Annotated in this window: 199 protein-coding genes, 3 tRNA genes and 2 riboswitches (2 of these 204 running past the window's edge); of the genes, 83 read left to right on the top strand and 119 right to left on the bottom strand. The window is 70.3% G+C overall.

Annotation, left to right across the window (positions count from 1 at the left end):
• The 10 genes from pheT to EOE66_RS14835 all read right to left on the bottom strand — a co-directional run.
• Positions 1-1,041, bottom strand: partial view of a phenylalanine--tRNA ligase subunit beta gene (pheT, locus tag EOE66_RS14880; protein WP_128229503.1) — the start only. 1,404 nt of this gene lie to the left of the window's left edge; the window shows 1,041 of its 2,445 coding nt (coding positions 1-1,041); its start codon is at positions 1,039-1,041; the stop codon falls past the left edge of the window.
• Between the two features lie 2 nt (positions 1,042-1,043).
• Entirely contained in the window at positions 1,044-2,099 is a 1,056-nt protein-coding gene (gene pheS / locus EOE66_RS14875; protein ID WP_128229502.1) for a phenylalanine--tRNA ligase subunit alpha, read from the bottom strand.
• Between the two features lie 92 nt (positions 2,100-2,191).
• On the bottom strand, positions 2,192-2,548 hold the full coding sequence (gene rplT / locus EOE66_RS14870; RefSeq protein WP_054137453.1) for a 50S ribosomal protein L20: 357 nt from the start codon (positions 2,546-2,548) through the stop codon (positions 2,192-2,194).
• A gap of 32 nt (positions 2,549-2,580) precedes the next feature.
• The gene (gene rpmI / locus EOE66_RS14865) at positions 2,581-2,784 is read right to left on the bottom strand and encodes a 50S ribosomal protein L35 (RefSeq protein WP_054137454.1); all 204 of its coding nucleotides are present in this window, start codon (positions 2,782-2,784) and stop codon (positions 2,581-2,583) included.
• A gap of 116 nt (positions 2,785-2,900) precedes the next feature.
• Entirely contained in the window at positions 2,901-3,437 is a 537-nt protein-coding gene (gene infC / locus EOE66_RS14860; RefSeq protein WP_082354426.1) for a translation initiation factor IF-3, read from the bottom strand.
• 81 nt (positions 3,438-3,518) lie between these two features.
• Positions 3,519-5,426: a threonine--tRNA ligase gene (thrS, locus tag EOE66_RS14855; protein ID WP_128229501.1), complete on the bottom strand. Its 1,908-nt coding sequence runs from the start codon at positions 5,424-5,426 to the stop codon at positions 3,519-3,521.
• Between the two features lie 186 nt (positions 5,427-5,612).
• Positions 5,613-6,695: a patatin-like phospholipase family protein gene (locus EOE66_RS14850; protein WP_128229500.1), complete on the bottom strand. Its 1,083-nt coding sequence runs from the start codon at positions 6,693-6,695 to the stop codon at positions 5,613-5,615.
• A 2-nt stretch (positions 6,696-6,697) separates the two neighbouring features.
• A complete protein-coding gene (locus tag EOE66_RS14845; protein ID WP_128229499.1) occupies positions 6,698-8,977 on the bottom strand; it encodes a TonB-dependent receptor plug domain-containing protein in 2,280 nt (759 codons plus the stop codon).
• 41 nt (positions 8,978-9,018) lie between these two features.
• Positions 9,019-11,352 (bottom strand): Tex family protein, encoded by a 2,334-nt coding sequence (locus tag EOE66_RS14840; protein WP_128229498.1) that lies wholly within the window; start codon positions 11,350-11,352, stop codon positions 9,019-9,021.
• 84 nt (positions 11,353-11,436) lie between these two features.
• Entirely contained in the window at positions 11,437-12,684 is a 1,248-nt protein-coding gene (locus tag EOE66_RS14835) for a TIGR03862 family flavoprotein (protein ID WP_128229497.1), read from the bottom strand.
• A 53-nt stretch (positions 12,685-12,737) separates the two neighbouring features.
• Here EOE66_RS14835 and EOE66_RS14830 point away from each other — a divergent pair, with 53 nt between their 5' ends.
• Together EOE66_RS14830 and EOE66_RS14825 are read left to right on the top strand one after the other, a co-directional pair.
• Positions 12,738-13,490 (top strand): DUF1223 domain-containing protein, encoded by a 753-nt coding sequence (locus EOE66_RS14830; RefSeq protein ID WP_164885119.1) that lies wholly within the window; start codon positions 12,738-12,740, stop codon positions 13,488-13,490.
• A gap of 100 nt (positions 13,491-13,590) precedes the next feature.
• Entirely contained in the window at positions 13,591-14,115 is a 525-nt protein-coding gene (locus EOE66_RS14825; RefSeq protein WP_128229495.1) for a GAF domain-containing protein, read from the top strand.
• Positions 14,116-14,133: 18 nt separating this feature from the next.
• Here the strand turns inward: EOE66_RS14825 and EOE66_RS14820 are convergent, their stop codons facing one another.
• The 16 genes from EOE66_RS14820 to EOE66_RS14745 all read right to left on the bottom strand — a co-directional run bounded on the left by EOE66_RS14820 (position 14,134) and on the right by EOE66_RS14745 (position 30,474).
• On the bottom strand, positions 14,134-15,048 hold the full coding sequence (locus tag EOE66_RS14820) for an SDR family oxidoreductase (RefSeq protein WP_128229494.1): 915 nt from the start codon (positions 15,046-15,048) through the stop codon (positions 14,134-14,136).
• Positions 15,045-15,983, bottom strand: a complete 939-nt coding sequence (locus EOE66_RS14815; RefSeq protein WP_128229493.1) for a glutathione S-transferase family protein — start codon at positions 15,981-15,983, stop codon at positions 15,045-15,047. Before EOE66_RS14815 ends, EOE66_RS14820 begins: the two co-directional genes overlap by 4 nt.
• Complete coding sequence (locus EOE66_RS14810; protein ID WP_128229492.1) at positions 15,980-16,438, bottom strand: GNAT family N-acetyltransferase; 459 nt, start codon at positions 16,436-16,438, stop codon at positions 15,980-15,982. The genes EOE66_RS14815 and EOE66_RS14810 overlap by 4 nt, the downstream gene beginning before the upstream one ends.
• On the bottom strand, positions 16,435-17,454 hold the full coding sequence (locus tag EOE66_RS14805; protein ID WP_128229491.1) for an NADP-dependent oxidoreductase: 1,020 nt from the start codon (positions 17,452-17,454) through the stop codon (positions 16,435-16,437). The genes EOE66_RS14810 and EOE66_RS14805 overlap by 4 nt, the downstream gene beginning before the upstream one ends.
• 14 nt (positions 17,455-17,468) lie before the next feature.
• Entirely contained in the window at positions 17,469-17,906 is a 438-nt protein-coding gene (locus EOE66_RS14800) for a PaaI family thioesterase (protein ID WP_128229490.1), read from the bottom strand.
• A 16-nt stretch (positions 17,907-17,922) separates the two neighbouring features.
• Positions 17,923-18,714 carry an SDR family oxidoreductase gene (locus EOE66_RS14795; RefSeq protein ID WP_128229489.1) on the bottom strand — a complete coding sequence of 264 codons (792 nt, stop codon included), beginning with the start codon at positions 18,712-18,714 and terminating at the stop codon, positions 17,923-17,925.
• Between the two features lie 19 nt (positions 18,715-18,733).
• Positions 18,734-18,928 (bottom strand): hypothetical protein, encoded by a 195-nt coding sequence (locus tag EOE66_RS14790; protein WP_128229488.1) that lies wholly within the window; start codon positions 18,926-18,928, stop codon positions 18,734-18,736.
• 48 nt (positions 18,929-18,976) lie between these two features.
• Entirely contained in the window at positions 18,977-20,800 is a 1,824-nt protein-coding gene (locus tag EOE66_RS14785) for an acyl-CoA dehydrogenase (protein WP_128229487.1), read from the bottom strand.
• A 72-nt stretch (positions 20,801-20,872) separates the two neighbouring features.
• Positions 20,873-21,784: a hypothetical protein gene (locus tag EOE66_RS14780; protein WP_128229486.1), complete on the bottom strand. Its 912-nt coding sequence runs from the start codon at positions 21,782-21,784 to the stop codon at positions 20,873-20,875.
• Positions 21,784-22,959, bottom strand: a complete 1,176-nt coding sequence (locus tag EOE66_RS14775) for an acetyl-CoA C-acyltransferase (protein WP_128229485.1) — start codon at positions 22,957-22,959, stop codon at positions 21,784-21,786. Before EOE66_RS14775 ends, EOE66_RS14780 begins: the two co-directional genes overlap by 1 nt.
• Positions 22,960-22,983: 24 nt before the next feature.
• On the bottom strand, positions 22,984-25,080 hold the full coding sequence (locus EOE66_RS14770) for a 3-hydroxyacyl-CoA dehydrogenase NAD-binding domain-containing protein (protein ID WP_128229484.1): 2,097 nt from the start codon (positions 25,078-25,080) through the stop codon (positions 22,984-22,986).
• Between the two features lie 188 nt (positions 25,081-25,268).
• Positions 25,269-25,964, bottom strand: coding sequence for an ABC transporter ATP-binding protein (locus EOE66_RS14765; RefSeq protein WP_128229483.1), 696 nt, complete (start codon positions 25,962-25,964; stop codon positions 25,269-25,271).
• Positions 25,965-25,981: 17 nt separating this feature from the next.
• Positions 25,982-26,782: an ABC transporter ATP-binding protein gene (locus EOE66_RS14760; RefSeq protein ID WP_245479050.1), complete on the bottom strand. Its 801-nt coding sequence runs from the start codon at positions 26,780-26,782 to the stop codon at positions 25,982-25,984.
• Positions 26,779-28,089: a branched-chain amino acid ABC transporter permease gene (locus tag EOE66_RS14755; protein WP_128229482.1), complete on the bottom strand. Its 1,311-nt coding sequence runs from the start codon at positions 28,087-28,089 to the stop codon at positions 26,779-26,781. Before EOE66_RS14755 ends, EOE66_RS14760 begins: the two co-directional genes overlap by 4 nt.
• A 7-nt stretch (positions 28,090-28,096) precedes the next feature.
• Positions 28,097-29,074: a branched-chain amino acid ABC transporter permease gene (locus EOE66_RS14750; RefSeq protein ID WP_245479069.1), complete on the bottom strand. Its 978-nt coding sequence runs from the start codon at positions 29,072-29,074 to the stop codon at positions 28,097-28,099.
• A gap of 152 nt (positions 29,075-29,226) precedes the next feature.
• Positions 29,227-30,474, bottom strand: a complete 1,248-nt coding sequence (locus EOE66_RS14745) for a branched-chain amino acid ABC transporter substrate-binding protein (protein ID WP_128229480.1) — start codon at positions 30,472-30,474, stop codon at positions 29,227-29,229.
• A 194-nt stretch (positions 30,475-30,668) separates the two neighbouring features.
• Between EOE66_RS14745 and msrB the strand changes: the two genes are divergently transcribed.
• The 3 genes from msrB (at position 30,669) to EOE66_RS14730 (ending at position 32,296) form a co-directional block, all read left to right on the top strand.
• Entirely contained in the window at positions 30,669-31,127 is a 459-nt protein-coding gene (gene msrB / locus EOE66_RS14740; protein ID WP_128229479.1) for a peptide-methionine (R)-S-oxide reductase MsrB, read from the top strand.
• Between the two features lie 4 nt (positions 31,128-31,131).
• Positions 31,132-31,392: a BolA family protein gene (locus EOE66_RS14735; protein ID WP_128229478.1), complete on the top strand. Its 261-nt coding sequence runs from the start codon at positions 31,132-31,134 to the stop codon at positions 31,390-31,392.
• A gap of 91 nt (positions 31,393-31,483) precedes the next feature.
• Entirely contained in the window at positions 31,484-32,296 is an 813-nt protein-coding gene (locus EOE66_RS14730) for a peptidylprolyl isomerase (RefSeq protein ID WP_128229477.1), read from the top strand.
• A gap of 142 nt (positions 32,297-32,438) precedes the next feature.
• On the opposite strand, the gene EOE66_RS14725 is transcribed toward EOE66_RS14730, so the two are convergent.
• The gene (locus tag EOE66_RS14725) at positions 32,439-33,422 is read right to left on the bottom strand and encodes a quinone oxidoreductase family protein (RefSeq protein ID WP_128229476.1); all 984 of its coding nucleotides are present in this window, start codon (positions 33,420-33,422) and stop codon (positions 32,439-32,441) included.
• A 128-nt stretch (positions 33,423-33,550) separates the two neighbouring features.
• Between EOE66_RS14725 and EOE66_RS14720 the strand changes: the two genes are divergently transcribed.
• Both EOE66_RS14720 and EOE66_RS14715 read left to right on the top strand, forming a co-directional pair.
• Positions 33,551-33,862 carry a putative signal transducing protein gene (locus tag EOE66_RS14720; protein ID WP_128229475.1) on the top strand — a complete coding sequence of 104 codons (312 nt, stop codon included), beginning with the start codon at positions 33,551-33,553 and terminating at the stop codon, positions 33,860-33,862.
• A gap of 28 nt (positions 33,863-33,890) precedes the next feature.
• A complete protein-coding gene (locus tag EOE66_RS14715) occupies positions 33,891-34,829 on the top strand; it encodes a DMT family transporter (RefSeq protein ID WP_128229474.1) in 939 nt (312 codons plus the stop codon).
• Here the strand turns inward: EOE66_RS14715 and EOE66_RS14710 are convergent.
• The 10 genes from EOE66_RS14710 to EOE66_RS14665 all read right to left on the bottom strand — a co-directional run bounded on the left by EOE66_RS14710 (position 34,826) and on the right by EOE66_RS14665 (position 46,174).
• Positions 34,826-35,614, bottom strand: coding sequence for an SDR family oxidoreductase (locus EOE66_RS14710; RefSeq protein WP_128229473.1), 789 nt, complete (start codon positions 35,612-35,614; stop codon positions 34,826-34,828). The genes EOE66_RS14715 and EOE66_RS14710 overlap by 4 nt on opposite strands.
• Positions 35,615-35,619: 5 nt before the next feature.
• Positions 35,620-36,540: a DMT family transporter gene (locus EOE66_RS14705; RefSeq protein ID WP_128229472.1), complete on the bottom strand. Its 921-nt coding sequence runs from the start codon at positions 36,538-36,540 to the stop codon at positions 35,620-35,622.
• A gap of 15 nt (positions 36,541-36,555) precedes the next feature.
• Positions 36,556-38,190 (bottom strand): gamma-glutamyltransferase family protein, encoded by a 1,635-nt coding sequence (locus tag EOE66_RS14700; protein WP_128229471.1) that lies wholly within the window; start codon positions 38,188-38,190, stop codon positions 36,556-36,558.
• 68 nt (positions 38,191-38,258) lie between these two features.
• Positions 38,259-39,860 (bottom strand): MFS transporter, encoded by a 1,602-nt coding sequence (locus EOE66_RS14695; RefSeq protein WP_128229470.1) that lies wholly within the window; start codon positions 39,858-39,860, stop codon positions 38,259-38,261.
• Between the two features lie 114 nt (positions 39,861-39,974).
• A complete protein-coding gene (locus EOE66_RS14690; RefSeq protein WP_128229469.1) occupies positions 39,975-41,489 on the bottom strand; it encodes a tripartite tricarboxylate transporter permease in 1,515 nt (504 codons plus the stop codon).
• 10 nt (positions 41,490-41,499) lie between these two features.
• Positions 41,500-41,964: a tripartite tricarboxylate transporter TctB family protein gene (locus EOE66_RS14685; RefSeq protein WP_128229468.1), complete on the bottom strand. Its 465-nt coding sequence runs from the start codon at positions 41,962-41,964 to the stop codon at positions 41,500-41,502.
• A gap of 163 nt (positions 41,965-42,127) precedes the next feature.
• Positions 42,128-43,987, bottom strand: coding sequence for a GspE/PulE family protein (locus tag EOE66_RS14680; protein WP_128229467.1), 1,860 nt, complete (start codon positions 43,985-43,987; stop codon positions 42,128-42,130).
• Complete coding sequence (locus EOE66_RS14675) at positions 43,984-44,769, bottom strand: class I SAM-dependent methyltransferase (RefSeq protein WP_128229466.1); 786 nt, start codon at positions 44,767-44,769, stop codon at positions 43,984-43,986. The genes EOE66_RS14680 and EOE66_RS14675 overlap by 4 nt, the downstream gene beginning before the upstream one ends.
• Positions 44,766-45,326, bottom strand: coding sequence for a DNA-deoxyinosine glycosylase (locus tag EOE66_RS14670; protein ID WP_128229465.1), 561 nt, complete (start codon positions 45,324-45,326; stop codon positions 44,766-44,768). The genes EOE66_RS14675 and EOE66_RS14670 overlap by 4 nt, the downstream gene beginning before the upstream one ends.
• Complete coding sequence (locus EOE66_RS14665; RefSeq protein ID WP_128229464.1) at positions 45,323-46,174, bottom strand: TatD family hydrolase; 852 nt, start codon at positions 46,172-46,174, stop codon at positions 45,323-45,325. The genes EOE66_RS14670 and EOE66_RS14665 overlap by 4 nt, the downstream gene beginning before the upstream one ends.
• Positions 46,175-46,291: 117 nt before the next feature.
• Here EOE66_RS14665 and EOE66_RS14660 point away from each other — a divergent pair, with 117 nt between their 5' ends.
• From EOE66_RS14660 to EOE66_RS14640, 5 genes are all read left to right on the top strand, one after another.
• On the top strand, positions 46,292-47,266 hold the full coding sequence (locus EOE66_RS14660) for a S1C family serine protease (RefSeq protein WP_128229463.1): 975 nt from the start codon (positions 46,292-46,294) through the stop codon (positions 47,264-47,266).
• Positions 47,267-47,280: 14 nt separating this feature from the next.
• Entirely contained in the window at positions 47,281-48,288 is a 1,008-nt protein-coding gene (locus EOE66_RS14655; protein ID WP_245479049.1) for an AAA family ATPase, read from the top strand.
• Complete coding sequence (locus EOE66_RS14650; RefSeq protein WP_245479048.1) at positions 48,281-49,261, top strand: DUF58 domain-containing protein; 981 nt, start codon at positions 48,281-48,283, stop codon at positions 49,259-49,261. Before EOE66_RS14655 ends, EOE66_RS14650 begins: the two co-directional genes overlap by 8 nt.
• Positions 49,258-50,295, top strand: a complete 1,038-nt coding sequence (locus EOE66_RS14645) for a VWA domain-containing protein (RefSeq protein WP_128229461.1) — start codon at positions 49,258-49,260, stop codon at positions 50,293-50,295. Before EOE66_RS14650 ends, EOE66_RS14645 begins: the two co-directional genes overlap by 4 nt.
• A 76-nt stretch (positions 50,296-50,371) precedes the next feature.
• Entirely contained in the window at positions 50,372-52,387 is a 2,016-nt protein-coding gene (locus EOE66_RS14640; protein ID WP_128229460.1) for a peptidase U32 family protein, read from the top strand.
• A gap of 1 nt (position 52,388) precedes the next feature.
• Here EOE66_RS14640 and EOE66_RS14635 read toward each other — a convergent pair whose 3' ends face one another.
• On the bottom strand, positions 52,389-53,786 hold the full coding sequence (locus EOE66_RS14635) for a DEAD/DEAH box helicase (RefSeq protein WP_128229459.1): 1,398 nt from the start codon (positions 53,784-53,786) through the stop codon (positions 52,389-52,391).
• 309 nt (positions 53,787-54,095) lie between these two features.
• Here EOE66_RS14635 and EOE66_RS14630 point away from each other — a divergent pair, with 309 nt between their 5' ends.
• From EOE66_RS14630 to EOE66_RS14590, 9 genes are all read left to right on the top strand, one after another.
• On the top strand, positions 54,096-55,238 hold the full coding sequence (locus EOE66_RS14630) for an FIST signal transduction protein (RefSeq protein WP_128229458.1): 1,143 nt from the start codon (positions 54,096-54,098) through the stop codon (positions 55,236-55,238).
• 2 nt (positions 55,239-55,240) lie between these two features.
• On the top strand, positions 55,241-57,178 hold the full coding sequence (locus EOE66_RS14625; RefSeq protein ID WP_128229457.1) for a putative bifunctional diguanylate cyclase/phosphodiesterase: 1,938 nt from the start codon (positions 55,241-55,243) through the stop codon (positions 57,176-57,178).
• A 143-nt stretch (positions 57,179-57,321) separates the two neighbouring features.
• Positions 57,322-58,986 (top strand): energy-dependent translational throttle protein EttA, encoded by a 1,665-nt coding sequence (gene ettA, locus EOE66_RS14620; protein WP_128229456.1) that lies wholly within the window; start codon positions 57,322-57,324, stop codon positions 58,984-58,986.
• A 106-nt stretch (positions 58,987-59,092) separates the two neighbouring features.
• Positions 59,093-62,059, top strand: coding sequence for a zinc-dependent metalloprotease (locus tag EOE66_RS14615; protein ID WP_128229455.1), 2,967 nt, complete (start codon positions 59,093-59,095; stop codon positions 62,057-62,059).
• Positions 62,060-62,172: 113 nt separating this feature from the next.
• Positions 62,173-63,150 carry an NADPH:quinone oxidoreductase family protein gene (locus EOE66_RS14610; protein ID WP_128229454.1) on the top strand — a complete coding sequence of 326 codons (978 nt, stop codon included), beginning with the start codon at positions 62,173-62,175 and terminating at the stop codon, positions 63,148-63,150.
• A gap of 99 nt (positions 63,151-63,249) precedes the next feature.
• Positions 63,250-63,981, top strand: coding sequence for a LuxR C-terminal-related transcriptional regulator (locus tag EOE66_RS14605; RefSeq protein ID WP_128229453.1), 732 nt, complete (start codon positions 63,250-63,252; stop codon positions 63,979-63,981).
• Between the two features lie 8 nt (positions 63,982-63,989).
• Complete coding sequence (locus EOE66_RS14600) at positions 63,990-66,185, top strand: sensor histidine kinase (RefSeq protein ID WP_128229452.1); 2,196 nt, start codon at positions 63,990-63,992, stop codon at positions 66,183-66,185.
• 126 nt (positions 66,186-66,311) lie between these two features.
• Positions 66,312-66,563, top strand: coding sequence for a hypothetical protein (locus EOE66_RS14595; RefSeq protein WP_128229451.1), 252 nt, complete (start codon positions 66,312-66,314; stop codon positions 66,561-66,563).
• A gap of 44 nt (positions 66,564-66,607) precedes the next feature.
• The gene (locus tag EOE66_RS14590) at positions 66,608-66,919 is read left to right on the top strand and encodes a high-potential iron-sulfur protein (protein ID WP_128229450.1); all 312 of its coding nucleotides are present in this window, start codon (positions 66,608-66,610) and stop codon (positions 66,917-66,919) included.
• 45 nt (positions 66,920-66,964) lie between these two features.
• On the opposite strand, the gene EOE66_RS14585 is transcribed toward EOE66_RS14590, so the two are convergent.
• Complete coding sequence (locus tag EOE66_RS14585; protein WP_128229449.1) at positions 66,965-68,098, bottom strand: NAD(P)/FAD-dependent oxidoreductase; 1,134 nt, start codon at positions 68,096-68,098, stop codon at positions 66,965-66,967.
• 75 nt (positions 68,099-68,173) lie between these two features.
• On the bottom strand, positions 68,174-70,954 hold the full coding sequence (locus EOE66_RS14580; RefSeq protein WP_128229448.1) for a TonB-dependent receptor: 2,781 nt from the start codon (positions 70,952-70,954) through the stop codon (positions 68,174-68,176).
• Positions 70,955-71,160: 206 nt separating this feature from the next.
• Between EOE66_RS14580 and EOE66_RS14575 the strand changes: the two genes are divergently transcribed.
• The 10 genes from EOE66_RS14575 (at position 71,161) to EOE66_RS14530 (ending at position 80,691) form a co-directional block, all read left to right on the top strand.
• On the top strand, positions 71,161-72,438 hold the full coding sequence (locus EOE66_RS14575; RefSeq protein WP_164885118.1) for a cyanophycinase: 1,278 nt from the start codon (positions 71,161-71,163) through the stop codon (positions 72,436-72,438).
• Positions 72,439-72,441: 3 nt separating this feature from the next.
• A complete protein-coding gene (locus EOE66_RS14570) occupies positions 72,442-73,518 on the top strand; it encodes a GlxA family transcriptional regulator (RefSeq protein WP_128229446.1) in 1,077 nt (358 codons plus the stop codon).
• The gene (locus EOE66_RS14565; protein WP_128229445.1) at positions 73,518-74,699 is read left to right on the top strand and encodes an arginine N-succinyltransferase; all 1,182 of its coding nucleotides are present in this window, start codon (positions 73,518-73,520) and stop codon (positions 74,697-74,699) included. Before EOE66_RS14570 ends, EOE66_RS14565 begins: the two co-directional genes overlap by 1 nt.
• Positions 74,696-75,475: an arginine N-succinyltransferase gene (locus EOE66_RS14560; RefSeq protein WP_128229444.1), complete on the top strand. Its 780-nt coding sequence runs from the start codon at positions 74,696-74,698 to the stop codon at positions 75,473-75,475. Before EOE66_RS14565 ends, EOE66_RS14560 begins: the two co-directional genes overlap by 4 nt.
• 138 nt (positions 75,476-75,613) lie before the next feature.
• Positions 75,614-76,414, top strand: coding sequence for a transporter substrate-binding domain-containing protein (locus EOE66_RS14555; RefSeq protein ID WP_164885117.1), 801 nt, complete (start codon positions 75,614-75,616; stop codon positions 76,412-76,414).
• A gap of 30 nt (positions 76,415-76,444) precedes the next feature.
• On the top strand, positions 76,445-77,131 hold the full coding sequence (locus EOE66_RS14550) for an ABC transporter permease (RefSeq protein WP_128229442.1): 687 nt from the start codon (positions 76,445-76,447) through the stop codon (positions 77,129-77,131).
• On the top strand, positions 77,131-77,871 hold the full coding sequence (locus EOE66_RS14545; protein ID WP_245479047.1) for an ABC transporter permease: 741 nt from the start codon (positions 77,131-77,133) through the stop codon (positions 77,869-77,871). The genes EOE66_RS14550 and EOE66_RS14545 overlap by 1 nt, the downstream gene beginning before the upstream one ends.
• Before the next feature lie 4 nt (positions 77,872-77,875).
• On the top strand, positions 77,876-78,997 hold the full coding sequence (locus tag EOE66_RS14540) for a succinylglutamate desuccinylase/aspartoacylase family protein (RefSeq protein ID WP_128229441.1): 1,122 nt from the start codon (positions 77,876-77,878) through the stop codon (positions 78,995-78,997).
• 12 nt (positions 78,998-79,009) lie between these two features.
• Positions 79,010-79,786: an ABC transporter ATP-binding protein gene (locus EOE66_RS14535; protein WP_310733111.1), complete on the top strand. Its 777-nt coding sequence runs from the start codon at positions 79,010-79,012 to the stop codon at positions 79,784-79,786.
• Positions 79,787-80,049: 263 nt separating this feature from the next.
• Positions 80,050-80,691 carry an RpiB/LacA/LacB family sugar-phosphate isomerase gene (locus EOE66_RS14530; protein ID WP_128229439.1) on the top strand — a complete coding sequence of 214 codons (642 nt, stop codon included), beginning with the start codon at positions 80,050-80,052 and terminating at the stop codon, positions 80,689-80,691.
• A 365-nt stretch (positions 80,692-81,056) separates the two neighbouring features.
• Here the strand turns inward: EOE66_RS14530 and EOE66_RS14525 are convergent, their stop codons facing one another.
• The 9 genes from EOE66_RS14525 to EOE66_RS14485 all read right to left on the bottom strand — a co-directional run bounded on the left by EOE66_RS14525 (position 81,057) and on the right by EOE66_RS14485 (position 86,984).
• Complete coding sequence (locus EOE66_RS14525; protein ID WP_128229438.1) at positions 81,057-81,440, bottom strand: DUF4124 domain-containing protein; 384 nt, start codon at positions 81,438-81,440, stop codon at positions 81,057-81,059.
• A 9-nt stretch (positions 81,441-81,449) separates the two neighbouring features.
• A complete protein-coding gene (locus EOE66_RS14520; RefSeq protein ID WP_164885116.1) occupies positions 81,450-82,013 on the bottom strand; it encodes a DUF2514 family protein in 564 nt (187 codons plus the stop codon).
• The gene (locus tag EOE66_RS14515) at positions 82,010-82,237 is read right to left on the bottom strand and encodes a hypothetical protein (RefSeq protein WP_128229436.1); all 228 of its coding nucleotides are present in this window, start codon (positions 82,235-82,237) and stop codon (positions 82,010-82,012) included. The genes EOE66_RS14520 and EOE66_RS14515 overlap by 4 nt, the downstream gene beginning before the upstream one ends.
• Before the next feature lie 66 nt (positions 82,238-82,303).
• Positions 82,304-82,720, bottom strand: coding sequence for a DUF5675 family protein (locus tag EOE66_RS14510; protein WP_128229435.1), 417 nt, complete (start codon positions 82,718-82,720; stop codon positions 82,304-82,306).
• Between the two features lie 2 nt (positions 82,721-82,722).
• Positions 82,723-82,995, bottom strand: coding sequence for a hypothetical protein (locus EOE66_RS14505; protein WP_128229434.1), 273 nt, complete (start codon positions 82,993-82,995; stop codon positions 82,723-82,725).
• Positions 82,992-83,369, bottom strand: a complete 378-nt coding sequence (locus tag EOE66_RS14500; protein WP_128229433.1) for a hypothetical protein — start codon at positions 83,367-83,369, stop codon at positions 82,992-82,994. The genes EOE66_RS14505 and EOE66_RS14500 overlap by 4 nt, the downstream gene beginning before the upstream one ends.
• 51 nt (positions 83,370-83,420) lie before the next feature.
• A complete protein-coding gene (locus EOE66_RS14495) occupies positions 83,421-83,993 on the bottom strand; it encodes an Ig domain-containing protein (protein ID WP_128229432.1) in 573 nt (190 codons plus the stop codon).
• Positions 83,993-86,572, bottom strand: a complete 2,580-nt coding sequence (locus EOE66_RS14490; protein ID WP_128229431.1) for a hypothetical protein — start codon at positions 86,570-86,572, stop codon at positions 83,993-83,995. The genes EOE66_RS14495 and EOE66_RS14490 overlap by 1 nt, the downstream gene beginning before the upstream one ends.
• Positions 86,565-86,984: a hypothetical protein gene (locus EOE66_RS14485; RefSeq protein ID WP_128229430.1), complete on the bottom strand. Its 420-nt coding sequence runs from the start codon at positions 86,982-86,984 to the stop codon at positions 86,565-86,567. Before EOE66_RS14485 ends, EOE66_RS14490 begins: the two co-directional genes overlap by 8 nt.
• Between EOE66_RS14485 and EOE66_RS14480 the strand changes: the two genes are divergently transcribed.
• The 5 genes from EOE66_RS14480 (at position 86,964) to EOE66_RS14465 (ending at position 89,997) form a co-directional block, all read left to right on the top strand.
• The gene (locus EOE66_RS14480; protein WP_128229429.1) at positions 86,964-87,629 is read left to right on the top strand and encodes a hypothetical protein; all 666 of its coding nucleotides are present in this window, start codon (positions 86,964-86,966) and stop codon (positions 87,627-87,629) included. The genes EOE66_RS14485 and EOE66_RS14480 overlap by 21 nt on opposite strands.
• Before the next feature lie 308 nt (positions 87,630-87,937).
• Positions 87,938-88,216, top strand: a complete 279-nt coding sequence (locus EOE66_RS14475) for a hypothetical protein (RefSeq protein WP_128229428.1) — start codon at positions 87,938-87,940, stop codon at positions 88,214-88,216.
• Positions 88,179-88,667: a hypothetical protein gene (locus EOE66_RS21830; RefSeq protein WP_164885115.1), complete on the top strand. Its 489-nt coding sequence runs from the start codon at positions 88,179-88,181 to the stop codon at positions 88,665-88,667. Before EOE66_RS14475 ends, EOE66_RS21830 begins: the two co-directional genes overlap by 38 nt.
• Positions 88,664-88,864 (top strand): excisionase family protein, encoded by a 201-nt coding sequence (xisR, locus tag EOE66_RS22525; protein WP_502573843.1) that lies wholly within the window; start codon positions 88,664-88,666, stop codon positions 88,862-88,864. Before EOE66_RS21830 ends, xisR begins: the two co-directional genes overlap by 4 nt.
• The gene (locus tag EOE66_RS14465) at positions 88,840-89,997 is read left to right on the top strand and encodes a site-specific integrase (protein WP_128229427.1); all 1,158 of its coding nucleotides are present in this window, start codon (positions 88,840-88,842) and stop codon (positions 89,995-89,997) included. Before xisR ends, EOE66_RS14465 begins: the two co-directional genes overlap by 25 nt.
• 9 nt (positions 89,998-90,006) lie before the next feature.
• Here EOE66_RS14465 and EOE66_RS14460 read toward each other — a convergent pair.
• The 8 genes from EOE66_RS14460 to uvrC all read right to left on the bottom strand — a co-directional run bounded on the left by EOE66_RS14460 (position 90,007) and on the right by uvrC (position 96,908).
• A tRNA-His gene (locus EOE66_RS14460) sits at positions 90,007-90,082 on the bottom strand.
• Positions 90,083-90,129: 47 nt separating this feature from the next.
• Complete coding sequence (locus tag EOE66_RS14455; RefSeq protein ID WP_128229426.1) at positions 90,130-92,046, bottom strand: peptidylprolyl isomerase; 1,917 nt, start codon at positions 92,044-92,046, stop codon at positions 90,130-90,132.
• 106 nt (positions 92,047-92,152) lie between these two features.
• Positions 92,153-92,228: transfer RNA gene (locus EOE66_RS14450), tRNA-Val, on the bottom strand.
• 12 nt (positions 92,229-92,240) lie between these two features.
• Positions 92,241-92,522 (bottom strand): HU family DNA-binding protein, encoded by a 282-nt coding sequence (locus EOE66_RS14445; RefSeq protein ID WP_054138105.1) that lies wholly within the window; start codon positions 92,520-92,522, stop codon positions 92,241-92,243.
• A gap of 133 nt (positions 92,523-92,655) precedes the next feature.
• Positions 92,656-93,564 (bottom strand): DMT family transporter, encoded by a 909-nt coding sequence (locus EOE66_RS14440; RefSeq protein WP_128229425.1) that lies wholly within the window; start codon positions 93,562-93,564, stop codon positions 92,656-92,658.
• 5 nt (positions 93,565-93,569) lie between these two features.
• Entirely contained in the window at positions 93,570-94,136 is a 567-nt protein-coding gene (pgsA, locus tag EOE66_RS14435) for a CDP-diacylglycerol--glycerol-3-phosphate 3-phosphatidyltransferase (RefSeq protein ID WP_128229424.1), read from the bottom strand.
• A 62-nt stretch (positions 94,137-94,198) separates the two neighbouring features.
• Positions 94,199-94,861, bottom strand: coding sequence for an energy transducer TonB family protein (locus tag EOE66_RS14430; RefSeq protein WP_245479046.1), 663 nt, complete (start codon positions 94,859-94,861; stop codon positions 94,199-94,201).
• Entirely contained in the window at positions 94,848-96,908 is a 2,061-nt protein-coding gene (gene uvrC / locus EOE66_RS14425; protein WP_128229423.1) for an excinuclease ABC subunit UvrC, read from the bottom strand. The genes EOE66_RS14430 and uvrC overlap by 14 nt, the downstream gene beginning before the upstream one ends.
• A 47-nt stretch (positions 96,909-96,955) precedes the next feature.
• Here uvrC and earP point away from each other — a divergent pair, with 47 nt between their 5' ends.
• From earP to mnmC, 4 genes are all read left to right on the top strand, one after another.
• The gene (gene earP, locus EOE66_RS14420) at positions 96,956-98,017 is read left to right on the top strand and encodes an elongation factor P maturation arginine rhamnosyltransferase EarP (protein ID WP_128229422.1); all 1,062 of its coding nucleotides are present in this window, start codon (positions 96,956-96,958) and stop codon (positions 98,015-98,017) included.
• 141 nt (positions 98,018-98,158) lie between these two features.
• Positions 98,159-98,713: an elongation factor P gene (gene efp, locus EOE66_RS14415; protein ID WP_128229421.1), complete on the top strand. Its 555-nt coding sequence runs from the start codon at positions 98,159-98,161 to the stop codon at positions 98,711-98,713.
• A gap of 102 nt (positions 98,714-98,815) precedes the next feature.
• A complete protein-coding gene (locus EOE66_RS14410) occupies positions 98,816-99,808 on the top strand; it encodes a heme-dependent oxidative N-demethylase subunit alpha family protein (protein ID WP_128229420.1) in 993 nt (330 codons plus the stop codon).
• Between the two features lie 20 nt (positions 99,809-99,828).
• On the top strand, positions 99,829-101,772 hold the full coding sequence (mnmC, locus tag EOE66_RS14405; protein ID WP_128229419.1) for a bifunctional tRNA (5-methylaminomethyl-2-thiouridine)(34)-methyltransferase MnmC2/FAD-dependent 5-carboxymethylaminomethyl-2-thiouridine(34) oxidoreductase MnmC1: 1,944 nt from the start codon (positions 99,829-99,831) through the stop codon (positions 101,770-101,772).
• A gap of 17 nt (positions 101,773-101,789) precedes the next feature.
• On the opposite strand, the gene EOE66_RS14400 is transcribed toward mnmC, so the two are convergent.
• Both EOE66_RS14400 and rpiA read right to left on the bottom strand, forming a co-directional pair.
• Positions 101,790-101,978 (bottom strand): hypothetical protein, encoded by a 189-nt coding sequence (locus tag EOE66_RS14400; protein ID WP_128229418.1) that lies wholly within the window; start codon positions 101,976-101,978, stop codon positions 101,790-101,792.
• 35 nt (positions 101,979-102,013) lie between these two features.
• Entirely contained in the window at positions 102,014-102,688 is a 675-nt protein-coding gene (rpiA, locus tag EOE66_RS14395) for a ribose-5-phosphate isomerase RpiA (RefSeq protein WP_128229417.1), read from the bottom strand.
• Between the two features lie 39 nt (positions 102,689-102,727).
• On the opposite strand from rpiA, the gene EOE66_RS14390 reads away from it, so the two are divergent.
• On the top strand, positions 102,728-103,768 hold the full coding sequence (locus tag EOE66_RS14390) for a quinone-dependent dihydroorotate dehydrogenase (RefSeq protein ID WP_128229416.1): 1,041 nt from the start codon (positions 102,728-102,730) through the stop codon (positions 103,766-103,768).
• A gap of 6 nt (positions 103,769-103,774) precedes the next feature.
• On the opposite strand, the gene EOE66_RS14385 is transcribed toward EOE66_RS14390, so the two are convergent.
• From EOE66_RS14385 to EOE66_RS14375, 3 genes are all read right to left on the bottom strand, one after another.
• A complete protein-coding gene (locus tag EOE66_RS14385; protein ID WP_245479068.1) occupies positions 103,775-105,538 on the bottom strand; it encodes a gamma-glutamyltransferase family protein in 1,764 nt (587 codons plus the stop codon).
• Between the two features lie 113 nt (positions 105,539-105,651).
• Positions 105,652-106,293, bottom strand: coding sequence for a CoA transferase subunit B (locus EOE66_RS14380; protein ID WP_128229414.1), 642 nt, complete (start codon positions 106,291-106,293; stop codon positions 105,652-105,654).
• A 2-nt stretch (positions 106,294-106,295) separates the two neighbouring features.
• Positions 106,296-107,003, bottom strand: coding sequence for a CoA transferase subunit A (locus tag EOE66_RS14375; RefSeq protein ID WP_128229413.1), 708 nt, complete (start codon positions 107,001-107,003; stop codon positions 106,296-106,298).
• A 143-nt stretch (positions 107,004-107,146) separates the two neighbouring features.
• On the opposite strand from EOE66_RS14375, the gene EOE66_RS14370 reads away from it, so the two are divergent.
• From EOE66_RS14370 to EOE66_RS14355, 4 genes are read left to right on the top strand one after another with little or no spacing between them, the layout of a single operon-like run.
• Positions 107,147-107,593: a PaaI family thioesterase gene (locus EOE66_RS14370; RefSeq protein ID WP_310733109.1), complete on the top strand. Its 447-nt coding sequence runs from the start codon at positions 107,147-107,149 to the stop codon at positions 107,591-107,593.
• Positions 107,594-107,598: 5 nt separating this feature from the next.
• Positions 107,599-108,180 carry a PAS and helix-turn-helix domain-containing protein gene (locus tag EOE66_RS14365; RefSeq protein WP_245479045.1) on the top strand — a complete coding sequence of 194 codons (582 nt, stop codon included), beginning with the start codon at positions 107,599-107,601 and terminating at the stop codon, positions 108,178-108,180.
• A gap of 8 nt (positions 108,181-108,188) precedes the next feature.
• Positions 108,189-109,322 (top strand): CsgG/HfaB family protein, encoded by a 1,134-nt coding sequence (locus EOE66_RS14360; protein ID WP_128229412.1) that lies wholly within the window; start codon positions 108,189-108,191, stop codon positions 109,320-109,322.
• Positions 109,319-109,993, top strand: a complete 675-nt coding sequence (locus tag EOE66_RS14355) for a glutathione S-transferase (RefSeq protein WP_128229411.1) — start codon at positions 109,319-109,321, stop codon at positions 109,991-109,993. Before EOE66_RS14360 ends, EOE66_RS14355 begins: the two co-directional genes overlap by 4 nt.
• Positions 109,994-110,008: 15 nt before the next feature.
• Here the strand turns inward: EOE66_RS14355 and EOE66_RS14350 are convergent, their stop codons facing one another.
• The 4 genes from EOE66_RS14350 to EOE66_RS14335 all read right to left on the bottom strand — a co-directional run bounded on the left by EOE66_RS14350 (position 110,009) and on the right by EOE66_RS14335 (position 113,117).
• On the bottom strand, positions 110,009-111,133 hold the full coding sequence (locus EOE66_RS14350; protein ID WP_128229410.1) for a PLP-dependent cysteine synthase family protein: 1,125 nt from the start codon (positions 111,131-111,133) through the stop codon (positions 110,009-110,011).
• Between the two features lie 16 nt (positions 111,134-111,149).
• Positions 111,150-111,569 carry an acyl-CoA thioesterase gene (locus EOE66_RS14345; RefSeq protein ID WP_128229409.1) on the bottom strand — a complete coding sequence of 140 codons (420 nt, stop codon included), beginning with the start codon at positions 111,567-111,569 and terminating at the stop codon, positions 111,150-111,152.
• A 5-nt stretch (positions 111,570-111,574) separates the two neighbouring features.
• Positions 111,575-112,234, bottom strand: a complete 660-nt coding sequence (locus EOE66_RS14340; RefSeq protein WP_128229408.1) for a YceH family protein — start codon at positions 112,232-112,234, stop codon at positions 111,575-111,577.
• Positions 112,235-112,334: 100 nt separating this feature from the next.
• Complete coding sequence (locus EOE66_RS14335; RefSeq protein ID WP_128229407.1) at positions 112,335-113,117, bottom strand: SDR family oxidoreductase; 783 nt, start codon at positions 113,115-113,117, stop codon at positions 112,335-112,337.
• 97 nt (positions 113,118-113,214) lie between these two features.
• On the opposite strand from EOE66_RS14335, the gene EOE66_RS14330 reads away from it, so the two are divergent.
• The 3 genes from EOE66_RS14330 (at position 113,215) to EOE66_RS14320 (ending at position 117,511) form a co-directional block, all read left to right on the top strand.
• A complete protein-coding gene (locus EOE66_RS14330) occupies positions 113,215-113,862 on the top strand; it encodes an ABC transporter ATP-binding protein (protein ID WP_128229406.1) in 648 nt (215 codons plus the stop codon).
• A gap of 10 nt (positions 113,863-113,872) precedes the next feature.
• On the top strand, positions 113,873-116,446 hold the full coding sequence (locus EOE66_RS14325; protein ID WP_128229405.1) for an ABC transporter permease: 2,574 nt from the start codon (positions 113,873-113,875) through the stop codon (positions 116,444-116,446).
• A 114-nt stretch (positions 116,447-116,560) separates the two neighbouring features.
• Positions 116,561-117,511, top strand: coding sequence for an acetamidase/formamidase family protein (locus EOE66_RS14320; protein WP_128229404.1), 951 nt, complete (start codon positions 116,561-116,563; stop codon positions 117,509-117,511).
• A gap of 9 nt (positions 117,512-117,520) precedes the next feature.
• Here the strand turns inward: EOE66_RS14320 and EOE66_RS14315 are convergent, their stop codons facing one another.
• Together EOE66_RS14315 and EOE66_RS14310 are read right to left on the bottom strand one after the other, a co-directional pair.
• A complete protein-coding gene (locus EOE66_RS14315; protein ID WP_128229403.1) occupies positions 117,521-117,820 on the bottom strand; it encodes a VF530 family protein in 300 nt (99 codons plus the stop codon).
• Positions 117,821-117,825: 5 nt separating this feature from the next.
• Positions 117,826-118,758 carry a ketopantoate reductase family protein gene (locus EOE66_RS14310; protein ID WP_164885114.1) on the bottom strand — a complete coding sequence of 311 codons (933 nt, stop codon included), beginning with the start codon at positions 118,756-118,758 and terminating at the stop codon, positions 117,826-117,828.
• Positions 118,759-118,995: 237 nt separating this feature from the next.
• Between EOE66_RS14310 and EOE66_RS14305 the strand changes: the two genes are divergently transcribed.
• Positions 118,996-120,141 carry a lipocalin-like domain-containing protein gene (locus EOE66_RS14305; RefSeq protein WP_205702707.1) on the top strand — a complete coding sequence of 382 codons (1,146 nt, stop codon included), beginning with the start codon at positions 118,996-118,998 and terminating at the stop codon, positions 120,139-120,141.
• A gap of 12 nt (positions 120,142-120,153) precedes the next feature.
• Here EOE66_RS14305 and EOE66_RS14300 read toward each other — a convergent pair whose 3' ends face one another.
• Positions 120,154-121,026 carry a diguanylate cyclase gene (locus tag EOE66_RS14300; RefSeq protein WP_245479044.1) on the bottom strand — a complete coding sequence of 291 codons (873 nt, stop codon included), beginning with the start codon at positions 121,024-121,026 and terminating at the stop codon, positions 120,154-120,156.
• A 124-nt stretch (positions 121,027-121,150) separates the two neighbouring features.
• On the opposite strand from EOE66_RS14300, the gene EOE66_RS14295 reads away from it, so the two are divergent.
• The 3 genes from EOE66_RS14295 to EOE66_RS14285 are packed head-to-tail and all read left to right on the top strand — an operon-like array spanning position 121,151 to position 124,353.
• A complete protein-coding gene (locus EOE66_RS14295) occupies positions 121,151-122,956 on the top strand; it encodes an ABC transporter transmembrane domain-containing protein (protein ID WP_128229401.1) in 1,806 nt (601 codons plus the stop codon).
• 9 nt (positions 122,957-122,965) lie between these two features.
• Positions 122,966-123,808, top strand: a complete 843-nt coding sequence (locus tag EOE66_RS14290; RefSeq protein ID WP_128229400.1) for a thymidylate synthase — start codon at positions 122,966-122,968, stop codon at positions 123,806-123,808.
• A gap of 17 nt (positions 123,809-123,825) precedes the next feature.
• Positions 123,826-124,353 (top strand): dihydrofolate reductase, encoded by a 528-nt coding sequence (locus tag EOE66_RS14285; protein ID WP_128229399.1) that lies wholly within the window; start codon positions 123,826-123,828, stop codon positions 124,351-124,353.
• On the opposite strand, the gene EOE66_RS14280 is transcribed toward EOE66_RS14285, so the two are convergent.
• The gene (locus EOE66_RS14280) at positions 124,329-127,529 is read right to left on the bottom strand and encodes a bifunctional diguanylate cyclase/phosphodiesterase (protein WP_245479066.1); all 3,201 of its coding nucleotides are present in this window, start codon (positions 127,527-127,529) and stop codon (positions 124,329-124,331) included. The two genes, EOE66_RS14285 and EOE66_RS14280, sit on opposite strands and share 25 nt — an antisense overlap.
• Positions 127,530-127,787: 258 nt before the next feature.
• On the opposite strand from EOE66_RS14280, the gene EOE66_RS14275 reads away from it, so the two are divergent.
• A complete protein-coding gene (locus tag EOE66_RS14275) occupies positions 127,788-130,559 on the top strand; it encodes a PAS-domain containing protein (protein ID WP_164885113.1) in 2,772 nt (923 codons plus the stop codon).
• Between the two features lie 42 nt (positions 130,560-130,601).
• Here the strand turns inward: EOE66_RS14275 and EOE66_RS14270 are convergent, their stop codons facing one another.
• Positions 130,602-132,722 carry an SLC26A/SulP transporter family protein gene (locus tag EOE66_RS14270; RefSeq protein ID WP_375137485.1) on the bottom strand — a complete coding sequence of 707 codons (2,121 nt, stop codon included), beginning with the start codon at positions 132,720-132,722 and terminating at the stop codon, positions 130,602-130,604.
• 371 nt (positions 132,723-133,093) lie between these two features.
• On the opposite strand from EOE66_RS14270, the gene EOE66_RS14265 reads away from it, so the two are divergent.
• The 4 genes from EOE66_RS14265 (at position 133,094) to xth (ending at position 137,160) form a co-directional block, all read left to right on the top strand.
• Positions 133,094-133,582 (top strand): hypothetical protein, encoded by a 489-nt coding sequence (locus EOE66_RS14265; RefSeq protein WP_128229395.1) that lies wholly within the window; start codon positions 133,094-133,096, stop codon positions 133,580-133,582.
• A 19-nt stretch (positions 133,583-133,601) separates the two neighbouring features.
• Positions 133,602-134,996, top strand: a complete 1,395-nt coding sequence (locus EOE66_RS14260; RefSeq protein ID WP_164885112.1) for an SLC13 family permease — start codon at positions 133,602-133,604, stop codon at positions 134,994-134,996.
• A 124-nt stretch (positions 134,997-135,120) separates the two neighbouring features.
• Positions 135,121-136,329 carry a glycerate kinase family protein gene (locus EOE66_RS14255; protein ID WP_128229393.1) on the top strand — a complete coding sequence of 403 codons (1,209 nt, stop codon included), beginning with the start codon at positions 135,121-135,123 and terminating at the stop codon, positions 136,327-136,329.
• Between the two features lie 51 nt (positions 136,330-136,380).
• Entirely contained in the window at positions 136,381-137,160 is a 780-nt protein-coding gene (gene xth / locus EOE66_RS14250; RefSeq protein WP_128229392.1) for an exodeoxyribonuclease III, read from the top strand.
• 114 nt (positions 137,161-137,274) lie between these two features.
• On the opposite strand, the gene ntrC is transcribed toward xth, so the two are convergent.
• The 10 genes from ntrC to EOE66_RS14200 form a co-directional block, all read right to left on the bottom strand.
• Positions 137,275-138,759, bottom strand: a complete 1,485-nt coding sequence (gene ntrC, locus EOE66_RS14245) for a nitrogen regulation protein NR(I) (protein WP_128229391.1) — start codon at positions 138,757-138,759, stop codon at positions 137,275-137,277.
• A gap of 28 nt (positions 138,760-138,787) precedes the next feature.
• Positions 138,788-139,891 (bottom strand): nitrogen regulation protein NR(II), encoded by a 1,104-nt coding sequence (gene glnL, locus EOE66_RS14240; protein ID WP_128229730.1) that lies wholly within the window; start codon positions 139,889-139,891, stop codon positions 138,788-138,790.
• 80 nt (positions 139,892-139,971) lie between these two features.
• Positions 139,972-140,490: a hypothetical protein gene (locus EOE66_RS14235; RefSeq protein ID WP_205702706.1), complete on the bottom strand. Its 519-nt coding sequence runs from the start codon at positions 140,488-140,490 to the stop codon at positions 139,972-139,974.
• Between the two features lie 132 nt (positions 140,491-140,622).
• Positions 140,623-142,038 (bottom strand): type I glutamate--ammonia ligase, encoded by a 1,416-nt coding sequence (gene glnA, locus EOE66_RS14230; protein ID WP_128229390.1) that lies wholly within the window; start codon positions 142,036-142,038, stop codon positions 140,623-140,625.
• Between the two features lie 225 nt (positions 142,039-142,263).
• A complete protein-coding gene (locus EOE66_RS14225) occupies positions 142,264-143,064 on the bottom strand; it encodes a competence/damage-inducible protein A (protein WP_128229389.1) in 801 nt (266 codons plus the stop codon).
• On the bottom strand, positions 143,061-143,945 hold the full coding sequence (locus EOE66_RS14220; RefSeq protein WP_128229388.1) for an EI24 domain-containing protein: 885 nt from the start codon (positions 143,943-143,945) through the stop codon (positions 143,061-143,063). Before EOE66_RS14220 ends, EOE66_RS14225 begins: the two co-directional genes overlap by 4 nt.
• Positions 143,946-143,958: 13 nt before the next feature.
• Positions 143,959-144,903, bottom strand: a complete 945-nt coding sequence (locus tag EOE66_RS14215; RefSeq protein ID WP_128229387.1) for a sterol desaturase family protein — start codon at positions 144,901-144,903, stop codon at positions 143,959-143,961.
• Between the two features lie 13 nt (positions 144,904-144,916).
• Positions 144,917-145,717: a polysaccharide deacetylase family protein gene (locus EOE66_RS14210; protein WP_128229386.1), complete on the bottom strand. Its 801-nt coding sequence runs from the start codon at positions 145,715-145,717 to the stop codon at positions 144,917-144,919.
• The gene (locus EOE66_RS14205; protein ID WP_245479064.1) at positions 145,701-146,672 is read right to left on the bottom strand and encodes a YncE family protein; all 972 of its coding nucleotides are present in this window, start codon (positions 146,670-146,672) and stop codon (positions 145,701-145,703) included. Before EOE66_RS14205 ends, EOE66_RS14210 begins: the two co-directional genes overlap by 17 nt.
• A 47-nt stretch (positions 146,673-146,719) precedes the next feature.
• The gene (locus EOE66_RS14200; protein WP_128229727.1) at positions 146,720-147,532 is read right to left on the bottom strand and encodes a TIGR00266 family protein; all 813 of its coding nucleotides are present in this window, start codon (positions 147,530-147,532) and stop codon (positions 146,720-146,722) included.
• Positions 147,533-147,664: 132 nt separating this feature from the next.
• Here EOE66_RS14200 and EOE66_RS14195 point away from each other — a divergent pair, with 132 nt between their 5' ends.
• The 8 genes from EOE66_RS14195 to mdoH all read left to right on the top strand — a co-directional run bounded on the left by EOE66_RS14195 (position 147,665) and on the right by mdoH (position 158,680).
• The gene (locus EOE66_RS14195) at positions 147,665-148,867 is read left to right on the top strand and encodes a GGDEF domain-containing protein (protein ID WP_164885111.1); all 1,203 of its coding nucleotides are present in this window, start codon (positions 147,665-147,667) and stop codon (positions 148,865-148,867) included.
• Positions 148,868-149,000: 133 nt separating this feature from the next.
• Positions 149,001-149,381, top strand: coding sequence for a fluoride efflux transporter CrcB (gene crcB / locus EOE66_RS14190; protein WP_128229384.1), 381 nt, complete (start codon positions 149,001-149,003; stop codon positions 149,379-149,381).
• 222 nt (positions 149,382-149,603) lie between these two features.
• Positions 149,604-151,232 carry an electron transfer flavoprotein-ubiquinone oxidoreductase gene (locus EOE66_RS14185; protein WP_128229726.1) on the top strand — a complete coding sequence of 543 codons (1,629 nt, stop codon included), beginning with the start codon at positions 149,604-149,606 and terminating at the stop codon, positions 151,230-151,232.
• A gap of 27 nt (positions 151,233-151,259) precedes the next feature.
• Complete coding sequence (locus EOE66_RS14180; protein ID WP_128229383.1) at positions 151,260-152,768, top strand: ATP-binding protein; 1,509 nt, start codon at positions 151,260-151,262, stop codon at positions 152,766-152,768.
• Positions 152,752-153,411, top strand: a complete 660-nt coding sequence (locus EOE66_RS21970; RefSeq protein WP_205702705.1) for a hypothetical protein — start codon at positions 152,752-152,754, stop codon at positions 153,409-153,411. The genes EOE66_RS14180 and EOE66_RS21970 overlap by 17 nt, the downstream gene beginning before the upstream one ends.
• A gap of 14 nt (positions 153,412-153,425) precedes the next feature.
• Complete coding sequence (locus tag EOE66_RS14165) at positions 153,426-154,829, top strand: sigma 54-interacting transcriptional regulator (protein ID WP_128229380.1); 1,404 nt, start codon at positions 153,426-153,428, stop codon at positions 154,827-154,829.
• 237 nt (positions 154,830-155,066) lie between these two features.
• Positions 155,067-156,728 carry an OpgD/OpgG family glucan biosynthesis protein gene (locus tag EOE66_RS14160; protein WP_128229379.1) on the top strand — a complete coding sequence of 554 codons (1,662 nt, stop codon included), beginning with the start codon at positions 155,067-155,069 and terminating at the stop codon, positions 156,726-156,728.
• Positions 156,722-158,680, top strand: coding sequence for a glucans biosynthesis glucosyltransferase MdoH (mdoH, locus tag EOE66_RS14155; protein ID WP_245479043.1), 1,959 nt, complete (start codon positions 156,722-156,724; stop codon positions 158,678-158,680). The genes EOE66_RS14160 and mdoH overlap by 7 nt, the downstream gene beginning before the upstream one ends.
• On the opposite strand, the gene EOE66_RS14150 is transcribed toward mdoH, so the two are convergent.
• Positions 158,653-159,918 (bottom strand): glycerophosphodiester phosphodiesterase family protein, encoded by a 1,266-nt coding sequence (locus EOE66_RS14150; protein ID WP_128229378.1) that lies wholly within the window; start codon positions 159,916-159,918, stop codon positions 158,653-158,655. The two genes, mdoH and EOE66_RS14150, sit on opposite strands and share 28 nt — an antisense overlap.
• Positions 159,919-160,120: 202 nt before the next feature.
• Here EOE66_RS14150 and EOE66_RS14145 point away from each other — a divergent pair, with 202 nt between their 5' ends.
• Positions 160,121-160,663, top strand: a complete 543-nt coding sequence (locus EOE66_RS14145; protein WP_164885109.1) for a histidine phosphatase family protein — start codon at positions 160,121-160,123, stop codon at positions 160,661-160,663.
• A gap of 28 nt (positions 160,664-160,691) precedes the next feature.
• On the opposite strand, the gene EOE66_RS14140 is transcribed toward EOE66_RS14145, so the two are convergent.
• Positions 160,692-161,894, bottom strand: a complete 1,203-nt coding sequence (locus EOE66_RS14140) for a pyridoxal-phosphate-dependent aminotransferase family protein (protein WP_245479042.1) — start codon at positions 161,892-161,894, stop codon at positions 160,692-160,694.
• Between the two features lie 110 nt (positions 161,895-162,004).
• Between EOE66_RS14140 and EOE66_RS14135 the strand changes: the two genes are divergently transcribed.
• Positions 162,005-162,901: an SPFH domain-containing protein gene (locus EOE66_RS14135; protein ID WP_128229376.1), complete on the top strand. Its 897-nt coding sequence runs from the start codon at positions 162,005-162,007 to the stop codon at positions 162,899-162,901.
• A 21-nt stretch (positions 162,902-162,922) separates the two neighbouring features.
• Entirely contained in the window at positions 162,923-163,117 is a 195-nt protein-coding gene (locus EOE66_RS14130; protein WP_128229375.1) for a type II toxin-antitoxin system antitoxin, read from the top strand.
• 6 nt (positions 163,118-163,123) lie between these two features.
• Here EOE66_RS14130 and EOE66_RS14125 read toward each other — a convergent pair whose 3' ends face one another.
• The 3 genes from EOE66_RS14125 to EOE66_RS14115 are packed head-to-tail and all read right to left on the bottom strand — an operon-like array spanning position 163,124 to position 167,681.
• Positions 163,124-163,909 (bottom strand): enoyl-CoA hydratase, encoded by a 786-nt coding sequence (locus EOE66_RS14125; RefSeq protein WP_128229374.1) that lies wholly within the window; start codon positions 163,907-163,909, stop codon positions 163,124-163,126.
• 10 nt (positions 163,910-163,919) lie between these two features.
• Positions 163,920-165,566, bottom strand: a complete 1,647-nt coding sequence (locus tag EOE66_RS14120) for an acyl-CoA synthetase (RefSeq protein ID WP_128229373.1) — start codon at positions 165,564-165,566, stop codon at positions 163,920-163,922.
• Positions 165,567-165,590: 24 nt separating this feature from the next.
• Positions 165,591-167,681, bottom strand: a complete 2,091-nt coding sequence (locus EOE66_RS14115) for a S46 family peptidase (protein WP_245479041.1) — start codon at positions 167,679-167,681, stop codon at positions 165,591-165,593.
• A gap of 134 nt (positions 167,682-167,815) precedes the next feature.
• On the opposite strand from EOE66_RS14115, the gene EOE66_RS14110 reads away from it, so the two are divergent.
• Both EOE66_RS14110 and EOE66_RS14105 read left to right on the top strand, forming a co-directional pair.
• Complete coding sequence (locus EOE66_RS14110) at positions 167,816-170,014, top strand: ATP-binding protein (RefSeq protein ID WP_164885108.1); 2,199 nt, start codon at positions 167,816-167,818, stop codon at positions 170,012-170,014.
• A gap of 85 nt (positions 170,015-170,099) precedes the next feature.
• Positions 170,100-170,957 (top strand): hypothetical protein, encoded by an 858-nt coding sequence (locus EOE66_RS14105; protein WP_128229371.1) that lies wholly within the window; start codon positions 170,100-170,102, stop codon positions 170,955-170,957.
• 22 nt (positions 170,958-170,979) lie between these two features.
• Here EOE66_RS14105 and EOE66_RS14100 read toward each other — a convergent pair whose 3' ends face one another.
• Positions 170,980-171,822 (bottom strand): nitroreductase family protein, encoded by an 843-nt coding sequence (locus tag EOE66_RS14100; protein WP_128229370.1) that lies wholly within the window; start codon positions 171,820-171,822, stop codon positions 170,980-170,982.
• A gap of 115 nt (positions 171,823-171,937) precedes the next feature.
• Between EOE66_RS14100 and EOE66_RS14095 the strand changes: the two genes are divergently transcribed.
• From EOE66_RS14095 to EOE66_RS14055, 9 genes are all read left to right on the top strand, one after another.
• The gene (locus EOE66_RS14095; protein ID WP_128229369.1) at positions 171,938-173,029 is read left to right on the top strand and encodes a DUF6352 family protein; all 1,092 of its coding nucleotides are present in this window, start codon (positions 171,938-171,940) and stop codon (positions 173,027-173,029) included.
• Between the two features lie 98 nt (positions 173,030-173,127).
• On the top strand, positions 173,128-173,991 hold the full coding sequence (locus tag EOE66_RS14090) for a MipA/OmpV family protein (protein ID WP_128229368.1): 864 nt from the start codon (positions 173,128-173,130) through the stop codon (positions 173,989-173,991).
• 8 nt (positions 173,992-173,999) lie between these two features.
• Complete coding sequence (locus EOE66_RS14085) at positions 174,000-174,719, top strand: hypothetical protein (RefSeq protein WP_128229367.1); 720 nt, start codon at positions 174,000-174,002, stop codon at positions 174,717-174,719.
• 29 nt (positions 174,720-174,748) lie between these two features.
• Positions 174,749-174,924: riboswitch (yybP-ykoY riboswitch) on the top strand.
• Positions 174,925-174,932: 8 nt separating this feature from the next.
• Positions 174,933-175,508 (top strand): TMEM165/GDT1 family protein, encoded by a 576-nt coding sequence (locus EOE66_RS14080; RefSeq protein WP_128229366.1) that lies wholly within the window; start codon positions 174,933-174,935, stop codon positions 175,506-175,508.
• Positions 175,509-175,639: 131 nt separating this feature from the next.
• Positions 175,640-175,763: riboswitch (glycine riboswitch) on the top strand.
• A gap of 59 nt (positions 175,764-175,822) precedes the next feature.
• Positions 175,823-176,962, top strand: a complete 1,140-nt coding sequence (gene gcvT / locus EOE66_RS14075) for a glycine cleavage system aminomethyltransferase GcvT (protein ID WP_128229365.1) — start codon at positions 175,823-175,825, stop codon at positions 176,960-176,962.
• A gap of 41 nt (positions 176,963-177,003) precedes the next feature.
• Positions 177,004-177,378 carry a glycine cleavage system protein GcvH gene (gcvH, locus tag EOE66_RS14070; RefSeq protein ID WP_128229364.1) on the top strand — a complete coding sequence of 125 codons (375 nt, stop codon included), beginning with the start codon at positions 177,004-177,006 and terminating at the stop codon, positions 177,376-177,378.
• Positions 177,379-177,428: 50 nt separating this feature from the next.
• Positions 177,429-180,329, top strand: a complete 2,901-nt coding sequence (gene gcvP, locus EOE66_RS14065; RefSeq protein ID WP_128229363.1) for an aminomethyl-transferring glycine dehydrogenase — start codon at positions 177,429-177,431, stop codon at positions 180,327-180,329.
• Between the two features lie 10 nt (positions 180,330-180,339).
• Entirely contained in the window at positions 180,340-181,731 is a 1,392-nt protein-coding gene (locus tag EOE66_RS14060; protein ID WP_128229362.1) for an L-serine ammonia-lyase, read from the top strand.
• Between the two features lie 108 nt (positions 181,732-181,839).
• Positions 181,840-184,305, top strand: a complete 2,466-nt coding sequence (locus tag EOE66_RS14055) for a methyl-accepting chemotaxis protein (protein ID WP_164885106.1) — start codon at positions 181,840-181,842, stop codon at positions 184,303-184,305.
• A gap of 9 nt (positions 184,306-184,314) precedes the next feature.
• Here EOE66_RS14055 and EOE66_RS14050 read toward each other — a convergent pair whose 3' ends face one another.
• The 10 genes from EOE66_RS14050 to EOE66_RS14005 all read right to left on the bottom strand — a co-directional run bounded on the left by EOE66_RS14050 (position 184,315) and on the right by EOE66_RS14005 (position 202,998).
• Positions 184,315-185,220, bottom strand: coding sequence for a PhnD/SsuA/transferrin family substrate-binding protein (locus EOE66_RS14050; RefSeq protein WP_128229360.1), 906 nt, complete (start codon positions 185,218-185,220; stop codon positions 184,315-184,317).
• The gene (locus tag EOE66_RS14045) at positions 185,217-187,517 is read right to left on the bottom strand and encodes an ATP-binding protein (protein WP_128229359.1); all 2,301 of its coding nucleotides are present in this window, start codon (positions 187,515-187,517) and stop codon (positions 185,217-185,219) included. The genes EOE66_RS14050 and EOE66_RS14045 overlap by 4 nt, the downstream gene beginning before the upstream one ends.
• A 104-nt stretch (positions 187,518-187,621) precedes the next feature.
• Positions 187,622-190,822 (bottom strand): efflux RND transporter permease subunit, encoded by a 3,201-nt coding sequence (locus EOE66_RS14040; protein WP_128229358.1) that lies wholly within the window; start codon positions 190,820-190,822, stop codon positions 187,622-187,624.
• 11 nt (positions 190,823-190,833) lie between these two features.
• Positions 190,834-192,066, bottom strand: coding sequence for an efflux RND transporter periplasmic adaptor subunit (locus EOE66_RS14035; RefSeq protein ID WP_245479040.1), 1,233 nt, complete (start codon positions 192,064-192,066; stop codon positions 190,834-190,836).
• 169 nt (positions 192,067-192,235) lie between these two features.
• Positions 192,236-195,121 (bottom strand): bifunctional diguanylate cyclase/phosphodiesterase, encoded by a 2,886-nt coding sequence (locus EOE66_RS14030; RefSeq protein WP_128229357.1) that lies wholly within the window; start codon positions 195,119-195,121, stop codon positions 192,236-192,238.
• A 133-nt stretch (positions 195,122-195,254) separates the two neighbouring features.
• Positions 195,255-197,249: a methyl-accepting chemotaxis protein gene (locus EOE66_RS14025; protein WP_245479039.1), complete on the bottom strand. Its 1,995-nt coding sequence runs from the start codon at positions 197,247-197,249 to the stop codon at positions 195,255-195,257.
• A 130-nt stretch (positions 197,250-197,379) separates the two neighbouring features.
• Positions 197,380-198,597 carry an MFS transporter gene (locus EOE66_RS14020; RefSeq protein ID WP_245479038.1) on the bottom strand — a complete coding sequence of 406 codons (1,218 nt, stop codon included), beginning with the start codon at positions 198,595-198,597 and terminating at the stop codon, positions 197,380-197,382.
• A complete protein-coding gene (gene aroC / locus EOE66_RS14015) occupies positions 198,594-199,703 on the bottom strand; it encodes a chorismate synthase (protein WP_128229356.1) in 1,110 nt (369 codons plus the stop codon). Before aroC ends, EOE66_RS14020 begins: the two co-directional genes overlap by 4 nt.
• 79 nt (positions 199,704-199,782) lie before the next feature.
• Positions 199,783-202,533: a hybrid sensor histidine kinase/response regulator gene (locus tag EOE66_RS14010; protein WP_128229355.1), complete on the bottom strand. Its 2,751-nt coding sequence runs from the start codon at positions 202,531-202,533 to the stop codon at positions 199,783-199,785.
• Between the two features lie 12 nt (positions 202,534-202,545).
• A complete protein-coding gene (locus EOE66_RS14005) occupies positions 202,546-202,998 on the bottom strand; it encodes a CBS domain-containing protein (protein ID WP_128229354.1) in 453 nt (150 codons plus the stop codon).
• Positions 202,999-203,139: 141 nt separating this feature from the next.
• On the opposite strand from EOE66_RS14005, the gene EOE66_RS14000 reads away from it, so the two are divergent.
• Together EOE66_RS14000 and EOE66_RS13995 are read left to right on the top strand one after the other, a co-directional pair.
• Complete coding sequence (locus tag EOE66_RS14000; RefSeq protein ID WP_128229353.1) at positions 203,140-204,441, top strand: O-acetylhomoserine aminocarboxypropyltransferase; 1,302 nt, start codon at positions 203,140-203,142, stop codon at positions 204,439-204,441.
• Positions 204,438-205,238 carry an alpha/beta fold hydrolase gene (locus EOE66_RS13995; RefSeq protein ID WP_128229352.1) on the top strand — a complete coding sequence of 267 codons (801 nt, stop codon included), beginning with the start codon at positions 204,438-204,440 and terminating at the stop codon, positions 205,236-205,238. The genes EOE66_RS14000 and EOE66_RS13995 overlap by 4 nt, the downstream gene beginning before the upstream one ends.
• A gap of 13 nt (positions 205,239-205,251) precedes the next feature.
• Here the strand turns inward: EOE66_RS13995 and EOE66_RS13990 are convergent, their stop codons facing one another.
• Positions 205,252-206,511 carry a YihY family inner membrane protein gene (locus tag EOE66_RS13990; protein WP_245479037.1) on the bottom strand — a complete coding sequence of 420 codons (1,260 nt, stop codon included), beginning with the start codon at positions 206,509-206,511 and terminating at the stop codon, positions 205,252-205,254.
• Between the two features lie 17 nt (positions 206,512-206,528).
• Between EOE66_RS13990 and EOE66_RS13985 the strand changes: the two genes are divergently transcribed.
• Positions 206,529-206,966, top strand: coding sequence for a DUF2069 domain-containing protein (locus EOE66_RS13985; protein WP_128229351.1), 438 nt, complete (start codon positions 206,529-206,531; stop codon positions 206,964-206,966).
• Positions 206,963-208,366, top strand: a complete 1,404-nt coding sequence (locus EOE66_RS13980) for an FAD-binding oxidoreductase (RefSeq protein WP_128229350.1) — start codon at positions 206,963-206,965, stop codon at positions 208,364-208,366. The genes EOE66_RS13985 and EOE66_RS13980 overlap by 4 nt, the downstream gene beginning before the upstream one ends.
• A 46-nt stretch (positions 208,367-208,412) precedes the next feature.
• Here EOE66_RS13980 and EOE66_RS13975 read toward each other — a convergent pair whose 3' ends face one another.
• The 21 genes from EOE66_RS13975 to pnp all read right to left on the bottom strand — a co-directional run.
• Positions 208,413-208,883 carry a DUF1178 family protein gene (locus EOE66_RS13975; RefSeq protein ID WP_128229349.1) on the bottom strand — a complete coding sequence of 157 codons (471 nt, stop codon included), beginning with the start codon at positions 208,881-208,883 and terminating at the stop codon, positions 208,413-208,415.
• Between the two features lie 10 nt (positions 208,884-208,893).
• On the bottom strand, positions 208,894-209,508 hold the full coding sequence (locus tag EOE66_RS13970) for an NUDIX domain-containing protein (RefSeq protein ID WP_128229348.1): 615 nt from the start codon (positions 209,506-209,508) through the stop codon (positions 208,894-208,896).
• Between the two features lie 19 nt (positions 209,509-209,527).
• Positions 209,528-211,009 (bottom strand): NADH-quinone oxidoreductase subunit NuoN, encoded by a 1,482-nt coding sequence (gene nuoN / locus EOE66_RS13965; RefSeq protein WP_128229347.1) that lies wholly within the window; start codon positions 211,007-211,009, stop codon positions 209,528-209,530.
• Between the two features lie 22 nt (positions 211,010-211,031).
• The gene (locus tag EOE66_RS13960) at positions 211,032-212,507 is read right to left on the bottom strand and encodes an NADH-quinone oxidoreductase subunit M (protein WP_128229346.1); all 1,476 of its coding nucleotides are present in this window, start codon (positions 212,505-212,507) and stop codon (positions 211,032-211,034) included.
• 42 nt (positions 212,508-212,549) lie between these two features.
• Positions 212,550-214,577 (bottom strand): NADH-quinone oxidoreductase subunit L, encoded by a 2,028-nt coding sequence (gene nuoL, locus EOE66_RS13955; RefSeq protein WP_128229345.1) that lies wholly within the window; start codon positions 214,575-214,577, stop codon positions 212,550-212,552.
• A 1-nt stretch (position 214,578) separates the two neighbouring features.
• Positions 214,579-214,911 carry an NADH-quinone oxidoreductase subunit NuoK gene (nuoK, locus tag EOE66_RS13950; RefSeq protein WP_054137980.1) on the bottom strand — a complete coding sequence of 111 codons (333 nt, stop codon included), beginning with the start codon at positions 214,909-214,911 and terminating at the stop codon, positions 214,579-214,581.
• The gene (locus tag EOE66_RS13945) at positions 214,908-215,540 is read right to left on the bottom strand and encodes an NADH-quinone oxidoreductase subunit J (protein WP_128229344.1); all 633 of its coding nucleotides are present in this window, start codon (positions 215,538-215,540) and stop codon (positions 214,908-214,910) included. Before EOE66_RS13945 ends, nuoK begins: the two co-directional genes overlap by 4 nt.
• A 114-nt stretch (positions 215,541-215,654) precedes the next feature.
• Entirely contained in the window at positions 215,655-216,152 is a 498-nt protein-coding gene (nuoI, locus tag EOE66_RS13940; RefSeq protein ID WP_128229343.1) for an NADH-quinone oxidoreductase subunit NuoI, read from the bottom strand.
• 10 nt (positions 216,153-216,162) lie between these two features.
• On the bottom strand, positions 216,163-217,224 hold the full coding sequence (nuoH, locus tag EOE66_RS13935; protein ID WP_128229342.1) for an NADH-quinone oxidoreductase subunit NuoH: 1,062 nt from the start codon (positions 217,222-217,224) through the stop codon (positions 216,163-216,165).
• A gap of 5 nt (positions 217,225-217,229) precedes the next feature.
• Positions 217,230-219,557: an NADH-quinone oxidoreductase subunit NuoG gene (gene nuoG / locus EOE66_RS13930; protein WP_128229341.1), complete on the bottom strand. Its 2,328-nt coding sequence runs from the start codon at positions 219,555-219,557 to the stop codon at positions 217,230-217,232.
• Between the two features lie 23 nt (positions 219,558-219,580).
• Positions 219,581-220,924, bottom strand: coding sequence for an NADH-quinone oxidoreductase subunit NuoF (gene nuoF / locus EOE66_RS13925; RefSeq protein WP_128229340.1), 1,344 nt, complete (start codon positions 220,922-220,924; stop codon positions 219,581-219,583).
• Positions 220,921-221,418: an NADH-quinone oxidoreductase subunit NuoE family protein gene (locus tag EOE66_RS13920; protein ID WP_128229339.1), complete on the bottom strand. Its 498-nt coding sequence runs from the start codon at positions 221,416-221,418 to the stop codon at positions 220,921-220,923. The genes nuoF and EOE66_RS13920 overlap by 4 nt, the downstream gene beginning before the upstream one ends.
• Positions 221,419-221,439: 21 nt before the next feature.
• Positions 221,440-222,693, bottom strand: a complete 1,254-nt coding sequence (locus EOE66_RS13915; RefSeq protein ID WP_128229338.1) for an NADH-quinone oxidoreductase subunit D — start codon at positions 222,691-222,693, stop codon at positions 221,440-221,442.
• Between the two features lie 17 nt (positions 222,694-222,710).
• Positions 222,711-223,313 (bottom strand): NADH-quinone oxidoreductase subunit C, encoded by a 603-nt coding sequence (locus tag EOE66_RS13910; protein WP_128229337.1) that lies wholly within the window; start codon positions 223,311-223,313, stop codon positions 222,711-222,713.
• A 52-nt stretch (positions 223,314-223,365) separates the two neighbouring features.
• Positions 223,366-223,842: a NuoB/complex I 20 kDa subunit family protein gene (locus EOE66_RS13905; RefSeq protein WP_128229336.1), complete on the bottom strand. Its 477-nt coding sequence runs from the start codon at positions 223,840-223,842 to the stop codon at positions 223,366-223,368.
• A gap of 39 nt (positions 223,843-223,881) precedes the next feature.
• The gene (locus EOE66_RS13900) at positions 223,882-224,241 is read right to left on the bottom strand and encodes an NADH-quinone oxidoreductase subunit A (protein ID WP_054137989.1); all 360 of its coding nucleotides are present in this window, start codon (positions 224,239-224,241) and stop codon (positions 223,882-223,884) included.
• 191 nt (positions 224,242-224,432) lie between these two features.
• Positions 224,433-224,517, bottom strand: a tRNA-Leu gene (locus EOE66_RS13895).
• Positions 224,518-224,621: 104 nt separating this feature from the next.
• Complete coding sequence (secG, locus tag EOE66_RS13890; RefSeq protein ID WP_128229335.1) at positions 224,622-225,029, bottom strand: preprotein translocase subunit SecG; 408 nt, start codon at positions 225,027-225,029, stop codon at positions 224,622-224,624.
• A gap of 24 nt (positions 225,030-225,053) precedes the next feature.
• The gene (gene tpiA / locus EOE66_RS13885) at positions 225,054-225,812 is read right to left on the bottom strand and encodes a triose-phosphate isomerase (protein WP_128229334.1); all 759 of its coding nucleotides are present in this window, start codon (positions 225,810-225,812) and stop codon (positions 225,054-225,056) included.
• 12 nt (positions 225,813-225,824) lie between these two features.
• Complete coding sequence (locus EOE66_RS13880; protein ID WP_128229333.1) at positions 225,825-226,814, bottom strand: NAD(P)H-quinone oxidoreductase; 990 nt, start codon at positions 226,812-226,814, stop codon at positions 225,825-225,827.
• 28 nt (positions 226,815-226,842) lie between these two features.
• Positions 226,843-226,918: the 3' end of a polyribonucleotide nucleotidyltransferase gene (gene pnp, locus EOE66_RS13875; RefSeq protein ID WP_128229332.1), read on the bottom strand. Its footprint extends 2,231 nt past the window's final position; the window shows 76 of its 2,307 coding nt (coding positions 2,232-2,307); the start codon falls outside the window, past its right edge; it ends in the stop codon at positions 226,843-226,845.

Genomic DNA, 226,918 nt, shown 5'->3' with positions numbered 1-226,918 from the left:
CCACCAGAAGGCGGCCTCCACGTAGACGTTCTGCGTGCCGTCGTTCACGGCGGTGGCGTCGCCACCCATGATGCCGGCGAGTGATTCGACACCCTGCGCATCGGCGATCACGCCCACCTTTTCGTCCAGCGCGATGGTGTTGCCGTTGAGCAGTTTGAGTTGCTCACCTTCACGGCCCCAGCGCACCACGAGCTTCTCGTGGATCTTGTCGAGATCGAAGATGTGCGAGGGCCGGCCGTACTCGAACATCACGTAGTTCGAGATGTCCACCAGCGCCGAGACGCTGCGCTGGCCGCAACGCGCGAGGCGGTCGACCATCCAAGCGGGCGTCTTGGCCTGCGTGTTCACGCCCAGCACCACGCGGCCCGAGAAGCGGCCGCAGAGGTCGGCAGCCTGCACCTCCACGGGCAGCACGCGGTCGCTTCGCGGCTGCACGGGCGGGAAGGCCGGCTGGCGCAGCGGCGCGCCGGTGAGCGCGGCCACTTCACGCGCCACGCCGAACACGCTGAGGCCATGACCAAGGTTGGGCGTGAGCTTCAGCGTGAAGAGGTGGTCGTCGAGCTGCAACCACTGGCGGATGTCGGTGCCCACCGGGGCATCGGCGGCCAGTTCCAGCAGGCCGCCGTGGTCGTCGGCAATCTTCAGTTCACGCGCCGAGCACAGCATGCCGCGGCTTTCCACGCCACGCAGCTTGCCCACGCCGATCTTGAAGGGCTTGCCATCGTCGCCAGGTGGCAACTCGGCACCCACGGTGGCCAGCGGCACCTTGATGCCCACGCGGGCGTTGGGCGCGCCGCAGACGATCTGCAGCGGGCCGTCTTTCGAGAAGGCACCGGCATCCACCGTGCACACGCGCAGGCGGTCAGCCTGCGGGTGCTGCTCGGCCGTGAGGATCTCGGCCACCACGATGCCGTGGAAAGGCGGCGCCACCGGGCGCACCTCTTCCACCTCCATGCCGGACATGGTCAGCAGCTCGGCCAGTTCTTGCGTGTTCAGCGGCGGATTGCAGAACTCGCGCAGCCAGGATTCGGGGAATTGCATGGTCAGTTGAACTGCGAGAGGAAGCGGAGATCGCCGTCGAACATCAGGCGCAGATCGTCGATGCCGTAGCGCAGCATCGCGAAGCGGTCGGCGCCGATGCCAAAGGCAAAGCCGATGTGCGCTTCAGGGTCCAGCCCGAAGTTGCGCACCACGTTCGGGTGCACCTGGCCGCTGCCGGCCACTTCCAGCCAGCGGCCGGCCAGCGGGCCACTGCCGAAGCGGATGTCGATCTCGGCGCTGGGCTCGGTGAAGGGGAAGAAGCTCGGGCGGAAACGCACGTCGAAGTCGTCGGTCTCGAAGAACTCGCGCACCAGCGAGGCGAACACGACCTTCAGGTCCTTGAAGCTGACGTTCGCCCCCAGCCACAGGCCTTCGATCTGGTGGAACATCGGCGAGTGCGTGGCGTCGCTGTCCACGCGGTAGACGCGGCCCGGCGCGATGACGCGGATCTCCGGCATCGGCAGGCCCTGCGCCGCCAGCGAGGCGTGCTGCTTCGCATGCGCCTGGGCATAACGCACCTGCATCGGGCTGGTGTGCGGGCGCAGGCAGAGCCAGCGGCCCTGCGCGTCTTTCATGTCCACGTAGAAGGTGTCCTGCATCGAACGCGCCGGGTGGTTCTCCGGGTTGTTCAGCGCAGTGAAGCTCATCCAGTCGGTCTCGATCTCGGGACCTTCGGCGACGTCGAAGCCCATGCTGCCGAAGATGGCCTCGATGCGTTCGATGGTGCGGCTCACGGGGTGCAGGCCGGCCACGCCACGGGCGCGGCCGGGCAGCGTGACGTCCAGCGCCTCGGCGCGCAGCTGGGCCTGCAACTCGGCCTCGGCCAGGGCGTCACGGCGCGCCTGCAAGGCGGCTTCGATGGCGGCCTTGGCCTGGTTGATCTCGGCGCCGCGGGCCTTCTTCTCCTCGGGCGGCAGCGCGCCCAGGCCCTTGAGCAGCTCGGTGATGCGGCCGCTCTTGCCGACGTAGCGCGCCTTGGCGTCTTCCAGCGCCGCGCCCTGGTTGGCAGCGGCAAAGTCGGCCTGCGCCGCCTGCACGAGGGTGTCGAGATCGTTCATCGATGAGAAAGCAGGAAAAAAAAGGCCGCCACAAGGTGACGGCCTTCGGATGCTTGACGAAGCGGCCGGCGCATGCACGCCAGCTACGGGGTTCAAGCCAGCTGAGCCTTCACCTTGTCGACGATGCTGCTGAAGCCAGCAGGATCGTGGATGGCCATGTCCGACAGCACCTTGCGGTCGATGTCGATGCCAGCCTTCTTCAGACCGGCCATGAACTTGCTGTAGGTCAGACCCAGGCCACGGCTGGCCGCGTTGATACGCGCAATCCACAGCTGACGGAACACACGCTTGCGTGTGCGACGGTCACGGTAGGCGTACTGGCCGGCCTTCATCACCGCCTGCTTGGCGATGCGGAAGACGTTCTTGCGACGGCCGCGGAAGCCCTTGGCGAGCTTCAGGATCTTTTTGTGGCGGGCGTGTGCGGTGACACCACGTTTGACGCGAGGCATTCAATAACTCCTTGTGCGTACGTTGAAGTGGGTCAGAGACCGGCCATCGGCAGCATCTTGGCGATGCTGCCCAGGTCGCTCTCGTGCACGTTGGCCGGGCCGCGCAGGTCGCGCTTGCGGCTGGTGCTCTTCTTCGTGAGGATGTGGCGCTTGAACGCCTGACCGCGCTTGACGGTGCCACCCGGACGCACGCGGAACCGCTTCTTGGCGCCGCTCTTGGTCTTCATCTTGGGCATGACTGCTCCTTCTTGAATTGCTGCTGAAGGCGGCACCGGTTGGGGTGCACTTGCGAGGCCTGCAGCCGCTTCTTTTCGCTGCCGCGGTGACCAGACCGCGACCACGAAACTCTGTCTTACTTACGCTTCGGCGCCAACACCATGATCATCTGGCGACCTTCCAGCTTGGGCATGTGCTCCACCATCGCCACATCGGCCAGCTCGTCGCGGATGCGTTCCAGCATGCGCATGCCGATGTCCTGGTGGGTGATCTCGCGACCGCGGAAGCGCAGCGTGACCTTGCCCTTGTCGCCGTCTTCGGCAATGAAGCGCCGCAGGTTGCGCATCTTGATGGCGTAGTCGCCATCGTCGGTGCCCGGGCGGAACTTCACTTCCTTGATCTCGATGACCTTCTGCTTGCTCTTGGCTTCAGCGGCCTTCTTCTGCTCTTGGTACTTGAACTTGCCGTAGTCCATGAGCCTGCACACCGGGGGGTCGGCGGTGGCAGCGATCTCCACCAGGTCGACATCCAGCTCCCCTGCCATGCGCAACGCTTCCATCGTGCTGACGATGCCGAGCGGTTCGTTTTCGACCCCGTTCAGGCGCACTTGCGGCGCCATGATTTCCCGGTTCAGACGGTGCTTGCGCTCCGCGTTGGGCACGCGGCGGTCCATGAAGGTAGCGATGGTTCCAGCTCCTGTTGCAACCCGAAGGCAAGCGGGCCACAGAAAAAACGAAAGCGCACCCGGTGGCGGCTATACCTTGGCAGCGATGTCGCTGGTGATCTTCGCCTGGAAGTCTGCCAGCGCCATCACACCCAGGTCTTGATTGCCTCGGGCGCGCACGGCAACGGCCCCGTTTGCCTTCTCCTTGTCGCCAACGACCAGGATGAACGGGACCTTCTGCATCGAATGCTCGCGAATCTTATAGTTTATCTTCTCGTTGCGCAAATCGACGGAGACTCTAACTCCTTGTTTTTGCAGCGATTTCGCCACGCTTGCCGCGTATTCGGCCTGCGCGTCGGTGATCGAGGCCACCACCACCTGGGTGGGCGCCAGCCAGGCCGGCAGCGCGCCGGCATGCTGCTCGATGAGGATGCCGATGAAGCGCTCCAGGCTGCCCACGATGGCCCGGTGCAGCATGATGGGGCGGTGACGGGCGCCGTCTTCGCCCACGAAATCGGCGTCCAGGCGCTCGGGCAGGTTGGGGTCGACCTGGATGGTGCCGCACTGCCAGGGGCGGCCCAGGGCATCTTTCAGCGTGTACTCGATCTTCGGGCCGTAGAAGGCGCCCTCGCCCGGCAGGTACTCGAACTCGCAGCCGGCGGCACGCAGGCCGTCGGCCAGCGCGGCTTCGGCGCGGTCCCAGCTCTCTTCGGTGCCGATGCGCTTCTCAGGCCGCGTCGAGAGCTTGTAGATGATGTTGTTGAACCCGAAGTCCTTGTAGACCTGCTGCAGCAGCCGCGTGAAGGCCACCACCTCGCCCTGGATCTGGTCTTCGGTGCAGAAGATGTGGCCGTCGTCCTGCGTGAACGCGCGCACGCGCATGATGCCGTGCAGGCCGCCGGTGGGCTCGTTGCGGTGGCACTGGCCGAACTCACCGAAGCGCAGCGGCAGGTCGCGGTAGCTCTTGATGCCCTGCTTGAAGATCAGGATGTGGCCGGGGCAGTTCATCGGCTTGAGCGCGTACTGGCGCTTCTCCGACTCCGTCACGAACATGTTCTCGCGGTACTTGTCCCAGTGGCCAGTCTTCTCCCACAGGCCCTGGTCGAGGATCTGCGGGCCCTTGACCTCCTGGTAGCCGTTGTCGCGGTAGACGCGGCGCATGTACTGCTCCACCTCCTGCCACAGCGTCCATCCCTTGGGGTGCCAGAACACGGTGCCGGGGCTGTGCTCGTCGAGGTGGAAGAGGTCGAGCTCGCGGCCGAGCTTGCGGTGGTCGCGCTTCTCGGCTTCTTCCAGCATCGTCAGGTACTGCTGCAGCGCTTCTTTGCTGGTCCAGGCGGTGCCATAGATGCGCTGCAGTTGCTCGTTGTTCTGGTCGCCGCGCCAGTAGGCGCCGGCCACCTTCATCAGCTTGAAGTGCTTCAGGCGCCCGGTGCTGGGCACGTGGGGGCCGCGGCAGAGGTCTTCAAACGCGCCTTCGCGGTAGAGGCTGACGTCTTCACCCGCCGGGATGCTGCCGATGATCTCGGCCTTGTAGTGCTCGCCCAGGCCCTTGAAGTACGCGACGGCCTCGTCGCGCGGCAGCACACGGCGCTGCACCGGCTCGTTCTTGGCCGCGAGCTCGCCCATGCGCTTCTCGATGGCCGCCAGGTCTTCCGGCGTGAAGGGGCGCTTGTAGGCGAAGTCGTAATAGAAGCCGTTTTCGATAACCGGGCCGATGGTCACCTGCGCCTCGGGGAAGAGCTCCTTCACCGCGTAGGCCAGCAGGTGCGCCGTGCTGTGGCGGATGATCTCCAGGCCGTCGGCGTCCTTCTCGGTGACGATGGCGAGCGCAGCGTCGGCCTCGATGCGGTGGCTGGTGTCCACCAGCTTGCCGTCCACCTTGCCAGCCAAGGCGGCCTTGGCCAGGCCGGTGCCGATGCTGGCGGCCACCTCGGCCACCGTGAGCGCTTGCGGGTACTCGCGGCGCGAGCCGTCGGGCAAGGTGATCGTGATCATGGTCTCGAAGCTCCAGAAACGAAAAAAGCGCGGGGAGTGCCGCGCTTGTCTTCAGGGGTGGGGTGCAGGCGTGACAGCGCGGCCGACTAGCTCTCGGTGGTGGTGAACCGGGGAGTCCGCGGTGTCATAACCATTGCGCCTTTCTCTGCCCTTGTTCGTTGAAAACGGCCCGCAGTGTAACGCGCCTCAGCCCAGCGGCAGGGCTTCGACAGGCCGGCCATCGCGCACCAGTTCCGCGAATTCATCGGCCAGGCGCTGGCTTTCGGCCAGGGCCTGGCGCCACAGGCGTTGGCGGCCGTCGGGGTCGTTGCTGAAACGCTTGAAGTCGCCGCGGTCGGGCAGCTTGCCGCCGGGCAGGCGGCGCACCCACTCGGGTTTTGGCGAGAGCAACACCAGGTTGTCGAGCGCAGGGCTGGCGCGGTGGCGGCGTTTCCAGGCCTTGTCGAGCCAGCCGGGCACGACCTGCGCGCCGAAGTGCGGATACAGCACCAGCCCTTCGCCCATGCCCGCGTAGCCCAGGTGCAGGTGGTAGTCGGTGATGCCGCCATCGAAATAGGTGCCGGGCGGGCCGCCAGGCACGTCTTGCACGGCTTCCAGCCAGAAGGGGATGGTGCAGCTGGCCAGCACGGCCGGCGTGAGGTTGGCCGCCGTCAGCGGCACCTGGCGCGTGGGGTAGTCGGCCAGCGGCACGGGCAGCGGCTCGCGCGGGTCGCTGAAGACCACGCGTTCCATCCAGCCGCCCAGGGCGCTGCGCGAGGCCGCGTTGGCGGCAAAGGCCGCCATCCAGCCCAGCGGCATCTTCACGCGGCCGGGGCGGTGCAGCAGGCGGCGGCCGCGGCTGGTGAAGACGTGCAGCCGGCGCTGCGGGTGGGCCAGCAGCGTGGCCGCCTGCGTACCCAGCCGCTCGTCAAGCTTGGCGCGGAAGACCTCGGTCACCACGCGCGCCGTGGGCGGCTTGCCCGGCTCGCTGGGGTAGGTTTGGCTGATGTAGTCCTCGGCCAGTTGCCTCAAGGCGGCATCGGGGTCGGCGGTGCAGGCCGCGGCCATGCGCCAGGCGCCGATGGAGGCGCCCAGCAGGTGCAGGCTGTGCGTGCTGCCCTGGAACCAAGCACCAAAGAGATAGCGGTCCAGCGGGATCAGCGACAGCCCCTTGGGCCCGCCCGCCGCGGCCGGCACCACGCGCACGTCGGCCGGGCGCAGGCCGTGCTGGCGCAGGTGCTCGCGGGCGCGGGGGCCGGCGTGAACGGCCAGGGCTTGCAGCGACGCCATCGTCAGAAGCGCAGCACGGCGTTGGCCGTGACCTGCGCCACCGCGCTGCGGCGCGAAGCCGTGCTGGCGGTGAAACCGTCCAGATCGGCCACGCTGCTGCGGGAGACGGCATCGATGGGAAACAGGTTGTTTGCCGCCAGCCGGAACTGCAACTGCCCGTCCACGCGCCAGGCCACGAAGGCATCGAGGCGCCGCACCGCACTGCGCCAGATGCGCTGGCGGTCGGTCTGGGCCGTGCTGAACGAAGGAGTCATCGAGAAGCTGGCGCCGTAGGAAATGCCGGTGCGCGCCACGCGGTCGTCGAAGCCCAGCGTGGCCTGCCAGGGCGGCTGGCCTTCGAGCCGTGCATCGGGGTCGTCGATCTGCTCCACCGCCGAGCGGTACAGCGACAAGGAGGCCCGCAACTGCAGGGCCGAAGCCGGCCCCGGCCAGCCCGCGAGCAGCTCGCGCGCACGGCCCTTGATCTCGAACTCGAAGCCCGTGCTGCGCGCCGTGCCGATGTTGGCCGGCCGCGAAACCCAGCGCGGCACCGGCGCCTCGGGCACGGATTCCAGCGCGATGCGGCGGCGGATGAGCTGGTCGATCTGGCGGTGGAAGGCGCCCAGGCTCAACACGCCGCCGGCCGGCAGCTGCGTTTCGAAGGCGAGCTCGAAGGCCGTGGCCTTTTCAGGCTGCAGACCGGGGTTGCCGGCGCTGTCGGCCGCCAGCGGCGTGTTGGCCTGGTCGCGTTCGTAGTTGCCGTTGAAGCTGTAGCGCGAGAGCAGCAGGCTCGCATCAGGCGCACGCAAACTCTGCGAGGCGCTCACGCGCAGCACACGCTTGCTGCGGGCATCGAAGGCGTAGCGTACGTGCGCGATGGGCAGCAGCGCGCCGTGGCTGGCCTCGACATGTTCGCCCTGCCCCGTGACGGTGCTGCGCTGCCGCTCGCCGCGGAAACCCGCCACCACCGACCACGCCGGGTCGGGCAGCCATTCGTCCTGCGCGTAGACCACCTGGCGCAGCACCTCGGCCACGTAAGGCCGGCCCAGGCTGCCGTCACGCCGCTCGTTCGCACCGCTGCCATAGTCTTCGAAGAGGCGGCGCAGTTCGCGGCGGTGGCGCTCTTCCACCTCCCAACCGGCCAGCAGCGTGTGCGTTTCGCCGAAGGGCTGGCGCCACCTGCCCGATTGGCTCAGCCGACGCTCACGCTGGCCGTTGAGGCTGTCGCGCTGCGCGGTCTGTGCGCCCAGCGCATTGCGACCCTGCCACTGGCCCCAAGAGCGCGAGAGCGTGCTCTGCGCGCTGCCCTTGATCTCCAGCCGGCCGCCATCGGCCTGCTTGTGCACCCACTGGCCCTGCAGGCGCTGCATCTCCCAGGTGCCACGCGAGGCCGAGCGTTCGGCCACGGTCGTGACCGGCGTGCCCACCAGCACCTCGGTGCCGCGGCGCGTGAGGTTGCGCGATTCGTTGCGCTGCAGGAAGAGCTGGGTGTTGAGGGTGTCGGTGTCGCTCAGCTTCCAGTCCAGCCGCGGCGTGAAGTTCACGCCGCCACCACGCCACTCGTCCTGCGAGCTGACCCGGTCTTCACGCCGCGTGCTGCCCACCGGCCGTGAGACGCGCTCGACCCGCCCTTCGCCGGCATTGGCCCAGGTGTAGGCCGTCAGCGGCACCTGGAAGCCGATCGCGCCGATGCGGTCGCCCCAGCTGAGTGTGGTGCTGCCCTGCGGCGACAGCGCGCGGTAGCCCAAGGCGGCACGCACCTCGCGCGTGCGCAACTTGGGCGCGCTGCGCAGGATGACATTGATGCTGCCGGCCACGCCGCCCTGCTCGGCCGTGGGGCCCTTGATGACCTCGATGCGCTCGATGTCGCCCGGGGCGAGCTGGTCGAGGCTGAAGCCCGGCGGTGCCGGTTCGCCATTGATCAGGATGAGCGTGTAGCCGCCGCCCAGGCCGCGCAGGCGCGGCATGTCGCCGTCCAGCGAGATGCCCGGCAGGCGTTGCAGCACGTCGAGCACGCTGGTGTCGCCGTGCTGGTCGAGTTCGTCGCGGCCCACCACCGTCATGCCCACCGTCGCATCACGGCGGATGTCGGCGTCGTTGAGGCCGCGGCCTTCGACGACGATCTGCTGCGGGGCGTCGGCGGCCGGGGCTGCTGCAGGCGCCGGCACCTGCGCCGCTGGCGGTGCCGAAGCCGCGCGCGCCGGCGCGGGGGCGCTGGGGTTTGCCGCCGATGCCGCTGGCGCAGGGGCCGGCGCGGGGGCGGTCTGCGCCCAGGCCGCGCCACCCAGCGCGCACGCGACCATGGCGCCGCCGAGGCGGGCTGCCGATCGCGTGCTGCGCCCGCTCAACGCCGGCCTTGCAGTTTCGAGAAAGCCGCCGCCATCGCGCTTTGGCCGGCGGGCTCGGGCGCACGCCCGCGCTGCTGCTCGCCGCGCGCTGCCGGGCGGAACTTGTTGTCGCCGCCAGCGTTGCTGCGGGCCGCCCCCACGGGCGCCTCCAGCTTCATCGTCAGGCTGATGCGCTTGCGCGGCAGGTCCACTTCCAGCACGCGCACCTTCACCACCTGGCCGGTCTTCACCACCTCGCGCGCGTCGTTCACGAACTTGTGGCTCATCTGGCTGACGTGCACGAGGCCGTCTTGATGCACGCCCAGGTCGACGAAAGCGCCGAACTGCGCGACGTTGCTCACCGTGCCTTCCAGCACCATGCCGGGCTGCAGGTCCTTGAGATCGGACACGCCTTCGTTGAAGCGCGCCACCACGAAGTCGGGGCGCGGGTCGCGGCCCGGTTTCTCCAGTTCGGCCAGGATGTCCTTCACCGTGATGGCGCCGAACTTGTCATCGGCAAACAGCTCGGGCTTCAGCGTGCGCAGCACTTCGCTGCGGCCCATCAGCTCTTTCACCTCGCGGCCGGTGCTGGCCATCATCTTCTGCACCACCGGGTAGGTCTCGGGGTGCACGCCTGTCATGTCCAGCGGGTTGTCGCCGTCGCGGATGCGCAGGAAGCCCGCCGCCTGCTCGTAGGTCTTGGGGCCCAGGCCGCTGACGTCCAGCAGCTGCTGACGGTTGCGGAAGGCGCCGTGAGCGTCGCGCCAGCGCACGATGCTCGCCGCCACTGCGGCGCTCAGGCCCGACACGCGCGCCAGCAGCGGCGCACTCGCCGTGTTGAGGTCCACGCCCACGGCGTTCACGCAGTCTTCCACCACCGCGTCCAGGCTCTTGGCGAGGCCGCTCTGGTTCACATCGTGCTGGTACTGGCCCACGCCGATGCTCTTGGGGTCGATCTTCACGAGTTCGGCCAGCGGGTCTTGCAGGCGCCGCGCGATGCTCACCGCGCCGCGCAGGCTCACGTCGAGCTCGGGCAGTTCCTTGCTGGCGAACTCGCTGGCAGAGTAGACCGAAGCGCCGGCCTCGCTGACCACCACCTTGTCGAGCTTCACGTCGGGCGCCATCGCCGCGATGCGCTTGATGAGGTCGGCGGCCAGCTTGTCGGTTTCGCGGCTGGCGGTGCCGTTGCCGATGGCGATCAGGTTCACGCCGTGCGTGGCCACCAGGCGGCCCAGCACGTGCAGCGAGCCTTCCCAGTCCAGCCGCGGCTCGTGCGGGTAAACGGTGGCGGTGTCCAGCACCTTGCCGGTGTCGCTGACCACGGCCACCTTCACGCCGGTGCGGATGCCCGGGTCCAGGCCCATCACCACGCGCTTGCCGGCGGGGGCGGCCAGCAGCAGGTCGCGCAGGTTGTCGGCAAAGACCTTGATGGCCACGCCTTCGGCTTCTTCGCGCAGGCGGCCGAAGAGATCGCGTTCCAGCGAGAGCGAAAGCTTGACCTTCCAGGTCCAGGCGATGGTCTTGCGGATCAGCTCGTCGGCGGCGCGCTTGCCGTGGCGCCAGCCCAGGTGCAACGCGATGCGGCCTTCGGCCAAGGTCGGCTGACCGGGCACCACCTCTTCATCCAGGATGAGCTTGGCGTCCAGCCACTCCTGCGTGCGGCCGCGGAACACGGCCAGCGCGCGGTGGCTGGGCACGGTGCGGATGGGTTCGGCGTAGTCGAAGTAGTCGCGGAACTTGGCAGCGTCGGCATGCGTGCCGTCCTTGCCGTCCACCAGCTTGCTCTGCAGCAGGCCTTCGGCCCACAGCCATTCGCGCAGCTTGCCCACGAGCACGGCGTCTTCGGCCCAGCGCTCGCTCAGCAGGTCGCGCACGCCGTCGAGCACGGCGTAGGTGTCGGCAAAACCGGCGTCGGGGTTCAAAAAGGCGGCGGCTTCGGCCTGCGGGTCGAGCGTGGGGTCGGCGAAGAGCTTGTCGGCCAGGGGCTCCAGGCCGGCTTCGCGCGCGATCAGACCCTTGGTGCGCCGCTTCTGCTTGTAGGGCAGGTAGAGGTCTTCCAGTTCCTGCTTGGTGGGTGCGGCGAGGATGAGCGCGCGCAGCTCGGGCGTGAGCTTGCCTTGTTCGTCGATGCTCTTGAGCACGGCCTCGCGGCGGTCTTCCAGCTCGCGCAGGTAGGCCAGTCGGGTTTCGAGTTCGCGCAGCTGGATGTCGTCGAGGCCGTCGGTGGCCTCCTTGCGGTAACGGGCGATGAAGGGCACCGAGGCGCCGCCGTCCAGCAGTTCGACGGCGGCCTGGATCTGGGCCGGCCGGGCTTTCAGCTCGGCGGCGATTTGCAGCAGGATCTTGTCCAAGAAACACGGGGCCTGCGCAGGCAGGCGGCCAAGGAAAACGAAGCTGTGCAGTTTAAGCGTCGGCCCCCGGGCTGCCCGAGGGCGTCAGGCGTCGGCCCGGGGCCGCCGGCGTGCGACCAGCCAGGCCGCAGCGCCCTGCCCGGCTGCCCGGCCGCTGGCGAAGCAGGCCGTGAGCAGGTAGCCGCCGGTGGGGGCCTCCCAATCCAGCATCTCGCCGGCGCAGAACAGGCCGGGGCGCTGGCGCAGCATCAGGCCGGCGTCCAGGGCCTCGAAAGGCACGCCGCCGGCCGTGCTGATGGCCTCGGCGATGGGCCGCGGTGCCTGCACACGCACCGGCAGCGCCTTGATGGCGGCGGCGAGCTTGGCGGGGTCGGCCTGGTCGGCCTTAGGCACGGTTTCCCACAGCAGCCCGGCCTTCACGCCTTCGAGCTTCAGCCGCGTCTTCAGGTGCGTGGACAGCGATCTCGGCCCGCGCGGGTGCGCCAGCTCGGCCTGCACCCAGGCGAGCGTTCGCTGCGGCAGCAGGTCGAGCTGGAAAGTGGCGCTGCCATCGCGGGCGATGGCTTCACGCAGGCGTGCCGATGCGGCGTAGACCAGGCTGCCTTCCACGCCACCGGCCGTGACCACGCACTCGCCGGCCTGCTGCCAGCCTTCGAAGTGCAACGCCACGCCCTTCAGCGGCTGGCCGGCGTGGCGGCTGCTGAAGTGTTCGCTCCAGGCGACATCGAAACCGCAGTTCGAAGGCCGCAGCGGCGCCACGCCCACGCCCTGCGCGGCCAGCAGCGGCACCCAGGCGCCGTCGCTGCCCAGCTGCGGCCAGCTGGCACCGCCCAGCGCCAGCACGGTGGCGGCCGGCTGCACCAGCACCTCACCGGCCGGGGCCAGGAAGCGCAGGCTGCGCGCACCCTCACCGGCCCAGCCCTGCCAGCGGTGGCGCATGTGGAAGCGCACACCCTGCTCGCGCAGGCGGTGCAGCCAGGCGCGCAGCAGCGGCGCGGCCTTCAGGTCGGTGGGAAACACGCGGCCCGAGCTGCCGACGAAGGTGCTCACGCCCAGCGCCGCCGCCCAGGTGCGCAAGGCCTCGTTGTCGAAGGCCTGCAGCAGCGGGCGCAGCGTGTCGGCACGCTCGGCATAGCGCGCGGTGAAGGGATCGAAGCTTTCGCTGTGCGTGAGGTTCAGCCCGCCCTTGCCGGCCAGCAGGAACTTGCGGCCCACCGACGGCATGGCGTCGAAGACCTCGACCGCGTGGCCGGCCTGGGCCAGGGTCTCGGCGGCCATGAGGCCGGCCGGGCCGCCGCCGATCACGGCGACGAAGGGTGCAGATGCGGACATCGCGGCATCGTAGTCGCAGCCCCGCCGTAAGGCCGTGCGCAGCCGCACGACCCATGGGCACGGCCCACCCCGCGGGCCGCCAGGAAACCACCGTGCGATCGACCCTGCTCCTGCTGATGGCCATCGGCCCCTCGCTAGCACTGGCCCAACCGGCGGCCTGCAGCGCCCGTTCCGGCGCCGTCGTGCCGACGGTGGTGGAGCTCTACACCTCGGAAGGCTGCAGTTCCTGCCCGCCGGCCGACCGCTGGCTGTCCACCCTGCGCGGCCGGGCCGACGTGCTGCCCCTGGCCTTCCACGTCACCTACTGGGACCGCCTGGGCTGGACCGACCGCTTCGGCGATGCCGCCTACACCGAACGCCAGCACCGGCTGGCCCGGCAGGCCGGCCGCGCGCAGGTCTACACGCCGCAGGTGGTGGCCAACGGGCAGGACTGGCAGCGCTGGCCCCAGCTGCCGGCGCCTGGCGCAGGCCCGGCCCCCGCCGTGACCTTGGAGCGCCACGGCGACACCGTGCGCGTGAACGTGGCGGCCGCGCCCGGCTCGGCCGCGCGCTGGGCCGCTTACTGGGCGGTGCTGGAAGACCAGCACCAGAGCCGCGTGAACGCCGGCGAGAACAACGGCCGCCTGCTGCAGCAGGACCACGTGGTGCGCCTGTATCAGCCGGTGCCCCCGTGGGCGGCCAGTGCGGGGCTGCAGGCCGTTCTGTCCGCCGGCCGCGGCGACCCCAGGCACCCTCGCCGCGTGGCCTTCGTGCTCACCGAGGCCGGCAGCCCCCGTCCGCTGCAGGCCCTGGCCTTGGGCTGCTGAGCAAAGGGCCTCAAGTTCCGCGTCGGGCTGCCGATGCAAGAGGGTCCAACCGGGCTCGGTCGCGCGTCCGGCCCATCCCCCCACGCCCGGAGCCCCGAAGATGTTCGACAAGACCTTGGTCATGGCCATTGCCAAGCGCCTGATGGACGGCAGCACGCAGCCTGAAGATTTCTACCGCGAGATCACGCGCACACTGGCCGAGCAGATGGGCAGCACGCGTGCCAGTCTCTGGATCTACCCCGACCCGCTGCTGCGCGACCGCATCGAGTGCCTGAGCCTGTACGACCGCACCGACGCGGCCTGGAGCCAGGGCGCGGTGCTGAAGGAAGACGACTTCGGTCCCTACTTCGAGGCCATGCGGCGCGACAACCTCATCGTCGCCAGCGACGCCCGCAAACACCCGGTGACGGACTGCTTCAACGAGATCTACTTCGAGCCGCTGGGCATCTACAGCCTGCTGGACGTGGGCATCACCGTGGCCGGCCAGCCCTTCGGTCTGTTCTGCTGCGAGAACACCACCGACGTGCTGGAGTGGACCCCCGAGCACGTGGAATACCTGCGCCAGGTGGGCACGCTGCTGGGCTTTGCGCTGCGCAAGGCCCAGGCGGCCGCCGTGCCGGCCTGAGCCGGCACGCGGAAGGCCTCAGCCGCCCTCGCCGCGCAGCGCGCGGCGCAGCTGCTCGCCGATCTCGGGCTTGGCCGCGAACGGGCTGGTCGGGTTGCGCGGCGTCATGATGTCTTCCAGCCGCACCTGCACGCTGGCCAGCGCCTGCGGGTGGCTGTAGATGTAGAAGCGGCCCTCGTCCATCGCGGCAAACACGTTCTGCGCCACCTGCGCCGCCGTGACCTTGCCGCGCGTGACGGCCTGGTCGCTCATGGCCTGGGCGATGAGCTGGCTGCGCGTGGGCGCGGCAGCCTCCTTGAACTCCGCCGGGCGGTTGCGTTCGCTCTGGTGAATGCCCGTGGGCACGAAGAACGGGCACAGCACGTGCGCCTGCACCTGCGTGCTCACCAGCGCCAGGTCTTGGTAGAGCGTCTCGCTCATCGCCACCACCGCGTGCTTGGTGACGTTGTAGACGCCCATGTTGGGCGCGTTCAGCAGCCCGGCCATGCTGGCGGTGTTGACGATGTGGCCGCAGTAGGCCGGGTCCTTTTCGGCCGCCGCCAGCATCAGCGGCGTGAACACGCGCACGCCATGGGCCACGCCCATGAGGTTGACGCCGATCACCCACTCCCAGTCTTTCTGCGTGTGCTCCCAAATGAGCCCGCCAGCGCCCACGCCCGCGTTGTTGAACACGAAGCTCGGCGTGCCGAACTCGGCCAGCGTGGCGGCGGCCAGGGCTTCCACCTCGGCGGCCTTGCTCACGTCCAGGCGGAAGGGCAGCACACGGGCGCCCAGGCTGCGGATCTCGGCGGCGGCGCGCTCCAGCGCCTCGGCCTGCACATCGGCCATCACCACGGCCATGCCGCGCGCCGCGGCGATGCGGCTGGCCTCCAGGCCGAAGCCCGAAGCCGCGCCGGTGATGACGGCCACGCCGCCTTGTGCTTGCTCGCTCATGCTGCTTCTTTCTTGACTTGGAAACCGTGGCGCGGAAAGTGCACGTGCACCGTGCCCGCGCGTTCATCCGTGCGGCGGATCACCGCCTCGTTTGCGTTCAAGCCCACCAGCGTGCCGGCGACGGCGTCGCGGGCGTAGTCGATGGCAGCCACCGTCACGGCCTCGCCCGCTTCAAAACCCAAACCCGCCTGCACGGCGCAGGGCGCGTGACGGCCCGCCGCCGAAGCGGCTGCCGCGATGGCGAGGGCCTCGGCGCTGCCCAGCTTCTCGGGCTGGCCGTGGCCAAAGGCCTGCATGCCGGCGAACCAGCGCTGCAGCGCCGGGAAGCCCGCCAGGATCTCGCCCACCACCGGCCCACCGCTGGCGACGAACCACACGCAGTGCGCCACCGAGAAGTCGGCGATGCTCACGTCGCCGAAAAGGTAAGGCCCGCCACCTTCGAGCTGCGCTTCCAGCGCGCCCAGTTGCGCGCGCAGGTTCACGGTGGCGTCGGCCACGGTCTGGCGCGTCATGCCGGTGGTCATGGCGGCGCGGTCGGCCACGAAGGCCTTCACCACTTCGGGCGGCGCGCCGGCAAAACGGTGTGCGGCCCCGGCGGGCTGCAGCGTGTAGGGCGCGGCGGTCCAGAACATCGTGCTATCGGCCCACTGCGCGAACACCGGCGCCAGCGGCAGGTGCGGCGGGAAGAGCCGCGGCGCCGGCGCGCGGTTTTCCAGCAGGCGCGCGATGAGCGCGGTGTCGCAGTAGACATCGGCGCCCACCTGCACGAAAGGCGTCTTGCGGTAGCCCCCGGTCAGCGCCACCACGTCGGGCTTGGGCAGGATCACCGGCACCTTCACCGAGCGCCAGGCCAGGCCCTTGAAGCCCAGCATCAGGCGCACCTTCTCGGAAAACGGCGAGCCGTCGTAGTGGTGCAGGATGAGTTCGTCGTTCATGCGGTCTTGTCTCCGGGCAGCACCATCTCGCAGTGCGGGATGCCGTCTTCGATGTAGTCCTCGCCTTCACGCACGAAGCCGTGGCGGGCGTAGAAGCTTTCCAGGCGCGATTGCGCGCCGATGCGGATGGGCTGGCCCGGCCATGCGTTGCGGCAGCGCGCGATGCCCTCGGCAATGAGCGCATGGCCCAGGCCCGTGCCGCGCGTGGCCTCGGAGGTGATGACGCGGCCGATCGAAGGCTCGGCGTACTTCACGCCCGGGTCCACCACGCGCAGGTAGGCCTGCAGTACGCCCGCCTCGTCACGCCCGAGCAAGTGGGCGCTGTCGCGGTCGGCGCCGTCGGCATCGAGGAAGACGCAGTTCTGCTCCACCACGAACACCTGCGAGCGCAAGGCCAGCGCGTCGTAGAGATCGCCCACGCTGAGCGCCGCGAAGCGCCCGTACCACCACTTCATGCCAGCTTCACCAACTGCTTGCCGAAGTTGCGGCCCTTCAGCAGGCCGAGGAAGGCCTCGGGCGCGGCGGCCAGGTCGGGGGCCACGGTCTCGCGGAACTTCAGCTGCCCGCCGGCCACCAGGCCGCCCAGTTCCTTCAATGCCGGCGGCCACAGGTGCATGTGTTCGCTGACGATGAAACCTTGCAGGCGCAGGCGCTGCGTGAGCAGCAGGCGGGCGTTGTGGATGGCCAGCGACTGGCCGTCGTAGCCCGAGATCAAACCGCACAGCGCCACGCGGCCGAAGGCGTTCATGCGTGAGAGCACCACGTCGAAGATGGCGCCGCCGACGTTCTCGAACAGGCCGTCCACGCCCTTCGGCGCAGCCGCATCCAGCGCCGCGGCCAGCGCAGCGGGTTCACGGTGCTGCTTGTAGTCGATGCAGGCGTCGAAGCCGAGTTCTTCCACGACGTAGGCGCACTTGTCGGCCCCGCCGGCGATGCCCACGGCGCGGCAGCCGCGCGCCTTGGCGAGCTGGCCCACCACACTGCCCACGGCGCCGCTGGCGGCGTCCACCACGATGGTCTCGCCTTCCTTGGGCTCGATGAAATGCACCAGGCCCACCCAGGCCGTCACGCCCGGCATGCCCACCGCGCCCAGGTAGGCCGAGAGCGGGATGCGCGTCGCGTCCACCTTGCGCAGCGCGCCGGGCTGCGCGGCGTCGAACACGGCCCACTGCTGCCAGCCGCCCATGCCGACCACGCTGTCGCCGGCCGCATAGCCCGGGTGGCGCGACTCGGCCACCACGCCCACGGTGCCGCCGATCATCACCTCGTTCAGCGGCTGCGGCGCGGCGTAGTTCTTCGCGTCGTTCATGCGCATGCGCATGTAGGGGTCCAGGCTGAGGAAGTGCTGGCGCACGAGCACCTGGCCGTCCTGCAGCGCCGGCACGGGCACGGTCTCGAGGCGGAAGTTGTCGACGCTGGCCTCGCCCCGGGGGCGTGAGGCGAGCACGATGCGCTGGTTCATTTCAGGCATGACGGGTTCTTTCTTCAATCGGAAGCGTTCAGCTTCTGGATGCGTTTGCCTCCGACAGGCAAACCCTTGAGGTACTTGAAGGTGCCGCTGGCGTGACCGATCAGCACGCCTTGCTGGTCGTGCACATAACCCTCGCAGAAGGCCATCGACACCGTGCGGTGCAGCCGCTTGCCCGTGGCCACCAGGGTGCCCAGGCCCGGGCGCATGAAGCTGGTCTTCATCTCGATGGTGACGACGCCGGGCAGCGCCTCGCCTTCCGGCGTGTCGGCGCTGCGCGCGGCGTGGGCCATCACCACGTCCAGCAGCGTCATCGTCACGCCGCCGTGGGCCACGCCCCAGCTGTTGGTGAACTCTTCGCGCAGGTCCATGTGGATCTCGGCCTCACCGGCAGCCATGCGTTCGAGACGCATGCCCAGCAGCTGCACGAAGGGGATGTGGACCTTGAACTCCATGGCGGCGCTTCCAGCTTCAGCCGCCGCCGTGCACGGCACTCACTCCACCGTCCACCGCCAGGATCTGCCCCGTGATGTGCTTGCCCGCGGCGCTGGCGAAGAGCAGCACCGCGCCCTTGAGGTCGTCGTCGTCGCCCAGGCGCTTCAGCGGCGCGCCGGCGGCCAGCTTGTCGGCGCCGAAGTGCTCCAGCACGCCCTTGGTCATCTTGCTCGGGAAGAAACCCGGCGCCAGCGCATTGACGGTGATGCCGTAGGCGCCCCACTCCCCCGCCAGCGTGCGCGTGAAGTTCACCGCGGCGCCCTTGCTGGTGCCATAGGCGATGAACTTCACATCGATGCTGCCACTCAGGCCCGCGATGCTGGCCACGTTGATGATGCGGCCGCGCTTGCGCGGGATCATGCTGGCCTTGCCCACCGCCTGCGCAAACAGGAAAAGACTGCGGATGTTCAGGTTCATCACCTTGTCCCAGGCCTCCAGCGGGTAGTCCTCGGCCGGGGCGCCCCAGGTGGCGCCGGCGTTGTTGATGAGGATGTCGATCTGGCAAAGCCGGTGCATGGTCTCGTCGACCACACGCTGCACCTCCTCGGGTTTGCTGGCGTCGGCAGCGATCCAGCGTGCGTCGATGCCCTTGGCCGAGAGGTGGGCCGCGGCTTCTTCCAGGTCGGCCGCCTTGCGCGAGACCAGCATCACCTTGGCGCCGGCTTCGCCCAGGGCTTCGGCCATCTGCAGGCCCAGGCCGCGCGAGCCGCCGGTGACCAGGGCCACCTGGCCCGTGAGGTCGAAGAGTTTCGAGATCGGGGTGCTCATCAGCGTCTCCTGTGGGGTGTCAGTCTTTGTTTTTCATGCGCGAGCGCAGCACCACCAGCACGGCGCCCGCCGCTGCGGCCAGGCCGCCAGTGGTCATCAAGGTCCAGCCCAGGGCATCGCTGCCGCCGCGCTGCACGAACAGGCCGACGGCCGCGGTGAGCAGGCCGCCATAGATGAGGATCCAGACCCAGGCTTCGACGGTGGAGGTTTTCATGGGGCCATCATGCGCCAAACGCCCACAGCGACCCGGGGGCTGGGGCCTTCAGAACCACGCGTCCTGCATCTCGCGCAGCAGGGGCTCGCGCCGGGCCACGGGGCCCAGCCAGGCGTCGATCTTGGGCAGCTCGAAAGCGTAGAAGTAGCGCAGCGCGGCACGCTTGCCAGGTTTCAGCGCTGCGTGTGCTTCCGATTCCTCTGCGGCCAGCGCCACGTCCAGCCACAGCCAGGCCAGCACCACGTGGCCGAAGGCCTGCAGGTAGGGCGTGGCATTGGCCAGCGCCTCTTCGGGCACGCCCGTGGCCCAGGCGGCCTTGGTGGCGGCACCCAGCTTCTGCAGCGCGCCGCTCAAGGCGTTGGCGTGCTCGGCCAGGCCCTCCACCTGGCCGGCGCGCTGGGCCGTGTCGGCCACGCGCAGCGCCAGCAGGCGCAGGCCTTCGCCGCCTTTCATCACCACCTTGCGGCCCAGCAGGTCCAGGCCCTGGATGCCGTGCGTGCCTTCGTGGATCATGTTCAGGCGGTTGTCGCGCCAGTACTGTTCCACCGGGAAATCGCGCGTGTAGCCATAACCGCCCAGCACCTGGATGGCCAGGCTGTTGGCCTCCAGGCACCACTCGCTGGGCCAGCTCTTGGCAATCGGCGTCAGCACTTCCAGCAGCAGGCCGGCCTCGGCACGCGCGGCTTCGTCGCCCGTGTGCAGCTCGTCCACCAGGCGCGCGCAGTAGAGGGCCAGCGCCAGACCGCCTTCGGCATAGGCCTTCTGTGCCAGCAGCATGCGCTTCACATCCGCATGCTCCACCAGCGGCACGGGGGGCTGGGTGGCGTCTTTGCCGGCACCCGTGATCGGCCGTCCCTGGCTGCGCTGACGTGCATAGGCGAGGCTCGCCTCGTAGCCGGCCATGCCCAGCATCACCGCGCCGAGGCCGACGCCGATGCGCGCCTCGTTCATCATGTGGAACATGCAGCGCAGGCCTTCGCCGGGCTGGCCGACCATGTACCCGATGGCTCCCGCCTCGCCCCGCACCGGGAAGCGCCCTTCACCGAAGTTCAGCAGCGTGTTGGTGGTACCGCGGTAACCCAGCTTGTGGTTCAGGCCGGCCAGGGCCACGTCGTTGCGCTCGCCGGTGAGTTCACCTTTCGTATTCACCAGCTTCTTCGGCACGATGAACAGCGAGATGCCCTTGGTGCCCGCGATCGGCTTGCCGTCGGGGCCCGGGATCTTCGCCAGCACCAGGTGAACGATGTTCTCGGTGATCTCGTGCTCGCCGCCGCTGATCCACATCTTGTTGCCGCGCAGGCGGTACCGCGGGCCCAGGGGATCGGCCTCGTGACCCTCGCCATCGGGCACGGCGCGCGTGGCGATGTCGCTGAGGCTGCTGCCCGCCTGCGGCTCGCTCAGGCACATGGTGCCGAACCAGCGGCCGGCGAACTCGTTCTTCGCGAACACCTCGCGCTGCAGCGGCGTGCCGTGCGCCATCAGCAGGCTGGCGTTGCCGCTGGTGAGCATGGCGTAGCCGCCCATGGCCACGCTGGCGCGGCTGAAGAAGGCGTTGGCCGCCATCTCGATGACGCAGGGCAGCTGCATGCCGCCGAATTCATAGTCTTGCGCCGCGGCCAGCATGCCCGATTCGACATACGCGGCCAGCGCCTCGTGCGTGGCCCGCGGCAGGTGCACCCGCTCTCCGTCGAAGTGGGGCTCCTGCGTGTCGGCCAGCCGGTTGAAGGGCGCGAACTTCTCGCGCGCGATGCGCTCGCAGGTGTCCAGCACCTGCGCGAAGGTCTCGGCCGTGTGGTCGGCGAAACGAGGCCGCTGCAGCAGCGTGGCGGTACGCAGCCAGTCGTGAAGCAGGAAGTCGAGGGTGTCACGCATCAGGCAGGCTCGGCAGAACAGGAGGGGGGCACACCGCGCCGGCGCAGGCGCCCCCACAGAGGCTGGGGCGTGTCAGCGCGGCGCCGCAGCGAACACATGCCGCGCTTCCACCCGCCATTCGGCCGGCACCGCGGCCGGCTTCTCGTACCGCTTGAGCGCCCGGTCGGCCGAGGCGCGGATCTCCACCTGGAAGGCCTTGCGCGCGGCGCGCCGTTCGCTGTCCTGCGCCGAACCCGCCACCACCACGCCTGCAGCGGCGGGGGCGTCGATGGCGTCGTCCTGGATGTCGATGCGGCCCTCGGCCGGAGTGAAGCGCAGCACGGCGGTGCCGGCCATGCCGAAGCCGCTGGCCAGATCGGGCTCTTCCAGATCTGCCTGCACGCTGGCCATCACGGCCGCGGCGTAGGCACAGGCCTCGAAGCGCCCGGCCGGCCAGGCCTGCAGAGCGGCGATGAATTTGTCGGCGTCGGCCACCAGCGGCGCCACTTCGGCGCAAGGGGCCGGCAGCGGGGTGCGGGCGCGCGTGGCCCACCACAGCGCAGCCGCCAGGTCCTTGCCGCCGGCCTTGCTGGCGTAGCCCGCCGCCAGGCGTGCCGTCACGCCAGGGTGCTTGGCCGCGATGGCGCGTTCGTACAGGCCCACCGCGCGGTCCCAGTTCGGGCGCACACACACGCCCTCTTCGTACAGCGCGCCAGCCAGCGTGAAGATCTCGGGGTAGCTCTTGGCCAGCCCGGCGTTCAGCGCGGCCACGGCGCCGGGGCAATCGCGCTTGGCGATGGCTTGCTGCACGGCGTCCACCGCCTTCTGCGCCGGCGTGAGTTCAACGCCGCGCTGCGCTCGCCATTGCCACTGCTGCAGTTCGGCCGTGCGGCCGGCCTCGAACTGCCGGCCCGAGTCCTGCGGCGAAGCCGGCGATTGCGCCCAGGCCGGCAACGCAGCCGCCACGGCAAGCGCCACACCTGCGAGCACTGCCAGACGCCGCATCACAGCACCTCGAACACGCCGGCCGCGCCCATGCCACCGCCGATGCACATCGTGACGACCACGCGCTTGGCGCCGCGCCGCTTGCCTTCGATGAGCGCATGGCCCGTCAGGCGCTGGCCGCTCACGCCGTAAGGGTGGCCCACGGCGATGGCGCCGCCGTTGACGTTCAGCCGGTCCATGGGGATGCCCAAGGTGTCGGCGCAGTACAGCACCTGCACGGCGAAGGCTTCGTTCAGTTCCCACAGGTCGATGTCGGCCACCGTCAAGCCCAGGCGCTTGAGCACCTTGGGCACGGCGTACACGGGGCCGATGCCCATCTCGTCGGGCTCGCAGCCGGCCACGGCGAAACCCAGGAAGCGGCCCAGGGGCTTCAGGCCCTTCTGCTGCGCGTAGGTTTCGCTCACCACCACGCAGGCACCGGCGCCGTCGGAGAACTGGCTGGCGTTGCCCGCCGTCACCACGCCGCCAGGCATGGCCGAACGGATGCCCTGCACCGCCTCGAAGGTGGTGCCCGGCCGCAGGCCTTCGTCGGCGCTGACCGTCACTTCCTTGCTGCGCAGGCCCATCACCGGGTCGGCCACACCGGCCATCACCGTGATGGGCGCGATCTCGTCGTTGAACAGCCCTGCCGCCTGGGCCGCGCAGGCCTTCTGCTGGCTCTCGGCGCCGAAGCGGTCCATGCGTTCCTTGGCCACCTGGTAGCGCTTGGCCACGGTCTCGGCCGTCTGCAGCATGGGCCAGTAGATCTCGGGCTTCTGCTCCTTCAGCCAGCTGTCCTGGAACATGTGCATGTTCATCTCCTGCTGCACGCAGGAGATGCTTTCCACGCCGCCGGCCACATAGGCATCGCCCTCGCCGGCGATGATGCGCTGCGCGGCCATGGCGATGGTCTGCAGGCCGCTGGAGCAGAAGCGGTTGATGGTGATGCCGCTCACGCTGATGGGCAGCCCGGCCCGCAAGGCCACCTGGCGCGCGATGTTCCAGCCGGTGGCGCCTTCGGGGTTGGCGCAGCCCATCAGCACGTCTTCGATGGCGCCGGGGTCGATGCCGGCGCGTTCCACGGCGGCCTTGACGGCATGGCCGCCCAGCGTGGCGCCGTGGGTCATGTTGAAGGCGCCCTTCCAGCTCTTGCAGAGCGGCGTGCGGGCGGTGGAGACGATGACAGCTTGGGTCATGGTGGGGGTTCCTTCAGCCGTGTTTCAGGTAAAGCTCTTGCTCTCGGCGGCCAGCTTGGCCAGCAAGGGCGCGGGCTGCCAGAAGCTGGCGTCGTCATGCGGGTTGGCCGCGAACTTCTTCATCGTCTGCACGACGTTAAAGAGGCCCTGGCTGTCGGCGTAGCACATCGGGCCGCCGCGGAAGAGCGGGAAGCCGTAGCCCGTGAGGTAGACCATGTCGATGTCACTGGCCTTGCTGGCGATGCCTTCTTCCAGGATCTTCGCGGCCTCGTTGACCAGCGAATACACCAGCCGGTGCACGATCTCGTCGTCGCTGATCTTGCGCGGCTGCACGCCGATCTCGGCGCGGTGCTTCTCGATCATCTCCTCCACCAGCTTGGAGGGAATCGCGTCGCGCTTGCCGGGCACGTAGTCGTACCAGCCGGCGCCGGTCTTCTGGCCGTAGCGGCCCAGTTCGCACAGCAGGTCGGCGGTCTTGCTGTAACGCATGTGCGGCTTCTCCACATAGCGGCGCTTGCGGATGGCCCAGCCGATGTCGTTGCCCGCCAGGTCGCCCATGCGGAAGGGGCCCATCGCGAAGCCGAACTTCTCGACCGCCTTGTCCACCTGCGCCGGCGTGCAACCCTCTTCCAGCAGGAAGCCGGCCTGCCGGCTGTACTGCTCGATCATGCGGTTGCCGATGAAGCCGTCGCAGACACCGCTGACCACGGCGGTCTTGCGGATCTTCTTGGCGATGGTCATCACCGTGGCGAGCACGTCTTTCGCTGTCTTTTCGCCGCGCACCACCTCCAGCAGCTTCATCACGTTGGCGGGGCTGAAGAAGTGCATGCCCACCACGTCTTGCGGGCGCTTGGTGAAGGCGGCAATCGCATTCACGTCCAGCGTGCTGGTGTTGCTGGCGAGGATGGCGCCGGGCTTCATCACCTCGTCGAGCGTCTTGAACACCTTTTCCTTGACGCCCATCTCCTCGAACACCGCCTCGATGACGAGGTCGGCGCTGGCGATGTCGGCGTAGTTCAGCGTGGTGCTCAGCAGCGCCATGCGGGCGTCGAGCTTGTCCTGCTTGAGCTTGCCCTTCTTGACCTGCGCGTCGTAGTTCTTGCGGATGGTGGCCACGCCGCGGTCCAGCGCCTCCTGCTTCATCTCGAGCATCACCACCGGCAGGCCGGCGTTGAGGAAGTTCATCGCGATGCCGCCCCCCATGGTGCCGGCGCCGATGACGGCCACTTTCTCGATCTTGCGCTGCGGGGTGTCTTCCGGCACGTCAGGGATCTTGCTCGCGGCACGCTCGCCGAAGAAGGCATGGCGCAGCGCCTTGCACTCGGGCGTGAGCATCAGCGCGAGGAAAGTCTCGCGCTCGTAGAGCATGCCGTCGTCGAACTTCTTCTTCAGGCAGGCTTCCACGGCGTCCACGCACTTCACGGGCGCAGGGAAGTTCTTGGCCATGCCCTTGACCATGTTGCGCGCGAAGCCGAAGTAGGCATCCGCGTCGCGGTGGCTGACCTTGAAGTCGCGCACACGCGGGTGAGGGCCGGGCTTGGCGGCCACCTCGGCTGCGAAGGCGATGGCGCCGTCGAGCACGTTGCCCTCAATGATCTTGTCGAAGAGCTTCTGGCCCGGCAGGCTGGCCAGCACTTCGCTCTTCACGGGCTCGCCGCTGACGATCATGTTGAGTGCGGTCTCCACGCCCAGCACGCGCGGCAGGCGCTGCGTGCCGCCGGCGCCGGGGATGAGGCCGATCTTCACCTCGGGCAGGGCCACGTTGGTGCCCGGCGCGGCCACGCGGTAGTGCGCGCCCAGGGCCAGTTCCAGGCCGCCGCCCATGCACACGCTGTGCACGGCCGCCACCACGGGCTTGGGGCAGTCTTCCAGCAGCTTGATCAGGCTCAGCAGGTTGGGCTCGGCGATGGACTTCGGCGAGCCGAACTCCTTGATGTCGGCACCGCCCGAGAAGGCCTTGCCGGCCCCGGTGACGACGATGGCCTCCACGGCCGCGTCGGCCACCGCGCGCTCCACGCCCTGGGCCAGCTGCACGCGGGTGTCAAAGCCCAGGCCGTTGACCGGTGGGTTGTCGAGGGTGAGCACGGCCACATTGCCGCGAACTTCGTACTGGGCGCCCATGCTGGCTCCTTCCGGCTGAAATAGAACGGTCGTTCGATTCTAGGGTTCGCGTGCGACGGCTCCATGTCGCAGCAGCGACAAGCACGATACGCCGCGGGATCAAGTCCTGGCGCGGAACCGGCTTCGCCGGGCCGCTGCCAGAGCCCCCTCGGGGGGTGGCGAAGGCGCGAAGCGACAAGCCTGGGGGCTCACACTTCCAGCCACTCCTTGCGGATGTAGGTGTTGGCGCGCAGATCGGCCGCCGTGCCTTCGAACACGATCTGGCCATGGCCCATCACCAGGCAACGGTCGGCCACTTCGAGCGCGATGGTGAGCTTTTGTTCCACCAGCAGCACGCTGATGCCGCGGCGCTTGAGTTCGCGCAGGTACTCGGCCACCAGTTCCACGATCTTGGGCGCCAGGCCTTCGGTGGGCTCGTCGATCATGATGAGTTCCGGGTCGCCCATCAGCGTGCGGCACAGCGTCAGCATCTGCTGTTCACCACCGCTGAGCACACCGGCCTCGGTGTGCTGCCGCTCCTTCAGGCGCGGGAACATCGTGTACATGTCGTCGAAGTTCCAGCGGCTCTTCTTCGCGCCGCTCTTCTGCCCCAGCAGCAGGTTCTGGTGCACGGTGAGCGTGGGGAAGATGTCGCGGTTCTCGGGCACGTAGCCCAGGCCCGCGTGCGCGATCTCGAAGGCCTTCAGGCCCAGAATCTCGCCGCCCTTGAACTTGACGCTGCCGGTGCAGTCGACCAGGCCCATGATGGCCTTGACCGTGGTGCTGCGGCCCGAGCCGTTGCGGCCCAGCAGCGAGACGATCTCGCCCGGCTTGACCTCGAAGTTCACCCCGTGCAGCACGTGGCTCTTGCCGTAGAAGGCGTGGACGTTGTTCAGGTTCAGCATCGGCTTGTCCGCGTCTCTCAATGCCCGGCGGCTTCGGCTTGGGCTTCGGCCAGCACGCTGCCGAGGTAGGCCTCCTGCACCCGCGCATTGGCGCGCACGGCCTCGGGCACGTCGAAGGCGATCACCTCGCCGTACACCAGCACCGCGATCTTGTCGGCCAGGCCGAAGACCACGCCCATGTCGTGCTCCACGGTCAGCAGCGTCTTGCCCACCGTCACGTCGCGGATCAGGTTCACGAAACGCGAGGTCTCGCTCTTGCTCATGCCGGCCGTGGGTTCGTCCAGCAGCACCACGCTGGCGCCGCCGGCGATGGTGATGCCGATCTCCAGCGCGCGTTGCTCGGCGTAGGTGAGGTTCATGGCCAGCACGTCACGCCGCTTGTGCAGCTTGATCATGTCCATCACCTCTTCGGCGCGGTCGTTGGCGTCTTTCGCGTCGGCCAGGAAGCGCCAGAAGCTGTACTTGTAGCCCAGGCTCCACAGCACGGCGCAGCGCAGGTTCTCGAACACGCTCAGGCGCGTGAAGAGGTTGCTCACCTGGAAGCTGCGCGCCAGGCCGCGGCGCGTGATCTCGTAGGGCTTCAGGCCGTCGATCTTCTCGCCGTGCAGCAGGATGTCGCCGCTGGTGCTGCCGAAGCGGCCGCTGATCAGGTTGAACAGCGTGCTCTTGCCCGCGCCGTTGGGGCCGATGATGGCCACGCGCTCGCCGGGCCGCACGGCCAGGCTGGCGCCACGGATGATCTCGGTCTTGCCGAAGCTCTTGCGCACGTCACGCAGTTCGACCGCGAACTCGGACTTGATGTTCTTCTTGTCGCTCACAGCGCGGCCTCCCGGCGCTTGATCTCTTTCTCGATCTCTTCCTGCGTCTGGCCCCAATGGCGCGCGAACTGGCGGCGTGTGAGCTCGAACATGGCGATGCCCACGGCCAGGATGAAACACGCGCCGAACCAGCTGTCGAAGCCCTTGGCATTGAGCGTGGCGCCCATGTACTTCAGCTCAGGGCCCAGGGCCTCGTTGAGCTGCAGGTGGTAGACCATCTCCACCATCGCACCGGCGCCCACCAGCATGGTGAGTGCCGTACCGGCCAGCGCCAGGTAACTGGCCACCAGCGGCCGCAGCTTGCCGAAGGAAGCCACACGCAGGTTCATCATGATCAGGCTGCTGATGCCGCCCGGGGCGTACATCACCATGAACACGAAGACCAGGCCCATGTACAGCTGCCAGGCCGGCGTGAGCTCGGACAGGAGCACCAGCGCCACCACCATCAGCACGGCCCCGATGATCGGCCCGATGAAGAACATCGCGCCGCCCAGGAACACGAAGAGCAGGTAGGCCCCCGAACGCGCCGCGCCCACGACCTCGGCGGTGACGAGCTCGAAGTTCACCGCGGCCAAGCCGCCGGCGATGCCCGAGAACATGCCCGAGATCATGAAGGCGATGTAGCGCACACGCTGCGTGCTGTAGCCCACGAACTCCACGCGCTCGGGGTTGTCGCGCACGGCGTTGAGCATGCGGCCCAGTGGCGTGCGCGTCAGCGCGAACATCAGCGCGGTGCAGACGAAGCAATAGAACGCGATCAGGTAGTACACCTGGATCTGCGGCCCGAAGGTGATGCCGAAGAAGGGTTCGCCCACCACACGGTTGCTGCTGACGCCGCCTTCGCCACCGAAGAACTCGGGGATCATCAGCGACATGCTCCACACCAGCTCGCCGATGCCCAGGGTGATCATGGCGAAGGGCGTGCCGGCTTTCTTGGTCGTCACATAACCCAGCAAGGCCGCGAAGAACAGGCCGCCCAGGCCCCCCGCCAGCGGCACCATGCTCATGGGCAGCCAGATCGCACCGGCGGCGATCTTGTTCATGGTGTGGATGGCCAGGAAGCTGCCCAGGCCCGTGTACACCGCGTGCCCGAAGCTGAGCATGCCGCCCTGCCCCAGCAGGATGTTGTAGGCCAGGCAGGCGATGATGGCGATGCCCATCTGGCTGAGCATGGTCAGCGCGAAGCCCGACTTCCACAGCAGCGGCGAAACCACCAGCACCAGGGCGAACAGGCCCCACAGCACCCAGCGCCCGACGTTCCAGGGCTTGAACCGGTAGCGCGCCCGCCCTTCGTGATTGCGTCCCATCAGCGCATCAACCTTCTCGTGTTCCCAACAGGCCCTTGGGCCGGAAGATCAGGATCAGCACCAGCAGCAGGTAGGGCAGGATGGGTGCCGCCTGGGCCAGCGTGATCTTCAGGATCGGATAAGCGAAATTCGAGGGCGTCACGGCCCAGCCGATGAGGCGGGCCAGGTCGGCCAGACTCTTGTCCACCGTCAGCGGCAGCGTCTGTAGCAGCCCGATGAGCAGCGAGGCGACGAAGGCGCCGGCCAGCGAGCCCATGCCGCCGACCACCACAACCACGAAGATGATGCTGCCGACGATGGTGGCCATCGAGGGCTCGGTGACGAAGGTCACGCCGCCGATCACGCCCGCCAGCCCGGCCAGGCCGCAACCGCTGCCGAACACCAGCATCAGCACGCGCGGCACGTTGTGGCCCAGGGCCTCCACGGCCTCGGGGTGGGTGAGCGCAGCCTGGATGACCAGGCCGATGCGGGTGCGCGTGAGCAGCAGCCACAGGGCCAGCAGCATCACCAGCGCCACCACCATCATGAAGAAGCGCGTGGCCGGGAAGGTGGAGCACTTGGTCAGGCCGCCGGCCACCTCGACACCACAGGTACCGGCAGGGGCCACGCCCCACAGCACGTGCATGCCATCGGCCGGGTTCTGCACCAGCGTGAAGGCCGGGCCCTGCAGCAGCGCCGGCGGCGGGAAGGGCACAGAAGACAAGCCCCAGACGAGCTTGACGAGTTCCAGCACCACGAAGCTCAGGCCGAAGGTGATGAGCAGCTCGGGCACATGCCCGAACTTGTGCACGCGCCGCAAGGCCGTGCGTTCGAAGAGCGCACCCAGCGTGCCCACCAGCAGCGGCGCGATGAACAGCGCCGGCCAGAAGCCGATGATCTTGGTCAGCGAGTAGGCGATGTACGCGCCCACCATGTAGAAGCTGGCGTGCGCGAAGTTCAGCACGCCCATCATGCTGAAGATGAGCGTCAGCCCCGAGCTGAGCATGAACAGCAGCAGCCCGGCGCTGATGCCGTTCAGTACATTGATGAGCAGTTGGTCCAAGGCGGGAATCCGTGGGCTGTGGCGGAGAAGAGAGGCCCGCAAAAAGGGCCCTGCGGAGCGAGCTCCTCAGGGCCCGGTCGCCGGCGGGGCTGGCTTTACAGGCCCGCGGGGCGCTTCATCTGGCACGACGTGGGCGTGCTGGCCACATAGGGCTCGTAGGTCTTCACGTTGCGGAAGTTGAAGCCGGTGTTCTCGACGCTGTAGTCGAAGGGCTTGGGGCCGGCCTTCTGCCACACGGTCATGTGCACCGCCTGCTGCAGCTGATGGTCGGACTTGCGCATGGTGACGGAGCCGCCCCAGCTGGGCACTTCCAGACCACCCATCGCAGCGGCCACCTTGATGGGGGCCGTGCTCTTGGCCTTGGCCATCGCGGCGCTCAGCATCGTGTAGACGTTGAAGATCTGGGCGGTGTAGAAATCGTCGTTGAACTTGGCCTTGTACTCGTCCATCACCTTGCGTGCGGCCGGGTTCTCGAAGTTCATCACGCCGACCTGGTACACGCGGCCGGCAGAGCCGGCGCCCAGGGCCGCCGGGGTGCCGCTGACGCTGGCGTAGTAGGTATAGAACTTGGCGTTCAGACCGGCGTCGTTGGCCGCCTTCACCAGCAGCGTCAGGTCGGAAGACCAGTTGCCCGTGATGACGGTGTCGGCGCCGCTGGCCTTGATCTTGGCGATGTAGGGCGCGAAGTCGCGCGTCTGCGCCAGCGGGGTCAGGTCTTCGCCGACGATCTGGATGTCAGGCCGCTTGCGCGCCAGGTTCTCCTTGGCGTACTTCACCACCTGCTGGCCGTGGGAGTAGTTCTGGTTGATCAGGTAGACCTTCTTGACGGCCTTGTCGTCCTTCATGAAGGTGGTCAGGGCCTCCATCTTCATGGAGGTGTCGGCGTCGAAGCGGAAGTGCCAGAAGCTGCACTTCTCGTTCGTGAGCGAGGGGTCGACCGCGGCGTAGTTCAGGAACACGACCTCCTTGCCGGGGTTGCGCTCGTTGTACTTGTTCAGGAAGTCGATGATGGCCGCGGCCGGGCCCGAACCGGTGCCCTGCGCGACGTAGCGGATGCCCTGGTCGATGGCGGCCTGCAGGGCGTTGACGGTTTCCTGCGGGCTGAGCTTGTTGTCGAAGGACACGACCTCGAACTTCACGCCGGCCGGGTTGCTCTTGTTGAACTGCTCGGCCATGAACTGGAAGCCCTTGAGCTGGTTCTGGCCGGTGGCGGCCGTCAGGCCGGTGAGGGCGTCGATCCAGGCGATCTTGACGGTCTCGCCCTTTTGCGCGAGGGCCGCGCTGCTGCCGAGAACCATCGCGCTGCCGAGGGCGATGCTGAGGAAAGTCCGCTTCAGTTTCATGTTGTCTCCTGGTGAACCGCAGAACACATGGAAGGTAGCTGAACTGCATGTCCCCAGCCCTCAGGGACTACCCCGAACGGGCTTGTCGCCACAGCGACAAGCGCATGCCCGCACGCGCCTCTTGCCGGTGCGCGCAGGGGACAATGCAGCCATCCAGCGGGGCCCACGCCCGCGCCACTTCACTGCCTGAGACCATGGCCCAACACCCCCACGACCACGACGACCCGCGCTACCCCGTGCGCAAGACTGACGAGCAATGGCGCGCCGAGCTCGACCCCATGCAGTACCGCGTGGCACGCCATGCCGCCACCGAGCGCGCCTTCACCGGCAAGTACTGGGACCACTTCGACGACGGCCGCTACAACTGCGTGGGCTGCGGCACGCCGCTGTTCGAGAGCGGCACCAAGTTCGATGCCGGCTGCGGCTGGCCAAGCTACTGGCAGCCCATCAACAGCGAGGTGGTGGAGCGCGTGGTCGACACCAGCCACGGCATGGTGCGCGTGGAAGTGCGCTGCCACAACTGCGGCAGCCACCTGGGCCACGTCTTCGAAGACGGCCCCGAGCCCACCGGCGAGCGCTTCTGCATCAACTCGGCAGCCATCGATTTCAAGCCGGCCACCGACGATGCGGCCGGCGGCAAGCAGGACGCCTGAAGCCATGACCGCCGACGAGATCCACGCCCGCCTGCAGGCTGCACTGCAGCCCACCACGCTGCAGGTGCAGGACGACAGCCACCTGCACGCCGGCCATGCCGGCGCGCGCGAGGGGCGCCACTTCAGCGTGCAGATCAGCAGCGCGCGCTTCGCCGGGCTGGCCCGCGTGGCGCGACATCGCCTTGTGTATGATGCCCTCGGCCCTTTGGCGGCCCAGGGCGTGCATGCCCTGGCCATCGTCGCCAAGGCCCCCGGCGAGGCTTGAAGAAACTTCTTCGCCGTGCCCGCGCTCCAAGCGCGAACCTCCTCGCATCGCCGCCCTGGTCGGTGGCACCACCTCGAAAGTTCCTCCGTCCATGAAGTCGAAGACCCCTGCCGCGCGCGCGGCCCTGATCCTGAGCCTCGCCCTGGCCGCCGCCGCGCCGCTGGCCGCGCAGGCGCAGAACATCGCCACCGTCAACGGCAAGGCCGTGCCCAAGGCGCGTGTCGACACCCTGCTGCAGCAGGCCCAGCGCGCTGGCCAGCAGCTCACGCCCGAGTTGCAGGCCCAGGCCCGTGACCAGGTGGTGCTGCGCGAGATCTTCACGCAGGAAGCCGCCCGCAAGGGCCTGGCCGCCAGCCCCGAGTTCGCCGCGCAGATGGCGCTGGCGCGCGAGAGCCTGCTGATCCGCGAGCTCTTCGAGGATTACCGCAAGAAGAACCCCATCAGCGACGAAGCCGCCAAGGCCGAGTACGAGAAGTTCAAGGCCGCGTCCACCGGCACCGAGTACCGCGCCCGCCACATCCTGGTGGAGAAGGAAGACGAGGCCAAGGCGCTGATCGCACAGATCAAGGGCGGCGCCAAGTTCGAAGACCTGGCCAAGGCCAAGAGCAAGGACACCGGCTCGGCCGAGCAAGGCGGCGACCTCGACTTCGCCAAGCCCGAGAGCTACGTGCCTGAGTTCGGCGGCGCGCTGCAGAAGCTGAAGAAGGGCGAGATGACCGACACGCCCGTGAAGAGCCAGTTCGGCTTCCACATCATCCGCCTCGAAGACACGCGCGAAGCGAGCTTCCCGGCCTTCGACGAAGTGAAGGCCCAGCTCAAGCAGCGCATGGAGCAGCAGAAGTTGCAGCAGTACCAGGAATCGCTCCGCAGCAAAGCCAAGACAGACTACAAGTTCAGTCAGTGATGTGAGCCCCCAGGCTCACTGCGTTCGCCACCCCCAGGGCCCTGCAAGGGTCCTTCAGACCCTGGGGCTCTTGCAGCGGCCCGGCTGAGCCGGTTCCGCGCAAGTGGCTTGATGGACCGGCCCCCTGCGGGCCGGTTTTCGTTCACGGGACCAGAACGGTCGAACCGGTGGTCTTGCGGGCTTCCAGTTCGCGGTGCGCGGTGGCGGCTTCGGCCAGCGGGTAGCGCTGGTCGATGCGGATCTTCACCTTCCCGGCCAGCACCATGCCGAAGAGGTCGTCGGCCATTTTTTGCGTGCTTTCGCGCGTGGCGATGTGCGTGAACAGGGTCTGGCGCGTGAGGTAGAGGCTGCCCTTCGGGCCCAGGTTGCCCGGGTAGAACGGCGGCACGGGGCCGCTGGCGTTGCCGAAGCAGGCCATCAGGCCGAAGGGGCGCAGGCAGTCCAGGCTCTTCTCGAAGGTGTCCTTGCCCACCGAGTCGTAGACCACCTTCACGCCCTTGCCGCCGGTGATCTCCTTCACGCGCGCGACGAAGTCTTCGCGGCTGTAGTCGATGGCGTGCGCCGCGCCGTGTTCCAGCGCCAGCTGGCACTTGGCGGCGCTGCCCGCAGTGCCGATGAGCTGCAGGCCCAGGGCCTTCGCCCATTGGCAGGCGATCAGGCCCACGCCGCCGGCAGCCGCGTGGAAGAGCACGAAATCACCGGGCTCCAGGCCTTCCACCGGCCGCGTCTTGTTCAGCAGGTATTGCGCCGTCAGGCCCTTGAGCATCATGCCGGCGGCGGTGTCGAAGGCGATGCCTTCGGGCAGCTGCACCACGCACTTGGCCGGCATCACGCGGCGCTCGCAGTAGGCACCGGGCGGCTGGCTGGCGTAGGCCGCGCGGTCGCCCACGCGCAGGTGCGTGACGCCTTCGCCCACGGCCTCCACGATGCCGGCGCCTTCCATGCCCAGCGTCAGCGGCAGCGGGTTGGCGTAGAGGCCGGTGCGCTGGTAGACGTCGATGAAGTTCAGGCCGCAGGCCACGTGCCGGATGCGGATCTCACCGGGCCCGGGTTCACCGACAGGCAACTCGGCGAGTTTCAATTGCTCGGGTCCGCCGTAGGCGGTGATCTGGATGGCTCGCGACACGGAAGTCTCCTCGGGGGATGGCGGATGGCAACGGCTGCCGGGTGCTTCTTGGGGCCGTGAGCGTAAGCCATCACCGCAGCCGGCGCAGACCGCGGCTTTCACGCCCGCATGGCAACATCGCCCGACCGATGAAGCGCCTGCTCCAAGCCCCGAACCTGCTGCTGGCCACGCTGTGGGCCGACCAGATCAGCGGCGCCGGCTTTCCGGCGCGTGTGCAGCGCGCCTACACCAGCGGCATCGCCGGCGAACTGCCGCCCGACCAGTGCCTGCCCGAGGTGTGGGTGGACGACGACCACCACCACGCGCCCGCCCTCGCGCTGATGGCCGCCTGGCAGGCCGCACCCGAGCAGCGCTGGCACTGCGAAGCCTGTGACGAGATCGTCGAGGGGCCCTTCGAGCAATGCTGGAACTGCGGCGCCTGGCGCCCGGCCAGCGCATGAGGTGCCGCACGCCAAGTCAGGCGCAGCCATGGCGCTGACGCCCCGCCTGGCCCTGCTGATGACGCTGCCGCCGCTGATGTGGGCCGGCAACGCCATCGTCGGCCGCCTGGTGGTGGACCTGGTGCCGCCGCTCACCTTCAACCTGCTGCGCTGGCTGATGGCGCTGGCGCTGCTGTTGCCGCTGGCCTGGCGGGCGCTGCGGCCGGCCTCGCGCATCACGCAGCGCTGGGGCTACCTGCTGGCCATCGGCTCGCTGAGCGTGGGCCTGTACAACGCGCTGCAGTACGCGGCGCTGGTGACCTCCACGCCGCTGAACGTGACGCTGGTGGCCAGCAGCACACCGGTGTGGATGCTGGCCGTGGGCGCGCTGTTCTTCGGCGAGAAGCCGCGCCTGCGCCAGCTGCTGGGCGCGGCGCTGGGCTTGAGCGGCGTGCTGGTGGTGCTGGGCCGCGGTTCGCCGGCGGTGCTGTTGCAGGTGCAGTTTGTGGCGGGTGACCTGCTCGTGCTGGCCGCGGCCATCGGCTGGGCCGTCTACAGCTGGCTGCTGGCGCGGCCGCCGGCCCACATGCAGGGCGACGCACGCCCGCGCGCCGACGAGGGCTGGGGCTGGGCAGGCCTGCTGCTGCTGCAGGTGCTGTTCGGCCTGCCGCTGGCAGCGGCCTTCGCCGGTGTCGAGCAGGGTTGGCCAGGTCTTCAGGCCGTGCCCGTGCAGTGGGGCTGGCCGCTGCTGGCGGCCACGGTGTACGTATCGGTGGGCGCCTCGGTGCTGGCTTACCGTGCCTGGGGCCTGGCCGTGGCGCAGGGGGGCCCGGCGCTGGCGGCCTTCTTCGGCAACCTCACGCCGCTGTTCGCGGCCTTGCTGTCCACGCTGCTGCTGGACACGCGCCCGCAGCCTTTCCACGCGCTGGCCTTCGCGCTCATCGTCGCGGGCATCGCGGTGTCGAGCCGCGGCGCCCCGAAGCACTAGAACGTGCCGCCGTAGGCGCCGCCGTCGGTGAGCAGGTTCTGCCCGACGACGAACCCCGCATGCGCGCTGCACAGGAAGGCGCAGTAGGCGCCGAACTCCTCGGCCGTGCCGAAGCGGCGCGCCGGCGATTGCTGCTTGCGCGCTTCGGCCACGGCCTCGATGGGCTGGCCGGTCTTGGCGGCCGCACCGGCCAGCGTGGTCTTGAGGCGGTCGGTGTCGAAGGCGCCAGGCAGCAGGTTGTTGATCGTCACGTTGCGCCCCGCCAGCTTGGGCTGGCGCGCCAGGCCGGCAACGAAACCCGTCAGCCCCGAACGCGCGCCGTTGCTCAGGCCCAGGATGTCGATGGGCGCCTTCACCGCGCCGCTGGTGATGTTGACGATGCGGCCGAAACCACGCTCGGCCATGCCATCGACCACGGTCTTGATGAGTTCGATGGGCGTGAGCATGTTCGCGTCCAGCGCCTTCAGCCAGGCTTCGCGGTCCCAGTCGCGGAAGTCACCGGGCGGCGGGCCGCCGGCGTTGTTGATCAGGATGTCCACCTGCGGGCAGGCCGCCAGCGCTGCGGCGCGCCCCACGGGCGTGGTGATGTCGCCGGCCACGGCGAGCACCTGCACGGCCGGGTTCAGCGCGCGCAGTTCGGCCGCGGTGGCTTCCAGCGCCTCGGCGCCGCGCGCGGTGATGACGACGTTCACGCCCTCTTTCACCAGGGCCGCGGCGCAGCCCTTGCCCAAGCCCTTGCTCGCGGCGCACACCAGCGCCCACTTGCCTGCAATGCCCAAGTCCATGGTCTTCAAGCCTCTTCAACAGGGTTACGGGCGCGGGCCAGCAGGCCCACCCCCAGCAAGACCAGCACGGTGCCGGCCACGATCCAAAGGTTCATCGGCTCGCCGAGGATGAACACCCCCATCCGCACGGTCGACAAGGGGCCGATCATGCCCACCTGCGCCGCCAGCGTGGCGCCCACGCGCTCGATGGCCAGCATCACCATCACCACCGGTGCGAAGGTGCACAGCGTGGCGTTGAGCAGGCTCAAGGCAAGCACCTCGGGCGCCACCAGGGCCGCACTCAGCGGCCGCAGCAGCACGAACTGCAGCAGGCACAGCCCGCAAGCCACCAGCGTGGCCCAGCCGGTGAGCCGCAGCGCGCCCAGGCGCTTCACTTCCTGCCCGCTGTAGACCAGGTAGACGGCATAGCTCACCGCGCTGCCGAAGACCAGCGCCGCGCCCAGCACCGTGTGCGGGCCGGTGATGGTCACCTCGTGCCCGAAGACCAGCAGCACGCCCGCGTAGCTGACCGCCATCGCCAGCAGTTGCGCACGCTGCACCCGCTGGCCGAAGAAGAGCACGCCGAACAGCAGCACCAGCGTCGGGTTGAGATAGAGGATCAGCCGCTCCAGGCTGGCGCTGATGTACTGCAGCCCCGCGAAATCGAGAAAGCTCGCGAGGTAGTAGCCGCTGAAGCCCAGGCCGCTGACGACGAGCAGGTCACGCTTCGTCAGCGGCGGCTTGCCGCGGCCGGCCCACCAGGCCAGCCCGGCGAACAGCGGCATCGCGAACAGCATGCGGTACATGATGAGCGTGACCGCGTCCACGCCATGCCGGTAGGCCAGCTTGACGATGATGGCCTTGGCCGAGAACGCGATGGCCCCGCCGGCGGCCAGCAGCAGGCCGGCCGTGGGCCAACGCGCCGTGGCGCCCGACGCGAGGCTCACCGGCGCCCAGCAGGCTCAGAAGCCCGCGGCCTGGCCGTCGCGGCGCGGGTCGCTGGCGGCGGCGTAACCGCGCACGCTCACGTCGCCCTGCCCTTCGTCCAGGCGCCAGATGAACTGGCCGGCGCCGTAGTCCTGGTAGCTGTCGGTGAAGGGCGCGATGCGGTGGCCCATCGCGCGCAGGCCGTCGGCCGATGCGGCGTCGAAGCCCGGCTCCAGGTTGACCGTGCCGCCGAAGAAGCGCCAGCGCGGTGCGTCGCAGGCCGCCTGCGGGTGCTGGCGGTAGTCAAGCATGCGCACCAGGGTCTGCATGTGCGCCTGCGGCTGCATGTCGCCACCCATGATGCCGAAGCTCATCACCGGCGCGCCGCCCTTGGTGAGGAAGGCGGGGATGATGGTGTGGAAGGGCCGCTTGCCCGGGCCCACCAGGTTGTCGCGCGTGGGGTCGAGCGTGAAGCCGTGGCCGCGGTTCTGCAGGCTCAGGCCATAGCCCGGCACCACGATGCCCGAGCCGAAGCCCATGTAGTTGCTCTGGATGAAGCTGACCATCATGCCGCTCTCGTCGGCCGCCGTGAGGTAGATGGTGCCGCCCGTGGGGCCGTGGCCGGGGCCGAAGTCCTGCGCCTTGTGCGGGTCGATCAGCTTGGCGCGGCTGGCGAGGTAGGCATCGTCCAGCATCTGTTCGGGCTTCAGGCGCATGCTGCGCGGCTCGGCCACGTAGGCGTAGACGTCGGCGAAGGCCAGCTTCATGGCTTCGATCTGCAGGTGCTGGCTGGTGGCGCTGTCCACCTTCAGGCCGGCCATGTCGAACTTCTCGAGGATGCCCAGCGCGATGAGCGCCGCGATGCCCTGCCCGTTCGGCGGGATCTCGTGCATGGTGTAGCCGCGGTAATCACGCGAGATGGGCGTCACCCACTCGGGCTGGTAGGCCGCGAAATCGGCGGCCGTCATCACGCCACCGTGCGCCTTGGCGTGGGCCGCGGCGGCTTCGGCCACCTCGCCGCGGTAGAAAGCTTCGCCCTTGGTCTGCGCAATCAGCTTCAGCGTGCGCGCCGCTTCCTTGAACTGGAAGAGCTCGCCGACGTGCGGGGCGCGGCCGTGCGGCATGAAGGCTTCGGCAAAGCCCGGCTGCTCGGTGATCTCGGGCAACGCCGCGGCGTTGGCCCACTTGCTCTGCACGATGACGGGCACCGCGTAGCCGCGCTCGGCCACCTCGATGGCCGGGGCCATCAGGTCGGCAAAGGGCAGCTTGCCGAAGCGCTGGCTCAGTGCGGCCCAGGCCGACACGGCACCAGGCACGGTGACGCTGTCCCAGCCGCGCTTGGCCGGTGCCTTGGCGTCGGCGCCGTACTTGGCCCTGAAGTACTCGGGCGTCCAGCCCTGCGGCGCGCAGCCGCTGGCGTTCAGGCCGTGCAGTGCCTTCCCGTCCCACAGGATGCAGAAGGCGTCGGAGCCCAGGCCGTTGCTGCAGGGCTCGACGATGGTCATCACCGCCGCGGTGGCGATGGCGGCGTCCACCGCATTGCCCCCGTTCTGCAGCATGCGCAGGCCGGCCTGGGCCGCCAGCGGGTGCGAGGTGGACACGACGTTGCGGGCGAACACGGGCGAGCGCTGGCTGGCGTAGCCGGTGCTCCAGTCGAAGGCATGGGTCATGGTGGGGGCCGGAAGTGGAGGTGGGGCGCGGGCAAAAAGCCGGCGCGCAGTATCGCCGGCCCTGGCCATCAGTGCAGGAGGCTGGTGGGCGGCACGCTGCCATCGCCCACGTAGCGGCGCAACAGCGGGGGCTCGGGGCCCAGGTGAAAGGCCATGCACTGGGTGCGCAGCTCGGCGTCGAAAGCGGTGAAGCGTTCCAGGCGGCGCTGGTGCTCGACCCAGTTCTCGTCGACGAAGTACTCGATGTAGCGGCCGGGCACGGCCACGTCGCGGAACAGGCCCCAGCTGAGCGCGCCCTGGCGCAGGCGGGCGCGGCGCGTGCGCTGCATCACGGCCGCGAATTCCGCCGCGCGGGCGGGGTCGATCTGGTACTCCAGCGTCACCATCACCGGGCCTTCGTCGGGTGCCACCGGGAAGGCCGGCTCGGGCGCGGCGCGCACGGCGGCGGGGCTGAAGTCGATCTCCTCACCGCCTTCCACCGTCAGGCGTCGCAGCGCGAGCAGCAGCACCAGGCCCAGTCCCGCGGCGGTGAGCACGGCACCCTGCACCCCCAGCAGCGCGGCCACCTGGCCCCACAGCAGCGAGCCGGCCGCCGAGCCGCCCATCAAGGCCATCTGGTAGATGCTCATGCCGCGTGCGCGCACCCAGTTCGGCATGGCCATCTGCGCGCTGACGGTGAGCGAGTTCGCCACGCTGATCCAGCACATGCCCACCAGCACCATGGCCGGCAACGCCACCCACAGTTCAGGCACCACGACGATGAGCACGCTCAGGCCCGCATGGGCAGCGCTGCCGAAACGCACGAACTGGTCGCGGTCGTAGCGCGCACGCAGCCTGGGGAACATGAGCGCCGCGACGATGGCGCCCAGCCCCACGGCCGAGAGCATCAGCGTGAAGGTGCCCGGGCCGCCGCCATGCAGCCCGCGCGCCAACAGCGGCAGCAAGGCCATCAGCGCGCTGGCCTGCAGGAAGAAGAGGAACACGCGCAGCAGGATCAGCTTCAGCCGCGGGCTCTGCTGCGCGTAGACCAGGCCCGTGCGCATGGCGCCCAGAAAGCGTTCGCCGGGCAGCGCGCTGGTGCGCGGCTCGCTCTTCCAGCGCAGCACGAGCACAAAGGCCACGGCGGCCAGCACGGTGTTGAGCACGAACACCGCCGCCGGGCTCACCGCCGCCAGCAGCGCGCCGGCGATGGCCGGGCCCACCACGCGCGAGAGGTTCATCGCGATGCCGTTGAGCGCCAGCGCCGCCGGCAGTTCGGCACGGCTGACGATGCCCGGCACGATGGCCGCGAACACCGGCCAGCGCAGCGCCAGGCCGATGCCGTTGGTGAAGGTCAGCACCAGCAGCAGCGGTGCCGTCAGCGCCCCGGCCAGCGCCAGGCCCGCCAGCACCAGCGCGTTCACGCTCACCCACAGCTGCGTGGCCGCGAAGTAGCGCCGGCGGTCGAGGATGTCGGCCAGCGCGCCGCTGGGCAGGCCGAGCAGGAACACGGGCAGGGTGCTGGCCGTGGAGACCAGCGCCACCATCACGGGGCTGGTGGTCAGCGTCGTCATCAGCCAGGCGGCTGCGACGTCGTTCATCCACATCGTCAGGTTCGCCGCGAACCAGGCAAACCAAAGGCCCCGGAACACGGGGCCTTGGAGGGGGGATAACGCGGCGGGAAGGTTCATCAATCCGCGAGATCTCTGCGGCTGGCGATCAAGGCCAGGCGCGGAACCGGCTCTGCCGGGCCGCTGCCTGAGCCCCCCCGGGGGGTGGCGACCGCAGGGAGCCTGGGGGCTCCCTCAATCTGCATCCTTGAAGGCGGCTTCGCGCTTGTTCTTGATGGAGGGCAGCATCACCACGATGATCATCAGCGCTGCCGCCACCAGCAGGCTGGCCGAGAGCGGGCGTGTCATGAAGGTGCTCCAGTCACCGCGGCTGAGCAGCAGCGCGCGGCGCAGGTTCTCTTCCATCATGGGCCCGAGGATGAAGCCCAGCAGCAGTGGCGCCGGCTCGCAACCCAGCTTGTAGAAGATGTAGCCGATGATGGCGAAGCCCGCGCCCATGAACACATCGAAGTTGTTGTTGTTCAGCGTGTACAGGCCGATGCAGCAGAAGGCCATGATCGCCGGGAACAGGAAGCGGTAGGGCACCGTCAGCAGCTTGATCCAGATGCCGATGAGCGGCAGGTTCAGGATGATCAGCATGGCGTTGCCCACCCACATGCTGGCGATCAGGCCCCAGAAAAGCTCGGGGTTGCTCGTCATGACCTGCGGGCCGGGCTGGATGCCCTTGATCGTCATCGCACCCACCATCAGCGCCATCACGGCGTTGGGCGGGATTCCCAGCGTCAGCATCGGGATGAAACTGGTCTGCGCACCGGCGTTGTTGGCCGATTCAGGGCCGGCCACGCCGCGGATGTTGCCTTCGCCGAAGGGCACCTCGCCCGGCTTCATGCGCATCTTCTTCTCGAGCGTGTAGGCCGCGAACGAAGACAGCAGCGCGCCGCCGCCGGGCAGCACGCCCAGGATGGAGCCCAAGGTGGTGCCGCGCAGCACCGAAGGCCAGGCGTTGCTGAAGTCTTCACGCGTCGGCCACAGGCCCTTCACGTCCTTGGTGAAGACCTCGCGGTTCTCGGCCGGCTGCCCCAGGTTGGCGATGATCTCGCCAAAGCCGAAGATGCCCATGGCGATGGCCACGAAGCCGATGCCGTCGGTGAGCTCGGCGATGTCGAAGCTGTAGCGCGGCACGCCGGAGATGACGTCGGTGTTGATCTGGCCCAGCAGCAGGCCGAACAGGATCATCGCGATGGCCTTGACCAGCGAGCCCGAGGCCAGCACCACGGCGCCGATGAGGCCCAGCACCATCAGGCTGAAGTACTCGGCCGGGCCGAACTTGAAGGCCAGTTCGGTGAGCGGCGGCGCGAAGGCCGCGATGATGATGGTGCCCACGCAGCCGGCGAAGAAGCTGCCCAGGCCGGCAGCGGCCAGTGCGGCACCGGCGCGGCCCTTGCGCGCCATCTTGTAGCCATCGAGCGCGGTGACGACCGAGCTGCTCTCGCCCGGCACGTTGATCAGGATGGCCGTGGTGCTGCCGCCGTACTGCGCGCCGTAGTAGATGCCGGCCAGCATGATGAGCGCCGGGGTGGCGTCCAGCGCGTAGATGCTGGGCAGCAGCATCGCGATGGTGGCCACCGGGCCCAGACCGGGCAGCACGCCGATCAGCGTGCCCAGCAAGGCACCGCCGAGGGCGTAGGCCAGGTTGGTGAAGGTGAAGGCGACGCCGAAGCCCAGCGCGAGGTTGTTCAGGAGTTCCATGGTCTCGCGCTCACTTCGCCAGGAAAACAGGCCACAGGGGGATGGTCAGCGACAAGCCCTTGATGAAGATGCCCCAGCTCATCGCCGTGAGCAGCACTGCGTTCACCAGCGCCTCCTTCCAGCGGAACTCGTCACCGGCGGTGGCCGCGGCAAAGACCAGCAGCGGCAGCGAGATCACCATGCCCAGCCTGGGCAGCAGCAGGCCGAAGCCGGCGACCGAAAGCACGATCACGAGCAGCGGCTTCCAGGCCCAAGGGCCGATCTTGTCGCCACCCTCCACCTCGAAGGTCAGCGCCTTGAACAGCACCATGGCCCCCAGCAGCGCCATCAGGATGCCCAGGCCGAAGGGGAAGTAGGCCGGCCCCGGGCGGGCCGAAGAGCCGAAGCTGTACTCGGTGGCGCCCCAGGCAAAGCCCAGGCCCACCGCGATGAACATGAGTCCGGACCAGAAGTCCTTCTCGCTCTTGATCTTCAAGCCTCGTCTCCTCGAATGCCGGCGCGGGTGCTGCCTGCCCGACCTGGGGCGGCAGCCTGTGTTGCGGCGGGATTCTAGGGACGCGACCTCGGGGCCCGGCTGTGGTTTCCACGTAAGGCGGTGCAGGGTCCGCCAGGGGGAACGGCCGGCCGCGAGGCCGGGCTCAACGCTCGATCTGCGGCGTGTTGCCCAGCACTTCTTCCATCGTGGTCAGGCCCTCGGCCACCTTCATGGCACCGGCCAGGCGCAGCGGGCGCATGCCGTCGCGCATGGCCTGGCGGCGCAGGGCGCTGGCGTCCAGCGCCGGGTGCACGGCGGCGCGCGAGGCATCGGTCATCACCAGCAGTTCATACAGGCCCGCGCGGCCGCGGTAGCCAGTGTGGCGGCACTCCAGGCAGCCCACGGCCTTGTAGGGCCGCACCCCGCCCGACAGGCGCCAGGGCTTGACGGCCTCGTGCAGCGATTCGCGCGTGATGCTCTCGTCGCGCGCCTTGCAGGCCGGGCACAGCGTGCGCGCCAGGCGCTGCGCCAGCACGCCGATGACGGTGGCGCTGATGAGGTAGCTGGGCACGCCCAAGTCGGCCAGGCGCGTGATGGCGCCGACCGCGTCGTTCGTGTGCAGGGTGCTGAAGACGAGGTGGCCCGTGAGCGCGGCCTGGATGGCCATCTCGGCCGTGGCCAGGTCGCGGATCTCGCCGACCATGATGATGTCCGGGTCCTGCCGCATCAGCGCGCGCAGGCCTTCGGTGAAGCCCATGTCCACGGCGGCCTGCACCTGCGTCTGATTGAAGGCCGGCTCGATCATCTCGATGGGGTCTTCGATGGTGCAGACGTTGACCTCTTCGGTGGCCAGCTGGCGCAGCGTGCTGTAGAGCGTGGTGGTCTTGCCGCTGCCGGTGGGCCCGGTGACGAGGATGATGCCGTGCGCGCGCTTGATGAGCTGCTGCCAGGCCTGCGCCTCGTGGTCGGCAAAGCCCAGGGCGCTCAGGCCCTTGACGGTGGCGTCGGGGTCGAAGATGCGCATGACCATCTTCTCGCCGAAGGCGGTGGGCAGCGTGGACAGGCGCATCTCCACCTCGGCGCCGGCGCCTTCAACGCCATCGGGGCGGCGCGTCTTGATGCGGCCGTCCAGCGGGCGGCGCTTCTCCACCACATCCATGCGGCCCAGCAGCTTGATGCGCGCGGTCATCGCGCTCATCACCGTCAGCGGCACCTGGTAGACGGTGTGCAGCACGCCGTCGATGCGGAAGCGGATGGCGCCCTTGTCGCGCCGCGGCTCCAGGTGGATGTCGCTGGCGCGCTGGTCGAAGGCGTACTGCCACAGCCAGTCGACCACCTGCACCACACCCTGGTCGTTGGCGTCCAGCGTCTTGTTGGCCTTGCCCAGTTCCACCAGCTGCTCGAAGCTGGCGCTGGCTGCGTTCTCGCCGCTCTTCTGCGCCGCGCGCACGCTGCGCGCCAGCGCGTAGAACTCGGTGGTGTAGCGGCGCACGTCTTCCGGGTTGGCCACCACCAGGCGCACCGGGCGCCGCGTGTGGGTCTCGATCTCGGGCACCCAGGCGGTGTCGAAGGGCTCGGCCGTGGCGATCACCACCTCGCTGCTGCCCAGGCTGAGCGGCAGCGCACGGCGCAGCTCGGCGTACTGCACGCTCATCACGTCGGCCACGCGGCCCACTTCCACCTTCAGCGGGTCGATGCGCTGGTAGCCCAGGCCGCTGCGGCCGGCCAGCCACTCGGTGAGGGCCTCGGTGTCCAGCACGCGGCCGGTGCCGGCGTGGCTCAGGCCCGCGGCGCCAAGGCGCACCAGCGCGTGCAGGCTGGAGGGGCCGGCGCGGAAACGGGCGCCCACCTGTTCGGCGTCTTCGGCACTGATCCAGCCGTCTTCGCGCAACCACTCCAGCAGCACCGGCCACTCCAGGCGGCCGCTGGGCGGCAGCGTGCTGGGGCGGCTGCCGGCGGGGGCGGCAGCGCCGGCGGGCGTGGCGAGCGCGGCAGCAGGCGCGGTGGACTTGGCTTTGTTCATGGGGCGGCGGCGGGAGGCTCGGGTTGGTAAGGCCGCACCATGCGCAGCCACTTTCGCGCCGGCAGCCCCAGGGGGCCGTAGCGCTGCTCCAGGTGCGCGGCGCGGGCCGTCAGGGCATCGCGGTCAGGCACCACCACGCCACGCCCGGCCACCACCACGGTGTTGCCTTCGCGCGTGGGGCGCAGGCTCCAGACCTGGTGGCTGCCGAAGGCGGCGGCAATGCGGGAGATGCTGCCACGGAAGCTGGCGTGGCGGCCGAAGAGATTGACGCTCATCACCCCCCCTTCTTCCAGCACCTCGCGGCAGGCGCGGTAGAAGTCTTCGCCGTCCAGCACCGGTGCGGCAGCCTCTTCGTCATAGAGGTCGACATGCAGCAGGCGCACCGTCCCTGGCGTGGCCTGGGCCAGCCAGTCGGCGGCGTCGCCGCGCACCACCTCGGCCGCCGCCGGCAGGTGGAAGTGGCTGGCGTTGACGGCGATGACCTGCGGGTTGATCTCCACCACCGTGGTGGCCATCTTCAGCTGCACCGCCGTGAAGCGGGTGAGCGCGCCAGCGCCCAGGCCCAGCTGCACGGCCTGGCCACCGCCCAGCACGTCTGTGGGCAGCCACAGCAGCGCCGCCAGCATGCGCTGCACGTAGTCGATCTCCACCACCTGCGGCTTCTTGATGCGCATGCCGCCCTGGATCCAGATGCTGTCCAGGTGCAGGTAGCGCACGCCGTCGTCTTCCGACAGCGTCACGGCGGGCAGGGTTCGGGGGGTGCGGGCGGGCTTCTTGGTCACGGGCTGGGTGCAGGTCGAAGTGAAAGGTGCGGCGCAGTTGACGCGGTCAGGCCGGCCTGCTCGAAAGCGGCCCGCCAGGCGGCGAGCTTGCGCTCGAAGGACCAGCTGGCGTTGGCCGGGCTGGTGGAAGGCAGCTTCAGCACGGTGTAGCCCAGCGCCGCCACGAGCCTCATGGTGCGTGCCGATTCACCGCCGTTGTGGGCCACGCACTGCAGGGCCGGCGCGCGGCGGCGCAGGCTGGCCAGGTCGTTGAGCTCGGCGTCTTCGATGGCCTGGTCCAGGCTGCCTTGCCGGCGGCAGCTGGCGTAGACATCCCACAGCCCCAGGCCGCGCGCACGCACGGCAGCCAGGCGCTGGCGGTAGGGTAGCGCCGCCAGGTCCAGGCCCCAGATCGCGCCCAGCAGCGGCCAGAACTGGTTGCGCGGGTGGGCGTAGTACTGCTGCGCCTGCAGCGAAGCCACGCCCGGGAAGCTGCCCAGCACCAGCAGCCGCGTGCGGCGACCCAGCACGGGGGGCAGGCCCTGCAGGCGCTCGGCCGCGGCAGCCGGCGGCTTCAAGCCACGGCTTCCTGGCAATCTGGCCAAGGCGCCACCGGCAGCGCCGCCAGCCGCGGCAGCGCGGCCAAGGCGTTGGCGCTGGTGCGCGCGGCGGTCTCGGCGGGGCTCCAACCGCGCAGTGCCGCCAGGACGGCGCCGATGCGCGGCAGTTCGGCCGGCTCGTTGCGGCCTTGCGGCTGGTCCGCTGCGCGCTGCTCGGCGGTGCGGTAAAGCCAATGCGGGGGGATGTCGGGCGCGTCGGTTTCCAGCACCAGGGCCGTCTCGGGCAAGCCTTGCGCCAGCGCGCGGATCTGCAGCGAGCGTTCGAAGGTGAGCGTGCCGCCGAAGCCCAGCCGGAAACCGCGTTCGACGAACTGTGCCGCCTGCACCTCGCTGCCATTGAAGGCGTGGGCAATGCCACCCGGCACCTCGATCTGGCGCAGCCCCTGCAGCAAGTGGTCGGCCGAGCGGCGCACGTGCAGCAGCACCGGCAGTCCGAAGCGGCGCGCCAGCTTCAGCTGCGCGCGGTAGAAGTGCTGCTGGCGCGCGCGGTCGAGCCCGGGCACGAAGTGATCCAGGCCGATCTCGCCCACAGCCACCAGGTGGGGGTCGTCACGCCAGGCTTGCAGGCAGTGCGCCAGTTGCTCCAGATCGGCCTCGGTGGCCCCGCCCAGCCACAGCGGATGCAGGCCCAGGGCGTAGGCCGAACCGGTGGCGTGGGCCAGCGCGCGCAATTCCTCGAAGTGCGCGGCAGCCACCGCCGGCAGCACGAGCTGCGTCACGCCCGCGGCCTGGGCACGGCGCACCACGGCGGCGCGGTCGGGCGCGAACTCCGGCGCGTCGAGGTGGCAGTGCGTGTCGGTCCACATGCCGCGATGATGCCCCGGTTGTGCACCCGGCCGACTGCAACGCCACGCGCAACGTGTTAGGGTAAAGCGAGGATGCTCGGGCCCCCGCCCGGCCCTGCCCACCGCCGCCACCACGCCATGAAGAAGGCCCCGCTGTACAGCCCCTCGCCCCGCCGCCCGGCGGCCCGCGGGCCAGCCGAGCCCGCAGCGCCCGCTGCCGGTGCTGCGGCCGAGGTGCCGGCCGCAGCCACTGCGGCGGCCGAGGCGGCCCCACCCGCCGGCACACGGGCACGCTGGCGCCAGCGCGTGGCCCGCCATGCCGCCCCACTCTGGGCCTTGGGTGGCGCCGCGCTGGCCGTTGCCGCGATGCTGGCGCTGCAGCCTGCCCACCGGGTGGTGACGCAGGACGACATCGACGCCGCCGTGCGCGAATCGCTGGAAAAGGCCCCCCTGCCCTCGGCCGCGGCCAAGGCCTACGAAGCCATCCTGCCTTCCGTCGTGCGCGTGGTCGGCCTGCTCGATGAGAAGGACGAGGGCGAAGACAAGCCCGAGCAGCGCGCGCTGGAGCGCAGCCTGGGCACGGGCGTGGTGATCATCGACAACGGCACCATCCTCACCAACCTGCACGTGGTTTCTGGCGCGCGCAAGATCCGCGTGCGCTTTGCCAACGGCCACGAGAGCGACGCGGTGCTGATCAGCGCCCAGCCCGAGAACGACCTGGCCGTGCTGCGCGCCCTGAGCCTGCCCGACGACCTGCAGGCCGCCACCATGCGCAGCACCGCCGACCTGCGCCCCGGCGACCATGTCATCGCCGTGGGCCACCCCTTCGGCATCGGGCCCAGCGTGAGCGCCGGCGTGGTCTCGGGCCTGAAGCGCGAGTTCCGCTCGCCCGAGGACGACAACGCCGGCACGAAACCGCTGTCCAACCTCATCCAGTTCGACGCCGCGGCCAACCCGGGCAACAGCGGCGGCCCGCTCGTCACGATGGACGGCCACGTGGTCGGCATCGTCACCGCCATCCTCAACCCCAGCGAACAGCGCACCTTCATCGGCATCGGCTTTGCGGTGCCCATCGAGAACGCCTCATCGGCTGCGGGCATGCCGCCTTTCTGATGGAAGCTCACCCCATGGAACACAGCCCCGAATCCACCGCCACGCTGATGGAGCGTGTGCTCTACGAGGTCAAGCGCGTCGTCGTCGGGCAAGACCGCTTTCTGGAACGGGTGCTGGTGGCCATGCTCGCCCAGGGCCACCTGCTGGTGGAGGGCGTGCCGGGCCTGGCCAAGACGCTGACCGTCAAGACGCTGGCGCGCACCGTGCGCGGCAGCTTCAAGCGCATCCAGTTCACGCCCGACCTGGTGCCCTCCGACCTGGTGGGCACCCGCATCTACAACCAGAAGAGCGGCGAGTTCGGCACCAGCCTGGGGCCCGTGTTCGCCAACCTGCTGCTGGCCGACGAGATCAACCGCGCACCGGCCAAGGTGCAGAGCGCGCTGCTCGAGGTGATGCAGGAACGCCAGGTGACGATTGCCGGCGAGACGCACAAGGTGCCCGACCCCTTCGTCGTGATGGCGACGCAGAACCCCATCGAGACCGAAGGCACCTACCCGCTGCCCGAGGCGCAGGTCGACCGCTTCATGATGAAGGTGCTGGTGGACTACCCCACCGAGGAAGAAGAGTTCGTCATTGCCGAGCGTGTGACGGGCCCGACCGTGGACGTGAACGCCGTGGCCGACACCTTCCAGCTCGCCGCGCTGCAGCGCGAGTGCCGCGCCGTTTTCTGCGACCCGATGCTGATGCAGTACGCCGTGAAGCTGGTGGGTGCCACGCGCCGCCCGGCCAAGTACGACCTGGCCGACCTGGAGAAGTACCTCACCTACGGCTGCAGCCCGCGCGCCACCATCGGGCTGATCGAAGGCGCCAAGGCCCTGGCTCTGCTGCGTGGCCGCAAGTACGTGCTGCCGGAGGACATGGTCGACCTCGTGCCCGATGTGTTCCGCCACCGCCTGGTGCTGAGCTACGAAGCCCTGGCCGAAGACCTGACGCCCGATGCCGTCGTGCAGCGGCTGCTGAAGAAGATTCCCGCGCCCGACAAGCCGCTGGCGCACAGCGAAAGCCCCGCCGGCCGTGGCTGAAGCCGCCGCGCTCACGCCGCCCGACCAGCTGCTCCGGCAGCTGGAGTTCACGGTCATCCGCAAGCTCGATGGCCTGCTGCAGGGCGACTACCGCACGCTGTGGCGCGGCGCGGGGGTCGATCTCGCCGACCTGCGCGAGTACCAGGCGCACGACGACGTGCGCCACATCGACTGGAACGTCACCGCGCGCGTGCAGACGCCGCACGTGCGGCAGTTCCACGAAGACCGCGACATGAACGCGTGGTTCCTGCTCGACCTGTCGGGCAGTGTCGATTTCGGCAGCGCCGGCGTCACCAAGCTGGCGGTGGCCACGCGTTTCGTGGCCGCACTGGCGCGTGTGATCACGCGGCACGGCAACCGCGTGGGCGCCCTGCTCTACGGCCAGCGCGTGCATGGCGTGCTGCCGGCGCGCACGGGGCGGCTGCACGTGCTGGAACTGCTGCAGCGCATGCAGGCGCCGGCCCCTGCCACCCCAAAGGCGGCCGACGAAACGCGTGGCACGCGCCTGGCAGAGCTGCTGCACGCGGCCGAAGGCAGCATCCCGCGCCGCAGCGTCGTTTTCGTCGTCAGCGATTTCATCAGCCAGCCCGGCTGGGCCCCGGCACTCGGGCGCCTGGCACGCCGCCACGACGTGGTGGCCGTGCGCCTGTGGGACCCGCTGGAAATGGACCTGCCCGACGCCGGCCTGGTGACGCTGCAAGACGCTGAAACGGGCGAGCAGCTCTTCGTCGACGCCAGCAGCCCTGCCTTCCGGGCACGTTATGCCGAGCTGGCCGAAGAGCAGGAAGCCGCACTCCGCACGCAGCTCGCCACCAGCGGCGCCGACGTGCTGGAACTCGCCACCGACGACGACCTGCTCGACGTGCTGATGCGTTTTGCCGACCTGCGCAAACAGCGTGCACGCCTGAAGACCCCGCGGCGCTTCCCGGCCACGCTGCAGCGCGCCGCCCCCCTCACGGAGACCGCAACGTGACCTTCGTCTGGCCCAAGATGCTGTGGCTGCTGGCCCTGCTGCCGCTGCTGGTGCTGCTGTACCTGTGGGTGCTGAAGCGCAAGCGCAAGACGACCGTGCGTCTGTCCAGCGTGGCGCTGGCCAAGCTGGCGGCCGGCACCGGCCCGGGCTGGCGCCGCCATGTGCCGCCGCTGCTGCTGCTGGTGGCGCTGGCGGCGCTGCTGCTGGCGGTGGCGCGCCCCATGGCCACGCTGACGCTGCCGCTCTCGGAACGCACCATCATGCTGGCGATGGACGTCTCGGGCAGCATGCGCGCCGAGGACGTGAAGCCCAACCGCCTGGTGGCCAGCCAGGAGGCGGCGCGCGCCTTCGTCAACAACCTGCCGCGAGAAGTGCGCGTGGGCGTGGTGTCCTTCGCCGGTACCGCCGCCGTCGTGCAGGCGCCCACCGACAGCCGCGAAGACGTGCTCAAGGCCATCGACCGCTTCCAGTTGCAGCGCGGCACGGCCACGGGCAGCGGCATCATCCTGAGCCTGGCCACGCTGTTCCCTGATGACGGCATCGAGATCCAGCACATCACCGGCCAGCGCAGCTTCCCGGGCAACAACAGCAACATCGCGAAGAAGGAAGCCAAGCCCTTCACCCCCGTGCCGCCGGGCAGCTACAGCTCGGCCGCGGTGATCATGCTCACCGACGGCCAGCGCACCACCGGCCCCGACCCGCTGGACGCCGCGAAGATGGCCGCCGAGCGCGGCATCCGCGTCTACACCGTGGGCATCGGTACCACCGGCGGCGAAGTCATCGGCTTCGAGGGCTGGAGCATGCGCGTGCGCCTGGACGAAGAGACGCTGAAGAACATCTCGGTGCTGACGCACGGCGAGTACTTCTACGCCGGCACCGCCGAAGACCTGAAGAAGGTCTATGAGAGCCTGAGCTCGCGCATGGTGGTGGAGCGCAAAGAGACCGAGATCACCGCGCTCTTCGCGGCGCTGGGCGCGCTGCTGGCGGCGGCGGCGGCGGGGCTTTCGCTGTGGTGGTTCGGGCGCGTGGCCTGAAGCCGGTTTGATGGGCCGGCCGCGGCCTGCGGAACAATAGCGGCCCCGGCCACCCCGGCCGCCACCACCGCCCGCCATGCCGCGTGCCGAACTTGAACTGCTGGCCCCCGCGCGCGATGCCGCCATCGGCATCGAGGCCGTCAACCACGGCGCAGACGCCGTCTATATCGGCGGCCCGGCTTTCGGCGCGCGCGACAAGGCCGGCAACCCGCTGAGCGAGATCGAAGCGCTCTGCCGCCACGCCCACCGATTTGGCGCGCGCATCTTCATCACGCTGAACACCATCCTGCGCGACGACGAGCTCGAAGCTGCGCGCCGCATGGCCTGGGACGTGTGGCGCGCCGGCGCCGATGCGCTCATCGTGCAGGACATGGGCCTGCTGCAGCTCGACCTGCCGCCCATCCAGCTGCACGCCAGCACGCAGACCGACATCCGCACGCCGGAGAAAGCGCGTTTCCTGCAGGACGTGGGCTTCTCGCAGATGGTGCTGGCGCGTGAGCTCGACCTCAAGCAGATCAAGGCCATCCGCGCCCAGGTGCAGGAGGCCACGCTCGAGTTCTTCGTGCACGGCGCGCTGTGCGTGGCCTACAGCGGCCAGTGTTTCATCAGCCACGCGCACACCGGGCGCAGCGCCAACCGCGGCAGCTGCAGCCAGGAATGCCGGCTGCCCTACACGGTGAAGGACAGCCAGGGCCGCATCGTCGCGCACGACAAGCACGTGCTCAGCCTGAAGGACAACAACCAGAGCGCCAATCTGCACGCGCTGGTGGACGCGGGCATCCGCAGCTTCAAGATCGAAGGCCGCTACAAGGACATGGGCACGGTGAAGAACGTCACCGCGCACTACCGCCAGCTGCTCGACCGCCTGCTCGAAGAACGCCCCGAACTCACCGCCAGCAGCGACGGCCGCTGCCGCTACACCTTCACGCCCGACCCCGACCGCGGCTACAACCGCGGCGCCACCGACTACTTCGTCGGCGGCCGCCGCCCGCCCGAGCTGGGCGACATCGGCGCCTTCGACACGCCCAAGCACGCCGGCATCGCCGTGGGCCACGTGGTCAAGCTCGGCCCCGACCACTTCGACATGGACGCCGACCACCGCGACACCGTGATGAACAACGGCGACGCGCTGACCTGGTGGGACCTGCAGGGCGAGCTGCAGGGCGTGCCCATCAACGTGGCGCAGAAGCTGGGCGGGCGCGGCTGGCGACTCTTTCCGAATGCGCCGATGGCGACGCTGAAGGACCTGCGCAAGGCCGCGGCCATCAGCCGCAACCGCGACATGGCCTGGGACCGGCTGCTGGAGAAGAAGTCGGCCGAACGGCTGATCGCGGTGGACCTGCACCTCTCAGCCACCCAGGACGGCTTTGCGCTCGACATCACCGACGAACGCGGCCACCACGCCCAGGCGGCGGCTGTTCACGCGCACGAGCGCGCGAAAGACGCCGAGAAGGCCCGGCAGACGGTGCTGGAAAAACTCTCGGCCCTGGGCGGCACGCTGTTCGAAGCGAGGCATGTGGGCATCGGCTACACCGAGCCCTGGTTCGTGCCGGCCAGCCTGGCCAACACGCTGCGCCGCCAGGCCGTGGCGGCGCTGGAGGCGGCGCGCGCTGCGGCCTTCGCACCGCTGCTGCGTTCAGCGCCGGTCGAGCCCCCCGTGGCCTACCCGGAAGACACGCTCAGCTACCTGGCCAATGTGTACAACAGCCAGGCCGCGGCGTTCTACGCGCGGCACGGCGTGCAGGTGATCGGCGCCGCCTACGAAAGCCACGAGGAGCTGGGCGCGGTGCCGCTGATGATCACCAAGCACTGCGTGCGCTGGAGCCTGAGCCTGTGCCCGAAGCAGGCCAAGGGCGTGGTGGGCGTGCAGGGCACGGTGCGCGCCGAGCCCATGACGCTGGTGCACGGCGAAGACACGCTCACGCTGCGTTTCGACTGCAAGCCCTGCGAGATGCACGTGGTGGGCGCCATCCGCAAGAACGTGCTGCGCGACACCGCGCGTGAGGTGCGCCAAGCGCCGCCGGAGGCGCCGCTGGTCTTCTACCGCACACGGCCCGATCTGCCGCTGCCGGTGCACCCGCGCGCGGGCTGAATCAACGCTTCGGCGGGCCGCCGCGCGAAGCTTGCGGGCGGCCACCGCCGCCACCACCGCTGCGGCCACCCGGCGCACCGCCCGGCCCGCGGCCGGCGCCGGGGCGGCCACCGCCGCCGCCACCACCACCGCCGCCACCCGGGCGACCACCACCACCCGGCCGGCCGCCGCCGAAGCCGCCGCCCGCGTTGCGCTTGGTGCCGCCCACGCCGATGGTCATGCGGCCCAGCACGATGGGCTCGGCCTTCTCGCCGGCTGGCGGGCCGAAGCCCGGCACCTCTTCGCGCGGGATGCTGCGCTTGATCAGGCGCTCGATGTCCTTGAGGAAGATCTCCTCGTCCACGCACACCAGGCTCACGGCCTCGCCCTGCGCGCCGGCGCGGCCGGTGCGGCCGATGCGGTGCACGTAGTCTTCCGGCACGTTGGGCAGTTCGAAGTTCACCACGTGCGGCAGCTGGTCGATGTCGATGCCGCGCGCCGCGATGTCGGTGGCCACCAGCACCTGCAGGTCACCGCTCTTGAAGTCGGCCAGCGCCTTGGTGCGCGCCGTCTGGCTCTTGTTGCCGTGGATGGCCATGGCACTGATGCCCTGGTCGTTCAGGTATTCGGTGAGCCGGTTGGCGCCGTGTTTCATGCGCGTGAACACCAGCACCTGGTGCCAGTCGCCGCTCTTGATCAGGTGCGCCAGCAGTTCCTTCTTGCGCTCGCGGCCCACGGGGTGCAGCTTCTGCGCGATGGACTCGTTGGTCTGGTTGCGGCGCGCCACCTCGATGAGCGCGGGCGCGTTCAGCAGCCGGTCGGCCAGGGCCTTGATCTCGTCGCTGAAGGTGGCGCTGAAAAGCAGGCTCTGCTTCTTCGCCGGCACGATGGCCAGCACCTTCTTGATGTCGTGGATGAAGCCCATGTCGAGCATGCGGTCGGCTTCGTCGAGCACGAAGATTTCCACATGGCTCAGGTCGAGCGTGCGGTTCTGGTGGTGGTCGAGCAGGCGGCCCGGCGTGGCCACCAGGATGTCCACGCCCTGGCGCAGCTTGTCGATCTGCGGCTGCATGCCCACGCCGCCGAACATCACCATGCTCTTCAGCGGCAGGTACTTGCCGTAGGTGCGCACGCTCTCTTCCACCTGCGCGGCGAGTTCACGCGTGGGCGTGAGGATCAGCGCACGGATGGCCGGGCGGCCGCGCGCATCTTTAACCGGCGCGCCCGCGGCCAGGCGGTGCAGCATGGGCAGCGTGAAGCCGGCGGTCTTGCCGGTGCCGGTTTGTGCGCCGGCGAGCAGGTCGCCGCCCTTGAGCACCTGCGGGATGGCTTGCGCCTGGATGGGGGTGGGGGATTCGTAGCCCTGGTCGTGGATGGCACGCAGGAGCGGCTCGGCCAGGCCGAGTTCGGTAAACAACATGGAGTGGGGCCCAGGAGAGGATCAGGGGCCGTGGTTCGCAGCCTGCTGTCACCCGTGGCGGGTGCACCAGTCGGAAGGCGCGAGAGCTGAGAGGAAGCGTCGGGAGGTCGACCGCACAGCGATGACTGGAAGCCGCTGCGCAAGCTGCATTCTAGCGGGCGCCCCTGGCGCAGCGCCCACAACAGCGCGCCTGCAGGGGTGCTTCTCACGGGCCGGCGGCCGCACGGGCTTGCGCTCAAGTTCACGCAGGGGCTGCCGAAGCTACCGTCACAGCCCGGGTGGCGGCTGCGACTGACGAGACCAACAACAATGAAAAGCCAAGTCTTGACCTACCGTCTGGCCGAGGGCTGGAGCACCGCGCCCCCAGCCCACATGGACAGCCCGCAGACGCTGGTGCTGGCCTTCGGTTCGAGCAGCTTCGCCGAACACCCGGCCCCCTTCCAGGCGCTGCGCGCGGCGCTGCCGCACGCGGTGATCCTGGGCTGCTCCACTTCGGGCGAGATCTCTGGCGGCGCCCTCAGCGATGAGAGCCTCAGCGTGGCGGTGGCGCAGTTCGAGCACACGCGGCTGCGCCGCGTGGAAACCGCGGTCAAGGAAGCCGCGGCCTCCGCCGCAGCCGGTGCCGAACTGGCGGCGCTGCTGGCCGGCGACGACCTGCGCGCCGTGTTCATCCTCTCCGAAGGCCTGGCCGTCAATGGCGCCACGCTGGTGGCCGGTCTGGTGGCCGCGCTGCCACCCGGCGTGCAGGTCACGGGCGGCCTGGCCGGTGACGGCGCGGCCTTCTCCAAGACCTGGGTGCTGTCCCAAGACTTGCCGCAACGCCACATCGTCAGCGCCGTGGGCCTGTATGGCGACCGGCTGCGTGCGCACAGCGGCTGCGACGGCGGCTGGATGGACTTCGGCCCGCAGCGCCGCATCACCAAGAGCGTGGGCCCAGTGCTGCACGAACTGGACGGCAAGCCGGCCCTCGACCTCTACAAGGACTACCTCGGCAAGCTCGCCGCAGAACTTCCGGGCTCGGCGCTGCTGTTCCCGCTGTCCATCCGCGCGCCAGGCGGCACCGGGCGGCCGCTGGTCCGCACCATCCTGGGCATCGACGATGCGGCACGCACCATGACCTTTGCCGGCGACATGCCCGAAGGCCACGAAGCCCGGCTCATGCGCACCACCGACGACAGCCTCATCGGCAGCGCCGCGCAGGCCATGTCGCAGGCCACGGAGGGCCTGGGCAACACCGCCGCCTCGCTGGTCATCTCGGTCAGCTGCGTCGGCCGGCGGCTCATGCTTGGCGAGCGCGCCGAAGAAGAGGTCGAAATCATTGCCGAGCGGGCGCCGGTGAGCAGCGCGCACGTCGGCTTCTACTCCTACGGCGAGATCGCTCCGGCGGGCGCGGGCGGCGCCTGCGTTTTGCACAACCAGACCATGACGGTCACGGTGTTCTCCGAGGACTGAGCATGGCGGGCGACGAGAGCCCCACCCCGGCGGCGGCGTGCGCCACCTGGCACCCGATGCTGCTGCGGCAGTTGCGGCGGGCGCAGCTGTCTCCAGACGCCCTGGCCACCGCCCATCCGGCTTTGCCGGGCCTGATGGACCGCGTCAGCCGGGCCTATGCCGACGCCGAGCAGGACCGCTACCTGATGGAGCGCTCGCAGGAGGTGGCCTCGCGCGAGATGGGCGAGCTCTACAACGAGCTGAGAGCCAGCCAGGCGCGCCTGGCCAGCCTGGTGTCGCTGTCGTCCGACTGGGTGTGGGAGCAGGACGCGACGCTGCGCTTCCACTACGTCTCCAGCCACGACCTGGGCAGCACCGGCGATCTCGCCGCACTGCTGACCGGCCAGCAAATCGGCGAGGCCGTCACCGCCATCGACGAGGACGACGCCTGCAAGCACCGGCTGCTGACCGACGACCGCAAACCTTTCAGGAACCTGCGTTTCCGCGTACAGCAGCCGGATGGCACCCCGCTGTACATCCGCATCAGCGGAGAGCCGGTCTTCGATGGCGAGCGCTTCACCGGCTACCGCGGCGTGGGCTCGGACGTGACACACAGCACCGTGGCCGAGCAGCAGGTGATGCAGCTGGCCCGCTACGACAGCCTGACCGGGCTGCCCAACCGCAGCATGCTGATCGAGCAATTGGAGAGCGGGCTGCGCCAGGCGCGCCTCACCCGGTTGGGGCTGGCGGTGCTCTTCATCGACCTCGACCGCTTCAAGTACGTCAACGACACGCTGGGCCACGACGCGGGCGACGAGTTGCTGAAGACCATGGCCCGACGCCTGTCGGGCCTTGTGCGCCAGGTGGATACCGTGGCGCGCCTGGGTGGTGACGAGTTCGTCATCCTCATCCAGAACACGACCGACCCGTCCACGCTCTCGAAGGTGGCCTCCCGCGTGCTGAACGTGCTGTGCGAGCCCATGCGGCTGTCAGACCGGCCGGTGCAGGTCAGCGCCAGTGTCGGCATCGCCCTGTTCCCGAGCGATGGCGACGACACCACGACGCTGCTGAAGAACGCCGACTCGGCCATGTACCTGGCCAAGGCCCGGGGCAAGAACAACTTCCAGTTCTTCACCTCCGAGCTCGCCGAGCGCGCGGCGCGCCACTTCGCGCTGGAAGGCGACCTGCGCCAGGCCGTGGCCCGCCAGGAGCTGGTGCTGCACTACCAGCCCCGCTTCCGCCTCAGCGACGGCGCGATGTGCGGCATGGAGGCGCTGCTGCGCTGGCAGCACCCGACGCGCGGCCTGATCCCCCCGGGCGAGTTCATCGACCTGGCGGAGGAGAGCGGCCTCATCGTGCAGCTCGGCCACTGGGTGATGGGCGAGGCCTGCCACCAGATCCGCCTTTGGCGCGAGGCGGGGCTGGAGCCGCCGCGCTGCGCCATCAATCTCTCTGCGCGGCAGTTCGGCAACGAAGGCCTGATCAACGAGGTGCAGGCCGCGCTCAGCGAAACCGTGCTCGAGGCCCAGGCCCTCGAGGTGGAGATCACCGAGAGCCTGCTGATGAGCGACCCCGACCGCGCCCAGCAGGTGCTGCTGCGCCTGCACACCCTGGGCATGGCCATCGCCATCGACGACTTCGGCACCGGTTACTCGTCGCTGGCCTACTTGAAGCGCTTCCCTGCGCAGACCTTGAAGATCGACCGCTCGTTCATCCAGGGCCTGCCAGACGACCGCGACGACGCTGCCATCACGCAGGCCGTGATCGCCATGGCCCACAGCCTGGAGATGCGCGTGGTGGCCGAGGGCGTGGAGACCCCCGAACAATTGGCCTTCCTGAAGGCCCATGGGTGCGATGAGGTGCAGGGCTACCTGCTCGGCCGGCCGATGACCGCGGAAAAACTGGCCCCGCTGCTGCCCCGCGAGGCCCTCGCCCTGGGCACCGACCTGCCAGCCGTGTGACGCCGGGCGGCGGCCGCGCACGGGCCGCCGGGGCAATCTGCGGCGAGAATACCGGGCTGGCTCCGCCGCCCCGCAGCCCCTGCGCCGCACTCGCGCGCCGGTCTGCCCCCTCTTCCGCACCCATCACCAAGGACCATGTGACCATGGCGCAATACGTCTTCACCATGAACCGCGTCGGCAAGATCGTGCCGCCGAAGCGGCAGATCCTGAAGAACATCACCCTGTCCTTCTTCCCCGGCGCCAAGATCGGCGTGCTGGGCGTCAACGGCTCGGGCAAGAGCACGCTGCTGAAGATCATGGCCGGCATCGACAAGGAGATCGAAGGCGAAGCCGTGCCCATGCCCGGCCTGAACATCGGCTACCTGCCGCAGGAACCGCTGCTGCCGCCCGAACAGACCGTGCGCGAGGTGGTGGAGCAAGGCGTGGGCGGCGTCATCGCGGCCAAGAAGCGGCTGGACGAGGTCTACGCCGAGTACGCCGACGAGAACGCCGATTTCGACAAGCTCGCCGCCGAGCAGGCCGAGCTGGAGGCCATCATCGCCGCCGCCGGCAGCGAGAACACCGACCTGCAGCTGGAACTGGCCGCCGACGCGCTGCGCCTGCCGCCCTGGGACGCCAAGATCGGCCTGCTCTCGGGCGGCGAGAAGCGCCGCGTGGCGCTGTGCCGCCTGCTGCTGAGCAAGCCCGACATGCTGCTGCTCGACGAGCCCACCAACCACCTGGACGCCGAAAGCGTGGAGTGGCTGGAGCACTTCCTGCAGCGTTTCCCGGGCACCGTGGTGGCCATCACCCACGACCGCTACTTCCTCGACAACGCGGCCGAATGGATCCTTGAACTCGACCGTGGCGCCGGCATCCCCTGGAAGGGCAACTACTCCGAATGGCTCGACCAGAAGGAAAAGCGCCTGGAGCAGGAGCAGAAGAGCGAAGACGCGCGCATGAAGGCGATGAAGGAGGAACTGAAGTGGGTTCGCTCCAACGCCAAGGCCCGCCAGACCAAGAGCAAGGCCCGCCTGGCGCGCTTCGAGGAGCTGAGCGACGTCGAATACCAGCAGCGCAACGTCACGAACGAGATCTTCATCCCCGTGGCCGAGCGCCTGGGCAATGAAGTCATCGAGTTCGACAACGTCAGCAAGAGCTTCGGCGACCGCCTGCTCATCGACAAGCTGAGCTTCAAGGTGCCGCCCGGTGCCATCGTCGGCATCATCGGCCCCAACGGCGCCGGCAAGTCCACGCTCTTCCGCATGCTGCAAGGCGTGGAGCAGCCCGACAGCGGCCAGGTCAAGATCGGCAAGACCGCGCAACTGGCCTTCGTCGACCAGAGCCGCGAAAGCCTGGACGCCGACAAGACCGTGTGGGAAGACGTCTCCGGCGGCCTGGACAACATCGTCGTCGGCAAGTTCGTGATGCCCTCGCGCGCCTACCTCGGCCGCTTCAACTTCAAGGGCAACGACCAGCAGAAGATGGTGGGCAGCCTCTCCGGGGGTGAGCGCGGCCGCCTGCACCTGGCCAAGACCCTGGCCAAGGGCGGCAACGTGCTGATGCTGGACGAGCCGTCGAACGACCTGGACGTGGAAACCCTGCGCGCGCTGGAAGAGGCGCTGCTGGAGTTTGCGGGCAGCGCCATGGTCATCAGCCACGACCGCTGGTTCCTTGACCGCATCTGCACGCACATCCTCGCCTGCGAGGGCGACAGCCAATGGTTCTTCTACAACGGCAACTACCAGGAGTACGAAGCCGACAAGAAGAAGCGCCTGGGTGAAGAAGGCGCGCGGCCCAAGCGCGTGCGCTTCAAGCCCATCCGCTGAGAGCGTGATGGCCTGCCGCCAGCCCCCTGGGGCGGCGGCAGCGCGGTGGCGGGCTTTGGCCCACAATGAACCGTCACCCTCCTGGCGCCCGGCGCCCGCAGCTTCCATGCGCATCCGCCCCCTGACCCGCCGCGCCGCCCTGAGCGCGGCCTCGACCGTCTTGCTCGGCGCCTGCGCGCAGCTGCCCACCGGCGAAGCGCCTGGCGGCCAGGCCGCGGCGGCCAGCGCTGCCGCTTCGGCCGCCAAGGCGCCGGCGCCCGCCGCCGCCACCACCGCACCGGCCACGGCAGCGGCACCGACCAACGCGGCGGCTCCCGGCCCTGCGGCCAGTGCAGCCAACGGCGGCACCGCGCGCCTGGCCCTGCCAGCGGCCCTGGGCGCGCCACCCGGCAGCGCCCCGGGCCCCATGGCCGGGGGCCCGCCGAGCGGCCCGCCGCCCTTTGCCACCGTGATCAAGGACGCGCGCCGCATCGACGGCCCGCTGGTGTTCTGGCAGAAGGACGACAAGGTCTGGATCGAGTTGCTGCCGGCGCAGTTCGGCAAGCTGTTCCTGCTCTCGCCCAAGATCAAGAGCGGCATCGGCGAGGCCTTCGTGCTCGGCGGCCTGATGGCGCTGCCCTTCAACGGCACGGGCGGCGCCCAGGTGGTGGAGTTCGTGCGCGTGCACAACCAGGTGCGCCTGCAGGCGCGCAACACCGAGGTGCTTGCCGCTGCGGGCACGCCCGAGGCGCGGGCCGTGGCCGACAGCTACTCCAACAGCCTGCTGGCCTCGGTGCCCGTGGGCAGCCAGCCCCACCCCGACCGCAAGAGCGTGCTGGTGGAGGCCAACCCCATCTTCCTGGGCGACATGATCGGCATCGGCGCCATGCTGCAGCGCGGCCTGCGCCAAGGCTACGGCCTGGACCGCGGCAACACGCTTATCACCGCCGTGCGCGGTTCTGCCGTGGCCACCACGGTGGAAACGCAGGCGCACTACTTCACCGGCGGCGTGTCTTCGGCACCGCAGGGTCTGATGCCGGGCATGCCGGTCCCGCAGATCCCGCGCTACCTGCCCGACGCGCGCAGCATGCTCGTGAGCCTGAGCTACTCGCTGGCGCCACTGCCTGAAATGCCGATGAAGGCCCGCCGCGCCGACCCTCGCGTGGGCCTCTTCACCACCACCGTGCTCGACTTCAGCGACGAGCTCGCGCGCACCCCGCGCCAGCGCTTCGTCACGCGCTGGCGCCTGGAGAAGAAGGACCCCGAGGCGGCACTGTCCGACCCCGTCAAGCCCATCACCTTCTGGATCGACCGCAACGTGCCGCTGGCCTGGCGCGAGACCACGCGCGCGGCCATCCTCGAGTGGAACAAGGCCTTCGAGAAGATCGGCTTCCGCGATGCCATCAAGGTGGAGCAGCAGCCCGACGACGCAAAGTTCGACACGCTCGACTACGGCTACGCCTCGGTGCGCTGGATGATGAACGCCGAGCCGGCCTTCGGTGCCATCGGCCCATCCCACATCGACCCGCGCACTGGCGAGATCCTCGACGCCGACATCGCCTTCGAGGGCATGACCACGCGCGGCATCCGCGGCCTGCGCTCGCAGGTGCTGGGCGCTCCGCGCGCAGCCCTGTCGGCAGGCGCTGCGGCCGAGCCCGGCGCCGCCCAGGGCCTGCCGCCCGGCCACAGCTTCGCGCGCATCTTCGAGCCGCCCGCGGCGCTGGCCGACAGCGGCGCGCTGCCGCCGGAACTGGCGCGCTGCATGCACGGCGAATTCATGGCCGAGCAGGTGGGCTATGCCATGTCGGTGCTGGAAGCCCGCGGCGAGCTGGAGCCCGACAGCCCCGTGGCCCAGCAGTTCGTTCAAGACTACGTGAAAGAGGCGCTGATGCACGAGGTGGGTCACGCCCTCGGCCTGCGCCACAACTTCCGCGCCTCGCGCGCCTACACCGAGGCGCAGCTGGCCGACGCCGAGTTCACGCGCGCCTACGGCACCACCGGCTCGGTGATGGAATACAACGCGGTGAACCTGCCGCGCCCGGGCCAGAGCGGCGGCATGCCCTTCCAGACCACGCTGGGGCCTTACGACTACTGGGCCGTCGAGTACGCGTACAAGACGCTGCCGGCGGGCGCAAAGGCCGAAGACGAGAAGGCCGAGCTGCAGCGCATCGCCGAGCGCAGCAAGGATCCGCTGCTGGCCTTCGGCACGGACGAAGACGTGCTCTTCGGTCTCGACCCCGAGATCATCCAGGGCGACCTGGGTGCCGACCCGCTGGCCTTTGCCGCCAAGCGCCTGGAGATCGCGCGCGATCTCTTCAAGCGCCAGGAAACGCGCGAATTGCCGGCCGACCGCGACTACGCCGTGCTGCGCCGTTCGCTGAACTACGCGCTCAACGACGTGGCTCGTTCGCTGGGCGTGCTGGCGCGCCAGCTGGGCGGCGTGCGCACGCTGCGCGACTTCCCGGGCAGCGGGCGCGAGCCGCTGCAGCCCGTCAGCGGTGCGGTGCAGCGGCAATCGCTCGAGCTGATGAGCAAGGCCGCGCTGTCGGCTGAAGGGCTGAGCCTCACGCCGGCCCTGCAGCGGCGCCTGGCGCCTGATTTCCTGGACCGCGCCGAGCTCATCGGAGATGCCGGCGACTTCGTGCTGCCGCAGCGCCTGCTGGGCCTGCAGATGGCGGTGCTGAACTTCCTGATGAGCGACGGCCTGGCCGCGCGCGTGCAGGACAGCGCCACCAAGTTCGACAAACCCAGCGAGGCGCTGCAGCTGTCCGAGCTGTACCAGCGCCTGAGCGACGACGTCTGGAGCGAGCTGGGCACGGGCGGCATCAAGGGCGGCGTGATCCGCCCCGAGCGGCGTGAGCTGCAGCGGGGGCACGTCAACCGCCTGGCGGCCGCATTGCTGCGCCTGACGCCGCAGACCCGCGCCGATGCCCGCGGCCTCACCCGCCTGCACGCCAGGCGGCTGCTTTCTCGGCTGGAAGCGGCGCAGGGCCGCGGTGTGCGCGCCGACAGCGACACGGCCGTGCACCTGGCCGACAGCATCGACACCCTGCGCCAGGCGCTGGCCGCACCGATGCTGCGCCTGGGCCTCTAGCCGCGGCCCTGGCGTCACCGCGGCGACGCAGCCCCTGCGGAGCCGCTGCTTATGATCCGCGCGCCCTGCAGGCCCTGGCTTGCAGGGCGCTTTTGTTCACCACGGAGACTCCCATGCACGCCTGGCTCTGCACCACCCTCGACGGCGTCGACGCCCTCAGCTGGCAGGAACTGCCCACGCCCGAGCCGCAGGCCGGGCAGGTGCGCATCGCCATCCGCGCGGCGAGCCTGAACTTCCCTGACCTGCTGACCGTGCAGGGCAAGTACCAGGTCAAGCCGCCGCTGCCCTTCGCGCCGGGCTCGGAGTTCGCGGGCACGGTGGAGGCCGTGGGCGAAGGCGTGCGCCATCTCAAGCCGGGCATGGCGGTGGCCGCCATCGGCAGCCACGGCGGCTTTGCCACGCACGCCGTGGTGCCCGCCTCGGGCGTGCTGCCGCTGCCACCGGGCTTCGCGCTCGAGGACGGCGCGGCCTTTGCGTTCACCTACGGCACCTCGCACCACGCGCTGATCGACCGCGCGCAGCTGAAACCCGGCGAGACCGTGCTCGTGCTCGGCGCTGCCGGCGGCGTGGGCACCGCCGCGCTGCAGATCGCCAAGGCCTCCGGTGCGCGCGTGATCGCTGCCGCCTCCACCGACGAGAAGTGCCAGCGCTGCATCGAGCTGGGCGCCGATGCCACGCTGAACTACAGCCGCGAGAACGTGCGCGATGCGCTGAAGGCCCTCACCGACGGCCGAGGCCCCGATGTCGTCTACGACCCCGTGGGCGGCGACCTTGCCGAGCCCGTGTTCCGCAGCATCGCCTGGCGCGGCCGCTACCTCGTCGTCGGCTTTGCCGGCGGCGCCATCCCGGCGCTGCCCTGGAACCTGGCGCTGCTCAAGGGTGCCTCGGTGGTGGGCGTGTTCTGGGGCGACTTCGTGCGCCGCGAGCCCGCAGCCAGCCAGGCCGCGATGCTGCAACTGGCAGGCTGGTACGCCGCCGGGCAGATCAAGCCCGTGATCGACCAGACGCTGCCCATGAGCGAGCTGAAGGCCGCCTACGCCCGCATGGGCTCGCGCCAGGTGATGGGCAAACTGCTGCTCGTCAACGGTTGACCGAAGGAGCGCGGGCAACCCATAAGGGGGTCTCGAAACGGGTAGCACAAGCCCCCGTCCGCGCTAGGATTGCGGTCTTTCCCAGGTGGAGTCCGCCCCATGGCCGTCAAGGTGCTGATCCTCGAAGACAACCCGGTGGCGCGGAGCTTTCTGTGTCGTGTGGTGCGCGAGAGTTTCAGCGACGCCATCGTCATCACGGAAGCCGGCGATCTGGAGACGGCGCGCCGTCACATTTCGCTCACCGGCGGCTCGCAAGGGCTCCATGGCGTCGACCCCTTCAAGCTCATCATGGTCGACCTCGAGCTGCCCGACGGCAACGGCATGGAGTTGCTGTCGGAACTGGCGCACTACCCGGCCACCAAGATCGTCACCACGCTCTACAGCGACGACGACCACCTTTTCCCTGCACTGCAGTGCGGCGCCGACGGCTACCTGCTCAAGGAAGACCGCTTCGAGGTGCTGGTGGAAGAACTGCAGAAGATCGTGCGCGGCCAGCCGCCGCTGAGCCCGGCCATCGCACGCCGCCTGCTCACGCACTTCCGGCCCGGCGGCGGTGACACCACGGCCCCTGATTCGGGCTTCATGCCGCCGCCCTTCACCACCAGCCGGCCGGTGCCCATCGAGCGCAAGCCCGACCACGAGCGCCTCACCCCGCGCGAGAGCGAGGTGCTCACCTACCTGAGCAAGGGCTTCACCATCAAGGAAATCGCCAGCCTGATGGGCATCAAGTGGTTCACCGTCAACGACCACATCAAGTCCATCTACAAGAAGCTCAACGTGAGCAGCCGCGCCGAAGCCGCGGTGCTCGCCAGCAAGCAAGGCCTGGTGTGAGGTAAGGCGTGCCCTGCACGCCCGCCGCCCCAAGCCCGCCGCCCGAGCCGGGCCTCGACGACGAACAGCCCGTCTTCGGCTGGCGCCGCCAGGTGCTGGTGCTCGCTGCAGTGCTGGGTTGTCTGGCGGTGTTCGCCCTGGCCCGCTGGCTGGCAGCCACGCCCTACCTTGGTGGCGAGTGGACCGCCGGCGACAGCGGCAGCCTGCACCTGCGCATCGACGACGCACAAACGCTGCAGGTGGTGGCCGTCAGCGCACCGGGCCTGGCCCCGCAGCCGGTGGATGCGCTGCTGCTGCACCGCTCACCCCGCTGGCAGGTGGTGGATGCCGAAAGGCTGCGGCAAGTGCAGCAGCACGAGGCCCTCGCAACGCTGCTGGCCCGCCCCGGCGGCGTGCTGCAGCTGCACGGCCCCGATGGCCGCGTCACCGAGCGGCCCGTCGGCCCGCGCGGCTACGCCGGGCTCGGCTGGGCCTTCTGGCCGCTGAGCGGCCTGGCCTTGCTGGTCTACCTCTTTGCCGTGGTGCTGATGCTGGCCCGGCCGCAGCCGCGCAAGCTGCTCTTCCTGGTGATGGCGCTGTGCCAGGCCGGCAACCTGGTCTACATCGCGCTGGAGGGCACGCGCGGCCTGGGCTTGCCCATCGGGGCCCTGGCCTGCGATCTGCCGGTGCGCGCCACGCTGGACATCGCCAGCACGGCAGCGGCCGTGCACGCCTTCATCCTGCTCACGCACGCGCCGCGCTGGCAGGCCCTGCTGGCCTGGGGCCTGGTGCCGGCCTGGTGGGCGGCGGCAGCCACCCACGCGCTGCCGCTGTGGTGGCTGGCGCAGGCCGCCTGCCTAGGCCTGGGGGCCTGGGCCGTGGCCGTGGCCCACATCGGCCAGCGCCGCCAGGCCAACGCCCATGCGCTGGTGCTGCGGCGCCTGGCTGGCGCAGCCTGGCTCACGCTGGCGCTGGTGACCGCGGCGGTGGCCGGCGCCTCGGGGCCGGGGCCGGCCAGCGCCACCGTCGCAGCGGCGGCATCGGCCACCTGGTACCTGTTCGTCGCCTCGCTGCTGCTGCTCACCCCCTTCCTTGCCAGGCGGCGCCAGGTGCTGCGCGAGTTTTCGCTGCTGGCGGGCGTGAGCACCGTCGTCACCTCGCTCGACCTGCTCTTCGCCGCGGTCTTCTCGCTGAGCGACTTCGCTTCGCTGGCGGTGGCCGTCTTCATCGGCGTGGGCCTGTACGCCGCGGCGCGCCAGTGGGTGCTGCAGCACCTGGTGGGCACCAGCGTGCTGACCACCGAACGCACCTTCGAGCACCTGTACCGCGCCGCCCGCGAACTGCAGGCGCAGCCGCGCAGCCACCCGCAGTTGCTGGCGCGCCTGATGCGCGAACTGTTCGAACCGCTGGAGGTGCAGGTGGTCGACCGCGTGCCCGTGCGCGCGCGTCTGCTCGGCGGCGGTTCTGCGCTGGCCGTGCCGCTGCGGCCGGCGGATGACGATGCGCCGGGCTCGGGCCAACCCCTGCAAGGCCTGGTGCTGCGCCACGCGCGGCGAGGCCAGCGCCTCTTCACGCTGGAAGACGCCCGCCTGGCCGACCGCGTGGTGGAGCAGTTGCGCCGCGCCGTGGCCTACGACGCCGCGGTGGAGCGCGGCCGCGCCGAAGAGCGCCAGCGCATCGCGCAGGACCTGCACGACGACATCGGCGCGCGTCTGCTGACGCTGATGTACCAGGCCCAGAGCCGCGAGATGGAGGACTACATCCGCCACACGCTGCAGGACCTGAAGACGCTCACGCGCGGCCTGGCGGCCACCGAGCACCGCCTTTCGCATGCGGCCGCCGAGTGGAAGGCCGATCTCACCCAGCGCCTGAGCGTGGCCCAGGCCAGCCTGGGCTGGCACCTGCAGGTCGATCACGACCGGCCGCTGACCGTGGTGCAGTGGTCGGCCCTCACCCGCGTGCTGCGCGAACTGGTCAGCAACGCGCTCTTCCACGGCCACGCCACGCACGTGGAAGTGAGCCTGCAGCTCGAGGGCCCGGTGCTGCGCCTGCAGGTGGCCGACGACGGCCTCGGCCGCAACCCCGAGGGCTGGGCGCACGGGCTGGGCCTGGGCGGCGTGCGCAAGCGCGTGAAGCTGCTTGGCGGCGAGGTGGCCTGGTCCGAAAACGGCGAGCGCGGCATCGTCTGCACGGTGCGCGTGCCGGAGTTCGCCAGCCCCGCCTGAGCGCCGGGCTCCATCGGGAACTTCCCAGTGCCCGACGCGCAACCACGGTGTGCAAGCTGCCTCGATTTCAGGGGACAATACGCACTTCGCGTCGATCGGGGCCCGCCACCCCGGCAAACATCTGCTATGACAACTCGCCGCACGCCCACTGTTCCTGAGACCACCGCCGGCCCCAAACTGCGCCAGACGCAGGCCGAGTACACCGCCGCCCGCCCCAATGCCGAACCTGGCGTGCGGCCGATGATGTCCAGCTCGAAGATGTACGTGTGCATCCGCTGTCACGCCAACTTCAAGACCGGCGACGGCAAGCCCGATCCGCGTTTGCGCGGTCTGGGTCGTTGCAATACGTGTCTCGGTGTCACCGTTCCGGCGCCCTGACGCGTTGTAGTCTTTCCATTCCCCAACCACGGAGACTCCGTTCCATGTCGCAAAGCAACCGTCGCACCTTCCTGCTGCAAGTGGCCGCCGCCGGCACCGCCCTGGCCGCCACCACGCAAGCGCAGGCCCAGGCCAAGCTCGATGAAAAGGATCCGCAGGCCGTGGGTCTGGGCTACGTGCACGACACCAAGAAGGCCGACACCAAGAAGTACCCCAAGCACACCAACGACCAGAAGTGCAGCAACTGCGCGCTGTTCCAAGGCAAGGCGGCTGACGCCTGGGGTGGCTGCCCGCTGTTCGGCGCCAAGCAGGTGGCCGGTGGCGGCTGGTGCAGCGCCTGGGCCAAGAAGGCCTGAGGCCCGACCGGCTTCCAGACGGAACGGCCCCTCGGGGCCGTTTTTTCATGGCCGCTGCAAACGCAGCAGCACCTCTTCGGCCACCGCCATGGCCGAGGTGAGCCCGGGCGACTCGACGCCGAACAGGTTCACGAGACCCGCCACGCCATGCTGCGCCGGGCCGTCGATGCGGAAATCGGGCGCCTGCTCGCCCGGCCCGTGGATCTTGGGCCGCACGCCGCTGTAGGCCGGCTGCAGGGCGCCTGCCGGCAGGCCTGGCCAGTAGCGGCGGATGGCGGCCTCGAAGGGCGCGGCGCGTGCGGGGTCGACGGCATAGTCCAGGCCTTCAGGGCTGTCGGCGTCCAGCCATTCGAGGTCGGGGCCGAAGCGGGCCTGGCCGCCGAGGTCAATCGTCAGATGCACGCCGAGCCAGGCATCCACCGGCGCCGGGTAGATGAGATGGCGGAAAGGCGAACGCCCGGCCAAGGCGAAGTAGCTGCCCTTGGCATAACGTGGCCGCGGCACGTGCGCCGCGTCCAGCCCTTCGAAGCGCCGCGCCAGCGTGCAGGCATGCAGCCCGGCGGCATTGACGACGATGCCGGCCTCCAGTTCCGAGATCTCGCCCTGCGACCCGCCGCTGCGCACCCGCAGCACGGCCGGCGCGCCCGTCTCGAAGCGCGCGCCGAGCACTTCCGATTGCAAGGCCACCGCGCCGCCCGCGGCCTCCAGTTCGGCCTGCAGCGCCAGCATGTAGGCGTGGCTGTCGACGATGCCGGTGCTGGGCGACCACAGCGCGGCCGTGCAGGCCAGTTCGGGCTCCAGCGCCTGCGCCTGCTCGGCGCTCCAGCGCTCCACGAGCACGCCGTTGGCAGTGGCCACCGTGGCCAGGCGGTCGAGCGCGGCGTGCTGGGCGGCTTCGGTGGCCACCACCAGCTTGCCGCAGCGGCGGTGCGGCACGCCCTGGCGCTCGCACAGCGCATAGAGCAGTGCCTTGCCGCGCACGCACAGCCGCGCCTTCAGCGAGCCCGGCATGTAGTAGAGGCCCGCGTGCACCACCTCGCTGTTGCGCGAGCTGACACCCTGGCCGATGCCCGAAGCGGCTTCCACCACGACGGTCTCGCGCCCGGCCTGGGCCAGTGCCCGGCCCACCGCCAGCCCCACGGCGCCAGCGCCGATGACCACCGCACCCACCCGATCCACGCCACGCCCTCCCGTGTGCTGAGCCGGGTGGATTCTGCAGGGTGCCCGGGCCGTGGCCCGGGTCGTGTCAAACGATCACTTGAAGCTGTACTGCAGGCTGGCGTAGAAGCTGCGGCCGCGCGGATCGCCGTAGGTCGGGTCCCAGGTCACCTGGAAGTAGCGCGACTGGTTGGTGAAGGGCGGTGCGGTGTCCAGCAGGTTCAGCACGCCGGCACGCAGGCGCATCTGCTTGCTGAGCCGCCAGCTGCCGCTCAGGTCCCACAGCGAGTAGGCCTCGACGTCGCGGTTGTTCCACTCGGGTGCGGCCAGGCCCTCGACGTTCTGGTCGCGGTAGCCGGACATGTAGGTGTTGGTCAGCGTCAGGCCGAAGGGGCCGCGGTCCCAGTCGATGCTGAGCTTGTGGCGCCAGCGCTGCACGGCCTTGTCGTCGCGGAAACGTCCCAGCCCGTCCACCAGCGGCGAACGCGGGTCGGTGGAGAACTTGTACTCGGTCACCAGCGTGCCGTTCAGGCTGGCGCCAAAGCGGCCGATGGCGCTCTCTTCGCCGCTGTAGCGCAGCGCCACGTCCAGGCCTGAAGTGTTCAGCTGGCCGCGGTTCTCTTTCTTCACCGTGATGACGTTGACGAAGCCGCCGCCGCCGCGCGCCACGATGGCCGGGTCGTTGTAGTAGACCGGGTTGCTGAAGATGGTCTCTTCGCCGATCTCCGAGATGATGTCGGTCTTGCGGATCGTCCAGTAGTCGACGCTGCCGCCCCAGTTGCGCGAAGGCTCGAAGGCCAGGCCGACGCTGAACTGCTTGGACTTCTCGGGCTTCAGCTCGGGGTTGGAGAAGCGGTCCACCGGCAGCTGGCCGATCTCACCCGAGACCGGGTCGCGCACGAAGCTGGCGGTGATGCCGGCACGCACCGGGCGGAACATCTCCGAGATCGACGGCGCGCGGAAGCCGGTGCCGTAGGAGGCGCGTGCCAGCAGCGTGCGGTCGGGGCGGAAGCTCAGGCCCAGTTTGGGGTTGGTGCTGTCGAGCTTGGGCGAGGTGGTGTTGGTGGCGGCGTTGAACACGCCGTCGTAGCGGTCGTGGCGCATCGCGAACTGCAGTTCCCACTGCTTCGTCACCGGGGCCACGACTTCGGCGTAGGCGCCCATCACCTTGCGGCTGTGGTCGGTGTCGGCCAGCAGCGCGCCGGAGGTCGAACGGTCCCCCACCACGTCGTTGCTCTTGAGCACGTCGGTGGCGCGGAACTGCGTCTCTTCACGGCGGATTTCGGCGCCCACGGCCAGCACCAGGTCCCCCCCGGCCAGTGACATCAGCGCGCGCGAGAGCTTGCCGTCCAGGCTGGTGCTGGTGCCCTCGGAGATGCGGGCCGCCCCGGTAAGCTGGATCGAGTCCATGAAGGCCTTGCCGCTGGGGGTGGGCAGCACGAAGGGGTTGTAGGCCCCGCTGGCCATGCCGGCGCGCAGGCGGGTGTTCGAGACCCAGCCAGAGAGGTTCGCGTCGGTGGCCTTGTTGGTGCTGCGGTTGAGCGCGGTCTCGTAGTCCCAGTCGCCCAGCACGCCGCTGGCACCCAGAACCAGGCGGGTGGCTTCGCTCTCGACGCGGCTGGTGCGCTTGCCGGCGTCAGACAGGCGGAAGCGGAAGGCCACCGGTGTGGTGATGCCGGTGACGGCCTGCAGCGAAGCCGGCAGCGTGATGCCCGCGCTGGCGGCGATGTTGCCCGAGGTGGCCGGCGATGCGGCGTAGTCGGTCTCGGTCTTGCTGAACAGCGCTTCCAGGAAGACCTGGTGGTTGGGGCTCGCCTGGAAGGTGGCACGGCCCACCACGCTGGCCTTTTCCGACTTCGGATAGATCTCGGTGTCGCCCATGTAGTTGTAGGCGCAGCCCTCGGTGCCGCCGAGCGAACTGGGCGTCACCGAATTCGGGTTGGCACCGCCCGTGCAGCTGGACTTCGCGAAGTTCACGCGCCGCGCCGAGCTGCCCGGCACCACCGGCTGCCAGCTGCCGTTGGGCCCGCTGCCCTTCAGCGCGGTGGTCGGGTTGGCGGCCACGAAGGCGTTCAGCGCATTGAGCTGCGCGACCGTGAGGTCGACGTTGGCCGGGAAGGGGTTGCTCGAGAGCTGCGGCCCCAGCCGGCCGGGCAGGTCGTACTCCCGGATGAAGTCGCGCTGGCCGGAGTTCAGCGGATCGAGCTTCTGCAGGTCGACGGTGGCGAAGACGTTGAAGCGGTCCTTGAAAATGTCGCCGAAGCCGGCCGAGGCGCTGATGCTCTTCTTGCCGGCGCCGCCTTCCTGCGTGCCCAGGGCGTAGAGGTTCAGCTCGCCGCCCTGGTAATCCTTGCGCGTGATGAAGTTGATCACGCCGCCCATGGCGTCGGTGCCGTAGAGGGCCGAGGCGCCGTCCTTCAGCACTTCCACGCGCTGGAGGGCACCGGCCGGGATGTTGTTGAGGTCCACGCCGGCGTTGTCGCCCGGGCTGGCGAAGTTCGCCAGGCGGCGGCCGTTCAGCAGCACCAGCGTGCTGCTCACGCCCAGGCCACGCAGGTTGGCGCCGTTGAAGCCGCGTTGCGCGCCGGCCTGGTCGCTGATGCTGGCGCCATCGGTCAGGCCGCCGACGTTGCTGCTGAGCTTCTGCAGCAACTCGGCGGCGGTGGTGACGCCGATCTTCGCGATCTCGTCGCGGCTGATGGTCTCCACCGGCAGCGCGGTCTCGCCGGCCAGCCGCTTGATGCTGGACCCCGTGACCTCCACACGCTGCGGCGCAGCCGCCGTCTGGGCCTGGGCTTGAGCGCCCATCATGAGATGCAGGACAGCCCAGGCGCCAAAGGCGGCGGGGCGCAGGGAAAAGCGGGGGTTGCGGCGCATGGGGCAGGTGACTCCGGGTGGGGATGGTGTGCAGGGCAGCGCTTGCGGTGCTGCCCCTGCGGGTAGGGGCTCACGGTCGACTCTGGCAGCCTGCCGCGCCCTTGCAAACGGGGCCGGCCCGCGCGGGTCGCTTGGTCACAAGTCAGTGTCGCCTGCGGAGCAGTCGGCCCGCCGGGCGGCGTTGCGGGGATGCCAAGATCGCGGCCATGTCGCGGTTTTCCTGCTGGTTCCGGCCTTTCGGCCCTTCTGGGTGGCTGGCGTGCCTGTGCGCGCTGCTGTTGTGGGCCGCGCCGGCCGGGGCGCAGGCGCCAGCATCGGCAGCGCCGGCGCGCCCCGGCACGCTGGTGGTGCTGGGCGGCGCCTTGAAGGACGGCAACGACGCGCTCTGGCAAGCCATCGTGCAGGCCGCCGGGGGCCCGGGTGCGCTGGTGCTGGTGCTGCCCACCGCCTCGGGCGACCCCGAACGGTCCGCTCGCCTCACTGCCGAGCAGCTGCAGCGTCGCGGCGCGCGCACCGAGGTGCTGCCCATCGCGCCGCGCTGGCCCGGCAGCAGTGCAGAAGACGCCCGGGCGCGCGCGCACGATCCACAGTGGGTGGCTCGTGTGCAGGCCGCCGGCGGCGTGTTCATGACCGGCGGCGAGCAAGACCGCCTGATGCAGGCGCTGCGCCCCGAGGGCCGCGAAACCCCGCTGCTGCGCGCCCTGCGCGAGCTGCACGCACGCGGTGGCGTGATCGCCGGCACCAGCGCTGGTGCGGCCGTGATGAGCGAGACCGCCCTGCGCGAGCTGGACGATGCTTTCGATGCGCTGCTGCGCCCCTTGACGGCGCAAGAGCTCGGCCTGGGCTTCGGCCTCGCACCGCACGACGTGGTGACCGACCAGCACTTCCTCAAGCGCGGGCGCGTGGCGCGACTGGTGCGCGTGCTGCTGCAAAGCGGCCGGCCGCTCGGCCTGGGGGTGGAAGAAGACAGCGCGGCGCTGATCCGCGCCGGCGTGGCCGAGGCGCTGGGGACGCGCGGCCTGCTGGTGGTGGACACGAGCCAGGCCGTGGTGGAGCAGGCAGCGCCGCTGCGCGTGCGTGCGCTGCGCGTGAGCTATGTCGACCGCGGCGACCGCTACGACCTGCACGCACGCCGCCTGCTGCCACCGGCCACGCGCCAGCCGCTGACACTGGGCTCGGCCGAGGGCCGCGCAGGCTTCTTCGGCGACGTGCTCGGCGACAACATCGTGGTCGGCGTGATGGCGCGCGCGGCCGAGGGCCCGGGCCGTGCGGCGTTGGGCCTGGCCTGGCGGCTGCACCAGCCCACGGCCTTCGAGTGGCGCTTCAGCGCCGACGAACACACCCGCGCCTGGGGCGGCCCCACGCGCGACGACCACAGCATCGAAGCCCTGCGCCTGGACATCCGCCCGGTGCGCCTGGCGCAGCCGGTCTACGAAGGCGCGCCCACGCCAGCCACGCCCCGCGCCGGGCCTTCGCCACGCTGAACCATGCGCCACCCGCACCGCCTCGCCTTCGTGCTGCTGCCCCGGCATTCGCTGCTGGCCGGCAGCGCCGCGGCCGAGGTGCTGGTGGCGGCCAATGAGGTGCTAGGCGAGCCGCGCTACGCGCCCCTGATGCTCTCGCTGGACGGCCAGCCCGTCACGGCCGCCTGCGGTACGCGCGTGATGGTGGCAGGCGCGCTGGCCTCGGCCCCGCCGTTGCGCGCCGCGCTGGTGGTCAGCGAGACCTTGCCCGGCGCGCCTGAGCCCAGCGCAGCAGCGCCCGCCATCACGGCGGCAGCCACCGCGCCGCTGGGGCGCTGGCTGCGCGAGCAGGCGGCCGCCGGCGCGCTGCTCGGCGGCCTGGGCACCGGCGCCGCGTGGCTGGCTTCGGCCGGGCTGCTGCAGGGCTACCGCGCCACGTTGCACCACGCGCAGGTGGCGCAGGTGAGCGAACTGCACCCGCAGGCCGTGTTCTCCAGCAACGTCTACGAGATCGACCGCGACCGCCTCTCTTGCGGCCACGGCACGGCCAGCCTCGACCTGCTGATCGCCTGGCTGGCCGGCGAGCACGGCGATGCGATCGTCGCGCCGCTGCTCGCGCACTTCGGCCTCGACCGCCTGCGCGCGCGCGATGAACGCCAGCGCGCGCCCCTGAGCGCACGCGTGCCCAATGCCAAGGTCACCGAAGCCGTGGCGCTGATGGAAGCCAACCTGCAGGAACCACTGCCCACCGAAGACATCGCGCGGCTGGTGGGCGTGTCGGGCCGACAGCTCGAACGCCTGTTCAAGCAGCACCTGGGCGACATGCCAAGCCGCCACTACGTGGAACTGCGCCTGGTGCGCGCGCGGCGGCTGCTGCGCCACAGCGGGCAGTCCATCCTGCAGATCGCGCTGGCCTGCGGCTTTGCCTCGGCCTCGCACTTCAGCAAGGCCTACCGGGCGCGCTTCGGCCACACCCCGCGTGACGAGCGCAGCGCGCGCGCCGTCGATTGGCAGGCCCAACACGCCACACGCGATGCCGCCCGCGATGCCGCCCAAGAACCCGCCAGCCCCGCCGGCGGGCCCAACCCAGAGACACCCTGATGAGCTCTACCGCACTGCCTCCCACCGCGCCCGGGCCTGTCGAAACCAGCGCCGAACCGGGCGCGGCCGATTTCCTGCTGCGCGCCGCCGGCCCGGCCGATCTGGACGCGCTGGAGCGCATGGCCCGCGCCAGCGCCGCCGGCATCACCACGCTGCCGCCCGACCGCGCCGAACTCGCCGCGCGGCTGCAGCGCAGCGCCGCCAGCTTCAGCCGGCCCGATGCTTCCACCGGCGAAGAGATCTACCTCTTCGTGCTGGAAGACCGCGCCCGCGCCGCCACCGGTGAAGACCCCGTCATCGGCACCTGCGGCATCATCGCCGCCGCCGGCTATGCCGACCGCTACTGCTGCTACCGCAACGAGACGCTGGTGCACGCCAGCACCGCGCTGCAGCTGCGCAAGCGCGTGCACACGCTGCAGCTCTGCCACGCACTCACCGGCGCCACCATGCTCAGCTCGTTCTACATCGAGCCGGCGTATGAACGCACGGTGGCGCCGCAGCTGCTCTCGCGTGCGCGGCTGCTCTTCATCGCCGAGTTCGCCGAGCGCTTCGCCGACCGCATCGCCTCCGAAAGCCCGGGCCTGGCCGATGCCGACGGCCACTGCCCCTTCTGGGACGCCGTGGGCCGGCGCTTCTTCGACATGGACTACCCGCAGGTCGAACGCCTGGCTGTGGGCCGCAGCAAGGCCTTCATCGCCGACCTGCTGCCGCAGGCGCCCATCTACGTGCCGCTGCTGCCGGAAGAGGCGCAGTGGGCCATCGGCCAGCTCAACCCGGTGGCCGAGGTGCCCTTCGAGATCCTGATGGACGAAGGCTTCGAGACCGAGAACTACGTCGATGTTTTCGACGGCGGCCCCATCGTCGATGCGCCGGTGAACACGCTGCGCACCGTGGCGCAATCGCGCGCCGCGCCCGCACAGTGGCTGGCGGGCGATGCCGCCACCGCTGGTCAAGCCTGGCATCTCGTGGCCACGACCCGGCGGCAAGACTTCCGCGCGGTGCTGGCCCGAGCGGCGTGGACCCAGGGCCATTGGCAGATGGGGGCCGCCGACGCCCAGCGCCTGGGCCTGCAGGCGCCCGCCGACCACGGCACGCGGCTGCGCGCCGCACCGCTGGCCCAGGGCCTGATGGCCGAAGCCCCGAACACCGCGGCCGCGCTGCCGCGTGGAGACCTCGCATGACGTCGCCCACATCCGCCACCGCCACCTGGCACGCCAGGCCCGCCACCGCCACCGATGCCGACGCACTGGCCGCCCTGCGCGACCTGCACGGCGCCCCGCTGCCCCCGCTGGCCGAAAGCGAAACCGCCTGGGTGGCCAGCGCCCAAGCGGGCGCCCCGCCCGTGGCCACGCTGCGCCTGCGCCGCCACATCGGCAAGCCGGTGCCGCGGGGCTGGTTTCGCCTGGGCTGGGCGGTGCATGCTTCTGCGGAGCTGGGCCTGTACCGGCGCCAGCGCACGCTGCTGCTGGGGCACGACCTCACCGGCGCCGGCGAGCTCTGCGGCTTCGGCTGCGCCGCCACCCTGCCTGCCACCGAAGCCGGCCCGGCCTGGGTGGCGCTGGTGCAGGCGGCGATGCTGGCGCGGCAAGGCACCCCTGAAGTCAAGGCATCGGCCCCCTGCATTGCCGAGTTGCCGGGCCTGGGCGACGCCGAGGGCAACGCGCCCGTGTGGCAGGCCCTGGGCCACCACTTCCACGGCCAGGATCTCGCCACGCTGCGCCGCCAGCTGGGCAGCGAAGGCCTGCACCACCTGGCCGCGCTGATGCCGCGGCACCTGGTCTACGCCTCCTTGCTGCCCGCCGCGGCGCAGGCGGCTCTCGGGCAGGTGCATGCGACCGCGCTGCCCTTGCACGCGGCGCTGCTGCAGGCGGGATTCGGCGCGCGCGAGCACATCACCGTCACCGATGGCGGCCCGGTGCTCGAGTGCTGGCCCGACACCCGCACCGCACCCGCCTGAGCCCCGCTCTGCCACCAGAGCGACATCGCATGGCCTGGGCCCGACATCGGGCGGCCAACCCTCTTACCAGCCTGCGGCGGCTGGGCCAAGCTTCGGTTCGCCACATCGGCCAGCCCTTGCTCCATGCCCAGCCCCGCCATGCGCTCCGACCCACGCCGCCCTTTCCTTGCCGCCGCCGCCCTGGCGCTGAGCATGCTGCTCCTGCCTGCCCCTGCGGCGGCCCAGGCCCCCGGCTGGGCGCAGGTGCGTGTGGGCGTGGAAGGCAACTACCCGCCCTTCTCGCGCCTGGGGCCTGACGGCCAGCTCAGCGGCTTCGACATCGACATCGCCAAGGCGGTGTGCGAGCGCATCCAGGCCCGCTGCACGCTGGTGCAGCAGGAGTGGGACGGCATGATCCCGGCGCTGGCCGCGCGCAAGTTCGACATGATCGTGGCGTCGATGACGCTCAGCCCCGAGCGCCGCAAGGTGCTGGATTTCTCCGACCCGTACTACGACATCCCCTCGCGTTTCGTCGCCAAGGCCGGCGCCTTCAAGGACGCCGCACCCGCCACGCTGAAGGGCCGCACGATCATCGTGCTGCGCAACAGCCCGCGCGCCAAGTACCTGCGCGAGCGCTACCCCGAAAGCCGGCTGCTGCTGGTGAACAAGGAGACCGACATCTACCTCGAACTCGCGGCGGGCCGCGGCGACGTGGGCTTCGGCTCCAGCGTGGTGTCGGCCGAGAGCTTCCTCAAGCGGCCCGAGGGCAAGGGCCACGCGCAACTCGGCCCCATGGTGCGGCTGGACGAAGGCGGCGGCGGCGTGGCCATCGCCTTCCGCAAGGGCGAAGACACGCTGCGCACGAAAGTGAATGCCGCGCTGAAGGCCATGAAGGCCGACGGCAGCTACCAGAAGCTGGCCGCACGCTACTTCGACTTCGACGTTTCGGGTGGCTCCTGAGCTGCGCTGCTTTTTTCTGAGCTGACACCCATGTTGCACGGATACGGCCCCGCCCTGCTCGGCGGGCTGCTCACCACGCTCTCGGTCGCCGCGCTCTCGCTGGCCGTGGCCTGCCTCTTCGGCCTGGCGGGCGCGGCGGCACGGCTGTCTTCGTCGCGTGCGCTGCAGGGCCTGGCGCTGGCCTACACCACGCTCATCCGCGGCCTGCCCGACCTGGTGCTGATGCTGCTGATCTTCTACGGCGGCCAGATCGCATTGAACGCACTGGCTGCGCAGCAAGGGTGGGGCTACATCGACGTGCCGCCCTACGCTGCCGGCGTGCTGACGCTGGGCTTCATCTACGGCGCTTATCTCGCGGAGACCTTTCGCGGCGCCATCCTCGCCATCCCGCGCGGGCAGAGCGAGGCGGCGCGGGCCTACGGCCTGCGCCCGCTGCAGGTGTGGCGGCGCATCGTGCTGCCGCAGATGGTGCGCCACGCGGTGCCGGGCTTTACCAACAACTGGCTGGTGATGGTCAAGGCCACGGCCCTGGTCTCCATCATCGGGCTGGACGACCTGGTGCACCGCGCCAACCTCGCGGCCTCGGCCACACGCGAGCCCTTCACCTTCTTCGTGCTGATCGCCGGCATCTACCTGGCGCTCACCACGGTGTCGCTGGCGGCGCTGGCGTGGCTGAGCCGGCGCTACAGCCTCGGCGTGCGCGAACTGAGCTTCTGATGATCGATTGGGACGTGATCCGCCAGAGCCTGCCCGACTTCGGGCAAGGGCTGCTGATGTCGCTGCAGCTGCTGGGCCTGTGCCTGGCCACGGGCTTCGTGCTCTCGGTGCCGCTGGCCATCGCGCGCGTGTCGGCCCGGCGCTGGCTCAGCGTGCCGGTGTGGACCTTCACCTACGTCATCCGCGGCACGCCGCTGCTGGTGCAGGTGTTCATCGTCTACTACGGCCTGGCGCAGTTCGAGGCCGTGCGCGAGAGCTTCGCCTGGCCGATGTTGCGCGAGGCCTGGTTCTGCGCCTGGCTGGCCTTCTCCATCAACACCACGGCCTACACCACCGAGATCATCGCCGGCGCGCTGAAGGCCACGCCTGCGGGCGAGCTGGAGGCGGCACGCGCCTACGGGCTGCGCGGCTGGCGTCTCTACCGCCGCATCCTGCTGCCCAGTGCCTTGCGCCGCGCGCTGCCGCAGTACGGCAACGAGGTGGTGAGCCTGATGCACGCCACGTCCATCGCCAACACCGTGACGCTGGTGGACGTGACGCGCGTGGCCCGCGACGTCTACGCCAACCACCTGCTGCCGGTGGAAGCCTTCGGCACCGCAGCGCTCGTCTACTTCGTGCTGACCTTTGCGATGGTCGGCAGCTTCCGCGCGCTGGAACACCGCTTCCTTCGCCACCTGCGCCCACAGCGCACCGGCAACCCGTCCCCGGCCCCCCGCCTGGCCCCCGTGGCCACGCCCTGACCCCATGCACACAGAAACCCACCACCTCGAAGGCGCCACCCCGGGGCTGCGCGCCGAACTCACCGTGCTGCACTTCGGCCCGCGCGACCGCGGCCCCAAGGCCGCCATCCACGCCGCCCTGCATGCCGATGAAGTGCCCGCGCTGCTGGTGGCGCAATGCCTGCGCGAGCGCCTGGCGCAACTGGAGGCCGATGGCCGCCTGCTCGGCGAAGTGCGGCTCGTGCCCGTGGCCAACCCGCTGGGCCTGGCGCAGCGCCTGCTGGGCCGCCACGAGGGCCGCTTCGACCTGCGCGACGGCCTGAACTTCAACCGCGGCTACCCCGATCTGGCCGAGGCCGCACACGCGCGCCTGCAGACGCCGCTGGGCGCCGATGCGGGTGCCAACGTGGCCACGCTGCGCGAGGCGCTGCGCGCTGCGGCCGAGGCCGAGATCCTTCGCGCCCAGACGATGACCGAGCACCTCAAGAGACGCCTGCTGCTCAACGCCATCGATTGCGACGTGGTGCTCGACCTGCATTGCGATTCAGAAGCCGTGGTGCACCTCTATGCATTGACCCCTCACCAACCCCTGGCCGAAGAGCTGGGCGCCTGGCTGGGCGCCCGCGCCGTGCTGCTGGCATTGGACAGTGGCGACGGCCCCTTCGACGAAGCCTGCAGCCGCCCCTGGGTGCAACTGCAGCAGCGCCTGCCCGAGCACCCGCTGCCGGCGGCCTGCTTTGCCGCCACGGTGGAACTGCGCGGCGAGGCCGACGTGAACCTCGCGCAGGCCGGGGCCGATGCCGATGCGCTGTTGAACTTCCTGCACCGCCGCGGTTTCATCGCCGGCCCACTGCCGGTGCCGCCGGCGGCGCTGTGCGAGGCCACGCCGCTGTCGGGTTCGGAGCCCATCCAGGCGCCGCACGCCGGCATCGTGGTCTTCGAGGCCGAGCCCGGCCAGGCCCTGGCCGCAGGCGAAGCCGTGGCCACGCTGGTGTGCCCCTCCACCGGCCGCCGCACCGTGCTGCGCACGCAATCGGCCGGCCTGCTGTACGCCCGCATCGCCACGCGCTGGGCTGCCGCCGGCCAGCGCCTGGGCAAGGTGGCCGGGCGCAGCCTGGCACGCACCGGCAAGCTGCTGAGCGCCTGAACCATGAGCCCCATCGACAACCGCCCCCTGCGCCTGCACGCCGAAGGCATCGTCAAGCGCTACGGCAGCACCGAGGTGCTCAAGGGCGTGAGCCTGCAGGCCCACCAGGGCGACGTCATCGCGATGATCGGCGCCAGCGGCTCGGGCAAGAGCACCTTCCTGCGGTGCCTGAACCTGCTGGAAGCGCCCACGGCCGGCCGCCTGGCCATCGCCAGCGAAGACCTGAAGCTCGTGCCCGACGGCCGCGGCGCGCTGAAAGCCGCCGATGCCGCGCAGCTGCAGCGCCTGCGCAGCCGCGTGGCCATGGTCTTCCAGCACTTCAACCTGTGGGCGCACATGACGGCGCTGCAGAACGTGACCGAGGCGCCGGTGCAGGTGCTGGGCCTGAGCAAGGCCGAAGCCAACGAACGCGCCGAGGCCTACCTGCAGCGCGTGGGCGTGCACCACCGCCGCCATGCCTACCCGGCGCACATGTCGGGCGGCGAGCAGCAGCGCGTGGCCATCGCTCGCGCGCTGGCGATGGAGCCCGAGGTGATGCTCTTCGACGAGCCCACCTCGGCGCTGGACCCCGAACTGGTGGGCGAGGTGCTGCGCGTGATGCGCAGCGTGGCCGAAGAGGGCCGCACGATGATCGTCGTCACGCACGAGATGGGTTTCGCGCGCGAGGTCAGCAGCCGGGTCGTCTTCCTGCACCAGGGCGCCATCGCCGAAGACGGCCCGCCGGCCGAGGTGCTGCTGCGTCCGCAGAGCGAGCGGCTGCAGGCCTTCCTGGCCAACACGCTCAAGTAGCTGCGCGCAACCGTGGCCGGCCATACCGTCGGCCGGGGCACAATCCGCTCCAGCGCAGCACCTCGGCGCGCGCCGAGGTGGTTGGCCAGGTTGCACTCCACGACCACGCAGTCTCGCCCGGCTCCCGGGCTTGCACCTGGCATGACGGCTGGCGCCGGGGCCCTCTGGCCCGGGCTGCGGCAGCCCATGCTGCGGGTGGCTGGTCCATCCGCCCATCCACCCTGCCTCCGCGTCTGCCGACGCGCACCCAGAAAGCCCGCCCCATGAAGATCGCCCTCATCATCGAAAACAGCCAGGCCGCCAAGTCAGACATCGTGCACAGCGCGCTGAAGTCGGTCGTCGAGCCCCTGGGCCACACCGTGCACCACTACGGCATGTACACGCCGGAGGACAAGGCCTCGCTCACCTACGTGATGAACGGCCTGCTGGCCGGCATCCTGCTGAACAGCAAGGCCGCCGACTTCGTCGTCACCGGCTGCGGCACGGGCATGGGCTCGATGCTGGCCTGCAACAGCATGCCCGGCGTGTTCTGCGGCCTCGTCATCGACCCCACCGACGCCTTCCTCTTCGGCCAGATCAACGACGGCAACTGCCTCTCGATGCCCTACGCCAAGGGCTTCGGCTGGGCCGCCGAACTCAACCTGCAGGACTGCTACCGCAAGCTCTTCGAGGTGGAGCGCGGCGTGGGCTACCCGAAGGAGCGCGCGGCCATCATGGCCAAGAACCGCGGCATCCTGAAGGGCCTGAAGGCGGCCTCGTGCAAGGACATGCTGAGCACGCTGAAAGCCGTGGATCCTGAACTGCTGAAGGCCGCCACCGCCGGCGAGAAGTTCCAGGAACTCTTCTTCCCGAACTGCCAGGACGACGCCATCGGCAGCTACCTGCGCGGCGTGATCGGGGCCTGATCCCCGAGAGGCCCTCGCGTGCCGGGGCCCGGAATGAAAACAGGGCCCGAGGGCCCTGTTTTCATGTGTGTGCGGTGGGGTGGCTGATGGGACTCGAACCCAAATTTAGGGGAGTCCCTAGAGTCCCCTACAGTCCCCGCGCACTATGAGCGACCCCCTACGGTCCCCCGGCGTACAACAAATTCTTCCCCCATATCTTCCCCGAAGCTGTTTCGATAGAACGAAACGGACTCCGCCCAGCAAGGCCGCAGCAGGCGTGCTATCTTGACGTGGTGAGGGTGCCAGCAGTAGGCGGAGCGCCGCGAACGCGATGCCCAACGCGCAGGGGGTTACTCGGAGTGGCCGGCAGCGCCGCCCTCACACCTTCAGCGCTCGACCTCTTGTGTACTCACCACGACGCCGTCCTCGGTGTAGACGTACAGCGTGCGGCGGCTTGAGGCGTAGACCAGCTGGTGCCGCACCACTTCGGCCGACATCGAGCGCGTGAACCGGTCCGGCGGCCCGCCGATCATCCGATCCAACTCCGCGCGGGTCATGCCCGGCACGATCTTCTTCTCAGCGATCGCGCGCAGGATGTGGGGCGGCCTGGCGGGGGTGGGCGCCGCGGCAGGCAGCGCGAGCTTCTCGGCCCGCTCCTGGCCAGCGCAAGGCGCGTCCTGAAACGAAACCGCCCCGTCCTTGCCGGTGCACTTGAACTGCGCGTGGGCGCTGCAGGCCGCCAGGGCCAGAACAACGGGGAGGATCTTCACGGCGCGACGCTACTGCGCCGGCGCGGCTCCGTCAACCGTCAGCGCGTCGTGGGCGCGCTCGCAGAGGGCGCCGGCGCGGCCGCGGGCGTCGGCGACGTCAGCCAGGAGTCGAGCTCGCGCGATACACTGACCGAGCACGTCGGCAAGCATTCCGGGGGCGTCTTCGGCTGCCGGGCCGCCAAGGGTAGCGCCGGAATTTCGGGCGGCGAAACGGGCGGCGGTGACAAGCGCGGCGATGCGGTCGTGCAGCCGGCCAGCCACAGCGTCAGCGACCACACGATCAGCGCGTTCCTGCTGGGCGACACGTTCGGCGTCATCGAGGGCCTCCTGCAGCGCCTTGCGACGCCTCTGTTCTTCGATCTGGACCGCCCGGGCCGCCAGGCGCGACACCTCGGCCGCCGCGGCGCGCTCGTTGGCCCATTCGCCCCGCTCGCGCTCAAGCACCACCTGCACCCGGGCCGCACCGCTGCGGTCGCCGGCGGCGTAGCGCTCAGCGCCCCACCAGAGGGCCGCAGGCAGCGCCAGGAGCGCCACCCAGGCCCAGGAGGGCACGAGGCGCAGCCAGGCGGTCACGCGGCCGGCGTGAAGTCGACGTAGAACTCGCCGCCCAGCTTGAACTGCTCGGCGGCCGCTTTGTTGACGGTGCCGAGCGTCACCTGGCCCCAGGGCGTCGCGTTGAAGAACTTGGCGTTCTCGGACTCGGGATTGCTGTCGTAGACCGGAGCCATGTCGATGCGGGCGGCACCGTCGGGGTAGGTGGTGACGTTGTTGACTTTGAACTTGGCGCGAACGCTCATGGCGAACCTTTCAGTGTGGGTGACATCGACTCAATCGCAGCGAGTCGGGAAAACCGGAAAAGAAAATTACGACGGGTCGTAGTCCTGCACCGTGATGAACACGTCATCCTTGGCGCGCTCGGCGCCTTCGAGGACGATCATCAGGTTCTCGTAAGCCGCGCGGCTCTGCAACAAGCTGCGCTCCAAGCGCTGCTGCCCGACGAGGATGCAGCCCTCGGTGTCTTCGTGGGTGTTGCCCGGGTGAATGCGGATGCCCGAGAACCCCGGCACGTCCAGCAGCAGCGGCATGCGGCGCTTGAACCGGGGGCTCATCGTGATCTGCACCCGGTACCGGCCGGCGGGGATGGCGGTGTGGGCGTAGACCTTCACGCCTGGCGCGCGCACCACGTCTTCGAGCGTCCAGCACTGCCACGCGCCGTTGACGGTAAGGCTGCCGATCGTGGTGTCGGGCAGCAGCTGCAGGCGTTCGAGAACAAGCTCCACGGTCACACGCTCCTGAAGCGCGCCGGCACGCCCTCGCGCCACAGACGAGACGTGACGATCTGCACCGCGGCGAACGACACGAGGATCGTCACGCTGGGCAGCGAGGGCGAGTAGCCCCAGAGCGCCAGGGCCAGCAAGCCGAACGCGGCCGAGCTCCCCAGGCTGACGAACGCCAAGCGCACGGCGAGTCGCGTGGTGTCGCGCGACATGAGCACGGCGCGGCAGAACGAGGTGTAGATCAGCGTAGCGCACGCCACGACATACAGCACGGTCATGGTGCATTGCCTCCAAGTTTGCGACGGAAGGCCGCCACGATGTCGCCCGCCAAAGGGCGCCACCGGTCGCCGACGAACGCGATGAAGAACGCCACACCGGCGAGCACGTGATGCGCTGGCCAGCCCGAGTAACGCTCGATCAGCCATGCGGCCGAGGAACTGAAGACGACCGCGGTGAGGATCATCCGCAGCATGAAACGGGCGCCGTCGAAGCGGGGGGCGGCGGCGTTGGTTTCGCGGCCCGAGAGCGACCACATGGCCCCGACGAACGAGCAGAAGACGATCGTCAGGTACTCGCCAGCAAGCGGACCAAGCAGGGAGATCAACGCGGCGGCGAGGCCCCCGAGCGAAATCGGGGCAGGATGATCGTTCATGGTCCGCGACCCTACGTGGCCAGCGTCGCGGGCGCCAACACGGCTATTTCGTCAGGACGAAGCGATGTCGAACGCCGCGCTCAGCACTTGGCGCCTGGTGCTGTCCTGGCAGGCCACGACGAGGCCGGTACCGCCCGTAGCTGCGGTGCGCGTGCCCGAGATGACGCCCGTCGCTGCGTTGAGAGCCAAGCCGGGCGGCAGCGTGCCGGCGGTGAGCGTGTAGGCGCGCGGTGCCCAGCCGCCACTGAAGAACGCTTCGAGCGGGAAGCTGTAGGGCGTGCCCACGACGGCCGCCCACGGTGCCACAGGTGCGGCCAGGGCCAGCAGCGGCGGCCCGAGTGGCTGCGAGACTCGAGAACCGATCTCCGCGTCGACCACGGGGCCGTCGGGCAGCACTGCTTCGATCAGCCCTTGCCGGATCAGCACCCGCGCGCCAACGGCCGCCATGCCGCGCACCACCACTCGCGAGCCCGTGGCCACGCCGGGCGCAACGCTCACCGAGCCGGCGCCGGCCACGAGGTCGACGTTGCTGGTGCCGTCGCCATTGACCGAAGCCACCGTGCCGACTGTGGCCGCCGGGCCCGGCAGCAGCGCGCGGAGGCGGCTGAAAAGGTTGGTGCTCATCACAACGCCCCGATGCGCAGATAGTCCACGCGCGGCATCTGGGCCGCAGTGGAAGAGTTGCGAGTAGTCTGCAACTGGAACCCGGTGGCGGCAGGCACGGCCTCGGTGCCGACGAGTGGGGTCTGGTCGGCGCCGGCCACGGTGAGCATGTAGGTCTGCGCACCGCCAGGCGTCGCTGCCGTGACCCGCACCTTCAGGACGAGGTCGGTCGAGGGGGTGAACGCCACCGGGCCGATCGCCTGCACCTGATCGACCTCGCCCGCGGTGATCGTGATGAGGAAGACCTCGTAGTCGGTGCCAACCGTACCGAACGACAAGCGCCAACCACGCGTCTCGCCCGTGCCGGCGTCGACCGGCTGGAACAGCCACGGTGCGCCAGCGCCGCCCGACGGCAAGCGGATCGACACCTCGAACAAATAGTTCTGCGGCAGCGAGACGGACGTCTGATAGGTTGGCGTCGACCCGAGAGTGCCGGCCGCGATGGCAAGACCGTCGCCGCTGCGCTGGATCGTGCCCTCGCCGCCTTCCGTCAGCACGCGCGACCAGGCCGACCCGGTGTTGGGCGTGGCGATCTGCCCCGTGCCGTCGAACGTGTCGAGCAGCAGGTAGGACGGCGCAGGCGGCGGTGGCGGTGGAGGCGGCGGTGGCGGGGGCGGTGGCGGCGCTGCAGGCTCAAACACGCCGGCCACGATCTCGACGTCGTTGATCGTGAAGTTGCTACTGCCGACCCGAGTGCTGAATCGCAGCCCGGTGATTTCCACAGGCGTGCTTGCAACGGCGTCGGTGAACGTCGTGAGCAGCGAACCGTTGTACCAGAGGCGCAGTCGCTGCGAGCCCGAGAAGTTCGGTTCGTACGCCAGGCGCAACTCGCGAGCCGCCCCCGTGGGTTGCGCCGAGAGTTGCAAGTCGTAGGGGAACAGGACGCCCGGCATGCCATAGGCGACAAGCTGCAGGTTGACCTCTGCCGGGTCGGTGGGCCCGCCGTAGCCAATGCTGACGCCGACGAACGAGTTGTCGCCGAGGCTCAAGTACGTCGGCCCGAAGAAGAAGACCGACGAATTCGACGTAGGCAACGCGGGGTTGGTGAGGTTGACGACGACTGTGAAGGGGCCTGCGAAACTCGTCGGCGAGACATAGAGCGCCTGGTCGCCGAGGCTTCCCGAGTACTGCGCGACGCCAGATGCCTTCTGCAGCGACGCCAGGAACAGGCCGGGGTTCGGTTCGACCCAGGCGCCGCCCACGTTGGGCGTGGCGATCTCGCCCGTGCCGTCGAAGGTATCTCGCAGCATGACGGTGCCGGGCGCAGGCGTCGGGGCCGGGGGCGGAGGCGGCGGTGGCGGCGGTGGCGGTGCCGGCGGCGTGGGCAGCGGAGCAGGGGCAGGCGCAACGCCGGCCACGCCACTGGGGAACGACGTCGGCCGCTCCAGCGTCAGCGTCTGCCGAGCCCTCTCGAGCGTTGCCGAGATCTCCACGGCACGCACCATGCCGACCCAGGTGGCGTCGGGGTCGACGCAGCGCACCAGCGCGCCGCGCGCGACGGCCGCGCCGTGCAGTTGCAGCGTGCGCGCCTCGCGAGTACGACCGCCGAAGCTGTGCAGCGTTGCGGCCGCACGCTCGCGCAGGGCCGGGCCGTCGGTCAGCAGCGGGTCGGAGATCATCGGAGCCTGCACGCTGCCCGAGGTGCCTGCCAGCCGCGCGAACAGCACCTGGCCGCTCTCCTGGCCTACCACCACCACGCCGTCGTAGGCAGGCTGGTCAACGATCTCCTGGCGCAGCGCCTCGACGGCCACGCGGGGCACTTGAAGGTCGGGCGCGGTGCCCGCCCAGGCTGCGGGCTCGATCGGGTAGCGGCTGCGCACCGTAAGGCGCGGCTCGGTGGGATGGGCCTCGACCGTGGCGCCGACGGCCTGGGCCATCGCGCGCACCACGCCCAGCGGGTCCAACGTGGCCGACCATCCGCCCGCCGGGATAAGCCAGTCGGGCAGATCCCAGACGATTTCGACGCCGGTGAACGTGTTGGCCAGGGCGCAGATCTGCGCGGCGGAGGTGGGCGCGTCGGCAAGCCACGTCTGGGCGGCCTGGTAAGGGGCGCCTGCAGCAGAGGCGAGGCTGCGGCCGCGGATCGTCACGCCGCGGCTCGCGAAGCTCAGCGGCTGGTCGATCTCCTCGACCACGAAACGCCACTTGCTCGTGCCGATCGTCACCTCGACCGTGGCCGGCTGCGCGCCCGCGCGGATCGCGTCAGCGAGCGCCGAGGGGCCTGCGGCCTGCATCGTCCACAGGTCTGAGAGGTCGGGCAGCGAGAGGCTGATCGAAGCGACCGGCAGCGCCAAGCCGGTACGGAGGTCGACCACGCTCAACGGCGTGCTCTGGGGGTAGCTGGTGGAGGGCAGGATCTCGCGCACCGGAGCGAGGCTGTTCGGCGCGATGGCGACGCCGCCGGGCGGCGGAGCCGGCGTGACGTAGGGGCCGCCGACGCTCTGCACCTGGCCGGCTTCGTTCCACGTCGTCGGCGCGGCGGCCTGCACGGGCGCGGCCTCGTTCCAGCGCGTCAGCGCTGCGGCTTGAATCTCAGGCATCGACGCTCCCGAGCAAGCGCCACGCTGCACCCGTGGTGCCGCTGGCGGTGCTGCGCATCGTGGAGCGCAGCGCCCACACTGCAGCGCTGGCTGCCGCGGTGTTGAAGCGCAACACCGAGCCGACGAGGATGCCCGTCGACCAGCTGGCGGCCAGCAGCGTGAACAGCGGCGCGCCGGTAGCGGGGTTGAGCGGCGAATAGTTGGCCGTCGTGGTGCCCGCGCCGATGCGCCCCAGCGCCTCGCTGTAGTCGAAGACGAACTGCGCCGCGCTGCTGCGCTGACGTTGCCCGCCGCTGCGCCCGCAGCCGCCCCCGCCGGCTTGCCGCCCGCTCCGCCTGCCGCCGCGCCTGTTGCCCCCGCGGCGCTCGACCTGAGCAACTTCGCGGCGATCATGCAGGCGCTCGCCCCGCACCTTGCGAGCGGCAAGATCTCGAACCTGTCGCTCGTGACCACGCTCGGCGAATTCGGCATGGCCATCCGCTTGAACGCGGGGCTTATCAGCTACGCGGACCGCTGGGACAGGACGCCCGAGTTCTTCGGCCTCGAAGGCATGGCCGTCTGCGCGGTGCTCACGCCGGGCATCGAGTTCGAGGTGCTGCGCCTGGATGGCACGTCAAGCGGCGTGTCGTACCTCATGAAAGGCGACGTTCTTTACTGCAAGGTGCCGAGCGGCGGGCTCATCACATACCACCGGCCACGCTTGGCGCCATCGCCGCAGGAGTGGCGCGGCCTCTCGTTGAGCTACGAGGGCTGGAACAGCAACCAGAAGAAGGGCCCGACCGGCTGGATGCGGATGCCGCTTTACGGTGGCCTCGCCGCCGAGAACGTCACGCAGAAGGTCGCCCGCGACAAGCAGATGGGCGCGATTCGCGGTTGCGAGAACGCCGGCTATCGCGTCGCCATGCACACCTACGACGAGATCGTCGCGGAGGTGCCAGAGGGCGTGGGCAGCGTCGAGCAACTCGAAGCGCTCATGGTCAAGCCCGACCCTTGGAACGTCGGTTGGCCGATCAAGGCCGCCGGCGGCTGGCGCGCGAAGCGCTACCGCAAAGGCTGATCCCTCCAAAGCGGCCCCCTAGCACCGCATGGTGTTTAACGGCTGCGATTCATCGCACACTTCACTACGAGAAAACGACATGCTTCTAAGCGAAGACCGACCGCCGCGCACCGTGCGCGAACTGCTGGCATCACTAGCAGGAACGATCAAACGACGCTTGGAAGCAAGTACGATCTCTGTAGACGAAGTGTTGGACGCGGAGATACGAAGCGCCCAGTTCTCTCTGTTGAAGGCGGAGCAAGAGCGGGAAAAAGCGGAGTACACAGCATCAATGCTTCGACGGCGAATCGAACGATTGAGGCTTGCACGTGGACACCAAGATTACACCTTTGCTGCGATTCCTGCGCGCGTTCCCGGGGAAGCCCGAACGCAAGGCGTTTGCGGAGGCTTGCGAAACGACGGAGCTTTACCTCTACCAGATCGCCGCTCAGCCGTACCCGAACCCTCGGCTCAGGCTCGCCCTGGCCCTGGTGCGCGAGAGCAAAAAGATCGCGCGAAAGCTCATGACTCAGCCGCTCACGCTGGAAGATCTGCTCGTAGGGACCGGCGATGAGTCAGAGCGTCCACGAAACGGAGTTGACGGCTGATGAGGCCGATGCGTACCGCGGGCTCTCTGCGGAACAAGTCGCTTTTCTGCGTTCCAAGATTGGTCGGAAGCCGCGCGCCTATGAGGGGTCCGCACTTGAGCAGTACCACGCGGACGTCCGCGCTACTCACGAGATGCGGCAGGAAGAGATCGCCCGCGAGTTCGCGGAGGACTACTGCGGGCCGAGCATGGGGGATCTCAGGGCGGCGAGCGCCCGCGCCAGGTCGGCGCGCCTGCAGCGCACTCCGCCGTGGGCCGACCTTGATGCGATCAGGGCGTTCTACGAAGCCGCTTGGGATGCTTCGCGCCGAACCGGCACCCCCCATCACGTCGACCACGTCATCCCCCTTCAGGGCAAGAATGTTTCGGGTCTACACGTCCACACCAACCTGCAGGTTTTGCCCGCGTTCGACAACCTCAGCAAAGGCAACCGCTACGAGGTGGCATCGTGAGCGCGCCGACCGCATTGGCGCCATACGTCGTGCTGAAGAAAGCCGAAGAGATCACCGGCTACACAGTCAAAGCGATGGAGCGCAAGATTGAACGGGGCGAATGGGTCGAAGGTAGGGAGTGGCGCAAGGCCCCGGATGGGCGGCGCCTTCTCAGCGTTGAGGGGTACCGAGCGTGGGTAGAACGGGGTCGGGCGTAGAAGTTAGGGCGAAGTCGATCCGGTTCACTTTCGTGCCGGGCAAACCTACGCTCATGGTCAACGGCGTCCCTGCGCTGCCCACGCCGGCTAACGTGAAGTGGGCCCTGCGATTGGCCGGCGAGATCCGCGAGCGCATGCGCTACGGCACGTTCAGCATGGCCGAATACTTCCCCGCTGCCGGAACGGCGGACACGCCAGCCACGGCCGGGACGGTGCTTGACACGTGGCTTTCGGCCCAGCGCATCGAGGGCAGCACCAAAGCCGGGTATGAGAGCGCCCTGAAGTTCTGGAAGACTGCCATCGGGGACAAGCCAGCCCGAGCAGTGCGACATTCGGACATCCTCACTGCGCTAGCCGCCCGGCCCGACCTGTCCGGCAAGACGATCAACAACTACGTCTCGGTGGCCCGCCAAGCGTTCGCCCTGGCGGTTAAAGACAAGGCCATGCAGGAGAACCCGGCGGCCGACGTTCCGCGCGCCAGCTGGCAACGCGACCCACCGGACCCGTTCACACGCGACGAGGCCGAGGCAATCATCGCGGACTTCGTCAGCCACTACCCCGAACCTGTGGCCAACATGATCGAGTGGCGGTTCTTCTCGGGAGTGCGGACGTCTGAGATGGCCGGGCTACGCTGGCCCCAAGTAGACCTAGCGCGCGGCAGCTTCCGTATCAGCGAAACCATCGTGCGCGGGCAGGACAAGGGCAAGACAAAGACCTCGGTGGTTCGGGACGTCCTGGCCAATAGCCGCGCCTTGGCGGCCCTTCAGCGCCAGCGCAAGCACACTCAGATGGCCGGGCAACATGTGTGGCTGGACCCGCGCTACGGAACGGAGTGGCGCGAAGAGCGCGCTTTCCGTCGCTCCTACTGGGAGCCTTGCCTGAAACGACTCGGCATCCGGTACCGGCCGCCCAACAACTGCCGGCACACCTACGCCACGATGATGCTCATGGCGGGCATGCGCCCGGCGTTCTGCGCCAAGCAACTCGGCCACAGTATCGAGATGTTCCTGCGCACCTACTCTCGCTGGATCAGCGGCGAGCAGGACGCCCGCGAGATGCTGCAGTTAGAGGCGGCGCTGGCCGATTCTTCCCCGGGTCTTCCCCAGAAATCGGAAGGGCCAGCGGCCTCATAGGTAAAGCGGTGGGGTGGCTGATGGGACTCGAACCCACGACGACCAGAATCACAATCTGGGACTCTACCAACTGAGCTACAGCCACCGCAGAAGGAGCGAGAGTATAGCGTGCCCGCCGGGCCGCAGCCCCGCTCAGCGCGCTGCCGATGCCGCAGCGTCGGAAGGCGTGGCTGCGAGGGGCGTCACGTTGGCCTTGTAGCGCTTCTTGAGCGATGCCAGGTAGGCCTCGGTCTCGGCCACACCCCAGGCCTGCGCGTACTGCGCGCGCAGCGGAGCATCGCCGCCCGGCGGCGTTTCGCGCGGCAGCACCTGCATCACGCGCACGACGAAGTAGCCGTCGGCGCCGAGGTCCACGCCCGTCACGGCGGGCAGCTTGTCGGCATCGGCGCGCAGCGCCGCATCCATCAGCGGGCGCGGCATGCCCTGGGCCTGGGCGCGAGAAACCGTCACCACGATGGGCAGCGGCTCGGTGCTGTTGCCGGCCTTCAGCGCCGCCACGCGGGCTTCGCCTTCCTGGCGAGCCAGCGCCGCGGCGCGCTCTTCCACGAGCCGCTGGCGCACGCGGTCCTTGACTTCGGCGAAGGCCTGCACACGCTCCGGGAAGTGCTCAACGACGCGTGCCGACACCAGCTGGTTGCTGCCGACCTCCACCGCATCGGTGTTGCGCTTGTTGCGCAGGGTTTCAGTGCCGAACACGGCGTCCAGCAGCTTGGCCGAGGCCAGCGGGCCGGTGGCGCCGGGGGCGGGCTTGCGCAGCACGGTGGCCGTCTGCAGGCTGAGCTTGAGCTTGTCGACCACGGGCTTCAGGCTGTCGCTCTGCTCGTAGACGGTGTTCGTGAAGGTCTCTGCCGATTCGGCCCAGCGCTTCTGCGCCAGCGTCTTGCGCAGTTCGGCTTCGACTTCGGCACGCACCGCCTCGAAGGGCCGCACCTGGCCGCCGCGCACGCCTGTGACCGTGATGATGTGGAAGCCGAAATCGCTCTCGACGATGCCGCTGATCTCGCCCTGCTTGAGCGTGAAGGCCGCTTCCTCGAAAGGCTTGACCATCTGGCCACGGCCGAAGAAATCGAGGTCGCCGCCCTGGGCTGCAGAGCCCGGGTCGTCGGAGTTCTTGCGCGCCAGTTCGGCGAAGCCTGCCGGGTTCTTGCGCACTTCGGCCAGCAGGCCCTCGGCCTTGGCCTTGGCCTTGGCGCGCTCGTCGGCCTTCGCGCCCGCCTCGGCCTTCACGAGGATGTGGCTGGCTCGGCGCTCTTCGGGCGTCGAGTACTTGGCGATGCCGTCGTTGTAGGCCTTGCGCAGGTCTTCTTCGGTGACGGCCACGCCCTGGCCCAGCAGCGCCAGATCGAGCAGCACGTATTCGATGCGGGCCTGCTCGGGCGCCTTGAACTGCGCCGTGTTCGCCTTGTAGTAGGCCTCGACGTCGGCGTCGGTGGCCTGCACCTTCTCGCGGTAGGCCGCGGGGTCGAAACGCTGCAATTGCACGGCACGGCGTTGCATGAAGGCGTCGAGCGCCGCGTTGGCCGGCACGGCGCTGGAGGGCGCGGTCGACAGCACGCCCGCCACCACCTGGCGCACGCCCAGGTCCTGCCGCAGGCGCTGGTCGAAGAGGGCCGGCGTGAGACCCTGTGCCACCAGAAGTTCGCGGCTGATCTTGCCGTCGGCGCCACGCAGACCGGCGTACTGCGGGTCGCTGTCGAACAGGCGTGCCATGCGGGCATCGCTGGGGAACAGATGCATCTTCGTGGCCGCGGTCAGCAGCACGCGTTCACGGACCAGGTTGTCCAGCGTGTCGCGGCGCGCGGCCGGTGTGTCGAGCGCCACCGGGTCTTGCGTGGGCGCCTGGCGGCGCTGGTTGTCCATGAAGCGGCGGTGCGCGTCGTCCCATTCGGCGCGCGAGATCTTCTGCCCATCGACCTTGGCCACGGCCTGGCTCGCGGCGTCGTTGAACTGCGTGTAGCCCTCGACGCCGAAGAAGATGAACGAGGGAATGATCAGCAGCAGCAGGAAACCCAGCACCAGACGGGTGTGGTCGCGGATGAAATCGAACATCGAGAGAGATCCTGGTGACGTGCCGGGCAGTGTGGGCGGCGAGGGCGCTGCCCATGACAAAACGCCGCCGCGCAGCGCGCGGGGCGGCGAATTCTAGCGGAGGGGGTGGTGGGTGCTGACGGGTTCGAACCGCCGACCTACGCCTTGTAAGGGCGCCGCTCTACCGGCTGAGCTAAGCACCCGGCATGCGGTGCTTACTTGCCGCCGTTGAGCCCGTCTTTCAGGGCCTTGCCAGGGCGGAACTTCGGCACCTTGGCGGACTTGATTTTGATGGCGTCGCCGGTGCGCGGGTTGCGGCCCGTGCGGGCAGCGCGCTTGGGCGCAGTGAAGGTGCCGAAGCCGGTGATGGTGACGCTGCCGCCCTTCTTGAGCGTGGTCTTCACCGCGCCGATCAAGGCCTCGAGCGAGCGGCCCGCCGCGGCCTTGGAGATGTCGGCCTGCTTGGCGATGTGCTCGATCAGTTCACTCTTGTTCACGTCGCGGTTCCCCTCATCAGGTGTCTTCGGAATTCGGTGGCTACGCTGGCGGCAGACCCGGCGCACGCCGCGCCTAGGCGGTCAAATCATTACATCCCGCCCGATTCCGAGGTGTCAAGCGAGGCCGCGGATTCTAGGCCCGCGCAGGCGCGGGGTCGCGCACGACGAGCGCCACGCCCACGGCCGTGCACGCCAGGCCTGCCAGGCTCAAGGGTGTGAGCAATTCATCGAACAAGCACCAGGCGAGCACGGCGGTGCAAGGCGGCACGAGATACATCAAACTGGTGACGGCCGTGGCCGCGCCGCGCTGGATCAACAGGTACAGCAGCGAACTGCCGCCCAGCGTGAGCACGAGCACCGACCAGGCCAGCGCACCGATGAGTTGGGGATGCCAGTCGAAGGCGTAGCTTTCGATCCAGGCCAGCGGTGCCGTCACCGCCAGCGCCGCCAGCAACTGCACCGCGCTGGCGCTGCGCACATCACATGGGGCCACCCAGCGCTTCTGGTACAGCGTGCCGGCCGTGATGGCACCGAGCGCCAGCACCGCCAGGGCCAGGTTTTCGGGCCGCGCCTGCCCCAGGTGCAACTTGTGCCACACCACCAGCAGCAGACCCGCCAGACCCAGCGCCAGGCCCAGCCATTGCACCGGCCGCACCCGCGCCGCACTGCCTGCGCCATGGCCTGCCATGGCGCTCAGCCACAGTGCCGTGAGCACCGGTTGCAGCCCGACGATCAGCGACACCAGCCCCGCGCCCAGGCCCAGTTTCACCGCCGCCCACACGCCGCCCAGGTAGCCCGCGTGCATGAGCACGCCCGTGACCGCGAGGTGACCCCACTGCGCACCGCCCTGCGGCCAGGCCGCACCCGACAGCCGCACCCAGGCGAGAAAGAGCAAGGCCGAAAACAGGAAGCGCAGCGCCAGGAAGTCCATCGGCCCGGCATGCGGCATGCCGTAGCGCGCCACCACGAAGCCGGTGCTCCAGATCAGCACGAAGACCAAGGGCACCGCGCGCTGCAGCGCGGCAGGCGAAAGCGCGGCCATGCCGCTCAAGGCGCCTTGGCGCGGATCTCGGGCAGGGCCTTTTGCAGGTAGTAGGCCATCGACCAGATGGTGAGCACCGCCGACACCCACACCAGCACCGTGCCCCACAGGCGTGTGTCGATCACGCCGAACACGGTGGCGTCGTAGAGCAGGAAGGGAATGGCCACCATCTGCGAGGTGGTCTTGAGCTTGCCCAGCATGTGCACCGCCACGCTGCGCGAGGCGCCGATCTGCGCCATCCACTCGCGCAGCGCCGAGATGGCGATCTCGCGGCCGATGATGACCAGCGCCACGATGGAGTCGACGCGGTCGTGCTCCAGCAGCACCAGCAGGCAGGCGCAGACCAGGAACTTGTCGGCCACCGGGTCGAGGAAGGCGCCAAAGGCCGAGGTCTGGTTGAGCTTGCGCGCCAGGTAGCCGTCGAGCCAGTCGGTCAGCGCGAACACGACGAACATCGTGGTGGCCACGAGGTTCTGCGTCTTCACGTCCCAACCCAGGTAGTACACGCCGATGATGAGCGGTATGGCCGCGATGCGGGCCCAGGTGAGCAGCGTGGGGATGGTGAAGAACATCGGGCGATTGTGCCCAAGGCGCCGAGGTACCGGGATGAGGACGCGCAAGTGCTGCGCAGGGCTCAGTCGACGTCGAGCGTGCGCGGCTTGAAACGCAGGTCGTCGTCGAAGAGGAAGGTCTCCACCACGCGCCAGGGTTTGGGCAGGCGCGAGACGTCGCCGTAGGGCGCCGCACGGCGCACAGCGTCCATGGCCAGGCGCGTGGCTTCATCGCCCGTGCTGGGACGGCGCAGCACCTTGATGCCCCGCACGGTGCCGTCGGCGTTGAGGTCGACTTCCAGCACCGGGATGGCGTACAGGCGTTCGGGCGGGCGGCCGGTGTAGGTGCTGTCGGGGTGAGCCTGCATCAAGCGCGCCGCAAACTGCGCCTGCAACGCCGCCTGCGAACGCGGCGTGGCCGGTGCGGACAGTGTGACGTAGCGCGGGTTGCGCGGGATGGGGCCGCGCGCCGCAGTGCCCGCAGGCCTGGGCGGCGTGAGGCCCGGCACGCCTTGCGCACCCGGGCGGGTGGGGCTGGCGATGGCGCCGGCGGTCGGTGGCGCGGCCGCCGGGGCGGGCGCCGGAGCCGGCTGCGGGGCAGCGGCTGGCGCGGGCGGCGTCGGGGCCGGCTTGGGCGCTTGTGCACACCCGGCCAGCGCCACGGCACACCAGAAGGCCAGCCAGGCATGCCGCGATGTGCGGCCAGGAACGGCCGGGTTGTTCAGGGTCTCGTCAATGCAATGCACGGTAAATCTCCTCCGCCAGTTCCCGAGAAATGCCTTCCACGCTGGCCAGGTCTTCCACACCGGCCGCCGCCACGCCGCGCAGCCCGCCGAAGCGCTGCAGCAGCCGCGCTCGTTTGCGCGGGCCCACGCCGGCAATGTCTTCGAGTTTGCTGCCGCCCGTGCGCACGCTGGCGCGCTTGGCGCGCATGCCGGTGATGGCGAAGCGGTGGGCCTCGTCGCGGATCTGCGCCACCAGCATCAGTGCCGCCGAATCGTGGCCCAGGTAGACCTTCTCGCGGCCGTCGGCGAACACCAGTTCCTCCAGGCCGACCTTGCGGCCCTCGCCTTTCTCCACGCCAACGATCAGGCCCAGGTCCAGCCCCAGTTCCTGGAAGACCTCGCGCGCCATGCTCACCTGGCCGCGGCCGCCGTCCACCAGCACCAGGTCGGGCAGGCGGGCGGCGCCGCGCGCGGCGCGCGCGGGCTTGGCCTTGGGCGCAGCGGCGGGCGGCTCTTCCGCCGCCGGCTCGGCCTCGCCCTCGGCCGGCGCTGCCTCGGCCTTGCCCGCAGCCACGGCTTCGGCCAGACGCGCGTAGCGGCGCGTCAGCACCTGGCGCATGGCGGCGTAGTCGTCACCGCCGGTCACGCCTTCGATGTTGAAGCGGCGGTACTGCGCGCTCTGCATCGCGTGGCCTTCGTAGACCACGCAACTCGCCTGCGTGGCTTCGCCCGCGGTGTGGCTGATGTCGAAACACTCCACGCGCAAGGCGGCCGGGTCTTCGATGTCGAGGTCCAGCGCCTCGATGAGCGCCCGCGTGCGCTGCTGCGCCGAACCCTCTTCGGCCAGCAGCCGCGCCAGCGACAGCTCGGCGCCCTTGGCCGCCATCTCCAGCCAGATGCGGCGCTGCTCGCGCGGCTGGTGCGTGCAGCGCAGCTTGATGCCCGTGGTCTCGGCCAGCGCCTCGATCAGCGCCGGGTCCACCGGGTGGCTGGTGACCAGCACCGGCGGCACCGGCTGGCCGATGTAGTGCTGGGCGATGAAGGCCTCCAGCACCGCGCACTCGGGCGCGGCCAGCATGGCGCGGGCGTTCTCGGGGCCGGCCAGATCGTCTTCGAAGCGGGCCTCGGCTTCGTCGGCACTGAGCGCGGCGCCGTCGTCCACGTGCTGCGGGAAGTAGGCGCGGTCGCCCAGGTGACGGCTGCCGCGCACCATCGCCAGGTTCACGCAGGCGCGGCCGCCGGCCACCTTCACGGCGAGGATGTCGACATCCTTGTCCGAGGCCGAGAGACTGCTGGCGTCCATGCTCTGCTGGTGCAGCACCTTCGAGAGCGAGCCGATGCGGTCGCGCAGCGCGGCGGCCTTCTCGAACTCCAGCCCTTCGGCGTGGGCCATCATCTTCGACTGCAGGTCGTCGATGACCTCTTGCGTGTCACCCAGCAGGAAGCGCTCGGCATCGCGCACGTCGCGCGCGTAGTCCTCGGGCGTGATGAAGCCGACGCAAGGCGCAGTGCAGCGCTGGATCTGGTACAGCAGGCAGGGCCGGCTGCGGTGGTTGTAGACCGTGTCCTCGCAGGTGCGCAGGCGGAAGACCTTCTGCATCAGCTGGATGGTCTGCTTCACGGCCCAGGCGTTGGGGTAGGGGCCGAAGTAGCGGTGCTTTTTGTCCACCGCGCCGCGGAAGTAGGCCATGCGCGGAAACGCATGCGAGACCAGCTTCAGGTAGGGGTAGCTCTTGTCGTCCCGGAAGAGGATGTTGAACTTCGGGTCGAGCGTCTTGATGAGGTTGTTTTCGAGCAGCAAGGCCTCGGCCTCGCTGCGCACCACGGTGGTTTCCAGCCGGGCGATGCGGCTGACCATGTGGCCGATGCGCGTGCCGTCGTGGTCCTTGTGCAGGTAGCTGCTGACGCGCTTCTTGAGGTTGCGCGCCTTGCCCACGTAGAGCAGGCCATCGGCCGCATCGAACCAGCGGTAGACGCCCGGCAGGCCGGGCAGTGCGGCCACTTCGGCCAGCAGGCGTTCACGGTTCGAAGGCGGCGGCGGGGCCGGGGTCTCTGCGCTCTCACTCATCGGCCGCGATTGTGTCGTCTCCGATCCCGCCCTTCGATAATGCCCCGATGCCGGCCTTGTTGTGGGATGTGTACTGCCGCGTCATCGACAACCTCGGCGACGCGGGCGTCTGCTGGCGCCTGGCGGTGAACCTGGCGCAGCGCGGGCAGCACGTGCGCGTGGTCATCGACGATGCCGCGCCCTTGGCCTTCATGGCACCGAACGGTGCGCCTGGGGTCGAGGTGCTGCCCTGGCCGGGGCCGGCCACCCCGGGTGACGTGGTGGTGGAAGCCTTCGGCTGCGATCCGCCTGCGAAAACCGTGGCGGCGATGGCGCGGCGCACGCCGCCGCCGCTGTGGCTGAACCTCGAGTACCTCAGCGCCGAGGCCTACGTCGAACGCTCGCACCGCCTGCCCTCGCCGCAGTTCGGCGGGCCTGGCGCGGGCCTGACCAAGTGGTTCTTCTACCCCGGCTTCACGCCCGCCACCGGCGGCCTGCTGCGCGAGCCCGGCCTGGCCGCCGCGCACGCAGCCTTCGACCGCCACGCCTGGCTGCAGGCCCAGGGCCAGCCGCCGCTGCGCCCGGGCGAGCAGGTGATGGCGCTCTTCTGCTACGACAACCCCGCGCTGCCCGCGCTGCTGGCCGAACTGGCGCGCACCGACACCCCGCCCACCCGGCTGCTGCTGACACCCGGGCCGGCACAACGGCAGGTGGCGGCGCTGTGGCCGCAGCCCCCGGCCGCGGTGCAGGTGCACGCCCTGCCCTGGCTCACGCAGGCCGGCTTCGACCAACTGCTCTGGGCCGCCGACCTGAACTTCGTGCGCGGTGAAGATTCGCTGGTGCGTGCGCTCTGGGCGGGCGCCCCCTTCGTCTGGCAGGTCTACCCGCAGGACGACGGCGCCCATGCCGCCAAGCTGCAGGCCCTGGCCCAGCGCCTGCAGCTCCCGGCCGACGTGGCCGCGCTATGGCGCGCCTGGAACGGCCTGCAGGCGCCCTGGCCCGGCCTGCCGCCAAGGGCGGGCGCCTGGGCCGCCGCGGCGCAGGCGGCCTCGGCAGCGCAGGCGGCGCAGCCCGATCTCGCCACGCAACTGCTCGCTTTCGTGCAGATGCAGCGCCCCGGCAGCCGCTGAACGCGCTGCCAGGCACCGACAAGCCCGCCCGCCGCCTGCTAGAATTAGGGGCTTTGCGCAACGCAAGCAGGCCCACTCCCAGGCACTGAGAGCCCCTCAGCCCCGCCAGGATGCAGCGGCCCACAACTCACGGAAACCGCTATGAAAATCGCTCAAGAAATCCGGGCCGGCAACGTCATCATGCAGGGCAAGGACCCCATGGTCGTGCTCAAGACCGAATACAGCCGCGGTGGCCGCAACGCCGCCACCGTGCGCATGAAGATGAAGAACCTGCTCAACGGTTCGGGCGCCGAAGTCGTCTTCAAGGCCGACGACAAGATGGACCAGATCGTGCTGGACAAGAAGGAGTGCACCTACACCTACTTCGCCGATCCGATGTACGTCTTCATGGACGCCGAGTACAATCAGTTCGAGGTGGAAGCCGAGAACATGGGCGACGCCATCAGCTACCTCGAGGACAACATGTCGGTGGAAGTGGTGTTCTACGACGGCAAGGCCATCAGCGTCGAACTGCCCACCACCGTGGTGCGCGTGATCGAGACCGAGCCGGCCGTCAAGGGCGACACCTCGGGCAAGGTGATGAAGCCCGGCCGCCTGGTGGGCACCGGCTTCGAGATCAGCGTGCCGCTGTTCGTCGAAAACGGCGACAAGATCGAAATCGACACCCGCACGCACGAGTACAAGAAGCGCGTCTGAAGCACGCCACTGCCCCAGTGCCTCCAGGCTTGGCCTGAAGGCGCTGCGGCGACACCGGGCACCCTGCGGGGTGCCTTTTTCATTGCGCCATCATCCGCACCCATGAGCGATCGAACGCCCGTCCCGCCGCGCCCGGCCACCGGTTTCGATTTCGAGGCCGGCGTCACCGCGCCCTTCCGCATGCAGCCCGGCCTGCGCAAGCTGCAGTCTGGCGCGGCGCAGCTGACCCCGCTGCAGCCGGGCTCGCGCCACCAGCGCGAGAAGCTGGCCGTGCTGACGGCCTTCTGGGCGCAGGCACTGGGCCAGGTGGAAGGTTTCGACCCTGCACCGGCGCTGCATGTGCTCTACGCCCACGCCGCGGCCGAACATCCCGGCGCCTGGGCCTGGGACGGCGCCACCGCCGACGCGCTGTGGCTGGCCACCGCCGTGGGCCCGCAGGGCGAGGTGCTGCAACGCCAGCAGGGCCGTTTCGGCCTGGGCGACGAGGTCGCGCGCTGCCTGCAAGGCCTGCCGCCAGCCTGGCGCCAGGCCGGACTGGCCTGCCTGGCCTTTGCAGAGGATTTCGCCATCGTCGACGGCGCCACCGGCACCATCCCCTGGCTGGCCGTGGCCCTGCCCAGCCACTGGGCGCCGGAAGACAAGCTCGGCCGACACTTCAGCGAGGTGCACGCGCCGGTGGCCGACAACGCGGTGCTGCTGAAGGCCACCGAAGGCCTGCTGAAGATCATCACGGGCCCGGATCGTTACGAGCGCTTCGTCTGGAACGTCAGCGACCACCCGCGCCTGCACGCCCACCCGGCGCGCGTGGACCCGCAGCGCTGGCAGCACACGGCGGTGGCGCAGGCCTGGTTCCGCAGCGAGCGCCAGACCTTCATCCCGCTGCCGGCGCAGCGGCAGGCCGTCTTCACCATCCACGTGGAGGTGCGACCCTTGGCGCAGGCCTTGCACGCGCCGGTCGAGGCGCAGGCCCTGCATGCCGCCGTGCAGAGCATGAGCGCGCCGGTGCTGGCCTACCGCAGCCTGGCCGGTGTGCGCGAACCGCTGCTGGCCTGGCTGGCCGAGCGCGCGGCGGCCAGCCCTACGGCGGCGGCCTGAGCCAGGCCCGGCCTGCGCGCGTGAAGACCGCCCCGATCGAGGCCGCCGAGGTCGACTTCGGCAGCCACGCCGCCGCCGTGCCGCGCTCGCCGCTGTACGACGACATCTACCACCCCCAGGCCGGTGCGCTGCAGCAGGCGCGCCACGTCTTCCAGCAGGGCAACGGCCTGCCCGGCCGCTGGGCCGGGCGCGCGCAGTTCGTGGTGCTGGAAAGCGGCTTCGGCCTGGGGCACAACTTCCTGGCCACCTGGCAGGCCTGGCGCGAAGACCCGCAGCGCTGCGAGCGGCTGTTCTTCGTGTCCATCGAAAAGCACCCGCTCAGCGCCGCCGACCTGGCGCGCGTGCACGCGCACAGCGACCTGCCCGAGCTGGCCGCGCAGCTGCTGGCCGCCTGGCCGCCGCTGGTGCCCAACCTGCACCGCCGGGCCTTCGAGGGCGGGCGTGTGCAGCTGCTGCTGGCCTTCGGCGACATCGGCCAGGTGCTGCCGGCGCTGCGGCTGCAGGCCGACGCCCTCTACCTCGACGGCTTCGCCCCGGCGCGCAACCCCGCGATGTGGGAGCCCAGGGTGATGAAGGCGCTGGCCGCCCACGCCGCGCCCGGGGCCACCGCCGCCACCTGGAGCGCCGCCAGCGCCCTGCGGGAACACCTGGCCAGCGCCGGCTTCGTGCCCCGCCTGGCCGCGGGCACCGGCGGCAAGCGCGACATCACGCTGGCCGACTACGCGCCCCGCCACACGCTCCACCGCCCGCCGGCCTGCGCGGTGGCCGGCCGCCGCGCGGTGGTGGTGGGTGCGGGCCTGGCCGGCGCGGCCACGGCGCAGGCGCTGGCCCAGGCCGGCTGGCAGGTGACGGTGCTGGAGCGCCACGCCGCCCCGGCGCAAGAGGCCTCGGGCAACCCGGGTGGCCTCTTCCACGGCACCGTCAACGCCGACGACGGGCCGTACGCGCGCCTGTTCCGCGCCGCCGCGCTGCAGGCCCACGCCACGCACGCGGAGGCCGTGGCGCAAGGCGTGCCCGGCGCGGCCCAGGGCCTGCTGCGGCTGGACGCGCGCGCGGGCGGCCTGCCCGCGCTGCAGGCGATGCTGCAGCGCACCGGTCTGCCCCCCGGCTACGTGGACGTGCTGTCGGCCGATGCTGCCAGCGCAATGGCCGGCTTGCCCCTGCCGGCCCCGGCCTGGCACTACCCGGCGGGCGGCTGGGTGGCGCCCGCGGCCTGGGTGCAGTGGGCGCTGGCCAGTCCGCGCATCACGCTGCGCACGGGCGTGCCAGTGCACGCCCTGCGACGTGCGCCAGCATCACCGGCCGCGTGGCAGTTGCTGGATGACCAAGGCCAGTTGCTGGCCGAGGCCGATGCCGTGGTGCTGTGCAACGCCGCGCAGGCCCAGGGCCTGCTGGCCCCGCTGGGCCACCCCCCCTGGCCGCTGCGGCACACCCGCGGGCAGGTCACGCAGTTCGCTGCGGCGCACACGCTGCGGCTGCCGGTGGCCGGTGACGGTTACGCCATCCCCCTGCCCGGTGCGGTGCTGTGCGGCGCCACGCGCGAAGCCGGCGAGCCCGGTGCGCCCACACTGCGTGACGAAGACCACCACCACAACCTGGAACGCCTGCAGCGCCTGACCGGCCTGCAGCCCGCGCCCGGCGCGCCGCTGTCAGGCCGCACCGGCTGGCGCCTGCACACCGACGACCGCCTGCCGATCTGCGGCGCGCTGCCCGCCCTGCAGATGCCGGCCGGCCAGCGCCTCGATCAAGCCCGGCTGCTGCCGCGCGAGCCCGGGCTCTTCGTGCTCACGGCCCTGGGCGCACGCGGGCTCACGCTGGCGCCGCTGCTGGCGCAGTTGGTCGCCGCACAAGCCAGTGGCGCGCCGTGGCCGCTGGAACAAGACTTGGTGGATGCCATCGACCCGGGCCGTTGGCGCGTGCGCGCGGCACGGCAGGCCACGGGCCTGCCGGCCGACGCCGGCTGAGCCCGGCCGGGGGGCCGTCAGGCCGGGTTGGCCGGGCCGGCAGCCTCGTTGCCTTCACCGCCTTCGTCGTCCGCCTCGGGCTCGTCGGCCATCGGCGGCAGGCCCGCAGCCTTGCGGGCGGCCTTTTCCTTCTCCTTCTCTTCTTTCTTTTTCTTCTTGGCCAGCTCGCGCTGGCGCTTCTCGAAGGAATAGTTGGGTTTGGCCAAAGCGGGTCCTTGGATGGGGGCGAAAAGTGCCCCGATTAGAACACCAGCGTCTGCACGCCGGCGGGGGTGCCCAGCAGGCACAGGCTGGCGCGGTGGCGCGCGAAGATGCCGCAAGTCACGACACCGGGCCACTGGCTGATCTCGGCCTCCATCGCCAGCGGGTCGGTGATCTGCAGGCCGCGCACGTCGAGCAGCGGGTGGCCGTTGTCGGTGAGCAGCGGCTGGCCGTCGGCCTTCAGGCGCAGCGTGGCGCTGCCACCCAGCGCCGCGAAACGCCGCACCAGCCGCGGCGCGGCCATCGCGATCACCTCCACCGGCAAGGGGAAGCCGCCCAGCACCGCCACCTGCTTGCTGGCGTCGGCGATGCACACGAAACGCTCCGCCAGGTCGGCCACGATCTTCTCGCGCGTGAGCGCCGCGCCGCCGCCCTTGACCATGTGGCCGCGACCGTCGATCTCGTCGGCGCCGTCGATGTACACGGGCAGTTGCGTCACCTCGGCCGCGTCGAGCACGCGGATGCCGTGGGCCAGCAGGCGCGCGGTGCTGGCATCGCTGCTGCTCACGGCGCCGGCGATGCGGTCTTTCATGCCGGCCAGAGCGTCGATGAAGTGGTTGACGGTGCTGCCCGTGCCCACGCCCACCAGTTCGCCGGGCACCACGTGCGCCAGCGCCGCCTGCCCGACCAGGGCCTTGAGTTCGTCTTGTGTCATGGCGGCGGATTATCGCGACGGCTGAGAGAATCCCGCCCCATGTCGCTGCTGCCCTACGCCCTCACCCGCCCCTTCCTTTTCGGCCTGGACCCGGAAGCCGCCCACGATCTCACCCTGGGCAGCATCGCCAAGCTGCAGAACACACCGGCGATGTGCCTGTGGCAACAGCAGCGCGTGGACGACCCCGTCACCGTGGCGGGCCTGCGCTTCCCCAACCGCGTGGGCCTGGCCGCCGGGCTGGACAAGAACGGCCGCTGCATCGACGGCCTGGGCGCGATGGGCTTCGGCTTCATCGAGGTGGGCACGGTCACGCCGCTGGGCCAGCCGGGCAACCCCAAGCCGCGCATGTTCCGCTTGCCGGCGCGCGACGCGCTGATCAACCGCCTGGGCTTCAACAACGAAGGCCTGCAGAGCTTCATCGCCAACGTGCAGCGCGCGCGCAGCTTCCGCGATGCCGGTGGTTTGCTGGGCCTGAACATCGGCAAGAACGCGGCCACGCCCATCGAGCGTGCGGTGGACGACTACCTGCTCGGCCTGGACGGCGTCTATGCCCACGCCGACTACGTGACGGTGAACATCAGCAGCCCCAACACCAAGAACCTGCGCGCATTGCAAAGCGACGAGGCGCTGGACGCGCTGCTTTCGGCGCTGCAGGCGCGGCGCGAGCAGCTCTCGCAGCAGCACGGGCGCCGGGTGCCGATGTTCGTGAAGATCGCGCCCGATCTCGATGAAGCGCAGGTCGGCGTGATCGCCGCCACGCTGCAGAAGAACGGCATCGACGGCGTGATCGCCACCAACACCACGCTCTCGCGCGAGGCCGTGCAGGGCCTGCAGCACGCCGAGGAAACTGGCGGCCTGAGCGGCGCGCCGGTGCTGGCCGCGAGCAACCGCGTCATCGCGCAGTTGCGCGCAGCGCTGGGCGCGGGCTACCCCATCATCGGCGTGGGCGGTGTGATGAGCGGGGCCGATGCGCGCAGCAAGCTGCAGGCGGGGGCCGACCTTGTGCAGATCTACACCGGGCTGATCTACCGCGGGCCGGAACTCGTGCGTGAGGCCGCGCTGGCACTGAAGCAGCGCTGAGCGCGCTCAATCCCCCAGCACGATGCCCTCGCGCCGCGGATCCGCGGCGCCGAACCAGCCGCCACCTGGGCGGCGCTGCACGGCCTGCAGGCCGCTGGTGAGTTCGGTCTCCTGCACGTTGTGGCCACGCTCGCGCAGCGCCTGCACCGTGGCGGCCGGGAAACGCCCCTTCTCCAGCCACACCGGCCCGCCGGTGCTGCCGAAGTGCGGCAGGTCGATGGCGCGTTGCGCGTCCAGGCCCCAGGCCAGCGTGCCCAGCAGCGTGCGGCCGGTGAAGTGGATGATGAAGCTGCCGCCGGGCGAGCCGACAGTCATCAACAGTTGACCGGTCTTGGCATCGAAGACCAGCGTCGGGCTCATGCTGGAGCGCGGGCGCTTGCCGGGCTGGATGCGGTTGGCCACCGGGCGGCCCTGGGCGTCGGTGGGGGCCAGCGCGAAATCGGTCATGTGGTTGTTCAGCAGGAAACCGCCGGCAAGGCCGGTGCCGCCGTCGCTCATCACCCGCGCGCCGAAGGCCGATTCGACGCTGCCGGTCAGCGCCACCGCGCGGCCCTGTGCGTCCACCACACTGACGTGGCTGGTGCCGTGCGAAGGTTGATCGGCCATCGGCCCCAGCGCCAGCGGCGCCACGCCGGCGGGGCGGCCGGCCTCCACCTGCGGCGCGCGCTGGGGGCCGATGAGCGCCGCGCGCTGCGCGAGGTAGGCCGGGCTCAGCAGCGTGGCCCAGTCGCCGCCGGGTGCGGTGGCAAAGGCCGGGTCGGCGACATACAGCGCCCGGTCGGCGTAGGCCAGGCGCGTGGCCTCGATGTAGCGGTGCAGCCAATCCACGTCAGGCACGGCCTGGCCCGGCGGGCCCTGCAAACGCGCGGGCGGGCCGGCTTCCATCATGCCCAGCACCTGCAGCATGGCCAGGTGGCCCGATGAGGGCGGCGGGAAGCCGCAGACGCGGTAGACCTCGCGCCACAGCGTGCACAGCGGCTCGCGCTGCAGCGGCTTGTAGCCGGCCAGGTCGTCAGCGCTCAGCGTGCCGGGCACGCTGTGGGTGTTGACGCGCGCCAGCACGTCGGCCGCCACCGGCCCCGTGTGCAGGCCGGCGCTGCCCTGCGCGGCGATGGCGCGCAGCACGCGGCCCAGCGCCGGGTTGCGCAGCACATGGCCGATGGGCAAGGCGTTGCCGTCGGCGCCGTAGTAGTGGGCGCGGGCGATGGGATCACGCCGCAGCAGGCGGTCGGCCTGCAGCAGCGTGTGCAGGCGCGGGCTGATGGCAAAGCCGCCTTCGGCCAGGCGGATGGCGGGCGCCATCAGCCGCGCCCAGGGCAGCCGGCCGTGCTGGCGGTGCGCGGCCTCCAGCATCTTCACCACGCCGGGCACGGCCACGGCGCGGCCGCCGAACACGGCGCTGGCATAGGGCAAGGGCTGTCCGTCGGGCCCGACAAACATCCGCTCGGTGGCGCCGGCCGGCGCGGTTTCGCGGCCGTCCCAGGCTTCGGTGCGCTGGCCGTCGAAGTGCATCAGCAAGGCGCCGCCGCCGATGCCGCTGCTCTGCGGCTCCACCAGCGTCAGCACCATCTGCACGGCCACAGCGGCATCCAGCGCCGAACCGCCGGCGCGCAGGATCTCGTGGCCCGCTTCGGTGGCCAGCGGGTTGGCCGCGGCCACCATCTGGCGCTGCGCGGTCCAGCCGGGTTTGTCGACCCAGCCCGAGGGGCGCTCGGGCTGGGCGGCGGGAAAGGCTTCCGAAGCGGCGGCGGCGGGTGCGGCCGCCACCATGGCAGGCGCGTGAACAACAGGCGCGACGGCCGCGACAGGCGCGACCGGCGGCTGCGCACAGCCCGCCAGCGCCAGCAGCAGCGCCGCCAGTGCGGCCCGCGCCGCGCGCTGCCTCACTGCAGCGGCACGCCGGTCTTGGCCTGCAGCTCTTCGCGCGTCACGCCCGGGGCCAGTTCCACCACCTTCAGGCCGGCCGGGGTGACGTCCATCACCGCCAGGTCGGTGATGATGCGGTTGACCACGCCCACGCCCGTCAGCGGCAGCGTGCACTGCGGCAGGATCTTCAGCTCGAAGCCCGAGCCGTCTTTCTTGCGCGCCACGTGCTCCATCAGCACGATCACGCGCTTCACGCCGGCCACCAGGTCCATGGCGCCGCCCATGCCCTTGACCATCTTGCCGGGGATCATCCAATTCGCCAGGTCGCCCTGCTCGCTGACCTGCATGGCGCCCAGGATGCTGAGGTTGATCTTGCCGCCACGGATCATCGCGAAGCTGTCGTGGCTGCCGAAGATGCTGCTGCCGGGGATGGTGGTGACGGTCTGCTTGCCGGCGTTGATGAGGTCGGGGTCGACCTCGTCTTCGGTCGGGAAGGGGCCGATGCCGAGCATGCCGTTTTCGCTCTGCAGCCACACCTCGATGGCCGGGTTCACGAAGTTGGCCACCAGCGTGGGCAGGCCGATGCCGAGGTTGACGTAGAAGCCGTCTTCCAGCTCATGGGCCGCGCGGGCGGCCATTTGGTCGTGGGTCCAGGGCATGGTCAGACTCCGCTCTTCTCGGTGATGGTGCGCTTCTCGATGTACTTCGGGCCGTCGGGCACGTGCACGATGCGGTGCACGTAGATGCCCGGCAGGTGGATCTCGTCGGGCTTCAGGCTGCCGGTGGGCACGAGCTCTTCCACCTCCACCACGGTGATCTTGCCGGCCATGGCCGCCGCGGGGTTGAAGTTGCGGGCGGTCAGGCGGAAGACGAGGTTGCCGGCGTGGTCGGCCTTCCAGGCGTGCACGAAGCTCACGTCGGGCACGAGCGAGCGCTCGAGGATGTAGGTCTGGCCGTCGAACTCGCGCGCCTCCTTGCCTTCGGCCACCAGCGTGCCGACCCCGGTGCGCGTGTAGAAGGCCGGGATGCCGGCGCCGCCGGCCCGCAGCTTCTCGGCCAGCGTGCCCTGGGGTGTGAACTCCAGTTCCAGCTCGCCAGCCAGGTACTGGCGCTCGAACTCCTTGTTCTCGCCGACGTAGCTGCTGATCATCTTCTTGATCTGGCGCGTCTGCAGCAGCTTGCCCAGGCCGTGGCCGTCGGTGCCGGCGTTGTTGCTGATGGCGGTGATGCCCTTGACGCCCGTGGCGCACAGCGCGTCGGTCAGCGTCTCGGGAATGCCGCACAGGCCGAAGCCACCCACGGCGATCAGCATGCCGTCGTGCACGATGCCGTCCAGGGCCGCGGCGGCGCTGGGGTAGATCTTGTTCATGCGCTCGTTTCCTTGGTTGCAGGGGGCCTCACGGGGCACCGCCACCGAGCGTACACCGGGGGCGCGACAAGGGCCGCTACGTACAATCGCCTAAGGCCTTCCCACCAGGGTGGGGCCCCGGTCTGCACGGAGTCCTTCACACCATGGCCAGCCCAGCCCCGCACGACCCGCACGCGTCCTTCGCCGACGTGGAAATGCTCACCAGCGCACTGGGCCACGTGTTCGCGCCCTGGGTGCGTGAACTCGACCTGCGCGTGATCGAAGCCCGCGCGGGCGAAGTGACGCTGGCCCTGCCCGTGACGCCCAAGCACGTGCACGAAGGCGGTGTGCTCTGCGGCCAGACCATGATGGCCGCCTGCGACACCGCCATGGTGCTGGCCGTGATGACCAAGCTCGGCGGCTTCAAGCCCATGACCACGGTGCAGCTGCAGACGAGCTTCCTGCGCCCCGTCTCGGGCGGCGGCGGCGCGGTGCGCGTGGTGGCACGGGTGCTGCGCATGGGCCGCAGCCTGGTCTTCGGCGAGATGCAGATCATCAGCGCCGCCGATGAGTTGGCCGCGCACGCCACCACCACCTACGCGCTGCTCTGAACACGGTGTCGGCCGTCGCCCCTGCAGCGCTGGACTACCGCGCCGCCTTCGAGCTGGCGCCCATCGGCCTGGTGCTGTCGCGCCAGCGGCTGATGATCGACTGCAACGCCGAGCTGCTGGCGATGTTCCGCGCCACGCGCGAGCAGCTCATCGGCCAGAGCTTCGAGATCCTCTACCCCACGCCCGACGAGTTCCACCGCACCGGGCAGCGCATCAGCGCGCAGCTCGATGCCCAGGGCCGCTACGCCGACGAACGCGTGATGAAGCGCCTGGGCTCGGCCGAAGGCGGCGGCGAGCTGTTCTGGTGCCACGTCAGCGGCCGTGCGCTGCAGCCCGGCGACCCCCACGCCGCCGGCATCTGGGCCTTCGAGGATCTCTCGGCCCGCCGCGTGCTGACGCTGGACTTGACGCCGCGCGAGCGCGAGATCGCCGCGCTGCTGATCGACGGGCTGACCAGCAAGCTCATCGGCAAGCGCCTGGCCATCAGCCCACGCACGGTGGACGTGTACCGCGCGCGGCTGATGCGCAAGACGGGCGCGGCCAGCACGCCCGACCTCGTGCACCGGCTGCTCTCGGGGCAGGCTTGACACCGCGCATGCACACCAACACCGCCGCCAAGGACTTCGACCCCGGCCGCCGCCGCACCGGCCTGCTGCTGGCCACCACCGCGCTGGCCGCGGGCAGCACCGGGCTGCTGGGCTGCGCCAGCGTGGCCACGCAACTGGGTCTGGCACCGCTGCTGCAGCGCCTGGGCCTGATGGATGCGCCGGCCCCGCCCATGAGCCCGGCGCAAGCGCAGGCCTTGCAAGCGCAGTACCTGCAAGGTGCACGCGCGCTGCTGGCCAACGACGTGGAAGGCGCCATCGCCGCCTGGCGGCGCTATGCCGCGCTGGCGCCCAGCACCTTGCCGCGCGCGCGCCAGGTGCGCGGCCACCTGACGCTGCTCGACCGAGAGGCCGCACGCCGCTTCGTGCAGCGGGCTGCGGCGTCAGAAGCCCAGCTGGGCGCCCTGCGCACCGACCGCCTGCACGTGGCCGTGCTGCCCTTCGACATCCGCGGCCCGGCGCCTGCGCCGGGCACTGCGCCTGCGCCCGCACCCGCCGCCAGCTTCAACCGCGCCGTGGTCTCGATGATCGCCGTCGACCTGGCGCGCGTGCCCGCCCTCACGGTGCTGGAGCGCGAGAAGATCGAACTGCTGGCGCAAGAGCTGCGCCTGTCGGCCAGCGATTTGGTAAACCCTGCCACCGCCGCGCGCCCGGGCCGGCTGCTGGGCGCGGGCACGCTGGTGGCCGGCTCGGTCTACAACGCGCCGGGCCCGGCCGGTCCAGGCTCGGGCCGCTACCGCATCAACAGTGCCACCACCGACGTGCCGCGGGGCCGCCTCATCGGCCAGACCGAGGCCGAGGGCCTGCAGGCCGAGTTCTTCGTGCTGCAGAAGCGCATCGTGCACGGCATCCTCGACCTGCTCGACATCCGCGACCGCCCCGCCGCGGTGGACACCGTGCACACGCGCAACTGGGAGGCCTACGCCCGCTTCGCGCGCGGGCTGCAGGCCCTGGCCGAGAACCGTTTCGCCGATGCGCGCGAGGCTTTCCTGGCCGCATTGAAACTCGACCCCGATTTCGCGCTCGCCGAAGAGCGTTTCCTCGCCACCCCCGAGCGGCCCGCCACCCTGCAAGACATCCAGGCCGAAGCGGCCCGGGCCACCGAGGCATCATCACGGCCATGATCACCGTCCACCATCTCGAAAACTCGCGCTCGCAGCGCCTGCTGTGGCTGCTGGAAGAACTGGGCCTGCCCTACACGGTGAAACGCTACGCGCGCGACCGCAAGACGCTGTTGGCACCGCCCGAGCTGAAGCAGGTGCACCCGCTGGGCAAGAGCCCCGTCATCACCGACGGCGACATCACGGTGGCCGAATCGGGCGCCATCATCGAGTACCTGCTCGACACCCACGGCGCCGGCCGCCTGCGCCCCGCCGCCGGCACCGCCGAGCGCCGGCAGTTCACCTACTGGCTGCACTTCGCCGAAGGCAGCGCCATGCCCTTCCTGCTGATGAAGCTGGTCTTCGACAAGGTGCGCAGCGCGCCGGTGCCCTTTTTCATCAAGCCCATCATGAAGGGCGTGGCCGACCAGGTGGGCCAGAGTTTCCTCATGCCCAACATCACGGGGCAGCTGGCTTTCATCGAAAGCACCCTCGCCGCGCAGCCCTGGTTCGCAGGGGCTGAATTCAGCGCCGCCGACGTGCAGATGAGCTACCCGCTGGAAGCCGCCGCCGAGCGCGTGGGCCTGGGGGCCAGCCACCCGCACATCACGGCCTGGCTGGAGCGCATCCACGCGCGGCCGGCCTACCAGCGCGCGCTGGTGCAGGGCGGGCCCTACAGCGCCGTGCCGGGCTGAAGCACAGCGGCGGGTTCAGCCGGCCGGCGCGAGCTCGCCGGCCAGGCGCCAGCTGTGCTGCAGCGCCTGCGGCCAGCGGCCGTGTTCGATGAGTTCATCGACGGCACGCGCCTCGTCACCACAAGCCAGGCCGTTGGCGGCGAGCCAAGCTTGATCGTGGTAGCTGTGGGCGTAGAGCTCGCCTCGGTCGCACAGCAGCGTGACGATGGCGCCCTGCTCGCCCGCGGCCCGCAGGGCCTGAGCGCAGGCCAGCGCGGCAATGAGGTTGGTGCCCGTGCTGCCGCCCACGCGCCGGCCCAGGCGCACGCTGAGCGCATGCATCGCGGCCAGGCTCCAGAGGTCGGGCACCTGCACCATCGCATCCAGCACGCCGGGTACGAAAGACGCCTCCACGCGTGGGCGGCCGATGCCTTCGATGCGCGAACCCTCGGCCCGCGTGAGCGTGGCGTCGCCGCTGAGGTAGTGGTCGAAGAACACGCTGCGCTCGGCATCGGCGCCGCACACGCGCGTGGCGTGCCTGCAGTGCTGCACGTAGCGGCCGATGGTGGCCAGCGTGCCGCCGGTGCCGGCGCTGGCCACGATCCAGGCCGGGCAAGCGTGCGGCTCGCGCCGCATCTGCGTGTAGATGCTCTCGGCGATGTTGTTGTTGGCGCGCCAGTCGGTGGCCCGTTCGGCGTAGGTGAACTGGTCCATGAAGTGGCCGCCGCGCTCCTGCGCCAGGCGCGCGCTTTCGCTGTAGATGGCACGCGGGTCGTCCACCAGGTGGCACTGGCCGCCGTGGAACTGGATGGCGGCGATCTTCTGCGGGCTGGTGTGCCGCGGCATCACGGCGATGAAGGGCAGGCCCAGCAGCCGCGCGAAGTAGGCCTCGCTCACGGCGGTGCTGCCGCTGCTGGCCTCCACCACGGTGCTGCCCGCGTGCAGCCAGCCGTTGCACAGCGCGAAGAGGAAGAGGCTGCGCGCCAGCCGGTGCTTCAGGCTGCCCGTGGGGTGGCTGCTCTCGTCCTTCAGGTACAGCGTGATGCCGGCGAAGCCGGGCAGCGACACGGGGATGAGGTGGGTGTCGGCCGAGCGCTGGTAGTCGGCCTCGATGCGGCGGATGGCCTCGTGCACCCAGGCACGGCGGGCGGGCAAAGGCATGGCGGCGGGCGTTCGGTCAGGCGAGCTTGGCGCGGAACCAGTCGGGCATGGGCGCCGACTTCTTGGCGGCGTAATCGGTCCACACGGTGCGCGCGCCGCCCTCGGCGTAGACCACGCCCGGCTCGTCGGTGCGCTCGATGGTGTGGTAAGTCTCGAAGCTGCTGCGGCCCGGGTTCGCCACGAACATCGTCACGCGGATGTCGCCCGGAAATGCGAGCTGGCGCAGGAAGTTGCAGAAGGCGTTGATGATGATCGGCCCCTGGCCGCTGAGGTCGGTGCTGCCGCCCTGGGCGAAGATCCAGTCGAGCCGGCAGACCTCCATGTACCGGAAGTACAAGGTGTTGTTGATGTGGCCCATGGCGTCCATGTCGCCCCAGCGCAGCGGCATCACCAGCTCGTGCACGAGCTTCTTCTCGGCAGGCAGTTCGAATCGCATGGGGCTCACTCCACGCCCAGCTCACGCGCCAGGCGCTGCACCAGGGCCTTGAGCTCGGCCACCTCGGCGGCCAGGCGCGTCTGCTCGGCACGCAGCGCCGAGAACTCCGCCGCGCCCACGCCGGCGCTGGCCATCTCGTCGGCCGCCGAGCGCGCCACGCTGCCGGCGGGCTGTGCCACTTCGCCGCACAGCAGCTGGGCCCAGCGCGCCTCGCGCTCGCCCGGCGCGCGGTTCAGCTTGATCGCCATGGGCTCGGGCTTGGCCGCCAGCTCTTCGAGGAAACCTTCCACCGACGAGATGTCGGCAAAACGGTGCAAGCGCTCGGTGTTCAAACGCAGCTCGGCCGCGGTCTGCGGGCCGCGCAGCATCAGCACGGCCAGCAGCGCCACGGCCGCGCCGGGCACCTGCAGCACGCGCGCCGCGTTGTGCTCGAACTTCACGACGCGGCTGCCGCTGCCTTCAAAGACCAGGCTCAGGCTCTTCAGGCCTTCGAGGGCCACCAGCACCTCGGCCTCGGTGGCCTCGATGACCGGGTTGCGTGCGGTCTTCTGGTTGCAACCGGCCACCAGCGCATTCAGGCTGAGCGGGTAGGTGTCAGGCACGGTGGCCTGCTTCTCCACCAGCACGCCCAGCACGCGGGCTTCGAGGGGTGAGAGGGTTCTCATGGCTGTTGATCAAGTTTCCCGCCGCGGAACCGGCTGGGCCGGGCCGCTGGCGGACGGCCCCCTCGGGGGGTAGCGAGCGTCAGCGAGCTTGGGGGCACCTTCAGAGGCCCTGGCCGTCGTCGGCGGAAATCACCGCGCCGTTGATGAAATGGCTCTCGTTGGCGCACAGCATCATCAGCAGCGCGTCCAGGTCCTGCGGCTGGCCCACGCGTTGGCGCGGGAAGCCCTTGACCATCTTCTGGCCGCCTTCGGTCTGCCAGACGTGGTGGTTGATCTCGGTGTCGATGTAGCCGGGGCAGATCGCATTGACGTTGATGCCGTGGCGGCCCCACTCCAGCGCCATCGCGCGCGTCATGTGCACCACGGCGGCCTTGCTCATGCAATACACGCCCAGCTGCGGCATGACCTGCAGCGCCGCCATCGAGGCCACGTTGACGATGCGCCCGCCCGTATAGACGCCCGGCGCCTGACCCTTGGCGCGCGCGATCATGCGCTTGGCCACGGCTTGTGCGACGAAAAACGCGCCACGCGTGTTGACGGCCATCACCTCGTCGTAGCTCTCGGGGGTGACATCGGTGAGCTTCTGCGTGCTGCCCACGCCGGAGTTGTTGACGAGGATGTCGATGCCGCCCATCTCGGTCTCGGCATGGGCCACGGCGGCGGCGATGCTGGTGGGGTCGGTGACGTCCAGGCCCACCACGTGCGCGTCGCCGCCCGCGGCCTCGATCTCGGCGCGGAGCGTCTTCAGCCGCTCCACGCGGCGCGCGGCCAGCACCACGCCCGCGCCGGCGGCGGCCAGGGTCTTGGCGAACTGCGCGCCCAGGCCGCTGGAAGCGCCGGTGACCAGGGCCACGCGGCCCGACAAATCGATCTGGTAAGCCATGCTCAGAAACCTTGGTTGACGCCCCTCTTCACGGGCTGCGTTCACGATAGCACGCAGCCCCCGAGGGGCAGGCCCGCTGCGGCATCATCCGACGCTCATGCTGCAACTGAACTCCCTGGGCAAACGCTACGGCGACACCCCCGTCTTCCACGACTTGAACCTGCACCTGCCGCGGGGTGAATTCGTGGCCCTGCTCGGCGAATCGGGCGTGGGCAAGAGCACGCTGCTGAACTGCATCGCGGGGCTGGACCGCGCCGACACCGGGCGGGTGCTGATCGCAGGCACCGACCTGGCCACGCTGGGCGAAGACGGCTGCGCGCGCCTGCGCCGCGAGCAGCTGGGTTTCGTCTTCCAGGCCTTCCACGTGCTGCCGCACCTGACGGTGGCCGAGAACGTGAGCCTGCCGCTGCGCCTGCTGGGCCGCAGCGATGCGGCGCGGGTGAACACGCTGCTGGCCGCGGTGGGCCTGCAGGGCCTGGGTGACAGGCTGCCAGCGCAGCTTTCGGGCGGGCAGTTGCAGCGTGTGGCCATCGCCCGCGCGGTGGCGCACGCGCCGGGGCTGATCCTGGCCGACGAGCCCACCGGCAACCTCGACCCCGACACCGCCACGCGCGTGCTCGACCTGCTGCGTAACGAGGTGCGCGCCACCGGCGCGGCCTGCCTGCTGGTGACACACAGCCAGGCCGCCGCCGCGCGGGCCGACCGCGTGCTGCGGCTCACGCCGGCCGGTGTGCAGCCCGCATGAGCCTGCGCGCGTGAAAAGTCTCTTCTGGCTGCTGGCGCTGCGCGAGTGGCGCCACCACCCGTGGCGCCACGGCGTGGCCCTGCTCGCCGTGGCACTGGGCGTGGCCCTGGCCTACTCGGTGCACCTGATCAACCAGAGCGCGCTGGCCGAGTTCAGCGCCGCGGTGCGCACCGCCAACGGCGAGCCCGACCTCACGCTGCGCGGCGCGCGCGAGGGTTTCGATGACAGCCTCTTCGACCGCATCGCCACCGACCCCGACGTGGCGCTGGCCAGCCCGGTGCTGGAGGTCGACACCTATGCGCAAGGCCCGGCAGCTGCAGCCTCATCGGCCAGCGCCCCCGCACTCGAAGGCCTGCGCAGCAGCGGCCGAATCCCTGTGCGCGTGCTCGGCCTGGACCTGCTGCGCGCCGCGCCCCTGGCCCCGGCGCTGATGCCCAAGTCCGCCGAGGGCGAAGACCGCCTGGTCTTCCTCGACCCCGGCGCCGCCTTCCCCAACCCGAGTGCGCGCAGCGCCACCGGGCAGCCCGAGGGCGGCACGCTGAAGCTGCAGGCCGGCACCCGCTGGGTGCCGCTGCGCGTGGCTGGCACCACCGGTGCCGGCGGCACGGCGCTGGTGGTGATGGACCTGGCCGGCGCGCAGGCGGCTTTCGGGCAGATCGGGCGGCTGTCGCGCATCGACGTGCGCCTGCAGCCGGGTGTCGAACGTGCCGATTGGCTGCGGCGCACCGAGCTGCCCGCGGGCGTGCAGGCGCGCGCCGCCGACGACACCGAGCAGCGTGTCAGCAACCTCAGCCGCGCCTACCGCGTGAACCTCACGGTGCTGGCGCTGGTGGCCTTGTTCGTTGGCGCCTTCCTCGTCTTCAGCGTGGTCTCGCTCAGCGTGGCGCAGCGCACACCGGCCTTCGCGCTGCTGGGCGTGCTGGGGCTCACGGCGGCCGAACGCCGGCGGTGGGTGCTGGCCGAGTGCGCGCTGCTGGGCGCCGCGGGCAGCGTGCTGGGCCTGCTGGCCGGCGCCGGCCTGGCCGCGGCGGCGCTGCGTTTCCTGGCGGGGGATCTGGGCGGCGGTTACTTCCCCGGCATCGTGCCCCCGCTGCAGGTGGGCGTGGCCGGCACGCTGGTCTTCGGCGCCTTGGGCACGGTCTCGGCGGTGCTGGGTGGGTGGTGGCCGGCGCGGCAGGCCGAGGCCCTGTCACCCGCGCAGGCCTTGAAGGGCCTGGGCACCCCAGGCGGCAGCGCGCCGCCCGCGTGGCCGGGGCTGGCGCTGCTGGCGCTGGGCACCGGCGCGGCCTTCCTGCCGCCGCTCTTCGGCCTGCCGCTGGCGGCCTACGTGGGCGTGGCCGCGCTGCTGCTGGGCGGCGTGGCCCTGGTGCCGGCCGTCGTGCACGCGCTGCTGGCCGGGGTGGGCCCGGCACGGCGCGCCACGCTGGGCGCGCTGCCGCTGCTGGCGCTGCAGCGCGCGCGTTTCCAGCGCCGCACCGCCACCGCCGCGGTGGCCGGCGTGGTCGCCAGCCTGGCGCTGAGCGTGGCGCTCACGGTGATGGTGGCCAGCTTCCGCGACGGCGTCACGCAGTGGCTGGCCAGCGTGCTGCCGGCCGACCTGTACGCGCGCAGCGCCGGCAGCGGCGCCAGCGCCGAGCAGGCCTGGCTGCCGCCCGATTTCGCGCAACGCGCCGCCGCCGTGCCGGGCGTGGAGCGTGTGCTGGCCTCGCGCACCCGCGCGCTGCAGATGGCGCCCGACCGCCCCGCCGTGAGCCTGATCGCGCGCGAACTGGCCTCACCGCAAGACGCGCTGCCGCTGCTGGAGGCGCCGCTGCCGCCCGCTGTGGTGCGGCCCGGCGAGGTGGGCGTGTTCGTCAGCGAGGCGATGGTCGCGCTCTACGGCGCGCAAGCCGGCAGCCGCCTCACGCTGCCGCTGGCCGGCCAGCAGGTGCCGGTGCGCGTGCGCGGTGTCTGGCGCGACTACGCGCGCCAGTTCGGCGCCGTGGTGATGGCCGAAGGCGACTACCGCCGCTTGACGAAAGACGATCGCTTGAACGACCTGGCGCTGTGGCTGGCGCCCGGCGCCAGCCCCGCCGCCGTGCAGGACGCGCTGCGCGCCCTGCTGCCCGACCCGGCCATGCTGGAGTTCGCCAGCGCGAGCGAGCTGCGCCAGCTCTCGCTGCGCATCTTCGACCGCAGCTTCGCCGTCACCTACTACCTGCAGGCCGTGGCGATTGCCATCGGGCTCATCGGCATCGCGGCCAGCCTCTCGGCGCAGGTGCTGGCGCGGCGCAAGGAGTTCGGCCTGCTCGCGCACCTGGGCCTCACGCGCCGCCAGGTGGTGGGCGTGGTGGCCGGCGAGGCCGGCGCCTGGGTGGCCGCCGGCACGCTGGTGGGCCTGGTGCTGGGCGTGGCGGTGAGCATGGTGCTGGTGTTCGTGGTGAACCCGCAGAGCTTCCACTGGACCATGGAACTCGTGCTGCCCTGGGGCCGGCTGGCGCTGCTGGCGCTGGCGGTGCTGGCCGCCGGCACCGCCACCGCGGCCTTCAGCGCGCGCCGCGCCTCGGGCCGCGCCGCGGTGCTGAGCGTGAAGGAAGACTGGTAAGGCGAAACCCGTGTGCACCGCACAGGCCAGCGCGTGCCCGTGGCGCCGCCGGGCAGCGCGCCGAAGAACCGGGCGAGGGAACGGGGCCGCCGGCCCGGCCTCATCATGCAGGCCATGAGCACCCTGCCCCACCTGCCTGCCAGCGTCGAAACCTGCCACTGGGGCTTCTTCGATGCCAGCCTGAAGCCGGCGCTGACCGTGGCCAGCGGCCAGCGCTTCACGGTCGCGACGGTCAGCGGCGGCAGCGCGGTGCTGCCGCCGGCAGGCTTCCACGTGCCGCCGGAGCTGCTGGACATCCACGCCCGCCTGCCCATGGCCATGCCCGGGCACATCCTGACCGGCCCCGTTGCGGTGGAAGGCGCGATGCCGGGCGACGTGCTGGAGGTGCGCATCATCGACGTGCAGCTGCGGCAGGACTGGGGCTACAACGTGATCCGCCCCTTGGCGGGCACCCTGCCCGACGATTTCCAGGCCTACCGGCACCTCAACATCCCGCTCGATCGCGAGCGGGGCGTCGCCTTGCTGCCTTGGGGCCTGGCGCTGCCGCTGCACCCGTTCTTCGGCGTGATGGGCGTGGCGCCACCGCCGAACTGGGGCCGCATCAGCACCATCCAGCCCCGCGCGCACGGCGGCAATCTGGACAACAAGGAACTCGGCCCCGGCACCCGCCTGTACCTGCCGGTGCACGCGCCCGGCGCCCTCTTCTCCTGCGGCGACGGGCACGGCGCACAAGGGGATGGCGAGGTGTGTGTCACCGCGATAGAGACGGCCCTGCTGGGCACCTTCGAACTGGTGCTGCACAAGCGGGCCGCGGGCCAGGGCTTGAGCTTTCCGCGAGGGGAAACGCCCACGCACTGGATCACCATGGGCACCGACCCCGACCTCGACCGTGCCCTGGAGATGGCGCTGCGCGACATGATCGCCTTGCTGGGCGAGCACGCCGGCCTCGGCCGCGAGGACGCCTACACCCTGTGCAGCCTGGCGGTGGACTTCCGCATCACGCAGAGCGTCAACGGGCACAAGGGCGTGCACGGCATGCTGCCCAAGGCCCTGATCCAGCGCTGAGGGGGGCGCTCAGGAGCCTGCACGGGGCAGGCCCTCGCGCCGCGCACCGCGCAGCCTCTCGCGCAGCATGAAGAGGTACAGGCTCTCCACCTTCTCGCGCGCCCACGGGGTCTTGCGCAGCACCTTCAGGCTGGAGCCCACGCTGGGCTCGTTGCTGAAGCAGCGCAGGGCCACGCGCTGCGCGAGGCCGTCCCAGCCGTAGTGCGCCACCAGCTCGGTGAGGAGGGCCTCCAGCGACTTGCCGTGCAGCGGGTTGCGCGGCTGCGCCGGCGGGGGTGAAGGGGGCGGCGGCGGAATCGGATTCGACATCGCGCTCAGACGCCCGTCTGGCCGTCGACATAGAGCACCAGCGCGCGCCACGCCGTGCTGTGCGCCGGCGTCGGCACGCCCAGTTGCTGGCCGAGTGCATGCACTCGGCCGGACAGCCAGTTCAGTTCCAGCGGCTTGCCGCGTGCGAGGTCTTCAGACATCGACGAGCGGAAGTTGGCCGGCATGGCCGCCAGTTTCGTCATCACTTCCTCGACCAGGCCGGCGCGCTGGGGCACGCCGGCGGCCTCGGCCACGGCCACCGCCTCTTCGATGAGTTGGCGCTGCAGCGCACGGGTCTCGGGGTGGGCCAGGATGGCGCCCATCGGCGCACGCAGCAGCGAGGTGGTGGCCGACAGCGCGCTCAGTGCGATGAACTTCTCCCACAGCACCGCGCGGATGTCGTCCGTGGGCTTGGCCTGCAACGCGGTGGCACGGCCGCAGGCCTCGAAGAAGGCGGCCATCACGGGGTCGCCACCACCGGCATCGGCCACGATGACATGCAGCCCGCCCGGGCTGCGGATCACGCCGGGCCGGTCGATCACGGCAGAGACGTAGATGACGCCGCCGCGCACTGTCGTCGTGCCGACTTCCGCTTGGATGAGGCCGACGCTGTCGATGCCGTTCTGCAGCGTGAGGATGCGCGTCTGCGGGCCGAGCAAGGGGCCCAGCGCACGCGCCGCGGTCACCGTGTCGCCCAGCTTGACGGCGAAGACAACGAGATCGGCCGGGCCGCTGCGGGCCAGTTCGCGGGCCTCGGCGCTCACCTGCACCTGGGGCAGGTGCAGCGGGTGCTGCGGGTGCTGCAGGTGCAAGCCCCCGGCCTGCAGGGCCTGCAGGTGGGCGCCCCGGGCGATGAAGGCCACGTCTTCGCCCGCCGCCTGAAGCCGCGCGCCCACGTAGGCCCCGACGCCCCCACTGCCCATGATCACGATCCGCATTCGTTCTCTCCATCGCCCCGGTGCAGCCCGCAGCAGGCCGCACCCCAAGCCCGGCGGGCTGTGAATGTGGATCATGCACCGCCACGCAAGGTCGATCGCAGGGCCTCGCTCGAGGCGGCGAGACTCGCGTTACGCTGCCCGGCCGGGCACGGCGCCGCAAGCCGGTGATCCCGAACTTCTCCCCATGACATCCATGATCCGCGCCGACAGAACCGACCGTGGCGTCGAGGCCAAGCCGTGAGCCGCCTCACCCCGCCCAGCCGCCGCCGCTGGCTGCAGGCCCTGGCCGCGCTGGCCGGCACACCCTGGGCCGCCGCAGGCGCAGCCAGCGCCAGCGTGCAGCGCGGCCGCGTGCTCGGCTTCCCGGCCGACCACGGCGCGCACCTCGCCGCGCGCACCGAGTGGTGGTACGCGACCGGCTGGCTGGGCACCGAAGCCGCGCCGACGCACGGCTTCCAGATCACCTTCTTCCGCAGCCGCACCTTCCTGGCCGACGACAACCCGAGCCGCTTCGCAGCGCGGCAACTGCTGTTCGCGCACGCCGCCGTCACCGACATCGCCAGCGGGCGCCACGCGCATGATCAGCGCCTGCAGCGCTGGAGCGGCCAGCCCGGCGCCGCCACCGGCCATGCCAGCACCACGCAGGGCGCGGTGCAACTGGGCAGCTGGACGATGGAAGACGACGGCCGCGGCTGGCGCGTGCGCACCCACCTGAAGCCCACACCCGCGCGCGCCGACAGCGTGCCCCTGCCCGGCAGCCCGCTGGCGCTGGACCTTTACCTCGCCCGCACCCAGCCGCTGCTGTTGCAGGGCGAGGCCGGCTGGTCGCGCAAGGGCCCCGAACCGCAGCAGGCCAGCCACTACTACAGCGAGGTGCAGTTGCAGGCCGGCGGCACCGTGCACGTGGGCGACCGTCCGGCCACCGGCCGTGGCCGCGCCTGGATGGACCACGAGTGGAGCGACGAGATCCTGGCCGCCGACGCCGTGGGCTGGGACTGGATCGGCATCAACCTCTTCGACGGGTCGGCGCTCACCGCCTTCGTGCTGCGCCGTGCCGACGGCAGCGCGCTGTGGGCCGGCGGCAGCCACCGCGCGCCGGGCGGCGCGGTGCGGGCGTTCGGCCCCGACGAGGTGCGCTTCGGCGCCGGCCGCCGCTGGCGCAGCCCGGCCACGGCCGCCAGCTACCCGGTGCAGTGGCAGGTGACCACCCCGGCCGGGGCCTGGACCGTGAACGCGCTGGTCGACGCGCAGGAACTCGACAGCCGCAGCAGCACCGGCACGGTCTACTGGGAAGGCCTGAGCGAACTGCTCGACAGCCAGGGCCGGCGCGTGGGCCTGGGCTACCTGGAGATGACGGGTTACGCGCAGCGGCTGAAGCTCTAGCCGCGGGCCGGTTCAGGCGTCGTTGTTGGGCCGCGGCTGGGCGCGGCGGCGCTCGGGCAGGGTGTCGGTGCGGCTGACGCCGCCCAGGTCCACCGGCGCAGCACGGACGCAGTTGCCGCCCGCGGCGCGTGCCGCGATCAGGGCGTCCTGCGCGTCTTCCACCAGCGCCTGCAGGTTCAGGTGCGCCGGGCGCAGGTGGGCCACGCCGGTGCTCACCGTCACGCGCAGCGGAGCGCCGGCCGGGTGCTCGGGGTGCGGCACTTCCATCTGCTCGGCGCGCTCGCGCAGGCGCTCGGCCACGTCGAGCGCGCCCGTGGCATCGGCATGCACCAGGAAGACGGCCATCTGCGCCGGCCCGAACTGCGTCAGCACATCGGCCGTGCGCAGGGTGGGGGCGGTGAGGCAGAGCAACTGCGCTAGCACCGCGTCGCCCGCGGCCAGGCCACGGGCTTCGCACAGGCGGGCGTAGCGGTCGATGTCCACCAGCACCAGGGCGGCGCCGGTGCCGTAGCGGCGGGCCCGCGCGAACTCGCGCTCGGCCAGGGTCATGAACAGCGCGCGGGGCATGCCGGCCGGCGGGGCGGCGCCGGCGTCGGCGCGGCCACCGCCCGGGGCCAACTCGCGCGCCAGCTTCCAGACCAGCAGCGCCATCGGCACGCCGGCCAGCACCAGCCCGGCCGTGGCACCCAGGGCTGCGCTCCAGGCGCCCGCGGACTCGGCGGCCCAGCCCTGGCCGTTCAGCCAGGGCCACAGGGCCAGCGCCACGGCGCCGGCCATCAGCACGCCGCCCACGCCCAGAAACGCCAGCAGCCCGGCCAGGGACACGGCGGCACGGGCGGGCGGCGGGGCGGCTTCGGTGGCCGGGTGCGGGGTGGGGGCGCTCATCTTGCGAGGGTCTACCCGGGTATTCGACCACAAGCGGCCGCAACTGAAGGGCTGGCTGCAGTTTGGCGCCCTGCAGGCCCCCCGCAACCCGGGTGGGCCGGGGCCGCCGCATAGACTCGCGCCCATGCCCGAGACCCCCACGCGCCCGCCGGGCGCCAGCCCGAAATCCCTGTCGGGCCTGCTGCCCTTCATCCGCCCCTACCGCCTGCAGGTGGGGCTGGCCTTCGTCTTCCTGGTGCTGGCCGCGGCCAGCACACTGGCCTTTCCGGTGGCGCTGAAGGTGCTGATCGACCAGGGCCTCGTGGCCGCCGAGCCCGGCGAGCGCCTGATGCAGCTGCGCGGGCACTTCCTGGCGCTCTTCGGCGTGGCCGCGGCGCTGGGCACCTTCTCGGCAGCGCGCTTCTACGTCGTCAGCTGGCTGGGCGAGCGCATCACGGCCGACCTGCGCAACGCCGTCTACGCCCACGTGCTGCGCCAGAGCCCCGAGTTCTTCGAGAGCACCAAGACCGGCGAGGTGCTGAGCCGCCTGACCACCGACACCACGCTGGTGCAGACCGTGGTGGGCAGCAGCCTGAGCATGGGGCTGCGCAACGTGGTGATGGGCGCGGGCGCGCTGATCGCCTTGATCGTCACCAACCCCTGGGTGATGTCGCAGGTGCTGGGCGTGCTGGTGCTGGTGGTGCTGCCCAGCATCTACTTCGGCCGCCGCGTGCGCAAGCTCAGCCGCGCCAGCCAGGACCGCGTGGCCGACAGCAGCGCCATCGCCGCAGAGGTGCTGGCCGAGATACCGGTGGTGCAGAGCTACGTGCAGGAGGGCCGCGAGGCCGCGCGTTTCGACCGCAGCACCGAAGACGCCTTCGAGACGGCCCGCAAGCGCACCCGCGTGCGCGCGCTGTTGGTGGCTTTCATGATCACCGCCACCTTCGGCGCGCTGCTCTGGGGCCTGTACCAGGGCACGCAGGCCGTCATCGCCGGCAACATCAGCGCCGGCCACCTGGGGCAGACAGTGGTCTTCGTGATCATCCTCGTGGGCGCGGTGGCGGTGCTCAGCGAGGTCTATGGCGACCTGCTGCGCGCCGCGGGTGCGACCGAGCGGCTGATGGAGCTGCTGGCCGCAAGATCGCCCGTGCAAGACCCGGCGCAGCCCCAGGCCCTGCCCGCGGTGCAGGGCGGCAGCGCGGTGAGCTTCGACGACGTGGTCTTCCACTACCCCTCGCGCCCCAAGCAGGCGGCGCTGCAGCAGTTCAGCCTGCACATCGCCGCCGGCGAGACGGTGGCGCTGGTGGGCCCCAGCGGCGCGGGCAAGAGCACGGTGCTGCAGCTGCTGCTGCGCTTTTATGACGTGCAATCGGGCCAGGTGCGGCTGGATGGCGTGCCGCTGCCGGCGCTGCCGCTGGCCACGCTGCGCCAGCGCATCGGCATCGTGCCGCAGGACAGCACGGTGTTCTCCACCAGCGCGCTGGAGAACATCCGCTACGGCCGCCCCGAGGCCACCGACGAAGAGGTCTACGCCGCCGCCAAGGCCGCCTACGCGCACGACTTCATCACCGCCCTGCCCGAGGGTTACGCCACCTACCTGGGCGAACGCGGCGTGCGCCTGAGCGGCGGCCAGCGCCAGCGCATCAGCATCGCCCGCGCGATGCTCAAGAACCCGCCGCTGCTGCTGCTGGACGAAGCCACCAGCGCGCTGGACGCCGAGAGCGAACGCGTGGTGCAGCAGGCGCTGGAAGCGGCCATGGCCGACCGCACCACACTCGTCATCGCACACCGCCTGGCCACGGTGCTGCGCGCCGACCGCATCGTGGTGATGGACGAGGGCCGCATCGTCGACATCGGCACGCACGACGAGCTGGTGGCCCGTGGCGGCCTGTATGCGCGCCTGGCTGCGATGCAGTTTGGCCAGCATCCCGAAACCGGGCAGCCGGGATAATCCGCCGCCATGCAAGACCGCCCCCTCCGCCCCGTTCGCACCCAGTACGAAGACTTCATGCGCCATGTCGCCACGCAAGGCGTGGCCAAGGGCGACCGCACCGGCACCGGCACCACCAGCGTGTTCGGCCACCAGATGCGCTTCAAGCTCAGCGAAGGTTTCCCGCTGATCACCACCAAGAAGGTGTTCCTGAAAGCGGTGATCCTGGAGCTGCTGTGGTTCCTGCGCGGCGACGGCAACGCCAGGTGGCTGCAGGAACGCGGCGTGACGATCTGGGACGAGTGGGCCGGCCCCGACGGCGACCTGGGGCCCGTGTACGGCGTGCAGTGGCGCAGCTGGCCCACGGCCGATGGCGGCCACATCGACCAGATCAGCCAGGTGGTGGAGCAGCTCAAGACCAACCCCGACAGCCGCCGCATCATCGTCAGCGCCTGGAACGTGGCCGAGCTCTCGAAGATGGCGCTGATGCCCTGCCACGCCTTCTTCCAGTTCTACGTGGCGCCGCCGCAGGCGCCGGGCCAGCGCGGCCAGCTCAGCTGCCAGCTCTACCAGCGCAGCGCCGACATCTTTCTGGGCGTGCCCTTCAACATCGCCAGCTACGCGCTGCTGACGCACATGCTGGCGCAGCAGTGCGATCTGGACGTGGGCGATTTCGTCTGGACCGGCGGCGACTGCCACCTCTACAGCAACCACGCTGAGCAGGTGGCGCTGCAGTTGAGCCGCGAGCCGCGCCCCTACCCCACGCTGAAGATCCTGCGTCGGCCCGATTCGATCTTCGACTACCAGCTCGAAGACTTCGCCGTCGAGGGCTACGACCCGCACCCGGCCATCAAGGCGCCGGTGGCGGTTTGACCGCGGCGGCGGGCGCCATGAGCGAGATCGTGCTCATCGCCGCGATGGCGCGCTGCCGCGTCATCGGCATCGACAACGCGCTGCCCTGGCACCTGCCGGAGGACATGGCCCACTTCCGCAACGCCACGCGCGGCCACCCGGTGGTGATGGGGCGCAAGACCTGGGATTCGCTGCCGCCGCGCTTCCGCCCGCTGCCCGGGCGGCGCAACGTGGTCGTGACACGCAACGCCGCTTGGCAGGCCGAGGGCGCCGAGGCGGCGCACGGCCTGGCGGAGGCGCTGTCGCGGCTGGCCGGTGCGCCGCGCCTCTTCGTCATCGGGGGCGCCGAGCTTTATGCCGCGGCGCTGCCGCTGGCCCACACCCTGCTGCTCACCGAGATCGAGGCCGACATCGCCGGCGACGCACGTTTCCCCGCCTTCGACGGCCTGGGTTACGTGGAGGTGGCCCGGGAACGGCACCACGCCGCAGCGCCCAACGATTTCGACTTCAGCTTCGTCACCTACCGGCGCGGCGCAGCCACTCAGCCGGGCGCGGCGTCGGCCTGATCGGCGAGCCAGCGCGGCAGCGCCTCGGCCGGCATGGGCCTGCCGAACAGGTAACCCTGCAGCTCGTCGCAGCGGGCTTCGCGCAGCAAGGCCGCCTCGCGCGGGCGCTCCACGCCCTCGGCCACCACCTTCAGGCCCAGCGTGTGCCCCAGGCCGATGATGGCCAGCGTGATGGCGCGGTCGCTAGGGTCCTCGAGCATGTCGTGCACGAAGCTGCGGTCGATCTTCAGCTTGGTGATCGGGAAACGGTTGAGATAGGCCAGGCTCGAGTAGCCGGTGCCGAAGTCGTCGATGGCCAGGCCCACGCCCAGCGCGCGCAGCGCGTGCAGCTGCAGCAGGTTGCTGCTGGCCTTGTCCATCACCATCGATTCGGTCAGCTCCAGCTCCAGCTGGCCCTCGGGCACCGCGTGGCGGGCCAGGCACTCGCGCACCGTGTTGATCAGCCGTTCGTCGCGAAGTTGGCGGGCCGAGAGATTGATGCTGACGAAAAAGGCCGGCAGCCCGGCCTCGCGCCAGGCTGCGATCTGCGCGCAGGCCTGCTCGATGACCCAGGCGCCGAGCTGCACGATCAGCCCGCTCTCCTCGGCCAGCGGAATGAAGACCGCGGGTGACACCGCGCCCAGCTCAGGGTGCTGCCAGCGCAACAGGCCTTCCACGCCGAGCATGCGCCCGCTGTGTGCGCACACCCGCGGCTGCCAGTGCAGCTGCAGCTGGTTCAGCGCCTGGGCATGGCGCAGCTGGGCTTCCATGTACAGGCGCTGCTCGGCGCGCGCGGTCATCTCCGCGCTGAAGAACTGCGCCTTGTCCTTGCCCCCGGCCTTGGCCTGGTACATGGCGGTGTCGGCGTCGCGCATCAGCAGGTCGATGTCGGTGGCGTCATCGGGGAAGATCGCAATGCCCACGCTGCAGGACACATGCAGCTCGGCGCCCTCCACGCGGTGCGGCTCGCGCACGCGCAGCATCAGGCGCTCGTGCGCGATGTGGGCGGCTTCGTCCACGCTCTCCAGGTCGGCCAGCACGACCACGAACTCGTCGCCGCCCAGGCGGCTGACGGTATCGCCGGCGCGCACCGCGTCCAGCAGCCGACCCGCCACGCTGCGCAGCAGGCCGTCGCCGATGTGGTGGCCCAGGCTGTCGTTGATGTCCTTGAAGCGGTCGAGGTCGATGAACATCACCGCCACCTTGCGCCCCTGACGCTGCGCCTGCTGCACCGCCAGGCGCAGGCGTTCCGTGCACAGGCTGCGGTTGGGCAGTTCGGTGAGCACGTCGTGCTCTGCCAGGAAGCGGATGCGCTGCTCGCTGCGCTTGCGATCGCTGATGTCGATGCTGGTGAAGATGTAGTGCGAGACCTCGCCACCGCCACGGCCGGCCTGCCCGCCCGCTCCGCCCTGCACCCAGCCGCTGGCCTGACGCACCGCGTTGACCATCACCCAGGCCGGGTACTCGCTGCCATTGCGACGGCGCAGGTTGAGTTCGCCCTGCCAGGTGCCGCGCAGCATCACCGTGTGCCACAGCGCCTCGGGCAGGGTGCTGTTGCTGGGGGCCAGCAGCAGCTCGGGCTTCTCGCCCACCACCTCCTGCAGTTCATAGCCGGAGTGCCGCGAGAAGGCCTGGTTGGCGCTGAGGATGCGCCGGTCGGCGTCCACGATGAGGATGCCCTCGCTGCTGGCCTCGAAGACCTTGGCCCACAGCTCCAGCCGCCGCTCCATCAGCTTGAGGTGGTTGATGGGCGCGAAGGCGGTGAGCAGCGCGTCCTGGCCCTGGTAGCTGAGACGCCGCGCCGAGAGCACGGCCCAGGCCGGCTCGGCCCCCGCGAGCCAGCGCACCTCGAACTCGTTGACGGCGCCGCGGTCGCTGAGCTGCTGGAAGAAGCGCGCCCGCACGCCGGGCTCCAGGCCGGCTTTCCAGGGGTCCTGGCGGCGGCCGCCCAGCCAGGCATCGGCCGGCGGGTTGGCGTGCAGCACGTCGTGCCCGGGGATGCTGGTGACCACCAGGGCGATGGGCGTGCTTTCCACGAGGGAACGCTGCGCGTCGGCGGCACGCGCGCTGGCGGCCAGTTCCTTCTGCGCCTCGCGCTCGCGGTCGAGCTGGCCCAGCATCTCGTTGAAGGCTGCCACGAGACGGCCGATCTCGTCGCTGCTGTCCCACTGCGCGCGCAGGCTGTGGTCGCCGGTGCGGCGCACGGTGTCGGCCACGCCCGACAGGTGCCTCAGCGGCCGCGAGATCGAGCGTGCCACCAGCGTCACGATGGCGAGGATGGCCCCCAGCAACGCCAAGGCCAGGCCCAGATGCAGCCACATGCGCTGGTACAGGCCGTCGATGCGGGCATGCAGCAGGCGGTCCATCTGCACGTTGCTGGCGCGCCAGCTGCGCTGCAGCGCCTCCACGAGTGCGCGCTGGGCGTCCCGCGCCTGGCCGAGCGTGGCCTTGGAAGCGCCTTCGTCGGCCACCTGGCGCGCGGCGCGGCGGTAGGCCTCCAGCGCCGTCTCCAGCGCCTGCTGGCTGGGCTGCAGGGCCTGGCGCAAGGCCGGCCCGCCAGCGGCATAGGCCTCGGCATGGTCGCTCTGGATGCCGCGGGCGGTGGCTTCCATGCGCCCCTCGAAGATCAGGAACTGCGTGCGCTGCCCTCCGGTGTCGCGCGCCACCGCTCCGGCCTGCAGCAGCCGGCCGACACCGTGCACCTGCTCCAGCAGTTCTGGATAGCGCAGCACCAGCAGCGACATCGTGTAGTAGCTGTCGAGGTCGGGGTCGAGAATCAGGTTGCTCTGGTTGCCCACGCGGGTCAGCAGGTCACGGCCCTGGGCGAGCACCTTGTCCACACGCTGCGCACGTTCTTCCTCGGGCGATGCGCCGGCGGCTTGCAGCGCACGGGCCACCTGCGCTGCCAGCTCGGCGCTGTCCATGCCCCTTCCCAGCGCACGCTCGGCATCGAGCACGGCTCCGGCATGGCCGCTCAGGCGCGTGCGCTCGTTCGCTTCGCCGGTGGCCGCAAGGGCGGCGTCCACCAGCGGGTCGCGAACGGCCTGCACATAGGCATTGCCCTGCACTTCCTTGCGGGCGAAGTCGATGGCGATGAACTTCTCGTTGATGAGGATGCCGCTGATGAAGATCACCGCCGTCAGGTCCAGCAGGTAGATCAACAGCAGCTTGCGGCTGACGCTCAACCGCCCGAGCAGGCGCGTGTAGGCAGCACCGGCGCCAGAAGGTGGCCGGGGCGCCGGTGGGGCGGTCCAGGCAGGTGCTGCGGGCAAGGTCGGGGGCGCTGCGGGCATTCGGTGTCTATCGGCCGCTGAAGGGCGGTCTGAAATCCGTGTCAATGCAACAAGCACGTTTGGGGCCCGGCCATGCGCCCCCCCTGGGCCAGTGCACGCCAAAACACGGATCGGCACAGGCCCCGGTTGCCAAGAAGGGCCATGCCGGGTTCAGAATCGGCCATGCCCCAGGACGCCCCGCCAGCTGCTGGCCCGCCCGCAACCGACAGCCCCAGCGGGCTGCTCCAGCTGGTCTTTGAACACGCCGGCGAAGGCATCAGCGTCTTCGACAGCCAGATGCGGCTGGTGGCGTGGAACCGCCGTTTCCTGGAAGCCACGGGTCTGCCAGCCGAAGCCGCCCGCGTCGGGCAGCCCCTGGAGGCCCTGCTGCGGCTGATGGCGCAACAGGGTGAGTTCGGCCCGCTGCCCGACGAGGCCGCGCTGCAGGCCGAAGTGCAGCGGCGCTACCTGGCGCTGCGCGACGGCCCGCCCTCGCTGGTGCAACGCCTTCGCCCCAACGGGCGCACGCTGGAGCTGCGCCGCACGCCCACGCCCGGCGGCGGCTTCGTGATGCTCTATGCCGACATCACCGACCGCGTGGGCGCCGAGGCCGCGCTGGCCGAGCGCCAGCGCATGCTGGCCTTGCTGCTGCAGCGCACCGAGCAGGGCTACTGGCACATCGACAACGAAGGCCGCACGGTCGACGCCAACCCGGCCATCGGCCGCATCCTGGGCGTGCCGCACACAGCGCTGATCGGCCGCAGCATCTTCGAGTTCGTCGACGAGGCCAACGCCGAGGTCTTCCGCCAGGGCATGCGTCAGCGCGATGCCGGCCTGCCCGGCGGCTACGAGATCACGCTGCGCCGCGCCGATGGCAGTTTCCTGCACTGCTTCAACAACGCCACGCCCATCTTCGACGCCCAGCAGCGCAAGATCGGTGCGGTGGGGCTGATCAGCGACATCAGCCCCTTCAAACGCGCCGAGCAGCGCCTGCGCGAAGCGAGCGAAGCGCTGGCGCGGCAGTCGCAGGTGCTGGCCGACACGCTGAACAGCCTGGACCAGGGCGTTCTCAGCATCGACAGCCAGGGGCACATCAACGCCTGGAACCGCCGCACGATCGAGCTTCTGGAACTGCCCGAAGAGCTGATGCACCACGTGCGCACCTTCGACGACCTGCTGCGCTACCAGACCGAGCACGGCATGGTCGATCCCGGCCCCGGCAGCGGTCTGCGCGGCCGCCCCGCGGTGTACCAGCGCCGGCGGCGCGACGGGCTGCTGCTGGAGGTGCACACCCACACCAGCGAAGACGGCAGCGTGGTGCGCACCTACACCGACATCACCGCCGAGGCCCAGGCGCGGCACGCCTTGCAGGAAAGCGAGACCCGCTTCCGCAGCATGGCCGACGCGGCGCCAGCCCTCATCTGGCTCTCGGCCGCCGAGGGCAAGGCCACCTGGTTCAACCAGCGCTGGCTGGAGCAGACCGGCCGCACGATGGAACAGGAGCTGGCCTGCCCCTGGCCCGAGCGCATCCACGCCGACGACCTGGAACGCTGCCGCGCGGCCTACCGCGAGGCGGTGGGCGAGCGCCGCCCCTACTCGGTGGAGTACCGGCTGCGGCGGCACGACGGCAGCCTGGTCTGGATCGTCGACAACGGCATCCCGCGCGTGGGCGAGGACGGCAGCTTCGAGGGCTACATCGTCTACGGCTGGGACATCACCGAGCGCAAGGCCTCCGAGGTGGCGCTGCGCGCCGCCAAGGAAGAAGCCGAACGGGCGAACCGGGCGAAATCGGAGTTCCTCTCTCGCATGTCGCACGAGCTGCGCACCCCGTTGAACGCGGTGCTCGGCTTCGCCCAGCTGCTGGAAAACGACAGCGACCACCCGCTGCTGCCCTTGCAGCGCAGCCGTGTGGAAGAACTCATGCGCGGCGGCCGCCACCTGCTGAGCCTGATCAACGACGTCCTGGACATCGCCCGCATCGAGGCCGGCGCGCTGCAGCTCCAGCTCAGCGCGGTGCCGCTGGACGAGGTGGTGGGCGACTGCCTGCGCCTGGTGCAGCCCATGGCCGACGAGCGGCGGGTGCGGCTGCTCGACCAGCGGCCACACCGGGCCGCTGCATCGCCAGGCCCGCAGGTGCGCGCCGACCCGACGCGGCTCAAGCAGGTGCTGCTGAACCTGCTCTCCAACGCCATCAAGTACAACCGCCCGGGCGGCCAGGTGCGGCTGGCCTGGTGCGCCGAACCGGCCACCGGCACGCTGCGCGTCGATGTCGAGGACAACGGCCCCGGCATCGGGCCCGGCCAGCAGGAGCGGCTCTTCCAGCCCTTCGAGCGGCTGGACGCGGCCCACTCGCCCGTGGAAGGTGCCGGCATCGGTCTGGCCTTGAGCAAGTGGCTGGTGGACCTGATGCGCGGCGAGATCGGCGTCAGCAGCCGCCGCGGCGAAGGCAGCCGCTTCTGGGTGCGCCTGAAGCTGGCCGAGACTGAAGCCGAGGCGGCCGGCGGCGTCGACAGCCGGCCCCAGCCTCTGGCACCGGCCCCGGGCGGCCCCCCAGCGGCGGCGACCACCCCGGACACCTCGGCAGCGGCCAAGACCGTGCTCTACATCGAGGACAACGTCGTCAACCAGTTGCTGATGCAAGGCATGCTCTCGATGCGCCCGGGCCTGCGCCTGCTGGTGGCCGGGCTGCCCGAGACCGGGCTCGTGATGGCGCTGCAGGCGCGGCCCGACCTGGTGCTGCTGGACATCCAGCTGCCCGGCATCGACGGCTACGAGGTGCTGCGCCGCCTGCGCGCCCAGCCCGCCACGCACGATGTGCCGGTGGTGGCCGTCAGCGCCAACGCGATGCAGAGCGATCTGCAGGCCGCCGAGGCTGCGGGCTTTGCCGACTACGTGACCAAGCCGCTCGACCTGGCGCGGCTGCTCTCGGTGGTGGACCGCCTGCTCGCAGGCTGACGAAAAGCGGCCCGGGCAGGCCTCTCAGGCCGCTCAGGCCGTTCAGGCCGCGCTGGCCGCCCAGGCCCGCGAAGCAGCGCGCAGCCGCTGCGACAGGTGCACCGCGATGTTGCGGTACAGGCAGGCGGCCAGCGGCGGGTCTTCCTGCTGCAGGCGGCGCAGCACCGGGCCGTCGAGCATGAACACCTCGGTGGCACCGTGCGCGACGGCATCGCCGCTGCGTCCCTGGCCGTCGAGCATGGCCGTCTCGCCCAGCATCATGCCCGGCGACAGGCTCACGAATCGCTGCCTCGGCCCGCCCGCGCCCGGGGGTGCGGCCCCCAGCACGTCGACGGACCCGGCGGTGATGACGTAGAACCGGTCGCCTGGGTCGCCATGGCTGAACAGGCGCTCGCCGTGCTGCAGTGTCACGCGCTCGAAGCAGGCGGCCAGGCGGGCGCGCTGCGCCGCGTCCAGGCCCGCCATCAGGGCCGACTCCACGAGCGGCACGGTCTGGCTCAGCGGCACCACGCCAGCGTCCCGCAGCAACTGCAGCTCGGCGGCCTCGATGGCGTGGTCGGTGTCGGGTGCGCCGTGGGCGGCGATGAAGGCTTCGCCGACGAAGGGCAGCAGCATCTCGCCGTGCCGCGTGCCAGGCCCGACGCCAGCCAGGCGCAGCGCGATGCCGCGGTCGGCCAGGCGCCGCGCCAGTTGCGACAGCACCACCGCCCCCGAGGTGTCGATGAGGCTGATGCGGCGCAGATCGAGCACGAGCGTGTGGCAGCTCGCGTCCAGGGCCTCGGCCTGCTCGGCCACGCGGTCGGCACTGCCGAAGAAGAGCGCGCCCTCCAGTTCCAGCACGGTGATGCGCGCACGCAGCGACTGCAGTCGCGCTTCGTCGTCGGCCAGGTAGGTGCGCCGCGATGGCGTGGCCTCGGCCGTGCGTTGCGTGCGCACGAGCGATCGGTTCATGGTCCGCACGAAGAGCAGCAGCGAAAGCAGCGCCCCGGCGGCCACCCCGGCCGGGAAGCCGAGCACCACGGTCACGGCGCACACCAGCACCACCACCAGCAGTGCCAGTTGCACATCCACCGTGCGCAGGCCGCGGCGCCACTGCTGTGCCAGACCCAGCGACCACAGGTCGGCCATCAGGCCGGCATTGATGGCCATCACGGCGCCCAGCACCACCATCGGCAGCAGCGCCAGCAGCGGCGTGGCGAACAGTCCCAGCAGCGCAAAGCCCGCGCAGCACAGCAGCACGCAAGCGCGCGTGCGCCCACCGGCGCTGCGCATGCGCAGCGCGCGCGGCCGCAGGAACATCAACGGCAGCCCGCCCAGCAGCCCCGAGCCGATGTTCGCGAGCCCCAGGGCCAGCGCCTCGCGCCGCGGCGGCGTGCGCGTGTGGCAGGTCTGGTCCATGGCCAGGCTGTTGAGCACCAGTTCCAGGGTGCCCACCAGCGCCATCACGAGGCCGGCCGTCAGCGCGGCAGCGGCGTGCCGCAGCAGCAGCGCATCGGGCGTGCCGGCGGCGTACGGGGCCAGCACGTCCCAGCGCGGCCAGGCCGGCGGCAGCGCGCCCGCCATCGGGCCCAGCGGCCACTGCGGCCACTGCAGGTGCACCAGCGCAAACAGCGCGCAGCCGACGGCGATGCCGGTGGCGGTGGCCGGCAGCCGGGGCGCCACGCGCGGCAGCCCCAGGATCACGGCCACTGTGCACAGGCCCACCGCCAGCGTGGCCGGCTGCACGGCCGGCAGGTCGCGCCAGCCTTGGGCATGCAGGGCATCGGCGGGCCAACCCAGCAGCAGCGGCACCAGCGCCAGGAAGGCCAGCAGGGCCACGCCGTTCATGAAGCCGGCCAGCACCGGCTGGGGCACGAACTTGGCAAACCGCAGCAGGCCGGAGAGCCCCAGCGCCACCTGCAGCACGCCCATGGTGACCACGGCCGTGGCCACCAGGGCCAGCAGCACCTGAACTGCGCCCGGCTGCGCGAGATCGAAGCCCGGGTCGGCGGCCACGCGGGCGACGAGGCCGCCCACCACCAGCACGGGCGTGGCCGAAGGCCCGGCCGCCGGCACGGGCCCGCGCGAGACCAGCGCGAAGATCGCCCCGCCCACCGCGCTGGCCAGCAGCGCGGCGGGCATGCCCAGCGCTGCGGCGCCGCCGCCCAGCGCGGCGAAGGCCATCAGGCCCAAGGTCAGCGCCGGCCCCAGGCTGAGCAGCAGGCCCGCCAGGGCCGAGCGCGTTTCGCTCCAGGCCAGCGCAAGGCCGACGGCTGGGCCCTCAGGATTCGACGCGGACATCAACAAGGCGTGGGCGGGCAGTGAGCAACACGCCGCATGCTAGGGCCTGCAGGGGGCCGGCGACCCCGGTGCTTGCCAGCGGCTCGCCAAGGTCCGCCGCTTCCCCAGGGCACGGCGTCCTGGTCCTGCAGGGGCAGGAGTTCGTGCACTGGCGGTATCGCCCGCCGATGTATCGGCGCGCCACCGCGCTGCTCTGTGGGCGCGGGGGCCCGGAGCGGCCCTCGCTTCCCGCCAACCCGCAAAGGACCACGTCGATGCCTACCTCCGCCCCCAACGCCGCTGTGCTGCCCCGCCGTGCCGGCACGGCCGCCCTCCTCGTGCTGGCCCTGGGCCTGACGGCCTGCGCCTCCACGCAGCCGGTCATCTACTCCAAGAAGACCGGCTCCGTCGAACTCAACGAACGCACGCGCCAGGACCTGGGCGAGTGCAGCAGCCTGGCCGACCTGCGCGTGGGCCGCAACGTCATGAAGGGCCCCCAGGGCACGCCGGACAAGGCGGGCACACAGAAGGTGGCCCAGAAGGTCGGCTCCACCGGCGCCATCGCCTTCGTCGCCACCGCCGCAGGCTCGGTGGTGAGCAACAGCAAGAACGCCTGGGAACGCGCCCGCGGCGCCGCCGCCGGGGGAGCCGCCGGCATGGCCACCAAGCTGCTGCTGGAATGGAACGAAGGCGACAAGGTCTACCAGCGCTATGTCGAGAACTGCCTCGAAGCGCGCGGGCACGAAGTGCTGGGCTGGCGTTGAGGCGCAACGACCCTGCCCCATGCCTTCCTTTGTTCGCTGGCTGGCCGCCTCGGCCCTGTGGGCCGCAGCGGCGGCCGGTGTCTTCTGGGGCCTGCCCTCGGTGCCGCCGGCCGCCCGCTGGGCCTTGCTCGTGTTCGCAGCGGCCATCCTCGCTTGGACGGTGCTCGACCTCGATGAGACACCCGTGGCCCTGGCCGGTGCCCTGGCCTTGCTGGCCGCAGGTGCCACCTCGGTGCAGAGTTTCTACGCCGGCCTGGGCGATGACTTCATCTGGCTGCTGATCGGCGCCTTCATCCTGGCTGCCGTGCTGCAGGCCAGCGGCGTGGCACAGCGCTGGGCGCTCGCCGTGGTGGCCGGTGCCGCCACGCCCGCCGCGCTGCTGCGCCGGCTGACCTGGTTCATCACCGCCACCGCGCTGGTGCTGCCTTCCACCTCGGGCCGCGCGGCGCTGCTGCTGCCGGTGTTCGTGGTGCTGGTGCAGGCGTTGTCGACCTCCGGGCCGCAGCCGCGCCTGGTGCAAGCGCTGGCGCTCTTGTTTCCCAGCGTGATCCTGTTGTCGGCCTGCATCTCGCTGCTGGGCGCCGGTGCGCACCTGGTGGCGCTGGACTTCATGCAACGCCTGGGCGCCCCGGTGCCGGGCTTCCTGGGCTGGTTGTGGCTCGCCGGCCCGTTCGGGCTGCTGTCGAGCCTGCTGGCCTGCGAACTCATCATCGCGCTCAAGCTTCGGCGCGAGGAGCGCTCGCAGCCCATATCGCTGCCGTCACCCGAGACCGGCCCGCTCAGCAGCGCGCAGCGCGCCATCGTGGCCGTCACCGGCGCCACGCTGCTGGCCTGGGCCACGGCGGGCTGGCACGGCGTGCCCGCGCCCATGGTGGCCTTGTGCGGCGCCTTGCTGGCCACCGTGAAGCCGCTCACCGGCTGCGACCTGAAAGCGGCGCTGAAGAAGGTCGAGTGGAACCTCGTCCTCTTCATGGCCGCCACGCTCATCATGGGCGAAGCGCTGGTGGAGAGCGGGGCGGCGCAGGCGCTGGCTCAAGCGCTGGTGGCGGCGGTGCCGCTGGCCGGCCTGCACCCGGTGGCCGGGGTCGGCATTGCGGCAGCGCTGGCGCTGCTGGCGCACCTGGTGGTCACCTCGCGCACGGCACGCGCCACGGTGCTGATACCGGCGGTGGCCTTGCCCTTTGCGGCAGCCGGCTACTCGCCGGGCTTGCTCGTGTTCATGCTGGCCGTGGGCAGCGGCTTCTGCCAGACCCTGATGGTGAGCGCCAAACCCGTGGCCATGTTCGCGGGTGAAGACCGCCAGCACTACGGCCCGCGTGAACTGGCCCGGCTGAGCCTGGCGCTGATGCCGGGGCTGTGGCTGCTGCTGGTGCTGTTCGCCGTGGTGGTGTGGCCGCGGCAGGGCCTGGCTTGAAGGCCGGCATCTGTAACCGCGGTTGCAACTGAATGGCGAGGCGCTTCGAGACACGCGTATTCCCCGGGCGCTCAACGGCTCTGTGACGCAACGGCCACATGGCCGCAGCCCCCAGGAGAAACCGATGAAGACCCCTGCCCCGCACGCTGCCGCGTTGACTGTGCTGATCGCCCCCTCGGGCTTCAAGGAGAGCCTCAGCGCCGAGGAAGCCGCCGACCGCATCGCCGAGGGCGTGACCGACACCATGCCCGGCGCGCGCGTCATCAAGCTGCCCATGGCCGATGGCGGCGAGGGCTTCACGCAGGCGCTGGTGAACGCCACCGGCGGCCGCGTCTGCCCGGTGGCCGTGACGGGCCCGGTGGGCCAGCCCGTGCAGGCCTTCTTCGGCCTGCTGGGCGGCCGCAGCCCGCGCACGGCGGTGGTGGAGATGGCCGCCGCCGCAGGCCTGCGCCTGGTGCCGCGCGACCAGCGCAACCCCATGCGCACCACCAGCTACGGCGTGGGCCAGCTCATCCGTGCGGCGCTGGACGCTGGCGCCCAGCGCGTGCTGCTCGGCTGCGGCGACTCGGGCATCAACGACGGCGGCGCCGGCATGGTGCAGGCCCTGGGCGCAAAGCTGCTGGACGCGCAGGGCCAGGAACTGGGCGCCGGTGGTGGCGAACTGCTGCGCCTGCACCGCATCGACCTCAGCGGCCTCGACCCCCGCCTGGCGCGCGTGCAGCTGGATGCGGCAGTGAACTGGCACAACGTGCTGCTCGGCCCGCGGGGCGTGGCGCGCGTGTTCGGCCCGCAGAAGGGCGCCACGCCCGAACAGGTGGTGCTGCTGGAGCAGGCGCTGGAGAACTGGGCCGCGTGCCTGCAGCGCACCACGGGCAGCGCCTGGGGCACGCAGCCGGGCTCGGGCGCATCGGGCGGGCTGGGCAGCGGCTTCGCGGCACTGCTGGGTGGCCAACTGCACCCGCGCTTCGACATCGTCATGCAGTACCTGGAACTCGACCGCCTGATCGCCCAGGCCGACCTCGTCATCACCGCCGAGGGCAGCCTGGACGACCAGACACCCTTCGGCAAGGTGCCGGCCGAGGTGGCCAGCCGCGCGAAGAAACGCGGCCTGCCGGTGATTGCGCTGACGGGCACCCTCGGCCACGGGGCCGAGATCAACCTCAAGCACGGCATCGATGCCTTCGCCAGCATGCTCAGCCGCCCCTGCACGCTGGACCAGGCCATCGCCGACGCCGGCAAGCTGCTGCGCCGCTCGGCCGCCGACATGCTGCGCATGGTGTCGGTGGGCATGAAACTCGGCCGGGCACCGCGCCGGCTGGCGCTGGCGCGCTGAGGGTCGCTGGCGCAGACGGCCACGGCCAGGCGGCGTCCCTAGAATCGGCGCGTGAAGATCGCCACCTGGAACGTCAACTCCCTGGCCGTGCGCCTGCCCCAACTGCTGGCCTGGCTGGAAGCCAACCCGGTGGATGCGCTGGTGCTGCAGGAAACCAAGCTCACCGACGACAAGTTTCCGCAGGCCGAGATCGAGGCTGCCGGCTACCACGTCGCCTTCCACGGCCAGAAGACCTACAACGGCGTGGCCCTGCTCAGCCGCGGCGCGGCCGCGCTGGACGTGGTGAAGAACATCCCCGGCTTTGCCGACGAGCAGGCGCGCGTGATCGCCGGCACCGTGACGGGCGAGTTCGGCCCGGTGCGCGTGATCGGCGGCTACTTCCCCAACGGCCAGGCGCCCGACAGCGAGAAGTTCGTCTACAAGATGCGCTGGCAGGACGCCCTGCACGACTGGGTGCGAGAGCAACTGGCCGCGCACCCGCAGCTGGCGCTGATGGGCGACTTCAACGTCGCACCCGACGACCGCGATGTCTACGACCCCGTGGGCTGGATGAACCAGATCCACTGCACCCCGCAGGAACGGGCGCAGTTCCAGCGCCTGCTGGCCCTGGGCCTGGTGGACGCTTTCCGCCTCTTCGAGCAGCCGCTGAAGAGCTGGAGCTGGTGGGATTACCGCAACCTGGCCTTCCGCAAGAACCAGGGCCTGCGCATCGACCACATCCTGCTCAGCGAGCCGCTGCGCCCGCGCGTGCAGGCATGCGTGATCGACAAGGCCCCGCGCAAGAACGAGCGCCCGAGCGACCACGCACCGGTCATCGCGACGCTCGCGTGATTTGAAAGCCGCCGTCAGGCCGGCGCCCCTCAAGCCCAAGCCACGGAACCGGCTTCGCCGGGCCGTAGGCGAACGGCCCCCTCGGGGGGTGGCGAGCGCCAGCGAGCCCGGGGGCTAATCCTCTATCCCGAGTTCCTGGATCTTGCGCGTGATGGTGTTGCGCCCGATGCCCAGGCGCTGAGCCGCTTCGATGCGGCGGCCGCGCGTGAGGTCGAGCGCGGTGTGGATCAGGCGGGCTTCGAACTGGCGCGTCAGCGCGTCCCACACTTCGGTCTCGCCAGCATCCAGCCGGCGGCGCGCCTCGCGCTCCAGGTCGCCCAGCCAGCTGGGCATGGGCACTTCTTCAGGCGCCGTTGCCACCACCGGACCGCTGCCGGCCGTGGCCACCGCGGGCATTGCGGCGGCACTGTCGGCCGCGGGCGCCACCAACGGGCTGGCGCCGGTGGCCGTGGCACTCAGTTCGGGCGGCAGGTCCTTCGGCTCCACCACCTGGGCCGGCGCCATCACGGTGAGCCAGTGGCACACGTTCTCCAGCTGGCGCACATTGCCCGGGAAATCGAAGGCCGCCAGGCGGTCGAGCGAGGCCTCGGTGATGCGCTTGGCCTCCACCCCCAGCTCGCGCGCGCTCTTGCCGAGGAAGAAGCGCGTGAGCATGGGGATGTCTTCGCGCCGCTCGCGCAGCGCCGGCAGGCGCAGGCGGATGACGTTGAGACGGTGGAAGAGGTCCTCGCGGAACACGCCCTGGCGCACGCGGTCTTCCAGGTTCTGGTGCGTGGCGGCGATGACGCGCACGTTGCTCTTCAGCGGCTGGTGGCCGCCCACGCGGTAGAACTGCCCGTCGCTGAGCACGCGCAGCAAACGCGTCTGCAGGTCGAAGGGCATGTCACCGATCTCGTCGAGGAAGAGCGTGCCGCCGTCGGCCTGCTCGAAGCGACCGCGGCGCGTGGTCTGCGCGCCAGTGAAGGCGCCACGCTCGTGGCCGAAGAGTTCGCTTTCCAGCAGGTCTTTCGGGATCGCCGCCGTGTTGATGGCGACGAAAGGCCCCTGCGCGCGCGGGCTGTGCTTGTGCAGCGCACGCGCCACCAGCTCTTTGCCCGTGCCGCTTTCGCCGGTGATCATCACCGTCACGTTGCTCTGGCTCAGCCGGCCGATGGCGCGGAAGACGTCCTGCATCGCCGGCGCCTGGCCCAGCATCTCCGGCGCCTGCACCGGCGCGGCCTCGGCCACCTCTTCGCGCAGGCTCTCCTCGACGGCACGGCGGATGAGGTCGACCGCCGTGTTCACGTCGAAGGGCTTGGGCAGGTACTCGAAGGCCCCGCCCTGGAAGGCGCTGACGGCGCTGTCAAGGTCGCTGAAGGCCGTCATGATGATGACCGGCAGCCCGGGGTGGCGGGCCTTCACGGTGGTGAGCAGGTCGATGCCGCTGCCGCCCGGCATGCGGATGTCGCTCACCAGCACCTGGGGCGCATCGTCGTCGAGCGCCTTGACCACGTCGCGCGGGTTGCTGAAGGTGCGCACCGCGAACTGCTCGCGGGCCAGGGCCTTCTCCAGCACGAATCGGATGGATTGGTCGTCGTCAACGACCCAGATGGGTTTCATGCGGGTGGTCTGCGCCGCAAGGCGCCCTTCAAGGCAGAGGAATCAGGATCTTGAACACCGTGCGGCCCGGCACGCTGTCGCATTCGATCGTGCCCTGGTGTTGCTGCACGAAGGTCTGCGCCAGCGTCAGCCCGAGGCCGGAGCCGCCTTCACGCCCGGAAACGAGCGGGTGGAAGATGCGGTCGCGGATGTCCTCGGGCACGCCGGGCCCGTTGTCCTCGATATGCAATTCCAGTGCCAAGCGGAAGCGCTGGCGGCCGAAGGTGACCTGCCGCGCCACGCGGGTGCGCAGCACCAGTTGGGCATCACCCCGCGCGATGCGGCCATGGAAGGGCGCATCGGTGTCAGGCGGGGCGCTGCCGGCCAGCGCCTGGGTGGCGTTCTGCGCGATGTTCAGCACCGCCTGGATGAGCTGCTCGCGGTCGCCGCGGAACTCGGGGATGCTGGCGTCGTAGTCGCGCACCACCTCCAGGCCGCGCGGGAACTCGGCCTGGATCAGGCTGCGCACCCTCTCGCAGACCTCGTGGATGTTGACATCGGCCACCACGTGCGGGCGGCGGTGCGGGGCCAGCAGGCGGTCGACCAGGGCCTGCAGGCGGTCGGCCTCGTGGATGATGACCTGGGTGTATTCGGTCAGCTCCTTCGAGGTGACCTCCATCGCCAGCAGCTGCGCTGCGCCGCGGATGCCGCCCAGCGGGTTCTTGATCTCGTGCGCGAGGTTGCGCACCAGCTCCTTGTTGGCCTGGGCCAGCCCGTGCGTGCGCTCTTCGCGGTCGAGCCGGATCTGCTGCTCGATGACGATCAGCTCCACCAGCACGCAACCGGGCCAGTCCGTCTGGTTCACGATCACATGCACCGGCAGCTCGGCGCTGCCGGCGGGCTGGCGGTGCAGCAGCGCGTCGAAGCGGCTGGTGGCCACTTCGTTGCGCGCCACCAGGTGCAGGGTCTCGCGCAGTTGCGTGGGGTCGGCCACCCAGTCGACGAGGCTGCTGCGCATCAGCGTGCGGCGCGAGATGCCCATCAGGTTCTCGAGCGCCGAATTGGCCTGCAGGCAGCGGCCATCGGAGCCGACCAGCGCCACCATGGTGGCCAGCTGGTCGAAGGCGGCAAAGGCCGCGAAGGCGGCAGACATGGCCGCGGTGGTGGAGGCCGTGGCCACCGGTGCAGCCGCCGGCGGCGCCGCGGGCGCGGGTGCCTTGCGCGCGCCGCCCTTCACGAACCCAGCTTGGCGAGTTCGCGCTTCAGCGCGGCGACATCGGCTTCCTTGCGCGTGATGGCTGCGCGCATCTCGGCCACACGCTCCTGGTACTTCGCGAAGTTGCGTTCGTCGCCGCGGCGCTCGGGCTCGCCGTTGTTGAACTCGCGCTTCATCGTGGCCAGGCGTTCCTCTTCGCGGCGCAACTCTTCGCCGAGGATGCGGCGGGCATCGCTGTCGCGCGCGCGCTGCTCGGCGGGGTCGACGCGGGCATCACCCGGGCGGGCGCCGGGGCTGGAGGCCGTGGTCGCGGCCGGTGCGCGGGGCCGCGGCGCCGGGATCACCGTCACCGGCGTGCCTTCGATGGCACGGCAGCCCTTGTCCTTGGCTTCCTGCGGCGACATCGCGTCGGTGTAGAGCACCGGCGGGCCGGGGCAACGGTAGACCGTCTTGTCCTGCGCGTGCAGCGCGGTGGCAGGCACCAGCAGCACCCAGGCGGGCCACAGGCGTCGGGCAAGCGAGGTAGGCAGGCTCATGGAGCGCGATTGTGGCGCAGCCCCAAGCCCGGCCAAACCACGAGCAATGCGGCAAAAACAGGCGGGCACAAAAAAGCGGGCCCCGCAGGGCCCGCTGGTGCCGAACGGCGCGGCGGCCGGGGCCGCCAGCCCTTACAGCGAGTAGTACATGTCGAACTCGACCGGGTGCGCGGCCATGCGGAAGCGCGTCACTTCCTGCATCTTCAGGTCGATGTAGGCGTCGATGTAGGCATCGGTGAACACGCCACCCTTGGTCAGGAAGCCGCGGCCCTTGTCCAGGTACTCCAGCGCTTGCTCGAGGCTGGCGCAGACGGTCGGGATCTTCGCGTCTTCTTCCGGAGGCAGGTGGTACAGGTCCTTGGTGGCGGCCTCGCCCGGGTGGATCTTGTTCTCCACGCCGTCCAGGCCGGCCATCAGCAGCGCGCTGAAGCCCAGGTAGGGGTTCATCAGGGGATCGGGGAAACGCGCTTCCACGCGGCGGCCCTTGGGGTTGGCCACGTAGGGGATGCGGATCGAGGCCGAGCGGTTCTTGGCCGAGTAGGCCAGCTTCACCGGGGCTTCGAAGCCCGGCACCAGGCGCTTGTACGAGTTCGTACCCGGGTTGGTGATGGCGTTCAGCGCACGGGCGTGCTTGATGATGCCGCCGATGTAGTACAGCGCGAATTCGCTCAGGCCGGCGTAGCCGTCACCGGCGAACAGGTTCACGCCGTCCTTCCACACGCTCTGGTGCACGTGCATGCCGCTGCCGTTGTCGCCGACGATGGGCTTGGGCATGAAGGTGGCCGTCTTGCCGTAGGCATGGGCCACGTTGTGGATGATGTACTTCTGCAGCTGCACCCAGTCGGCGCGCTGGATCAGCGTGCTGAACTTGGTGCCGATCTCCAGCTGGCCGGCGTTGGCCACTTCGTGGTGGTGCACTTCGACGGGGATGCCGACCGATTCGAGGATCAGGCACATCTCCGAGCGCATGTCCTGGAAGCTGTCGACCGGGGGCACCGGGAAGTAGCCGCCCTTGACGGCCGGGCGGTGGCCCATGTTGCCGCCTTCGAACTCCTTGTCGGTGTTCCAGGAGGCTTCTTCGGAGTCGATCTTCACGAAGCAGCCCGACATGTCGTTCTTCCAGCGCACGCCGTCGAACACGAAGAACTCGGGTTCCGGGCCGAAGTAGGCGGTGTCGCCCAGGCCGGTGCTCTTCATGTAGGCCTCGGCGCGCTTGGCCAGGCTGCGCGGGTCGCGCTCGTAGGGCTTGCCGTCGGCCGGATCGATGACGTCGCAGGTCAGGATCAGCGTCGGCTCTTCGAAGAAGGGGTCGATGTTGGCGGTGTTCGGGTCGGGCATCAGCTGCATGTCTGATGCCTCGATGCCCTTCCAGCCGGCGATGGACGAGCCGTCGAAGGCGTGGCCGGACTCGAACTTGTCTTCGCTGAAAGCGGACACAGGCACGGAAACGTGCTGCTCCTTGCCGCGGGTGTCGGTGAAGCGGAAGTCAACGAACTTGATTTCGTTGTCCTTCACCATCTTCATCACGTCGGCAACGGTCTTTGCCATTCAGATCTCTCCTAGCGGGGCTCGTGGATTGGTATGCGTGCGGGTGCGGGGGATGGCGGGGCTGTGAGCCCCAACAAAGCGCAGATGAATTTAGCAGAAAGCATGCCCGCGTCCGACCGCGGTGCATGGGGCGGCGAGCCTGGGCTCAGGGTGCGAAAGCCTGCCCTGAGAGCACGCTTCTGGTGCTCATCGCACAGGCTCTGCGCACCAAAACAGAGCAACCCGTCAGCGCACCAACTCGGGGCCCAGCTGGGCGCCCGCGGCGCGCAGGCCTTCGCACAAGGCCGCGTAGGCTTCGGCCGGGTCGCCGCGGCCCTTCACGCCCAGCTCGATGTGGCGGCCGTAGGTGGGGTGGTCGACGCTGGGCAGGCTGAAGACCTTGATGCCGGCGAAACGCGCCTCGATGGCCTCCATCAGCGGCGTGAGCGTGGCTTCCATCGCGCCGAAGACGATGACCGAGCGCTCCACCGTGCGCGCGCCGCCGTGCAGCATGGCGTAGCGGGTGTCGAGCACCCATTCCATCATCGGCCAGGCCATCACCGGAAAGCCGGGCAGGAAGTGCACGTGGCCCAGGCTGAAGCCGGCGATCTTGTTGTAGGGGTTGGGGATGATCTCGGCGCCCACCGGGAACACGCCCATGTTCAGCCGGTGCAGGTTGTCAAGGCGTTCGGGTTCGAAAGGCTGGCCCTGTTCAGCCGCGACATCGCGCATGCGCTCCAGGATGAGATCCCGCGCCTGCGGGTGCAGCGCCAGCTCCACGCCCAGGGCGGCGGCGGCGCACTGGCGCGTGTGGTCGTCGGGCGTGGCGCCGATGCCGCCGCAGCTGAAGACGAGGTCACCGCTGTTGAACGCGAACTGCAGCGCCTCTGTGATGCGAGGGCGGTCGTCGCCCACATACCGCGCCCAGCTCAGCATCAAGCCCCGCGCGGCCAGCAGCTCGATGCACTTGGCCAGGTGCTTGTCCTGGCGTTTGCCGGAGAGGATCTCGTCGCCGATGATGACGATGCCGATGGACGTGGGATTCATGCGGATGGGGGCTCCGGGGCGGGCAGAGGGAGCGGTGCCGCGCCTTCGGCGCTGGGCAGCGGCTCCACGGCGGCGTGGGCGTGGGCCTGCGCGCTGCGCAGCACCTGCAATTCGGCCAGGGCGTAGTGCGCGAACCAGCAGGCCGCGAAAGAGAACACCAGCGTGTAGAGCCACACCGAGACCAGCACCAGCACCGGCGCCAGCATCAGCGCTGCGGCGCCGCCGGCCCACACCAGCGTGGGCAGCGCGCCGAACACGCCGCAGGCCAGGCCCATGGCCAGCAGCGGCCAGCGGCGGTGGCGCAGGATGAAGCGCCGCTCGGCCGGCGTGGCGTGTGCGGCCAGCACGTCGAAGGCGAAGACACGGCAGGTCAGCCAGCCCCATATCAGCGGCGGCAGCACCAGCACCAGCGGCGGCACGAACCACAGCGGCACGCTCAAGACCAGCGCGGCCAGCGCCGCCAGCGTGCAGCCGGCCGACCAGGCCAGGCTCTGCCACCAGCTCGCGCCCTGGCGCTTTTCCAGCAGCGGAAAGCGCCGAACGGCCACGGTGTGCACCACGGCCGGCGTCAGCAGCACGGCCACCAGCAGCAGCGTCAACACCACCACCACCGGCACCGACAGGCCCACCACCACCATCGGCGCCAGCACGGCGCGCAGGCGGTTGGCGCCGATGCTGTCCAGCCAGTCGAGCGCGGCGGTGATCAGCGCCCACTGTTCCATCGCGCGGCGCACGCCGTCGACGGCACTTTCCCAGTAGGCGTAACCCAGCAGCGCCACGCCGCCGGCGGCCAGCAGCAGCGGCAGCAGCGACCACAGCACCACGCGCGGGTGCAGGCAGTAGGCGACGGCGCGCCAGAAGCTGTCGAAGAAGTTGTTCATGGACGGGGAGCGATCAAGCACGACCAACCAGCCGCCGCAGGCCCAGCCACTGCTGGGCCCAGAAGCCGCGGCCGTAGTCGCGGCCCTGCAGTTGGTCGGCCAGGCCCGTGGGCTCGTGGCCGAGGTCGAAACGCGCGGTGCTGAAGAGCACATCCCAGACCGGGAAGAGCACCGCGAAGTTGTGGCCGCCGGCCGACGTGGCCGCGTGCTCGGCGCCGATGGCGTGGTGCGCACGGTGGAAACGCGGGCTGACCAGCACCCGCCCCAGCACCGGCCCGAAGGCGAGGCGCAGGTTGGCGTGCGAGAGGCTCTCGATCAGCTGCGTGAAGGCCACCAGTGCCACAAACTGCCCCGGCCCCACGCCGATGAGCAGCGCCACCAGCACGAAGACGCTGTCGCGCAGCACGTCGTCGAGCAGGTGGTTGCGGTTGTCGCTCCACATCGTCATCTGGCGCTGGCTGTGGTGCACGGCGTGCAGTTGCCACCACCAGGCGTAGCGGTGCTGCGCGCGGTGCAGCAGGTAGTCGACGAAATCGAAGACCAGCAGGTAGAGCAGGAAGCTCACCCAGGCGCCATCGGTGACCCCGGGCCAGAGCTGGTCGAGCTGGAAACTGGGCAGGCCGGCCACGCGCAGGCGGCCGAAGAGCTCGGACCACAGCGGGTCGAGCGTGAAGAACAAGGCCACGCGGAACAGGCCCAACCGGTGCACCAGCGTGTAGACGACGTCGGTGCGCACGGCGCCGCGGTCGCTCACCCGCTCCACCGGGCGCCAGCGCTCCAGCGTGCGCAAGACCACCAGCATCACGGCGATCTGCAGCAGCCCCACCAGCAGCCAGCCTGTGGCCTGGAAGCCGTCTTCCAGCAGGTTGCCGGCGCCCAGGCCGAACAGCAGCGGCTGCACCCCGTGCTCGAACAGCTGCTGCTGCGCGCGGCCGAAGAGATCGATCAAGGTGTCCATCGGGGCGACAACGTCATTTCGGCGTGCGGGCGGCCGCACCCAGCTGCGGATGCTCACGCAGCGTTGCAAAACACAGGCCACGCGCCTGCAGGCCGGTGATCAGCGGTTCCAGCACAGCAGGGGCCCAGGCGTCCTGCCGCGACCAGATGCCCAGGTGCGCCACCAGCACGTCTCCAGCACGGATGTCGCGCAGCGCGCGGGCCAGCAACTGCGCATTGGGGTAGCGATCGCTCGGCAGTTCGTCGCCCAGGAAACCTGCAGGCGCCCAACCCACGTGCTGCCAGCCGCAGGCTGCGGCGGCCTTCAGCAGCGCGGGCGAGGTCTTGCCGCCAGGCGCGCGGAAGATGGCGCCCATGCGCTGGCCGGTCATCTCGGCAAAGCGCTCGGCGGGTCTGGCCAGTTCGGCGCAGTAGGCCTCGGGCGAGAGCATGCGCACGCGGCCGGCCTGAGGCCCTTGCGACGGCTTCACGCGCAGCGCACCGCCGGGCAGGTCGGCCAGCCAGCTGTCGTGGTCCCAGGTGTGGCTGCCGAAGGCATGGCCCTCGGCGGCACGCTCGCGCCACCACGGCGCCCACTGCGCATCGAGGCTGCTGCCGCCATTCAGCGTGCGCTCGTTGGCGAGGAAGAAGGTCGCCTTCACGCCGTGACGCTGCAGCACCTGCGCCACCAGCGGTGCCACGCCCATGTGGCCGGTGTCGAAGCTCAGGTAGACGGGCTTCGTGCAGGCCGCGCCTTCGGCCGCCGACAGCGCCGCAGGCACCAGCCCGGCGAGCCCGGCCAGCAGCAGCGCCCGCCAGTCACTGCCGCGGCGCATGGTCCAGCGTCCACACGCCGTGTGGCGAGCGGCCCACCGGCACCTGCTTCACCACCTGCCGCGTCTGGATGTCGATGACGCTGAGCTTGCGCGCCCAGCGCGAGGTCACCAGCAGCGTGCGGTTGTCGTTCAGCATCTCCATGCAGTCGGGGCCGCCGGGTGCGGGGTACTCGGCCACCACGGCCAGGGTCTGCGTGTCGATCAGGCTGATGGTGTTGGCCACGCGGTTGCTCACGAACACGTGCCGCTTGTCGCCGCGGGCGCGGAAGGCGTGCGCGCCCTTGCCCGTGGCGATGCGCTTGACGAGCTTGGGCTGCGGCCCGCTCACGTCATAGGCCTCCACGACGCTGTCGCCCGTCAGGCCCACCAGCAGCGTGCGGTCGTCGACGGTGAGGAAGACATCGGCCGGCATCTTGCCCACCGCCACCTTCCAGCGCACGGCCTGCGTGGCCAGGTCGATGGCGATGAGTTCGTCGCTGTCCTGCAGCGAGGCGTAGACCGTGCGGCTCTTGCTGTCGATGGCCAGGTGGCTGGGCGTGCGCGGCGCCTCGATGCGCTTGACCAGCTGCAGCGGCTGCGCCGCCTGTGCGCCCTGCCAGCGGTAGATGTCGATGTGGTTCAGGCGGTTGGCCGCCGTCACGAACCACTGCATGTCGGGCGAGAAGCGCAGGTGGTAGGGGTCGACCACGTCGGTCAGGGTGCGCAGCACCTTGGCGTTCGTGGGGTCGATGAAGGTCAGCGTGTTGCCGGTGGCGTTGGCCACGATCAGCGTCTTCTCGTCGGGCGCCAGGTAGAGGTGGTGCGGCTCCTTGCCTGTGGGCACGCGTTGCACCACGGTGTAGCTGACCGGGTCGATGACGCTGACGTCGGCGTCTTGCGAGTTCAGCACGAAGATGGGCCGCCGGGGCGGCGGCGGGGGGGTCGTGGACGACCCGGGAACGGCCCATCCCAACAAGGACAGCGCGCCGAGCCCGCGGAATGCGGCGCGCCGGTTTAGGGAGTTCACTCGTCGTCGCCGCCCAGAATGCCACCGAGCAGGCCGCCACCCACGGCCAGGCCCCCCAGCGCGCTTTCTTCGCGGCGCCCGCCGGCCTGCGGCGCGGCCGCGAACACGCGGCTGGCCAGGCGGCTGAAGGGCAGGCTCTGCAGCCACACCGTGCCCGGCCCGGTGAGCTTGGCGAAGAAGAGGCCCTCGCCGCCGAAGAGCGCGGTCTTGATCTTGCCGACGTACTGGATCTCGAAGCTCACGTTGGGCGTGTAGGCCACCACGCAGCCGGTGTCCACCAGGAGCGTCTGGCCCGGCTGCAGTTCACGCCGCAGCACGGTGCCGCCGGCGTGCACGAAGGCCAGGCCATCGCCTTCGAGCTTCTGCATGATGAAGCCCTCGCCGCCGAAGAAGCCCGTGCTCAGCTTCTGCTGCAGCGCGATGCCCAGAGACACGCCGCGCGCCGCGCACAGGAACGAATCCTTCTGGCAGATCAGCAGGCCGCCGAGCTGGCGCAGGTCCATGGGCAGGATCTTGCCCGGGTAGGGCGCACCGAAGGCAACGCGCTGCTTGCTGCTGGCGTTGTTGGTGTAAACGGTGGTGAACAGCGATTCGCCTGTCACCAGGCGCTTGCCGGCGCCCAACAGCTTGCCGAAGAAGCCACCCGTCTGCTGGCTGCCGTCGCCAAAGACGGTGTCCATGCCGATGCCGGCGTCCATGAAGAACATGCTGCCGGCCTCGCCCACCGCCGCCTCGCCGGGGTCGAGCTCGACCTCCACGAACTGCATCTCGGCGCCCTTGATCTCGTAGTCCACCACGTCCATGCCCATGACGGCTGCTCCTGTGCTCACAAACAGCCTGGGATGGTAACCAAGCGATTCGGCCGCCGTAGCAAAGCGTTGCAATGCACCAGCCTCCGGAAGCCACTTCAGCGAGGTGGCCTGAACACAATGGCGGCCACCATGCCGGCTTCCATCGATCTCCTGCTGTTCGCGACGGTGGCCCAGGCCGCAGCGGCCGCTTCGCTCACCGCCTTCGGCCTGCGCCGCGACCGCCACCCGGGCTGGTGGTGGTGGCTGGCGGCCATGTGGCTCACCACCGCCGGCGCCGCCTGTGCCGCACTGGCGCCAGGCCCCTGGGCCTTGTCGCTGGCGCCGCCCCTGCTGCTGCAATGGCCCCTGGTCACGCTGATGGGGTTGCGGCGCTTCCATGCCCGCCAGCACTGGCCCGGGCACTGGGGCGTGGACGCCACCCTGCTGGCCGTGGCCAGCCTCGTGGCCTGGGCCGTGGGCCTGCTGACGCCCGAGCACGCCACGTGGCCGGTGGTGGTGTGCGGGCTGGCCGTGCACCTGTATGCGGCGGCGGTGATGTTCAACGGCCCCGCGGGCAGCGAGGCCACGCCGGTGCACTTTCTCGGCGGCACGGTCGCCCTGCTGGCCTTCGCGCCGGGCCTGGCGGTGCTGGGCACCGACCTCGCGACACAGGCCCCTGCACCGCCGCTGGCTGCACATGCCGCACGCGTGCTGGCGGCCACGCTGGGTGCCATCGTGCTGGCCTTCGTGGCGCTGACACTGCTGTTCGAACGCACCGAGCGCCAGCTGCGTGAATCGCGCCGGCGCCTGCGCCTCTTGGCCAACGTGGATGCGCTGACGCAAGTGCCCAACCGCCGCCGCTTCAACGAACTGGCCACCCAGGCGCTGCGCGCCGACCCGCCGGGCAGCGCGGTGCTGCTGCTCTTCGACATCGACCACTTCAAGCAGATCAACGACCGCCTGGGACACCCCGCCGGCGACCGCGCGCTGTGCCTGGTGGCCGGCAGCGTGCTGGAGCACCTGCGCGCGATGGACGCCGCCGGCCGCCACGGCGGCGACGAGTTCGTGCTGCTGCTGCGCCGCACGAACACCCAGCATGCGATGGGCGTGGCCGCGCGCATCGTGGCCGAGTTGCAGAAGCGCACGCAGAACACGCCGCTGCCGCCGTTGTCGTTGAGCTTCGGCCTGGTGCAACTGCGCGGCGGCGAAGACATCGACGCCGCGCTGCGCCGCGCCGACCAGGCCTTGTACGAGGCCAAGCGCCAGGGCCGATCGCGTGCAGTGGCGGCCTCGGGCGACGAAGACCAGCCGGTGTTCAGCGAGAGCCGTCCCCTCGGTCTGATGCCTGCCTGACGTGGTGCCCCCAAGCTCGCTGGCGCTCGCTACCCCCCGGGGGGGCCGTTCGCCAGCGGCCCGGCAAGCCGGTTCCGCGGCGGGAGGCTGGGGCGCGTGTTGCTCGCGTGTCGAAGGGAACTAGCATCACGGCATGCTTGCCGCCATCCTCGCCGTCAGCCTGGGCGCCGCGCTCGGTGCGCTGCTGCGCTGGGGGCTGGGGGCGGGCCTGAACCACGTGTTTCCTTCTCTGCCCCCAGGCACCTTGGTGGCCAACCTGCTGGGGGGCTACCTCGTGGGGCTGGCGGTGGCGCTGTTCGCGATGCGGCCCGAGTGGCCGGTGGAATGGCGGCTCTTCGTGATCACCGGCTTTCTGGGCGGGCTGACCACCTTCTCCACTTTCAGCGCCGAGGTCGTGCAGGCGCTGCAGGCCGGGCGCACGGGCTGGGCCCTGGCCACGGTGGCCACGCACCTGGCGGGTTCGCTGCTGCTCACGCTGGCCGGCCTGGCCACGCCTTCGCTGCTCAAATCCTGAGGCCGCATCAGCCTCATGGGCCCTGGGTGTGAGAGCCCCGGCACGCCGTGGCGACACCCTGCGGCTTAGGCATTCGGCTCTAGAGCGCACTCGTAGAATCGCGCGGCCTTGCGGCCCAGGGCGAAAGCCCCTCGGCCCGCCTTCAGCCACCCCGCCAGCGCACGCGAGACCGAAGTGAAAACCCCCGCAGAACTCCTGGCCGAACACGGCCCCCGCGAAGCCATGGAATACGACGTGGTCGTCGTCGGCGCCGGCCCCGGCGGCCTGGCCACGGCCATCCGGCTGAAGCAGCTCAACCCCGACCTGTCGGTGGTGGTGCTGGAGAAGGGCAGCGAGCCGGGCGCGCACATCCTTTCGGGCGCGGTGATGGACCCGCGAGCGCTGACCGAACTGTTCCCCGACTGGAAGGAGCGCGGCGCGCCCCTGAACCAGGCCGTGACGGGCGACGAGGTGCTCTTCCTCAGCGAGACCCAGCACACCACCACGCCGAAGTGGCTGCTGCCAGACTGCTTCCACAACGAAGGCATGTACGTCGTGCGCCTGGGCGCCGTGACGAAGTGGCTGGGCGAGCAGGCCGAAGCCCTGGGCGTGGAGATCTTCCCCGGCTTCACGGCCGCAGAGATCCTCTACGACGAACACGGCGGCGTGCGTGGCGTGGCCACCGGCCACATGGGCATCGGAAAGGACGGCCAGCCCACCGGCGCTTTCCAGCTCGGCATGGAACTGCTCGGCAAGTACACCGTGTTCGCCGAGGGCGCGCGCGGCCACCTGGGCAAGCAGCTCATCAGCCAGTTCCAGCTGGACAAGGGCCGCGACCCGCAGAGCTACGCCCTGGGCGTGAAAGAGCTGTGGGAGATCCCGGCCGAGAAGGCCAAACCGGGCCTCGTGGTGCACACCGCCGGCTGGCCGATGGACGAGCACACCTACGGCGGCGGCTTCCTCTACCACCTGGAAGGCAACAAGGTCACCCTGGGCTTCGTCACCGGGCTCGATTACCAGAACCCCTGGATCAGCCCCTTCGAGGAGATGCAGCGCTGGAAGCTGCACCCGGCCATCCGCCAGCACCTCGAAGGCGGCAAGCGCATCGGTTATGGCGCGCGCGCCATCACCGCGGGTGGTTTGCTGAGCCTGCCCAAGCTGGTGTTCCCGGGCGGCGCGTTGGTCGGCTGCGACGCCGGCACGCTGAACGCCGCGCGCATCAAGGGCAGCCACGCGGCCATCAAGACGGGCATGCTGGCGGCCGAAGCCATCGTCCCGGCGCTGGCCGCCGGCCGCTACGGCGACGAGCTCAGCGCCTACCCCGAGGCCTTCGAGAGGAGCTGGCTGTTCGAGGAACTCAACGCCAGCCGCAACTTCAAGCAGTGGTTCAAGCAGGGCAACACCGTGGGCACGGTGATGACGGGCATCGAGCAGTGGCTGCTGCCCAAGCTGGGCTTCAAGAGCCCGCCCTGGACCATCCACCGCAAGGCCGGCGACCACACGCGACTGCACGCGGCCAACCAGATCGCGCCGATCAAGTACCCCAAGCCCGACAACGTGCTGACCTTCGACCGCCTGAGCTCGGTCTTCCTCAGCAGCACCAACCACGAAGAGAACCAGCCGGCGCACCTGACGCTGAAGGATGCCAGCGTGCCGGTGGCCATCAATCTCGAGAAGTACGCCGGCCCCGAAGGCCGCTACTGCCCGGCCGGCGTCTACGAGTACGTGAAGAACAGCGACGGCAGCGATCGCCTGCAGATCAACGCGCAGAACTGCGTGCACTGCAAGACCTGCGACATCAAGGACCCGACGCAGAACATCGTGTGGGTCACGCCCGAGGGTGGCGGTGGGCCCAACTACGCCGGGATGTAAGGCCGGCGCTGCCGGCCCGGGCGTGCGTTGAAGGCGTTTTCGCTGCCGCGCCCCTCTTTCCGCCAGCTGCTGGTGGTGGCCTTCCTGCTGGTGGCCACGCTGCTGGGCGGTGTGGCGCTGCGCGGGCAGCTCACGCTGGAAGGTCTGCTGGAGCGCAGCCGCGCCGAGAACCAGCGCACGCTGCGGCTCAGCAGCCATGCCGAGCGCCTGGGCGAAGCCACGCTGACCATGGAACGCGCGGCGCGCCAGTACCTGGTGCTGGGCGACCCCACGCTGCGCCAGACCTACGAACGCAACGCCGCCGAAGCCGCCGGCCACGTGCAGGCCCTGGCGGCCGGCGCCGTGGCGCCCGAGGCCACACGCGCCTGGCTGGCGCAGCGCGCGCAGATCGACCGCGAACTGCGTGAAGCCGAGTTCGTGCCCGGCAGCCGCGACCGCGCGCTGGCCGCGGCCTTCCGCGAGCTCGGCGTGCAGCAGGCGCGCATGGGCGAGCAGCTGCGCCGCGTGACCGAGGCGCGCAACGCCGCGCTGCAGGCCGAGCTGGACGCCGGCCGCGCCGCCCTGGGCCGCCTGGTGGCCGGTGCCACCGTGCTGACGCTGTCACTGGCGCTAGGCCTGGCCCTGCTGCTGGCGCGCCCGCTGCGGCGCGTGGAGATGGCCATCGTGGCGCTGGGCGAGAACCGGCTCGATGAACGCATCGACATCCGCGGCCCGTCCGACGTGCGGCAGATCGGCCGCCGGCTCGATTGGCTGCGCCAGCGCCTGGCCGGCATCGACGCCGACAAGGCACGTTTCCTGCGGCATGTCTCGCACGAGCTGAAGACGCCACTGGCCGCGCTGCGCGAAGGCGTGGCGCTGCTGCAGGACGGCGTGGCCGGGCCGCTGAGCGACAACCAGCGCGAGGTGGCGCGCATCCTGCACGACAACACCGCCACGCTGCAGCGGCGCATCGAAGACCTGCTGAAGTTCAACGCCGCGGCTTTCGCCGCCGAGCGCCTGGTGCGCAAGCCCACCGACATGGGCGCGTTGGTGGCGGGCCTGGTGCAAGAACAGCAGCTGGTCTGGCGCGCACGCCGGCTGCACGTGCAGGTGCGCTGCCACCCAGCCGCCGAAGGCGCGCCGCTGGTGGCCGATGTCGATGCCGAGCTGCTCGGCAGCGCGCTGGGCAACCTGCTGAGCAACGCCATCCGCTACAGCCCCGAGGGCGGCACCGTCACGCTGACGCTGCAGCAGCAGGGCGACGGCCTGACCATCGACGTGCAAGACCAGGGCCCCGGCGTGCCCGCGGCCGAACGCGAGCGCATCTTCGAACCCTTCTTCCGCGGCGCGCAGCAGCCGGCCGATGGACTGCCGGGCACCGGCATCGGGCTGTCCATCGTGGCCGAAGCCGTGGCCGCGCACGGGGGCCGCGTGCAGCTGCTGGGCAGCCCCGCGGCCGAAACCGGTGGTGGCGAAGCCACCACCACCGATTCCCAGGCACCGCATGAACCCGGCGCCCATTTCCGCATCACACTGCCCCATGCCCTTGCCGATTGATCCGCGGCGCTACCGCACCGCCGCCAGCCTCGCCGCCGCCACCCTGCTGTCGGCCTGTGCGTGGCTGCAACCGCCTGCCGCCACGCAGCCCGCCCCAGCCCCGGCGCCTGCCCCTGCGCCTGTGCCGGCTCCGGCACCCAGCCCGGCCCCGAGCGCCGAGCCCGACCCCGCCGCGCTGGCCGACGCCGCCGCGCGCCAGGTGCTGGCCGCGCACGAGCGCCTGCGCCAGCTGTCGGCCGCCGAGCTGGCCCGCGAGTACCTGGCTGCGGCCGAGCGCCCGCTGCCCGCCGGGCAAGATGCCGCAACGGCCACAACGGCCACCGCAGCCGCGATGGAACGCGCGCTGCTGCTGATGCTGGTGAACCGCCCGCAGGCCGGCGACCTGGCCCGCGCAGCGGCCCTGCTCGAGCCCCACGCCAAGACGCCCGGACCCTGGCGGGCCGTGGCGCAGCTGCTGCTGGCCCGCGTGCAGGAACAGCGCCGGCTGGAAGATCAGATCGACAAGCAGGGCCAGCAGCTGCGCGAGCAGCAGCGCCGCATCGACCAGCTGGCCAGCCAGCTGGAGGCGCTGAAGGCCATCGAGCGCAGCCTGAACAACCCGCGGCCCGCCACGCCAGCGCCGGCGCCACGTCCGGCGCCCTGAGCACGCCCGCTGCCATGGCCGCCCACGTCCTCATCGTCGACGACGACGCCGACCTGTTGCGCCTGCTCTCGATGCGCCTGGGCGCGGCCGGCTACCGCGTCAGCAGCGCCGAATCGGCCGAAGACGCGCTGGCGCAGATCGCGCTCCAGCGCCCGCAGCTCGTCATCAGCGACGTGCAGCTGCCCGGCGCCGACGGGCTGCAGCTCTTCGAGACCATCCGAGCGCAGCACGCGGCGCTGCCGGTCATCCTGCTCACCGCGCACGGCACCATCCCCGATGCCGTGGAGGCCACCTCGCGCGGCGTCTTCACCTACCTCACCAAGCCCTTCGACGGCAAGCAGTTGCTGGAGCAGGTGGCCCAGGCCCTGGCCCTGGCCGGCCCCGGTGCTGCCGATGGCCGCGGCGCGGCCGAGCCCGCAGCCTGGCGCGCGGGCATCGTGAGCCACAGCGCCCGCATGGAAGAGCTGCTGGCCGAGGCCCTGCTGGTGGCCAAGAGCGATGCCAGCGTGCTGATCCGCGGCGAAAGCGGCACCGGCAAGGAGCTGCTGGCCCAGGCGCTGCACCGCGCCAGCCGCCGGGCCAGCCGGCCCTTCGTGGCGGTGAACTGCAGCGCCATCCCCGAAACCCTGCTGGAAAGCGAACTTTTCGGCCATGTGAAGGGCGCCTTCACCGGGGCCACGCAGAACCACCGCGGCCTGTTCCAGGCCGCCGATGGCGGCACGCTCTTCCTGGACGAGATCGGCGACATGCCGCCGGCCCTGCAGGTGAAGCTGCTGCGAGTGCTGCAGGAACGCAGCGTGCGGCCGGTGGGCGCGAACCAGCCGGTGCCCATCGACGTGCGCATCCTCTCGGCCACGCACCGCGACCTCGATGCCATGCTGGCCGACGGCAGCTTCCGCGAAGACCTGTTCTACCGGCTCAATGTGGTCTCGCTGCAGCTGCCCACGCTGGCCGAGCGGCGCGAGGACATCCCGCTGCTGGCGCAGCATTTCCTCACCACGCTGGCCGCGCGCCACGGCCGGCGCATCCGCGGCTTTGCGCCAGAGGCATTGCGCGCGCTGGCCACCGCGGCCTGGCCGGGCAACGTGCGCCAGCTGCACAACGTGGTGGAGCAGGTGTGCGCCCTCGCCACCGCGCCCTTGATCCCGCTCAGCCTGGTGCAGCGTGCGCTGCGCACGCCCGGCGTGCAGGTGCTGAGTTATGCCGAGGCGCGCCAGCGCTTCGAGCGCGATTACCTCGTGGGCCTGCTCAAGCTCACCGACGGCCACGTGGCCGACGCCGCGCGCCTGGCCGAACGCAACCGCACCGAGTTCTACCGGTTGCTGCAGAAACACGGGCTGACGCCGGGGCGCTTCAGGGGCGATGACGGGGGCGAAGCCGGTGATGTCGCCGCTGATGAGGGCCCTGTCGCCGGCTAGCGACAAGGCCCGCTGAGGCCCATTTTCCAGGGGCGGCGGGCACTTGCGGCCTGCACGAACGGAACATGGCAGCCGGCTTGTCGCCAATCGGCGACGCTTTGGCCTCTTTTGCCGTGCCATCGGCCGGCAAAACAGCGCCAAGTGCCTGATCCATAAAGCTTTTGGTCCCGCGGCACGGCGATTGCGCTGAAAGGCTCCGAGGGCGCCGCACGCGCGCCCGTCGGAACGCCCCACGGGATGACCCGCTTTGCCCTGCTGATCCTGAGCTGCCTCGCCACGCTGCTGCTGCCGCCGGCGTTCGCCTCGGCCAGCGCGGGCTTCGGTTTCGACGATGTGGCCGCCATGGCGCAGCGCGAGGCCGCCCTGCCCTACGCGGCCCCCGTGGTGCGCCTGCCTGCCGAGCTGCAGGGCCTGAACTACGACGGCCTGCGCGACATCCGCTACCGGCCCGAGAAGGCCGTCTGGCGCGAGCAGGGCCTGCCCTTCGAGCTGCAGTTCTTCCACCTCGGCGGCGGCAACGCGCTGCCGGTGCAGATCCACGAGGTGCACGAAGGCCGCGCACGCCTGCTGGGCTACGACCCCGCGGCCTGGGACTTCGGCCGCCACCGCTTCGACCGCAGCGGTTGGCAGGACCTCGGCCACGCCGGCTTCCGCGTGCACCACGCGCTGAACAGCCCGGCCTACAAGGACGAGCTGGTGGTCTTCCTCGGCGCCAGCTACTTCCGCGCGCTGGGCCGGGGCCAGCAGTACGGCCTGTCGGCACGCGGCCTGGCGCTGGACACCGTGGGCGGTGCCGGCCCTGAGGAGTTCCCGCGCTTCAAGGCCTTCTGGATCGAGCGCCCGGCCGCCAACGCCAGCATGCTGACCATCCACGCTCTGCTCGACAGCCCGCGCGCCACGGGCGCCGTGCGCTTCGTCTTCCAGCCGGGCGAAACGACGCTGGTCGATGTGCAGCAGCGGCTCTTCCTGCGCGCGCAGGCGCACCAGGCTGCGGGCACCGCACCGCTGGCCATGCTGGGCCTGGCCCCGCTGACCAGCATGTACCTGCACGGCGAGAACCAGCCGCAGGCCGTGGACTTCCGCCCCGAGGTGCACGACAGCGACGGCCTGATGGTGGCCGGCCAGCCTGCGGCCAACACCGCCACCGAATGGCTGTGGCGCCCGCTGGTGAACCCGCGCACGCCCCTGGCCAGCAGCTTCGCGCTGCAGCGGCTGGAAGGTTTCGGCCTGATGCAGCGCGACTGCCGCTTCACGAGTTACGAAGACCCGGAAGCCCGCTACGAGCGCCGCCCCAGCGCCTGGGTGCAGCCGCTGGGCGACTGGGGCCCGGGCCGCGTGCTGCTGCTGCAGCTGCCCACGCCCGACGAGACCGAAGACAACATCGTCGCCGCCTGGGTGCCAGCCACGCTGCCCGCGCCCGGCCAGCCGCTGGACATCGCCTACCGCCTGCACTGGCAAGGCAGCACGCTGACGCAGCCGCCGGGGGCGCAAGCGGTGCAAAGCCGCCGTGGCCGCAGCTGGGCGCCGCTGGCGGCTGGCGAGTTGCAGTTCCTCATCGACTTCGACGGCCCGGCCTTGCGCGCGCTGCCGCCCGGCGCTGCCGTGCAGGCCGTGGCGAGCACCTCCACGCCAGGCGCGCGCATCACCGACGCCCAGGCCTACCCGCACCCGCAAGGCGGCTGGCGCCTGCGCCTGCGTGTGCAGCGCAGCGACCCCGCGCAGCCGCTGGAGCTGCGCGCTTTCCTGCAGAACGGCCCGCACGCCCTCAGCGAAACCTGGGCCGCGCTCATCCCCGGTGAAGCCAGCGATGAGCGCGCCCGCATCCCCACACCCCCCGCGCCGGAGACCCGCCGATTAAAACCCAGTCGACGCCCCCCAAGCCTGCCGCCCGGGTGCTGACGCCCGAAGCTCTGGCCCGCAAGGCGCAGCGCCGCTACACGCACAACGCCGCGCCGGCGCTCCAGCGCGGCTCGATGGTGCCGCGGCCCTGGCGCGGCCTGCGCGCCGGTCTGGCCGACCTGCTGGCCGGCCGCAGCGAAGCCCCGGCCGAGATGCCGCTGCAGGCCTGGCAGCTCAGCGCCGTGCGCCGCCGCCACGCGCTGCTGGCTTGCGTGCTGCTGTGCGCGGCCATCGCCACCGCGCTGCTGCTGCAGACGCAGCCGCCGGTGGATGGGGGCTGGGGCCTGAACGCGCTGCGCACGGTGCAGGTGGGCCTGTTCGCGCTGCTGTTCGCGTGGGTGGCGGCCGGCTGCGTGACGGCGGTGATGGGCTACTTCAGCCTGCGCCGCGGTGATACGCACGGCCTGCGCTATGCCGACGTGGCGCACCGCGCCATATCGGCCGACGCGCGCACCGCGGTCATCATGCCCATCTGCAACGAGAACGTGGCCACGGTCTTCGCGGGCCTCGCGGCCACGGCCGAATCGGTGGTGGCCGCCGGCGGTGCGCGGCTGGTGGAGTTCTACGTGCTCAGTGACACCGGTGACACCGCCCTGCGCGCCAACGAGCGCCAGGCCTGGGAGGCGCTGCGCGACCGCTTCGCCGCAACCGGCCTGCGTGTGCACTACCGCTGGCGCGCGCGCCGCACGCAGCGCAAGGCCGGCAACGTGGCCGACTTCTGCCGCCGCTGGGGCCGGCGCCACCGCTACATGGTGGTGCTGGACGCCGACAGCGTGATGAGCGGCGAGGCCGTGCTCGGCCTGGTGCGCCTGATGGAAGCCACGCCGCAGGCCGGCATCATCCAGTCGGCCCCGGTCACCTGCGGGCTGGACACGCTGCATGCACGTTCGCAACAGTTCGCCGGGCGTGTGACGGGCCGCCTCTTCGGCGCCGGCATGCAGTACTGGCAGCTGGGTGAATCGCACTACTGGGGCCACAACGCCATCATCCGCATCGCGCCCTTCATGCAGCACTGCGCGCTGGCCGCGCTGCCGGGCCGCGGCGGCTTGTCGGGCCACATCCTCAGCCACGATTTCGTGGAAGCCGCGCTGATGCGCCGCGCCGGCTGGCAGACCTGGCTGGTGCCTGATCTGCCCGGCAGCTGGGAGCAGCAACCCCCGCACCTGCTGGCCGAATTGCAGCGCGACCGCCGCTGGTGCCAGGGCAACCTGCAGAACGCGCGCCTGATCGCCGAACCCGGCCTGCACGGCGTGCACCGCGCGATGTTCTTCACCGGCGCCATGGCCTACCTCTCGGCGCCGCTGTGGCTGGGCTTCGTGGGCCTGGGCCTGGTGCTGTGGGCACTGGGCGGACACAGCCTCGTCAACGTGAGCCAGGTGCTGGGCGATGCCTCGCTGGCCGCGCTGTGGGCCGCCACGCTGGCCTTGCTGATGCTGCCGCGAGCCCTGGGCGTGGCGCTGGTGCTGCACGAAGGGAAAGAAGCGCAGTACGGCGGCACGCTGGCGCTGCTGGGCAGCGCGCTGCTGGAAGCGCTGATGTCGGCGCTGCAGGCGCCGGTGCGCATGGCCGCGCACACCGTCTTCGTGCTGGGCGCGCTGACCGGGCTGCAACTGCAGTGGAAATCGCCCCCGCGCGAAGCCGAGCGCCTTCGCTGGCGCGACGCGGCGCCTGCGCTGCTGCCGCTGTCGGTGCTGGCCGGCGTGGGCCTGGCCGTGGCCGCCTGGGCGGGCAGCGATGCCGTGCTGTGGCTGCTGCCGGTGGCGCTGCCGTTGCTGGCCGCCTGGCCGGTGGCGGTGTGGGCCGGCCGGCCCGGCCCGGGCCTGGCGCTGCGCCGCGCCGGCCTGCTGCTGACGCCCGAAGAAGTGGCGCCGGCCCCCGCGCTGCGCCGCGCCTGGGCGCAGGCCGCGATGCCGGCGCCCGAGGCTTACTTCAAGCCCGCGCAGTTGGCGTAGAAGGTGACGGCGGCGGGCCAGTCGCTGAAGATGCCCAGCACGCCCACGTCACGCGCCAGCACGTCGATCACGCGGTAAAGGTCGCCCTCGCGCTTGATGGCCGTGTCGAAGGTCTGGTAGTAGAAGCCGTTGTTGCCATCGGCCAGGATGCCCGAGCGCTCCAAGGTCCAGGTGATGATGTCCAGGCCGGCGGCCTTGGCGTCCAGCGCGGCTTGCGAGGCGCGCAGCTTGCCGCTGGCATCGGTGGCGATGAGCGCGAAGGTGGGCGGCGCCCAGATGCGGATGCCCTGCTGGCGGTAGCCCTGCAGCGTGGCCGCACTCGGCAGATCAGCCACCGTGTTGGCGTCGTCCAGGTACACCGCCTGGCGGCCGAAGCTGGGTTCGTTGTTCACCCAGTACAGCACGTCGTTGATGTCGAAGGACTGCGGCCACACGTTGCGCGCCGGCACGCCCGCGGCCTTGTACTCGTCGATCATCTTCTGCGCGTAGGCCTGCTGCGTGAACCCGTTGAAGGGCATGGTCACGCTCGGGCTCTTGAGCTCGGGCGTCATCTTCGCGCCCAGGCGCTTGAAGAGCTCGATGCTTTCCTGGTGCGTGAGCAGCGTGCCGCTGGTGGGGCCGCTGTAGAGGTCGGTGCGCCAGTTGGCGGTGCCGGCCAGGTACTCGGCCACGGTGCGGGCGCGCGGGTTGAAGGCGTCCATCTTGCCGCGCAGCGTCTTGAACTCGGCCAGCGTGATCTCGCTGGTGCGGCACTCGGCCGTGGCCGGCGTGAGCAGCGCGCCGTTGGCATCAAAAGTGGCCGGGGTGAAGGGCTTGATGCAGGTGGAAGCCAGCGGCGTGGCCAGGATGTTGGTGGTGGTGTGCAGGTCGTTCTGCGCGTGGCGGCAGACGAGTTGCTGGTCTTTCGTGAAGGTGACGTCGCACTCCAGGATGCCCGCGCCCATGCGCGCCGCGGCTTCGTAGCTCTCCTTGGTGTGCTCGGGGAACTGCATCGCCGCGCCGCGGTGGCCGATGGAGAAGTCGGCCGTGCGGTAGGCCTTGGTGCGCGCCGCGCAACTCTGCAGGCGCTCGCGCAGCGGGCTCTCGCTCATCTCGTTGACCAGGAAAAACGGCCGCGGGCCGAGTTGCACGCTGGGCGTGGTGGTACGGGCTTCAGCCCACACGCCGCTGCTGGCCTGGGCCAGCGTGCAGGCGGTGGCTGCCGCAACAAGTGCTAACGAACGAAGTGTATGGATCATGACCTGGCCTCCCGGTGCCGGTGGTGTGCGGCGCCCACCATGGGCGCCGCCATGCCGGTGACGCTAGGGCCGCGAGATGTCGGCGCGGTGACCGGGCGGTGACAGGCCAGGCCCCGTTCGTGCGGCCAAGGTCGGGCCAACCTGGGGCAAACTTTCTGCGCGTCCACCCCACGGCTTGATGACACGAAAAGGCAGGATCCCCATGACCTTCAGCCAGACTCTCGGCATCGGCCTGCTGCTGGGCAGCCTGGCAGGCGGGGCCACCGCCGCCCCCGACCAGGTGATCGTGGTGCGGCACGCCGAGCGCGCACCCGAGCCCAAGGACGACCCGGCACTTTCGGCCGAAGGCGCGGAGAGAGCGGAACTGCTGGCCGCCACCCTGGCCTCGGCCCAGGTGAAGACCATCATCACCACGCACTACCGCCGCACGCGCGAGACGGCCGCGCCCTTGGCCCGCCAACTGGGCGTGACGCCCACCGTGCTCACCATCCGCCGCGGTGATGTGCCAGCGCACATCGAGGAAGTGCTGGCGGAGGTGCGCAAGGCCACGGGTGTGGTGCTGGTGGTCGGCCACAGCAACACCGTGGCTGCCATCGTGGCCGGGCTGTCCAGCAGTCAACCGGCGAAGCTGTGCGAGACGACGTTCGCGAACCTCTTCGTCGTCACGCCGGGCGCGGCGGGCGCCCCAGCGCTGCAACTGAAGTACAGCAAGCCCGACCAGCCCCCGGAAGCCGGCTGCCAGTGAAGGGCGCTGCCGGCCTGGCTGGCCGCCGCTAAACGCCCGCCAAGGCCCGCACGGCCCGCTGCACACCGCCGGCCCCGATGGGGATGCCGAGCTGCAGCAGGGCCGCCTCGATGCCCCCCAAGGCGCCCAGGATCATCGCCGGGTTGCAATCGCCCAGGTGTCCGATGCGGAAGGCGCGGCCTTGCTGGGCGCCCAGGCCGCCGGCCATGGCCACCTGGAAGTTCTCGCGCGCCAGCGTGCGCAAGGCCAGCGCGTCGAAGCCCTGGGCCACGCTGACGGTGGTGACGCTGACCGAACGCGTCTCGGGCACCTGGGCGAAGAAGTCCAGCGCCCCGCCCTCGCGCCAGCCTTCCACCGCCGCATGCACGGCGCCGGCTAGCTGCGCGTGGCGCGCGTGCACCTGGGCCAGGCCTTCGCCGAAGATGAGCTCCAGCGCGGCCTGCATGCCGAAGAGCAGGTTCAGCGGCGGCGTGCCGCAGTACTTGCGGTAGCTCGCGTTGTGGCGGCGGTGCACCCAGTCCCAGTAGAAGCGCGGCGCGGGGTTGGCCTCGGCACGCTGGAAGGCGCGGCGGTTCACGGCCACGAAGCCGGCGCCGGGCGGGCACATCAGGCCTTTCTGCGAGGCGCCGAGCGCCACGTCCACGCCCAGCGCGTCCATCTCGAAAGGCGCCGCCCCCAGCGAAGCCACCACGTCGGCCACCAGCAGCGCCGGGTGGCCCGCGGCGTCGATGGCGCGGCGCACGGCCGCCAGGTTGCTGGTGACGCTGGTGCTGGTGTCGGTGTGCACCGCGAACACGGCGCGGATGCGGTGCTCGCGGTCGTCGCGCAGCGCCTGCTCCACCGCCGCGGCATCCACCGGCCAGCCTTCGCGCACCGGCGTGCGCACCACGGTGCGGCCCAGGCTTTCGGTCTGCACGGCCCAGCCTTCGCTGAAGACGCCGGTGCCCGGCACCAGCACGGCACCGCCCGCCTCGGCCAGGTTCTCGACCACCGCCTCCCACACGCCGTGGCCGTTGCTGGCATAGAGAAATACATCGCCCGTGGTGCCCATCAGGCGCTGCAGGCCTTCTTCACAGGCGGTGATGCAGGCGTCCACGCGCGGGTCGGCCAGGTCCATGGGCTGCTGTGCCATGGCCTGCATCACGGCATCGGGCAGCGGCGTGGGGCCGGGGGAATGCAGGAAGCGCCGGCCCGGGATGCGGGGCGCGGCGGTGGGGTGGAGATCGCTCATCGCCCCATGCTAAGCGGCCCGCACCGGCACACGGGCTTGCAGGCCTGTTGACGGGAGCCGCGATTGATCCTAAAGTGATATCACTTTCAGATCAGATCAAGGAGAGCTCCATGCAGCCCCAAGCATCTCGCCGCCATGAACGTGCCGCCGCCACGCGCAACGGCTACCCGATGGCCGCGCTGGGCATCGCGCTGCTGCTGGCCACGCCGCTCATCGGCCTGCTGGCGGCGCGCGGTGGCGGGCCGCTGCTGCTGGCGCTGCTGCCCTTCACGCTGGCCGGCGGCGTGCTGACGCTGCTGGGCCTGTACATGCTGCAGCCCAACGAAGCAGCCAACCTCACGCTCTTTGGCGAATACACCGGCACCGACCGCGGCGAGGGCCTGCGCTGGGCCAACCCGCTGGCGCGCAAGGGCCGGCTGTCGCTGCACTCGCGCAACCTCAACGTGGCGCCGCTGAAGGTGAACGACCAGCGCGGCAACCCGGTGGAGATCGGCGCCGTGGTCGTCTGGCGTGTGCGCGACACCGCGCAGGCCGCCTTCGACGTGGACGACTACGAAACCTACGTTTCCGTGCAGGCCGAAGCCGCCATCCGCCACCTGGCCAGCCTCTACGCCTACGACGACGGCGAAGACCTTCCCGCCGGCCAGCCCACGCTGCGCGGCGGCATGGACGCGGTGTCGATGGCGCTGCGCGACGAGTTGCAGGCCCGCTTCGACGCCGCCGGCGTGGAGGTGCAGGACGCCAAGCTCAGCCACCTGGCCTACGCGCCGGAAATCGCGCAGGTGATGCTGCGCCGCCAGCAGGCCGAGGCCATCGTCAGCGCGCGCCACAAGATCGTGCAGGGAGCGGTGGGCATGGTGGAAGCCGCGCTGCAGGGCCTGAGCGAGCGCAACGTGGTGCAGTTGGACGACGAGCGCAAGGCCAGCATGGTGAGCAACCTGCTCGTGGTGCTGTGCAGCGACCGCGAAACGCAGCCGGTGGTGAACACCGGCACGCTGTACAGCTGACGCGCCCCGCGCTGCTGCGGCATGGCCAGCCCGCGCAAAAAACAGTTCCCGCTGCGCATCGACCCCGAGGTGTGGGCCGAGGTGGAGAAACTCGCCGCGCAAGAGCTGCGCAGCGTCAACGCGCAGGTGGAGTACCTGCTGCGCGAGGCGCTGGCCAAACGCGGGCGGCGCGTGGCGCCGGCCAGGCCGCCCCCGGCCGAAGAGGCGCCAGATTGAGCGGGCTCACGCCCAGGCCGGCGGGCGCTTCTCGATGAAGGCCTGCACGCCTTCCAGCGCGCTCTCGTCCATCATGTTGCAGGCCATGGTGCGCGCGGCGTCTTCATACGCGGCCGCGATGCCGCCTTCGAGCTGGCGGTAGAACAGGGCCTTGCCCATGGTCAGCGCCACGCGCGGCTTGGCGGCGATGCGCTCGACCAGGCGCGCCACTTCGGCGTCAAGCTCCGCAGCGTCTACAACGCGGTTGACCAGGCCGCGCTCACGCGCTTCATCGGCGCTGATGAAGTCGCCCGTCACCAGCATCTCGAAGGCCGCCTTGCGGCCCAGGTTGCGGCTCAGCGCCACGCTGGGCGTGCTGCAGAACAGGCCCAGGTTCACGCCGCTGACGGCGAACTTCGCGTCGCGGCTGGCCACGGCCAGGTCGCACATCGCCACCAGCTGGCAGCCCGCCGCGGTAGCAATGCCCTGCACACGCGCCACCACCGGCACGGGCAATTGCTGCACGGCCATCATCATGCGGCCGCACTGCCCAAAGAGACGCTCGTAGTAAGCCTGGGCCGGCTCGGCGCGCATCTCCTTCAGGTCGTGCCCGGCGCAGAAGGCGCGGCCGGCGGCGGCCAGCACCAGCACCTTCACGGTCTCGTCGGCGGCCACGCGCTGCAGCGCGGCGTGCACCGCCTCGATGAGGCCTTCGCTCAGCGCGTTGAAGGCCTGCGGCCGGTTCAGCGTGAGCTTGGCCACGCCACGGGCGTCTTGCTCGAACAGCACGAGATCGGTGTCGCTGGTGCTCATGCGCGTCTCCTCATTCGATGGCCGAGCTGCTCCTGGCACGCTCGCGCAGCTGGAACTTCTGGATCTTGCCGGTGCTGGTTTTCGGGATGGGCTCGAAGCGGATCTCGCGCGGCACCTTGTAGCCCGCCAGCAGCGCCTTGCAGTGCGCCACCAGTTCGGCCGCCGTCACCGTGCTGCCGGCCTTGGTCTCGACGTAGGCCACCGGCGTCTCGCCCCACTTGGCGTCGGGCCGCGCCACCACGGCACAGGCCAGCACGGCGGGGTGGCGGTAGAGCGCGTCTTCCACCTCCAGGCTGCTGATGTTCTCGCCGCCGCTGATGATGATGTCCTTGCTGCGGTCCTTGATCTTCACGTAGCGGTCGGGCTCCAGCACGGCCAGGTCGCCGGTGTGGAACCAGCCGCCTTCGAAGGCCTTGTCGGTGGCCGCCGGGTTCTTCAGGTAGCCCTTCATCACCAGGTTGCCGCGGAACATGATCTCGCCCATGGTCTGGCCGTCGGCCGGCACTTCGGCCAGGGTCTCGGGGTGCAGCACCGTCATGCCTTCCTGCAGCATGTAGCGCACACCCTGGCGGCCGTTCAGGCGCGTCTGTTCGCTCAAGTCTTCAGCGGCCCAACTGTCTCGCTTCACGGCCACGGCGGCAGGGCCGTAGACCTCGGTGAGGCCGTAGACGTGGGTGATGTCGAAGCCGATCTTCGCCATGCCTTCGATCATGGCGGCCGGCGGCGCCGCGCCCGCGACCATGCCGCGCACTTGCTGCGTGATGCCCTCGCGCAGTGCAGCGTCGGCGTTGATGATCAGGTTGTGCACGATGGGCGCCGCGCAGTAGTGGTTCACGCCGTGCTCGCGCATGGCTTGCAGGATGGCACCGGCCTCCACGCGGCGCAGGCACACGTGCGTGCCGCCGAGCATGGCCACGGTCCACGGGAAACACCAGCCGTTGCAGTGGAACATCGGCAGGGTCCAGAGGTAGACCGGGAAGTGCGGCATGGTCCAGGTGGCCGCGTTGCACACCGCGTTGAGGTAGGCGCCGCGGTGGTGGGTGACCACGCCCTTGGGGTCGCCGGTGGTGCCGCTGGTGTAGCTCACGGCGATGGCATCCCACTCGTCGGCTGGGCCGGTCAGCACCGGCAGCGGGGCGTGGGCGGCGAGCAGGTCTTCGTAGAGCCACGCGCCCAGGCGTTCGTGCGGGCCGGCGTGCTCGGTGTCGGCCACGTCGATGACCACGGGGCTGTGGCCGTGCTCATCACGCAGCAGGCGCAACGCCTCCTTCATCACCGGCGCGAACTCGGTGTCGGTGATCAGCACCGCGGCCTCGCAGTGCTTCATCTGCCAGGCCAGCAGCGGCGCATCCAGCCGCGTGTTCAGCGTGTTCAGCACCGCGTTCAGCGCGGGCACGGCGTAGTGCGCTTCGACCATCTCGGGCGTGTTGGGCAGCATCACGCTCACGGTGCTCAGGCGCCCCACGCCCAGGGCCCGCAAGGCCGCTGCCAGCCGCGCGCTGCGCTCGCGCACCTGGGCCCAGGTGTAGCGGCGTGCGCCATGCACCACCGCCGGCAGATCGCCGAAGACCTCGGCACTGCGCTCGACGAAACTCACCGGCGACAAGGCCGTGAAGTTGGCCGCCTGGCGGCCGAGATGCTGCTCGTAGATGCTCATGCGGCGCGCGCTCCTGCCGGGGTTTCAAGGCCGGGCGGAGCCCAGCAGTTCCTGCACCAGCGACGGCGCTTCGTAGACCGTGCGCAGTGCCTCGACGATGGCCCCCGCATGCACCGACACCGCGCGGTTTCGGCTGCCGTCGTAGCTGAAGCTGCCGCCCAGCGAGTGGATGTTGCCGTCGAAGATCAGGCCCACCACGCGCCCTTCGCGGTCGACCATGGGGCTGCCGCTGTTGCCGCCGATGATGTCGTGCGTGGTCACGAAGTTGAAGCGCTGCGCCGGGTTCAGCTTCTCGCGCGCCGCCAGCCACGGCGCCGGCAGCGCAAAGGGCGCCGCGCCGGTGTGGCGGCGGAAGGCGCCGGCGAAGTCGGTGTAGGGCGCCACGGGCTGGCCCTTCTCTGTCCAGCCGGCCACCTCGCCGTAGCTCAGGCGCAGCGAGAAGGTGGCGTCGGGGTAGGCGTTGCGCCCGCTCTGTGCAAACTGCGCCTGCGCAATGCGCGTGGCGGCGCGGCGTTCGACCGCCTGCACCTCCGACTCGAAACGCTTGCGCAGTGCACGCGCATCGGCATCGATGGCGCGCACCAGGCGGATGAAGCTGTCGGCGCTGGCGTCGATGGCGGCCTGCCCGCCAGCCCACAGGCGCAGCCGTTCGGCCGGGTCGGCCAGCCGGCTGCCGGCCACCAGCTCGGCGGCCACCTGCTCCGGCGTGCGCTGCCCCAGCACCTGGCGCACCAGCGCGTGGTCGGCGCCCAGTTGCGAACGCATGCGCGTCAGTGACCAGGCCAGCCGTGCCTGCTCGAAAGCCGGGTACACCGGCGCGGCCGCCCGCAGGCGCTGCTCGATCTGCGGCAGGTTGGTCTCGTTGAACTCGCGCAGGCGCTCGGCATTGGGCTTGCTCCGTTCGGCGGCACCGCGCACCAGCGTGCGCGCGTAGCCGAAGTGCGCGGCCAGGAAGCCCCGGCCCTCTTCCAGCAGTTGCATCTCGGCGTCCAGGTCGCGCTTGATGCGCTGCGCCGCCTCGATCTCGGCCCAGGGGTCGCCGGTTCGCGCCGCCAGTTCGGGCTGGCTGGCCACGAAGGCTTTCAGCGCCGCCTCGGCGCTGCGCTTGGCGTCCATCACGGCCGGGTCGTTCAGCGCCAGCAACTGCCCGCGCTGCACCTTCAGGCCGTTCTCGATGCCCTGCAGCGCGCCCTGCGCCAGGCGCTGCGCCTCGGCGTCGCCACGTGCGTACTGCAGCATCACGCCGCGGATCTCGCTGTTGCGCGGGATGACCTCGGTGCCCAGGTTCTCGCGCAGGAATTCCAGCTGCGCCACCGTCAACAGGCGCTGGGTGTTGCCAGGGTGGCCCGTCACGTACAGGGGCTCGCCCGGTTGCGGGCCTTCGGCGCGGAAGGGGAAGTGGTGCTGCACGGGTGCCGGCTTGCCGCCTTCGTAGACACGCAGGAAGGCCGCGTCCAGGCACCAGCGCGGGAAGTTGAAGTTGTCGGGGTCACCGCCGAACGCCGCCACCGCGGCCTCGGGCGCCCACACCAGACGAACATCTGAATAACGCCGGTACTTGTAGAGCTGGTGCTGGCCGCCCCGGTACAGCGTGACCATGTCGCAGCGCGTGTTCTCCACGTCGCTGCCGCGGCACTCGCGCGTGAGCCGCGCACGGGCCGCGTCTTCGGCCGCCTGGTAGGCCGCGCCCTGCTTGCCGGCCGTGGCCGCGCGCACCTGCTCGGTGACGTCGGTGATGGCCTCCAGCCGGTTGATCTCGAAATCGGGGCAGCGGATCTCCTGCTCGCGTTCGCGCGCAAGAAAACCGGTGGCCATGCGGTCGAGCGTGGGGCTGCTGAGCTGCTGCAGGCAGCGCGTGATGCAGTGGTGGTTGGTCATCACCAACCCGGAGGACGACACGAAACTCGCCGAGCACCCGCCGGCCAGCCTGGCGGCGGCCCGCATGGCGCGGTCGACCCAGGCCGCGTCGGGCGCGTGGCCCTGGCTGGCCTGCATCTGCGCACGCGGCAGGTTGTCCAGCGTCCACATGCCCTCGGCAGACCACGAGGCCGCCCCCATCACCCCGCCCGCGCAAAGCACCGCCACACGCAGCACGGCAGCCCGCCATCGATCCACCGACCTCGCCATCGAAGACAACTCCTCAAGTGCCAGCCCTGCGCCGGCCAGGCCCGATGATGCCCTGCCGCCGCAAGAGCGTCACAGCGTGTAAAACCGCGTGGTGCCCGCCAGGGCCGCAGACGGAAGCCGCCATGCCGCCCCCTCCTGCCCCAGCCACCGCCCCGACGCACGCCGCACGCCCCCTGCCCCACCTGGCCTTGCTGGCCGCGGCGGCCGTGGCGGGCACGCTGCTGATCGGCCACCTGCTGTGGCAGGCGAGGGTGGAGGCCATCGAAGGCGCGCAGACCTCGGCCCTGAACTACGCCCGCACGATGCAGGTGCGGCTGGACGCCACCTTCCGCCGCGCCGATGCGGTGGTGCAGGCCGTGGCGCGGAGCACGCCGCTGCAGGCCCTGGAACCTGGCGCCGAGGCGATGTTCGGCCCGCGCGTCAACGGCGAACTGGCCGCGCTGTCGCGCGCCTTCGAGGAACTGATCGCCCTGCGCATCGTCGACGCCCGGGGCGACAACCGCTACGCCTCCACGCCCGGGGCGACGGCGCGCGTGAACTATGCCGACCGCGACTTCTTCAAGCGCCTGCAGGCCGACCCGAACAACGCGCTCGTCTTCTCCGAAGTCGTGACGGGCCGGCTCAGCGGGCGGCCGACGATGGTCGTCGCCTACCCCATCCGCGAACCCGACGGCCAGCTGGCCGGGGCCGTGCTCGCGCCCATCGACCTCAGCTTCTTCCAGCGCCAGTTCCAGCAGCTCGACATCGGCCAGCAAGGCGCGGTCTTCCTGCGCCGCACCGACCGCAACGGTGCCATGGTGCTTCGCTGGCCGCACATCGAAGCCGAGGTCAACAGCCCGATGCCGGCCCAGCATGTGATCTGGCAGGCGATGGCCGCCGGCAAGGCCGAGGCCATCAGCCAGTACCGCGCCTTCACTGACGGCGTGGAGCGCATGTCGGGGACGGTGCGCGTTCAGGGCTATCCCTTCTTCCTCACGGTGGCGATGAGCCGGCAGGAGGTGCTGGCCGGATGGCGCCGTCTGGCCTGGGCCACGGGCAGCATCTGGCTGGCGCTGCTAGCGGCGATGTCGCTGCTGGTGTGGCGCGTGCAGCAGGCCGAGCGCCAGCGGCTTTCGCTCGAGCAGCAACTGCTCGAATCGCGCCGCATCGAATCGCTGGGCACGCTGGCCGGCGGCATCGCACACGACTTCAACAACATCCTGGCGGCCATCATCGGCAACGTGGCGCTGGCCCGGCGCGAGCTGGAGGGCACGCATCCGGCGGTGGGCAGCCTGGAGCAGGTGCGCACGGCCGCGGCGCGGGGGCGCACGCTGGTGCAGCAGATCCTGGCCATCGGCCGCCGCCAGCCCCAGGCGCTGGCCCAGCAGCCCTTGCTGCCGCTGCTGGAGGAAACCGCCGCCTTGCTGCGCCCCACGCTGCCGGCCAGCGTGCAGATGCATGTGCAGCCCGACCTGGCACCCGTGCACGCCGCCGTGGATGCCGCGCGGCTGCAACAGGTGCTGATGAACCTGTGCACCAACGCCAGCCACGCGATGCAGGGCCGCAGCGGCTGCATCGAGATCGGCCTGAGCGCGCGCGCCGCGCCCCTGCACACGCTGCGGCCCGACAGTCCGCTGGCCGGGCAGCCCTGCGCGCACCTGTGGGTGCGCGACGAAGGCACGGGCATGGACGCAGCCACGCAGGCCCGCATCTTCGAGCCCTTCTTCACCACCAAGCCCAGCGGCGAGGGCACGGGCCTGGGCCTGCCTGTCGTGCAGGGCATCGTGGCCGCGCACGGCGGCGAGATCGCGATCGACAGCAGCCCCGGCCAAGGCACCACGGTGCACGTTTACCTGCCCCTGGCCGCACCCCCAGCCCCCGCGAGGGACGGCGCCCCGGACACCGCCGCGCCCACGCCGGCCGCGCCGGCGCCCCCGCCCCTGCCCGCCGGCGCAGCAGGCCTGCGCGTGCTGTACATCGACGACGACCCGGTGGTGGCCTTGATGGTCGAGCGTCTGCTCGCCCAGGCCGGCTACCGCGCCGAGGTGCTGGGCAGCGGCACGCAGGCCCTGCAACGGCTGCGCAGCGAGCCCGGGGCCTTCGACATCGTCATCACCGACTACAACATGCCCGGCCTGTCGGGTCTGGACGTGGCGCACGAGCTGGCAGACCTGTGCCCCGGCACGCCGGTCTACATCAGCTCGGGCTACATCACCGAAGAGCTGCTCGGCAAGGCGCTGGCCGCCGGCGTGCGCGGCGTGCTGCAGAAGCAGAACACGCTGGAAGACCTGCTGCCGATGTTGCAGGGCCGCGCCACGGCGCAGCCGGCTGGGCGACCTTAGACTGCGCCCCGGCGCGACACCGGCCGCCCCACCGCGCGCAGACGCGGGCCGCCATGCGCTTGTTCAGCAACCAGGGAGTTCACGCTTGAATCACCGTTCCACACCGCCGCTGCGCAGGCCCGCGCTCGCCACTCAACTGGCCGCCTGGGGCCTGGCCACCATGGCCTGCACGGCCCCGGTCTGCGCCCAGGCTTTCGAGGTGCCCGCCGCCCGCAGCGGCCCGCGCAACCTCTTCGACATCGGCCTGTGGCAGGCCACGCAAGACCACCGCGTGCAGGCCGGCCTGCGCAACAGCACCTTCAGCGGCGGCTTGGGCGAAGCCTTCAGCCTGGAAAGCGACTTCGGCCTGCGCCGCAAGAGCGACATCACGACGCTCGGCTACACCCGCCTCATCGGCCTGGCCTGGCACCTCAGCGTCGACCGACTGGAGAACGAGCGCCGCGCAACCACCGCGACACAACGCAACCTGCTCATCTTCGGCCAGACCGTGCCCGCCGGCACCGTCGTGAGCCCCACGCAGCGCTTCTCGTACACCAGCGTGGCTGGCGGCCTGGCGCTGCTGCAGCGCGGTGACACCGAGTTCGGCGTGCGCTTCGGCGGGGGTTCGGTGCGCGACCGCGTGCGCTACCAGTTGCCCAGCGCCAGCTACCAGTCGAACCTGCTGAACGCCGACCTGCTGCCGCTGCTGGGCCTGTTCTTCAGCGCACGGCCTGCCGCGACGCTGCATGTCGATGCCCGCGTGGACCACCTGCGCGAGCGCAGTTCCCGCAGCACGCACTTGCGCGCGGGGCTGCGATGGCAGCCCAGCCCCTATATCGGCGTGGAGGCCGCCTACTGGCGCCTGAGCGGCACGTCCACGCCCGACGATGACATCTTCGGCGGCAACGAAGAGGGCCGCTACCAACTCTCGGGGCCGCGCGTGGCAGTGCGCCTGGCCTTCTGAGGCTTACAGCGCCGGGGCCGCTTCATCCCGGCGCGAGAAAACCGCGCTCGCGCAGCACGGCTTCGATGGCGGCCGAGTTCTCGGCCAGCACGTCGGGGTCGTACTTGATGGGGCTGGTGTAGTACTGCGCCAGCGAGGTGATGCCGTGCTGCTGCCACGCGGTCACCATCTCGGGACCCACGGCCAGGTAGCGCTCGCGGCCGCGCTGCTCGCGCTGCGCGAAGTGGGTGTCGATGTCCTGCGGCGTGGGCCGGTGGTAGCGCTCTTCGTGGATCCAGGCCTGCGGCGGCAGACGGTCGCGCTGCGCCGGGGCTTCGTCGGGCCAGCCCACCACCAGGCTGGTGACGGGCAGGCAGTGCGGCGGCAGTTCCAGGAAGTCGGCGATGGTGCGCATCGAGCTCATGGTGGTGCCCATGTAGCAGATGCCCAGGCCGTGGCTCTCCAGCGCCAGCGACGTGGTCTGCGCCAGGATCATCGCGTCGAAAGCCGCCACGTGCCAGCTGTGGAAATCGGCAAAGCCCGGCCGGGCCTGGCGCTGCGCCAGCCACTGCCGCGTGCGGTGGGTGTCGGCGCAGAAGGTCAGCACCAGCGGCGCCTGCCGCACCATGGGCTGGCCGGCGTGCAGCGTGCACAGGTGGGCACGGCGCGCGGCATCGAAGCTCTTCACCACCGAGACCATGTTCAGGTTGCCGCTGGACGAACTGCCGGCCCAGGCCTCGGTGAGCACGCGGTCGATGAAGGCGCTGTCCACGGGGTCGGGCTTGTACTGGCGGATCGAGCGGTGCGCCTGCATCAGGCGGGCGAAGGCCTGGGCGGTCGGGCCGGCCTCGGGGGCGGCAGGCGGGGGGGCGGCGGCGTCGGTCAAGGGCGGGCTCGGGCGGTCGGATGAACCCGCATCATGCCAAGGCCGGGGCGGGGGCCGGCCGGCCGCACGACAATCGGCCGCGCATCCTGCGCACGACTGCACCACCCCCACCACCGTGAACCCCGACTTCTGGCCCGCCTGCGGCTACACGCTGCTGCAACGCAACCCCCAGGGCTGGCTGCAGCCCACCCCGGCCTGGCTCGGCGCCTGGCTGGCCCGGCCCGAACTGGCGCTGGTGCCCGAAAGCTGCCGCGCCGAGACCCGCCTGCACCAGGCGCTGGCCGCCGACCCGCTGCGGCCCGTGCCCGCGGCCGAACTGGCCGCACTGAAGGACGCCGACGCGCGCGAGAACTACGGCCACTTCCTGGCCCTGCGCGACGCGCTGCTGCAGGCTGGCACGCTGGAGGCCTGGCTGCTGGGCCTGTGGCGCAGCGGCAGCATCCGTGTGCCGCCGATCTTCATCGACGTGGTGGTGCAGGCCGTGGTGCGCGGCCTGCTGGAAGGCGGTGATGACGCCTTCGAGGCGCGCGCGGCCGAGATGTTCTTCCGCACCCAGCGGCTGAGCGTGCAAGACGGCCGCCAGCTCGCCGGCGACAAGGAAACGCTGGACCTGCAGCGCGAGACCCACGGCTTCGGCGACCTCGGCCGCCTGCTGGCCCAGGCCGCGCAACCGCTGAAGGCGGCGCAACTGCAGGTGCTGCAGGCCGGCGCCGAACACGACAACCGGGCCGCCTACTGGGCCGAAGCCGCCAAGCCGGCCGGGCGGCACATCTTCCTGCTCGACCTCACGCACGAGATCAAGCAGGAGCTCGGCCACGGCCTGGCCTTCCACCTCACGAACGCGCACTCGGGCCTGAAGGCGCTGAGCGCGATGCTGGCGCGCTGGGTGCGGCACTTCCTGGGCGTGGCGGTGCGCATCACGCCGCTGCAGAAGATCGACGACGCGCAATGGCGCTGGCACCTCGGCCTGGACGCCGAGGCCAGCCGGCTGATGGACGACCTGTACGAAGGCCGCGAGGTCGCGCCCGAGCGCCTGGCGCGGCTGGTCAGCCTGTTCCGCCTGGACTTCGAACACCCGCGCGACATGCACCCCGACGTGGCCGGCAAGCCCGTCTACCTGGGCCTGATGGCCACGGCCGAGCAGACCTTGCGCCTGAAGCCGCAGAACCTGCTGCTGAACCTGCCGCTGGCGCCGGCAGGCGCCTGACGCCCTGGCCTGAAGGAGGGGCGGCAAGGCACCGCGCGGCCCGGGGCCACAGCGGCCCGGTTTGGTGCCACGGCGGGAGGCCGGAACAATCACGCGCCATGCCAGCGCCACCCTTGCCGCCCCACCCTGCCTGGCGCCCGCGCCATGCCTTCTGCGCGGGCCTGTTGGCCGCCGGGCCCTGGGCCGCGGCGCTGGCGCAGAGCACCGAAGAGACCGAAGTGGAGCGCGCCGCGCCGCGCGCCTGGGATGCGGCCATCGGCTTCGTCGTCAACCACGGCCCTCGCTACCCGGGCTCGGCCCAGCGCGACACCAGCCTCGCGCCGGGGCTGGCGGTGCGCTGGGGGCGCTTCAGCCTGGCCAGCCGCAGTGCGTTTTCGGTTCGCGGCGCCGAAGCCGCCGGCGGTGGCGGCCTGCGCGTGGAACTGGCCCAGGGTGAACGCCTGCGCAGCAGCCTGGGCCTGCGGCTGGACAGCGGCCGGCGTGAATCGGAGAGCGAAGAACTGCGCGGCCTGGGCGACGTGCGCCGCACGCTGCGCCTGCGGCTGAGCGTCACCTACCGGCTCGACGACGGCTGGCGCCTGCGCAGCGTCACCACCACCGACGCCCTGGGCCGCGGCGGCGGCACGCAGGGTGAGTTCCAGCTCGGCCGCGACCTGCCGCTCACCCCCGCGCTGGCTGTGAACGGCACGCTCTCGCTGGGCTGGGCCGACCGGCGGCACCTGCAGAGCTACTTCGGCATCACGCCCGAACAGGCGGCGCGCAGCGGCTACCCGGTCACGCCGATGTCGGCCGGGCTGCGCGATCTCACGCTGGGCGCCGGCTGGCGCTACGCACTCGCGCCGCGCTGGGCGCTCTTCGGCGGTGCCAGCGCCACACGGCTGATCGACGAAGCCGCCAGCAGCCCGCTGGTGCGTGAACGCGATGGCTGGAACGTCAATGCCGGGCTCGTGCACCGGTTCTGATGCACGACATGGCACCTTCGCAAGCGCCCTCTTCAGCCGGCCTGCCGCTGTGGCCGCTGGCCTTGGCCGCCGGGCTGGTGCCGGCGGTGGCGGCGCTGCTGGCTTTCGCGCTGTCGGTGCAGCTGCAGCTGGTGCCGGGCTGCAACCCCTTCATCGACGGCTGCACCTCCATCAGCCGCGCTGCGCGCCACGACCTGCCCAACCACCTGTTCCGCGCGCTGATGCTGCCGGCGGCCACGCTGCAGGGCCTGGTGTGGCTGCTGGCCGCACACTGGCTGGCCGGCGAACTGGGCGCGCGGCGCGCGCTGCGAACGATGGCCGCGCTGGGCGTGGTGGCGGCGGCTGCGCTGGTGCTCTACGCCACCTTCCTGGGCACCGAAGGCGCGCTCTACCGGCTGCTGCGCCAGTACGGCACGGTGGTGTACTTCGGCTTCACCTGCCTGTGCATGCTGCTGCTGGGCCAGGGCGTGCAGGCGCTGGCGCGGCAGCGGCCCGCTCTGCTGCCGCACTGGCTGGTGCGCACGCACGTGGCCCTGGCCTGCACGCTGGTGGCGCTGGGGGTGGTGAACGCCATCGTTGCGGCGCTGCTCTCGGCCGAGGCCAAGGCGCGCACCGAGAACGTCACCGAGTGGTGGGGCGCGCTGATCTTCGTGCTGTGCTTCTGCGCACTGGCGCTGATGTGGGCGCGCGCCGGCGTGCGTCTGCGGCTGCAGGGGCCGCGCGCCTAGAATGCGGCCCGCGGCGCTCGAACGGCGCCGCGCCCGTCATCGGGGAGTAGCCGCCCTGCCACCACCGGCAGGGGCCCGCGTCAACACACTTGGTCCTCACGACCATGGCGCGGGCAGCGTCCAGCCTGGCAAGACCTTTGACTGCACGCCTTCCGGTCGGGCCGGGGTGGCGGTGCAGTCCATCGTCTTCTGCCGGCCCCGGGATCCCATCGCATGGAAGCCTTCCTCGTCTCCACCGGTGTCGTCGCCCTCGGCGAAATGGGCGACAAGACCCAACTGCTGGCCATGCTGCTGGCGGCGCGCTTCCGCAAGCCCTGGCCCATCATCGCGGGCATCTTCGTGGCCACCATCGCCAACCATGCCGCAGCCGGTGCGGTGGGCGGCTGGGTGGCACAGGCCCTGGGCCCTGACGTGCTGCGCTGGGTCATCGGCCTGGGTTTCCTGGCCATGGCGGCCTGGATGCTCATCCCCGACAAGATCGACGGCGACGAGGTGCTCAAGCAGCCCGCACGCTGGGGCGTCTTCGGCACCACCTTCATCGCGTTCTTCCTGGCCGAGATGGGCGACAAGACGCAGATCGCCACCGTGGCCCTGGCCGCGCGCTACCCCGACCTGCTGGCCGTGGTGCTGGGCACCACGCTGGGCATGATGATCAGCAACGTGCCGGCGGTCTTTCTCGGTGATGCCATCGCCAGGCGCGTGAAGATGGCGCTGGTGCACGGCATCGCCGCGCTGATCTTCGCGGTGCTGGGCGTGCTGACGCTGTTCAACGTCGGCCGGTTCTTCTGATCGGCGAAGCAGGCCCGCTGATACACTGCGCGCCGTCAGGAGAGAGCCCCCCGGCATCACGCTGTGCGGGGCCGCCGAAGGCGCAGAGGCGACGAGAGTCGCCTCGAACGCTCAGGCAAAAGGACTGACTTCCTCACCTCACTGGAGAGAGGCCGCCAGGTCACACAGGCGGCCCACCGAAGGGGCAAGGCCCAGGGGTCGCGACGCGATGCCCTGGCGCTGAATCTCTCAGGTAAAGCGGACAGCGAGGGCCCGGCACATCTTCCATGGCTTCCCATGGCGGTGTTTGCATCGACGCCCTCGAAAGGTTCCCCGTGTCCGCTGACATCCCCCTGCTCCAGACCCCCCTGCACGCCCTGCACCAACGCCTGGGCGCACGTATGGTGCCCTTCGCGGGCTACGCCATGCCGGTGCAGTACCCCGCCGGCCTGATGGCCGAGCACAAGCAGTGCCGCGAATCGGCCGCGCTCTTCGACGTCTCGCACATGGGCCAGGTGCGCCTGGTGGGCGCTGATGCATCGGCCGCGCTGGAGACGCTGGTGCCGGTGGACATCGTCGACCTCGGCGTGGGCCGCCAGCGCTACGCCTTCTTCACCAACGCCAGCGGCGGCCTGCTCGACGACCTGATGGTGGTGCGGCCCGACGAGGCCGCCCGCGCCGCCTTCGGCGACCTCTTCCTGGTGGTGAACGCCGGCTGCAAGGATGCCGACGTGAAGCACCTGCAAACGCACATCGGCCACCGCTGCAGCGTGGTGCCCATGCCTGAGCGTGCGCTGCTGGCGCTGCAGGGCCCGAAGGCCGTGGACGCGCTGGCGCGCCTGAACCCGGCCGTGGCCGGCCTGGTCTTCATGAGCGGCGGCGTGTTCGAACTGGCCGGCACGGCCTGCTTCGTCACGCGCTCGGGCTACACCGGCGAAGACGGTTTCGAGATCAGCGTGCCCGCCGAGCAGGCCGTCACCCTGGCCGAAGCGCTGCTGGCCCAGCCCGAGGTGGCGCCCGCCGGCCTGGGCGCGCGCGACACGCTGCGCCTGGAAGCCGGCCTGTGCCTCTACGGCCACGACATCACCGAGACCACCAGCCCCGTGGAAGCCGGCCTCACCTGGGCCATCCAGAAGGTTCGCCGCCCTGGCGGTGCACGCGCCGGCGGTTACCCGGGTGCGAACGTCATCGAAAGCCACCTGGCCGGCGCCGCGCCCAGCAAACGCGTGGGCCTGGTCGGCCTGGAGCGCGCCCCGGTGCGCGAAGGCGCACCCATCGTCGACGCCCACGGCCACAGGCTCGGCGTGGTGACCAGCGGCACCCTGGGCCCCACGGTGAACCAGCCCATCGCGATGGCCTACCTGCCGCTGAACCACACCGCGGCCGGCGCCGAGGTGTATGCCGAAGTGCGTGGCAAGAAGCTGCCGATGCGCATCGCGCCGATGCCCTTTGCCCCCCACCGCTACAAGCGCTGAACCTCCCTCTCTCCATCCATCCCCACCCGGAGCCCCGCCCCATGAGCACCAAGTTCACCCCCGACCACGAATGGATCAACACCACCGACACCGCCGCCGCGGTGGTGGGCATCACGCCGCACGCGCAGGACGCACTCGGTGACGTGGTCTTCGTCGACCTGCCCGAGGTGGGCAAGAGCTACAAGAAGGGCGAAGTCGCCGGCGTGGTCGAGAGCGTGAAGGCCGCAGCCGACATCTACATGCCCGTGACGGGCGAAGTGGTGGAAATCAACAGCGCGCTGAAGGACGACCCGTCGCTGGCCAACAGCGACCCGCTGAACACCGGCTGGTTCTTCAAGGTCAAGGTGGCCGACACCGCCGAGCTCGACGGCCTGATGGACCCGCCGGCCTACGACGCGCTGCTGAAGACCCTGTAAGCCCCTGCCCTGCTGCCCCGCTGCCCCACCGCCCACGCCGGAACCCCGCCATGTTGATGTCCGCCCTGAAGCCCCTGGGTGAGCTCGAGAACGCCACCGAGTTCGCCGCCCGCCACATCGGCCCGTACGAAGACGACGAGCGGCACATGCTCAGCGTCATCGGGGCGGCCAGCCGCCGCGCGCTGATCGAGGCCATCGTGCCGCGCACCATCGCGCGCACCAAGCCCATGAGCCTGCCGGCCCCGGTGACGGAAGCGCAGGCACTGGCCGAGATGAAGGCGCTGGCGCAGAAAAACCAGGTGCTCAAGAGCTTCATCGGCCAGGGTTACCACGGCACGCACACGCCGGGCGTCATCCTGCGCAACATCCTCGAGAACCCGGCCTGGTACACGGCCTACACGCCCTACCAGGCCGAGATCTCGCAGGGCCGCATGGAAGCGCTGGTGAACTTCCAGACCATGGTCTGCGAACTCACCGGCATGGCCATGGCCAACGCCAGCATGCTGGACGAAGCCACCGCCGCCGCCGAGGCCATGACGCTGGCCAAGCGCAGCGTGAAGGCCAAGAGCGACACGATCATCGTGGCCGGTGATTGCCACCCGCAGACCATCGAGGTGCTGCAGACGCGCGCCGCACCGCTGGGCCTGAAGGTGCTGGTGGGCGTGGCGCCGCAGCTGATGCAGGAACACGACTACTTCGCGGTGATCGCGCAGTACCCCAGCACCAGCGGCTTGATCCACGACCTGAAGCCTTTCGTCGAACAAGCGCACGCCAAGGGCGCGGCCTTCATCGTGGCTGCCGACCTGCTGGCGCTCACGCTGCTGGTGCCGCCGGGTGAGTTCGGGGCCGACATCGTGGTGGGCACCACGCAGCGTTTCGGCGTGCCCATGGGCGCCGGTGGCCCGCACGCCGCCTACATGGCCTGCCGCGACGAGTGGAAGCGCAGCATGCCCGGCCGCCTGGTGGGCGTGAGCATCGACAGCCACGGCCAGCCCGCCTACCGCCTGGCGCTGCAGACGCGCGAGCAGCACATCCGCCGCGAGAAGGCCACCAGCAACATCTGCACGGCGCAGGTGCTGCTGGCGGTGATCGCGAGCATGTACGCGGTCTACCACGGGCCCGCGGGCCTGAAGCGCATCGCGCAGCGCGTGGCCAGCTACACGGCCATCCTGTCGCAGGGCCTGCAGCAGCTGGGCCGCCAGGTCATCACGCCGGCGGCTTTCGACACGATCACCATCGCCACCGGCGCCGACACCGACACCGTGCTCGCCAAGGCCCTGGCCGCGGGAGCCAACCTGCGCCGCCTCTCGCCCACGCACCTGAGCGTGGCGCTGGACGAAACCACCACGCGCGCCGACGTGAACGCGCTGTGGTCGTGGTTCGCCAAGGACGGCCAGGCCCTGCCCGAGTGGGCCGCCTTCGAGAAGGGTGTGGACAGCCTCATCCCCGAAGGCCTGCGCCGCACCAGCGCCTACCTCACGCACCCGGTGTTCAACACGCACCACAGCGAGACGCAGATGCTGCGCTACATCCGGTCCTTGAGCGACAAGGACCTGGCGCTGGACCGCACGATGATCCCGCTGGGCAGCTGCACGATGAAGCTCAACGCCACCAGCGAGATGATCCCCATCACCTGGCCCGAATTCGCGCACATGCACCCCTTCGCGCCGCGCGAGCAGCTCGCGGGCTACTGGGCGATGAACGACCAGCTCTGTGCGTGGCTCTCGCAGGCCACGGGCTACGCCGGCGTGAGCCTGCAGCCCAACGCGGGCAGCCAGGGTGAATACGCGGGCCTGCTCGTCATCAAGGCCTGGCACGAGAGCCGTGGCGAAGGCCACCGCAACATCTGCCTGATTCCTGAAAGCGCGCACGGCACCAACCCGGCCAGCGCGCAGATGGTGGGCATGACGGTGGTCGTCACCAAGTGCGATGCGATGGGCAACGTCGACATCGACGACCTGAAGGCCAAGTGCGAGCAGCACAGCGCCAACCTGGCCGCGGTGATGATCACCTACCCCAGCACGCACGGCGTGTTCGAGGTGCGCGTGAAGGAGCTCTGCGCCCTGGTGCACCAGCACGGCGGGCGTGTGTACGTGGACGGCGCGAACATGAACGCGCTGGTGGGCGTGGCCGCGCCGGGCGAGTTCGGTGGTGACGTGAGCCACCTGAACCTGCACAAGACCTTCTGCATCCCGCACGGCGGTGGCGGCCCCGGCGTGGGCCCGGTGGCGGTGGTGGAAGACCTGGTGCCTTTCCTGCCCGCGCACCGCACGGCGGGTGTGGGTGGCGCGCACAGCGTGGGCGCCGTGAGCGCCGCGCCGCTGGGCAACGCCGCGGTGCTGCCCATCAGCTGGATGTACTGCCGCATGATGGGTGCCGAGGGCCTGCGTGACGCGACCGAGGTGGCGATTCTTTCCGCCAACTACATTGCCGCGCGCCTGGCCGGGCACTTCCCTGTGCTCTACAGCGGCGGTGATGCCGGCCTGAAGGGCGGCGGCGTGGCCCACGAGTGCATCCTCGACATCCGCCCGCTGGCCAAGACCAGCGGCGTGGGCGCCGAAGACGTGGCCAAGCGCCTCATCGACTACGGCTTCCATGCGCCCACGCTCAGCTTCCCCGTGGCCGGCACGCTGATGATCGAGCCCACCGAGAGCGAGCCGCTGGCCGAGCTGGACCGGTTCTGCGACGCGATGATCGCCATCCGCGAAGAGATCGCGAAGGTGGAAAGCGGCGCCTGGCCCCAGGACGACAACCCGCTGAAGAACGCGCCGCACACCGCGGCCTCGCTGCTGAAGAGCGAGTGGGCCCACCCCTACACGCGCGAAGAAGCCGCCTACCCGGTGGCCAGCCTGCGCAAGCAGAAGTACTGGGCGCCGGTGGGCCGCGTCGACAACGTCTGGGGTGACCGCAACCTCAGCTGCAGCTGCCCGCCGCTGAGCGACTACGCCTGAGTCTGCAGCCATGGCCGTTTCCGTCTTCGACCTCTTCAAGATCGGCATCGGCCCGAGCAGCAGCCACACCGTGGGCCCGATGCGTGCGGCGCGCCTGTTCACGCTGCGGCTGGCGCACGACGGGCTGCTGCAGCGCACCGCGCGCGTGCTCAGCCAGCTCTACGGCAGCCTGGGTGCCACCGGCAAGGGCCACGGCAGCGACAAGGCCGTGCTGCTGGGCCTGGCCGGGCACGAGCCCGACACGGTGGACGTGGATGCCGTGCCGGCCCTGCTGGCGGCGATGCGCAGCCAAGGCCGCATCGCGTTGCTGGGCCAGCACGCGGTGGCCTTCAACGAGAAGGACGACCTCAAGTTCTTCCGCCGCGAGAGCCTGCCCTTCCACGCCAACGGCCTGCGCTTCACGGCCTTCGACGCCGAGGGGGCCGAACTCGCCAGCCGCGTGTACTACTCGGTGGGCGGCGGCTTCGTCGTCAGCGACGAGGTGGCGGCCGATGGCGCGAAGCAGAAGGTCATCGCGCCCGACACGACGGTGCTGCCGCACCCCTTCCGCAGTGGTGAAGAACTGCTGCAGCGCTGCCAGGAGATCGGCGGCAGCATCGCCGCGGTGATGCGCGCCAACGAAGGCCACTGGCGAAGCAACACCGAGATCGACGCCGGCCTGCTGAAGATCTGGGGCGTGATGCAGGCCTGCGTGGAACGCGGCTGCCGCACCGAAGGCGTGCTGCCCGGCGGTTTCCAGGTCAAGCGCCGGGCCAAGCCGCTGCGCGACGCGCTCACCGCCCACCCCGAGCAGGCCCTGCGCGACCCGCTGCAGGTGCTGGACTGGGTGAACCTCTACGCCCTGGCCGTGAACGAAGAGAACGCGGCTGGCGGCCGCGTGGTGACGGCGCCCACCAACGGCGCGGCCGGCATCGTGCCGGCGGTGCTGCACTACTACACGCGCTTCGTGCCGGGCGCCAACGACACTGGCGTCATCGACTTCCTGCTCACCGCCGCGGCCATCGGCATCCTCTACAAGGAAAACGCCAGCATCAGCGGCGCCGAGGTGGGCTGCCAGGGCGAGGTGGGCGTGGCCTGCAGCATGGCCGCCGGCGCGCTGTGCGCGGTGATGGGCGGCACGCCGGAGCAGGTGGAGAACGCCGCCGAGATCGGCATGGAACACCACCTGGGCCTGACCTGCGACCCGGTGGGCGGGCTGGTGCAGATACCCTGCATCGAGCGCAACGCGATCGCCAGCGTCAAGGCCATCAACGCCGCGCGCATGGCGCTGCGCGGCGACGGCACGCACTTCGTCAGCCTCGACAAGGTCATCAAGACCATGCGCGAGACCGGCGCAGACATGATGAGCAAGTACAAGGAAACGGCCCGCGGCGGGCTGGCGGTGAACATCGTCGAGTGTTGAACACGCCTCGCTTGCAGGTGACCAAAGCCGCCATAAATCACTGAAGTTCGCCAGGCGGCGGCCGAAATGTCCAGGACATGGGGCTTGAGACCCCCCCTGGAGACCTGCATGTTCCGACTTCTGCGTTCCCCCCTGGCGCCAGGCCTGTGGCTGATGCGACGCCTGCGCCTGCCCTTGAAGCTGGGATTGCTGGGCCTGACCCTGTTCATCCCGCTGCTGCTGCTGCTGGTGCTGCATGTGCAGGTGCTGCGCACCCAGGCTGGCATCACCGCTGCAGAGGCCGAGGGCACCCGCGTCGTGAAGGCCATGCTGGACGTGGCCGACCTCACACAGCAACACCGCGGGCTGACCAACCGCGCCCTCAGCGGCGACGCTGCAGCGGCGGCACCCCGTGACGCCGTGCGCAGCAAGCTCACGCTGGCGCTGACCGAGGTGGACCAGGCCCTGGCCGCCGCGCAGCGCTTCGACTTGAAAGACCATTGGCCTCGCATCCGCGGCGCCGTGGCTGCGCTGGGCCAAGGCCAGCACGACGCGCAGCGCCAGCGCGCCTTTGCTCAGCACACCGAGCAGGTGGAAGCGCTGCGCACCACGGTGCTTCTGGCCGCCGAAAGATCGGGCCTGCTGCTCGACCCCGAGGCGCACACCTTCTTCCTGATGGACCTGCTGGTCGAACGCACGCTGCCCTGGACCGAGACCCTGGGTCTGATGCGCGGCCAGGGGGCTGGCCTGCTGAGCCGCGGTGACGCTTCGGCCACCGAGCGTGCGCAGATGCTCGGCCGCGTCGAGCAGGTGCGCCAGCGCCTGCTGGACAGCGAGCACCGCGTGCAGGCGCTGCAGCGTGCCGGTGGCGCCGTTCCCACAGGCTACGAAGAGGCGCTCAAGCTCAGCCGCCAGTTCACGGAGCAAGCCGAACAGGTCTTCACGGCCGAGGCGCTGAGCGGTGATGCCGCGGCCTTCTTCTCGGCAGGCACGGCCGCCATCCAGGCCGTCAATGTCTTCGGGCACGGGGCCGGCGATCAGCTGCTCGCCGCACTGGACGAGCGAGCCGGCCGGCAGAGCGCCGAGACCTGGCTGACGATCGGCGCATCGACCGTGGGCGTGCTGCTGGTCATCTACCTCTCGGCGGCCTTCTACATTGCCATCACGGGTGCGCTGCGCCACCTGGGCAAGGGCATGGCCGCCGTGGCCGAGGGCGACCTCTCGCACCGTTTCGAGATCCACGGGCGCGACGAGGTGGCAGAGATCGGCCATGTGGTGGAAGGCATGGCCGCGCAGTTGTCCAGCCTGGTGGCGGAGATCCGCAGCAGCGCGGTGCGCGTTTCTGAAACCGGCCGCACGCTGGCCGAAGGCGGCAGCGCACTGGCCCTGCGCACCGAGCAGCAGGCTTCGAGCCTGGCCGAATTCGTGGCCACCGTGCAGGACACCAGCGGCAAGGTGGCCGCCAACGCCAGCTCGGTGGCCGAACTGGACGGTCTCACGGCAGCCCTGCACCGCAAGGCCGAGAGCGGCAACCAGGAGATGGCCGAGACCGTGGGCTCGCTGGGCCTGCTGGAGAACGGCTCGCGCCGCGTGGGCGAGATCATCGGCGTCATCGACGGCATCGCCTTCCAGACCAACATCCTGGCGCTGAACGCCGCCGTGGAAGCCGCACGTGCCGGCGAGGCCGGCAGGGGCTTCGCCGTGGTGGCCAGCGAAGTGCGCCAGCTGGCGCAACGCAGCAGCGCGGCGGCGGCCGAGATCCGCCAGCTCATCGGCCAGTCGCGCGAGCAGGTCGACAGCACGGTCGACAGCGTGCAGCGCACCAGTGCCGTGCTGGGCGAGCTGGTGGACGGCGTGCGCCAGGTCTCGCAACGCCTGCGCGAGATCGCCAGCACCAGCCAGCAGCAGAGCCAGGGGCTGGAGGAGATGAGCGCTGCGGTCGGCAACCTCGACGAGATCACGCGGCAGAACGCCGCGATGGTGGACGACTCGCGCAGCGCCTCGCAGGCGCTGGTGACGCGTGCGGAAGCCCTCTCCACGGCCGTGGCCACGATGCGCCTGCGCCAGGGCAGCGCCGACGAGGCCATGGGCCTGGTGCAGCGGGCGCAGGCGCTCATCGGCCAGCGCGGGCTGGAAGGCGCCAGCGCCGAACTGCACAGCGCCGAGGCGGGCTTCGTCGACCGCGATCTCTATGTCTTCGTCATCGACCGCGAAGGCCGCTACCGCCTGCACGGCGCGAAGGCGGCCATGGAAGGCCACCGCGTGCACGAGGTGCCGGGCATCGAGGGCGACCGCTTCGTGCGCGACGCCTGGGCTGCGGCCGAGGCCGGCGGCGGCTGGATCGACTACACCATCGTGCAGCCCAACACCGGCGCGGTGCTGCCCAAGATCTCCTGGGTGGTGCCCTTGAAGGGCGACCTGCTGCTGGGCTGTGGCATCTACCGCCAGACGCAGGACACCGGCCAGCGAGCGGCTGCGACCGGCCAGGCCGCCGCGCCGCAAGCGCAGGTGGGCGGCCGTGGGGCCGGCCCCGCGCCAGCCGCGGCCGCCAGCGCCTACCGTGCCGGCGTGCGCCCGGCCGTGGCCCGGCCATAGCGGCAGTCGTCAGCGCGGGCGCGTCTCGGCGGCTGTCGCCAGAAGCTGGCGCGCGCGCGTCGCGTAGCTGCGCCATGGCGACAGGTCGGCGGCCGTGCCGGCCGCGTACTGCGCCGAGGCGAACGAGGTGCCGGCCCCGCCGAACGCCAGCAAAGCGGCACGCAGGGCTGCCACGTCGGCGGGTGCCGCCGCCGGGCTGGCCACGAAGGCCGGCGCCTCCAGGCGCCCCAGCGTCAGAAAGCGGCGGAAGTCGGGGCTGCCGGGGGGCAGCGAGTCGCGCAGTGCGGTGTCGGGGGCGCCAACGAAGTCGACATCGCCACGGCGCACGGCCAGCACGGCGCCCGACAGGTTGGCATGCGGGCGCAGCTCGACGGCCGACACGAGCCCGCGCTCTTCGCGCCACCGCTCCACGGCCAGCGCCGCCAGTGTCAATGCGCCACTCAGGCCGATGCGGCGCCCGCGCAGCGCCTGCAGCACTGCGGCCGGGGCTGCGTCGGCCGGCCACGGTGCTGCCATCTCGGGCGGCTGCCACAGCGCCAGCGTGGACTCCGCCGTCGACCGGGCGACCAGCGTGAAGCCCCAGTCCTCGATGGCCATCAAGGCCAGGTGCACCGGCATCAGCGTGAAGGGTTGGTCGGGGGCGCGGGCGTTGTCCAGCATGCGCTCGAAGCTGGGCGCTGTGTAGAACTCGACCTCGCGCTGCAGCCGCGCGGCCAGGTGCAGGCGCAGCGGCTCGAAGGTGCCCATCAGCTGGCGCGGCGACAGAAAGGGCGTCAGCCCCACCTTCAGCCGCTTCGCCCCCTGCGCAACGGCCCAGGGCGTGGACAAGGCCAGGCCCGCCGCGGCAGATGCCAGCGACCATCTCTGCAGGCACAGGCGTCGGGTGCAGAGCCCGGGGTGGCGCGTTGGGTTCATCGGGGCAGTGTCAGCAAGACCGTGTCCAGCCAGGCCAGGAACTGGGGCACATCCAGCGGCTTGGTGAAGTATCGGTCGAAGCCGGCTTCAACACCGCGCGCGCGGTCGCGCGGCAGGGCGTTGGCGGTGAGTGCGACGATGGGTTGCTGGCGCAGCGCCGGCAGCGCGCGAAGGCGGCGGCACAAGGCGTAGCCGTCGATGCCTGGCAACGCGATGTCCACCACCACCAGGTCGGGCCGCTGCGCGGCAGCGCTGGCCAGGCCCTCTTCACCGTCGGCGGCGCACAGCAGGCGCACGCTGGGGCGCAGGCGCAGCACCTCGGCCAGCAGCTCCTGGTTGGCGCGGTTGTCCTCCACGTACAGCAGCGTCCAGCGTGCCGCCACGTCGCCGCCAGCTGCGGGTGCGGCGTTGGGCGCCGGCGGCTGGCTGAGGCTGGCACGCGCCAGGCGCACCGTGAAGGTGGTGCCGACACCGGGCTCGGAGTCGACGTCGAGCGTGCCCCCCATCAGGGCCATCAGACGCTGCGTGATGACCAGGCCGATGCCGGTGCCCTCGACCGCGCTGCTCTCGGCACCCAGGCGGTTGAAGGGCTGGAACAGCGAAGCGCGCTGCTGCTCGTTGAGCCCGACGCCACTGTCGACCACCGACAGCTGCACAGAAACCTCGTCAGCCGCCACGCGCACGTGCACGCGGCCACCGGGCCGGTTGTATTTGCAGGCGTTCGACAGCAGGTTCACCAGCACCTGGCGCAGGCGTGTGGCGTCGCCGCGCACGGCCAGCGCCGGCGGCAGCGGATCGACGTGCAGCGACAGCTGCAGCCGGCGCGCCTCGGCATCCACCATGCGCAGGCATTCGCCGAGCACCGGTGCCACCGCCACCGCATCCATCGACACCACCAGCGTGCCCGCCTCGATGCGCGAGAGATCCAGCACGTCGTTGATCAGGTCCAGCAGGTGCCAGCCGGCGCTTTCGATGTGGCCCAGTTGCTCGTCCACGCCCTGCGGCGCAGCGCGCTCGCGCAGCCGGAGCACCTGCGCGAAGCCCAGAATGGCGTTCAGCGGCGTGCGCAACTCGTGGCTCATGCGCGAAAGGAACTCGGTCTTGGCGCGGTTCGCCGACTCGGCCAGGTCGCGCGCGGTGGCCAGTTCGGCGGTGCGCTCGGCCACGCGTCGTTCCAGGTCCTCGTTGTTCAGCTGCAGGATGCGCTCGGCCTCGACACGCGCGGTGATGTCGGAGAACGAAGTGACGGTGGCATAGGCCCGTCCGGCACCGCTGGCCAGCAGCGGCTGCGAGTTGATCGACAGCCACACGCGGCTGCCGTCGGGGCGGTGCACGCCCATCTGCACGTCGAACACCGGCTGCCCGGTGCGCAACGCGACCACCGAGGGGTGTTCGGTGAAATCGAAGGGCCGGCCCTCGGGATCGGTGGCGCGCCAGCGCGGGTCCATCGAATCGACGCCCAACAGTTGCTCCCGGCTCAGGCCCAGCAGGCGGCAGGCCGCGTCGTTGCACTCCAGCACACGGTCGCCGTCGTCCTGGAACACCACGCCTTCGGCCAGCGCGCCCACCAGGGTGCGCTGGCGCAGTTCGGCGTCGTGCAGTGCGGCCACGCGCTGGCGCAGGGCCTGCGACATGCGGTCGAAGGACTGGGCCAGCCGCGCCACTTCGTCGTCGCCGCTGACGTCGAAGGAGACCTCGCCGTCGCTGACGGCCAGGCGGTCGGCCGCGGCCGACAGGGCCGCCAGCCGGCGCGTCAGCAGCGTGCCCAGCAGCAGTTGCAGCAGCGCCGCTGCCACCGCGCCGGTCGCGCCGATGATCAGCAGGTTGACGGTGACAAGCTGCTCGGCCTGCCGCAGGGCCTGGTCAGACACCCCGAAACGGAAGGTGCCGCGTGTTCGGCCCTCCATGGCCAGCTGGCCCTCGAAGTGGAAGACGCCGTCCACCGCCTGCAGGTTCTGACGCAGCGCTTCGCTGGCCGGCGTGGGCGGTGGCGGCACGGACGGCGCGCGTCCGGCCTGCGCGAAAAGGCCACCGTCGACGTCGCGCACCTCGACATAACGAAGCGAGCCTTCCCGCACGAGCCCCTGGAGCAGGTCTTCGGCGGCGGCCAGGTCGCGCTGCAGCAGCATGGGCGTCAGCGCCGCCGTCAACAGGGCGGTACGCCTCTCGGTGCCACGCGCCACCTCGTCACGGAGCGCGTCATGCATCACCACGCGTGCGGCCAGCAAGCCGGCCGCCAGCACGGCCACGAAGACCAGCAGCGTGGTAACGACAAATCGCGTGCGCAACGAGGTCATCACGCCCGATGTTAGGCGGGCGACGCTGCCCTGGGGTCCACCGAAACCCTTCTCTGCGCCGGCAGTCCGCGGCGCCGCGGGCCCGCGAGTCGCCTGTGGGCGCTTCAGTCGCGGTCGGCGGGCATTTCCAGCGGCATCGCTCCACCGGCCGCCGGCAGCGGCTGGGCCGCCGGCTTGCGCCGGCGCGCCAGGTAGCTGTAGAGCACCGGCACCACCACCAGCGTCAGCACGGTGCTGGTGATCACGCCGCCGATGATGGCGCGGCCCATCGGCGCCTGGATCTCGCCGCCGTCGTTCAGCGCCAGGGCCAGCGGCAGCATGCCGAAGACCATGGCCGCCGTCGTCATGATGATGGGGCGCATGCGGGTCATGCCGGCGGCCAGCAGCGCGTCGGGCACGCTGGCGCCGCGGGCGCGCTCGTGGTTGGCGTAGTCCACCAGCAGGATGGCGTTCTTCGTCACCAGGCCCATCAGCATCACCAGGCCGATCATGCTGAAGACGTTGAGCGTGCTGTTCCAGAACAGCAGCGCCAGCATCACGCCGATCAGTGCCAGCGGCAGGCTGGCCATGATGGCCAGCGGCTGCAGGAAGCTGCCGAACTGGCTGGCCAGCACGATGTAGATGAAGATCACCGCCAGCGCCATGGCGCTGAGCAGGCCACCGAAGGCCTCCTGCTGCTGCTGCATGCCGCCGCCGATATCGAAGCTGTAGCCCGGCGGCAGCGTGGTCTCGCGCACCAGCTTCTGCACATCGGCGCCCACCTCACCGGCACTGCGCCCTTGCACGCCGGCGAACACGGCCTCGCGGCGCTGCAGGTTCTGGCGGCGGATGACCTCGGGGTTGAACACCGTCTCGATGGTGGCCACGCTGTCCAGCGCGATGGGCGTGCCGTCCTTCGCGAAGGCCACGGGCAGGCTGCGCAGCTGCTCGATGCGTTCACGCTGGCTTTCGTTCAGGCGCAGCACCACGTCGACCTGGTCGCCGTCGGGCGTGGTCCAGTAGGTGGCGGTCTCGCCGTTGACGTAGGCGCGCAGGCTGCTGGCCAGCTGCGGCGCGGTGAGGCCGAGCTCACGCACGGCGCCCGGGCGCAGCTTCACGGCGTAGGCGGGCAGGCCCTGCTGCACCGAGCTTTCCACGTCGGCGATGCCGGGGATGGCCTTGACCTTCTCGGCGAAGTCTTTCGCCACCTTGGCCAGCCCCTCGGCATCGCTGCCCAGGATGGCCACGTAGATGGGTCGGTTGAAGCCCACGCTGGCATCGGTGCCGGGGATGCCGGCGATGGCCTTGCGGATGGCCTCTTCCACCTCTTTCTGGCTGCGCTTGCGGTCCTTCCTGTCCTTCAGCGCGATGCTGAGCCAGGCCTGGTTGCGCTGGCCGGGGCCGCCCACCCAGGTAGAGACGTCCCGCACCTCGGGCATGGCCATCACGATCTCTTCGATCTGGCGCGCCTTGGCGTCGCTGCGCTCCAGGCTGCTGCCCACGGGCATGCGCAGCGCCAGGCGCGTGAAACCCTGGTCGGTCTCGGGCGCGAACTCGCTGCCCACCAGGGGCGCCAGCGCCAGTGCGAGCACGAAGCTGGCGATGCCGCCGGCCACCACCACGCCGCGCGGCGTGATCGTGGCGCTGCGGAAGCGCCGCGCCAGGGTGCGCTGGCGCTGGCCGTCGGCGCCGAAGGGCCGCCCGTAGACCGGCAGCCAGATGCGCCAACGGCGGCTGCTGAAGATCCAGCGGATGCTGCGCTCGTAGGCGCGGTGCAGCAGGTCCATGCCGGTATCGGTGGCGCGCAGCGCGTGGCCGATGACGGGCCAGCGCTTCAGGCGCGTGCCCGGGGGGTCGTGCCACACGCTGCTGAGCATGGGGTCGAGCGTGAAGCTCACGAACAGGCTCACCAACACCGCCACCACCACGGTGATGCCGAAGGGGTAGAAGAACTTGCCGATGATGCCGCCCATGAAGGCCACGGGCGCGAACACCGCCACGATGGCGAAGGTGGTGGCCATCACGGCCAGGCCGATCTCCTCGGTGCCTTCCCGTGCGGCGCGGAAGTGGTCCTTGCCCATGCCCACGTGGCGCACGATGTTCTCGCGCACGACGATGGCGTCGTCGATCAAGAGGCCGATGCAGAGCGACAGCGCCATCATCGTCATGAAGTTCAGCGTGAAGCCGAAGGCATAGACGGCGATGAAGCTGCTGATCACCGCGATGGGCAGCGTCAGCCCCGTGATGATGGTGCTGCGCCAGCTGTGCAGGAACAGGAAGACGATGGCCACGGTGAGCAGCGCGCCTTCGATCAGCGTGTTGCGCAGGCCGCTCAGGCTGCCCTTGACCCAGTCGCTGCTGGCGTTGATGACGCGCACTTCCACATCGGGCGGCAGCTGCGGCTTCAGCTCTTCCAGCGCCTTCTTCACGGCCTCGCCGGCGGCCACGATGTTGGCGTCCTGCTGCTTGAAGATGTTGAAGCTGATGGCGCGCTGGCCGTTGATGCGGGCCACCGAATCGGGCTCGCGCTCGCGCTCCACCAGCGTGCCCAGGTCAGACAGCGTCAGGCTCAGGTTGCCGCGCCGGGCCACCACCACGTTCTCGAACTGGCGCGGGTCGCGCACGCGGCCTTCCACGCGCAGCAGCGCGTCTTGCGTGCGGTCGCTGATCAGGCCCACGGGCTGGTCGGCGTTGGCTTCGCGCAGCGCGGTGGCAATCTCTGCCGGCGTCACGCCATAGGCGCGCAGGCGCACCGGGTCGAGGTCGATGCGCACCTCGCGTTCGGTCAGGCCGTTGACCTCCACGCGCGCCACGCCTTCCACGCGCTGCAGGCGCTTGGCCACGGTCTGCTCGCCCAGGATGGAGAGCTCGCGCGCGCTGCGCGTCTTGCTGACGATGGCCATGGTGACCACCGGCTCGCTGTTGTCGTTGTTCCAGCGCGCGATGGTCGGCGCCTTCACGTCCTTCGGAAAGCTGCCCTGCACGCCGGCCACGCGGTCGCGCAGGTCTTCCATCGCGCGGCCCATGTCGGCGTCGAGCTTGAACTCGACGTTGACCCAGCCCGTGCCCTCGCGCGCACCCGAGGTGATGCGCTTGACGCCGGCGATGCTGTTGACGGCTTCTTCCAGCGGCTTGACGAGCTCACGCTCCACGGCCTCGGGCGAGGCGCCGGGGTAGCGCACCTCCATCCAGGCGCCGGGGAAGGTGATGTCGGGCATCTGCTCGACGCCCAGCTTGTTGTAGCTGAACAGGCCCAGCACGCACAGCGCCACCATCACCATGGCGGCGAAGACCGGGTTCTGGATGGAAACGCGGGTGATCCACATGGCCGCGCCCCTTACTTCACCAGCGGGGCCGAAGCTGCCGCCGAAGCCACCGCCGCGGCGGTGCCGCTGCCCTTGGCGGCAGCCACCGAGGCCTTGGCGCCTTCACGCAGGTTGTCGAAGCGCGCCGCCAGCACCTGGCTGGCCGGCGTCACGCCCTGCAGCACCTCCACGCGCCCGGCGCGCGGGTCGCGCCGGCCCAGGGTGACGGCGCGGCGTGCCAGCGTGCCGTTCTCGATCACCCACACGTGGTCTTGCCCCGAGGTGCTGCCCACGGCGCTGTCGGGCAGCGTCAGGCGCTCGGCCTCGTCGTTCAGCGTGGCGCGCGCCAGGGCGTACTGCCCGGCGCGCAGGCGCTCCTGGGGGTTGGCCAGCTCGATGGTGACGCCGATGCTGCGCGTGCCGGCCTCGGCCGCCGGGGCGATGCGCGCCACGCGGCCGGCCACGGGCTTGTCCATGCCTTCCACCTGCACCTGCACCGCCAGCCCCGGGGCGATGCGCGAGACCTCGTGCGTGCCCACGCTGCCGGCCAGTTCCAGCCTGGCCAGGTCGACGATGCTCAGCACCTGCTGCTCGACGCTGAGCTTCTCGCCCGGCACGGCGTGGCGCTTGGCCACGATGCCGGCGATGGGCGCCACCAGCGTGGCATCACGCAACCCCACGCGCGTGGTGTCCAGCGAGGCCTGCGCGGCGTTGAGCTGCGCTCGCGCGGTGGCCAGCGCCGCGGCCGAGCTCTCCAGCGCGTTGGGCGAGATGAATTTCTGTGCCGCCAGGCTCTCGTTGCTGGCATGGGTGCGTTCGGCCTGCGCCAGCGCGGCGCGGGCCGATTCCAGCATCGCGCTGCGTTCGGCCACGCGGCTGGCCAGATCGGCCAGTTCGATGCGGCCGATCACCTGCCCGGCCACCACGCGGCTGCCTTCGGCCACGTTCAGCGCCAGCAGCGTGCCGCTGGCGCGGGCCCGCACCGTGGCCGTCTGCGGTGCCACCAGCGGACCGGAGAACTCCACCACCACGGGCAGGCGCGCCACCACGGGCTGCACCACTTCACGCGCGGCGAATTCCAGCGGGGTCTCGGGCTTCTTGCCGTCCTTCCCGTGCTTGCCGTCCTTGCCCTCCTTGCCGGCCGCCTGGGCGGCGGCCGCTGGCGGCTTCGCGCCCGGCTTGAACACCCCGGCCACCCAGGCGCCACTGGCACCGGCCAGCACCACGGCCCCCAGGCTGGCGCCCCACATCCACTTCTTGTTCATCGTCCGTCCTCCTCGGCGGTAGCAGGCGGGCTCCAGGGCCCGTCAGCGCTGCGCAGTCTAGGAAGCGGGGTGGTCAGAAGCTTGCCGGCTGCGACGAAGCGCAGAAAGCCGACGATGAAATGCACACGCCCCCGACCGGGCGGGCGGAGTCAGGCGGCAGGCCGCGTGCTCAGGCCGCGAGGGCGGCCGGGCGATGCTGGGCCTGGGCCGCTGCCCAGCGCTCCAGTTCCGCGGCCTCCAGGGGCCGCGCAAAGAGGTAACCCTGGCCACGGTCGCAGGTGAGCGTGCGCATCAGCTCGGCCTGGCCCTCGGTCTCGATGCCCTCGGCCACGGTGGTCATGCCCATCGTGCGCGCCACGCGGATGGTGGCCTCGATGAGCACGCGGTGGTACTCCACCGTCTCGGCATGCTTGACGAAGCTGCGGTCCACCTTCACGGTGTCCACCGGCATCTGGTGCAGGCAGGCCAGGCTGCTGTAACCGGTGCCGAAGTCGTCCAGCGCCAGGCGAACGCCCAGGGCCTTGAGCTCGCGCAGCGTGGTCTGCACGCGTTCGTCCTGCGCGGCCAGGCTCTCGGTCACCTCCAGCTGCAGGTGGGCAGGCGTCATGCCGTTGGCCTGCAGCACGGCGCGCACGTCTTCCACCAGCCCGTTGCGCTGCAGCTGTGCGCGCGACATGTTCACCGCCAGTTGCTTGGGGCCGGCTGCGCCCAGGCGCTGCTGCCACTGCACGAACTGCCGGCAGGCGGTCTCCAGCACGAAGGCGCCCAGCGCATCGATGAGCCCCGATTCCTCGGCGATGGCGATGAACTCGCCCGGCGGCACCAGGCCCCGCTGCGGGTGGCGCCAGCGCACCAGCGCCTCCACGCCCACGAGGCAGCGGTCGGCCAGATCCACCACCGGCTGGTAGACGACGAAGAGCTCGTCCTCCTTCAGCGCGCGGCGCAGGTCGCCTTCCACCTCGAGCGCGCGCACCACGCGCTCGTGCATCGAATCGTCGAAGAGCACCCAGCGCGCACGCCCGGCGCGCTTGGCTTCGTACATGGCGGTGTCGGCGTTGCGCAGCACCTCTTCTGCCACCACGCTGGCATCGAAGTCTTCGTCGGCCGTGGCCGCCGCCTCCTTGCAAAGCACCACGCCGATGCTCACGCTGCTCTGCACCGGCATGTTCTCCAGCGTGTAGGGCTCGCTCAGTTCGGCCAGCAGGCGGTGCGCGATGCCGGCCACGCGCTCGGGGTCGCTGATGCCGTCGAGCACGACGACGAACTCGTCGCCACCCAGCCGCGCGGCCATGGGCGCGCCGGGCTCGTCGCCGTTGGCCAGGCGGGCCACCGCGTCGCCCGGGCGCAGCGCGCGCAGCAGCCGCTGGGCGATCTGGCGCAGCAGTTCGTCGCCGGCGCCGTGGCCCAGGGTGTCGTTGACCTGCTTGAAGCGGTCGAAGTCCATGAAAAGCACGGCAAAACCATAGCCCGGGTGCCGGCGCGCATGCCCGATGGCCCGCTGCAGGCGCTCCATCACCACGTCGCGGTTGGGCAGGCGCGTGAGGGCGTCGGTGCGGGCGTTGGCGCGCAGGCGTTCCTGCAGCGCGCGGCTCTCGGTGATGTCGCTGAAGCAGGCCACCAGGCCCATCACCTGGCCGCTGGCGTCGGTCTGCGGCAGCGTGTTGACGAGCAGCCAGCCCACGCTGCCGTCGCGGCGGCGCACGCCCATGGTCTCGTTGTGCACGGGCTGGCGCGTGCTCAGGGTGCGCATGGCCGGCAGGTCGTCGATCCGGTAGGGCGTGCCATCGGCGCGCAGCAGGTGGCGCTGCGCCTGGCGGGCGGTGAAGCCCTGCAGCTGCTGCCGGCTCAGGCCCAGCATGCGCTCGGCCTCCAGGTTGGCTTCGATGACCTGGCCGTCGGGGCCCATCACCGTCACGCCCACGGGCAAGGCAGCCCACAGCGTGCGCAGCTTGGCCTGTTGCTGCACCCGCGCCGAGGTGTCGCTGCACACCCGCACGTGGCCGGTGATGGCGCCCGCCTCGTCCAGCAGCGGGCGAAGGTCGACGTCGAGCCAGAGGTCGCGGCCGTCGCGTGCGCGGTGCAGCCACTCCTGGCGCACGCCCTGGCCTTCGCGCAGCGCCTGCTGCACGCGGGTGAGCACGGCCTCGTCGGCCTGCGGGTGGCCCAGCAGCTCACCGGGCCGGCGGCCGAACGCATCGGCCAGGGGCCAGCCGGTGCTGCGTGTGAAGGCGCTGTTGGCCCAGACGATGCGGTCCTGCCCATCGGTGATGAGCACCAGCGCGCTGGTGTGCTCGGCCACCAGCGCCAGGCGCTGCAGTTCGGCCGCCTGCTCGCGCAGGCGCTGGCCGTGGCGCTGCACGGCGCGCGCCGTGGGCTCCACCACCGCCAGACCGAGCAGGCCCAGCAGCACCAGGATGCCGGCCATGCCCCAGCGCATCTCGTCGAGCATGCGCTCGGCGCGCAGCTCGGCGGCACGGCGCAGCGCGTCGCTCAGCCCCTGGGCCGCCGCCATGGCGGGGTCGGCGGCCTGGTGCAGCGCGGTCACGCGCTGGCGCAGGCCGTCGGCCCCACCGATCTCGGCGCTGAGCAACAAGGCCTGGGCGCGGTACCAGAGCTTCTCGCGGGCGTCCTGCCAGCGCTCCAGGGGCTGCGCGGCCAGTTGCTGCGCATCGGGCGAGCGCGCCATCTGCTGGGCCAGCTGGTGCTCCAGCGCCAGCGCGTCCTGCGCGCTCTGGGCCAGGAGGTCCTGCAGGCCCTGCATCTGGGGCTTGCGCTCGCCGTCGGTCTCCGCCAGGGCCAGCATCGCGCCCGTCCGCGCCACCTTCTGAAGAAAGGTGCGCTGCAGACCGGCACGGTCGAGGATCTCGGCGTCGGCACTGCGCATCGACTCCAGCCGCATCATGGCCAGGCCCTGCAGGCCCACGGCCAGCGCCAGCACGGCAAAGGCCAGGTACATGGCCCAACGCACGCGCCGCGGCCCGGTGTTGGCGCGCAGCCCCTCGCCGTCGCCCGCGCGGGCGGTGACGGGGGATGTCGGGTTGGAGGCTGGGGGCATGGGGTGGGTGGTCGCCGCCGGGCGGCTGGGGCGCCGGCAAACGCAACCGGCACTCACCTCCTTATCGGCCCGCGGCGCCCTCAATGAAGGGCTGGAGCTGCAAGCACGGGCCCCAGGTCGGGGCCAGGGCCGCTCAGGCCGGCTCGGGCAGCTTGAACTGCGCCACGCCGGCGGCCAGGGCCTCGGCCTGGTCTTTCAGCGAGCCGGCGGCGGCCGCCGTCTGCTCCACGAGCGCGGCGTTCTGCTGCGTGACCTTGTCAAGCTCCTGCACGGCCTCGGCGCTTTGCGTCACGCCCAGGCTCTGCTCGCGCGCACCTTGGGCCACGGCCTCGAGCAGTTCACGCACGCGGCGGGCGCCGCCCTGCATCTCGTTCATGCTGTGCCCGGCCTCACGCACCACGCGCACGCCGCCTTCCACCTGCTCGACGCTGGCGGTGATGAGGGTCTTGATCTCGCGTGCCGCAGCCCCCGAACGCTGTGCCAGCGCACGCACCTCGCTGGCCACCACGGCAAAACCGCGGCCCTGCTCGCCGGCGCGCGCGGCTTCCACCGCGGCATTCAGCGCCAGGATGTTGGTCTGGAAGGCGATGCCGTCGATGGTGCCGATGATGTCGCTGATGCGGCCCGAGGCCACGTTGATGCCCTGCATGGTCTCCACCACCTGCGCCACCACCGAGCCGCCGCGTTCGGCTGCGGCGGCATTGGCCACGGCCAGCGCGGTGGCCTGGTCGACGGTGTCGCTGCCGCGCGAGACCGTGGCCGACACCTCTTCCATCGCCGCCGCCGTTTCCTGCAGGTTGGCGGCCGACTGCTCGGTGCGCGTGCTCAGGTCCATGGCGCCGCCGGCGATCTGCGTGCTGGCCACCACGATGTTGCTGGAGGCGCCACGCACTTCCGTGACGATCTTGCGCAGAGCGGCCTGCATCTCGGCCAGCGTGTGCATCAGGCCGGCGGCTTCATCGCTGCCCCAGGCCCGTGGGCGGGTGGTCAGGTCGCCGTCACGCATGGCGTTGATGTGGAAAGCCACTTCCTTCAGGCCGCCCTCCAGCACCTTGCGGAACGAGAGGAACAGGTACCACACCAGCATCAGGCTCGCGAACAGCGCCACGGCCGTGATCGCGCGGGCCTCTTCCAGGCGGTCGATGCGGGCCTGCAACAGGGCGTCCAGCTTGTCCAGGCTCTTCGTCTGCGCCGCCTGCAGCCCGGTCAGGGCCGCCTCGGCGGCTGCCAGCACGCGCGGGGCCGATTCGCTGCTCTCGGCCACCTTGTGGAAGCTGTGCAAGGCTTCACGGGCGGCCGGCGAACCGATCTCTGTTTCGACCTCGGCATGCTGGGTCTTGACCTTGTCCAGGCCGGCGGCCCAGCGCTCGTCGGTGAGGTCGCCGATGACTTCCTGCGCACCGAGCTTCTTGACCAGGTCACTGGCTGCCGAATGGCCCGACACCATGGCCAGCGCGATGTCGCGGTGCAGCGCGGTGGCCTCCAGCAGCACGGGCAAGGCGCCCAGGCTGCCGTCCATCAGGTAGTAGGTGTCGAGGTCGGGGTCGAGCGTGAGGTTGGAATTGTCGGTGGAGGTGGTCAGCAGGGCGAGTTGCGCGCTGATGAGCTGGCTGTGCGCACGGAGCACAGGCTCCACGCCCGCCGAGGCAGCTGGCAGGCTCTGCAGCAGCTTGAGCACCTCTGCATGGGCTTCGCCCGTGCGCAGATGGGCGCCCAGCCGGGCCTGGGCTTCGGCCAAAGGCTTCAAGGCCGCCTGCACGGCGGCCTTCGCGGCCTCGGCCCCGGGCGCGGGCTGGCCGCTGGCCGCCTCTTGCACCGCCACCATGCGCTGCTGGTGCAAGGCCGTCAGCAGGGGCAGCGCCGCGCGGGCGTAGGCCACGCCCACCCGTTCGTCGGCCGAGAAGTCGATGGCCGCCGCCTTGTCCTTGAAGTAGTTGTACGACAGCCAGGCGATGGGCAGCAGGAACACCGCCGTGATGGTCATCGCCTTGGCGCGGAAACCGATGGAGCGGAACAGCCGCACGCCAGGCGCCCAGATGCCGTGGTAACGAAAGAAGCGCGTGATGGCGCTGGCGTCGTCAGTGTCAGCAGGGCGACGAGCGAATGATGTGGCCAAGGCTTCTTTCATGGAACGTTCCTCCCAAACCCAGTGCAGGCCCACCGCCGCGGCCCCCGATGTGTCATCTTCGGCAGACACTCGGCGTGACTTGAGGGGAAAAGCAGCCCTTCACCGCATCAATTCATCTCCTGCGAACAAATCACTGGGAAGCCTGAGCCAGCGTGAGGCCAGGCCCTGCCCGCCGGGCGCAGAACCACGCGGCGCACCCGCAGGCCGCGGCGGCCCAGAACACGGCGGCAAAGCCGAGTTTCGAGATCAGCCAGCCCCCGCCCAGCCCCCCCAGCACCCCTGAGATGCCGTAGCCGAGCATGGTGTACAGCGCCTGGCCCCGGCCGCGCAGGCGGCCCGGGAAGAGCTGGTGCACCAGCGCGATGCAGGCCGCGTGGTGCGCGGCAAAGGTGATGGCATGCGTCAGCTGCGCCAGCACGAGCACCGGCGCCCAGGCACCGCCCCACGCGGTGGCCACGAAACGCAGCGTGGTGACGGCAGCCACGGCCTCCAGCCAGCGCCGGGGGCTGAGCAGCGGGAACCAGCGCCCCTGCGTCCAGAAGAAGACGATCTCCACGCCCACGCTCACCGCCCACAGCGCGCCCACCGTCCACTTGCCGTAGCCCAGGCTCACGAGGTAGAGCGAGAAGAAGGCATACAGGCTGGTGTGCGCCAGCACCGTGAAGAAGATGGACGCGAAGAACCACGCCACCTCGGGCCGGCGCAGCAGAGGCAGCACCGGCGGCGCCGGCTCGTCGTGCACGGCGGCGGTGTGCGTGGCCGGCAGGCGCAGCGCGGCCAGCAGCAGCAGCGCGTTCATCGCGGCCACGAAAGCCGGGAAGATGGCGATGCCCGTCCACTCCAGCAGCACGCCAAAGCTCGCAGCCGCGGCAATGAAGCCGATGGAACCCCACACGCGCACGCGGCCGTAGCGGGCGCTGTCGATGCCGCCGCCGGGCATGTGCAGCAGTTGCGAGAGCAGCGCCTCCGACAGCGGCACCACGCCGCTGTTGGCCAGGAACATGCACAGCGTCACCACCGCCACCGGCAGGGCCGCTTCCACGCCCAGCAGGGCCAGCGCCGAGAGCAGCGCGCCGAAGGCCGCCAGCCGGATGAGTTCCGCACGGCGCCCGCTGTGGTCGCCCGACCAGCTCCAGGCATAGGGCGCGAACAGGCGGGTCACCGACTGCAGCGCCGAGATGGCGCCGATCAGCAGCGTGGAGTAGCCCAGGCTCTGGAACCACAGCGGCGCATACGGGTTGAAGAGCCCGATGGCCGCGAAGTAACAGAAGGACAAGGTGCCGAAACGCACCAGCACGCCGGTGGCGGCCGGCGGCGGCGCCTCGGCGCCGGGGGAGGCCGGCGTCAAGGCGTGCCGGGCCGCGCCGCGGCGATGGGCGGCACGGCCAGCTGCACGTCACCGTTCTGGGCGCGGTGGCGCAGCGCGTGGTCCATCACCACCAGGGCCAGCATGGCCTCGGCGATGGGCGTGGCGCGGATGCCCACGCAGGGGTCGTGGCGGCCGTGCGTCTCCACCACCGTGGGCTGGCCCTGGCGGTCGATGCTGGGCTTGGGCAGGCGGATGGAGCTGGTGGGCTTGATGGCGATGCGCACCACCAGGTCTTGCCCCGTGCTGATGCCGCCCAGCACGCCGCCGGCGTGGTTGCTGGCGAAGCCCTCGGGCGTGAGCTCGTCGCCGTGCTGGCTGCCGCGCTCTTGCACGGTGCCGAAACCGCTGCCGATCTCCACGCCCTTGACCGCGTTGATGCCCATCATCGCGTAAGCGATGTCGGCGTCGAGCTTGTCGAAGAGCGGCGCGCCCAGGCCCACCGGCATGCCGCTGGCACGCACCTCGATGCGCGCGCCGCAGCTGTCGCCGGCCTTGCGCAGTGCGTCCATGTGCGCCTCCAGCGTGGGCACCAGGGCCGCGTTCGGCGCGAAGAAGGGGTTGTGCGGGATGTGCTCGGCGCTCTCGAAGGGGATCTCCACCTCGCCCAGGGCGCTCATCCAGCCCAGGAAGGTGGTGCCGTGTTTCTCCAGCAGCCACTTCTTGGCCACGGCGCCAGCGGCCACCATGGGTGCGGTGAGCCGCGCCGAAGAACGGCCGCCGCCGCGCGGGTCGCGCAGGCCGTACTTGCGCCAGTAGGTGTAGTCGGCGTGGCCGGGGCGGAAGGTGTCGAGGATGTTGCCGTAGTCCTTGCTGCGCTGGTCGGTGTTGCGGATCAGAAGACAGATGGGCGTGCCGGTGGTGCGGCCCTCGTAGACGCCGGAGAGGATCTCCACCGCGTCGGGCTCGTTGCGCTGCGTCACGTGGCGGCTGGTGCCGGGGCGGCGGCGGTCCAGGTCGCCCTGGATGTCGACCTCGGTCAAGGCCAGCCCGGGCGGGCAGCCGTCGATCACGCAGCCGATGGCCGGGCCGTGGCTCTCACCGAAGTTGGTGACGCGGAAGAGCTCGCCGAAGGTGCTGCCGGACATGTGCGGGGCTGGGCTGAAGGAAACCGCGAATTGTAGAGAGCGGGCCGCGCGGCCAGCCGTGCCCCAGGGGGCCCGCGGCTCAGGCCGCCGCCACCTCGCGCAAGGCGCGCTCGGCCAGCGCTGCGGCATCTCCCGACTTCTGCAGCACCGCCCGCACCACCGGGCCTTCCAGCGCCGCGGCTTCGGTGTCGCGGTCGGCCGTCATCGCCAGCAGCCAGGGCGCCGGTGCGGGCAGCTCGGCCTGCGCCCAGGCCAGCAGTTCGGCCCCCGAGCCATCGGGCAGGTGCAAGTCGCTCAGCAGCAGGTCGATGCCGCCCGCAGCCAGCCGCAGCCGCGCCTGCGCCACGGTCGCGGCCACTTCCACGCGGTGGCCGCGCTGCTCGAAGGCGCGGGCCAGCAGCAGGGCCAGCACCTCGGCGTCTTCCACCACGAGCACGTGCAGCGCACGCACCGGCTGCGGCACCGGGGCTTCGGGCAGCGGTTCGGCCTGCAGCGTGATGCGCACCACCGTGCCGCCGCCGGGGCGCGCCTGCAGCGTGAGATCGCCGCCCATCAAACGCGCCAGCTCGCGGCTGATCGGCAGGCCCAGGCCGGCGCTGGCGGTGTCGCGGTGGGCCGCGCCGTAGGGCTCGAAGAGCCCCGGCACATCGGCCTCGGGCACGCCGCGGCCACGGTCGCGCACTTCCAGCGTCACGGTGGCGGGGGCCAGTGGATCGGGTGGCAGCGCCACCAGTTCCACGTCGTTCGGCCCGCCCTCGGCGCCGTACTTGATGGCGTTGGACAGCACGTTGCGCAGCACCTGCTGCAGGCGCAGCGCGTCGATCTGCCGGCGCGGGTCGGCCGCCGGCCCCTGCAGCTGCAGGCGCAGGCCGGCCATCTCGGCCGCGGGCGCCATCTCGCGCAGCACGGCCTGCAGCAAGGGGCCCAGGCGCGCGGGCTCGGGGTGCAGGCGCAGGCGGCCGGCGTCGAGGCGGTCGCGGTCGATGAGGTTGTTCAGCAGGCGCAAGGTGCCGCGCGCCGCTTCGGCCAGGCGGGCCGCGTTGGCCGGGCCGCCCGGGTGCTCGCGCGCCAGCTCGGCCCCGGCGATCACGCTGTGCAGCGAGTTGCGCACCTCGTGGGCCAGGAAGGCGGCGAAGCGCGCCTTCTCGGCGCCCACGCGCTCGGCGGCCTGCCGTGCCTGCAAGGTGCGCCGCACCTCGGCATGCAGGCGGCGGCTGTGCGCCCACCACAGCCCCGCCAGCAGTGCGAGCACGGCAGCCGCCCACGGGCCGTAGCGCCGCAGCAGCGCGCTCAGCACGTCGGCCTGCACCGGGCGGCTGAACCAGCGCGTCTTCAGCACCGGCATGTCCTGCTCCACGGCCACGTCCAGCGCCCGCTTGAACAGCGGCACCAGGGCCGCGTGGCGCTCGGCCAGCGCCAGGCTGTGGAAGCGGCGCAGCGCCGGCTCGGCGCCGATCACCTGCAGGTCGGCCCGCGGCTGACGGGCCATCGCCACCATGGTGCCGACGACATCGGTCATGGTCGCGTCGGCCTCGCCGTCGCGCACGGCCTGCAGGCAGGCCTCGAGCGCGGCGCAGTCGACGATGCGCACGCCGGGGTGGCGCGATTCCACATACGGCCGGGCCGCATTGCCCGGCGGCAGGGCCAGGCGCCGGCCGTACAGCTGCACGAGGTCGAAGGCGCCGCTTTCGGGGCGACCCACCAGCACCGTGGGGTACTCGATGAAGGGGCCGACGAAGCGCAGCAGGCTGGCGCGCTCGGCGGCTTCGTCGGCGCCCACGAGCAGGTCGACGCGGCCTTCGGCCAGGGCCGCGGGCACCTGGTCGGCGCTGAGCGCCACCCAGGCCTTGGGCTCCTTGCCCAGGCGCCGCAGCACACCGCGCAGCATGTCCACCGACAGGCCCTCGGGCTGGCCCTCGGCGTTCAGGCTGGCAAAGGGGGGTTCGCGTCCGACCAGGCCCACCACCGGGGCGGGCCAGGCGGCCAGCAGGGCGCTGTCTTCGGCGCTGAGCTGCAGGGTCTGCGGTCGGCTGTCGGGGGCGCGCACGCTCCAGGCCTCGACGAGGCTCTCCACGCGGGTGGGCGGGTAGGCGCGCACGGCCTCGGACAGGCGCTGCGCCAGTGCCGCCTCAGCCACCGGCACGGCCAGGTGCAGGCGCCCGCTGGGGGCGTCGATGCGGCGCACCACCGACAGGCCTCGGATCTGCTCGCGCTCGATGATGTCCACCAGCACCGGCAGCGATTCGAGCAGGGTGTCGGCGCGACCCGTGCGCACGGCCTCGATGCCCTCGCGCGGGCTGGCCACGACCACGCGCGAGGCCAGCGGGAAGAGGCGGTCGGCCTGGGCCTGGCTGGCATAGCCGTTCACCACCGCGATGCTGCGCCCGGCCAGGTCGGGCAAAAGGGCGGCCGAAGGCTGCTCGGCCCGGGTCAGCAGCGCCAGCTGGAACTGCGCGTAGGGCGGTGTGAAGAGGAAGCGGTCTTCACGCTCTGAAGTGCGCGCCATCGAACTGGCCAGCTGCACGCGGCCCGCGGCGAGGTCGGCTTCGAGCTGGCGGTAGTCGGTGTAGCGGACCGGCTGCAAGGCCAGCCCCGCCGCGCGCGCCAGTTCGCCGACGATCTCGATGTCGGCACCACCGGGCACACCGTCCTTCGGCCACACCTGGAAAGGCGGAAAGCTGGCCAGCACGCCGTAGCGCACCACCTTCGGCGCTGGCGCTGCCGGGGAGGCCGCCGACGGCGCTGCCAGCGACGGGGCGCTGAACAGCCAGCACAGGATCAGCAGCAGCGGCGGCAGCAAAGCCACAGGCGGCACCGCGGGGCAGCGCAAGGCAGGCGGGCCTCAGGCCGGGGGGCTGTCCTTCTCGGGCCAGTCGCGGATGTAGGCCTTGAGCATGCGGTTCTCGAAGTCCTGCGCGTCGACCACGGTCTTGGCCACGTCGTAGAACGAGATCACGCCCATCAGCGTGCGGCGGTCGAGCACCGGCATGTAGCGGGCGTGGCGCTGCAGCATCATGCGGCGCACTTCGTCCACGCCTGTCTCGGGCGTGCAGGTGAGTGGGGCGTCGTCCATCACGCTGCGCACCAGGCGCGTGCCCACGCTGCCGCCGCCGGCCACCACCGCGGCGATCACCTCGCGGAAGGTGAGCATGCCCACCACGTCGCCGTGCTCCATCACGACCAGCGAACCAATGTCGAGTTCGGCCATGGTCTGCACGGCTTCGGCCAGGGGCTGGTCGGGCTGCACGGTGAAGAGCGTGTTGCCCTTGACGCGCAGGATGTCGGTGACTTTCATGGCAGCTTGGCACCCGGTTGACGGCCGCACTCACGGCACTGGAACCGGGTCAATATAGCCCACAATGCCCGCGCCCAAGGGCTGCAAAGGCGGTGCCTGCCCTCGCTGCCCGGCCCCACCCCACCCCGATCAAGGACAGCCATGCCCGGCTACGGCGACCCCGGTTTCGACACCCTGGCCCTGCACGCGGGCGCCGCGCCCGACCCCACCACCGGCGCCCGTGCCGTGCCGCTGCACCTGAGCACGAGCTTCGTCTTCCAGAACAGCGAACACGCGGCCAGCCTCTTCAACCTGGAGCGCAGCGGCCACGTCTACAGCCGCATCAGCAACCCCACCAACGCGGTGCTGGAAGAACGCATTGCGGCACTGGAAGGCGGCGTGGGCGCCATCGCCACGGCCAGCGGCCAGGCGGCGCTCTTCCTGGCCCTCAGCACGCTGGCGGGCGCGGGCTCGCACATCGTGGCGAGTTCGGCGCTTTACGGCGGCAGCCACAACCTGCTGCACTACACGCTGGCGCGCTTCGGCATCAGCACCACCTTCGTGAAACCGGGCGACATCGACGGCTGGCGCGCCGCGGTCCGCCCCGAGACCCGGCTGCTCTTCGGCGAGACCCTGGGCAACCCCGGCCTCGATGTGCTGGACATCCCGACGGTGAGCGCCATCGCGCACGAGGCCGGTGTGCCGCTGCTGGTGGACAGCACCTTCACCACGCCTTGGCTGATGCAGCCTTTTGCGCATGGGGCCGACCTCGTCTTCCACAGCGCCACCAAGTTCCTCTGCGGCCACGGCACCGTGGTGGGCGGGCTGCTGGTGGATGGCGGGCGTTTCCCCTGGCACACGGCCGAGCGTTTTCCTGAACTGAACCAGCCCTACGCCGGCTTCCACGGCTTGGTGTTCAGCGAAGAAAGCACCGACGGCGCCTTCCTGCTGCGCGCGCGCCGCGAGGGCCTACGCGACTTCGGCGCGTGCATGAGCCCGCACACCGCCTGGCTGATGCTGCAGGGCATCGAGACCCTGCCGCTGCGCATGGCGCGGCATGTCCAGAACACGCGCAAGGTGGTCGATTTCCTCAGCCGCCATGCGCAGGTGGCGCGCGTGGGCTACCCCGAACTGCCTGAACACCCGAGCCATGCCTTGGCCCAGCGCCTGCTGCCGCGCGGCTGCGGCGCGGTGTTCAGCTTCGACCTGAAGGGCTCGCGCGCCCAGGGCCGTGCCTTCATCGAGGCGCTGAAGATCTTCAGCCACCTGGCCAACGTGGGCGATTGCCGCAGCCTCGTCATCCACCCGGCCAGCACCACGCACTTCCGCATGGACGACGCGGCGCTGGCCGCGGCCGGCATCACGGCCGGCACGATCCGCCTGAGCATCGGCCTGGAAGACGCCGACGATCTCATCGACGACCTGAAGCGCGCCTTCAAGGTGGCCGAGAAGGTGACGGCATGAAGCTCAGCGTGCACGACCGCGAGGTCTACGCCTACACCGGCGGCAAGCCGTTCGACCCCACCCTGCCCTGCGTGGTGTTCGTGCACGGCGCGCTCAACGACCACAGCGTCTTCACGCTGCTGGCGCGCTGGTTCGCACACCACGGGTACGGCGTGCTGGCGGTGGACCTGCCCGGCCACCTGCGCAGCGCCGGCCCGGCACTGACCCGCGTGGAGGACATGGCCGATTGGCTGTGGGCGCTGCTGGACGCCGCCGACGTGCAGCAGGCTGCGCTGGCCGGCCACAGCATGGGCTCGCTGGTGGCGCTGGAGGCTGCGGCACGCCAGCCCGAGCGCGCCACGCGCCTGGTGATGCTGGGCACCTGCGTGCCCATGCCGGTGCCGCAGGCGCTGCTGGACCTCTCGCTCACCGACACCGCGGCGGCCATCCACCGCGTGGCGGGCTTCTCCATCTCCACCTGGGCCGCCAAGCCTTCCTACCCCGGCCCGGGCACCTGGCTGCACGGCGGCAGCCGCGCGCTGATGCACCAGGTGCTGGCCGCGCAAGGCGATGCGCGGCTCTTCCACACCGATTTCTCGGCCTGCAACGCCTACGCCGGCGGGCTGGCCGCGGCGGAAGCGGTGCGCTGCCCGGCCACGCTGGTGCTGGGCCAGGCCGACCAGATGACCCTGCCGCGCGGCGCGCGCGAGGTGGCACAGCGGCTGAAGGCCCAGGTGCACACCCTGGCTGCCGGGCACCACCTGATGGCCGAAGCGCCTGACGCCGTGCTGGCCGCGGTGCTCGCGGCGCTGGCCTGAGGCTGCGCCGGCTTCAGCCTGCCAAGGCGTCGGCCAGCATCACCTGCTCGAAGCCCGCGCTGCGGCGAAAGCCCGCGGCCGTGGCGCTGGGCGCCAGCAGCGTGCGGTCGATCAGCGGCTGCAGCGGCGTGCGCGCCGGGTCGCAGAGAAGCACATGGCGCGCGCTGCCGCCTTCGTCGATGCGCTGCACCCAATCCAGCTCGGCCAGCAGGTCGACCAGGGGCTCCAGCTGCAGCGGATCGGCCCGCAGGGCCTCGCCCAGCGCGGCCAGCGACAGGCCCCGCTGCGGGCCCAGCCTTGCAGCGTCCAGCAGGCGCAGCACGGCCAGCGCCAGCTCGAATCGCCAGCCCGGTACCGCGGGGCGCGCCGCCACGCGCATCTGCAGGCTGGGCGCGTAGGCCGCGATCACCGCGCCCAGCAGCACGATCACCCAGCCGAGGTAGATCCACAGCAGCAGGATGGGCAGCGTGGCGAAGGCGCCATACACGGCCGAGAAGGTGGGTACGGCATCGACGTACCAAGCCAGCGCCTTCTTGGCCAGCTCGAAGGCCGCCGCCACGAACAAGCCGCCGGCCCAGGCGTGGCGCCAGCGCACCGAGGTGTTGGGCACGTAATGGAACATCGCCGCGGTGGCACCGGCGAAGAGCAGGAACTGCATGGTCTCCAGCAGCAGGCCCACCCCGCCCGGCAGGGTGCCCACCAGCCCGCGCGAGGCCGACACCGCGTAGGAGGTGAGCCACACGCTGAAGCCCAGCACCAGCGGCCCCAGCGTGAGCCCGGCCCAGTAGACCAGCACGCGCTGCGCGAAAGAGCGCGGGCGGCGCACGCGCCAGATGGCGTTGAGCGTGCGGTCGATGGTGAGCGACATCGCCAGCGCCGTGGCCACCAGCAGCACCAAGCCCACCGTCCCGATACCCCGCGCCTTGGCCGCGAACTGCGTCAGCGAACGCAGCACCGGCCGCGCGATGCCATCGGGCACCAGGTTCTGCAGGAAGTACTTCTGCAAGGCCACTTCGAGGCCTGCAAACATCGGGAAGGCGGTGAAGATGGCCAGCGTCACCGTGACCAGCGGCACCAGCGCGATCAGCGTGGTGAAGGTGAGGCTGCCGGCGGTGAGGCCCAGGCGGTCTTCGCTGAAACGCTGGCGCAGCGTGCGCAGGGTCTCGAACCAGGGCCAGGTGCGCAGCGTCTGCAGCAGCAGCGAGGCCTGCAGGCGGGCCTGGGCCACCAGGCCGGCCAGCGAGCGCCCCTGCGGGCGCGAGAGCATGTTCATGCTGGCTATGATGCCCCATGCCTTCTGCATCCACCCCTGACGACACCCCCCCGCGCGCGCCCGACGCCATCGTGCGCAGCACGCGCGCCGCCGCGCTGGCGGCCCTGCTGGCCCTCATCGCCCTGGGCCTGGCTTGGGAGCTGTGGCTGGCCCCCACCGGCAGCGGCACGCTGGCGCTGAAGGTGCTGCCGCTGGTGTTCTGCTTGGCCGGCTTGCTGCGCCACCGCATGTACACCTTCCGCTGGCTGAGCCTGCTGGTGTGGCTGTACTTCATGGAAGGCGTGGTGCGTGCCACCACCGAAAGCGGCGTGAGCCAGCTGATGGCGGTGCTGGAGATCGTGCTGAGCCTGGTGCTCTTCATCGTGAGCGGCATCTACATCCGCTGGCGGCAACGCAACGGCGCCGCGCTCGCGGCCGCCGAGAAGGCCAAGGCGGCCGGCGAGGCTGCGGCGTGACGGCACTGCTGGACACGCTGCGCGGTGTGGTCGGTGCCGCCAACGTGCTGCACGAGGGCGACCTCAGCGCCTGGGAGCAAGACTGGCGCCGCCGCTGGCGCGGCAAGGCGCTGGCGGTGGTGCGGCCCGGCAACACGGCCGAGGTGGCCGCGGTGCTGCGCGCCTGCGCCACAGCCGGCGTGAGCGTGGTGCCACAGGGCGGCAACACGGGCCTGGTGGGCGGCGGCGTGCCCGATGCCAGCGGCACCCAGGTGCTGCTGAGCCTGCAGCGCCTGAACCGTGTGCGCGAGATCGACGAGGCCAACCTCACGCTCACCGCCGAAGCCGGCTGCGTGCTGCAGGCCGTGCAGCATGCGGCCGAAGAGCGCGGGCTGCTCTTCCCCCTGAGCCTGGCCGCCGAGGGCAGCTGCACGCTGGGCGGCAACCTGGCCACCAACGCCGGCGGCACGCAGGTGCTGCGCTGGGGCAATGCGCGCGAACTCTGCCTGGGCCTGGAGGTGGTGACGGCCGAAGGCGAGATCTGGAGCGGCCTGTCGGGCCTGCGCAAGGACAACACCGGCTACGACCTGCGCGACCTCTTCATCGGCAGCGAAGGCACGCTGGGCGTCATCACCGCGGCCACGATGAAGCTCGCGCCGCAACCCGCCGCCACCGGCACCGCGCTGGCCGCCTGCGCCAGCGTGGCCGATTGCGTGGCGCTGCTGCAGCTGGCGCGCGCGCGGCTGGGCGCGGGGCTCACCGGCTTCGAGATGATGGGGGGCTACGCGCTGGCACTCACCGCGAAGCACTTTCCCACCCTGCCACACCCGCTGCCCGAGGCGGCCTGGACGGTGCTGCTGGAGCACAGCGACACCGAGAGCGAAGCCCATGCGCGCGAGGCCTTCGAAGGCGTGCTGGGCGCGGCGCTGGAAGCCGGCATCGTGCACGACGCCGTGGTGGCCGAGACCCTGGCCCAGGGCCAGGCGCTGTGGCATGTGCGCGAGAGCATCCCGCTGGCGCAGGCCGAGGAAGGCCCGAACATCAAGCACGACATCTCGGTGCCCGTCTCTCGCATCCCGGCCTTCGTGGAAGAGACCGATGCGGCGCTGCAGGCGCAGTTCCCCGGCGTGCAGCTGGTGAACTTCGGCCACCTGGGCGATGGCAACCTGCACTACAACGTGCAAGCGCCGCGTGGCGAAGATGGCCGGCGTTTCCTGGCCGAGCAGGAGCACGCGGTGAACACGGTGGTGTTCGATGCGGTCGCGCGGCACGGCGGCTCTTTCAGCGCCGAACACGGCATCGGCGCGCTCAAGCGCGACGAGTTGTCGCGCCGCAAGTCACCCGTGGCGCTGGCCCTGATGCGCCGCATCAAGGCCGCGCTGGACCCGCAGAACCTCTTGAACCCGGGTCGTGTGATCTAGGCGCCGGGCGGCAGGGCGCGCGCCTGCGGCAGGCTGCAGGGCAGCGCTATTGCAGCGGGCCGTCGAGCGAACGCGGCACCGGGATGGCCACGGTCTCGATGCCCTCTTCCTGCAGTGCTTCACGCTCCTCGGGCGTGGCGTGTCCGCGGATCCCGCGGTTCGGCGCCTCACCGTAGTGGATGCGGCGGGCCTCTTCCGGGAAACGGGCGCCCACGTCTTCGGTGCGGGCGATCAACTGGCGCACACCCCGCAGCCAGGCGGCCTGCACCTCTTCGACACGGGCCTGCGCGGGCAGCGCGGCGGGCTCTGCGGCGGCGTGCGAGCCCGGCAGGGGCACCACCTCACGCGCGCCCGAAAGGTTCAGGCGTGGGGCCGAGGGCGTGCGGCTGATGGCGTGGTCCCCACACAAGGGGCAGGCGATCAGCGAGCGGCCGTTCTGCTCCAGGAAGTCGTCTTCCGATGCGAACCAGCCCTCGAAGGCGTGGCCGTGGGAACAGCGCAAATCCAGCACTTTCATCGTGCGGACATCATAGGTGGGCGCCGCTGGAGCCGCTCCGCCAAGGTAATGACATCTTGCCGGCGCGTGCGCGCAGCAACCAAAACAAACCGATCTGCGTCTTGACGTCAGGCAGTTCGCCACGGTCACTGAGCGCTTCCAGCGCCGCCAGCGGCAGCGTCACCGTCTCGACGAACTCGCCGGCATCGGGCCGCGGCGGACCGGGCTGCAGCCCGCGTGCGAACCAGATCCAGATGCTCTCGGTGCTGTAGGCGGCGGCGTTGTGGATCTCGCCACCGTAGGCCCACTCACGCGCAACGTAGCCGGTTTCCTCCTGCAACTCGCGCATCGCGCAGGTCAGGGTGTCCTCGCCGGACTCCAGCTTGCCGGCCGGGAACTCGAGCAGCACTTTCTGCAGCGGGTAGCGGTACTGGCGCACCAGCACCAGGCGAGTCTCGGCGCCGGGCTCGTCATCGAGCAGCGGCACCACGGCCACGGCGCCGCCGTGGCGCAGGTACTCGCGCGTGGCACGGCTGCCATCGGGCAACTGCACCACGTCCTTGCGCAGTTCGAGCCAGCCGCGGTGCAGCACCGCGCTTTCGCCGGTGCTGCGTTCGATCAGGTGTTCGTCGTCGTCGGCGGCCATGGTTTGCTGCCGACGGGCTTCAACTCGCCAGGGCCTTGACGATGGCGTCGCGGCACAGCGCCATCACGCCACCGCTGAAGGGCCCGAACAGCAGCACCGCCGCGCCGTTGATCGCCAGCAGCAGCGTCACGCCTTGCGGCTGCACCACGGCGGCGGTCTGCGAGGGCTCGTCGAACCACATCACCTTCACCACGCGCAGGTAGTAGTAGGCGCCGATCAGCGAGAACACCACCGCCACCACGGCCAGGCCGATGTAGAAGGGCACGTTGGTCGTGACCAGGGCCTGGATCACCGAGAGCTTGGCGAAGAAACCCACCATCGGCGGCACGCCGGCCAGCGAGAACATGAAGACCGTCATCACGCCGGCCACCCAGGGGCTGCGCTTGGCCAGGCCCGCGAAATCGCTGATCTCTTCGCTCTCGAAACCCTGGCGGCTCAGGAACATGATCAGGCCGAAGGTGCCCAGCGTGGTGAGCACGTAGGCCACCAGGTAGAACATCGCCGAGCTGTAGGCGTTGCCCGCGCTGAGCGTGTTGCCGCTGACGACGCCGGCGCTCAAGCCCAGCACGATGAAGCCCATCTGCGAGATGGTGCTGTAGGCCAGCATGCGCTTCAAGTTGCTCTGCGCGATGGCCGCCAGGTTGCCGATGGCCAGCGAAGCCACGGCCAGCACGATGAACATCTGCTGCCAGTCGACCGCCAGGCCCAGCATGCCTTCCACCAGCAGGCGGATGGTGATGGCGAAGGCCGCGAACTTGGGCGCGCCGCCGATCAGCAGCGTGACGGGCGTGGGCGCGCCCTGGTAGACATCGGGCACCCACATGTGGAAGGGCGCGGCGCCCAGCTTGAAGGCCAGGCCGGCGACGACGAAGACGACGCCGAAGACCAGCACTTCCTTGTTGATGCTGCCGGTGGCGATGCGCTCGAAGACCTTGGGGATCTCCAGCGTGCCGGTGGCGCCGTACATCATGCTCAGGCCGTAGAGCAGGAAGCCGCTGGCCAGCGCGCCGAGCACGAAGTACTTCATCGCGGCTTCGGTGCTGATGGCGTGGTCGCGGCGCAGCGCGGCCAGCGCGTACAGGCTCAGGCTCATCAGTTCCAGGCCGAGATAGACGACGAGGAAATTGTTGGCCGAGCACATCACGCTGATGCCCAGCAGCACGAAGAGTGCGAGCGTGAAGAACTCGCCCTTGAGCATGTCGCGCGAGGCCAGCGTGGGGCGGGCATAGGCCAGCGTGACCATCACGCTCAGGCCCGCCAGCGCCGCCAGCAGCCGGCCCATGGGATCGACCACCACCATGCCCTGCATGCCGTAGGCCGTGATGCCGTCGCCGTGGTCTTGCAGCTGCAGGAACACGAAGATGGCGATGGAGGCCTGGGTCAGCCAGAAGGTGGGGCGGCGTTCCGGGTCGTTGTTGAAGATGTCGACCAGCAGCACCACGCAGGCCGCCAGCAACAGCCACAACTCGGGGTGGACGACGTGCCAGTTCATCGAGCTCATGTTTCTTGTCTTCTTTCGGCCGTCAGTTCAGCTTGGAGCGCGCCACGTGCTGCAGCAGTTCGGCCACCGAGGCGTTCATCACGTCGGTGAAAGGCTTGGGGTAAAGGCCCATCCACAGCACCGCCAGCGCCAGCACGGCGAGCACCAGGAACTCGCGGCCGTTGATGTCCTGCAACTGCTTGACGTCGTCGTTGGCGACATCGCCGAAGTAGACGCGCTTGACCATCCACAGCGTGTAGGCGGCGCCGAAGATCAGCGTGGTGGCGGCCAGCAGCGCGATGAAGAAGTTGTATTCCACGGCGCCCAGGATGACCATCCACTCGCCCACGAAGCCGGCCGTGCCCGGCAGGCCGCAGTTGGCCATGGCGAAGAGCACCGCGAAGGCCGCGAACTTGGGCATGGTGTTGGCCACGCCGCCGTAGCTGGCGATCTCGCGGCTGTGCACGCGGTCGTAGAGCACGCCGATGCACAGGAACATCGCGCCCGAGACGAAGCCGTGGCTGACCATCTGCACGATGCCGCCGGCCACGCCGAGTTCGTTGAACATGAAGAAGCCCAAGGTCACGAAGCCCATGTGCGCGATGGAGCTGTAGGCCACCAGCTTCTTCATGTCCTGCTGCACCAGGGCCACCAGGCCGATGTAGAGCACGGCCACGAGGCTGAGCGTGACGATGAACCAGTCGAACTCGCGCGCGGCGTCGGGCGCGATGGGCATAGAGAAGCGCAGGAAGCCGTAGGCGCCCAGCTTCAGCATGATGGCCGCCAGCACCACCGAGCCGCCGGTGGGCGCCTCGACGTGGGCGTCGGGCAGCCAGGTGTGCACCGGCCACATCGGCACCTTCACCGCGAAGGCCGCGAAGAAGGCGAAGAACAGCAGGGTCTGTGCGTGCAGGTCCAGCGGCAGCTTGTGCCAGGCCTGGATGTCGAAGCTGCCGCCGCTCTTGAAGTAGAGGTAGACCAGCGCCACCAGCATCAGCAGGCTGCCGGCCAGCGTGTAGAGGAAGAACTTGAAGGCCGCGTAGACGCGCTTCGGGCCGCCCCAGACACCGATGATGATGTACATCGGGATCAGCGTGGCCTCGAAGAACACGTAGAACAGCATGCCGTCGAGGGCGCAGAACACGCCGATCATCAGGCCGCTGAGGATGAGGAAGGCTCCCATGTACTGGGCCACGCGTTCCTGGATGACTTCCCACGCGGCGATGACCACGATGACGGTGATGAAGGCCGTCAGCGGCACGAACCACATCGACAGGCCGTCCACGCCCAGGTGGTAGTGCAGGTTGAAGCGCTCGATCCACGAGAACTTCTCGACGAACTGCATCTTCGCGGTGCCGATCTCGAAGCGCGTGATGACCGGCAGCGTGACCAGGAAGGACGCGATGGCCCCCACCAGCGCGAGGCCGCGCACGGTGCTGGCGTTCTGGTCGCGGCCCACGGCCAGCAGCAGCACGCCGAAGGCAACAGGCAACCAGATGGACAGGCTCAGCAGACCCATTACTTGTTCTCTCTGTCTTGTTCTGTCGGGTTCAGGCCAGGCTCAGCGGATGAGGCTGCCGAAGTAGGGCCACAGCTGCCAGGTGAGCAGGCCGAAGATGCCCAGCAGCATCACCAGCGCGTACTGGTAGAGGTGGCCGGTCTGCAGCTGGCGCACCAGCCCCGCGATGCGACCCACCAAGCCGGCCGAGCCGTTGACCAAGGTGCCGTCGATGACAGCCTGGTCGCCGCCCTTCCACAGGCCCGTGCCGATGAGGCGCGAGCCCTTGGCCAGCACGTTTTCGTTGAACCAGTCGAGGTAGTACTTGTTCTCCAGCACGCGCACGATGGGGCTCAGGGCCTTGCCGATGGCCGCGGGGATGGCCGGCTGCTTCAGGTAGAACCACCAGGCGGTGGCCACGCCGCCCAGGGCCAGCCAGAACGGCAGGGTCTGCACGCCATGCAGGGCCATCGCGGAAGCGCCATGGAAGTCTTTCGCCAGCGCGGCCATGGCCGGGTGCTTGGTGGCATCGACAAGGATGGCGTCCTTCAGGAACTCACCGAAGAGCATGGGCTGGATGGCCATGAAGCCGATCAGCACCGAGGGGATGGCCAGCAGGATCAGCGGCGCCGTCACCACCCAGGGCGATTCGTGCGGCGTGTGGTCGTGGTGGTCGTCGTGGCCGTGGCTGTGGTCGTCTTCGGGCGGGAAGGGCTTGTGGTGGAAGCGCTCTTCACCGTGGAAGACCAGGAAGTACATGCGGAACGAATAGAAGGCCGTGACGAACACGCCGATGTAGATGGCCACCATCGCGAAAGTGGCACCAGGCAAGCTGCTGTGGTGCGAAGCGATGAGGATGCTGTCCTTGCTGTAGAAGCCCGAGAACAGCGGCGTGCCGATGAGCGCCAGCGAGCCCAGCAGCGCGGTGAGCCAGGTCACCGGCATGTGCTTGCGCAGGCCGCCCATGTTGCGGATGTCCTGGTCGTGGTGCATGCCGATGATCACGCTGCCGGCAGCCAGGAAAAGCAGCGCCTTGAAGAAGGCGTGCGTCATCAGGTGGAACACGGCCACGCTGTAGACGGACAGGCCCAAGGCCACCGTCATGTAGCCCAGCTGGCTCAGCGTGGAGTAGGCCACCACGCGCTTGATGTCGTTCTGGATGATGCCCAGGAAGCCCATGAACAGCGCCGTGATGGCGCCGATGACGAGCACGAAGTTCAGCGCCGTGTCGCTCAGCTCGAACAGCGGCGACATGCGCGCCACCATGAAGATGCCGGCCGTCACCATCGTGGCGGCGTGGATCAGCGCCGAGATCGGCGTCGGGCCTTCCATAGAATCGGGCAGCCACACGTGCAGCGGGAACTGCGCGCTCTTGCCCATCGCGCCGATGAACAGGCAGATGCAGATCACGGTGATCAGCATCCAGTCGCCGCCAACGGTGGGGTACGGGAAGGTGATCTTCGCGAGTTCAGGCGCCTTGGCGAAAACCTCGGTGTAGTTCAGCGAGCCGGTGTAGGCCAGCACCAGGCCGATGCCCAGGATGAAGCCGAAGTCGCCCACGCGGTTGACCAGGAAGGCCTTCATGTTGGCGAACACCGCGGTCGGCTTCTTGAACCAGAAGCCGATCAGCAGGTAGCTCACCAGACCCACCGCTTCCCAGCCGAAGAACAGCTGCAGGAAGTTGTTGGCCATCACCAGCATCAGCATGCTGAAGGTGAAGAGGCTGATGTAGGCGAAGAAGCGCTGGTAGCCCGGGTCGCCTTCCATGTAGCCGATGGTGTAGACGTGCACCATCAGGCTGACGAAGGTCACCACCACCATCATCATGGCAGTCAGGCCGTCGACCATGAAGCCGACTTCCATCACCGTCTTGCCGACCACGCTCCACTGGTAGAGCGTCTCGTTGAAGCGCGCACCGCCGGCCACCTGCGAAAGCACCACGCAAGAGCCGATGAAGGCGATGAGCACGCCCAGGATGGTGAAGAAATGGGCGCCGCGCTGGCCCACCCACTTGCCGGCCAAGCCGGCGATCATGGCGCCGGCCAGGGGGGCCAGCGCAACGGTCAGCAGCAGATTCTGAGAGATGGCCATGTCAGCCCTTGAGCTCGTCGAGCTCTTGAACGTTGATCGACGCGCGGTTGCGGAACAGCACCACCAGGATGGCCAGGCCGATGGCCGATTCGGCCGCCGCCACCGTGAGGATGAAGAACACGAACACCTGGCCGGCCATGCGGTCGGCCTCCAGCGGCAGGTAGTGCGAGAAGGCGATGAAGTTCAGGTTCACGGCCAGCAGCATCAGCTCGATGGCCATCAACAGCACGATGAGGTTGCGCCGGTTCAGGAAGATGCCGATGACCGACAGCGCGAAGAGGATGCCGCCGAGGGACAGGTAGTGCCCCAGCGTGATCGGGCCCAGGCCGCTCATGCTGCACCGCCTTCCTGCTTGGGTGCCGAGGGCTGCTCGACCGTGGCGTCCATCTTCACCAGCCGCACGCGGTCGGCCTTCTTCACGCGCACCTGTTCACCGGGGTTCATGTGGCGGCTGTCCTTGCGCTCGCGCAGCGTGAGTGCGATGGCCGCGATGATGGCCACCAGCAGCAGCACCGCCGCCAGCTGCAGCGGGTAGAGGTAGTGCGTGTAGATCTCGATGCCGAGCAGCTTGGTGTTGCCCATCTCCAGCGCCTTGGCGGTGGGGGCCGGCGCTTCGAGCTGGAAGCCGCGCATCAGCACCAGGGCCATCTGCAGCGCGATCAGCGCGCCCACCAGGCCTGCGATGGGCAGGTGGGTCCAGAAACCCTCACGGAACTTGTCGCTGTTGATGTCGAGCATCATCACGACAAAGAGGAAGAGCACCATGACCGCGCCCACGTACACGAGCACCAGCGTGATGGCCAGGAATTCGGCGCGCAGCAGCATCCAGATGCAGCTGGCGCTGAAGAAGCTGAGCACGAGGAACAGCGCCGCGTGCACGGTGCTGCGCGCGGTGATGACCCGGAAGGCTGCAAACAGCAGCACGGCCGAGAACAGGTAGAAGAGACCGGTGATGGTGTTCATGTCAATGGTGCTGTGCGGCACGGCGATCAAGCTTCCCGCCATGGAACCGGCTTCGCCGGGCCATCGGCGGACGGCCCCCTCGGGGGGGAGCGAGCGCCAGCGAGCTCGGGGGCCTCATCTGTATTTGGCGTCGGCGGCGCGGTTGGCAGCGATGTCTTTCTCGAAGCGGTCGCCCACCGCCAGCAGCATGTCCTTCGTGAAGTAGAGGTCGCCGCGCTTTTCGCCGTGGTACTCGAAGTGGTGCGTCTCGACGATGCTGTCCACCGGGCAGCTCTCTTCGCAGAAGCCGCAGAAGATGCACTTCGTGAGGTCGATGTCGTAGCGCGTGGTGCGGCGGCTGCCGTCCTGGCGCACGTCGCTCTCGATGGTGATGGCCATGGCCGGGCACACGGCCTCGCACAGCTTGCAGGCGATGCAGCGCTCTTCGCCGTTTTCATAACGGCGCAGCGCGTGCAGACCGCGGAAACGCGGCGATTGCGGCGTCTTCTCTTCCGGGAACTGCACCGTGATGGTCTTGCTCAGGAAGTGCCTGCCCGTGATGGCCATGCCCTTGAAGAGCTCGGTCAGGAAGAGGCTGGAGACGACGTCCTTGATGGCAGCGATGGTCGACATGGTCTTGCCTTCACTTCCAGATGTTGAAGGGCGACTGGATCCACAGGCCGACGACGACCAGCCAGATCAGCGTGAGGGGAATGAACACCTTCCAGCCCAGACGCATGATCTGGTCGTAGCGGAAGCGCGGGAAGGTGGCGCGGACCCACAGGAACATCGTGACGACCACGAAGACCTTGATGGCCAGCCAGATCCAGCCCGGGATGAAGTCGAGGAAGGCCACTGGCGGCAGCCAGCCCCCCAGGAAGAGCAGCACGGTCAGCGTGCTGACCAGGATCATGTTGGCGTACTCGGCCAGGAAGAACATGGCGAAGCTCATGCCCGAGTACTCGATCATGTGGCCGGCCACGATCTCGGATTCACCCTCCACCACGTCGAAGGGGTGGCGGTTGGTTTCGGCCAGGCCCGAGATGAAGAAGATCACGAAGATGGGCAGCAGCGGCAGCCAGTTCCAGCTGAGGAAACCCAGGCCCATGTCGGCCATCATGCCGCGGCCCTGCACAGCCACGATCTCGCTGAGGTTCATGCTCGCCGAGACCATCAGCACGACCACGAGGCAGAAGCCCATGGCGATTTCGTAGCTGACCATCTGCGCGCTGGCCCGCAGCGCACCGAGGAAGGCGTACTTCGAGTTGCTGGCCCAGCCGGCGATGATGACGCCGTAGACCTCCAGGCTGGTGATGGCCATCAGGAAGAGCAGGCCGGCGTTGATGTTGGCCAATGCGATTTCAGGGCCGAAGGGGATGACAGCCCAGGCGGCCAGCGCCGGCATGATGGTCATCACCGGAGCCAGGAAGAACAGGCCCTTGTTCGCGGCGGTGGGGCGGATGATCTCCTTGAAGATCAGCTTCACCGCGTCGGCGATGGGCGTCAGCAGGCCGTAGGGGCCCACGCGGTTGGGGCCGGGGCGGATCTGGCTCCAGCCGATGGCCTTGCGCTCCCAGAGCGTGAGGTAGGCGACGCAGCCGAGCAGCGGCAGCACCACCGCGACGATCTTGATCAGGCTCCACAGCACCAGCCACAGGCCGGTGCCGAAGGTGGCATTGCCGAATTGATGCAGGCCTTCGAACATGGTGCTCAGGCCCTTTCCACGGTGATGGCGCCGAACATCGCGCCGAGGGACGAGGTGGCCTGGTGGCCCGCCGCCACACGCACCGCGTTGGCAGCCAAGGTGGCGTCTTCACGCGCAGCCAGCACGGCGCTGGCTTCGCCTTGTGTCACGCGCACCTTGGCGCCGGGTGCGAGGCCCAGCTGTTGCCACAGCGCGCTGGGCAGGCCCACGAGCGGCGCCTTCGCATCGGCGGTGAACTGCAGCGAGACGGCGCGGCGCACGGTGGCATCGCTGGCGTAGATGGGCACATCGGCCACGCGTTGCAGGCCGCCATCGGCAGCCGGCAGCGCTGCGCTGAGTGCGCCGACATCGGCCTGGTTGTTCAAACGCTGCGCCAGCGTGGCGGTGTCGCCCAGGGCAGCGGCGCGCACGTCTTCGGCGGTCTCGAAATCGAAGCCCGGCAGGCCCAGCAGGTTGCCCAGCACCCGCAGCACCTTCCAGCCCGGGCGGGCATCGCCTGCGGGTTTGACGACGCCGTGGAAGCTCTGCGCGCGGCCTTCGGCATTGACAAAGCAGCCGGCGGTTTCGGTGAAGGGCGCGATGGGCAACAGCACATCGGCCACGTCGGCCATGGTGTCCTTGAAGGCCGTGAGGCCCACCACCAGGCCCGAGCCACCCAGCGCCTGGCGCGCGGCGGCGGCGTTGGCGGCGTCGAGCACGGGCTCGGTGTTCAGCAGCAGCAGCGCCTTCATGGGCTGGCTCAGCATCTGGCCGGCGTTCAGGCCGCCGGGGCCAGGCAGCGCGCCGACGATCTGCGCGCCGACGGCATTGCCGCCCTCGCCCAGGTAGCCGACGGTGGCACCAGTGTGCTCGGCAATCCAGCCGGCCAGCGCCAGCAGTTGCGAGGCTTGCGGGTGCTGCGCCGCGGCGTTGCCCAGCAGCACGGCCTTGCGCTCACCGGCCAGCAGCGCGTTCGCCACCGCCTGCGCGTGCGCGCCCGGCGTGGCGGCCACGGGGGCCGCAGCGCCCTTCGCTTGCGCGACGGCGGCGGCCACCTCGGCCAGCTGCTGGGCCCAGGCTGGCGGCGCGGCGGTCAGCGTGCCGGCCACGGGCATGGCCCAGTCGTCGTGCACGGCGTTCAGGCTGTAGACCTGCCCGCCGCGGCGCACGGCCTGGCGGATGCGCTGTGCGAACAGCGGGTGGTCCTTGCGCAGGAAGCTGCCGATGACGAACACACGCTCCAGCGTCGACAGCGACGCGACGCTCGTGCCCAGCCAGCGTGCCTGGCCCGCGGGCGCGGCGCTGAAGTCGGCATGACGCAGGCGGTGGTCGACGTTCTCGCTGCCCAGGCCGCGCACGATCTTCGCCAGCAGGTGCAGTTCTTCCACCGTGCTGCTCACGTGGCCCAGTGCGCCGATGCCTGCGGCACCGAACTCGGCCTTCACGCGCTTCAGCCCGTCGGCCACGTAGCCTAGGGCGGTGTTCCAGTCCACCGCCTGCCACTGGCCGCCCTGCTTGATCATGGGCTGCTTCAGGCGCGAATCACCGTTCAGCGCCTCGTAGCTGAAACGGTCGCGGTCGGCGATCCAGCACTCGTTGACGGCCTCGTTCTCCAGCGGCACGACACGCATCACCTGGTTGGCCTTCACCTGCACGATGAGGTTGGCGCCGGTGCTGTCGTGCGGGCTCACGCTCTTGCGGCGCGAGAGCTCCCAGGTGCGTGCGCTGTAGCGGAAAGGCTTGCTGGTCAACGCGCCGACCGGGCAGATGTCGATCATGTTGCCCGAAAGCTCGCTGTCCACCGTCTTGCCGGCCACGGTGGTGATCTCGCTGTGCTCGCCGCGGTGCACCATGCCCAGTTCCATGATGCCGGACACCTCTTGCCCGAAGCGCACGCAGCGTGTGCAGTGGATGCACCGGCTCATCTCTTCCATGCTGATGAGCGGGCCCACGTCCTTGTGGAAGACGACGCGCTTTTCTTCCTCGTAGCGGCTGCTGCTCTTGCCGTAGCCCACGGCCAGGTCTTGCAGCTGGCACTCGCCGCCCTGGTCGCAGATGGGGCAGTCCAGCGGGTGGTTGATGAGCAGGAACTCCATCACCGACTGCTGCGCCTTCAGCGCTTTCTCGCTCTTCGTGCGCACCACCATGCCGTTGGTCACCGGCGTGGCGCAGGCGGGCATGGGCTTGGGCATCTTCTCGATGTCCACCAGGCACATGCGGCAGTTGGCCGCGATGCTCAACTTCTTGTGGTAACAGAAGTGCGGGATGTAGGTGCCCGCAGCGTCGGCCGCATGCATGACCATGCTGCCGTCGGGAACGGTGACGGTCTTGCCGTCGAGTTGGATGTCGGCCATGGCGGGCGCTGCTCTTTTGCTGCTCAGGCAGGAACCGAGACCATGCAGGTCTTGTGTTCGATGTGGTGCGCGAACTCGTCGCGGAAGTGCTTCAGCATGCCTTCCACCGGCATGGCGGCGGCATCACCCAGCGCGCAGATGGTGCGGCCCTTGATGTTGAAGGCCACGCTGTCCAGCAGCGCCAGGTCGTCGGGGCGGCCCTGGCCGTGTTCGATGCGGTGGATCACGCGCCACAGCCAGCCCGTGCCTTCACGGCAGGGCGTGCACTGGCCGCAGCTTTCGTGCTGGTAGAAATAGCTCAGGCGCAGCAGGCTCTTGACCATGCAGCGGTGCTCGTTCATCACGATGACGGCGCCCGAGCCCAGCATCGAGCCGGCCTTGGCGATGGCGTCGTAGTCCATCGTGAGGTCCATCATCGTGGCGCCGGGCAGCACGGGCGCCGAGCTGCCGCCGGGGATCACGGCCTTGAGCTTGCCGCCCTTCACACCACCGGCCAGTTCCAGCAGCTTGCTGAAGGGCGTGCCCAGGGGGATCTCAAAGTTGCCGGGCTGGTTGACGTCGCCCACCACGCTGAAGATCTTGGTGCCGCCGTTGTTGGGCTTGCCGCACTCCAGGTACTTCTGGCCGCCGTTGTTGATGATCCACGGCACCGCAGCAAAGGTCTCGGTGTTGTTGATCGTGGTCGGCTTGCCGTAGAGGCCGAAGCTGGCCGGGAACGGCGGCTTGAAGCGGGGCTGGCCTTTCTTGCCTTCGAGAGACTCCAGCAGCGCGGTCTCTTCGCCGCAGATGTAGGCGCCGAAGCCGTGGAAGGCATGCAGCTGGAAGCTGAAATTGCTGCCCAGGATGTTGTCGCCCAGGAAGCCGGCGGCCCTCGCCTCTTCCAGCGCCTGCTCGAAGCGTTCGTAGACCTCGAAGATCTCGCCGTGGATGTAGTTGTAGCCCGTCTTGATGCCCATCGCGTAGGCGGCGATGGCCATGCCTTCGATGACGATGTGCGGGTTGTAGGCGAGGATGTCGCGGTCCTTGCAGGTGCCGGGCTCGCCTTCGTCGCTGTTGCACACCAGGTACTTCGGACCCGGGAACATGCGCGGCATGAAACTCCACTTCAGCCCGGTGGGGAAGCCTGCGCCGCCGCGGCCGCGCAGCGCGCTGAGCTTCACTTCGGCGATGACCTGGTCTTGCGTCATGCCCTCGCCGCCATCCAGCCCGAGGATCTTGCGCAGCGCGCTGTAACCACCGCGGGCCACGTAGTCCTGCAGGTGCCAGTTGCTGCCGTTGAGGCCGGCGTAGATCTGCGCGCCGATGTGGCGGTCGTGGAAGCAGGTTTCCGTGCCCTGCGCCTGGAACTTCGACAGGTCGAGCGTCATTTCGCCACCTCGGCATTCGCCTTCAACAGGGCCAGCAGTTCGTCGAGCTTGTCGTTCGACATGAAGCTGAGCATCTGGCGGTCGTTCACCAGCATCACCGGCGCGTCGGCGCAGGCGCCCAGGCACTCGCTGGGCTGCACGGTGAACACGCCATCGGCCGTGGTGCCGTAGGGCTCGACGCCCAGCTTCTTGCAGACGTGGGCCAGGGCCTGGTCGCCATCGCGCAAAGCGCAAGGCAGGTTGGTGCAGACGTTGAGCTTGAACTGGCCCACCGGCTGCGTGTTGTACATGTTGTAGAAGGTGCTGACCTCGTGCACCGCGATCGCGGGCATGCCCAGGTAAGCGGCGATGCCAGCTTCAGCCTCGACCGAGACATGACCCTGCTCGTGCTGCACAACGGCCAGGCAGGCCATCACCGCACTTTGTTTCTGGTCGGCCGGGTACTTGGCCACTTCCTTCGCGAAGCGCGCGAGGGTCGATTCAGGGAACTGCATCGGGGTGTGCTCTTCAGGCGTTCAGCGGTCGATCTCGCCGAACACGATGTCCATGGTGCCGATGATCGCCACGGCGTCGGCGATCATGTGGCCGCGCGCCATCTCATCCAGCGCGGCCAGGTGCGGGAAGCCGGGGGCGCGGATCTTCAGGCGGTAGGGCTTGTTCGCACCGTCGCTCACCAGGTAGATGCCGAACTCGCCCTTGGGGTGTTCCACCGCGGCGTAGGCCTCGCCCTCGGGCACGTGCATGCCTTCGGTGAAGAGCTTGAAGTGGTGGATCAGCTCTTCCATGTTGGACTTCATGTCCACGCGCGCGGGCGGCGCCACCTTGTGGTTGTCGGTGATCACCGGGCCGGGGTTGGCCTTCAGCCACTTCACGCACTGCTGCACGATGCGGTTGCTCTGGCGCATCTCTTCCACGCGCACGAGGTAGCGGTCGTAGGTGTCGCCATTCACACCCACGGGCACGTCGAAGTCCATGCGGTCGTAGACGTCGTAGGGCTGCTTCTTGCGCAGGTCCCAGGCGATGCCGCTGCCGCGCAGCATGGCGCCCGTGAAGCCCAGGCTCAGCGCGCGCTCGGGGCTGACCACGCCCACGCCCACCGTGCGCTGCTTCCAGATGCGGTTGTCGGTGAGCAGGGTCTCGTAGTCGTCGACGTTCTTCGGGAAACGCGCGCAGAAGTCTTCGATGAAGTCGAGCAGGCTGCCCTGGCGGTTCTCGTTGAGGGCCTTGATGGCCTTCTCGTTCTTGATGCGCGAGACCTTGTACTGCGGCATCTGCTCGGGCAGGTCGCGGTACACGCCGCCCGGGCGGAAGTAGGCGGCGTGCATGCGCGCGCCGCTCACGGCCTCGTACATGTCGAAGATGTCTTCGCGCTCGCGGAAGCAGTAGATGAGGATGTTCATCGCACCGCAGTCCAGCCCGTGGCAGCCCAGCCACAGCAGGTGGTTCAGCAGGCGCGTGAGCTCGCTGAACATCACGCGGATGTACTGGGCTCGTTCGGGCACCTCGATGCCCATCAGCTTCTCGATGGCCAGGCAGTAGGCGTGCTCGTTGCACATCATCGAGACGTAATCCAGCCGGTCCATGTAGGGCAGGCTCTGGATGTAGGTCTTCTGCTCGGCCAGCTTCTCGGTGGCGCGGTGAAGCAGGCCGATGTGCGGGTCGGCACGTTGGATGACTTCGCCATCCAGCTCCAGCACAAGGCGCAGCACGCCGTGCGCGGCCGGGTGCTGCGGGCCGAAGTTCAGGGTGTAGTTCTTGATCTCTGCCATGGTGCGTTCAGGGCCGGTCAGTGCGTCAAGCCACCGTAGTTGTCTTCACGCACCACGCGCGGCACGACCTCGCGGGGCTCCACCGTCACCGGCTGGTAGATGACGCGCTTCTTCTCGGCGTCGTAGCGCATCTCGACGTTGCCCGTGACGGGGAAGTCCTTGCGCATCGGGTGGCCGATGAAGCCGTAGTCGGTGAGGATGCGGCGCAGGTCGAGGTGGCCCTCGAAAATGATGCCGTAGAGGTCGAAGGCCTCACGCTCGAACCAGTTGGCCGAGCTCCAGATTTCGTTGACCGAAGGCAGTGCCGGCAGGTCGTCATCGGGCGCGAAGGCGCGCACGCGCACGCGCCAGTTGTGCGTGACCGACAGCAGGTGCGACACCACGGCATAACGCGGGCCGTCCCAGGGCTGGTTCTTGTAGTCGCTGTAGTCGACGCCACACAGGTCGATGAGCTGCTCAAACTTCAGCGTGGGGTCGCCGCGCAGGCGCAGCATGGTGGCCGCGTAGGCAGCCGCGGGCACGGTGAGGGTGATCTCGCCCAAGGCGCGCACGGTGGACTTCAGCGTGTCGCCGAAGGCCGCCTGCAGTGCTGCCTCAAGGGTGTCGAGCTTCTGGGTCATGGACAACGGCCCCGGTTAGCGCGTGTAGGCGTGTAGGCGTGTAAGGGCACGGTCAACGTGCGATGGTGTTTTCGCAGCGGATCTTGGCCTGCAGCTGCAGGATGCCGTAGAGCAGCGCTTCGGCCGTGGGCGGGCAGCCCGGCACGTAGACGTCCACCGGCACGATGCGGTCGCAGCCCCGCACCACGCTGTAGCTGTAGTGGTAGTAGCCACCACCGTTGGCGCACGAGCCCATGCTCAGCACCCAGCGCGGCTCGGCCATCTGGTCGTACACCTTGCGCAGCGCTGGCGCCATCTTGTTGCACAGCGTGCCGGCCACGATCATCAGGTCGCTCTGCCGCGGGCTGGGGCGGAAGAGCATGCCGAACCGGTCGATGTCGTAGCGGGCGGCACCCGCATGCATCATTTCCACGGCACAGCAGGCCAGGCCGAAGGTCATCGGCCAGAGCGAGCCGGTTTTCGACCAGTTGATCAGCGTGTCGACCGAGGTGGTGACGAAGCCTTCCTTCAGAACGCCTTCGATACCCATGTGTTTACTGCTCCAGCAGGCGGCCCAGGACGGTCGCGTTCATTCCCAATCCAGCGCGCCCTTTTTCCACTCGTAGACAAAGCCCACGACCAGGATGGCGAGAAAGATCATCATGGCCCAGAAGCCTGACGCCCCGATGTCACGCAAAGCCACCGCCCAAGGGAAGAGGAAGGCGATCTCGAGATCGAACAGGATGAAGAGGATGGCCACCAGGTAGTAGCGCACGTCGAACTTCATGCGGGCGTCTTCGAAGGCCTCGAAGCCGCACTCGTAGGGGCTGTTCTTCTCGACGTCGGGCCGGTTGGGGCCGAAGATGAAACCGAGCACCTGCGGGGCCACCCCGACCGCCACACCCACCAGGATGAACAGGATGACGGGCAGGTAGGGTTGCAGTTCCATACGGCGACAGCGGTGCTACAGGTCAGCGGCCGTGAGGCCACAAAAAAGCGCGCCTCGAAAGCCGCTGCAGTGCAACGGCGCCGGGCGCGCCTGAGTTCAGATGTTCGATCCCATTCAAGCGCAGTGCACTGCCTTGGAACCGTTGGGGCGGCTCGCCGGCACCGGGCCGAGAACCACCACTTCGCTGATGTTGGTGCCGACGGCGAGACTCGAACTCGCACAGCTTTCGCCACTACCCCCTCAAGATAGCGTGTCTACCAATTTCACCACGTCGGCACGACGTCAAATCCAATTCGCAGTGGGCCCGGAACGCTGGAGGTCATTGCGTTCCGAACAGCCTCAGATTCTAGCCCCAAAACCGGGGGTTTCCGAGGAGAAACCTACTTGGATGCTGCGGCAGCCGGCACAGACGCGGGCGCTTGTGCTGGGGTCGGAATCGCCGCAGGCGCAGCCGCCGGAATGGCACCGGTGGCCGGTGCGCTGGCGGCGCCGGCAGGGCGGTCGAGCACGCTGCTGCCGCCGCCGGCCGGGCCCACGCCGCGCTGGCTGTTGGCGTTGCTCATGAAAGCCAGCGCCAGCGTGCAGACGAAGAACACGGTGGCCAGGGCCGCCGTGGAGCGAGAGAGGAAGTTGGCGCTGCCGGTGGCTCCGAAGAGGCTGCCCGAGGCGCCGCCGCCGAACGAGGCGCCCATGTCGGCGCCCTTGCCGTGCTGGATCAGCACCAGGCCGATCATGGCCAGGGCCGACAGCAGTTGCACGGCCAGGACCAGCGTCATCCAGATTTGCATGATGAAAAAACTCCGGGAATCGAATCAAGAGGTGCCGGCGCGCGCAGGGGCGGCACGGCAGATGGCGATGAAGTCGGCGGCCTTCAATGCGGCGCCGCCGATGAGCCCGCCGTCGATGTCGGGCTGGGCGAAGAGCGTGGCCGCGTTGTCGGGCTTGACGCTGCCGCCGTAGAGGATCTTCATGGTGTCGGCGCGCCCCGTGGCCGCCTGCAGCTGCGCCCGCAGCACGGCGTGCACGGCCTGCGCCTGCTCGGGGCTGGCGGTGCGGCCGGTGCCGATGGCCCACACGGGTTCGTAGGCCACCACCATCTCGGCGGCACAGTGCGCCAGCTGGTGGATGACGGCCGAGAGCTGGCGCTTGACCACCACCTCGGTCTGGCCGGCTTCACGCTCGGCCAGCGTCTCGCCCACGCAGACGATGGGCGTCACGCCCCGGGCCAAGGCGGCCTGGGCCTTCTGCGCCACGAGCGCATCGCTTTCGGCGTGGTAGGCACGGCGCTCGCTGTGGCCGACGATGGCGTAGCGGCAGCCGCACTCGTGAAGCATGCCGGCGGAGATTTCACCGGTGTAGGCGCCCTGCTCGTGGGCCGAGACGTCTTGCGCGCCCCAGCGGATGTCGCTGCCGGCCAGCGTGGCCGCGGTTTCGGTCAGGAACACGGCCGGCACGCACACCGCCACATCGGCCGTGTAGGGCCGCGCGGCCAGCAGGCCGGCCAGCAGTTCGGCGTTGGCCGGACGGCTGCCGTGCATCTTCCAGTTGCCCACCACGAGCGTGCGTCGCATGCGGCTGCTCCTTCAGGTCCAGGTGAGAACGATCTTGCCGACGTGCGTGCTCGATTCCATCAGCGCGTGCGCCTCGGCCGCCTTCGCGGCCGGGAACACCTGGTGGATCACGGGCTTCACGCGGCCGCTTTCGATCAGGGGCCACACGCGGGCCTTCAGGGCCGACGCGAGCTCGGTCTTGTAGGCCACCGAACGCGGGCGCAGCGTCGAACCCACGAGGCTCAAGCGCTTGCGCAGCACGAGGCCGGCGTCGATGGCGCTGGCCGTGCCGCCCTGCACCGCGATCAGCGCCAGGCGGCCGTCATCGGCCATGCATTGCAGTTCGCGGCCGATGTACTCGCCGGCCACCATGTCGAGCACCACATCGGCGCCCTTGCCACCCGTCAGGCGCTTGGTCTCGGCAACGAAGTCCTGCGTGCGGTAGTTGATGGCGTGGTCGGCGCCCAGCGCCACGCAGGCGGCGCACTTCTCATCGCTGCCCGCGGTGACGATGACCTGGCAGCCCCAGGCCTTGGCCAGTTGCAGCGCCGTCACGCCGATGCCGCTGCTGCCGCCTTGCACCAGCAGCGTTTCGCCAGCCTGCAGCCGCGCGATGTGGAAGACGTTCTGCCAGACGGTGAAGAAGGTCTCGGGCAGGCTGGCGGCCTGCACCATCGTCAGGCCCTGAGGCACCGGCAGGCACTGGCCCACGGGTGCCACGCAGAACTCGGCGTAGCCGCCACCGGCCACCAGCGCGCAGACGGCATCGCCCAGCGCCAGGCCGGCCGCAGCCAGGTCTTCGGCGGAGCCACCCGCCACCGTGCCGGCGATTTCCAGGCCCGGCAGGTCACTCACGCCCGGCGGCATGGGGTAGAGGCCCTTGCGCTGCAGCACATCGGGGCGGTTCACGCCCGAGGCCTGCACGGCGATCAGCAATTCACCCGCACGCGGCTCGGGCCTGGGCCGTTCGCACGGCACCAGCACCTCGGGCCCGCCGGGCTGGCGGATCTCGATCGCACGCATGGCGTTCATCCCCGGGCCGCGCTCAGGCTCACTCGGGCTGCTTGGGCGCTTCGTCGGCCACGGGCTGGGCCACCGGAGCGCCCTGCTCGCCACCTTCGGCCGGG

It is taken from the genome of Rubrivivax rivuli, assembly GCF_004016505.1.
Lineage (GTDB): Bacteria > Pseudomonadota > Gammaproteobacteria > Burkholderiales > Burkholderiaceae_C > Rubrivivax > Rubrivivax rivuli.
The sequence above is the reverse complement of the archived record's forward strand: the minus strand, read 5'-3'. Positions and strand labels throughout refer to the sequence as shown.

Bases quoted from the DNA above. Each gene is read 5' to 3' on its own strand.
- pheS (WP_128229502.1), bottom strand. From the start codon at position 2,099: ATGAACGATCTCGACACCCTCGTGCAGGCGGCGCAGGCCGACTTTGCC.
- rplT (WP_054137453.1), bottom strand. From the start codon at position 2,548: ATGCCTCGCGTCAAACGTGGTGTCACCGCACACGCCCGCCACAAAAAG.
- rpmI (WP_054137454.1), bottom strand. From the start codon at position 2,784: ATGCCCAAGATGAAGACCAAGAGCGGCGCCAAGAAGCGGTTCCGCGTG.
- infC (WP_082354426.1), bottom strand. From the start codon at position 3,437: ATGGACCGCCGCGTGCCCAACGCGGAGCGCAAGCACCGTCTGAACCGG.
- thrS (WP_128229501.1), bottom strand. From the start codon at position 5,426: ATGATCACGATCACCTTGCCCGACGGCTCGCGCCGCGAGTACCCGCAA.
- EOE66_RS14850 (WP_128229500.1), bottom strand. From the start codon at position 6,695: ATGGCGTCGCTGCAAGCCCTGGCCGTTCACGCCGGCCCCCGCGCCCGC.
- EOE66_RS14845 (WP_128229499.1), bottom strand. From the start codon at position 8,977: ATGGTCGCGTGCGCGCTGGGTGGCGCGGCCTGGGCGCAGACCGCCCCC.
- EOE66_RS14835 (WP_128229497.1), bottom strand. From the start codon at position 12,684: ATGTCCGCATCTGCACCCTTCGTCGCCGTGATCGGCGGCGGCCCGGCC.
- EOE66_RS14830 (WP_164885119.1), top strand. From the start codon at position 12,738: ATGGGCACGGCCCACCCCGCGGGCCGCCAGGAAACCACCGTGCGATCG.
- EOE66_RS14825 (WP_128229495.1), top strand. From the start codon at position 13,591: ATGTTCGACAAGACCTTGGTCATGGCCATTGCCAAGCGCCTGATGGAC.
- EOE66_RS14820 (WP_128229494.1), bottom strand. From the start codon at position 15,048: ATGAGCGAGCAAGCACAAGGCGGCGTGGCCGTCATCACCGGCGCGGCT.
- EOE66_RS14815 (WP_128229493.1), bottom strand. From the start codon at position 15,983: ATGAACGACGAACTCATCCTGCACCACTACGACGGCTCGCCGTTTTCC.
- EOE66_RS14810 (WP_128229492.1), bottom strand. From the start codon at position 16,438: ATGAAGTGGTGGTACGGGCGCTTCGCGGCGCTCAGCGTGGGCGATCTC.
- EOE66_RS14805 (WP_128229491.1), bottom strand. From the start codon at position 17,454: ATGCCTGAAATGAACCAGCGCATCGTGCTCGCCTCACGCCCCCGGGGC.
- EOE66_RS14800 (WP_128229490.1), bottom strand. From the start codon at position 17,906: ATGGAGTTCAAGGTCCACATCCCCTTCGTGCAGCTGCTGGGCATGCGT.
- EOE66_RS14795 (WP_128229489.1), bottom strand. From the start codon at position 18,714: ATGAGCACCCCGATCTCGAAACTCTTCGACCTCACGGGCCAGGTGGCC.
- EOE66_RS14790 (WP_128229488.1), bottom strand. From the start codon at position 18,928: ATGAAAACCTCCACCGTCGAAGCCTGGGTCTGGATCCTCATCTATGGC.
- EOE66_RS14785 (WP_128229487.1), bottom strand. From the start codon at position 20,800: ATGCGTGACACCCTCGACTTCCTGCTTCACGACTGGCTGCGTACCGCC.
- EOE66_RS14780 (WP_128229486.1), bottom strand. From the start codon at position 21,784: ATGCGGCGTCTGGCAGTGCTCGCAGGTGTGGCGCTTGCCGTGGCGGCT.
- EOE66_RS14775 (WP_128229485.1), bottom strand. From the start codon at position 22,959: ATGACCCAAGCTGTCATCGTCTCCACCGCCCGCACGCCGCTCTGCAAG.
- EOE66_RS14770 (WP_128229484.1), bottom strand. From the start codon at position 25,080: ATGGGCGCCCAGTACGAAGTTCGCGGCAATGTGGCCGTGCTCACCCTC.
- EOE66_RS14765 (WP_128229483.1), bottom strand. From the start codon at position 25,964: ATGCTGAACCTGAACAACGTCCACGCCTTCTACGGCAAGAGCCACGTG.
- EOE66_RS14755 (WP_128229482.1), bottom strand. From the start codon at position 28,089: ATGGGACGCAATCACGAAGGGCGGGCGCGCTACCGGTTCAAGCCCTGG.
- EOE66_RS14750 (WP_245479069.1), bottom strand. From the start codon at position 29,074: ATGCTCAGCTCGGGGCTGACGCTCATCTTCAGCATGATGGGCGTGCTG.
- EOE66_RS14745 (WP_128229480.1), bottom strand. From the start codon at position 30,474: ATGAAACTGAAGCGGACTTTCCTCAGCATCGCCCTCGGCAGCGCGATG.
- msrB (WP_128229479.1), top strand. From the start codon at position 30,669: ATGGCCCAACACCCCCACGACCACGACGACCCGCGCTACCCCGTGCGC.
- EOE66_RS14735 (WP_128229478.1), top strand. From the start codon at position 31,132: ATGACCGCCGACGAGATCCACGCCCGCCTGCAGGCTGCACTGCAGCCC.
- EOE66_RS14730 (WP_128229477.1), top strand. From the start codon at position 31,484: ATGAAGTCGAAGACCCCTGCCGCGCGCGCGGCCCTGATCCTGAGCCTC.
- EOE66_RS14720 (WP_128229475.1), top strand. From the start codon at position 33,551: ATGAAGCGCCTGCTCCAAGCCCCGAACCTGCTGCTGGCCACGCTGTGG.
- EOE66_RS14715 (WP_128229474.1), top strand. From the start codon at position 33,891: ATGGCGCTGACGCCCCGCCTGGCCCTGCTGATGACGCTGCCGCCGCTG.
- EOE66_RS14710 (WP_128229473.1), bottom strand. From the start codon at position 35,614: ATGGACTTGGGCATTGCAGGCAAGTGGGCGCTGGTGTGCGCCGCGAGC.
- EOE66_RS14700 (WP_128229471.1), bottom strand. From the start codon at position 38,190: ATGACCCATGCCTTCGACTGGAGCACCGGCTACGCCAGCCAGCGCTCG.
- EOE66_RS14695 (WP_128229470.1), bottom strand. From the start codon at position 39,860: ATGAACCTTCCCGCCGCGTTATCCCCCCTCCAAGGCCCCGTGTTCCGG.
- EOE66_RS14690 (WP_128229469.1), bottom strand. From the start codon at position 41,489: ATGGAACTCCTGAACAACCTCGCGCTGGGCTTCGGCGTCGCCTTCACC.
- EOE66_RS14680 (WP_128229467.1), bottom strand. From the start codon at position 43,987: ATGAACAAAGCCAAGTCCACCGCGCCTGCTGCCGCGCTCGCCACGCCC.
- EOE66_RS14665 (WP_128229464.1), bottom strand. From the start codon at position 46,174: ATGTGGACCGACACGCACTGCCACCTCGACGCGCCGGAGTTCGCGCCC.
- EOE66_RS14660 (WP_128229463.1), top strand. From the start codon at position 46,292: ATGAAGAAGGCCCCGCTGTACAGCCCCTCGCCCCGCCGCCCGGCGGCC.
- EOE66_RS14655 (WP_245479049.1), top strand. From the start codon at position 47,281: ATGGAACACAGCCCCGAATCCACCGCCACGCTGATGGAGCGTGTGCTC.
- EOE66_RS14640 (WP_128229460.1), top strand. From the start codon at position 50,372: ATGCCGCGTGCCGAACTTGAACTGCTGGCCCCCGCGCGCGATGCCGCC.
- EOE66_RS14635 (WP_128229459.1), bottom strand. From the start codon at position 53,786: ATGTTGTTTACCGAACTCGGCCTGGCCGAGCCGCTCCTGCGTGCCATC.
- EOE66_RS14630 (WP_128229458.1), top strand. From the start codon at position 54,096: ATGAAAAGCCAAGTCTTGACCTACCGTCTGGCCGAGGGCTGGAGCACC.
- EOE66_RS14625 (WP_128229457.1), top strand. From the start codon at position 55,241: ATGGCGGGCGACGAGAGCCCCACCCCGGCGGCGGCGTGCGCCACCTGG.
- ettA (WP_128229456.1), top strand. From the start codon at position 57,322: ATGGCGCAATACGTCTTCACCATGAACCGCGTCGGCAAGATCGTGCCG.
- EOE66_RS14615 (WP_128229455.1), top strand. From the start codon at position 59,093: ATGCGCATCCGCCCCCTGACCCGCCGCGCCGCCCTGAGCGCGGCCTCG.
- EOE66_RS14610 (WP_128229454.1), top strand. From the start codon at position 62,173: ATGCACGCCTGGCTCTGCACCACCCTCGACGGCGTCGACGCCCTCAGC.
- EOE66_RS14605 (WP_128229453.1), top strand. From the start codon at position 63,250: ATGGCCGTCAAGGTGCTGATCCTCGAAGACAACCCGGTGGCGCGGAGC.
- EOE66_RS14595 (WP_128229451.1), top strand. From the start codon at position 66,312: ATGACAACTCGCCGCACGCCCACTGTTCCTGAGACCACCGCCGGCCCC.
- EOE66_RS14590 (WP_128229450.1), top strand. From the start codon at position 66,608: ATGTCGCAAAGCAACCGTCGCACCTTCCTGCTGCAAGTGGCCGCCGCC.
- EOE66_RS14580 (WP_128229448.1), bottom strand. From the start codon at position 70,954: ATGCGCCGCAACCCCCGCTTTTCCCTGCGCCCCGCCGCCTTTGGCGCC.
- EOE66_RS14575 (WP_164885118.1), top strand. From the start codon at position 71,161: ATGTCGCGGTTTTCCTGCTGGTTCCGGCCTTTCGGCCCTTCTGGGTGG.
- EOE66_RS14570 (WP_128229446.1), top strand. From the start codon at position 72,442: ATGCGCCACCCGCACCGCCTCGCCTTCGTGCTGCTGCCCCGGCATTCG.
- EOE66_RS14565 (WP_128229445.1), top strand. From the start codon at position 73,518: ATGAGCTCTACCGCACTGCCTCCCACCGCGCCCGGGCCTGTCGAAACC.
- EOE66_RS14560 (WP_128229444.1), top strand. From the start codon at position 74,696: ATGACGTCGCCCACATCCGCCACCGCCACCTGGCACGCCAGGCCCGCC.
- EOE66_RS14555 (WP_164885117.1), top strand. From the start codon at position 75,614: ATGCGCTCCGACCCACGCCGCCCTTTCCTTGCCGCCGCCGCCCTGGCG.
- EOE66_RS14550 (WP_128229442.1), top strand. From the start codon at position 76,445: ATGTTGCACGGATACGGCCCCGCCCTGCTCGGCGGGCTGCTCACCACG.
- EOE66_RS14545 (WP_245479047.1), top strand. From the start codon at position 77,131: ATGATCGATTGGGACGTGATCCGCCAGAGCCTGCCCGACTTCGGGCAA.
- EOE66_RS14540 (WP_128229441.1), top strand. From the start codon at position 77,876: ATGCACACAGAAACCCACCACCTCGAAGGCGCCACCCCGGGGCTGCGC.
- EOE66_RS14530 (WP_128229439.1), top strand. From the start codon at position 80,050: ATGAAGATCGCCCTCATCATCGAAAACAGCCAGGCCGCCAAGTCAGAC.
- EOE66_RS14515 (WP_128229436.1), bottom strand. From the start codon at position 82,237: ATGAGCGTTCGCGCCAAGTTCAAAGTCAACAACGTCACCACCTACCCC.
- EOE66_RS14505 (WP_128229434.1), bottom strand. From the start codon at position 82,995: ATGACCGTGCTGTATGTCGTGGCGTGCGCTACGCTGATCTACACCTCG.
- EOE66_RS14500 (WP_128229433.1), bottom strand. From the start codon at position 83,369: ATGAACGATCATCCTGCCCCGATTTCGCTCGGGGGCCTCGCCGCCGCG.
- EOE66_RS14495 (WP_128229432.1), bottom strand. From the start codon at position 83,993: ATGAGCACCAACCTTTTCAGCCGCCTCCGCGCGCTGCTGCCGGGCCCG.
- EOE66_RS14490 (WP_128229431.1), bottom strand. From the start codon at position 86,572: ATGCCTGAGATTCAAGCCGCAGCGCTGACGCGCTGGAACGAGGCCGCG.
- EOE66_RS14480 (WP_128229429.1), top strand. From the start codon at position 86,964: ATGCAGGCGCTCGCCCCGCACCTTGCGAGCGGCAAGATCTCGAACCTG.
- EOE66_RS21830 (WP_164885115.1), top strand. From the start codon at position 88,179: ATGAGTCAGAGCGTCCACGAAACGGAGTTGACGGCTGATGAGGCCGAT.
- EOE66_RS14455 (WP_128229426.1), bottom strand. From the start codon at position 92,046: ATGTTCGATTTCATCCGCGACCACACCCGTCTGGTGCTGGGTTTCCTG.
- EOE66_RS14440 (WP_128229425.1), bottom strand. From the start codon at position 93,564: ATGGCCGCGCTTTCGCCTGCCGCGCTGCAGCGCGCGGTGCCCTTGGTC.
- pgsA (WP_128229424.1), bottom strand. From the start codon at position 94,136: ATGTTCTTCACCATCCCCACGCTGCTCACCTGGGCCCGCATCGCGGCC.
- uvrC (WP_128229423.1), bottom strand. From the start codon at position 96,908: ATGAGTGAGAGCGCAGAGACCCCGGCCCCGCCGCCGCCTTCGAACCGT.
- earP (WP_128229422.1), top strand. From the start codon at position 96,956: ATGCCGGCCTTGTTGTGGGATGTGTACTGCCGCGTCATCGACAACCTC.
- efp (WP_128229421.1), top strand. From the start codon at position 98,159: ATGAAAATCGCTCAAGAAATCCGGGCCGGCAACGTCATCATGCAGGGC.
- EOE66_RS14410 (WP_128229420.1), top strand. From the start codon at position 98,816: ATGAGCGATCGAACGCCCGTCCCGCCGCGCCCGGCCACCGGTTTCGAT.
- rpiA (WP_128229417.1), bottom strand. From the start codon at position 102,688: ATGACACAAGACGAACTCAAGGCCCTGGTCGGGCAGGCGGCGCTGGCG.
- EOE66_RS14390 (WP_128229416.1), top strand. From the start codon at position 102,728: ATGTCGCTGCTGCCCTACGCCCTCACCCGCCCCTTCCTTTTCGGCCTG.
- EOE66_RS14385 (WP_245479068.1), bottom strand. From the start codon at position 105,538: ATGGTGGCGGCCGCACCCGCCGCCGCCGCTTCGGAAGCCTTTCCCGCC.
- EOE66_RS14380 (WP_128229414.1), bottom strand. From the start codon at position 106,293: ATGCCCTGGACCCACGACCAAATGGCCGCCCGCGCGGCCCATGAGCTG.
- EOE66_RS14375 (WP_128229413.1), bottom strand. From the start codon at position 107,003: ATGAACAAGATCTACCCCAGCGCCGCCGCGGCCCTGGACGGCATCGTG.
- EOE66_RS14370 (WP_310733109.1), top strand. From the start codon at position 107,147: ATGGCCAGCCCAGCCCCGCACGACCCGCACGCGTCCTTCGCCGACGTG.
- EOE66_RS14360 (WP_128229412.1), top strand. From the start codon at position 108,189: ATGCACACCAACACCGCCGCCAAGGACTTCGACCCCGGCCGCCGCCGC.
- EOE66_RS14355 (WP_128229411.1), top strand. From the start codon at position 109,319: ATGATCACCGTCCACCATCTCGAAAACTCGCGCTCGCAGCGCCTGCTG.
- EOE66_RS14350 (WP_128229410.1), bottom strand. From the start codon at position 111,133: ATGCCTTTGCCCGCCCGCCGTGCCTGGGTGCACGAGGCCATCCGCCGC.
- EOE66_RS14345 (WP_128229409.1), bottom strand. From the start codon at position 111,569: ATGCGATTCGAACTGCCTGCCGAGAAGAAGCTCGTGCACGAGCTGGTG.
- EOE66_RS14340 (WP_128229408.1), bottom strand. From the start codon at position 112,234: ATGAGAACCCTCTCACCCCTCGAAGCCCGCGTGCTGGGCGTGCTGGTG.
- EOE66_RS14335 (WP_128229407.1), bottom strand. From the start codon at position 113,117: ATGGCTTACCAGATCGATTTGTCGGGCCGCGTGGCCCTGGTCACCGGC.
- EOE66_RS14330 (WP_128229406.1), top strand. From the start codon at position 113,215: ATGCTGCAACTGAACTCCCTGGGCAAACGCTACGGCGACACCCCCGTC.
- EOE66_RS14320 (WP_128229404.1), top strand. From the start codon at position 116,561: ATGAGCACCCTGCCCCACCTGCCTGCCAGCGTCGAAACCTGCCACTGG.
- EOE66_RS14315 (WP_128229403.1), bottom strand. From the start codon at position 117,820: ATGTCGAATCCGATTCCGCCGCCGCCCCCTTCACCCCCGCCGGCGCAG.
- EOE66_RS14310 (WP_164885114.1), bottom strand. From the start codon at position 118,758: ATGCGGATCGTGATCATGGGCAGTGGGGGCGTCGGGGCCTACGTGGGC.
- EOE66_RS14300 (WP_245479044.1), bottom strand. From the start codon at position 121,026: ATGAGCGCCCCCACCCCGCACCCGGCCACCGAAGCCGCCCCGCCGCCC.
- EOE66_RS14295 (WP_128229401.1), top strand. From the start codon at position 121,151: ATGCCCGAGACCCCCACGCGCCCGCCGGGCGCCAGCCCGAAATCCCTG.
- EOE66_RS14290 (WP_128229400.1), top strand. From the start codon at position 122,966: ATGCAAGACCGCCCCCTCCGCCCCGTTCGCACCCAGTACGAAGACTTC.
- EOE66_RS14285 (WP_128229399.1), top strand. From the start codon at position 123,826: ATGAGCGAGATCGTGCTCATCGCCGCGATGGCGCGCTGCCGCGTCATC.
- EOE66_RS14275 (WP_164885113.1), top strand. From the start codon at position 127,788: ATGCCCCAGGACGCCCCGCCAGCTGCTGGCCCGCCCGCAACCGACAGC.
- EOE66_RS14270 (WP_375137485.1), bottom strand. From the start codon at position 132,722: ATGGCCTTCGCCGCGCTGGGCGGCGGCGCCGCAGCGCTGGGCATGCCC.
- EOE66_RS14265 (WP_128229395.1), top strand. From the start codon at position 133,094: ATGCCTACCTCCGCCCCCAACGCCGCTGTGCTGCCCCGCCGTGCCGGC.
- EOE66_RS14260 (WP_164885112.1), top strand. From the start codon at position 133,602: ATGCCTTCCTTTGTTCGCTGGCTGGCCGCCTCGGCCCTGTGGGCCGCA.
- EOE66_RS14255 (WP_128229393.1), top strand. From the start codon at position 135,121: ATGAAGACCCCTGCCCCGCACGCTGCCGCGTTGACTGTGCTGATCGCC.
- ntrC (WP_128229391.1), bottom strand. From the start codon at position 138,759: ATGAAACCCATCTGGGTCGTTGACGACGACCAATCCATCCGATTCGTG.
- glnL (WP_128229730.1), bottom strand. From the start codon at position 139,891: ATGTCTGCCGCCTTCGCGGCCTTTGCCGCCTTCGACCAGCTGGCCACC.
- EOE66_RS14235 (WP_205702706.1), bottom strand. From the start codon at position 140,490: ATGAGCCTGCCTACCTCGCTTGCCCGACGCCTGTGGCCCGCCTGGGTG.
- glnA (WP_128229390.1), bottom strand. From the start codon at position 142,038: ATGGCAAAGACCGTTGCCGACGTGATGAAGATGGTGAAGGACAACGAA.
- EOE66_RS14225 (WP_128229389.1), bottom strand. From the start codon at position 143,064: ATGAATCCCACGTCCATCGGCATCGTCATCATCGGCGACGAGATCCTC.
- EOE66_RS14220 (WP_128229388.1), bottom strand. From the start codon at position 143,945: ATGAACAACTTCTTCGACAGCTTCTGGCGCGCCGTCGCCTACTGCCTG.
- EOE66_RS14215 (WP_128229387.1), bottom strand. From the start codon at position 144,903: ATGGACACCTTGATCGATCTCTTCGGCCGCGCGCAGCAGCAGCTGTTC.
- EOE66_RS14210 (WP_128229386.1), bottom strand. From the start codon at position 145,717: ATGCGCCGCGGCAGTGACTGGCGGGCGCTGCTGCTGGCCGGGCTCGCC.
- EOE66_RS14200 (WP_128229727.1), bottom strand. From the start codon at position 147,532: ATGGGCATGGACGTGGTGGACTACGAGATCAAGGGCGCCGAGATGCAG.
- EOE66_RS14195 (WP_164885111.1), top strand. From the start codon at position 147,665: ATGCCGGCTTCCATCGATCTCCTGCTGTTCGCGACGGTGGCCCAGGCC.
- crcB (WP_128229384.1), top strand. From the start codon at position 149,001: ATGCTTGCCGCCATCCTCGCCGTCAGCCTGGGCGCCGCGCTCGGTGCG.
- EOE66_RS14185 (WP_128229726.1), top strand. From the start codon at position 149,604: ATGGAATACGACGTGGTCGTCGTCGGCGCCGGCCCCGGCGGCCTGGCC.
- EOE66_RS21970 (WP_205702705.1), top strand. From the start codon at position 152,752: ATGCCCTTGCCGATTGATCCGCGGCGCTACCGCACCGCCGCCAGCCTC.
- EOE66_RS14165 (WP_128229380.1), top strand. From the start codon at position 153,426: ATGGCCGCCCACGTCCTCATCGTCGACGACGACGCCGACCTGTTGCGC.
- EOE66_RS14160 (WP_128229379.1), top strand. From the start codon at position 155,067: ATGACCCGCTTTGCCCTGCTGATCCTGAGCTGCCTCGCCACGCTGCTG.
- EOE66_RS14150 (WP_128229378.1), bottom strand. From the start codon at position 159,918: ATGATCCATACACTTCGTTCGTTAGCACTTGTTGCGGCAGCCACCGCC.
- EOE66_RS14145 (WP_164885109.1), top strand. From the start codon at position 160,121: ATGACCTTCAGCCAGACTCTCGGCATCGGCCTGCTGCTGGGCAGCCTG.
- EOE66_RS14140 (WP_245479042.1), bottom strand. From the start codon at position 161,894: ATGAGCGATCTCCACCCCACCGCCGCGCCCCGCATCCCGGGCCGGCGC.
- EOE66_RS14135 (WP_128229376.1), top strand. From the start codon at position 162,005: ATGCAGCCCCAAGCATCTCGCCGCCATGAACGTGCCGCCGCCACGCGC.
- EOE66_RS14130 (WP_128229375.1), top strand. From the start codon at position 162,923: ATGGCCAGCCCGCGCAAAAAACAGTTCCCGCTGCGCATCGACCCCGAG.
- EOE66_RS14125 (WP_128229374.1), bottom strand. From the start codon at position 163,909: ATGAGCACCAGCGACACCGATCTCGTGCTGTTCGAGCAAGACGCCCGT.
- EOE66_RS14120 (WP_128229373.1), bottom strand. From the start codon at position 165,566: ATGAGCATCTACGAGCAGCATCTCGGCCGCCAGGCGGCCAACTTCACG.
- EOE66_RS14110 (WP_164885108.1), top strand. From the start codon at position 167,816: ATGCCGCCCCCTCCTGCCCCAGCCACCGCCCCGACGCACGCCGCACGC.
- EOE66_RS14090 (WP_128229368.1), top strand. From the start codon at position 173,128: ATGCCAGCGCCACCCTTGCCGCCCCACCCTGCCTGGCGCCCGCGCCAT.
- EOE66_RS14085 (WP_128229367.1), top strand. From the start codon at position 174,000: ATGGCACCTTCGCAAGCGCCCTCTTCAGCCGGCCTGCCGCTGTGGCCG.
- EOE66_RS14080 (WP_128229366.1), top strand. From the start codon at position 174,933: ATGGAAGCCTTCCTCGTCTCCACCGGTGTCGTCGCCCTCGGCGAAATG.
- gcvH (WP_128229364.1), top strand. From the start codon at position 177,004: ATGAGCACCAAGTTCACCCCCGACCACGAATGGATCAACACCACCGAC.
- gcvP (WP_128229363.1), top strand. From the start codon at position 177,429: ATGTTGATGTCCGCCCTGAAGCCCCTGGGTGAGCTCGAGAACGCCACC.
- EOE66_RS14060 (WP_128229362.1), top strand. From the start codon at position 180,340: ATGGCCGTTTCCGTCTTCGACCTCTTCAAGATCGGCATCGGCCCGAGC.
- EOE66_RS14055 (WP_164885106.1), top strand. From the start codon at position 181,840: ATGTTCCGACTTCTGCGTTCCCCCCTGGCGCCAGGCCTGTGGCTGATG.
- EOE66_RS14050 (WP_128229360.1), bottom strand. From the start codon at position 185,220: ATGAACCCAACGCGCCACCCCGGGCTCTGCACCCGACGCCTGTGCCTG.
- EOE66_RS14045 (WP_128229359.1), bottom strand. From the start codon at position 187,517: ATGACCTCGTTGCGCACGCGATTTGTCGTTACCACGCTGCTGGTCTTC.
- EOE66_RS14040 (WP_128229358.1), bottom strand. From the start codon at position 190,822: ATGTGGATCACCCGCGTTTCCATCCAGAACCCGGTCTTCGCCGCCATG.
- EOE66_RS14035 (WP_245479040.1), bottom strand. From the start codon at position 192,066: ATGAACAAGAAGTGGATGTGGGGCGCCAGCCTGGGGGCCGTGGTGCTG.
- EOE66_RS14030 (WP_128229357.1), bottom strand. From the start codon at position 195,121: ATGCCCCCAGCCTCCAACCCGACATCCCCCGTCACCGCCCGCGCGGGC.
- EOE66_RS14025 (WP_245479039.1), bottom strand. From the start codon at position 197,249: ATGAAAGAAGCCTTGGCCACATCATTCGCTCGTCGCCCTGCTGACACT.
- aroC (WP_128229356.1), bottom strand. From the start codon at position 199,703: ATGTCCGGCAGCACCTTCGGCGAGCTCTTCCGCGTCACCAACTTCGGT.
- EOE66_RS14005 (WP_128229354.1), bottom strand. From the start codon at position 202,998: ATGAAAGTCACCGACATCCTGCGCGTCAAGGGCAACACGCTCTTCACC.
- EOE66_RS14000 (WP_128229353.1), top strand. From the start codon at position 203,140: ATGCCCGGCTACGGCGACCCCGGTTTCGACACCCTGGCCCTGCACGCG.
- EOE66_RS13995 (WP_128229352.1), top strand. From the start codon at position 204,438: ATGAAGCTCAGCGTGCACGACCGCGAGGTCTACGCCTACACCGGCGGC.
- EOE66_RS13990 (WP_245479037.1), bottom strand. From the start codon at position 206,511: ATGAACATGCTCTCGCGCCCGCAGGGGCGCTCGCTGGCCGGCCTGGTG.
- EOE66_RS13985 (WP_128229351.1), top strand. From the start codon at position 206,529: ATGCCTTCTGCATCCACCCCTGACGACACCCCCCCGCGCGCGCCCGAC.
- EOE66_RS13975 (WP_128229349.1), bottom strand. From the start codon at position 208,883: ATGAAAGTGCTGGATTTGCGCTGTTCCCACGGCCACGCCTTCGAGGGC.
- EOE66_RS13970 (WP_128229348.1), bottom strand. From the start codon at position 209,508: ATGGCCGCCGACGACGACGAACACCTGATCGAACGCAGCACCGGCGAA.
- nuoN (WP_128229347.1), bottom strand. From the start codon at position 211,009: ATGAGCTCGATGAACTGGCACGTCGTCCACCCCGAGTTGTGGCTGTTG.
- EOE66_RS13960 (WP_128229346.1), bottom strand. From the start codon at position 212,507: ATGGGTCTGCTGAGCCTGTCCATCTGGTTGCCTGTTGCCTTCGGCGTG.
- nuoL (WP_128229345.1), bottom strand. From the start codon at position 214,577: ATGGCCATCTCTCAGAATCTGCTGCTGACCGTTGCGCTGGCCCCCCTG.
- nuoK (WP_054137980.1), bottom strand. From the start codon at position 214,911: ATGAGCGGCCTGGGCCCGATCACGCTGGGGCACTACCTGTCCCTCGGC.
- EOE66_RS13945 (WP_128229344.1), bottom strand. From the start codon at position 215,540: ATGAACACCATCACCGGTCTCTTCTACCTGTTCTCGGCCGTGCTGCTG.
- nuoI (WP_128229343.1), bottom strand. From the start codon at position 216,152: ATGTCGACCATCGCTGCCATCAAGGACGTCGTCTCCAGCCTCTTCCTG.
- nuoH (WP_128229342.1), bottom strand. From the start codon at position 217,224: ATGTTCGAAGGCCTGCATCAATTCGGCAATGCCACCTTCGGCACCGGC.
- nuoG (WP_128229341.1), bottom strand. From the start codon at position 219,557: ATGGCCGACATCCAACTCGACGGCAAGACCGTCACCGTTCCCGACGGC.
- nuoF (WP_128229340.1), bottom strand. From the start codon at position 220,924: ATGACGCTCGACCTGTCGAAGTTCCAGGCGCAGGGCACGGAAACCTGC.
- EOE66_RS13920 (WP_128229339.1), bottom strand. From the start codon at position 221,418: ATGCAGTTCCCTGAATCGACCCTCGCGCGCTTCGCGAAGGAAGTGGCC.
- EOE66_RS13915 (WP_128229338.1), bottom strand. From the start codon at position 222,693: ATGGCAGAGATCAAGAACTACACCCTGAACTTCGGCCCGCAGCACCCG.
- EOE66_RS13910 (WP_128229337.1), bottom strand. From the start codon at position 223,313: ATGACCCAGAAGCTCGACACCCTTGAGGCAGCACTGCAGGCGGCCTTC.
- EOE66_RS13905 (WP_128229336.1), bottom strand. From the start codon at position 223,842: ATGGGTATCGAAGGCGTTCTGAAGGAAGGCTTCGTCACCACCTCGGTC.
- EOE66_RS13900 (WP_054137989.1), bottom strand. From the start codon at position 224,241: ATGGAACTGCAACCCTACCTGCCCGTCATCCTGTTCATCCTGGTGGGT.
- secG (WP_128229335.1), bottom strand. From the start codon at position 225,029: ATGCAAATCTGGATGACGCTGGTCCTGGCCGTGCAACTGCTGTCGGCC.
- tpiA (WP_128229334.1), bottom strand. From the start codon at position 225,812: ATGCGACGCACGCTCGTGGTGGGCAACTGGAAGATGCACGGCAGCCGT.
- EOE66_RS13880 (WP_128229333.1), bottom strand. From the start codon at position 226,814: ATGCGTGCGATCGAGATCCGCCAGCCCGGCGGGCCCGAGGTGCTGGTG.